General features: G+C 72.3%; 203 protein-coding genes, 1 pseudogene and 2 riboswitches (2 of these 206 cut by a window edge). Of the genes and pseudogenes, 111 read left to right on the top strand and 93 right to left on the bottom strand.

Annotated elements, in window-relative coordinates:
* The 5 genes from F8R89_RS10550 to F8R89_RS10530 all read left to right on the top strand — a co-directional run.
* Positions 1 to 715, top strand: the 3' portion of a protein-coding gene (locus tag F8R89_RS10550; RefSeq protein ID WP_151783732.1) for a multidrug effflux MFS transporter. The gene continues 665 nt to the left of window position 1, outside the view; only the last 715 of its 1380 coding nucleotides appear in the window; its start codon lies beyond the left edge, outside the window; its stop codon occupies positions 713 to 715.
* Positions 716 to 726: 11 nt separating this feature from the next.
* Positions 727 to 1842, top strand: coding sequence for a serine hydrolase domain-containing protein (locus F8R89_RS10545; RefSeq protein ID WP_225994624.1), 1116 nt, complete (start codon positions 727 to 729; stop codon positions 1840 to 1842).
* 32 nt (positions 1843 to 1874) lie between these two features.
* Positions 1875 to 2879 (top strand): small ribosomal subunit Rsm22 family protein, encoded by a 1005-nt coding sequence (locus tag F8R89_RS10540; RefSeq protein WP_151783731.1) that lies wholly within the window; start codon positions 1875 to 1877, stop codon positions 2877 to 2879.
* 58 nt (positions 2880 to 2937) lie between these two features.
* Entirely contained in the window at positions 2938 to 3573 is a 636-nt protein-coding gene (locus tag F8R89_RS10535; protein ID WP_151783730.1) for a TetR/AcrR family transcriptional regulator, read from the top strand.
* A gap of 152 nt (positions 3574 to 3725) precedes the next feature.
* The gene (locus F8R89_RS10530) at positions 3726 to 4457 is read left to right on the top strand and encodes a bifunctional DNA primase/polymerase (RefSeq protein ID WP_151783729.1); all 732 of its coding nucleotides are present in this window, start codon (positions 3726 to 3728) and stop codon (positions 4455 to 4457) included.
* Between the two features lie 13 nt (positions 4458 to 4470).
* On the opposite strand, the gene F8R89_RS10525 is transcribed toward F8R89_RS10530, so the two are convergent.
* The 4 genes from F8R89_RS10525 to efeO are packed head-to-tail and all read right to left on the bottom strand — an operon-like array spanning position 4471 to position 8722.
* Positions 4471 to 5463 carry a hypothetical protein gene (locus tag F8R89_RS10525; protein ID WP_151783728.1) on the bottom strand — a complete coding sequence of 331 codons (993 nt, stop codon included), beginning with the start codon at positions 5461 to 5463 and terminating at the stop codon, positions 4471 to 4473.
* The gene (efeU, locus tag F8R89_RS10520; RefSeq protein WP_151783727.1) at positions 5423 to 6295 is read right to left on the bottom strand and encodes an iron uptake transporter permease EfeU; all 873 of its coding nucleotides are present in this window, start codon (positions 6293 to 6295) and stop codon (positions 5423 to 5425) included. The genes F8R89_RS10525 and efeU overlap by 41 nt, the downstream gene beginning before the upstream one ends.
* 3 nt (positions 6296 to 6298) lie before the next feature.
* Positions 6299 to 7558, bottom strand: a complete 1260-nt coding sequence (gene efeB / locus F8R89_RS10515; RefSeq protein ID WP_151783726.1) for an iron uptake transporter deferrochelatase/peroxidase subunit — start codon at positions 7556 to 7558, stop codon at positions 6299 to 6301.
* 9 nt (positions 7559 to 7567) lie between these two features.
* Entirely contained in the window at positions 7568 to 8722 is a 1155-nt protein-coding gene (gene efeO / locus F8R89_RS10510; protein ID WP_151783725.1) for an iron uptake system protein EfeO, read from the bottom strand.
* A 201-nt stretch (positions 8723 to 8923) separates the two neighbouring features.
* Here efeO and F8R89_RS10505 point away from each other — a divergent pair, with 201 nt between their 5' ends.
* Entirely contained in the window at positions 8924 to 9568 is a 645-nt protein-coding gene (locus F8R89_RS10505; RefSeq protein ID WP_151783724.1) for a PhzF family phenazine biosynthesis protein, read from the top strand.
* A 6-nt stretch (positions 9569 to 9574) separates the two neighbouring features.
* Here F8R89_RS10505 and F8R89_RS10500 read toward each other — a convergent pair whose 3' ends face one another.
* Entirely contained in the window at positions 9575 to 10222 is a 648-nt protein-coding gene (locus F8R89_RS10500; protein WP_151783723.1) for a heme oxygenase (biliverdin-producing), read from the bottom strand.
* Positions 10223 to 10353: 131 nt separating this feature from the next.
* Complete coding sequence (gene map, locus F8R89_RS10495) at positions 10354 to 11211, bottom strand: type I methionyl aminopeptidase (protein ID WP_151783722.1); 858 nt, start codon at positions 11209 to 11211, stop codon at positions 10354 to 10356.
* A gap of 58 nt (positions 11212 to 11269) precedes the next feature.
* On the opposite strand from map, the gene F8R89_RS10490 reads away from it, so the two are divergent.
* Positions 11270 to 11500 (top strand): hypothetical protein, encoded by a 231-nt coding sequence (locus tag F8R89_RS10490; protein WP_151783721.1) that lies wholly within the window; start codon positions 11270 to 11272, stop codon positions 11498 to 11500.
* Between the two features lie 19 nt (positions 11501 to 11519).
* Here the strand turns inward: F8R89_RS10490 and F8R89_RS10485 are convergent, their stop codons facing one another.
* On the bottom strand, positions 11520 to 12170 hold the full coding sequence (locus F8R89_RS10485; protein ID WP_151783720.1) for a hypothetical protein: 651 nt from the start codon (positions 12168 to 12170) through the stop codon (positions 11520 to 11522).
* A 148-nt stretch (positions 12171 to 12318) separates the two neighbouring features.
* On the opposite strand from F8R89_RS10485, the gene npdG reads away from it, so the two are divergent.
* On the top strand, positions 12319 to 13044 hold the full coding sequence (gene npdG / locus F8R89_RS10480) for an NADPH-dependent F420 reductase (RefSeq protein ID WP_151783719.1): 726 nt from the start codon (positions 12319 to 12321) through the stop codon (positions 13042 to 13044).
* 52 nt (positions 13045 to 13096) lie between these two features.
* On the top strand, positions 13097 to 13282 hold the full coding sequence (locus tag F8R89_RS10475) for a hypothetical protein (protein WP_151783718.1): 186 nt from the start codon (positions 13097 to 13099) through the stop codon (positions 13280 to 13282).
* Here the strand turns inward: F8R89_RS10475 and F8R89_RS10470 are convergent.
* Positions 13272 to 14072, bottom strand: coding sequence for a site-2 protease family protein (locus F8R89_RS10470; RefSeq protein WP_151783717.1), 801 nt, complete (start codon positions 14070 to 14072; stop codon positions 13272 to 13274). The genes F8R89_RS10475 and F8R89_RS10470 overlap by 11 nt on opposite strands.
* 185 nt (positions 14073 to 14257) lie before the next feature.
* Between F8R89_RS10470 and F8R89_RS10465 the strand changes: the two are divergent.
* Positions 14258 to 17556 (top strand): annotated as a pseudogene (locus F8R89_RS10465) (BTAD domain-containing putative transcriptional regulator).
* Between the two features lie 18 nt (positions 17557 to 17574).
* On the opposite strand, the gene F8R89_RS10460 reads toward F8R89_RS10465, so the two are convergent.
* The 5 genes from F8R89_RS10460 to F8R89_RS10440 form a co-directional block, all read right to left on the bottom strand.
* Entirely contained in the window at positions 17575 to 18396 is an 822-nt protein-coding gene (locus tag F8R89_RS10460; RefSeq protein WP_151783716.1) for an ABC transporter permease, read from the bottom strand.
* On the bottom strand, positions 18393 to 19418 hold the full coding sequence (locus F8R89_RS10455) for an ATP-binding cassette domain-containing protein (RefSeq protein ID WP_151783715.1): 1026 nt from the start codon (positions 19416 to 19418) through the stop codon (positions 18393 to 18395). The genes F8R89_RS10460 and F8R89_RS10455 overlap by 4 nt, the downstream gene beginning before the upstream one ends.
* Positions 19419 to 19505: 87 nt before the next feature.
* Positions 19506 to 20558 carry an endonuclease/exonuclease/phosphatase family protein gene (locus tag F8R89_RS10450; RefSeq protein ID WP_151783714.1) on the bottom strand — a complete coding sequence of 351 codons (1053 nt, stop codon included), beginning with the start codon at positions 20556 to 20558 and terminating at the stop codon, positions 19506 to 19508.
* A 189-nt stretch (positions 20559 to 20747) separates the two neighbouring features.
* Positions 20748 to 21377, bottom strand: coding sequence for a TetR/AcrR family transcriptional regulator (locus F8R89_RS10445; RefSeq protein ID WP_151783713.1), 630 nt, complete (start codon positions 21375 to 21377; stop codon positions 20748 to 20750).
* Positions 21378 to 21460: 83 nt separating this feature from the next.
* Positions 21461 to 23044, bottom strand: coding sequence for an MFS transporter (locus tag F8R89_RS10440; RefSeq protein ID WP_151783712.1), 1584 nt, complete (start codon positions 23042 to 23044; stop codon positions 21461 to 21463).
* Between the two features lie 201 nt (positions 23045 to 23245).
* Between F8R89_RS10440 and panB the strand changes: the two genes are divergently transcribed.
* Positions 23246 to 24121 (top strand): 3-methyl-2-oxobutanoate hydroxymethyltransferase, encoded by an 876-nt coding sequence (gene panB / locus F8R89_RS10435; protein ID WP_086867132.1) that lies wholly within the window; start codon positions 23246 to 23248, stop codon positions 24119 to 24121.
* A gap of 80 nt (positions 24122 to 24201) precedes the next feature.
* Here panB and F8R89_RS10430 read toward each other — a convergent pair whose 3' ends face one another.
* Both F8R89_RS10430 and F8R89_RS10425 read right to left on the bottom strand, forming a co-directional pair.
* Positions 24202 to 24804 (bottom strand): DUF305 domain-containing protein, encoded by a 603-nt coding sequence (locus F8R89_RS10430; protein WP_151783711.1) that lies wholly within the window; start codon positions 24802 to 24804, stop codon positions 24202 to 24204.
* Positions 24805 to 24821: 17 nt separating this feature from the next.
* The gene (locus F8R89_RS10425) at positions 24822 to 25484 is read right to left on the bottom strand and encodes a DUF3105 domain-containing protein (RefSeq protein WP_151783710.1); all 663 of its coding nucleotides are present in this window, start codon (positions 25482 to 25484) and stop codon (positions 24822 to 24824) included.
* Positions 25485 to 25648: 164 nt separating this feature from the next.
* Here F8R89_RS10425 and F8R89_RS10420 point away from each other — a divergent pair, with 164 nt between their 5' ends.
* Positions 25649 to 26089 carry an RrF2 family transcriptional regulator gene (locus F8R89_RS10420; RefSeq protein ID WP_151783709.1) on the top strand — a complete coding sequence of 147 codons (441 nt, stop codon included), beginning with the start codon at positions 25649 to 25651 and terminating at the stop codon, positions 26087 to 26089.
* 12 nt (positions 26090 to 26101) lie between these two features.
* Here the strand turns inward: F8R89_RS10420 and F8R89_RS10415 are convergent, their stop codons facing one another.
* Positions 26102 to 27295 (bottom strand): globin domain-containing protein, encoded by a 1194-nt coding sequence (locus F8R89_RS10415; protein WP_151783708.1) that lies wholly within the window; start codon positions 27293 to 27295, stop codon positions 26102 to 26104.
* 328 nt (positions 27296 to 27623) lie between these two features.
* Here F8R89_RS10415 and glnA (F8R89_RS10405) point away from each other — a divergent pair, with 328 nt between their 5' ends.
* Positions 27624 to 28985: a type I glutamate--ammonia ligase gene (glnA, locus tag F8R89_RS10405; protein ID WP_055620935.1), complete on the top strand. Its 1362-nt coding sequence runs from the start codon at positions 27624 to 27626 to the stop codon at positions 28983 to 28985.
* Between the two features lie 345 nt (positions 28986 to 29330).
* Here the strand turns inward: glnA (F8R89_RS10405) and F8R89_RS10395 are convergent, their stop codons facing one another.
* Positions 29331 to 29780, bottom strand: coding sequence for a VOC family protein (locus F8R89_RS10395; protein ID WP_151783705.1), 450 nt, complete (start codon positions 29778 to 29780; stop codon positions 29331 to 29333).
* Positions 29781 to 30015: 235 nt separating this feature from the next.
* On the opposite strand from F8R89_RS10395, the gene F8R89_RS10390 reads away from it, so the two are divergent.
* Positions 30016 to 33015 carry a bifunctional [glutamine synthetase] adenylyltransferase/[glutamine synthetase]-adenylyl-L-tyrosine phosphorylase gene (locus F8R89_RS10390; protein WP_151783704.1) on the top strand — a complete coding sequence of 1000 codons (3000 nt, stop codon included), beginning with the start codon at positions 30016 to 30018 and terminating at the stop codon, positions 33013 to 33015.
* Positions 33016 to 33023: 8 nt separating this feature from the next.
* On the opposite strand, the gene F8R89_RS10385 is transcribed toward F8R89_RS10390, so the two are convergent.
* The gene (locus F8R89_RS10385) at positions 33024 to 33944 is read right to left on the bottom strand and encodes a phosphatase PAP2 family protein (protein WP_151783703.1); all 921 of its coding nucleotides are present in this window, start codon (positions 33942 to 33944) and stop codon (positions 33024 to 33026) included.
* Between the two features lie 117 nt (positions 33945 to 34061).
* Positions 34062 to 35096 (bottom strand): LacI family DNA-binding transcriptional regulator, encoded by a 1035-nt coding sequence (locus F8R89_RS10380; protein WP_264158882.1) that lies wholly within the window; start codon positions 35094 to 35096, stop codon positions 34062 to 34064.
* A 381-nt stretch (positions 35097 to 35477) separates the two neighbouring features.
* Between F8R89_RS10380 and F8R89_RS10375 the strand changes: the two genes are divergently transcribed.
* The 7 genes from F8R89_RS10375 to F8R89_RS10345 all read left to right on the top strand — a co-directional run bounded on the left by F8R89_RS10375 (position 35478) and on the right by F8R89_RS10345 (position 48123).
* Positions 35478 to 36749: an extracellular solute-binding protein gene (locus F8R89_RS10375; RefSeq protein ID WP_151783701.1), complete on the top strand. Its 1272-nt coding sequence runs from the start codon at positions 35478 to 35480 to the stop codon at positions 36747 to 36749.
* A gap of 110 nt (positions 36750 to 36859) precedes the next feature.
* Complete coding sequence (locus F8R89_RS10370) at positions 36860 to 37864, top strand: carbohydrate ABC transporter permease (protein WP_151783700.1); 1005 nt, start codon at positions 36860 to 36862, stop codon at positions 37862 to 37864.
* A gap of 14 nt (positions 37865 to 37878) precedes the next feature.
* Entirely contained in the window at positions 37879 to 38790 is a 912-nt protein-coding gene (locus tag F8R89_RS10365) for a sugar ABC transporter permease (RefSeq protein ID WP_151783699.1), read from the top strand.
* Between the two features lie 163 nt (positions 38791 to 38953).
* A complete protein-coding gene (locus tag F8R89_RS10360; protein WP_151783698.1) occupies positions 38954 to 40636 on the top strand; it encodes a glycoside hydrolase family 13 protein in 1683 nt (560 codons plus the stop codon).
* A gap of 136 nt (positions 40637 to 40772) precedes the next feature.
* Positions 40773 to 42158 (top strand): alpha-amylase, encoded by a 1386-nt coding sequence (locus F8R89_RS10355; protein WP_151783697.1) that lies wholly within the window; start codon positions 40773 to 40775, stop codon positions 42156 to 42158.
* A gap of 114 nt (positions 42159 to 42272) precedes the next feature.
* The gene (gene pulA / locus F8R89_RS10350) at positions 42273 to 47672 is read left to right on the top strand and encodes a pullulanase-type alpha-1,6-glucosidase (RefSeq protein WP_151783696.1); all 5400 of its coding nucleotides are present in this window, start codon (positions 42273 to 42275) and stop codon (positions 47670 to 47672) included.
* A 94-nt stretch (positions 47673 to 47766) separates the two neighbouring features.
* Positions 47767 to 48123 (top strand): 5-carboxymethyl-2-hydroxymuconate Delta-isomerase, encoded by a 357-nt coding sequence (locus F8R89_RS10345; RefSeq protein ID WP_151783695.1) that lies wholly within the window; start codon positions 47767 to 47769, stop codon positions 48121 to 48123.
* Positions 48124 to 48145: 22 nt separating this feature from the next.
* Here F8R89_RS10345 and F8R89_RS10340 read toward each other — a convergent pair whose 3' ends face one another.
* From F8R89_RS10340 to F8R89_RS10330, 3 genes are all read right to left on the bottom strand, one after another.
* A complete protein-coding gene (locus F8R89_RS10340) occupies positions 48146 to 48835 on the bottom strand; it encodes a TetR/AcrR family transcriptional regulator (protein ID WP_151783694.1) in 690 nt (229 codons plus the stop codon).
* 90 nt (positions 48836 to 48925) lie between these two features.
* A complete protein-coding gene (locus F8R89_RS10335; protein ID WP_151783693.1) occupies positions 48926 to 50854 on the bottom strand; it encodes a hypothetical protein in 1929 nt (642 codons plus the stop codon).
* A gap of 82 nt (positions 50855 to 50936) precedes the next feature.
* Positions 50937 to 51446, bottom strand: coding sequence for a tetratricopeptide repeat protein (locus F8R89_RS10330; RefSeq protein WP_192806354.1), 510 nt, complete (start codon positions 51444 to 51446; stop codon positions 50937 to 50939).
* Between the two features lie 131 nt (positions 51447 to 51577).
* Between F8R89_RS10330 and F8R89_RS10325 the strand changes: the two genes are divergently transcribed.
* Positions 51578 to 52009: a hypothetical protein gene (locus F8R89_RS10325; protein ID WP_192806086.1), complete on the top strand. Its 432-nt coding sequence runs from the start codon at positions 51578 to 51580 to the stop codon at positions 52007 to 52009.
* Positions 52010 to 52105: 96 nt separating this feature from the next.
* On the opposite strand, the gene F8R89_RS10320 is transcribed toward F8R89_RS10325, so the two are convergent.
* The 6 genes from F8R89_RS10320 to F8R89_RS10295 all read right to left on the bottom strand — a co-directional run bounded on the left by F8R89_RS10320 (position 52106) and on the right by F8R89_RS10295 (position 58407).
* Positions 52106 to 53626 carry a DUF1996 domain-containing protein gene (locus F8R89_RS10320; RefSeq protein WP_151783691.1) on the bottom strand — a complete coding sequence of 507 codons (1521 nt, stop codon included), beginning with the start codon at positions 53624 to 53626 and terminating at the stop codon, positions 52106 to 52108.
* A 196-nt stretch (positions 53627 to 53822) separates the two neighbouring features.
* A complete protein-coding gene (locus tag F8R89_RS10315; RefSeq protein WP_151783690.1) occupies positions 53823 to 54839 on the bottom strand; it encodes an SDR family oxidoreductase in 1017 nt (338 codons plus the stop codon).
* Positions 54840 to 54911: 72 nt separating this feature from the next.
* Positions 54912 to 55463 carry a winged helix-turn-helix domain-containing protein gene (locus tag F8R89_RS10310; protein WP_151783689.1) on the bottom strand — a complete coding sequence of 184 codons (552 nt, stop codon included), beginning with the start codon at positions 55461 to 55463 and terminating at the stop codon, positions 54912 to 54914.
* Positions 55464 to 55822: 359 nt separating this feature from the next.
* Positions 55823 to 56851, bottom strand: a complete 1029-nt coding sequence (glnII, locus tag F8R89_RS10305; protein ID WP_108706571.1) for a glutamine synthetase — start codon at positions 56849 to 56851, stop codon at positions 55823 to 55825.
* 319 nt (positions 56852 to 57170) lie between these two features.
* A complete protein-coding gene (locus tag F8R89_RS10300) occupies positions 57171 to 57911 on the bottom strand; it encodes a hypothetical protein (RefSeq protein ID WP_151783688.1) in 741 nt (246 codons plus the stop codon).
* Between the two features lie 130 nt (positions 57912 to 58041).
* Positions 58042 to 58407 (bottom strand): arsenate reductase family protein, encoded by a 366-nt coding sequence (locus tag F8R89_RS10295; RefSeq protein ID WP_151783687.1) that lies wholly within the window; start codon positions 58405 to 58407, stop codon positions 58042 to 58044.
* Between the two features lie 219 nt (positions 58408 to 58626).
* Here F8R89_RS10295 and F8R89_RS10290 point away from each other — a divergent pair, with 219 nt between their 5' ends.
* Both F8R89_RS10290 and F8R89_RS10285 read left to right on the top strand, forming a co-directional pair.
* Entirely contained in the window at positions 58627 to 58953 is a 327-nt protein-coding gene (locus F8R89_RS10290; RefSeq protein WP_055620620.1) for a hypothetical protein, read from the top strand.
* A 268-nt stretch (positions 58954 to 59221) separates the two neighbouring features.
* Complete coding sequence (locus F8R89_RS10285; protein WP_151783686.1) at positions 59222 to 60568, top strand: DUF2252 domain-containing protein; 1347 nt, start codon at positions 59222 to 59224, stop codon at positions 60566 to 60568.
* A gap of 47 nt (positions 60569 to 60615) precedes the next feature.
* On the opposite strand, the gene F8R89_RS10280 is transcribed toward F8R89_RS10285, so the two are convergent.
* Positions 60616 to 61362, bottom strand: a complete 747-nt coding sequence (locus F8R89_RS10280; protein ID WP_192806085.1) for an alpha/beta hydrolase — start codon at positions 61360 to 61362, stop codon at positions 60616 to 60618.
* A gap of 234 nt (positions 61363 to 61596) precedes the next feature.
* Here F8R89_RS10280 and F8R89_RS10275 point away from each other — a divergent pair, with 234 nt between their 5' ends.
* Complete coding sequence (locus tag F8R89_RS10275; protein ID WP_151783684.1) at positions 61597 to 61884, top strand: hypothetical protein; 288 nt, start codon at positions 61597 to 61599, stop codon at positions 61882 to 61884.
* 43 nt (positions 61885 to 61927) lie between these two features.
* On the opposite strand, the gene pspAB is transcribed toward F8R89_RS10275, so the two are convergent.
* The 4 genes from pspAB to glnA (F8R89_RS10255) all read right to left on the bottom strand — a co-directional run bounded on the left by pspAB (position 61928) and on the right by glnA (F8R89_RS10255) (position 65341).
* Complete coding sequence (gene pspAB, locus F8R89_RS10270) at positions 61928 to 62527, bottom strand: PspA-associated protein PspAB (RefSeq protein ID WP_151783683.1); 600 nt, start codon at positions 62525 to 62527, stop codon at positions 61928 to 61930.
* A gap of 2 nt (positions 62528 to 62529) precedes the next feature.
* Positions 62530 to 63447, bottom strand: a complete 918-nt coding sequence (htpX, locus tag F8R89_RS10265; RefSeq protein WP_151788057.1) for a zinc metalloprotease HtpX — start codon at positions 63445 to 63447, stop codon at positions 62530 to 62532.
* Between the two features lie 105 nt (positions 63448 to 63552).
* Entirely contained in the window at positions 63553 to 63819 is a 267-nt protein-coding gene (locus F8R89_RS10260) for a hypothetical protein (protein ID WP_151783682.1), read from the bottom strand.
* Positions 63820 to 63931: 112 nt separating this feature from the next.
* Positions 63932 to 65341: a type I glutamate--ammonia ligase gene (glnA, locus tag F8R89_RS10255; RefSeq protein WP_151783681.1), complete on the bottom strand. Its 1410-nt coding sequence runs from the start codon at positions 65339 to 65341 to the stop codon at positions 63932 to 63934.
* Positions 65342 to 65539: 198 nt separating this feature from the next.
* Between glnA (F8R89_RS10255) and F8R89_RS10250 the strand changes: the two genes are divergently transcribed.
* Positions 65540 to 66007: an RDD family protein gene (locus F8R89_RS10250; RefSeq protein ID WP_151783680.1), complete on the top strand. Its 468-nt coding sequence runs from the start codon at positions 65540 to 65542 to the stop codon at positions 66005 to 66007.
* 108 nt (positions 66008 to 66115) lie between these two features.
* Here F8R89_RS10250 and F8R89_RS10245 read toward each other — a convergent pair whose 3' ends face one another.
* The 4 genes from F8R89_RS10245 to lipB all read right to left on the bottom strand — a co-directional run bounded on the left by F8R89_RS10245 (position 66116) and on the right by lipB (position 69245).
* The gene (locus tag F8R89_RS10245) at positions 66116 to 66814 is read right to left on the bottom strand and encodes a DUF4191 domain-containing protein (RefSeq protein WP_151783679.1); all 699 of its coding nucleotides are present in this window, start codon (positions 66812 to 66814) and stop codon (positions 66116 to 66118) included.
* 92 nt (positions 66815 to 66906) lie between these two features.
* Positions 66907 to 67107: a hypothetical protein gene (locus tag F8R89_RS10240; RefSeq protein WP_151783678.1), complete on the bottom strand. Its 201-nt coding sequence runs from the start codon at positions 67105 to 67107 to the stop codon at positions 66907 to 66909.
* 269 nt (positions 67108 to 67376) lie between these two features.
* Entirely contained in the window at positions 67377 to 68342 is a 966-nt protein-coding gene (gene lipA, locus F8R89_RS10235; protein WP_062667562.1) for a lipoyl synthase, read from the bottom strand.
* 105 nt (positions 68343 to 68447) lie between these two features.
* Complete coding sequence (gene lipB / locus F8R89_RS10230; protein WP_151783677.1) at positions 68448 to 69245, bottom strand: lipoyl(octanoyl) transferase LipB; 798 nt, start codon at positions 69243 to 69245, stop codon at positions 68448 to 68450.
* 281 nt (positions 69246 to 69526) lie between these two features.
* Between lipB and F8R89_RS10225 the strand changes: the two genes are divergently transcribed.
* Entirely contained in the window at positions 69527 to 70963 is a 1437-nt protein-coding gene (locus F8R89_RS10225; RefSeq protein ID WP_151783676.1) for a regulator, read from the top strand.
* 748 nt (positions 70964 to 71711) lie between these two features.
* Here F8R89_RS10225 and F8R89_RS10220 read toward each other — a convergent pair.
* Complete coding sequence (locus F8R89_RS10220) at positions 71712 to 73067, bottom strand: NAD(P)/FAD-dependent oxidoreductase (protein WP_151783675.1); 1356 nt, start codon at positions 73065 to 73067, stop codon at positions 71712 to 71714.
* Positions 73068 to 73257: 190 nt separating this feature from the next.
* Positions 73258 to 74163: a TIGR01777 family oxidoreductase gene (locus F8R89_RS10215; RefSeq protein ID WP_151783674.1), complete on the bottom strand. Its 906-nt coding sequence runs from the start codon at positions 74161 to 74163 to the stop codon at positions 73258 to 73260.
* A 52-nt stretch (positions 74164 to 74215) separates the two neighbouring features.
* Here F8R89_RS10215 and F8R89_RS10210 point away from each other — a divergent pair, with 52 nt between their 5' ends.
* Positions 74216 to 74716, top strand: coding sequence for a GNAT family N-acetyltransferase (locus tag F8R89_RS10210; protein ID WP_151783673.1), 501 nt, complete (start codon positions 74216 to 74218; stop codon positions 74714 to 74716).
* Between the two features lie 12 nt (positions 74717 to 74728).
* On the opposite strand, the gene F8R89_RS10205 is transcribed toward F8R89_RS10210, so the two are convergent.
* Positions 74729 to 75913 (bottom strand): MarP family serine protease, encoded by a 1185-nt coding sequence (locus tag F8R89_RS10205; protein ID WP_151783672.1) that lies wholly within the window; start codon positions 75911 to 75913, stop codon positions 74729 to 74731.
* A 200-nt stretch (positions 75914 to 76113) separates the two neighbouring features.
* Here F8R89_RS10205 and F8R89_RS10200 point away from each other — a divergent pair, with 200 nt between their 5' ends.
* A complete protein-coding gene (locus F8R89_RS10200) occupies positions 76114 to 76920 on the top strand; it encodes a peptidoglycan recognition protein (RefSeq protein WP_225994356.1) in 807 nt (268 codons plus the stop codon).
* Here the strand turns inward: F8R89_RS10200 and F8R89_RS10195 are convergent.
* The 7 genes from F8R89_RS10195 to F8R89_RS10165 form a co-directional block, all read right to left on the bottom strand.
* Complete coding sequence (locus tag F8R89_RS10195) at positions 76910 to 77428, bottom strand: DUF4240 domain-containing protein (protein ID WP_151788056.1); 519 nt, start codon at positions 77426 to 77428, stop codon at positions 76910 to 76912. The genes F8R89_RS10200 and F8R89_RS10195 overlap by 11 nt on opposite strands.
* 56 nt (positions 77429 to 77484) lie before the next feature.
* Complete coding sequence (locus tag F8R89_RS10190; RefSeq protein ID WP_151783670.1) at positions 77485 to 78474, bottom strand: helix-turn-helix transcriptional regulator; 990 nt, start codon at positions 78472 to 78474, stop codon at positions 77485 to 77487.
* Between the two features lie 79 nt (positions 78475 to 78553).
* On the bottom strand, positions 78554 to 81256 hold the full coding sequence (aceE, locus tag F8R89_RS10185; RefSeq protein ID WP_151783669.1) for a pyruvate dehydrogenase (acetyl-transferring), homodimeric type: 2703 nt from the start codon (positions 81254 to 81256) through the stop codon (positions 78554 to 78556).
* Positions 81257 to 81516: 260 nt separating this feature from the next.
* On the bottom strand, positions 81517 to 82140 hold the full coding sequence (locus F8R89_RS10180; RefSeq protein ID WP_062667580.1) for a GntR family transcriptional regulator: 624 nt from the start codon (positions 82138 to 82140) through the stop codon (positions 81517 to 81519).
* Between the two features lie 267 nt (positions 82141 to 82407).
* Positions 82408 to 84204 (bottom strand): 2-oxoglutarate dehydrogenase, E2 component, dihydrolipoamide succinyltransferase, encoded by a 1797-nt coding sequence (sucB, locus tag F8R89_RS10175; protein ID WP_151783668.1) that lies wholly within the window; start codon positions 84202 to 84204, stop codon positions 82408 to 82410.
* Between the two features lie 76 nt (positions 84205 to 84280).
* Positions 84281 to 85669, bottom strand: coding sequence for a dihydrolipoyl dehydrogenase (lpdA, locus tag F8R89_RS10170; RefSeq protein WP_062667585.1), 1389 nt, complete (start codon positions 85667 to 85669; stop codon positions 84281 to 84283).
* 255 nt (positions 85670 to 85924) lie between these two features.
* Positions 85925 to 87460, bottom strand: coding sequence for a leucyl aminopeptidase (locus tag F8R89_RS10165; protein WP_151783667.1), 1536 nt, complete (start codon positions 87458 to 87460; stop codon positions 85925 to 85927).
* Positions 87461 to 87813: 353 nt separating this feature from the next.
* On the opposite strand from F8R89_RS10165, the gene F8R89_RS10160 reads away from it, so the two are divergent.
* The gene (locus tag F8R89_RS10160) at positions 87814 to 89847 is read left to right on the top strand and encodes a hypothetical protein (protein WP_151783666.1); all 2034 of its coding nucleotides are present in this window, start codon (positions 87814 to 87816) and stop codon (positions 89845 to 89847) included.
* Between the two features lie 62 nt (positions 89848 to 89909).
* On the opposite strand, the gene F8R89_RS10155 is transcribed toward F8R89_RS10160, so the two are convergent.
* Entirely contained in the window at positions 89910 to 90689 is a 780-nt protein-coding gene (locus F8R89_RS10155; RefSeq protein ID WP_192806352.1) for an adenosylcobinamide-GDP ribazoletransferase, read from the bottom strand.
* A 73-nt stretch (positions 90690 to 90762) separates the two neighbouring features.
* Between F8R89_RS10155 and F8R89_RS10150 the strand changes: the two genes are divergently transcribed.
* The gene (locus F8R89_RS10150; protein WP_151783664.1) at positions 90763 to 91527 is read left to right on the top strand and encodes a hypothetical protein; all 765 of its coding nucleotides are present in this window, start codon (positions 90763 to 90765) and stop codon (positions 91525 to 91527) included.
* A gap of 182 nt (positions 91528 to 91709) precedes the next feature.
* Here F8R89_RS10150 and cobT read toward each other — a convergent pair whose 3' ends face one another.
* Positions 91710 to 92795: a nicotinate-nucleotide--dimethylbenzimidazole phosphoribosyltransferase gene (cobT, locus tag F8R89_RS10145; protein WP_151783663.1), complete on the bottom strand. Its 1086-nt coding sequence runs from the start codon at positions 92793 to 92795 to the stop codon at positions 91710 to 91712.
* Positions 92796 to 92998: 203 nt separating this feature from the next.
* Here cobT and F8R89_RS10140 point away from each other — a divergent pair, with 203 nt between their 5' ends.
* A complete protein-coding gene (locus F8R89_RS10140; RefSeq protein ID WP_151783662.1) occupies positions 92999 to 93799 on the top strand; it encodes a class I SAM-dependent methyltransferase in 801 nt (266 codons plus the stop codon).
* A gap of 187 nt (positions 93800 to 93986) precedes the next feature.
* On the opposite strand, the gene F8R89_RS10135 is transcribed toward F8R89_RS10140, so the two are convergent.
* Positions 93987 to 95198, bottom strand: a complete 1212-nt coding sequence (locus F8R89_RS10135) for a bifunctional adenosylcobinamide kinase/adenosylcobinamide-phosphate guanylyltransferase (protein ID WP_192806084.1) — start codon at positions 95196 to 95198, stop codon at positions 93987 to 93989.
* A gap of 112 nt (positions 95199 to 95310) precedes the next feature.
* Here F8R89_RS10135 and F8R89_RS10130 point away from each other — a divergent pair, with 112 nt between their 5' ends.
* Positions 95311 to 95520, top strand: coding sequence for a hypothetical protein (locus tag F8R89_RS10130; RefSeq protein WP_062667600.1), 210 nt, complete (start codon positions 95311 to 95313; stop codon positions 95518 to 95520).
* Between the two features lie 55 nt (positions 95521 to 95575).
* Here F8R89_RS10130 and F8R89_RS10125 read toward each other — a convergent pair whose 3' ends face one another.
* From F8R89_RS10125 to F8R89_RS10115, 3 genes are all read right to left on the bottom strand, one after another.
* A complete protein-coding gene (locus tag F8R89_RS10125) occupies positions 95576 to 96655 on the bottom strand; it encodes a S1C family serine protease (RefSeq protein ID WP_151783661.1) in 1080 nt (359 codons plus the stop codon).
* A gap of 57 nt (positions 96656 to 96712) precedes the next feature.
* Positions 96713 to 97414 carry a class I SAM-dependent methyltransferase gene (locus F8R89_RS10120; RefSeq protein ID WP_151788054.1) on the bottom strand — a complete coding sequence of 234 codons (702 nt, stop codon included), beginning with the start codon at positions 97412 to 97414 and terminating at the stop codon, positions 96713 to 96715.
* A gap of 83 nt (positions 97415 to 97497) precedes the next feature.
* Complete coding sequence (locus tag F8R89_RS10115; protein WP_151783660.1) at positions 97498 to 98136, bottom strand: DUF3043 domain-containing protein; 639 nt, start codon at positions 98134 to 98136, stop codon at positions 97498 to 97500.
* A 258-nt stretch (positions 98137 to 98394) separates the two neighbouring features.
* Here F8R89_RS10115 and F8R89_RS10110 point away from each other — a divergent pair, with 258 nt between their 5' ends.
* From F8R89_RS10110 to F8R89_RS10085, 6 genes are all read left to right on the top strand, one after another.
* Positions 98395 to 99180: a PspA/IM30 family protein gene (locus tag F8R89_RS10110; RefSeq protein WP_264158881.1), complete on the top strand. Its 786-nt coding sequence runs from the start codon at positions 98395 to 98397 to the stop codon at positions 99178 to 99180.
* 43 nt (positions 99181 to 99223) lie between these two features.
* Positions 99224 to 99502: a PspA-associated protein PspAA gene (pspAA, locus tag F8R89_RS10105; protein ID WP_151788053.1), complete on the top strand. Its 279-nt coding sequence runs from the start codon at positions 99224 to 99226 to the stop codon at positions 99500 to 99502.
* A 106-nt stretch (positions 99503 to 99608) separates the two neighbouring features.
* Complete coding sequence (locus F8R89_RS10100) at positions 99609 to 100808, top strand: sensor histidine kinase (RefSeq protein ID WP_225994355.1); 1200 nt, start codon at positions 99609 to 99611, stop codon at positions 100806 to 100808.
* Positions 100809 to 100894: 86 nt separating this feature from the next.
* Complete coding sequence (locus tag F8R89_RS10095) at positions 100895 to 101572, top strand: response regulator (RefSeq protein WP_151783658.1); 678 nt, start codon at positions 100895 to 100897, stop codon at positions 101570 to 101572.
* Between the two features lie 178 nt (positions 101573 to 101750).
* Positions 101751 to 104894 (top strand): efflux RND transporter permease subunit, encoded by a 3144-nt coding sequence (locus F8R89_RS10090; protein WP_151783657.1) that lies wholly within the window; start codon positions 101751 to 101753, stop codon positions 104892 to 104894.
* A 146-nt stretch (positions 104895 to 105040) separates the two neighbouring features.
* Positions 105041 to 107284, top strand: coding sequence for a protein kinase domain-containing protein (locus F8R89_RS10085; RefSeq protein WP_151783656.1), 2244 nt, complete (start codon positions 105041 to 105043; stop codon positions 107282 to 107284).
* Between the two features lie 19 nt (positions 107285 to 107303).
* On the opposite strand, the gene nadA is transcribed toward F8R89_RS10085, so the two are convergent.
* Positions 107304 to 108488: a quinolinate synthase NadA gene (gene nadA / locus F8R89_RS10080; protein ID WP_151783655.1), complete on the bottom strand. Its 1185-nt coding sequence runs from the start codon at positions 108486 to 108488 to the stop codon at positions 107304 to 107306.
* Positions 108489 to 108825: 337 nt separating this feature from the next.
* On the opposite strand from nadA, the gene F8R89_RS10070 reads away from it, so the two are divergent.
* Complete coding sequence (locus tag F8R89_RS10070; RefSeq protein ID WP_030951236.1) at positions 108826 to 109182, top strand: iron-sulfur cluster assembly accessory protein; 357 nt, start codon at positions 108826 to 108828, stop codon at positions 109180 to 109182.
* Positions 109183 to 109266: 84 nt separating this feature from the next.
* Here the strand turns inward: F8R89_RS10070 and F8R89_RS10065 are convergent, their stop codons facing one another.
* Both F8R89_RS10065 and F8R89_RS10060 read right to left on the bottom strand, forming a co-directional pair.
* Complete coding sequence (locus F8R89_RS10065; RefSeq protein WP_318841294.1) at positions 109267 to 111471, bottom strand: hypothetical protein; 2205 nt, start codon at positions 111469 to 111471, stop codon at positions 109267 to 109269.
* Between the two features lie 180 nt (positions 111472 to 111651).
* Positions 111652 to 111861, bottom strand: a complete 210-nt coding sequence (locus tag F8R89_RS10060; RefSeq protein ID WP_151783654.1) for a hypothetical protein — start codon at positions 111859 to 111861, stop codon at positions 111652 to 111654.
* Between the two features lie 131 nt (positions 111862 to 111992).
* Here F8R89_RS10060 and F8R89_RS10055 point away from each other — a divergent pair, with 131 nt between their 5' ends.
* Positions 111993 to 112967, top strand: a complete 975-nt coding sequence (locus tag F8R89_RS10055) for a carbohydrate kinase family protein (RefSeq protein WP_151783653.1) — start codon at positions 111993 to 111995, stop codon at positions 112965 to 112967.
* Positions 112968 to 112980: 13 nt separating this feature from the next.
* On the opposite strand, the gene F8R89_RS10050 is transcribed toward F8R89_RS10055, so the two are convergent.
* Positions 112981 to 114393 carry a cysteine desulfurase/sulfurtransferase TusA family protein gene (locus F8R89_RS10050; protein ID WP_151783652.1) on the bottom strand — a complete coding sequence of 471 codons (1413 nt, stop codon included), beginning with the start codon at positions 114391 to 114393 and terminating at the stop codon, positions 112981 to 112983.
* Between the two features lie 264 nt (positions 114394 to 114657).
* On the opposite strand from F8R89_RS10050, the gene coxB reads away from it, so the two are divergent.
* The 4 genes from coxB (at position 114658) to F8R89_RS10030 (ending at position 119131) form a co-directional block, all read left to right on the top strand.
* On the top strand, positions 114658 to 115623 hold the full coding sequence (gene coxB / locus F8R89_RS10045; RefSeq protein WP_151783651.1) for a cytochrome c oxidase subunit II: 966 nt from the start codon (positions 114658 to 114660) through the stop codon (positions 115621 to 115623).
* Complete coding sequence (gene ctaD, locus F8R89_RS10040; RefSeq protein ID WP_151783650.1) at positions 115620 to 117353, top strand: cytochrome c oxidase subunit I; 1734 nt, start codon at positions 115620 to 115622, stop codon at positions 117351 to 117353. Before coxB ends, ctaD begins: the two co-directional genes overlap by 4 nt.
* Positions 117350 to 117748: a cytochrome c oxidase subunit 4 gene (locus F8R89_RS10035; RefSeq protein ID WP_151783649.1), complete on the top strand. Its 399-nt coding sequence runs from the start codon at positions 117350 to 117352 to the stop codon at positions 117746 to 117748. The genes ctaD and F8R89_RS10035 overlap by 4 nt, the downstream gene beginning before the upstream one ends.
* Positions 117749 to 117880: 132 nt before the next feature.
* Positions 117881 to 119131 (top strand): L,D-transpeptidase, encoded by a 1251-nt coding sequence (locus F8R89_RS10030; RefSeq protein WP_151783648.1) that lies wholly within the window; start codon positions 117881 to 117883, stop codon positions 119129 to 119131.
* 31 nt (positions 119132 to 119162) lie between these two features.
* Here F8R89_RS10030 and F8R89_RS10025 read toward each other — a convergent pair whose 3' ends face one another.
* Positions 119163 to 119564, bottom strand: coding sequence for a hypothetical protein (locus F8R89_RS10025; protein ID WP_151783647.1), 402 nt, complete (start codon positions 119562 to 119564; stop codon positions 119163 to 119165).
* Positions 119565 to 119711: 147 nt separating this feature from the next.
* On the opposite strand from F8R89_RS10025, the gene F8R89_RS10020 reads away from it, so the two are divergent.
* From F8R89_RS10020 to F8R89_RS09995, 6 genes are all read left to right on the top strand, one after another.
* Positions 119712 to 120332 carry a heme-copper oxidase subunit III gene (locus F8R89_RS10020; RefSeq protein WP_055624516.1) on the top strand — a complete coding sequence of 207 codons (621 nt, stop codon included), beginning with the start codon at positions 119712 to 119714 and terminating at the stop codon, positions 120330 to 120332.
* Positions 120333 to 120412: 80 nt separating this feature from the next.
* Positions 120413 to 121225 (top strand): c-type cytochrome, encoded by an 813-nt coding sequence (locus F8R89_RS10015; RefSeq protein WP_151783646.1) that lies wholly within the window; start codon positions 120413 to 120415, stop codon positions 121223 to 121225.
* Positions 121222 to 122271, top strand: coding sequence for a ubiquinol-cytochrome c reductase iron-sulfur subunit (locus F8R89_RS10010; protein WP_151783645.1), 1050 nt, complete (start codon positions 121222 to 121224; stop codon positions 122269 to 122271). Before F8R89_RS10015 ends, F8R89_RS10010 begins: the two co-directional genes overlap by 4 nt.
* Positions 122268 to 123905 (top strand): cytochrome b, encoded by a 1638-nt coding sequence (locus tag F8R89_RS10005; protein ID WP_151783644.1) that lies wholly within the window; start codon positions 122268 to 122270, stop codon positions 123903 to 123905. Before F8R89_RS10010 ends, F8R89_RS10005 begins: the two co-directional genes overlap by 4 nt.
* Positions 123906 to 124041: 136 nt before the next feature.
* Positions 124042 to 125106 (top strand): anthranilate phosphoribosyltransferase, encoded by a 1065-nt coding sequence (trpD, locus tag F8R89_RS10000; RefSeq protein ID WP_151783643.1) that lies wholly within the window; start codon positions 124042 to 124044, stop codon positions 125104 to 125106.
* Positions 125107 to 125191: 85 nt separating this feature from the next.
* Positions 125192 to 125308: riboswitch (SAM riboswitch) on the top strand.
* 126 nt (positions 125309 to 125434) lie between these two features.
* Positions 125435 to 126802, top strand: a complete 1368-nt coding sequence (locus F8R89_RS09995; RefSeq protein ID WP_151783642.1) for an aminotransferase class V-fold PLP-dependent enzyme — start codon at positions 125435 to 125437, stop codon at positions 126800 to 126802.
* A 51-nt stretch (positions 126803 to 126853) separates the two neighbouring features.
* Here the strand turns inward: F8R89_RS09995 and F8R89_RS09990 are convergent, their stop codons facing one another.
* Together F8R89_RS09990 and F8R89_RS09985 are read right to left on the bottom strand one after the other, a co-directional pair.
* On the bottom strand, positions 126854 to 127135 hold the full coding sequence (locus tag F8R89_RS09990; protein WP_062674842.1) for an Lrp/AsnC family transcriptional regulator: 282 nt from the start codon (positions 127133 to 127135) through the stop codon (positions 126854 to 126856).
* The gene (locus F8R89_RS09985) at positions 127132 to 127881 is read right to left on the bottom strand and encodes a rhomboid family intramembrane serine protease (RefSeq protein ID WP_151783641.1); all 750 of its coding nucleotides are present in this window, start codon (positions 127879 to 127881) and stop codon (positions 127132 to 127134) included. Before F8R89_RS09985 ends, F8R89_RS09990 begins: the two co-directional genes overlap by 4 nt.
* Before the next feature lie 165 nt (positions 127882 to 128046).
* Here F8R89_RS09985 and F8R89_RS09980 point away from each other — a divergent pair, with 165 nt between their 5' ends.
* The 5 genes from F8R89_RS09980 to F8R89_RS09960 all read left to right on the top strand — a co-directional run bounded on the left by F8R89_RS09980 (position 128047) and on the right by F8R89_RS09960 (position 133378).
* Complete coding sequence (locus F8R89_RS09980; RefSeq protein WP_151783640.1) at positions 128047 to 128286, top strand: hypothetical protein; 240 nt, start codon at positions 128047 to 128049, stop codon at positions 128284 to 128286.
* A 34-nt stretch (positions 128287 to 128320) separates the two neighbouring features.
* A complete protein-coding gene (locus F8R89_RS09975; protein WP_062674848.1) occupies positions 128321 to 129664 on the top strand; it encodes an NYN domain-containing protein in 1344 nt (447 codons plus the stop codon).
* 210 nt (positions 129665 to 129874) lie between these two features.
* Positions 129875 to 130909: an NlpC/P60 family protein gene (locus F8R89_RS09970; protein ID WP_151788051.1), complete on the top strand. Its 1035-nt coding sequence runs from the start codon at positions 129875 to 129877 to the stop codon at positions 130907 to 130909.
* A gap of 229 nt (positions 130910 to 131138) precedes the next feature.
* Positions 131139 to 132152: an NlpC/P60 family protein gene (locus F8R89_RS09965; protein WP_151783639.1), complete on the top strand. Its 1014-nt coding sequence runs from the start codon at positions 131139 to 131141 to the stop codon at positions 132150 to 132152.
* A gap of 32 nt (positions 132153 to 132184) precedes the next feature.
* Positions 132185 to 133378, top strand: a complete 1194-nt coding sequence (locus F8R89_RS09960) for a hypothetical protein (RefSeq protein ID WP_151783638.1) — start codon at positions 132185 to 132187, stop codon at positions 133376 to 133378.
* 10 nt (positions 133379 to 133388) lie between these two features.
* On the opposite strand, the gene F8R89_RS09955 is transcribed toward F8R89_RS09960, so the two are convergent.
* A complete protein-coding gene (locus F8R89_RS09955; protein WP_151783637.1) occupies positions 133389 to 134624 on the bottom strand; it encodes a glycosyltransferase 87 family protein in 1236 nt (411 codons plus the stop codon).
* 124 nt (positions 134625 to 134748) lie between these two features.
* Here F8R89_RS09955 and F8R89_RS09950 point away from each other — a divergent pair, with 124 nt between their 5' ends.
* Positions 134749 to 135891 (top strand): glycosyltransferase family 4 protein, encoded by a 1143-nt coding sequence (locus F8R89_RS09950; RefSeq protein ID WP_151783636.1) that lies wholly within the window; start codon positions 134749 to 134751, stop codon positions 135889 to 135891.
* A gap of 75 nt (positions 135892 to 135966) precedes the next feature.
* Here the strand turns inward: F8R89_RS09950 and F8R89_RS09945 are convergent, their stop codons facing one another.
* A complete protein-coding gene (locus F8R89_RS09945) occupies positions 135967 to 137763 on the bottom strand; it encodes an AMP-dependent synthetase/ligase (RefSeq protein WP_151783635.1) in 1797 nt (598 codons plus the stop codon).
* Between the two features lie 296 nt (positions 137764 to 138059).
* Between F8R89_RS09945 and F8R89_RS09940 the strand changes: the two genes are divergently transcribed.
* From F8R89_RS09940 to F8R89_RS09915, 6 genes are all read left to right on the top strand, one after another.
* Positions 138060 to 138866 (top strand): metallophosphoesterase family protein, encoded by an 807-nt coding sequence (locus tag F8R89_RS09940; RefSeq protein ID WP_151783634.1) that lies wholly within the window; start codon positions 138060 to 138062, stop codon positions 138864 to 138866.
* A 142-nt stretch (positions 138867 to 139008) separates the two neighbouring features.
* On the top strand, positions 139009 to 139449 hold the full coding sequence (locus F8R89_RS09935; RefSeq protein WP_151783633.1) for an SRPBCC family protein: 441 nt from the start codon (positions 139009 to 139011) through the stop codon (positions 139447 to 139449).
* A gap of 64 nt (positions 139450 to 139513) precedes the next feature.
* Positions 139514 to 140689 carry an ArsA family ATPase gene (locus F8R89_RS09930; protein WP_151783632.1) on the top strand — a complete coding sequence of 392 codons (1176 nt, stop codon included), beginning with the start codon at positions 139514 to 139516 and terminating at the stop codon, positions 140687 to 140689.
* A 57-nt stretch (positions 140690 to 140746) separates the two neighbouring features.
* Entirely contained in the window at positions 140747 to 141241 is a 495-nt protein-coding gene (locus F8R89_RS09925; protein ID WP_151783631.1) for a DUF5304 domain-containing protein, read from the top strand.
* Positions 141242 to 141359: 118 nt separating this feature from the next.
* Positions 141360 to 142313 carry an ROK family glucokinase gene (locus F8R89_RS09920; protein WP_151783630.1) on the top strand — a complete coding sequence of 318 codons (954 nt, stop codon included), beginning with the start codon at positions 141360 to 141362 and terminating at the stop codon, positions 142311 to 142313.
* A 139-nt stretch (positions 142314 to 142452) separates the two neighbouring features.
* Positions 142453 to 143208, top strand: a complete 756-nt coding sequence (locus F8R89_RS09915; protein WP_151783629.1) for an endonuclease/exonuclease/phosphatase family protein — start codon at positions 142453 to 142455, stop codon at positions 143206 to 143208.
* Positions 143209 to 143230: 22 nt separating this feature from the next.
* Here F8R89_RS09915 and F8R89_RS09910 read toward each other — a convergent pair whose 3' ends face one another.
* Positions 143231 to 143872, bottom strand: a complete 642-nt coding sequence (locus F8R89_RS09910) for a hypothetical protein (protein ID WP_151783628.1) — start codon at positions 143870 to 143872, stop codon at positions 143231 to 143233.
* The gene (locus tag F8R89_RS09905; protein WP_151783627.1) at positions 143865 to 144644 is read right to left on the bottom strand and encodes an alpha/beta hydrolase; all 780 of its coding nucleotides are present in this window, start codon (positions 144642 to 144644) and stop codon (positions 143865 to 143867) included. The genes F8R89_RS09910 and F8R89_RS09905 overlap by 8 nt, the downstream gene beginning before the upstream one ends.
* A gap of 194 nt (positions 144645 to 144838) precedes the next feature.
* On the opposite strand from F8R89_RS09905, the gene F8R89_RS09900 reads away from it, so the two are divergent.
* The 5 genes from F8R89_RS09900 (at position 144839) to F8R89_RS09880 (ending at position 149792) form a co-directional block, all read left to right on the top strand.
* On the top strand, positions 144839 to 145588 hold the full coding sequence (locus tag F8R89_RS09900; protein WP_151783626.1) for a lysophospholipid acyltransferase family protein: 750 nt from the start codon (positions 144839 to 144841) through the stop codon (positions 145586 to 145588).
* Positions 145589 to 145621: 33 nt separating this feature from the next.
* Positions 145622 to 146857, top strand: a complete 1236-nt coding sequence (macS, locus tag F8R89_RS09895) for a MacS family sensor histidine kinase (protein ID WP_151783625.1) — start codon at positions 145622 to 145624, stop codon at positions 146855 to 146857.
* Entirely contained in the window at positions 146854 to 147546 is a 693-nt protein-coding gene (locus F8R89_RS09890) for a response regulator (protein WP_151783624.1), read from the top strand. Before macS ends, F8R89_RS09890 begins: the two co-directional genes overlap by 4 nt.
* A gap of 139 nt (positions 147547 to 147685) precedes the next feature.
* A complete protein-coding gene (locus tag F8R89_RS09885; protein WP_151783623.1) occupies positions 147686 to 148714 on the top strand; it encodes a 6-phosphofructokinase in 1029 nt (342 codons plus the stop codon).
* A gap of 82 nt (positions 148715 to 148796) precedes the next feature.
* Positions 148797 to 149792: a 2-hydroxyacid dehydrogenase gene (locus tag F8R89_RS09880; protein ID WP_151783622.1), complete on the top strand. Its 996-nt coding sequence runs from the start codon at positions 148797 to 148799 to the stop codon at positions 149790 to 149792.
* Here F8R89_RS09880 and F8R89_RS09875 read toward each other — a convergent pair.
* On the bottom strand, positions 149744 to 151624 hold the full coding sequence (locus tag F8R89_RS09875) for an anthranilate synthase family protein (protein ID WP_151783621.1): 1881 nt from the start codon (positions 151622 to 151624) through the stop codon (positions 149744 to 149746). The two genes, F8R89_RS09880 and F8R89_RS09875, sit on opposite strands and share 49 nt — an antisense overlap.
* Before the next feature lie 92 nt (positions 151625 to 151716).
* Positions 151717 to 151773, bottom strand: a complete 57-nt coding sequence (locus F8R89_RS37340) for a trp operon leader peptide (RefSeq protein WP_079033853.1) — start codon at positions 151771 to 151773, stop codon at positions 151717 to 151719.
* A 96-nt stretch (positions 151774 to 151869) separates the two neighbouring features.
* On the opposite strand from F8R89_RS37340, the gene F8R89_RS09865 reads away from it, so the two are divergent.
* On the top strand, positions 151870 to 153222 hold the full coding sequence (locus F8R89_RS09865) for a class II 3-deoxy-7-phosphoheptulonate synthase (protein ID WP_151783620.1): 1353 nt from the start codon (positions 151870 to 151872) through the stop codon (positions 153220 to 153222).
* 142 nt (positions 153223 to 153364) lie between these two features.
* Complete coding sequence (locus F8R89_RS09860; RefSeq protein WP_192806083.1) at positions 153365 to 153589, top strand: bacterioferritin-associated ferredoxin; 225 nt, start codon at positions 153365 to 153367, stop codon at positions 153587 to 153589.
* Positions 153590 to 153608: 19 nt separating this feature from the next.
* Here the strand turns inward: F8R89_RS09860 and bfr are convergent, their stop codons facing one another.
* Positions 153609 to 154085 (bottom strand): bacterioferritin, encoded by a 477-nt coding sequence (bfr, locus tag F8R89_RS09855; protein ID WP_151783618.1) that lies wholly within the window; start codon positions 154083 to 154085, stop codon positions 153609 to 153611.
* 174 nt (positions 154086 to 154259) lie between these two features.
* Between bfr and F8R89_RS09850 the strand changes: the two genes are divergently transcribed.
* Positions 154260 to 154892, top strand: coding sequence for a sulfite oxidase-like oxidoreductase (locus F8R89_RS09850; RefSeq protein ID WP_151783617.1), 633 nt, complete (start codon positions 154260 to 154262; stop codon positions 154890 to 154892).
* 35 nt (positions 154893 to 154927) lie between these two features.
* Here the strand turns inward: F8R89_RS09850 and F8R89_RS09845 are convergent, their stop codons facing one another.
* From F8R89_RS09845 to thiO, 6 genes are all read right to left on the bottom strand, one after another.
* Positions 154928 to 155419, bottom strand: a complete 492-nt coding sequence (locus F8R89_RS09845) for a DUF4396 domain-containing protein (RefSeq protein WP_151783616.1) — start codon at positions 155417 to 155419, stop codon at positions 154928 to 154930.
* 75 nt (positions 155420 to 155494) lie between these two features.
* Positions 155495 to 156412, bottom strand: coding sequence for a deoxyribonuclease IV (locus F8R89_RS09840; RefSeq protein ID WP_151783615.1), 918 nt, complete (start codon positions 156410 to 156412; stop codon positions 155495 to 155497).
* Between the two features lie 67 nt (positions 156413 to 156479).
* The gene (gene pknB / locus F8R89_RS09835; RefSeq protein WP_192806082.1) at positions 156480 to 158411 is read right to left on the bottom strand and encodes a Stk1 family PASTA domain-containing Ser/Thr kinase; all 1932 of its coding nucleotides are present in this window, start codon (positions 158409 to 158411) and stop codon (positions 156480 to 156482) included.
* Between the two features lie 118 nt (positions 158412 to 158529).
* On the bottom strand, positions 158530 to 159324 hold the full coding sequence (locus tag F8R89_RS09830) for a thiazole synthase (protein ID WP_151783613.1): 795 nt from the start codon (positions 159322 to 159324) through the stop codon (positions 158530 to 158532).
* A 3-nt stretch (positions 159325 to 159327) separates the two neighbouring features.
* Positions 159328 to 159528 carry a sulfur carrier protein ThiS gene (gene thiS / locus F8R89_RS09825; RefSeq protein ID WP_151783612.1) on the bottom strand — a complete coding sequence of 67 codons (201 nt, stop codon included), beginning with the start codon at positions 159526 to 159528 and terminating at the stop codon, positions 159328 to 159330.
* Entirely contained in the window at positions 159525 to 160685 is a 1161-nt protein-coding gene (thiO, locus tag F8R89_RS09820; RefSeq protein ID WP_151783611.1) for a glycine oxidase ThiO, read from the bottom strand. The genes thiS and thiO overlap by 4 nt, the downstream gene beginning before the upstream one ends.
* A riboswitch (TPP riboswitch) is annotated at positions 160683 to 160794 on the bottom strand. It overlaps the preceding gene by 3 nt.
* A 52-nt stretch (positions 160795 to 160846) precedes the next feature.
* On the opposite strand from thiO, the gene F8R89_RS09815 reads away from it, so the two are divergent.
* The 7 genes from F8R89_RS09815 (at position 160847) to F8R89_RS09785 (ending at position 167229) form a co-directional block, all read left to right on the top strand.
* Positions 160847 to 161191, top strand: coding sequence for a hypothetical protein (locus F8R89_RS09815; RefSeq protein WP_151783610.1), 345 nt, complete (start codon positions 160847 to 160849; stop codon positions 161189 to 161191).
* A gap of 124 nt (positions 161192 to 161315) precedes the next feature.
* Positions 161316 to 162509 (top strand): hypothetical protein, encoded by a 1194-nt coding sequence (locus tag F8R89_RS09810; protein ID WP_151783609.1) that lies wholly within the window; start codon positions 161316 to 161318, stop codon positions 162507 to 162509.
* Positions 162510 to 162565: 56 nt separating this feature from the next.
* On the top strand, positions 162566 to 163750 hold the full coding sequence (locus tag F8R89_RS09805) for an NAD(P)/FAD-dependent oxidoreductase (protein ID WP_151788050.1): 1185 nt from the start codon (positions 162566 to 162568) through the stop codon (positions 163748 to 163750).
* A 76-nt stretch (positions 163751 to 163826) separates the two neighbouring features.
* Entirely contained in the window at positions 163827 to 164192 is a 366-nt protein-coding gene (locus F8R89_RS09800; protein ID WP_073936587.1) for an Rv2175c family DNA-binding protein, read from the top strand.
* Positions 164193 to 164441: 249 nt separating this feature from the next.
* A complete protein-coding gene (gene thiE / locus F8R89_RS09795; protein ID WP_151783608.1) occupies positions 164442 to 165089 on the top strand; it encodes a thiamine phosphate synthase in 648 nt (215 codons plus the stop codon).
* A gap of 202 nt (positions 165090 to 165291) precedes the next feature.
* Positions 165292 to 166215: a methylenetetrahydrofolate reductase [NAD(P)H] gene (gene metF, locus F8R89_RS09790; RefSeq protein WP_151783607.1), complete on the top strand. Its 924-nt coding sequence runs from the start codon at positions 165292 to 165294 to the stop codon at positions 166213 to 166215.
* Between the two features lie 57 nt (positions 166216 to 166272).
* Positions 166273 to 167229 carry a hypothetical protein gene (locus tag F8R89_RS09785; RefSeq protein WP_151783606.1) on the top strand — a complete coding sequence of 319 codons (957 nt, stop codon included), beginning with the start codon at positions 166273 to 166275 and terminating at the stop codon, positions 167227 to 167229.
* Positions 167230 to 167248: 19 nt separating this feature from the next.
* Here the strand turns inward: F8R89_RS09785 and F8R89_RS09780 are convergent, their stop codons facing one another.
* The 5 genes from F8R89_RS09780 to F8R89_RS09760 all read right to left on the bottom strand — a co-directional run bounded on the left by F8R89_RS09780 (position 167249) and on the right by F8R89_RS09760 (position 173341).
* Entirely contained in the window at positions 167249 to 168751 is a 1503-nt protein-coding gene (locus F8R89_RS09780) for a phytoene desaturase family protein (protein ID WP_151783605.1), read from the bottom strand.
* A gap of 55 nt (positions 168752 to 168806) precedes the next feature.
* The gene (locus F8R89_RS09775) at positions 168807 to 169424 is read right to left on the bottom strand and encodes a DUF4126 domain-containing protein (protein WP_151783604.1); all 618 of its coding nucleotides are present in this window, start codon (positions 169422 to 169424) and stop codon (positions 168807 to 168809) included.
* A 413-nt stretch (positions 169425 to 169837) separates the two neighbouring features.
* Positions 169838 to 170467 carry a TetR/AcrR family transcriptional regulator gene (locus F8R89_RS09770; RefSeq protein WP_151783603.1) on the bottom strand — a complete coding sequence of 210 codons (630 nt, stop codon included), beginning with the start codon at positions 170465 to 170467 and terminating at the stop codon, positions 169838 to 169840.
* A gap of 23 nt (positions 170468 to 170490) precedes the next feature.
* Complete coding sequence (locus tag F8R89_RS09765) at positions 170491 to 172575, bottom strand: YhgE/Pip family protein (protein ID WP_151783602.1); 2085 nt, start codon at positions 172573 to 172575, stop codon at positions 170491 to 170493.
* Positions 172547 to 173341, bottom strand: coding sequence for an ATP-binding cassette domain-containing protein (locus F8R89_RS09760; protein WP_151783601.1), 795 nt, complete (start codon positions 173339 to 173341; stop codon positions 172547 to 172549). The genes F8R89_RS09765 and F8R89_RS09760 overlap by 29 nt, the downstream gene beginning before the upstream one ends.
* A 171-nt stretch (positions 173342 to 173512) precedes the next feature.
* Here F8R89_RS09760 and F8R89_RS09755 point away from each other — a divergent pair, with 171 nt between their 5' ends.
* The 3 genes from F8R89_RS09755 (at position 173513) to F8R89_RS09745 (ending at position 175844) form a co-directional block, all read left to right on the top strand.
* Positions 173513 to 174079: an SAV_6107 family HEPN domain-containing protein gene (locus F8R89_RS09755; RefSeq protein ID WP_151783600.1), complete on the top strand. Its 567-nt coding sequence runs from the start codon at positions 173513 to 173515 to the stop codon at positions 174077 to 174079.
* 259 nt (positions 174080 to 174338) lie between these two features.
* On the top strand, positions 174339 to 175163 hold the full coding sequence (locus F8R89_RS09750; protein ID WP_151783599.1) for a class I SAM-dependent methyltransferase: 825 nt from the start codon (positions 174339 to 174341) through the stop codon (positions 175161 to 175163).
* Positions 175164 to 175451: 288 nt separating this feature from the next.
* A complete protein-coding gene (locus F8R89_RS09745) occupies positions 175452 to 175844 on the top strand; it encodes a DUF3040 domain-containing protein (protein ID WP_151783598.1) in 393 nt (130 codons plus the stop codon).
* Positions 175845 to 176041: 197 nt separating this feature from the next.
* Here the strand turns inward: F8R89_RS09745 and F8R89_RS09740 are convergent, their stop codons facing one another.
* The 4 genes from F8R89_RS09740 to F8R89_RS09725 all read right to left on the bottom strand — a co-directional run bounded on the left by F8R89_RS09740 (position 176042) and on the right by F8R89_RS09725 (position 181658).
* On the bottom strand, positions 176042 to 178426 hold the full coding sequence (locus tag F8R89_RS09740) for a DUF3488 and DUF4129 domain-containing transglutaminase family protein (RefSeq protein ID WP_151783597.1): 2385 nt from the start codon (positions 178424 to 178426) through the stop codon (positions 176042 to 176044).
* A complete protein-coding gene (locus F8R89_RS09735) occupies positions 178423 to 179790 on the bottom strand; it encodes a DUF58 domain-containing protein (protein ID WP_151783596.1) in 1368 nt (455 codons plus the stop codon). Before F8R89_RS09735 ends, F8R89_RS09740 begins: the two co-directional genes overlap by 4 nt.
* On the bottom strand, positions 179787 to 180830 hold the full coding sequence (locus F8R89_RS09730; protein WP_151783595.1) for an AAA family ATPase: 1044 nt from the start codon (positions 180828 to 180830) through the stop codon (positions 179787 to 179789). The genes F8R89_RS09735 and F8R89_RS09730 overlap by 4 nt, the downstream gene beginning before the upstream one ends.
* Before the next feature lie 279 nt (positions 180831 to 181109).
* Positions 181110 to 181658: a beta-class carbonic anhydrase gene (locus F8R89_RS09725; RefSeq protein WP_151783594.1), complete on the bottom strand. Its 549-nt coding sequence runs from the start codon at positions 181656 to 181658 to the stop codon at positions 181110 to 181112.
* Positions 181659 to 182078: 420 nt separating this feature from the next.
* Here F8R89_RS09725 and rsmH point away from each other — a divergent pair, with 420 nt between their 5' ends.
* The 16 genes from rsmH to F8R89_RS09645 all read left to right on the top strand — a co-directional run bounded on the left by rsmH (position 182079) and on the right by F8R89_RS09645 (position 199936).
* Entirely contained in the window at positions 182079 to 183074 is a 996-nt protein-coding gene (gene rsmH / locus F8R89_RS09720) for a 16S rRNA (cytosine(1402)-N(4))-methyltransferase RsmH (RefSeq protein ID WP_225994353.1), read from the top strand.
* Between the two features lie 76 nt (positions 183075 to 183150).
* Complete coding sequence (locus F8R89_RS09715; protein WP_151783593.1) at positions 183151 to 183699, top strand: septum formation initiator family protein; 549 nt, start codon at positions 183151 to 183153, stop codon at positions 183697 to 183699.
* A 5-nt stretch (positions 183700 to 183704) separates the two neighbouring features.
* On the top strand, positions 183705 to 185666 hold the full coding sequence (locus F8R89_RS09710) for a peptidoglycan D,D-transpeptidase FtsI family protein (protein ID WP_413251245.1): 1962 nt from the start codon (positions 183705 to 183707) through the stop codon (positions 185664 to 185666).
* Between the two features lie 171 nt (positions 185667 to 185837).
* The gene (locus tag F8R89_RS09705) at positions 185838 to 187367 is read left to right on the top strand and encodes a UDP-N-acetylmuramoyl-L-alanyl-D-glutamate--2,6-diaminopimelate ligase (RefSeq protein WP_151783591.1); all 1530 of its coding nucleotides are present in this window, start codon (positions 185838 to 185840) and stop codon (positions 187365 to 187367) included.
* A 4-nt stretch (positions 187368 to 187371) separates the two neighbouring features.
* On the top strand, positions 187372 to 188787 hold the full coding sequence (locus F8R89_RS09700; RefSeq protein ID WP_151783590.1) for a UDP-N-acetylmuramoyl-tripeptide--D-alanyl-D-alanine ligase: 1416 nt from the start codon (positions 187372 to 187374) through the stop codon (positions 188785 to 188787).
* Entirely contained in the window at positions 188784 to 189857 is a 1074-nt protein-coding gene (gene mraY, locus F8R89_RS09695; protein ID WP_062674947.1) for a phospho-N-acetylmuramoyl-pentapeptide-transferase, read from the top strand. The genes F8R89_RS09700 and mraY overlap by 4 nt, the downstream gene beginning before the upstream one ends.
* Positions 189839 to 191263, top strand: coding sequence for a UDP-N-acetylmuramoyl-L-alanine--D-glutamate ligase (gene murD / locus F8R89_RS09690; RefSeq protein ID WP_151783589.1), 1425 nt, complete (start codon positions 189839 to 189841; stop codon positions 191261 to 191263). Before mraY ends, murD begins: the two co-directional genes overlap by 19 nt.
* Positions 191264 to 191363: 100 nt before the next feature.
* A complete protein-coding gene (gene ftsW, locus F8R89_RS09685; RefSeq protein ID WP_151783588.1) occupies positions 191364 to 192725 on the top strand; it encodes a putative lipid II flippase FtsW in 1362 nt (453 codons plus the stop codon).
* 6 nt (positions 192726 to 192731) lie between these two features.
* A complete protein-coding gene (gene murG, locus F8R89_RS09680; protein WP_151783587.1) occupies positions 192732 to 193826 on the top strand; it encodes an undecaprenyldiphospho-muramoylpentapeptide beta-N-acetylglucosaminyltransferase in 1095 nt (364 codons plus the stop codon).
* A gap of 23 nt (positions 193827 to 193849) precedes the next feature.
* Positions 193850 to 194647 (top strand): cell division protein FtsQ/DivIB, encoded by a 798-nt coding sequence (locus tag F8R89_RS09675; RefSeq protein WP_151783586.1) that lies wholly within the window; start codon positions 193850 to 193852, stop codon positions 194645 to 194647.
* 287 nt (positions 194648 to 194934) lie between these two features.
* Positions 194935 to 196143, top strand: coding sequence for a cell division protein FtsZ (gene ftsZ / locus F8R89_RS09670; protein ID WP_151783585.1), 1209 nt, complete (start codon positions 194935 to 194937; stop codon positions 196141 to 196143).
* A 10-nt stretch (positions 196144 to 196153) separates the two neighbouring features.
* Positions 196154 to 196882, top strand: coding sequence for a peptidoglycan editing factor PgeF (gene pgeF, locus F8R89_RS09665; protein ID WP_151783584.1), 729 nt, complete (start codon positions 196154 to 196156; stop codon positions 196880 to 196882).
* A gap of 6 nt (positions 196883 to 196888) precedes the next feature.
* Entirely contained in the window at positions 196889 to 197608 is a 720-nt protein-coding gene (locus tag F8R89_RS09660) for a YggS family pyridoxal phosphate-dependent enzyme (protein WP_151783583.1), read from the top strand.
* Positions 197609 to 197737: 129 nt separating this feature from the next.
* On the top strand, positions 197738 to 198379 hold the full coding sequence (locus F8R89_RS09655) for a cell division protein SepF (RefSeq protein ID WP_151783582.1): 642 nt from the start codon (positions 197738 to 197740) through the stop codon (positions 198377 to 198379).
* A gap of 59 nt (positions 198380 to 198438) precedes the next feature.
* Positions 198439 to 198726 carry a YggT family protein gene (locus F8R89_RS09650; protein WP_062674960.1) on the top strand — a complete coding sequence of 96 codons (288 nt, stop codon included), beginning with the start codon at positions 198439 to 198441 and terminating at the stop codon, positions 198724 to 198726.
* A 55-nt stretch (positions 198727 to 198781) separates the two neighbouring features.
* Positions 198782 to 199936: a DivIVA domain-containing protein gene (locus tag F8R89_RS09645; RefSeq protein ID WP_151783581.1), complete on the top strand. Its 1155-nt coding sequence runs from the start codon at positions 198782 to 198784 to the stop codon at positions 199934 to 199936.
* 207 nt (positions 199937 to 200143) lie between these two features.
* On the opposite strand, the gene ileS is transcribed toward F8R89_RS09645, so the two are convergent.
* The gene (gene ileS / locus F8R89_RS09640; RefSeq protein WP_151783580.1) at positions 200144 to 203284 is read right to left on the bottom strand and encodes an isoleucine--tRNA ligase; all 3141 of its coding nucleotides are present in this window, start codon (positions 203282 to 203284) and stop codon (positions 200144 to 200146) included.
* A gap of 614 nt (positions 203285 to 203898) precedes the next feature.
* Here ileS and F8R89_RS09630 point away from each other — a divergent pair.
* From F8R89_RS09630 to F8R89_RS09605, 6 genes are all read left to right on the top strand, one after another.
* A complete protein-coding gene (locus tag F8R89_RS09630; RefSeq protein WP_151783579.1) occupies positions 203899 to 204786 on the top strand; it encodes a TraR/DksA family transcriptional regulator in 888 nt (295 codons plus the stop codon).
* Positions 204787 to 204856: 70 nt separating this feature from the next.
* Positions 204857 to 205456, top strand: a complete 600-nt coding sequence (lspA, locus tag F8R89_RS09625; protein WP_151783578.1) for a signal peptidase II — start codon at positions 204857 to 204859, stop codon at positions 205454 to 205456.
* A 93-nt stretch (positions 205457 to 205549) separates the two neighbouring features.
* Positions 205550 to 206494, top strand: coding sequence for an RluA family pseudouridine synthase (locus F8R89_RS09620; protein ID WP_151783577.1), 945 nt, complete (start codon positions 205550 to 205552; stop codon positions 206492 to 206494).
* Positions 206491 to 206967 carry a GNAT family N-acetyltransferase gene (locus F8R89_RS09615; protein ID WP_151783576.1) on the top strand — a complete coding sequence of 159 codons (477 nt, stop codon included), beginning with the start codon at positions 206491 to 206493 and terminating at the stop codon, positions 206965 to 206967. Before F8R89_RS09620 ends, F8R89_RS09615 begins: the two co-directional genes overlap by 4 nt.
* Before the next feature lie 81 nt (positions 206968 to 207048).
* Entirely contained in the window at positions 207049 to 208635 is a 1587-nt protein-coding gene (locus F8R89_RS09610) for a Na+/H+ antiporter (protein ID WP_151783575.1), read from the top strand.
* A 38-nt stretch (positions 208636 to 208673) separates the two neighbouring features.
* Positions 208674 to 209414, top strand: a complete 741-nt coding sequence (locus tag F8R89_RS09605) for an SDR family NAD(P)-dependent oxidoreductase (protein ID WP_151783574.1) — start codon at positions 208674 to 208676, stop codon at positions 209412 to 209414.
* Between the two features lie 5 nt (positions 209415 to 209419).
* Here F8R89_RS09605 and F8R89_RS09600 read toward each other — a convergent pair whose 3' ends face one another.
* Entirely contained in the window at positions 209420 to 210541 is a 1122-nt protein-coding gene (locus F8R89_RS09600; protein ID WP_151783573.1) for a mechanosensitive ion channel family protein, read from the bottom strand.
* 93 nt (positions 210542 to 210634) lie between these two features.
* Between F8R89_RS09600 and F8R89_RS09595 the strand changes: the two genes are divergently transcribed.
* Positions 210635 to 211204: a dienelactone hydrolase family protein gene (locus F8R89_RS09595; RefSeq protein WP_151783572.1), complete on the top strand. Its 570-nt coding sequence runs from the start codon at positions 210635 to 210637 to the stop codon at positions 211202 to 211204.
* A gap of 7 nt (positions 211205 to 211211) precedes the next feature.
* Here F8R89_RS09595 and F8R89_RS09590 read toward each other — a convergent pair whose 3' ends face one another.
* The 4 genes from F8R89_RS09590 to F8R89_RS09575 all read right to left on the bottom strand — a co-directional run bounded on the left by F8R89_RS09590 (position 211212) and on the right by F8R89_RS09575 (position 216015).
* The gene (locus F8R89_RS09590) at positions 211212 to 212873 is read right to left on the bottom strand and encodes an alkaline phosphatase D family protein (RefSeq protein ID WP_151783571.1); all 1662 of its coding nucleotides are present in this window, start codon (positions 212871 to 212873) and stop codon (positions 211212 to 211214) included.
* Positions 212874 to 212987: 114 nt separating this feature from the next.
* Positions 212988 to 213827 carry a thioredoxin domain-containing protein gene (locus tag F8R89_RS09585; protein ID WP_151783570.1) on the bottom strand — a complete coding sequence of 280 codons (840 nt, stop codon included), beginning with the start codon at positions 213825 to 213827 and terminating at the stop codon, positions 212988 to 212990.
* 79 nt (positions 213828 to 213906) lie between these two features.
* Positions 213907 to 214599, bottom strand: coding sequence for a hypothetical protein (locus F8R89_RS09580; RefSeq protein ID WP_151783569.1), 693 nt, complete (start codon positions 214597 to 214599; stop codon positions 213907 to 213909).
* 90 nt (positions 214600 to 214689) lie between these two features.
* On the bottom strand, positions 214690 to 216015 hold the full coding sequence (locus tag F8R89_RS09575; RefSeq protein WP_151783568.1) for a DUF2252 domain-containing protein: 1326 nt from the start codon (positions 216013 to 216015) through the stop codon (positions 214690 to 214692).
* A 203-nt stretch (positions 216016 to 216218) separates the two neighbouring features.
* On the opposite strand from F8R89_RS09575, the gene dnaE reads away from it, so the two are divergent.
* Complete coding sequence (gene dnaE / locus F8R89_RS09570) at positions 216219 to 219758, top strand: DNA polymerase III subunit alpha (RefSeq protein WP_151783567.1); 3540 nt, start codon at positions 216219 to 216221, stop codon at positions 219756 to 219758.
* 90 nt (positions 219759 to 219848) lie between these two features.
* Here dnaE and F8R89_RS36160 read toward each other — a convergent pair whose 3' ends face one another.
* A complete protein-coding gene (locus tag F8R89_RS36160; protein WP_192806081.1) occupies positions 219849 to 220016 on the bottom strand; it encodes a hypothetical protein in 168 nt (55 codons plus the stop codon).
* Between the two features lie 247 nt (positions 220017 to 220263).
* On the opposite strand from F8R89_RS36160, the gene F8R89_RS09565 reads away from it, so the two are divergent.
* From F8R89_RS09565 to F8R89_RS09550, 4 genes are all read left to right on the top strand, one after another.
* Positions 220264 to 221478 (top strand): NYN domain-containing protein, encoded by a 1215-nt coding sequence (locus F8R89_RS09565; RefSeq protein ID WP_151783566.1) that lies wholly within the window; start codon positions 220264 to 220266, stop codon positions 221476 to 221478.
* 156 nt (positions 221479 to 221634) lie between these two features.
* Entirely contained in the window at positions 221635 to 222609 is a 975-nt protein-coding gene (locus F8R89_RS09560) for an ABC transporter ATP-binding protein (RefSeq protein ID WP_151788048.1), read from the top strand.
* Positions 222610 to 222697: 88 nt separating this feature from the next.
* Positions 222698 to 223522: an ABC transporter permease gene (locus F8R89_RS09555; protein ID WP_151783565.1), complete on the top strand. Its 825-nt coding sequence runs from the start codon at positions 222698 to 222700 to the stop codon at positions 223520 to 223522.
* Positions 223523 to 223556: 34 nt separating this feature from the next.
* Positions 223557 to 224303, top strand: a complete 747-nt coding sequence (locus F8R89_RS09550; RefSeq protein ID WP_151783564.1) for a DUF2567 domain-containing protein — start codon at positions 223557 to 223559, stop codon at positions 224301 to 224303.
* A gap of 179 nt (positions 224304 to 224482) precedes the next feature.
* Here the strand turns inward: F8R89_RS09550 and ybaK are convergent, their stop codons facing one another.
* The 4 genes from ybaK to F8R89_RS09530 form a co-directional block, all read right to left on the bottom strand.
* Positions 224483 to 224983 (bottom strand): Cys-tRNA(Pro) deacylase, encoded by a 501-nt coding sequence (ybaK, locus tag F8R89_RS09545; protein WP_151783563.1) that lies wholly within the window; start codon positions 224981 to 224983, stop codon positions 224483 to 224485.
* 26 nt (positions 224984 to 225009) lie between these two features.
* Positions 225010 to 225747: an LON peptidase substrate-binding domain-containing protein gene (locus tag F8R89_RS09540; RefSeq protein ID WP_151783562.1), complete on the bottom strand. Its 738-nt coding sequence runs from the start codon at positions 225745 to 225747 to the stop codon at positions 225010 to 225012.
* 11 nt (positions 225748 to 225758) lie between these two features.
* A complete protein-coding gene (locus F8R89_RS09535) occupies positions 225759 to 226805 on the bottom strand; it encodes a hypothetical protein (RefSeq protein ID WP_151783561.1) in 1047 nt (348 codons plus the stop codon).
* Positions 226806 to 226974: 169 nt separating this feature from the next.
* Positions 226975 to 228552, bottom strand: a complete 1578-nt coding sequence (locus F8R89_RS09530) for an oxidoreductase (RefSeq protein WP_151783560.1) — start codon at positions 228550 to 228552, stop codon at positions 226975 to 226977.
* A 177-nt stretch (positions 228553 to 228729) separates the two neighbouring features.
* Here F8R89_RS09530 and hisD point away from each other — a divergent pair, with 177 nt between their 5' ends.
* Together hisD and F8R89_RS09520 are read left to right on the top strand one after the other, a co-directional pair.
* Positions 228730 to 230055: a histidinol dehydrogenase gene (gene hisD / locus F8R89_RS09525; RefSeq protein ID WP_151783559.1), complete on the top strand. Its 1326-nt coding sequence runs from the start codon at positions 228730 to 228732 to the stop codon at positions 230053 to 230055.
* A protein-coding gene (locus F8R89_RS09520; RefSeq protein WP_151783558.1) for a histidinol-phosphate transaminase crosses the window boundary here: on the top strand, positions 230052 to 230686 show its 5' portion. The gene runs 472 nt beyond the window's last position; 635 of the gene's 1107 nt are visible here — the first part of the coding sequence; the start codon lies at positions 230052 to 230054; its stop codon lies beyond the right edge, outside the window. The genes hisD and F8R89_RS09520 overlap by 4 nt, the downstream gene beginning before the upstream one ends.

Here is a 230686-nt window from a genome sequence, read left to right as displayed (position 1 = left end):
GACGCTGCCCGAGCGGGAGCGGCACGCCGGAGGGGTCGGCGAGACCCTGCACGCGATGCGCGGGCTGCTCGCCGACCGGGCCTTCACCGGGTACGCGCTCACCGGCGGGTTCGCCTTTGCCGCGCTGTTCGCCTACATCTCCGCCTCGCCCTTCGTGATCCAGGAGATCCACGGCGCCTCCCCGCAGACGTTCAGCCTGCTGTTCGGGCTGAACTCGGTCGGGCTGGTGATCGTCGGCCAGATCAACGGCAAGGTGCTGGTGGGCCGCGTCAGCCTCGACCGGGTGCTCGGCATCGGACTCGTGGTCGTCGTCCTCGCCGCCACCGCGCTGCTGCTGATGTCCCTGGGCGTGTTCGGCGAGACGGGGCTCGCCCCCGTGGCCGCCGCCCTGTTCGTGCTGATGTCCGCGATGGGCGTCACGATGCCCAACACCCAGGCGCTCGCGCTGCAGCGCACCAAGCGCGCCGCGGGCTCCGCCTCCGCGCTGCTCGGCACCTCCTCGTTCCTCATCGGCGCGATCGCCTCACCCCTGGTGGGCGTCGCCGGGGAGGACACCGCCGTCCCGATGGCGGTCGTCCAACTGGCCGCGGGCCTGGTGGCGCTCGCCTGCTTCGTGGGAATGTGCCGTCCCTGGAGGACACCACCAGGTCCGGGCGCACGGGACGGGGCTTCGCCCGCGCCGGGCGCGGCCGCGAGCACGGGGGAGGAGAGCTGAGCGCGCCGAGACTGCGCGGGGACGCACCGGAGAGGGCCGGACTCGACCCCGAGGAGATCCGCCGGCTCGTCGGCGAGGTCCGCGACCTCAGCGCCGGCCCGCGCCCGTGGGCCGCCGGGACGGTGCTGGTCGTCGGGCGGGGCCCCTACCTGGCCGTCGAGGAGGCGGCCGGCTGGGCGGTGCGGTACGCGTCCTACGACGAGCGCACGGACTCCGGCGTCGAACTGCCCGCCGGGGCCCGGGTGCCGATGACCACCGCCACCCCGTTCGACCTGGCCTCCCTCACCAAGCTGTTCACCTCGGTGGCCGCCGTGCAGCAGATCGAGCGCGGCACGCTCGGCATAGACGCGCGCGTCGGGGCGTACCTGCCGGACTTCCGGGCCGCCGCGCGGCACGACGTCACCGTGCGGCAACTGCTCACCCACACCTCCGGGCTGCGCCCCGAACTGCCGCTGTACGACTGCGCGGACCACGCCGAGCGCCTGGACCGGCTGCGCGCCGAGGCGCCCATCGGGGTGCCCGGCACGTACTGCTACTCCGACCTGAACATGCTGCTGCTCCAGCACGTCCTGGAACGCGTCACGGGCCGCCCGCTCGACGTCCTGGTCCACGACGGCATCACCCGCCCCCTGGGGATGACCGCGACCCGGTTCGGCCCCTGCCCGGGCGCCGCCGCGACCGAGGACCAGCGGCGGCCCTGGGCGAAGGCCGACCGCGGGATGCTGCGGGGCGTCGTCCACGACGAGAACGCCTGGGCGCTCGGCGGGGTCGCCGGGCACGCCGGGCTGTTCTCCACGGGCCGCGACCTCGCCGTCTTCTGCCGGGCCCTGCTGTCCGGCGGCGCCTACGGTCCCGCCCGCATCCTGGGCCCGGACTTCGTGGAGCTGCTGCTGACGCCGCCCGGCCTGGGCTTCGCGGTCGACCAGCCCTGGTTCATGGGGGAGCTGGCCGGGCGGGGCGCGGCCGGGCACACCGGCTTCACGGGCACGTCGCTGGTGCTCGACCCGGCGCGGGACACCTTCCTGATCCTGCTGGCCAACACCGTCCACCCGCGCCGGCGGCGCCCCGACAGCGGGCCGAGGGCCGCGGCGGGGACCCGGGTGGCCCGGGCCCTGCGGGGCCGGTGAGGAGGCCGTCCGCGGCCTCGTAGAATTCCGGGGTGAACGCCCCTGCCGCCCCCTCCGCCGAGACCCTGCGCGCGGCCCTCGCCGCCCTGCTCGACGGGCTTCCGCCCCGCCGGGCCGCGCAGGCCGTCGACCGGCTGATCGCCGCGTACCGGGGCGCCACCCCGACCGACAGCCCCATCCTGCGGGACCGCGCCGACGTGGCCGCCTACGCCGCGTACCGGATGCCCGCCACCTACGCGGCCGTCCGCTCCGCCCTGGAGGCGTTCGCACGGACCGTGCCCGGCTGGGTGCCGGAGCGGCACATCGACGTCGGCGGCGGCACCGGAGCGGCGACCTGGGCGGTCGGCGCGACCTGGCCGGGCCGGCGCGAGGTCACCGTCCTGGACTGGGCCGAGCCCGCCCTCGCCGTCGGCCGGGAGATCGCCGAGGCCGACCCGGCGCTGCGCGAAGTCCGCTGGCAGCGCGCCCGGATCGGCGCGGGACTCACCCTCGACGCCGCCGACCTCGTCACCGTCTCCTACGTCCTCAACGAGCTCACGGACGCCGACCGGGGCACCCTCGTCGACACCGTCGCGAAGGCCGCGGGGACGGTCGTGATCGTCGAGCCCGGCACCCCGGACGGCTACGCCCGGGTCATCGAGGCCCGTGACCGGCTGGTCGCCGCCGGGTTCCGGATCGCCGCGCCCTGCCCGCACAGCGCCGCCTGCCCCATCGTGCCCGGCACGGACTGGTGCCACTTCTCGGCGCGGGTCAGCCGCTCCTCGCTGCACCGCCAGATCAAGGGCGGCTCCCTCGCCTACGAGGACGAGAAGTTCAGCTACGTCGCCGCCACCCGGCTGCCGGCCCACCCGGCCCCCGCCCGGGTCGTGCGCAGGCCCCAGATCCGCAAGGGGCAGGTCCTGCTCGACCTGTGCGAGACCGAGCCGGCGCTGCGCCGGGCCACGGTCACCAAGCGCCACGGCGACCTCTACCGGGCGGCCCGCGACACGGACTGGGGCGACGCCTGGCCCCCGGCCTCCGCCGAGGAGACCTCCTAGGACGGCCGCCTCAGGATCTGGCGAGACGCGGCGTCTTGTCAACTGGTAAATTCAGGCCATGCCAGCACGCGAACCCGCCCCGACCGCCCCCAACGCCGGCCGCCGCAGCGAGCGGTCCCGCCGGGCCATCTACGACGCCGCCCTCGCCCTGGTCGTCGAGGTCGGCTACCCCCGCACCACCATCGAGGGCATCGCCGCCCGCGCCGGCGTCGGCAAGCAGACGATCTACCGCTGGTGGCCCTCCAAGGCGGAGGTGCTGATGGAGGCCTTCCTCGACCTCGCCGAGCACACCGCGCGGGAGGCCGGGGAGCAGCCGTACGCCATCCCCGACACCGGCGACCTCGCCGCCGACCTGAAGGCGGTCCTGCGCGCCACCGTCGACGAGCTCCGGAACCCCCGCTTCGACGCGCCGTCCCGCGCTCTCGCCGCCGAGGGCCTGGTCGACGAGGAGCTGGGCCGGCAGTACGTGGCCAAGCTGCTGGAACCCTCGCTGCGGCTCTACGTCGACCGGCTGCGCTCCGCCCAGGACGCCGGCCAGGTGCGCCCCGACGTCGACCCGCGCATCGCGCTGGAGCTCTTCGTCTCCCCGCTGGCCCAGCGCTGGCTCCAGTACACCGGCCCGATCTCCTACGACTACACGGACACCCTGGTCGACTACGCGCTGTACGGCATCGCCCCGCGCCCGACGGCGTGACGAAAACCGCGTCCGCGACCCCATTACCCCTGATCAGGGCGTTGTGCGCGGCTCGCCCCACCTGGCCCTCTTGTCCGCTACGGCCCCCCGGGGCGCACGAGGGTGGGACCATGGGGCATGCTGTTCCGCACGACGGCGAGGCGAGGGGATAGATGAGCGCGGAGTTGGGTGGCCGGTCCGGCCTTCGGGGCAAGATCTCCCAGTGGCTGCGAGGCCGCCCCCCGGAGGACACCGCCGGTGACGGCGGCCGGGAGGCCCTGCTGCTCGCCGCCGCCGCCGCGGGACTGCCCCTCGCGCCCGCCGCGCACCCGGCCGGATACCGCTGCTCCTGCGACCGCGTCGGCTGTCCCACCCCGGCCCGGCACCCGGTGTCGTTCGCCTGGCAGACGCAGTCCACCACCGACCGCGGCCAGATCGAGCGCTGGGCCCGCCACCATCCGCAGGCCAACTTCATCACCGCGACCGGCATGGTGCACGACGTCCTCGACGTCCCCCTCGCACCCGGGCGCGAGGCGCTGGAGCGGCTGCTCGCCGCCGGCATCGAGGTCGGGCCGGTCGCCGAGAGCGACGACGGGCGGCTGCTGTTCTTCACCCTCACCCGGGGCACTCCCGAGGACGAGGACGAGTGGTGGCCCTGCGAGCTGGACTGCCACCCCGAGACCATGGACGAGCACCCCGGGCTGCGCTGGCACTGCCGCGGCTCCTACGTCCTGATGCCGCCCTCCCGGCTGCCCGGCGACGGCCAGTCCGTGCACTGGGTACGCGGCCCCGAGCACCCCCTGCCCGACCCGCTCAGCATCCTCGAGGTCCTCACCGACGCCTGCGCCCGCCATGTCGGCGAGGAGCCCGACCACGTCTCCGCGTCCTGGCCCCTGCGCCACTGACCCGCCGTCGGGGCTACTCGCCCTTCGCGGACGTCATGCCCTGGATACGGCCCAGGACGTCCACCTTGCCCGAGCCCTTCGGGACCAGCGCCACCTCGTTGGAGACGAACTCCAGCGTCAGCGACTGCTTGATCTCGCCCTCCGTCAGGGCCTGCACCGACTTGCCCGGGACCGGCACGGACGCGCCCGGCGCCGCCGTCTGCTTCTCGAAGTGCCGTGAGGCGAAGAACGCCAGCGCGCCACCGTCGGCCGTGCGCAGCGCGAGCGGGGCGAAGTCGCCGTTCGTCAGCGGTTCGTCGATGAACTGCCGGACCAGACCCGGGCGTTCGGCCTGCTTCTCGCGGGTCTGCCGCCACTTGCTGGTCTGCCCGCCGGCCGCGAAGGCGTCCCCGCCGTCCTTCAGGTAGGACACGTACCGCTCGCTCAGATCCCGGGGCGCAACGGCGAGTTGCCGCGAGTCCGCGGGGACGTCCTCGGCGTAGCCGTCCGCGTCCGTCGTGAACTCGGGCACGTCCTTGGGGGCCATCAGCGTCAGATACGCGGCCTTCCACGGCTGGTCCAGGTCGTGGCGGACGAACACGAACACCCAGCGCGCCTGGCCGCCCTTGTTGGCGGCGGCGTCGGCGACGAACCAGCGGGGCCAGCCCGCCTTCTTGGGGATGGCGAACTTGGTGTCCGACAGCTCCAGCGGGCTGTGCGCCGGGTTGCCGCCGGGGTTCGTCGCCCGGCCCGCCTTCAGCCGGGCCGCGTCGATCGCGCCGAGGGCGCCCGTGACCCGGCCGGAGTCCAGCGCGCTGTCGTAGGCCTTGTCCGCCGCGTTGTACGCGGTGGTGAACTCCTTCAGCGCCTTCGCGGCCTCCGCCCTGGTCGCCGAGGGAAGGACCTCCTTCTCCCCGTGGACCACCACACATCCGCTCGCCGTCAACGACAAAGCGGTCAAGGAGGCCGCTATCAGCGCGCTCCGGTCAAGCCTGCGGAGCCTTCGAGGGCCGCGATCCCTGCTCATCCGGTTCCTTCACCTTCCCCTTCCCGGAGGCGAACCCTACCGGGGCGAGGAACAGCGCGAGCGTCGGGATCAGGTACAGCAGCCACACCGTGACCTGGAGGACGGTCGGGTCCGGCTGGAAGTTGAACACGCCCTTCAGCAGGGTGCCGTACCAACTGGACGGATCGACGGTGTCGCTGATGTCGAACGCCTTGTTCGCGAGCCCCGGCAGCCAGCGCGCCTCCTGCAGGTCGTGCAGCCCGTACGCGAGCACGCCCGCGGCGACGACGACCAGCATGCCGCCGGTCCAGGTGAAGAACTTGGCGAGGTTGATGCGCAGGGCGCCGCGGTAGAACAGCCAGCCCAGCACGACGGCCGTGGCGATGCCGAGCGCGACACCGAGCAGCGGGCGGGGGGTGCCGTCCCCGGCCGCCCGCACCGACGCCCACACGAACAGGGCCGTCTCCAGGCCCTCCCGGCCGACGGCCAGGAACGCCGTGGCGACCAGGGCGCCCGTGCCCATCCGCAGGGCCGCGTCCAGCTTGCCGTGCAGCTCGCTGCGGAGGTTGCGGGCCGTGCGCCGCATCCAGAAGACCATCCACGTCACCAGGCCGACCGCGAGGATCGACAGGGAACCGCCGAGCGCCTCCTGCGCCTCGAACGTCAGCTCCTGCGAGCCGAACTCGAGCGCGCAGCCGAAGCCCAGCGCCAGGGCGACCGCCACGCCGATGCCGGCCCACACGGGCCGCAGGGCGTCCCGGCGGCCCGTCTTCACCAGGTAGGCGATGAGGATGCAGACGACGAGGCTGGCCTCCAGCCCCTCGCGCAGACCGATCAGGTAGTTGGAGAACACGCCTCACGCCTCCTTGCCGAACAGCGTGCTGCCCCACCAGTCGTCCTTGTCGCGGACGCCCGGCGGGACGGCGAACAGCGCCGAACCCACATGCTGGATGTACTCGTTGAGCGCGTCCTTCGCCAGGTTGCGCTGGATCCGGATGAACCCGGTGCGCGGGTCCCGCTGGTAGGCGAGGAAGAACAGGCCCGCGTCCAGACGGCCGAGGCCGTCCGTGCCGTCCGTGAAGGAGTAGCCGCGGCGCAGGATCGTCGCGCCGCCGTTGGAGTCGGGGTGCGCGAGCCGGACGTGCGCGTCGGGCATCATCGCCTTCAGGAACGGCTTGTCGCGCTCCTTCGCCTTGCCCACCGGGGCGCCCTCGCCCTTGCTGCGGCCGAAGACGTCCTCCTGCTCCTGCAGGGACGTGCGGTCCCAGGTCTCGATGTGCATGCGGATGCGCCGGGCGACGAGGTAGGAGCCGCCGGCCATCCAGTCCGGTCCGTCCTTCTCGCCGACCCACACGAACTCGTCCAGGCGGTCGGTCTCGGTGCCCGCGATGTTGCGGGTGCCGTCCTTGAAGCCGAACAGGTTGCGCGGGGTCTGCGCGTCGGGCGTCGTCGACGAGGTCTTGCCGAAGCCGAGCTGCGACCAGCGCACCACGACCTTGCCGAACCCGATGCGGGCGAGGTTGCGGATGGCGTGCACGGCGACCTGCGGGTCGTCCGCGCACGCCTGGACGCACAGGTCGCCGCCGCTGCGGTCGCGGTCCAGGTTGTCACCGGCGAACTGGGGCAGTTCGGTGAGGGCTTCGGGGCGCGCGTCCGCGATGCCGAACTTCTCCCCGAACTTCTCGAAGAACGACGGCCCGAACCCGATCGTCAGCGTCAGCCGGGACGGCTTCAGGCCCAGCGCCTCACCGGTGTCGTCCGGCGGGGCCTCGGCGAGACCGCCGTACGCGCCGTCGCCGACCGCGTGCCCCGCGGTCATCCGGCGCGCGGCCTCCGTCCACTCCTTCAGCAGGGCGACGAACGCGGCCCGGTCCTCGGTCCGCACGTCGAAGGCGGCGAAGTGGAGCCGGTCCTGGACCGGGGTGGCGATACCGGCCTGCCGCTTCCCGTGGAAGGGGATCGCGGCGCCGGTGTCCGCGCCGGCCGGTGCGGCGTCGTCGCCCGGCCGGGTCGCCGCGACGGCCCCGCCGGCGGCGACGGCGCCGAGCGCCAGCCCGGCGCCGCCCCAGCCGAGCAGCGCACGCCGGGAGGTGGTCTTCTCGGACGGTTCCGTCATGACGCGTCCCTACTTGACGACGACGGCGGCGGCGAGCTTGGACAGCGGCTCCGCCAGGGCGTTGACCCCGTCCGAGAGCTGCTTGCGGTCGGCGTCGCCGACCTTGTCGTACGAGGTGAACGCGTACGAGTCCTTGTCGGCGCGGTACTTGTCCAGCAGGCCGTCCAGCGCGGCGAACTGCCGGTCGAGTTCGGTGACGAGCTCCGGCTCGTTGCCCTGGGCGACGGGCTTCAGCAGCTCGTACGCCTTCTCCGCGCCCTCGACGTTGGCCTTGAAGTCGACCAGGTCGGTGTGCGAGTAGCGCTCCTCCTCGCCGGTGACCTTGCCGGTGGCGACCTCGTCGAGGAGTTCCTTGGCGCCGTTGGCCATGGAGGTGGGGGTGATCTCGGCCTTGCCGACCCGGTCCCGCCAGTCCTTCAGGTCCTTGATCAGCAGGTCGGCGAGCTCCTTCTCCCGGTCGCCGATCTTCTTGTCCTTCCAGAGCGACTTCTCCAGCCGGTGCCAGCCGGTCCAGTCGGTCGCCGGGTCCTGGCCGTCCTCCAGGCCGTCCTCGCGGACGTCGACCTTCGGGTCGATGTCGCCGAAGGACTCCGCGACCGGCTCGGTGCGCTCCCAGCCGAGGCGGGAGGGCGCGTACGCCTTCTTCGCGGCCTCGACGTCCCCGGACTTCACGGCCGCGGCGAACGTCTCGGCGAGCGGCAGCGTCGCGTCGGCCTGCTCCTGGACGTACTCGCGGTAGGCGGCGACGGCCTTGTCCAGGCGGGGGTCGCGCTTGGCGGCCGAGCCGCCGGTGGCCTTGACGGACTGCCGGATGCCGTCGCCCTTCATACCGGGCTTGCAGGCGATGGTGTAGTCGCCGGCCTTCACCTCGGCGGTGACGGTCTGCTTGGTGCCGGGGCCTATGTTCTCGCGCTCGGTGACGATGCGGTCGTCGGGGAAGAGGACGTAGACCTCCGTCACCTTCGAGCCCTTGTTCTCGACGGTGAGCTCGATGTGACCGGCCGGGAACTCCTTCTTGGACACCTCGCACTTGTCGTCCGTCGCGGTCACCCGGACGACCCGGTCGGACCCCGCCGAACTGCCCTTCTCGGTGCACCCGGTGACGGTGGTCAGGGCCGCCACGGTGGTGGCGGCGGCGACGGCGGACAGTCTGGCGGGTCGCATGAGGGCTCCAAATCGGGGTGGCCGGAAAGGACGCATGACGTGCCTCACAGCCGAGCAAGGTGAGGCTCACCTAACGAAGCTAAGGATGGCCTAAGTGGCCAAAAACGTCCCCATGGAAAGGTCAAAGGAAGGTCAAAGGTTCCGGTGGGGCGGTCCCGGGCACCCGGCGTCCCGCGCGCGCGGCGGTGCTTCAATGCCCTCGTGACTGACTACGACGTCCTCCGCGTGTTCTGCGGACCCAGGGGCGGATACGGCAACGAACTCGGCGTCGTCCGGGACGGCTCGGTGATCCCGGACGCCCGGGACCGGCAGGCGCTGGCCGCCAAACTCGGGTTCAGCGAGACCGTGTTCGTGGACGACCCCGAGCGCGGGGTCGTCGACATCCACACCCCGTCCACCCGGCTGCCCTTCGCCGGCCATCCCTGCGTCGGCACCGCCTGGCTGCTGGACGTGCCCGAACTGGTCACGCCCGCCGGAGTCGTGGGCACCCGGATCGACGGAGAGTTCTGCTGGATCGAGGCCCGCCCCGAGTGGGCCCCGCCGCGCACGCTGCGCCAGTACGCCTCGGCCGCCGAGGTCGACGACCTGGAGGTGCCGCCGCCGGGGGAGTGGATCTACGCCTGGGCCTGGGAGGACGAGGCCGCCGGGCGGATCCGCGCCCGCGGCTTCCCCGGCCGGGGCGACGGCATCGAGGAGGACGAGGCGACGGGCGCGGCGGCGATGCAGCTCACCCATCGCCTCGGCCGCGCCCTCAACATCACCCAGGGCGCCGGCTCCCAGCTGCTGACCGCACCCCAGCCGGGGGACTGGGTCGAGCTGGGAGGCCGGGTCGTCCTGGAACGCTGAGCCGGCTCAGGCGCTCAGCGGGAACTCCTCGCCGAGCGCCCGGAACATCGCGGTGTTCAGCGCGAACGCCTTCTTGCACTCGGCGACGATCCGCTGCTTCTCCAGGTCGTCCGCCGGGACGCCGTCCAGCAGCGCGCGGTACTCCCGCTTGAACGCGGCGGGGTTCGCGATCCCCTCGAAGACGTAGAACCGGACCCCGTCGCCCTTGCGCGCGAAGCCCCACGTCCGCTCCGCCCGGTCGCGGATGATCTGGCCGCCGGAGAGGTCGCCGAGGTAGCGGGTGTAGTGGTGGGCGAGATAGCCGCCCGGCCACCCCTCCACACAGGAGCGCACCCGGTCCGCGTACGCCCGCGTCGCCGGCAGGGCCGTCAGCCCGGCCCGCCACTCGGGGCCCCGCAGATGGGCCAGGTCCCGTTCGAGCGCCTGGAGCCGGAACAGCTCCGGCCGGACGAAGGGGCCGGCCACCGGGTCGGCCGCCAGTGCGCCGGCGCCCGTCTCCAGCGCCTCGTAGACGAACCACAGCTGTTCCGTGTACCGCGCGTACGCGTCCACGCCGAGCTTCCCGCCGAGCAGGTCGCTCATGAACGTCGAGGTCTCGGCCTCGGTGTGCTGCTCCTGGGACGCGGTGCGGATGACGGTCGAGAAGGAGTCCATGGTCGCATCCTCCGAGGTTAGGCTCACCTAAGTCAAGAGGTTTGCCGACAGGATGTCGGTAAAAGGGTACCGAGAAGACCCGCCCTCCGCAGAGGACGGGTCGTGGACGGACGCGACAGGGACCGGAGCGGTCAGGGCAGGGTGAGGATCTCCGTGCCCGTCTCCGTCACCACCAGCGTGTGCTCGAACTGCGCGGTGCGCTTGCGGTCCTTCGTGACCACGGTCCAGCCGTCGTCCCACATGTCGTACTCGTGCGTGCCCAGCGTCAGCATCGGCTCGATCGTGAACGTCATACCGGGCTGGATCACCGTCGTCGCGTGCGGGCTGTCGTAGTGCGGGACGATCAGGCCCGAGTGGAACGACGAGTTGATGCCGTGACCGGTGAAGTCCCGCACCACGCCGTACCCGAAGCGCTTGGCGTACGACTCGATCACCCGGCCGATGACGTTGATCTGCCGGCCCGGCCTGACCGCCTTGATGGCGCGGTTCAGCGACTCGCGGGTGCGCTCCACCAGCAGCCGGCTCTCCTCGTCCACGTCACCGACCAGGTAGGTGGCGTTGTTGTCGCCGTGCACACCGCCGATGTACGCCGTCACGTCGAGGTTGACGATGTCGCCGTCGCGCAGCACCGTCGAGTCCGGGATGCCGTGGCAGATGACCTCGTTGACGCTGGTGCACAGCGACTTGGGGAAACCGCGGTAGCCGAGCGTGGAGGGGTAGGCGCCGTGGTCGCACATGTACTCGTGCGCCACCTTGTCCAACTCGTCCGTCGTCACACCGGGCGCGATCAGTTTCGCCGCCTCGGCCATCGCGCGGGCGGCGATACGGCCGGCGACCCGCATCGCCTCGATGGTCTCCGGCGTCTGCACCTCCGGCCCCGTGTACGGGGTCGGCGCGGGCTTGCCGACGTACTCGGGGCGGCGGATGTTGCCGGGTACGGAACGGGTGGGGGACAGCTCCCCGGGAACGAGCAGCGACTGGCCAGACATGCCAGCGAGTCTAACCAGCGGTCCTGGGGGAACATGTCGGTGGCGAGAGGAGCTGGTCATGGCCTTGTTCAAGAAGCGCACGGTCGGCAAGCCGGGCGAGTGGTACTACTGCCTGGTCCACAAGAAGGTCGAGGAGGGGCCGGACTGCCCGGCCAAGGACCGGTTCGGTCCCTACACCTCGCGTGAGGAGGCCCAGCACGCCATGGACCTCGCCCGCGAACGCAACCTGGAGTGGGAGAACGACCCCCGCTGGCACGACTCCCGGTCGGGGCAGGGGGACGGCGGCTGAGCAAGCCCTCTGGGAGGCTTCACCAGCGAGGGGGCGGCGGCGCCGTCAGGGCGTCCGCGAGGCGCGACAGGCGGTCCCGCAGGCGCCGGCGCCCCCGGCGGGACGGCAGCGGGTTCTCCCCGGCCGCCGCGCTCACCAGGTGCTGCACGGTGTCCAGGTCGAGTTCGGCGCCCTCCGGCACGATCAGCCGCTCATGGGACATCGCCGTCAGCTCGCCCTCACCGGTGCCGAGCACCAGCACCGTCGCGCCCGCCCGCCGCGCGTCGTACACCCGCTCCAGCAGCGGCGCCCCCGGCCCGGTACGCGGTCCCGGCACCTGCCCCGGTGCGTCCGGGCACGGCGCCGCCGACGGAGCCACCACCAGCAGGGTCTCCCCGCGCCGCGCCGCCGCCAGCCGGCCGAGCCCGACCGCCAGATGCGCCGGGTCCGAGGCGCGCGCGTCGTGCCGTACCAGGGTCGGCGCCAGCTCGGGCGTCCCCGACCACGCGGCCTCGTCCACGAGATGCGCCGCCAGATGCCACGGCTCGTACTCCCGCGTCCCGACCAGCAGCAGCCCGCCGCCGTGCGCCACCGCCGACGTCCGCAGCGTCCCGGCGAACCGCCGCGTCGCCCCCAACCACTCGGTCCCGGCGAGCACTTCCCGCAGCAACGCGACCCGTACGGCATCCATGGGGCCGCATCCTGCCCCAGCGGCCCCCGCACCGCCCGCCGTTCCCCCCGAATTCGCCCGACCCGGGGTCATCCGCCCGCACACCTGCCCGACCCCGCCCCACCGCCCTCGCCCGCCCCGGACCCCACGGCGGACGTAGAGTCGGCGCATGACCTCTAGCGACAGCGCACAGCAGTCCGCCGGGACCCCCGCCAAGGCACCGGCCAAGGACCCCTGGGACCTCCCCGACGTCTCCGGGCTCGTCGTCGGTGTGCTCGGCGGCACCGGACCGCAGGGCAAGGGCCTCGCGTACCGGCTCGCCCTGGCCGGCCAGAAGGTGATCATCGGCTCCCGCGCCGCCGAACGCGCGCAGGCCGCCGCCGAGGAGCTCGGACACGGCGTCGAGGGCGCCGACAACGCCGAGACCGCCCGGCGCAGCGACATCGTGATCGTCGCCGTGCCGTGGGACGGCCACGGCAAGACGCTGGAGTCCCTGCGAGAGGAACTGACCGGCAAGCTCGTCGTCGACTGCGTCAACCCGCTCGGCTTCGACAAGAAGGGCGCCTACGCCCTCAAGCCCGAGGAGGGCAGCGCCGCCGAGCAGGCCGCCGCCCTGCTCCCGGACTCCCGGGTCACCGCCGCCTTCCACCACCTGTCGGCCGTCCTGCTCCAGGACCCGGAGATCGACAGCATCGACACCGATGTGATGGTCCTCGGCGAGGAGCGGGCCGACGTCGAGATCGTCCAGGCGCTCGCGGGCCGTATCGCCGGGATGCGGGGCGTCTTCGCGGGGCGGCTGCGCAACGCCCACCAGGTGGAGTCCCTGGTCGCCAACCTGATCTCGGTGAACCGCCGCTACAAGGCGCACGCCGGGCTCCGCGTCACGGACGTATGAGGCAATGGGGGACACTGGGCACAGCAGTGTCCCCCGACCAGGAGCCGACCCCATGCCCCGCCTCGCCTACTACACCCTCGTCGTCTGCGTGCTCTCCGTGGCCGCGGCGGTCGTCTCCTTCGTCCAGGGCAGCTGGCTCGGGATCGTGTGGATCCTGCTGGCGGGACTGTCGTCCAACATGACCTGGTACTACGTGAAGCGCGCCCGGGACGCCCGGCGGGACTCCGTCACCGGATGACCTGGCACAGCTCGTTCCCGTCCCGCCAGAAGCGGAACAGGTCGTAGCCGCAGTAGGTGTCGACATCGCCGATGCCCAGGGCGCGCAGCACGGCGTCGACTATGTCGAAGAACACGCCGTTGACCTCGGGCACCCACAGCAGCGCGAAGACGAACAGCAGGCCGAACGGGGCGAACGGCTCCACCTGGCGCCGGACGTCCCGCGACAGCCAGGGCTCGATCACGCCGTAGCCGTCCAGGCCCGGCACCGGCAGGAAGTTCAGGATCGCCGCCGTCACCTGGAGCAGGGCGAGGAACGCCAGCGCGTACCGGAAGTCCCGCGGGACGCCGTCGAGCGCGCCCAGCCAGAACGGGGCCGTGCACACGACGGCGAACAGCACGTTCGTCAGCGGTCCGGCCGCCGAGATCAGGCTGTGCCGCCAGCGGCCCCTGATCCGCCCGCGCTCGATGAACACCGCGCCGCCCGGCAGACCGATACCGCCCATGATCACGAAGACGACCGGCAGGACGATGCTCAGCAGCGCGTGCGTGTACTTCAGCGGGTTCAGCGTGAGGTAGCCCTTCGCGCCGACCGAGATGTCACCGCTGTGCAGCGCGGTGCGCGCGTGCGCGTACTCGTGCAGGCACAGCGACACGATCCAGGCGGCCGTCACGAACAGGAACACCGCGAGGCCCGGCTGCTCCGCGAACCCGGTCCAGGTGGCCCACCCCGTCACCGCGGTGACCGCGACGATCCCGAGGAACACGGGGCTGATCCGCCGTTCGCTGTGGCGGCTGAGGGCGGTGGTCATGAGGCTCCCTGGATCGTCGTGCGCGCGGACCCGCGCGTCGGCCCGCCCGACCGTACCGGTCGTACGCGGAAAACGTCTCGCGGTGGGGCGGTGGTTCCAGGGAGGCTGGACCCCGGCCCCCGCACCCCGGGGCCGCCACGCCTCGTCCGACGGCCCCGTGACCGGCCCCCAGCCCACCAGAGACAATGGACCCCGTGCGCTACCGCATCCTCGGCACCACCCAGGCACTCCGCCCCGACGGCAGCGCCGTCCCGCTCGGCGGGGCCCGGCTGCGGGCCCTGCTCACCGTGCTCGCGCTGCGCCCCGGCCGGACCGTGCCCGTGGGCCTCCTGGTCGACGAGGTGTGGGGCGCCGAACCGCCCGCCGACGCCACCGGGGCGCTCCAGGCCCTCGTGGGCCGGCTGCGGCGGGCCCTGGGCGCCGACGCCGTACGGTCCGAGGACGGCGGATACCGGCTCGCCGCGGCGCCCGACGACGTCGACCTGCACCGGTTCGAACGGCTCACCGGCGAGGGCCTGCGCGCCCTCGCCGACGACGACCCCGCCAAGGCGGCCGGCGTCCTCGACGACGCCCTCGCCCTGTGGCAGGGCCCCGCCCTCGCCGACCTGCCCGACCGCACCGCCGAGACGGCCCGCGTACAGACACGGCACCTCGACGCGCTGCGCGCCCGGCACACGGCGGCCCTCGCCCTCGGCCGCGCCGAGCAGGCGCTGCCCGAGCTGACCGCCCTGTGCGACGCCCACCCCCTGGACGAACCCCTCCAGGCGCTGCGGCTGCGCGCCCTGCGCGACACGGGCCGCCCCGCCGAGGCCCTGGCCGCCTACGACGACGTACGCCGGCTGCTGTCCACCCGTCTCGGCTCCGACCCCGGACCCGAACTGCGCGCCCTGCACGCCGAGTTGCTGCGCCCCGGACCGGACGCACGGCCCGCCGCGCCGCGCCCCGCCGACGCCCCCCGCCCGCAGACCGCCCCGGCCGGCAACCTGAGGGCCCGGCTCACCTCCTTCGTCGGCCGCGAACCCGACATCGCGGCCATCCGCGGGGACCTGGCCGGCGCCCGGCTCGTCACCCTGCTCGGTCCCGGCGGTGCCGGGAAGACCCGGCTGTCCCAGGAGGCCGCGGAGAGCGTGCGCGACGCCGTCCCGGACGGCGTGTGGCTGGCCGAACTCGCGCCGGTCGACGACCCCCGGGCCGTCCCCGAGGCCGTCCTCACCGCGCTCGGCGCCCGCGAGACCGTCCTGTACGGCGCCGGCGCCGAGGCCATGCGCGCCGGCACCGAACGGCACGACGACCCCCTCGACCGGCTCTCCGAGTACTGCGCCCCCCGCCGCATGCTGCTCATCCTCGACAACTGCGAGCACGTCGTCGACGCCGCCGCCCGCCTCGTGGAACGGCTGCTGGAACGCTGCCCCGGACTGACGGTGCTCGCCACCAGCCGTGAACCCCTCGGCGTCCCCGGCGAGTTGCTGCGCCCCGTCGAACCGCTGCCCGAGCCGTTCGCGCTGCGCCTGCTCGCCGACCGGGGCGCCGCCGCGCATCCCGGCTTCCGTGTCGAGGCCGACGAGGAGACCGCCGCGGCCTGCGCCGAGATCTGCCGGCGCCTGGACGGCCTGCCCCTCGCGATCGAACTCGCCGCCGCCCGGCTGCGGATGCTCACCCCCCGCCAGATCGCCGACCGGCTCGACGACCGCTTCCGGCTGCTGACGTCGGGCAGCCGCACGGTGCTGCCCCGCCAGCAGACCCTGCGGGCCGTCGTCGACTGGTCCTGGGAGCTGCTGGACGACGACGAACGCGAGGTGCTGGGCCGTCTGTCGGTCTTCGCGGGCGGCTGCGACCTCGCCGCCGCCGAGGCCGTGTGCGGGCCCATGGCCCTGGAGGCGCTCGGCTCCCTCGTCGACAAGTCCCTCGTGGTGGCGTCCGCCGCGGACGACGGGGAGATGCGCTACCGGCTGCTGGAGACCGTCGCCGAGTACGCCGCCGAACGGCTCGACGAGACCGGCCGGCGGGCCGAGGCCGAACGCGCGCACCTGACGTACTTCCGGGAGCTCGCCCGCACCACCGAGCCGTCGCTGCGCGGCCGCGGCCAGCTCGCCGCCATCGCCCTGCTGGAGCGCGAGAGCGAGAACATCCGCGCCGCCCTCCACCACGCGGTCGCCGCGCGGGACGAACAGGAGGCGCTGTGCCTGGTGCTGGCCATGGCCTGGTACTGGCAGATGCGCGACCTGCGGATCGTCGCCCGCACCTGGTCGCGCGAGGTGCAGGACCTCGGGCCCGACCCGTTCACCGAACCGGTGCGCCGCGCCGAGCCCCTGTGGGAGCGCTGCGTCGACACCCCGCCGCCCTGGAGGGACCAGGTCCGCGACGAGGCCCGGCGCGAGGTGCACCTGATCCACCTCGCCTGCATGGACACCGAACTGGACGCCTGGCAGACCCCCGAGGCGCAGGCCAAGCTGCGGATCATCGCCGAGACCTACGAGCCGGGTTCCCCGCAGGTCTGCCGCTCCCCGGGCTCCCTGTGGTTCTTCGCCGTCATGCTCACCGGCGACATGGACCGTCTGCGGACCGTCGTCGACGCCACGGTCCGCACCTGCCGTGCACGCCCCGACTACCGGTGGGACCTCGCCGTCGGTCTCCAGCTGCGGGCCAACCTGCTCGCCAACCGCACCGACTGGGCGGGCGACGCCATCACCGACGCCGACGAGGCCCTGGAGATCTTCGAGGACATCGGCGACCTGTGGGGGACCGCCGAGGCGTACTCGGCGCGGGCCGAGGCCCATGAGCGCCAGGGCGCCTACCTGCGGGCCGCCGCCGACTACGAGGTGGGCATCGACCACGCCGAGCGGCTCGGCGCCCACGCCCAGGTCGGCGTGCTCAAGGCCCGGCTCGGCAGCGCCCTGATCGAGGCGGGGCAGGGGGAGCGGGGGGAGAGTCTGCTGCGCCGGGTCATCGACGAGGGCAGCGGGCCGAGCGAGCACGCCATGCCGTTCGCCCGGCTCATCCTGGCCGGGTGGCTCGGCCTGACCGGCCGGACCTCCGAGGCCCGGGAGGAACTCCGTCTGCTGCGCGAGGAGTTCAAGATCGCCCACTTCATCGTCTTCGACGCGTTCATCCTCGGTGCCGAAGCCCTGCTGGACGCCCTCGAGGGGCGGACCGAGGAGGCCCTGGAGACGGTCAGGAAGGCGCTGGAACGTGCCGAGGACCCGCTCGCCCTGGCCATCGCGCCCCAGTTGCGGGCCGCCTACCTGACCACCGCCGCGCTCGCCCTGGCCGGCGCCGACGGCGGCCGCCGGGCCGGGGACGCCGCCCGCTGCCTCGGCGCCGCCGACCGGCTCCAGCCGGACCGGCACGTCCCGAGCCGCCAGGAGCGGGAGGTGCGGCGCTGGGCGGAGACGGGCGCCCGGGCCGTGCTCGGCGCCGCCGCCTACGAGGAGGCGTACGCCGAGGGCGGCGGCCCTCCCCGCAGGAGGCCGCCGCCCTCGTGTGACGTGTTCCGCCGCCGGCGTCAGGTCTTGGTGCGGAACTTGTGGATCGCGACCGGCGCCATCACGGCCGTGATGAGCGCCGACCAGCCGAGCGTCACCCACAGGTCGTGGGCGACCGGCCCGCCCACCATCAGCCCCCGCGCCGCGTCGGCCAGCGTGGACAGCGGGTTGTAGTCGGTGAACGCCTGGAGCCAGCCCGGCATCGACGTCGTCGGCGCGAAGATCGACGAGCCGAACTGGAGCGGGAACAGCACCAGGAAGCCCATCGCCTGCACGGACTGCGCGCTCTTCATCACCACGCCCAGGGTGAGGAACACCCACATGATGGACGAGGCGAACACGGTGGACAGGGCGACCGCCGCGAACAGGCCGGGCCAGTGATGGATCTCGAAGCCGACCAGGACCGCGACGACCATCAGCACGGCCGTCGCGAACAGCATCCGCAGCAGCTCCACGGAGATCTTCGCGAACAGCACCGAGCCGCGCCCGATCGGCAGCGACCGGAAGCGGTCCATGACACCGGAGTTGAAGTCCTGGCTGAACCCGGTGCCGACGCCCTGCGACAGCGTCATGCTCATCATCGCGATCATGCCGGGGATGACGTACTGGACGTACTGGTCCTGCCCGCCGCCCAGGGCCTGCCCGATCGAGCCGCCGAAGACGAACACGAACAGCAGGGTGAAGATGACCGGCATCAGCAGCGCGTCGGCCATCGACTCGGGGTCCTGGCGGATCCACAGCAGGTTGCGGCGGACGAGCGCGCCGGTGTGCCGCAGATGCCCGCGCAGCGGGATCCGCGCGTCGTCCTTGGCGGGGGCGTCGGTCAGGGTGGCGGCGCTCATACGGCGACCTCCTCGCGGTCGTCGGCGGGCACGGTGTCCTGGGGCGCACTGGCGCGGTGGCCGGTGAGCGAGAGGAACACCTCGTCCAGGCTGGGCAGTTCGGTGGTGATGGAGGCGAGGGTGACCCCGCGCGCGGTGACGGCGCCGACGATCGCGGTCAGCTGCTCGTCGCTGAGGACGGGGACGAGCAGGGTGCCCGCCTCGGCGTCCACGGTGGTGCTGGCGAGCCCGGTGATGCCGAGCTCGTCCAGATACCCGGCCAGCGGCCCCAGTTCGAGGGCGTCGGTGGGGCGGATCCGCAGCGTGCGGCCGCCGACCTTCGCCTTGAGCTCGTCGATGCCGCCGCCCGCGATGACCTTGCCCCGGTCCACGACCGTCAGCTCCGAGGCGAGCTGCTCGGCCTCCTCCATGTACTGGGTGGTGAGCAGGACGGTCACCCCGTCCCCGACCATCGCCTTGACCTCGTCCCACACCTCGTTGCGGGTGCGCGGGTCCAGGCCGGTCGTCGGCTCGTCGAGGAACAGCACGGCCGGCCGGCCGATCATGGAGGCGGCCAGGTCGAGCCGGCGGCGCATACCGCCCGAGTAGGTGGAGGCGGGCCGCTTGGCGGCCTCCGTCAGGGAGAAGCGCTCCAGGAGCTCGTCGGCGCGCCTGCGGGCCTCCTTGCGGGGCAGGTCCAGCAGCCGTCCGATCATGTACAGGTTCTCCCAGCCGGGGAGCTTCTCGTCCACGGAGGCGTACTGCCCGGTCAGGCCGATGACCCGGCGCAGCTGCCGGGGCTGCCGTACGACGTCGTAGCCGGCGACGACGGCCTCCCCGGCGTCCGGGGTCAGCAGTGTGGACAGGATGCGGACGAGGGTCGTCTTGCCGGCGCCGTTCGGCCCCAGCACGCCCATGACGGTGCCCTCGCGGACCTCCAGGTCCACACCGTCCAGTGCCTTGGTCTCGCCGTAGTGCTTGACCATCCCCCGTACGGAGACGGCGCCGCTCGCGCCGCCCGGCGTGTTGTCGTTTCGCGTCATGGCACCGACAGTGACAGACCCCACCGACAAACCGCCGACAGCCCGCCTACACCCCGCCCGCCGTCCTGTCGGCGGCCCCGGCCCCGCTCAGGAGACCGGCGCGCCGACCTCGACGCGCGCCGCGACCGGCAGGTGGTCGCTCCCCGTCCTGGGCAGCGTCCACGAGCTCGACGGCTCGACGCCCTTGACCATGATCTGGTCGATCCGGGCCATCGGGAACCGGGCCGGCCAGCTGAACCCCATCCCGGTGCCGGACGCGCCCTGCGTGGAGCGCATCTGGGCGGTGACCGCGTTGAGCGCGCGGTCGTTCATCGTGCCGTTCAGATCGCCGAGCAGGACGATCCTGTCGAGCCGCTCGCCGGCGATGGCCTCGCCCAGCGCGTCGGCGCTCTTGTCGCGCTGCCGGGCGGTGAACCCGGCCTCCATCTTCACGCGCACCGACGGCAGATGGGCGACGTACACGGCGACCTCGCCGGACGGCGTGTCCACCACCCCGCGCATGGCCCGGGTCCAGCCCAGCTGGATGTCGACCGGCCGCACCCCGCTCAGCGGGTACCGGCTCCACAGCCCGACCGTGCCCTGCACCGAGTGGTACCGGTACGTCGTGGCGAGCGCCTTCTCGTACGTCGGCACCGCCGAGGCCGTCAGCTCCTCCAGGGCGACCACGTCGGCGCCGGACGCGGCGACGTCCCGGGCGGTGCCGGACGGGTCGGGGTTCTCGGCGTTGACGTTGTGCGTGGCGACCGTCAGATCGCCGCCGGCGCCGGTCTTGTCGGTGAGCTGGCCGCCGAAGAGGTTCAGCCAGACGACCGACGGGACCAGCACGGCGATCAGCGCGGTCGCCGACCGGCGCACGACGCCCAGCACGAGCAGCAGCGGGACGAACACGCCGAGCCAGGGCAGGAACGTCTCGGTGAGACTGCCGAGGTTCCCGATCGCGTTGGGGATCTGCGCGTGCAGCACCATGACCAGGGCCAGCGCGAGCGCGAAGACGGCCGGCACCAGCCCGCGGCGCCAGACGCCCGGGTCGCGCCACCAGCCGGAGGCCACGCGGTGCGTCAGACGCCGGAGCGCGGGCCTGCGGCGTTCGGGCCCCGGGCCGCCGTTGTCCGTCTCCGTCACGTACGCCTGTTGCGCCATACCGTCGCCTCACTACCTGCCGTGCAACACCGTCGTCCCCCCGCGCCCAGAGAAAACCCTAGGGGATGATCGGCTCCGTTCCCGCCGTCCTGAAGACGGCCGTACGGGGGCGAGGACGTGGAAGCGGGCCCGGGCAGTTCCGCTTCGCCGGGAGGAATGCGCGTTCTGTGACGGAACGCGCATACGCGCTTATGCGACGGGCGGGTTGACGGGCCGTAGGCCGTTGAGCGCGGCGTCGGCCATCTGTTCGGCGAGGCCCTCGGGGAGGTCGGCGTCCGGGCGCATCACGGCCCGCACCAGCATCGGGCCGAACACCATGTCGTTCATCACGTCGATCCCGAGGTCGGCGCGCAGCTCGCCGGTCTCCTGGCCGCGCCGCAGGATCGCGTGCTGCCTGCGGCGGCGCGGCTCGATGACGTTCGCCTGGTAGGCGTGCCAGATCTTCGGGCTGCTCTTCATCTGGGCGATGACGTTGTGCAGCAGCACCGACGAGCGGGTCATCAGGCCGCGCTGCCGGGTCTGTTCGAGCAGGGCCACCACGTCGTCGCGCACGGAGGTGCCGGGCAGTTCGGGGTCCGGCGGCTCGGCGGCCCGCACGATGTCGACGAACAGCTCCTCCTTGCCGCTCCAGCGCCGGTAGATGGCGGCCTTGCCGACGCCGGCGGTGCGCGCGATCCGCTCGATGGACAGCTCCGCGAGGGGAACGCCGTCCTCCAGGAGCTTCAGCACGCCCTCGGTGATGGCCCGCTCCACGGCCTCGCTGCGCGGCCGGCCCCGGGTGGGGCCGTCCTGCCGGGGACGACTGTCGGCGAGGCTCACTGGGTCGCTCCTTTCCGTGGGCGCTGTGCCGATTCTCCCCCCGGTGCGGACGCCGCCGGAACGACGGCGTCCGCGTGTGCGCGCTATTCGGACGCCACGAGCTCCTTCTCCTCCTCGCCCTCGCGCGGGCCGGCGGTCCGTCCGGGCAGGAACAGGGCCACGACGACCGCGCCGAGCACGGCGATGCCCGCTCCCCACAGGGCGGTGACGTGCATGGCGTGCAGGAACGCGTCGTGGGCCGGGCCGACGAGGGCCTCCCCGCGCGGGCCGAGCTTCTCGGCGACCCCGAGGGTGGCCTCGATGGACTCGCCGGCGGTGTGCCGTACGCCCTCGGGGAGCGCGGTGAGCTTGTCCTCGACGCCGCCCCGGTAGGCGGTGGAGAGCACCGAGCCGAGCACGGCGATGCCGAGGGCGCCGCCGACCTGCCGGAACGTGTTGCTGAGCGCCGAGGCGGAACCGGCCTTCTCGCGCGGCAGGGCCTGCATGATGACGACGCTGATGGGCGTCATGATGTGCGCCATCGCGGCACCCATCAGGAAGAAGATGACCTCCAGGATCCAGATCGGGGTGTCCGCCTCGAACGTGGCGAAGGAGGCCAGCGTGGCGGCGATGAGGACCATGGCGCCGGTGGTGGTGGCCCGGTTGCCGAACCGGTCGACGAGGAGCCGGGCCCGCGGGGCGAAGATCATCTGCGCGGCGGCGAGCGGCAGCATCAGCAGACCGGTCTCCAGCGGCGAGTAGCCGCGCACGCTCTGGGTGTAGAAGACGGAGAAGAACGTCACGCCCATGAGGGCGAAGAAGACCAGCGCGATGACGCCGATCGCGGCCGAGAAGACCTTGTTGCGGAAGTACCCGATGTCGATCGACGGGTGGTCGCTGCGCTTCTCGAAGATCACGAACGCGGCGAGCACCACGAGGCCGGCGCCGATCGTCGCCAGGACCGCCGGGTCGGTGAAGTCGGCGAGCTGGCCGCCCTTGATGATGCCGTAGACCAGCAGGACCAGGCCGACCACGGAGAGCACCACACCGATGGGGTCGATGCGGCCGGGCCGCGGGTCGCGCGAGTCCGGGACGAGCCACAGCATCAGCGCGAGCGCGAGCAGCACGATCGGCACGTTGATCAGGAAGACCGAGCCCCACCAGAAGTGGTCGAGGAGCAGTCCGCCGGTGATCGGCCCGATGGCGATGGCGAGGCCGACGCCGCCGGCCCAGATGCCGATGGCCTTGGGCTGCTCGTCCCGCTCGAAGACGTTCATCAGGACCGCGAGCGTGGCCGGCATGACGAACGCGGCGCCGAGGCCCATGACGGCGCGGAAGGCGATCAGCTCGCCCGGCGAGCCGGAGAACGCGGCGAGCGCCGAGCCGATGCCGAACACGGCGAGCCCGCCGAGCAGCACCTTCTTGCGGCCGAGCCGGTCCCCGAGGATGCCCGCGCTGAACAGCAGCCCGGCGAAGACGAGCGTGTAGGCGTTGATCGCCCACTCCAGCTCGCTCTGCGTGGCGCCGAGGCCGGTCGGCGCGGGCGTCGAGATGGTCTTGATGGCGACGTTGAGGATGGAGTTGTCCAGCACGACGATCAGGAGGCTGAGCATCAGCACACCGAGGATCGCCCAGCGGCGCCGGTGCACCGCCTCCGGTATGCGGGTGGCTGGGGCGGGAGAAGTCATGGTGCCGACCGTACCGTCTTAACGATACGGGTCCGTCTCGTATCGTAAGTTCTTACCGGAACCTTACGTCACGAAACGGCCACGGGCACAGGGCGGAACTCACATACCGCGGTCTGGCCCCGCCCGGCACGAAGTGCCACCATGGACCTGATCCGGGGACGCCGTCAGGGCGCCTCGAGATGACATGAAGGAGCCGTTGCCATGACGCAGCTCTCGGCTGCCCAGACGCCTCAGGCGAAGCCCTCCGACGCCGGGAAGGCGCTGTACGGAGGCAAGAGCACCCGCCGCATCACCGTCCGCGACATCGCCCTCGCCAAGGAGCGCGGCGAGAAGTGGCCCATGCTCACCGCGTACGACGCGATGACCGCGTCCGTGTTCGACGAGGCCGGCATCCCGGTGATGCTCGTCGGCGACTCCGCGGGCAACTGCCACCTCGGCTACGAGACCACCGTGCCCGTCACCCTCGACGAGATGACCATGCTGTCGGCGGCCGTCGTCCGGGGCACCTCGCGCGCCCTGATCGTCGGCGACCTGCCCTTCGGCTCCTACCAGGAGGGCCCGGTGCAGGCGCTGCGCTCGGCGACCCGGCTGGTCAAGGAGGCCGGCGTCGGCGCGGTCAAGCTGGAGGGCGGCGAGCGCTCGCACCGCCAGATCGAGCTGCTCGTCGAGTCCGGCATCCCCGTGATGGCGCACATCGGCCTGACCCCGCAGTCCGTCAACGCCATGGGCTACCGCGTCCAGGGCCGCGGCGAGGAGGCCGCCGCGCAGCTCCTGCGGGACGCCAAGGCCGTCCAGGACGCCGGCGCCTTCGCGGTCGTCCTGGAGCTGGTGCCGGCCGAGCTGGCCGCCGAGGTCACCCGCGTCCTGCACATCCCGACCGTCGGCATCGGCGCCGGCCCCGAGACCGACGCCCAGGTCCTCGTGTGGACCGACATGATGGGCCTGACCGGCGGCCGCGTACCGAAGTTCGTCCAGCAGTACGCCGACCTGCGCCGGGTCATGGGCGACGCTGCCAAGGCGTTCGCCGAGGACGTCGTCGGCGGGACCTTCCCGAGCGAGGCGCACTCCGTCCACTGACGGCCCGCCCCCGAACCACTGCGGCACCAGCGCCCCGCCGATCTTCCCCCGTCGGCGGGGCGCTCTCCGTGCCCGGACCCTCAGGGCCGGGGCTTCGCGCCCCGTTCGCGCAGCATGTCGGCCATCAGGTCGATCTCCGCCTGCTGCCCGTTGACCATGGTCCGCGCCAGCCTCTTCTCCACGCCGACCGCGCACTTGTCCAGACAGCCCTCGGCCATGTGGATGCCGCCCTTGTGATGGGCGGTCATCAACTGCAGGAAGAACACCTCCGCCTGCTTGCCGTTCAGCGTGCCGAGCTTCTTCATCTCCGCGTTCGTCGCCATGCCCGGCATCAACGAGCCCTCCCCGGCGGAGGGCGCGTCGCCCATGCCCATCCAGGTCATCGGGGGGTCCGCCGACACCTTCGGCAGCTCCCACAGGTCCAGCCAGCCCATCAGCATGCCGCGCTGGTTGGCCTGCGTCTGCGCGATGTCGTACGCGAGCCGGCGCACGTCCTCGTCGTCCGTGCGGTCGCGCACGATGTACGCCATCTCGACGGCCTGCTGGTGGTGCACGGCCATGTCCCGCGCGAACCCGGCGTCCGCCGAGCCCGCGTCCGGGACGGTGTCCCCGGAGCCGTCCCCGGCGGCCGCGTACGTGAGCGCGCCGGCGGCGACGAGGACGGCCGCCGCGGTCCCCGCCATCCAGCCGATGTGCGGCCTCACTCCGGCAGACCGCCCGTGCAGGCCGCGCCCGGCTCGGGCGTCTGCTTGCCCTGGACGTAGGTCTCGAAGAACTTCCCGACGTCCGGGTCGTCCGCGCTCTTCACCGTGCGCTGGTGCCCCCACGCGCTCAGCATGATCGGGTCCTTCTGCTTCTCGTCCGGGCTCATCAGCGTGTACGGCGTCTGCTTCACCTTCGCCGCCAGCGCGTCCACGTCGGACTTCGCCGCCTTCGACGTGTACGTCACCCACACCGCGCCGTGCTCCAGCGAGTGCACGGCGTTCTCCCGCCGCAGCTCCTTGGTGTAGACGTCGCCGTTGCAGTTCATCCAGGCGCGATGGTGGTTGCCGCCGACCGGGGGCTCCATCGGGTACTTCACGCTCGTCTCGACGTGCGTGCTGGCCAGCTTGCCCTTCCAGGTGTTCACGCCGTCGTCGCCGGCGACGAACTTCCCGGAGGTCTTGTCGGGCTTCGCGGCCTCGTCGTCGCCGCCCTGGGAGCGGACGAGGACGACCCCGCCGACGACCAGCGCGGCGACGATCACCGCGGAGACGCTGATCGTGATGACACGGCCGCGGCGCTCGCGGGCCCGCTCGGCCCGCCGCATCTCCTCTATCCGCGCCTTGCGCTCGGCGCTGTTCCTGTTCTTGGCGGAGCCCATGAGGTCATGTCCTTCGGCGAAAGGGGCGGTCGGGTCCGCTGATCGTAATGGGGAAGGGGTGACCTCTCGTAGGGAGGTGACGACAACGGCCGGATCACGGGGACGGGCGTCGCGGTTCCGCCGGATATTTGGAATGGGCGATGCGCATTATTACGCTGGCCGGCATGCGGCTGTTGCGCTCCACCGATCTGGCCCTGCGCCTGCTGATGCGGCTCGCCGTCCTCGGGGACGCCACGCCGACGACCCGCGAGGTCGCGGCCGACATGGAGGTGCCCTACACGCACGCAGCCAAGGTGGTCGCCGAGCTCCAGCACCAGGGCCTGGTCGTCGCCCGCCGGGGGCGCGGCGGCGGGCTCACCCTCAGCGAGCGGGGCCGCACCGCGTCCGTCGGCGCGGTCGTCCGCGCCTTCGAGGGCGACGGCGACGTCGTGGAGTGCGAGGGCGAGAACCCCTGCCCGCTCAGCCCCGGATGCCGGCTGCGCGGGGCGCTGCGGCGGGCCCAGGAGGCGTTCTACGCCTCGCTGGACCCGCTCACCCTCGCCGACGTCACGGCGGACCCCACCGGCCCGCTGCTGCTCCAGATCGGCGTCGGCCGGCCCCTCTGACAGCCGCTTGGCTCAGCCCGCCTGCACCAGCCACAGGTCGGGCCCGAACACCTCGTAGTGGATGTCCGCCGCCGCCACGCCCTTGGCGAGGAGCTGCGCCCGTACGGCCCGCATGAAAGGCAGCGGACCGCACAGGTAGGCGTGCGTTCCCTCGGGGACGTCCACGTCCGTCAGGTCGACCAGGCCCGTGCGGTGGGACGCCTCGGCGGGGTCGGCGCCGGTCTCGTAGAAGAAGCGGACCGTGGCGTCCGCCAGCTTCCCGGCGTACTGCTCGTGGTCGGCGCGCAGGGCGTGCCCGGCGGGGGAGCGGTCGCCGTGCACGACCAGCACCGGGCCCTGGTGACCGGCGTCCACGAGCTCACCGAGTATCGCGACGATCGGGGTCACCCCGATGCCGGCGGAGACCAGCAGCAGCGGAGCGTCCGTGCCGGCCAGCACGAGATCGCCGTACGGCGCCGAGAGGCGCAGCCGGTCGCCGGGCCGCACATGCGCGTGCAGGTGCCCCGAGACCTCGCCGTCCGGTCCGGCCTCGCCGCGCACGCGCTTGACGCTGAACTGGCGCAGCGGTGAGCCGGGAGCCGCCGAGAGGCTGTACTGGCGGATCTGCCGGGCCCCGTCCGCCAGCTCCACCTGGACGGAGACGTACTGGCCGGCCCGGAAGTCCGGCACGGGCCCGCCGTCGGCCGGGCGCACCCGGAACGTGGCCACGTCCTCCGTCTCCTCGACGCGCTCCACGACCTCCCAGGGCCGCAGGCCGGCCTCGCCGCTCTCCTCGTACAGCCGCTTCTCGATCGCGGTCAGGGCGTTCGCCATCAGCCAGTACACCTCGTCCCAGGCGGCCGCGACCTCGGGGGTGGCGGCCTCCCCGAGCACCTCGGCGATCGCGGCGAACAGGTGCTCGTGGACGAGCGCGTACTGCTCGGGAGTCACGCCCAGGGAGGCGTGCTTGTGCGCGATCCGGCTCAGCATCGCGTCCGGCCGCTCGTCGGGGTGGGCGACCAGGTGCGTCGCGAACGCGGCGATCGACCCCGCCAGGGCCTGGCGCTGGGTGCCGGCCGCCTGGTTGCCGCGGTTGAACAGGTCGCGCAGCAGCTCGGGACGGGCGGCGAAGAGGCGGGCGTAGAAGCGCTCGGTGATCTCACCGATGGCCCCGCCGACGACGGGGAGGGTGGCGCGCACGGTGGCGGCGGACTGCTCGGACAGCATCGGGTCTCCTCAGGCTCGACCGGGCGGTGCGGGGGTGACCGCCCGCCCCCATTAAAACTTGCATCCGAGATGCAAATTAAAGCGGGGTCGGTCCGACGGGGGCGGCCGTTACGGATGTCGGGCCGAGCAGGCACTATGGGCGGAAGAGCGGTTCACCCGGCACCGCGGCGGCACCCCCGCCGGCCGTCGGGCGTTCGGCCGGGGTCGATTCGCGATCAAGGTCCGCAACGCGCCGGAAACGGTGGTGTGGTGGGATGCTCAGGTGCCCGACCGCCTCCCGCAGCACCGGGGACAGGCGGCCTGACCAGCAAGGATGGGGAAGCGGAAGATGGACAAGCAGCAGGAGTTCGTGCTCCGGACGTTGGAGGAGCGCGACATCCGGTTCGTACGGCTGTGGTTCACGGACGTGCTGGGCTTCCTCAAGTCCGTGGCCGTGGCCCCCGCCGAGCTGGAGCAGGCCTTCGACGAGGGCATCGGCTTCGACGGCTCCGCGATCGAGGGCTTCGCCCGCGTCTACGAGTCCGACATGATCGCCAAGCCGGACCCGTCGACATTCCAGATCCTCCCCTGGCGCGCCGAGGCGCCCGGCACGGCCCGGATGTTCTGCGACATCCTCATGCCCGACGGCTCCCCGTCCTTCGCGGACCCGCGCTACGTCCTCAAGCGCGCCCTCGCCCGCACCTCCGACCTGGGCTTCACGTTCTACACGCACCCGGAGATCGAGTTCTTCCTGCTGAAGGACAAGCCGGTCGACGGCACCCGCCCCACCCCGGCCGACAACTCCGGCTACTTCGACCACACCCCGCAGAACATCGGCATGGACTTCCGCCGCCAGGCGATCACCATGCTGGAGTCCATGGGCATCTCGGTCGAGTTCTCCCACCACGAGGGCGCCCCCGGCCAGCAGGAGATCGACCTCCGCTACGCCGACGCGCTCTCCACGGCCGACAACATCATGACGTTCCGGCTGGTCATGAAGCAGGTGGCGCTGGAGCAGGGCGTCCAGGCGACGTTCATGCCCAAGCCGTTCTCCGAGCACCCAGGCAGCGGCATGCACACCCACCTGTCGCTCTTCGAGGGCGACCGCAACGCGTTCTACGAGTCCGGCGCCGAGTACCAGCTCTCGAAGGTGGGCCGCTCCTTCATCGCGGGCCTGCTCCGCCACGCCGCCGAGATCTCCGCGGTCACCAACCAGTGGGTGAACTCCTACAAGCGCATCTGGGGCGGCTCCGAGCGCACCGCGGGCGCCGGCGGCGAGGCCCCCTCCTACATCTGCTGGGGTCACAACAACCGCTCGGCCCTGGTCCGCGTCCCGATGTACAAGCCCGGCAAGACCGGCTCGGCCCGCGTCGAGGTCCGCTCCCTGGACGCCGGCACCAACCCGTACCTCGCCTACGCGGTCCTGCTCGCCGCCGGCCTCAAGGGCATCGAGGAGGGCTACGAACTCCCGCCCGGCGCCGAGGACGACGTGTGGGCCCTCTCCAACGCCGAACGCCGCGCGATGGGCATCGAGCCCCTCCCGCAGAACCTCGGCGAGGCCCTGACCCTCATGGAGAACAGCGACCTGGTCGCCGAGACCCTCGGCGAGCACGTCTTCGACTTCTTCCTGCGCAACAAGAAGAGCGAGTGGGAGGAGTACCGCAGCGAGGTCACGGCCTTCGAACTGCGGAAGAACCTGCCGGTGCTGTAGGGGCGGGTCAGGAGCGGGGTCTCAGTGATCCGGCGAGTGGGGCCGGCGGTCCGTAACCGTCGGCCCGGACCGTCTGCGGGCCGTCGCCGTGTACCGCACCCGCTCCGTTGCTTCCTCGCGCAAGCGCAGCGCTCCGCGCAGCCTCGACCTGGAGCACCCGCTCCAGGGAGTCACGGACGGCCGCCTCGTCATCCGCGATCATGATCCGCACGCCGGCCCGCCCTACGGGCGAACAACGGGACTTTGCGGACACGACCTGAGCCCGGCCACCGCCGGGTGGTGAGGGCCGAGGCCGGCCGGGCGGGCCCGGGGGGCCGGCGATCGCGGACCGCCGGCCCCCGCGTGCTACTCCGACTCCGCAGCCTGCTCCGACAGCACCGCGTGCAGCGGCTGGGCCGCGCGGCGGCGGTACTCCTGGATCGACCAGCCGTTGCCGTCGGGGTCCTTGAAGTACATGAAGGTGGCGCCGTCGTCGGGGGAGTACTGCACCGGCTCCGACACCTCCAGGCCCCGGTCGCGCAGCTCCGCGTACGCCGCCTTGATGTCGGCCACGCAGAGCTGGAGGCCCTGGTAGGAGCCGGGCTGGGGGACGGTCTCGCCCTTGGTCAGGTCCCAGATGCTGTCGCCCAGGGCGATCGAGCAGCCCGACCCCGGCGGGGTCAGCTGGACGATGCGCATGCCCGGCATGACCTCCTGGTCGATGTCGACGTGGAAGCCGACCTTGTCGCGGTAGAAGTCACGGGCCCGGTCGATGTCGCTCACGGGCAGCGGGATCACTTCGAGGGTGAAGTCCATCAGCGGTCTCCAGGGTCGACGGTGGCTCGGTCCGCCTGAACGGCTCACCCTTACCGAAGCCGAAATCGGTACGGGGCGCCACCGAAACGCCCGGAACGGGCACACCCGCCCGCCGGCCACCGCGCCGGACGCGTCGGCGCCGACCGCCGGGACTGCGGCTAGGCTCGATCGCGTACGACCTTGATCGGGTACCACCAGGAACGCGTACACCCCTGATCGGAACGGGAGGGCGAGCATGACGGCGCCGGGACGCAGGAGCAGTACGTTCACTCGGCTGCTGCGGCACGGTTTCACCGACCCGTCGGCCGCCGAACGCCTCCTGGACAGCCCCGACCTCACCCCCCTCAGGAACGACCCGGTCCTCCTGGAGGCCCTGGGCGCCACCGCCGACCCCGACCTCGCGCTGAACGGCCTCGTCCGCCTCACCGAGGCCCAGCCCACCCCCGCCGACCGGCGCGAGCTGCTGGACACCCTGATAGCGGCCAAGCCGCTGCGCGACCGGCTGCTCGGTGTGCTCGGCGCCTCCGCCGCCCTCGCCGACCACCTCGCCCGGCACCCCGGCGACTGGCAGGTCCTGGTCACCTACGAGCCGCGCGACCTGCACCCCGAGGTGGAGGAGTTCGAGCGGGCCCTCGCCGAGGCCGGCGACCCCGTCGCCCTGCGCGTCGCCTACCGGCGCTGCCTGCTCTCCATCGCCGCCCGCGACGTGTGCGGCACCACCGACCTCGCCCAGACGGCCGCCGAGCTCGCCGACCTCGCCACCGCCACCCTGCGCGCCGCCCTCGCCCTCGCCACCGCCGACGCCCCGCGGGACGCCGAGCAGTGCCGGCTCGCGGTGATCGCGATGGGGAAGTGCGGCGGCCACGAGCTCAACTACGTCTCCGACGTCGACGTCATCTTCGTCGGCGAGAGCGCCGACGGCGCCGACGAGGGCAAGGCCCTGCAGGCCGCCACCCGGCTCGCCTCGCACATGATGCGGATCTGCTCCGAGACCACCGTCGAGGGCTCCATCTGGCCCGTCGACGCCAACCTGCGTCCCGAGGGCCGCAACGGCCCCCTGGTGCGCACCCTCAGCAGCCACCTCGCCTACTACCAGCGCTGGGCCAAGACCTGGGAGTTCCAGGCCCTGCTCAAGGCCCGCCCGGTCGCGGGCGACCTGGAGCTGGGCGCCGAGTACGTCGCCGCGCTGCGGCCCCTGGTCTGGAAGGCCGCCGAGCGCGACAACTTCGTCGCGGACGTGCAGCAGATGCGCCGCCGCGTCATCGAGAACATCCCGGTGTCCGAGGTGGACCGCCAGCTCAAGCTCGGCCCCGGCGGCCTGCGGGACGTCGAGTTCGCCGTGCAGCTGCTCCAGCTGGTGCACGGCCGCGACGACGCCGCCCTGCGCAGCGGCACCACCCTGGACGCCCTCCAGGCCCTCGCCGCCGGCGGGTACGTCGGCCGGGCCGACGCCGCCCAGCTCGACGCCGCCTACCGCTTCCTGCGCTCCATGGAGCACCGCATCCAGCTGCACCGGCTGCGCCGCACCCACCTGGTCCCCGAGGACGACGCCGACCTGCGCCGCATCGGCCGCTCCCTGGGTCTGCGCGTCGACCCGGTCGCCGAGCTGACCCGCGAGTGGAAACGGCACAGCAGCGTCGTACGGCGGCTGCACGAGAAGCTGTTCTACCGGCCGCTGCTGGACGCCGTCGCCCAGCTCGCCCCCGGCGAGGCACGGCTCAGCGCGGGCGCGGCCCGGGAACGGCTCATCGCCCTCGGCTACGCCGACCCCGCGTCGGCGCTGCGGCACCTGGAGGCGCTGGCCTCCGGGGTGACCCGCGCGGCGGCGATCCAGCGCACCCTGCTGCCCGTCCTCCTCGGCTGGTTCGCGGACTCCGCCGACCCGGACTCCGGGCTGCTGAACTTCCGCAAGGTCTCCGACGCGCTCGGCAAGACCCCCTGGTACCTGCGGCTGCTGCGCGACGAGGGCGCCGCCGCCGAGAACCTCGCCCGGGTCCTGTCGGCGGGCCGGCTCGCCCCCGACCTGCTGATGCGGGCACCGGAGGCCGTCGCGCTGCTCGGCGACGGCGACGGCGGCACCGGTCTGGAGCCACGACCCCGGGCCCATCTGGAGCAGGAGGTCCTGGCCGCGGTGCGCCGCGCCGACAACGCCGCCCAGGCAGTCACGGCGGCCCGTGGCGTCCGGCGCCGCGAGCTGTTCCGTACGGCCGCCGCCGACATCGTGGCGTCCTACGGCACCGAGACCACGCCGGCCGAGGCCGACCAGGGCGCCCTCGTGGACCGGGTCGGCGCCGCCGTCTCCGACCTCACGGCGGCCACACTGGCCGGCACCCTGCGCGCGGTCGTCCGCGAGGGCTGGGGCGACACCCTGCCCACCCGCTTCGCGATCATCGGCATGGGCCGCTTCGGCGGGCACGAGCTGGGCTACGGCAGCGACGCGGACGTCCTGTTCGTGCACGAGCCGCGCGACGGCGTCGACGACCAGGAGGCCGCCGCCGCGGCCAACCGCGTGGTGGCGGAGATGCGGCGGCTGCTCCAGATCCCCAGCGCCGACCCGCCGCTGCTGATCGACGCCGACCTGCGCCCCGAGGGCAAGTCGGGGCCGCTGGTGCGCACCCTGAAGTCGTACGCCGCCTACTACCGGCGCTGGTCGCTGGGGTGGGAGTCGCAGGCGCTGCTGCGGGCCGAGCCGGTCGCGGGGGACGACGATCTGGGCGCCCGGTTCATCGAGCTGATCGACCCCCTGCGCTACCCCGCCCGGGGGCTCGACGAGGAGGCCGTACGGGAGATCCGGCGGCTGAAGGCGCGCATGGAGTCCGAGCGCCTGCCGCGCGGCGCCGACCCGAAGCTGCACACCAAGCTCGGCCCCGGCGGGCTGTCGGACGTCGAGTGGACCGTTCAGCTGCTCCAGCTGCGGCACGGCGCGGAGGAGCCGGGACTGCGCACCACCCGCACTCGCGAGGCGCTGGCCGCCGCCCGCGCGGCCGGGCTCATCGGCGAGGAGGAGGCCGGGATCCTGGACGAGGCGTGGGTGCTGGCGACCCGCGTCCGCAACGCCGTGATGCTGGTGCGCGGACGCGCCGGCGACACCTTCCCGTCGGACCCGCGCGAGCTGGCGGCGGTCGGCCGGTACCTGGGGTACGAGCCCGGTCACGTCGGCGACATGCTGGACGACTACCGCCGTACCGCCCGGCGGGCGCGCGGCGTGGTGGACGAGCTGTTCTACGGGGGATGAGCCCGCGGCTACGGGCCCGAGGGAGCGCGGGCCGGGACCGGCGGGTTCTCCTCCTCGGTGGCCGCCGGGGCGGGCCGTGCGCCCCCGCCCGGGGACAGCGCTTTCCCGGCCCCCACGGCCCGCGGCAGCCGGTAGGGCAGCGCCCCGTACCAGAGGCGGGCCACGGTGTAGCCGAAGGCCAGGCAGATCAGACCGCCGACCGCGTCGAGCCAGAAGTGGTTGGCCGTCGCGACGATCACGACGAGGGTCGCCACCGGATAGAGCAGGCCGAGGAGCCGGACCCAGGGGGTCCTCGCCAGGATGAAGATCGTCAGACCGCTCCACACCGACCAGCCGATGTGCATGGACGGCATCGCGGCGTACTGGTTCGACATGTTCTTCAGGTCGCCGGAGGCCATCGAGCCCCAGGTGTCGTGGGCGAGGACCGTGTCGACGAAGCCGGTGTTCGTCATCAGCCGCGGGGGAGCGAGCGGATACAGGTAGTAACCGACGAGGGCCACACCGGTGGTGACGAAGAGGACCAGGCGGGTCGCCGCGTAGCGGCCGGGGTGCCGGCGGAACAGCCAGACCAGCACCGCGAGCGTCACCACGAAGTGCAGTGTGGCGTAGTAGTAGTTCATTCCGACGATCAGCCAAGTCACGCCGTTCACCGCGTGGTTGACGGACTCCTCGACGGCGATGCCGAGGCTGTGCTCGAGCCGCCACAGCCAGTCGGCGTTGCTGAGGGCCTCCGCGCGCTGCTCCGGGACGGCGTTGCGGATCAGGGAGTACGTCCAGTAACTCACCGCGATCAGCAGGATCTCGAACCACAGACGTGGTCGTCGCGGGCTGCGCAGACGTCGTAGGAGTCCCGGTCCCGTCCTCTCCGCGACGGAGAGCGGGACGGCTTCTTCAGGGCCTTCGCGTGTCGTCACCGTAGCGTCACCCATAGGCACAGAGTCTGCCAGAAAAGACCTCTCCGACCGATCATCCTCCGGTCGGGTCCGTGACGCACGTTCTGCCGCTTTTCTCCTCCCGGGGGAGTAGGCCGTAAGTCCTGGCGACCCCTAGGGGCGCGTCCGGTCGCCGGGCGCGGAGGCCGTCGAGCCGCGGACGACCAACTCCGGCATGAAGACGAACTCGCTGTGCGGCGCCGGGGTTCCGCCGATCTCCTCGAGCAGCGTGCGTACGGCGGCCTGGCCCATGGCCGGGACCGGCTTGCGCACCGTGGTGAGGGGCGGGTCGGTGAAGGCGATCAGTGGGGAGTCGTCGAAGCCGACCACGGAGATGTCGGTGGGGACCTCGAGCCCCTGCTGGCGGGCCGCCCGTATCGCGCCCAGCGCCATCATGTCGCTGGCGCACACGATGGCCGTGCAGTCACGGGCGATGAGGGCGGTGGCGGCGGCCTGCCCGCCCTCCAGCGTGTACAGCGAGTGCTGCACCAGGTCCCGTTCCACGACGTCGGGCGCCAGGTTCAGCTGGTCCTGGACGGTCCGCACGAACCCCTCGATCTTGCGCTGCACCGGCACGAACCGCTTCGGGCCGAGGGCCAGGCCGATCCGGGTGTGCCCGAGGGAGACGAGGTGGGTCACCGCCAGCGACATCGCCGCCCGGTCGTCGGGGGAGATGAAGGGCGCCTGGACCTTGGGGGAGAAGCCGTCGACGAGGACGAAGGGGACGCCCTGGGCGCGCAGCCGCTCGTAGCGCTGCATGTCCGCGGTGGTGTCCGCGTGCAGACCGGAGACATAGATGATGCCCGCGACCCCCCGGTCCACGAGCATCTCGGTGAGCTCGTCCTCCGTGGACCCGCCGGGCGTCTGGGTGGCCAGCACGGGCGTGTAGCCCTGCCGGGTCAGCGCCTGGCCGATGACCTGGGCGAGCGCCGGGAATATCGGGTTCTCCAGCTCGGGCGTGATCAGGCCGACGAGGCCCTCGCTGCGCTGTCGCAGCCGCACCGGACGCTCGTAGCCGAGCACGTCGAGTGCGGCCAGCACGGACTGGCGGGTGGTGGCGGCGACGCCCGGCTTCCCGTTGAGGACGCGGCTGACGGTCGCTTCGCTCACCCCCGCCTGAGCAGCGATGTCGGCAAGCCGTGTGGTCACGGCACTGGACTGTACCTGTCGTATGCCGCCTTGCACACCAATCGGACGCCGAGGGCGACCCGTTGGCCGGCCCGTGCGGGGCTGCTGCGTCATCGCGCTCCCTCGTGGAAGTCATGGCAAGAGCTTGCAGAGTCTTGCACAAGTGGACCGCGGACCGCTCCACCCCAGTAAGGAAGCGTCTCACAGTGGTCGCACGACGGTCACGCGGGGATAACTTCCGTGTTCCCTTGCACTTTTTTGCTGCAAGGTCTTTCGCAAGGATTGCATCGCTGTTACGTTCACGTCGCCCGGCGGCCGCAAAGGCGCAGTCGGCACGACAGCAGGGGCAGGCAGACGGGGCCGCCCCCGCATCACACGGGCTTTCACCCTCAAGGAGAACTCATGCGGCGTGGCATAGCGGCCACCGCGCTGGTGGCGTCCCTCGCCCTCGCGGCGACGGCCTGCGGCGGAGACGACAGCGGCAGCGACTCGAGCGGTCCGGTCACCATCACCTGGTGGGACACCTCCAACGCGACCAACGAGGCGCCGACGTACAAGGCCTTGGTCAAGGAGTTCGAGGCCGCCAACAAGGACATCAAGGTCAAGTACGTCAACGTCCCCTTCGACCAGGCGCAGAACAAGTTCGACACCGCCGCCGGATCCAAGGGTGCCCCCGACGTCCTGCGCTCCGAGGTCGGCTGGACCCCGGCCTTCGCCAAGAAGGGCTTCTTCCTGCCGCTGGACGGCACGGACGCCCTCGCGGAGCAGGACAAGTTCAAGTCCAACCTGCTGGAGCAGGCCAAGTACGAGGGCAAGACGTACGGCGTCCCGCTCGTCACGGACACGCTCGCGCTCGTCTACAACAAGCAGCTCTTCGAGAAGGCCGGCATCACCGAGGCCCCCAAGAGCTGGGACGACCTCAAGAAGGCCGCCGCCACGATCAAGGGCAAGACCGGCGTCGACGGCTACTGGGGCTCCACCCAGGCCTACTACGCCCAGTCCTTCCTCTACGGCGAGGGCACCGACACCGTCGACGCCGGCGCCAAGAAGATCACCGTCAACTCGGCGGAGGCGAAGAAGGCGTACGGCACCTGGCTGGACCTCTTCGACGGCAAGGGCCTGCACAAGGCCGACACGACCGCCGACGCGTACGCCCACATCCAGGACGCGTTCGTCAACGGCAAGGTCGCCGCGATCGTCCAGGGCCCCTGGGAGATCACGAACTTCTACAAGGGCTCCGCGTTCAAGGACAAGGCCAACCTCGGTATCGCCACCGTCCCGGCCGGCTCCAGCGGCAAGGCGGGCGCCCCGACCGGCGGCCACAACCTGTCCGTCTACGCCGGCTCCGACGAGGCCCACCAGAAGGCCGCGCTGAAGTTCGTGAACTTCATGACGTCGGCGAAGTCCCAGGAGGCCATCGCGCTGAAGAACAGCACGCTGCCCACCCGTGACGACGCGTACACCGACAAGGTCAAGGCCGACCCCGGCATCGCCGGCTACCAGGGCGTCCTCGCCGCCGCCCAGCCGCGCCCGGCGCTGCCGGAGTACAGCTCCCTGTGGGGCCCGCTCGACACCGAGCTGCCCAAGATCGCGGGTGGCAAGGAGTCCCTGGACAAGGGCCTGAGCTCCGCCGAGACGGCCATCGCCAAGCTGGTGCCCGACTTCAGCAAGTGAGCCCCGCGTGGCCGCCGGACCGCCCTGTTGGGGCGGGGCGATCCGGCGGCCGCCCGGCCGTCCCACCGGCCGCCCCCTCGGACTTTTGAACTCCCAGAAGGTGTCGAACCATGACAGTCGCCATCGACCGCGCGACCGGCAAGCGCCGCGGTGACCGTGCGCCCCGGCCAGGGCTCGGGCAGCGCCTGAGGAACAGCTACCAGAAGCACTGGTACGCGTACGCGATGATCGCCCCGGTGATCGTCGTGCTCGGCATCCTCGTGCTGTATCCGCTGGCCTACGGTCTGTACCTCACGCTGACCGACGCCAACAGCCTCAACACCGCGCGCACGATCGGCGTCAACGAGATCGAGGCGACGTACAAGTTCATCGGCTTCGACAACTACGCCGACATCCTCTGGGGCGACACCTCCTACGACCGCTTCTGGTCGCACTTCATCTGGACGATCGTGTGGACGGCCGCGTGTGTGGTCCTGCACTACTCGATCGGCCTCGGCCTGGCGCTGCTGCTCAACCAGAAGCTGCGCGGCCGCACCCTCTACCGCCTCGTCCTGGTCCTGCCGTGGGCCGTGCCGACCTTCGTCACCGTGTTCGGCTGGCGGTTCATGCTCGCGGACGGCGGCATCATCAACTCCGTGCTGGAGAGCCTGCATCTGCCGGCCCCGCTGTGGCTGGAGGACACCTTCTGGCAGCGGTTCGCGGCGATCATGGTCAACACCTGGTGCGGTGTCCCCTTCATGATGGTCTCCCTGCTCGGCGGCCTGCAGTCCATCGACGCCTCCCTCTACGAGGCCGCGGAGATGGACGGCGCCAGCGCCTGGCAGCGCTTCCGGTACGTCACCCTGCCCGGCCTGCGGACGGTCAGCTCCACCGTGGTCCTGCTCGGCATCATCTGGACCTTCAACCAGTTCGCCGTGATCTTCCTGCTCTTCGGCAACACCGCGCCCGACGCGCAGATCCTGGTCACCTGGGCCTACTACCTCGGCTTCGGACAGCAACCGCGTGACTTCGCCCAGTCCGCCGCCTACGGCATCCTGCTGCTGGGCATCCTGATCGTCTTCACCTCGTTCTACCGCCGCTGGCTGAACCGCAACGAGCAGCAGCTCGCGATCTGAGGCAGGAGTTCTTCATGAGTACCACCACGGACCGGACCTCCGCCGCGGCGACCGAACCGGAGAGCACGCAGCACAAGCCCCGCCGCACCCGGCGGCGCGGTGAGACGAGCCTCGTCGGCGCCCTCACCTCGCACGGCGTGCTCACCGTCGCGAGCCTGATCGCCCTGTTCCCCGTCCTGTGGCTGGTGTACCTGTCACTCGGCCCGGACAAGGACGACTATCTGCACCCCGGACGCATCTGGTCGAAGATGACGTTCGACAACTACACGTTCGTCCTGACGGAGACGAACTTCTTCGACTGGCTGAAGAGTTCGCTGATCGTGTCGCTGGGCACCACCGTGATCGGCGTGCTGATCGCCGCCACCACCGGCTACGCCGTCTCCCGTATGCGCTTCCCCGGCTACCGGAAGTTCATGTGGGTCCTGCTGGTCACCCAGATGTTCCCGATCGCCGTCCTGATCGTGCCGATGTACCAGATCCTCTCGGAGCTGGGCCTCATCGACACCTACCTCGGCCTGATCCTCGTCTACTGCTCGACCGCGGTGCCGTACTGCGCCTGGCTGCTCAAGGGCTACTTCGACACCATCCCGTTCGAGATCGACGAGGCCGGCCGCGTCGACGGCCTCACCCCGTTCGGCACCTTCGCGCGGCTGATCCTGCCGCTCGCCAAGCCGGGCCTGGCGGTCGCCGCCTTCTACAGCTTCATCACCGCCTTCGGCGAGGTGGCCTTCGCGACCACCTTCCTGCTCGACGACGAGAAGTACACGCTCGCCGTCGGCCTGCAGAGCTTCGTCAGCGAGCACGACGCCCAGCGCAACCTCATGGCGGCCACGGCCGTGCTGATCGCGATACCGGTCTCCCTCTTCTTCTACCTCGTGCAGAAGAACCTGGTCACCGGCCTCACCGCCGGCGGCACGAAGGGCTGAGCCGGCCCCGAGAACCCGAGGCGGCCGCCGTGTCCATCCGACCCCGCTGTCACTGCGGCCGCCTCGTCGTCCGCCGCCCGCACGCGCACGACGCAGACCCGACGACTCCTTCTCCGCCCGCGCCACCGTCCGGGCGGAAGACCCCCACCGCATCAAGGAAGCCATGAGCCAGTACCCCACCGCCCCGGCCGAGACCGCTGCCGTCGCCACCGTCGCCAAGCGCCGTGACTGGTGGCGCGACGCGGTGATCTACCAGGTCTACCCGCGCAGCTTCGCCGACAGCAACGGCGACGGCATGGGCGACCTGGAAGGCATCCGTTCCCGCCTGCCGTACCTGCGCGACCTCGGTGTCGACGCCGTGTGGCTGAGCCCCTTCTACGCCTCCCCGCAGGCCGACGCCGGCTACGACGTCGCCGACTACCGGGCCGTCGACCCGATGTTCGGCAACCTGCTGGACGCCGACGCGCTGATCCGCGACGCCCGCGACCTGGGCCTGCGCGTCATCGTCGACCTGGTCCCCAACCACTCCTCGGACCAGCACGAGTGGTTCAAGCGCGCCCTCGCCGAGGGCCCCGGCTCGCCGCTGCGCGACCGCTACCACTTCCGCCCCGGCAAGGGCGCGAACGGCGAACTCCCGCCCAACGACTGGGAGTCCATCTTCGGCGGCCCCGCCTGGACCCGGGTCACCGAGCCCGACGGCACCCTGGGCGAGTGGTACCTGCACCTCTTCGCGCCGGAGCAGCCCGACTTCAACTGGGAGCACCCGGCGGTCGGCGACGAGTTCCGCTCCATCCTGCGGTTCTGGCTGGACATGGGCGTGGACGGCTTCCGTATCGACGTCGCCCACGGCATGGTCAAGGCCGAGGGCCTGCCCGACCTCGGCTCCCACGACGAGATGCGTCTGCTGGGCAACGATGTCACCCCGTTCTTCGACCAGGACGGCGTCCACGACATCTACCGGCAGTGGCGGAAGATCCTCGACGAGTACAGCGGCGAGCGCATCTTCGTCGCCGAGGCGTGGACCCCGACCGTCGAGCGCACCGCGAACTACGTCCGCCCCGACGAGCTGCACCAGGCGTTCAACTTCCAGTACCTTGCCTCTGCCTGGGACGCCGCCGAGCTGCGCGAGGTCGTCGACCGCACCCTGGAGGCCATGCGCCCCGTCGGCGCCCCCGCCACCTGGGTGCTCTCCAACCACGACGTCACCCGGCACGCCACCCGCTTCGCCAACCCGGCCGGCCTCGGCACCCAGATCCGCACCGCCGGCGACCGCGCCCTCGGTCTGCGCCGCGCCCGCGCCGCCACCCTGCTGATGCTGGCCCTGCCCGGCTCGGCGTACGTCTACCAGGGCGAGGAGCTCGGTCTGCCGGACGTCGTGGACCTGCCGGACGAGGTGCGCCAGGACCCGGCGTACTTCCGCGGCGAGGGCCAGGACGGCTTCCGCGACGGCTGCCGGGTGCCGATCCCGTGGACGCGTACCGGATCGTCGTACGGCTTCGGCGCGGGCGGCAGCTGGCTGCCGCAGCCGGAGGGCTGGGGCGAGCTGAGCGTCGAGGCGCAGTCCGGCGACCCGGACTCCACCCTGGAGCTGTACCGCGCCGCGCTGGCCGCCCGCCGTGCCCACCCCGACCTCGGCGCCGGGGACGCGGTGGAGTGGCTGCGGGCCCCCGAGGGCGTCCTCGCCTTCCGGCGCGGCGAGTTCGTCTGCGTGGCGAACACCGGCACCGACTCGGTGACCATCCCGGCGTACGGGCGGCTGCTGCTCGCCAGCGGTGAGATCACCGAGACGGACGGTGAGGCGAAGCTGCCCGGCGACACCACGGTGTGGTGGACGACGGCCTCCTGACGGCCGTTCTGCAAGAATTTTCATCCAACTTCGACCGGCCCGCTGCCTTTTCAGGCGGCGGGCCTTTAACATCTCCGTCACCGCAAGGTAGTTGAAAGTTTTCAGCAAGAACCTTCAACGGTGAAGGAAACCCCACATGCACCGCAGAACCCTTCCCTGGGCGGCCGCCCTCACGACGGCCCTCACCGCCTCCTCTCTTGTCATGCACCCAACGGAGGCGGCGGCCTCTCCCCCCGGCACCAAGGACGTCACCGCCGTCCTCTTCGAGTGGAAGTTCGCCTCCGTCGCCAAGGAGTGCACCACCACCCTCGGCCCGGCCGGCTACGGCTACGTGCAGGTCTCCCCGCCCGCGGAGCACATACAGGGCTCCCAGTGGTGGACGTCGTACCAGCCCGTCAGCTACAAGATCGCCGGCCGGCTCGGCGACCGGACCGCCTTCCAGAACATGGTGAACACCTGCCACGCGGCTGGTGTGAAGGTCGTCGTCGACACGGTCGTCAACCACATGGCGGCCGGCAGCGGCACCGGCACCGGCGGCTCGTCGTACACGAAGTACGACTACCCGGGCCTGTACTCGTCGTACGACTTCGACGACTGCACCTCCCAGGTGAGCAACTACCAGGACCGCTGGAACGTCCAGCACTGCGAACTCGTCGGCCTCGCCGACCTGGACACCGGCGAGGACTACGTCCGCAAGGCCATCGCCGGGTACATGAACGACCTGCTCACGCTCGGCGTCGACGGCTTCCGCATCGACGCGGCCAAGCACATCGACACCGCCGACCTGGCGAACATCAAGTCCCGCCTGACCAACCCGAACGCCTACTGGAAGCAGGAGGTCATCTACGGCTCCGGCGAGGCCGTCCAGCCCACCGAGTACACCCGCAACGGCGACGTCCAGGAGTTCCGCTACGCCTACGACCTCAAGCGGGTCTTCAACAACGAGAACCTCGCCTACCTCAAGAACTACGGCGAGGGCTGGGGCTATCTGAGCAGCTCCAGCGCCGGTGTCTTCGTCGACAACCACGACACCGAGCGCAACGGCTCCACCCTCAACTACAAGGACAACGCCAACTACACCCTGGCCAACGTCTTCATGCTGGCCTGGCCGTACGGCGCGCCCGACATCAACTCCGGCTACGAGTTCTCCGACATCGACGCCGGCCCGCCCAACGGCGGCTCGGTGACCGCGTGCTGGCAGAACGGCTGGAAGTGCCAGCACAACTGGCCGGAGATCAAGTCCATGGTCGCCTTCCGCAACGCCACGCGCGGTCAGGCCGTCACCAACTGGTGGGACAACGGCAACGACGCCATCGCGTTCGGCCGGGGCAGCAAGGGCTTCGTGGCCATCAACCACGAGTCCGGCTCGCTCAGCCGCACGTACCAGACGTCGCTGCCCGCCGGCACGTACTGCAACGTGCAGAACAACACCACCGTGTCGGTGAACTCCTCCGGTCAGCTCACCGCGACCCTCGGCGCGAACACGGCCCTGGCCGTATACGCGGGCAAGTCGAGCTGCTGAGCGGCAACTGAAAGTTTTTACCGGTGGTTTCAAGCCTCTTGCTGTAAGCATTGCGACGGCGATACGGTCGCGCGGGGTCGGACCCGAAGAGCCGCAATCGCAAGGAGCCCCTCTGTGATACCGAGATGGCCGTCGCCGTCGAGGCGCCGAACCACCCATGCCGGACGGGTCGCTGCGGTCACCGTGACCGCGCTGGCCGCAGCGCTCGTCCAGCCCCTCGCCGCGAAGGCGGCGACTCCGCCGGCGCCGCCGTCCGACGCGAAGCTCGCCGCCGAGCCCGCCCGGCACGACGCGACCCGCGAGCAGTTCTACTTCGTCCTGCCGGACCGTTTCGCCAACGGGGACACCGGCAACGACAAGGGCGGCCTGACCGGCTCCCGCCTGTCCACCGGGTACGACCCCACCGACAAGGGCTTCTACCAGGGCGGCGACCTCAAGGGCCTGACCAAGCGCCTGGACTACATCAAGGGCCTGGGCACCACCGCCATCTGGATGGCGCCCATCTTCAAGAACCGGCCCGTGCAGGGGACCGGCAAGGACGCCTCCGCCGGCTACCACGGCTACTGGATCACCGACTTCACCCAGGTCGACCCGCACTTCGGGACCAACAAGGACCTCGAGACCCTCATCTCCAAGGCGCACGCCAAGGGCATGAAGGTCTTCTTCGACGTCATCACCAACCACACCGCCGACGTCGTGGACTACCAGGAGAAGTCCTACGAGTACCTCTCCAAGGGCGCCTTCCCGTACCTGACCAAGGACGGGCGGCCCTTCGACGACGCCGACTACGCCGACGGCACCCGGCGCTTCCCCGCCGTGGACGCCGACTCCTTCCCGCGCACCCCCGTCACCGGCCCGACGAAGAAGGTCCCGTCGTGGCTCAACGACCCGACGATGTACCACAACCGGGGCGACTCCACCTTCGCCGGGGAGAGCTCCGAGCACGGTGACTTCTCCGGCCTGGACGACCTGTGGACCGAGCGTCCCGAGGTCGTCAGCGGCATGGAGAAGCTCTACCAGCGCTGGGTGCGCGACTTCGACATCGACGGCTTCCGCATCGACACGGTCAAGCACGTCGACATGGACTTCTGGACCCAGTGGGCGACCGCCCTCGACGCCTACGCCGCCAAGCACGGCCGCGACGACTTCTTCATGTTCGGCGAGGTGTACACCTCCGACACGGACATCACCGCGCCCTACGTCACCGAGGGCCGCCTCGACGCCACACTGGACTTCCCCTTCCAGGAGGCGGCACGCCAGTACGCCTCCCAGGGCGGCAGCGCGCGGAAGCTCGCGTCCGTCTTCGGCGACGACTACAAGTACACGACCGACAAGGCCAACGCCTACGAACAGGTCACCTTCCTCGGCAACCACGACATGGGCCGCATCGGCGCCTTCCTCAAGCAGGACAACCCGAAGGCCACCGACGCCGAGCTGCTGAAGAAGGACCGGCTCGCCAACGAGCTGATGTTCCTCAGCCGCGGCAACCCGGTCGTCTACTACGGCGACGAGCAGGGCTTCACCGGCGCCGGCGGCGACAAGGACGCCCGCCAGACCCTGTTCGCCTCGAAGACCGCCGACTACCTGGACGACGACCAGATCGGCACCGACCGCACCCACGCCAGCGACGCCTACGACACCAAGGCCCCGCTGTACCGGCACATCAGCGACCTCGCGCAGCTGCGCAGGACCAACCCGGCCCTCGCCGACGGAGTCCAGACCGAGCGGTACGCCGCCGACGGCGCCGGCGTCTACGCCTTCTCCCGCACCGACGCCCGCAAGGGCACCGAGTACGTCGTCGCCTTCAACAACGCGGACGAGGCCCGCACGGCGACCTTCGCCGCCGGCTCCGCGAACACCACGTACAGCGCCCTGTACGGCACGAAGGCCGCCGCGCGCTCCGGCGCCGACAAGAAGCTCACCGTCACCGTCCCGGCCGGCGCGGCGATCGTCCTGAAGGCCGCCGGACGCCCCGCGCAGCCCGCCGCCAAGCCGTCCCTCACCCTGAAGGCCCCCGCCGCGGGCGCCACCGGCACCGTGGAGATCTCCGCCGACGTCGACGGCGGGCAGCTCAACCGCGTCGTCTTCGCCGCGCAGACCGGCAACGGCACGTGGCGTGTCCTCGGGTCCGCCGACCACGCCCCCTACAAGGTCCGCCAGGTCATCGGCCAGGACGTGGCGCCCGGCACCGCCCTGCGCTACAAGGCCGTCGTCATCGACTCCGCCGGCCGTACCGCCTCCGCCACCGCGTCCTCCACGACCGGCACCCCGCCGGCCCCGGAGACCCCCACCGCCGCCTCCCGCGACCACGCGATCGTCCACTACAAGCGCGCCGACGGCGACTACACGGACTGGGGCCTGTACGCCTGGGGCGACATCGCCGACGGCGAGGCCACCGACTGGCCCGAGAGCCACCCCTTCATCGGCCGGGACGCCTACGGCGCCTTCGCCTACGTCAAGCTGAAGCCCGGCGCCTCCAGCGTCGGCTACCTGGTCATCGACAAGGACGGCACCAAGGACGTCTCCGCCGACCGCGCCATCGACGTCACCAGGACCGGTGAGATCTGGATCGAGCAGGGCAAGGAGGACGCCCTGACCGAGCGGCCGGAGTACCCGGCCCAGGACACGTCCAAGGCCGTCCTGCACTACCACCGCGCCGACGGGAACTACGACGGCTGGGGCCTGCACACCTGGACCGGTGCCGCGAACCCCACCGAGTGGTCGAACCCCCTGAAGCCGGTCAGGACCGACACCTATGGTGCCGTCTTCGAGGTACCGCTCACCGACGGTGCCACCAGCCTCAGCTACATCCTCCACAAGGGCGACGAGAAGGACCTGCCCACCGACCAGTCCCTCGACCTCACGGCGAACGGCCACGAGGTGTGGCTGGTGAGCGGCCAGGAGAAGTACCTGCTGCCGCAGCCCGCCGGCTCGGCCGCCGCGGTCGACCTGACCACCTCCAAGGCCGTCTGGATCGACCGGAACACCGTCGCCTGGAACGGCTCCGAGGGCGCCGCCTCCACCCAGCTGCTCTACAGCCGCGACGGCGGCATCGAGGCGAAGGACGGCGCGCTGACCGGCGACGCCCGGTGGCTGCGCCTGAGGAAGACGTCGCTCACCGACGCCCAGAAGGCGAAGTTCCCGCACCTGAAGGACCTCACCGCCTGGTCCGTCGACCCGCGCGACCGCGACCGCGTCCGCGAGTCCCTGCGCGGCCAGATCGTCGCCTCCCAGCGCGCCGCCAACGGCGCCGTGCTCGCCGCGACCGGCGTCCAGCTCGCCGGTGTCCTCGACGACCTCTACGGCGCCGCGACCAAGGCCCACCTCGGCCCGGTCCTCACCAAGGGCCGTCCGACGCTGTCCGTGTGGGCGCCCACCGCCCAGTCCGTGAAGCTGGAGATCGGCGGCTCCACCGTCGCCATGCACCGCGCCGACAGCACCGGCGTCTGGTCCGTCACCGGACCCGCGTCCTGGAAGAACAAGCCCTACCGGTACGTCGTGAAGGTGTGGGCGCCCAGCGTCCGCAAGGTCGTCACCAACAAGGTCACCGACCCCTACTCGGTCGCGCTCACCACGAACTCCCAGCGCAGCCTCCTCGTCGACCTCGGCGACCGCTCGCTGGCCCCGCGCGGCTGGACCAGCTACACCAAGCCCAGGGCGGTGCCGCTGAAGGACGCCCAGATCCAGGAGCTGCACGTCCGGGACTTCTCGGTCGCCGACACCACCGTCCCCGCGAAGGACCGCGGCACCTACCGCGCGTTCGGCGACAAGCTCAGCGACGGCTCCCGGCACCTGAGGAAGCTGGCCGAGGCGGGTACGTCGTACGTCCACCTGCTGCCCGTCTTCGACATCGCGACCATCCCCGAGCGCGCGAAGGACCGGACGAGCCCCGACTGCGACCTGGCCTCGTTCGCGGCCGACTCCGACAAGCAGCAGGAGTGCGTGGCGAAGGCCGCCGCCAAGGACGCCTACAACTGGGGCTACGACCCGTACCACTACACGGTCCCGGAGGGCTCCTACTCCTCCGACCCCGACGGCACCACCCGCACCGTCGAGTTCCGCCAGATGGTCAAGGCGCTCAACGAGGACGGCCTGCGCGTCGTCATGGACGTCGTCTACAACCACACCGCGGCCGCCGGCCAGGCCGACACCAGCGTCCTGGACCGGATCGTGCCCGGCTACTACCAGCGGCTCCTCGCGGACGGCTCGGTCGCCAACAGCACCTGCTGCGCCAACACGGCCACCGAGAACGCCATGATGGGCAAGCTCGTCGTGGACTCGATCGTCACCTGGGCCAAGGAGTACAAGGTCGACGGCTTCCGCTTCGACCTCATGGGCCACCACCCGAAGGAGAACATCCTCGCGGTCCGCAAGGCCCTCGACGCCCTGACGCTGAAGAAGGACGGCGTCGACGGCAAGAAGATCATCCTGTACGGCGAGGGCTGGAACTTCGGCGAGGTCGCCGACGACGCCCGCTTCGTCCAGGCCACGCAGAAGAACATGGCCGGCACCGGCATCGCCACCTTCTCCGACCGCGCCCGTGACGCCGTGCGCGGCGGCGGCCCCTTCGACGAGGACCCCGGCGTCCAGGGCTTCGCGTCCGGGCTCTACACCGAGCCCAACACGTCGAAGGACAACGGCACCGAGGCCGAGCAGAAGGCCCGTCTGCTGCACTACCAGGACCTGATCAAGGTCGGCCTGTCCGGCAACCTCGCCGGGTACCGCTTCACCGACACCGCCGGCAAGGAGGTGAAGGGCTCCGAGGTCGACTACAACGGCGCCCCCGCCGGCTACGCGGCCGCCCCCGGTGACGCCCTCGCCTACGCGGACGCCCACGACAACGAGTCGCTGTTCGACGCGCTGACGTACAAGCTGCCCGCCGGGACGAGCGCGGCCGACCGCGCCCGGATGCAGGTCCTCGCCATGGCCACCGCCACCCTGTCGCAGGGCCCGGCGCTCTCCCAGGCCGGCACCGACCTGCTGCGCTCCAAGTCGCTGGACCGCAACTCCTACGACAGCGGCGACTGGTTCAACGCCATCCACTGGAACTGCGCCGACGGCAACGGCTTCGGCAAGGGCCTGCCGCCCGCCGCCGACAACGCCTCGAAGTGGCCGTACGCCAAGCCGCTGCTGAGCACGGTCAAGGTCGGCTGCCCGCAGATCGAGGGCGCCTCGGCGGCCTACCGCGACCTGCTGCGGATCCGGTCGACGGAGAGCGCCTTCTCCCTCGGCACCGCCGCCCAGGTCCAGTCGAAGCTGTCCTTCCCGCTCTCCGGCAAGGACGAGACGCCCGGCGTGATCACCATGCGCCTCGGTGACCTCGTCGTCGTCTTCAACGCCACGCCCGAGCGGCAGAAGCAGAAGGTCGCCCCGCTCGCGGGCACCGGCTACCGGCTGCACCCCGTCCAGGCCAAGGGCGGCGATGCGGTCGTCAGGAGCGCGTCCTACACGGCGGGCTCCGGCACGTTCGACGTCCCGGCCCGCACGGTCGCCGTGTTCACCCGCACCAGGTGACACGGAGCTGAACGAAGGGGCGGTCCGGTCACCGGGCCGCCCCTTCGCACGCCGAGGTTAGGGTGGGGGCCGCAGAACCCGAACAGGAGCGCCCATGCCGCAGATCACCGTCGACTACTCGCAGGAACTGGCCGACGACTTCGACCGCCCCGCGTTCGCGCGGGCCCTGCACACCGCCGTCGTCGACATCGCGGCCGCCAGGCCGCCCGCCTGCAAGACGCAGTTCCGCCGCACCGAGGACACCGCGGTCGGCGACGACACCGCCGGGCACGCCGTCGTGCACGTCACCGTCGGCCTGCTCGCCGGCCGCACCGAGGAGACCAAGGCCCGGCTCACCGAGGCCGTGCTCGACCTGCTGCGCACCCATGTGAAGCCCGCCGGCGGCCTCGCCGTGCACGCCTCCGCCGAGGTCCGCGAACTCGACCCGTCGTACCGCAAGTACGAGAGCTGAGCCGACCGCGGCTCGACCGCGGCTACGACGCCAGCGCGACCAGCCGGCCGACCAGGTCGCTGAAGGGCCCCTCGGTCGGCTCGTCCGCCAGCACGGCACGCAGCAGCGCGCCCATCTCCGGGTCGTGGGCGGCGCTCACCGCGGCCAGCGCGGCGAAGTCGTGCACCAGCTGGACCTCCAGCTCACGGCGCGGGATACGCCGGCCGTCCAGCCAGATCAGGGCCGTGGACTCGGCGAGCGAGATCCAGGAGCGGACCACCAGCTCCAGCCGCGCGGGCGGGTCCGTCACGCCCAGGTGCGAAAGGATCTGGACATACGCGGCCTGCCGCACCGAGTCGATGAGCGCGTTCGTCGCCGTCGAGCCGACCGCCGGACCGCCGCGCATCAGCGCCGAGAAACCGGGCCCGTGCTCGTCGACGAAGTCGAAGAAGCGGCGCATCACCCGCAGCAGCCGGGCCCCCAGCGGACCCTCCGGCGGCTCCACGAACCGGCTCGCCAGGTCCTCCGCCGCACGCGTCAACGCGGCCTCGTACAAGCTGAGTTTGCCGGGGAAGTAGTGGTAGACCAGCGGCCGGGAGATACCGGCCGCCGACGCTATCTCGTCGATGGAGACCTCGTCGGGCGAGCGCTGGCTGAACAGTTCGAGGGCGACGCCGATCAACTGCTGCCGCCGCTCGTCGACTCCCATTCTGCGACGTACCCCGGTAGTCATACGAACACCTTACCGATCGATTCCGGCCCTGAACGGACCGGACCGACCACGGGTGTTCACCTCAGAGCGCCGAACCGCCCGCTCCGCCCCTCACGTGAGGCCGCCGATCGTCCGCCCGTCCTCCAGCGTCCCCTTCAGCTCCGCCCGCGCACCCTGCCGCGCCGGAACCGCCAGCAGGCTCCCCGTGGCCGAGCCGCGCACCCCGCCCGACGCCCGTACGGCCTCCGTCTCCCGGTCACCGGCCGCCAGCAGATACCAGCCGCCCGACTGCGCCTTCCACAGCACCCCGGCCAGCACATGCGGATCCCGCGCCCCGCACGCCGCCACGTTCTGCGCCTTCGCCACCACCGCCGCCTGCGCGGTGCCCGGCGTACGGAACTGCGCCAGCACCCGCTCGCCGCCGCCCCGCCAGGTCTCGGCCCGTGTGCACACCCAGTCCCCGGTACCGCTGCCGTCCGGCAACGGCTGGTGCGCGTACGGCCAGGCGTTCACCGACCGCACGCCCGCCGAGCCCAGGGCGCCCAGCCAGCACGCGTTCGGCGCCCACGCCCGCAGCGCCCGCGCCCCGGAGACGTCCCCGGCCTGCCCGGGGCGCCCGGCGGTGAGCCGCGCCGGGACCAGCTCGGCCAGGTCGGTCAGCAGCCGGGTGCCCGTGCCGTCCGTCACCTGCAGCACGTTCCACGAGGTGCAGGAACCGCCGCCCTGCCGGGCCGCCGGGCTCGCCATCGGCGAGGTGACCCCGCCGGTCACCGTGAGGTCCATCGCCCCGGCACCCGGCTTCACCAGATCCCGCTCGGCCGCCTTCCGCACCCACGGGGCCAGCAGATAGCGGACGTTGCCGTCGGCGCGGCTCAGCACCACCGCGCCCGCCTCCGCCCGGGTCGCGCCGTCCACCCGCGAGAAGTCCAGGGCGGCGCCCGCCGTGCCGTCCGTGGGCTCGGCGTAACGGGCCACGCGCAGGCCGTCGTACAGCAGGACCACGCGCACCGAGTCGACGGTGCCCGCGTACAGCAGCTGCGGCGCTCCGGGCGGGCCGCCCGCCGGGGTGCCCGGGGTCGCCGACACCGCGACCGTCTCCCCGGGGCGGGCCCAGGTCGCGAGGGCGCGGCGCAGCAGCGCCGAGTCGCCGGTGAGGTCGCCGCGCGCGGGCCACACCGAGAAGTCGGTGCGCGCCGACGACTGCCAGGCCGCCGCCGGCACCTTCGTCAGCTGGGCGGGGTCGAGGGCCGCCTCCGCCGACGGGTTGCGCGCGTACGGGGGAGCGGCCGGACCGTCGGGGGCCCAGCCCTCGCCCGGCAGGCCGAGCAGCGCCCCGCACACCAGCAGGGCGGCCCCCGCGGCGAGCACCGCCCGCAGATGCTGGCGGCGCCGCATCAGATCGGTCGGCCGGGCCTGCAGCGAGCAGGGGTCGAACTCCGGGGACTCCAGCAGCGTGTAGCGCGCCTCGACGCCGTCGGCCTCGTCGAGCGCGTCGTCCGGGTCCTCGACCCCGGCCGCCTCCAGGACGGCCCGTACCGCGTCGTCCGGCAGCTTCTCCAGGCCGCGCAGCACATAGGCCGCGCGGGCCGGCCCCGACAGCGCCGACAGCTGCTGGTCCAGGGCCAGTTCGTCGGCGCCGCCCGACCGGGGGAACAGCCGCAGGCCCCAGACCTGGGGCAGCAGGGGCGGCAGCTGGGAGCGGCGCGGCCAGGCGGCCCGCTTCAGCGGACGGCCCGCCTCCAGCGCGGCCCGCAGCAGCCGCGCGCGCAGGAACGCGTACCCGGGGTCGCCGTCCCGCCCGCTCGGCTGGGCCGGGATCGCGGGCGTCGGCGCCGAGCGGCCGCGGGGCAGCGCCCGCTGGGTGAGGGAGTGCGCGGTCAGGACACGCCGGTTGCGCCCGAGGCCCGGTGGCAGCACCAGGTAGGCGAGGCGGACCAGACGCGGGTAGTGCTCGACGAGCGCGGCCTCGGCCCGCTCGACGTCCACGACCGGGCCGGCGGAGCTGGCTGCGGGGCGCGAGGCGACATCCTGTGACTGCACGTTCAGCAGAACGAGCGAATCGGCGGTTGGTCACCGTGACCGGGGCGCCCCCGGCCCACCGGAGGCGTCCGCACGGCCCGGGTCAGACCTCCTGCGCCCGGGGTTCCACGAGCGCACGCGCGTAGTTCGCCATCGACCGCTGGTAGCGCGGCAGATGCGGGGCGAGCGCGCCCAGCACCAGTGCCAGCCCCTCCCGGTCCCGGCCGAGGCTCGACAGGCACAGCGCCAGCGTCGCGCGCACCGCGTCGTCCAGCTCGTCGGACGGCCCGTCCAGCTCCGGCGTCAACAGCGCGACGCCCTCCTCCGCCCGCCCCACGTTCCGCAGCGAGCTCGACATCTGGATCTTGGCCCGCCGCCCCTTGTAGCCGCTCAGTCCGCGCGCCAGCGCCTCCCGGTACAGCGGCACGGCACGGTCCGAGTGTCCCGTCGAGTCCCAGGCGCACGCCTGCTCGAAGGGGCCGAGCGGGCTGCCGTCCGGCAGTTCGGCCACCAGCCCGTCGATGAGCGCGCGGAACTCGGCCGCCCGCTCCTCGGGGTAGTCGTCGAAACTCGCCCATGCCGCGCTGACGCGGTTCTCCCAGTCCTGGTCCATCGGATCACCCTCGCACGCCCGTTCCATGAGAGCCTCCTGTTTGCGTGCATCGTTTGAGCGCATCGCGCACCGCAGCCGTATGGGAGACGAGGGCCCGGCCGGGCTCCGTGCGGCATGGACCGGAGGACGAGATGAGACTGACCCGACCGATGCTCGCGCTGAGCGGCGCGGTGGCGGTGCTCGCGCTGGCCGGGTGCGGCGCCGGCGGCGACGACGAGGCGAAGGCGCCGAAGACGGCGACCGGCAGTCTGGAGCAGCTGGCCGCCAAGGCGAAGTGCGACCCGAACATGCAGACCGACGCCGACGAGATCCGGCAGGCGATCTGCACGACGGGCAAGGACAAGTACATCCTCGCCACCTTCGCCACGGACCGCGGTCAGGCCGAGTGGCTGAGCGGCGCGAAGGACTACGGCGGCTACTACCTCGTCGGCCGCAAATGGGTCGCCGTCGGCCAGGAGAAGACGGTCACCGCCCTCCAGGACACACTCGGCGGAACGATGGAAGAGGGCTCCGAGCACATGAATCCCGGCGGCAGCCACAACAAGGGCGGCCATCACGGCTGATCCACTCCGGATACGGAGAACCGGCTACGGAGAACAGGACACGGAAAAGGCCGGCTGCGGGAATTCCGCAGCCGGCCTTTTCTCATGGGCCGGGGACTAGTCGCAGTCCTGGCCGCTGTTGATGCACTGGACCACCTGGTTCATCAGGTTCTCGTCGAAGAAGTTGATGAAGTCGTTGTGGTCGGTGATCGGCTTGTGCAGCTGGTCCGGGAAGGAGTCGATCGCGAAGGCGTTCTGCACCTGCCCGTTCTGGATCTGCGGGGCCTGGATGTCGTACACCAGGCGGACCTGGAGCTGGGGGATGGCCTTGAACCCGTTGGCGCAGGTGCCGTCCGCCTGCACGAAGGCGACGTGCGTGCGGTGGTTGGCGCTGTCGATGTTCTGCCCGTCCCAGCAGCTCTGGAAGGCGGACGTGCGCACCACGCTGCTGCCGTCGGGGCAGATCGGGTACTTGTCCGTCACCTGGCGGTCCTCGAAGCCGGTGCAGCTCCACGCCGTGTTGGCGTTGTTCAGGCCGTTGACGAAGGACTTCGCGTCACCGGTGATGATGCGCAGCGCCTTCGGCATCGCGACGACGTCGCTGGTGCGGTTGCCCACGAACTTCAGCTGGGCCTCGTTCGGCGCGACGATCTTGCCGACGTTGCCGTCCTGACCGCCGCCGGGCTGTCCGGCGTCGATGTCCTGCGACCCGTCCTGGATGCGGATGACCGGCCAGAAGTACGACGACTTGTCGCCCTGGTTCTGGCAGGTGGTGTCCGCGTTGGCCAGGTCCTGGTCGCTGGCGAAGGCGTTGTTGCTCTGGTTGCCGACGTAGTCGTGCTGGTGCTGGGCGCCGTTGCTGACGCCGGGCGCCACGATCACGTTGTCCGAGTTGCGGTTCGCGTTCTCGTTGGTGCCGCACCGGGTGGTGAAGCTGCCGGTCGAGCCGCTGTCACCGTTCGCCGGAAGACCGTTGGGCAGGTTGCGGGAGTTGGGCTGGACGTCCTCGATCTTGATGAAGTCGTCCGCCACGGGGCCGTTGCCGGCCTGCCCGCCGTTGTTCTGCTGCCCGCCGCCGTTGTCCTGTCCGCCGTTGTTCTGCCCGCCGCCCTGCTGCCCGCCGCCCTGCTGACCGCCGCCGTTCTGCTGCCCGCCGCCGGTCGGCTGCTCCGCCGGGACGCCCTGGCACTGCGCCCACCGGTTCATGTCGCGCGGGGCCTTGCCGCCGCCCCGGTTGATGCTCTGGCGGATGCGGTCGAGCGTGGCGACGCGCTTGGACTTCAGCGGGCTGAGAATGGCGTTGCTGACGTAGTTGGCGTCACCCGCCTGAGCCTGCCGCGTCTGAGCGAGCCGGGTGTAGGCCGCCGTGATCTGCCGGTCGAGCAGCGCCAGTTCCTTGGCGACGGTCCTGCGCGCGCTTCTCGGCACCTTCGTCAGCCGCTGGCCCACGTCCGGGCAGTTGATCGTCGCGACGCGCGCGGAGGCGGACTTCGTCCGGTTCCCGGAGTGTCCGTCCTCGTGCGCCGATGCGTAGAAATTGGCCCAGACAAGCCCGCCCCCACCGAGCGCTAGGGCCGCCGATGCGGCAATGGCCTTGGTGGCCAGTGGCGTACGGCGTTTTCTTGTGTTGCGTCCCATGGAACTCCTCTGACTTCCTTTTTCGGGGGCATCGAGGCGCCCGACAGGAGTGAAGCGGCGCCCTCTCATACGGAGGGCGCCGCACGGGTGTTCAGCCGTCCCGGGAATTCCTGAGAGATTCATGTGTACGGTGCGGTCTCAACAGCCGCTCTGACACCGGGAGTTGCTGATCCCGTACACGGGGTGAAGAGGCCGGTCAGGCGGTGGGGGCGTCCTCCGCGGCCGCGAGGGCCTTCGCCTCCACCTCCGGATCCAGGCCCTTGAGGGAGCGGTCCGGACGCCGCGGCGCGGTGCCGCCGAGGCCCTGGAGCCACCGCCAGGTGTCCGCCACCGTCTCGGCGACGGGACGACACCGCAGCCCGCTCTCCACGGCCCGTGAGACGTCCGCCGCGTGCAGCGCGTCGTGCAGGTCGCTGCCCGGCGGCACCCACACCGGGAGCTGTGTCCAGGGCTCGATGCCCGCGCCCAGTACGACGTCCGGCTCGACCCAGCGCAGGTCGGCGTCCGGCCCGGCCACCGCCGCGCAGGCGTCGAGGAACTCGCCCATAGTGGCGTGCCCCTGAGGACTTGTCAGGTTGTACGCCCCGCTCAGCCCCGCCTCCACCGCGTCGAGCATCCACTCCGCGAGGTCCCGGACGTCGACGTACTGCAACGGCAGGTCCCGGGGACCGGGCGCCAGGACCGGGCCGCCGCGCGCCATCCGGTTCAGCCACCACGGCAGCCGGCCGACGTTCTCGTACGGCCCGAGGATCAGCCCGGCCCGCACCAGCAGTGAGCGGCCGGCCCCGAACCCCTCGACGGCGGCCAGTTCGCCGCCCCGCTTGTCGCGCGCGTAGTCGGTCTGCCCGGCGCCCGCCTCGGCGCCCCCGATCACCGGGGCGTCCTCGCCGTACCCGGCGGGCGGCGCCCACGCGTACACCGAGCGGCTCGACACGTACACGTACCGCCCCGCCCGGTCCCGCAGCAGCCGGGCCGCGTCCCGGACCGGGCGGGGCGCCGCCGACCAGGTGTCGACCACGGCGTCCCACGTCTCGTCCCCGGCGAGGGCGGCGAGCCCGTCGGGCGCGGTGCGGTCACCGCGCAGCGACCGCACCCCGGCCGGGGGGTCGTGCCGCCCCCGGTGGAGGACGGTCACCTCCCAGCCACGCCCGAGCGCCGCCTCCACGACCGCCCGTCCCGCGAACTCCGTACCGCCCAGCACCAGAAGTCTCATACCGGCGACTCTGCCCGCCGGGCGCGCGGGACGGAACGGCGCTCTGCCGACGGCAGAGGACGCGGCGGGCGGTCAGCGCCCGGCCGGCGGGGCGTACTTGTAGCCGACGCGGCGGATCGTGCGGATGGTGTCCCGGTGCTCGGCGCCCAGCTTGCGGCGCAGCCGGGCGATGTGCACGTCGACGGTCCGGCCGTCGCCGACATGCCCGTACCCCCACACCGTGGTGACCAGCTGGTCGCGGGTGTGCACCCGGTGCGGGTGCGCCACCAGATGGGCGAGGAGCTCGAACTCCAGGTACGTCAGGTCGAGTTCCCGGCCGTCGACGGCGGCGGTGCGCCGCACCGGGTCGATGGAGACCAGCGGGTCGTCGACGGGCTCGGCGGCCGGGACGAGCGCCGGCTGCCGGTCTGCCGGTACGAGCACCAGGTAGCCGACCATCGGCGGCTGTCCCGGCAGGGCGGGCAGGGAGTGCTGGGGGGCGGGCAGCCAGGTGGCGCCCGGCGGCAGGAGGTCCGCGACGTCGATCACCTCGTCCCGGTCGACGGCACGCAGATGCTGCCGGACACCGGTCGACGAGGGGGAGGCGAGGGTGGGGGCGGAGGACAGGGAACGGGTGGTCGCCATGGGAGGTCAGCTCTTTCGCGCGAGAGGTCCGTGGGAAGACGTACGTCGTGTCGCGCTGGCCGAAGGCCGGGGAACGGCTCTACCGGGCCCGCGCGGTCAGCGCGCGGCAACACACCCGGTCGAAGTCGTGGTGCTGACGGGAAGGCCAGAACGGCTCGAGGTCGGAACGACCTGTCGCGGAGAGGTTCTGGAAGCCTGCCATGCACCCATTGAATCAGACGCCCGCCTCCGAGGGGACCCTTCGTCCCGGTCCGTGGACGGCGGGCGGGCGGCGGGCACGGGAGGGGGACGTCCGGGCACGCGGAAGGGCGCCCACCGGTGACGGTGGGCGCCCCTTCGTACGGCCGGGCGGCGGCAGGTCAGACCTGGCCGGCCTTCTCCAGCGCGGAGCAGCAGGTGTCGACCAGCAGACGGGTCACCGTGTAGGGGTCGACGTTGGCGTTCGGGCGGCGGTCCTCGATGTAGCCCTTGCCGTCCTTCTCGACCTGCCACGGGATACGGACCGAGGCGCCGCGGTTGGAGACGCCGTAGGAGTACTCGTTCCACGGGGCGGTCTCGTGCAGACCGGTGAGGCGGTCGTCGATGCCGGCGCCGTAGTTCTTGACGTGGTCGAGCGGCTTGGAGCCCTCGCCGAGGGACTCGCAGGCGGTGATGATGGCGTCGTAGCCCTCACGCATCGCCTTGGTGGAGAAGTTGGTGTGCGCGCCGGCGCCGTTCCAGTCGCCCTTCACCGGCTTCGGGTCCAGGGTCGCCGCGACACCGAAGTCCTCGGCGGTGCGGTACAGCAGCCAGCGGGCCACCCACAGCTGGTCGGAGACCTCCAGCGGGGACAGCGGGCCGACCTGGAACTCCCACTGGCCGGGCATGACCTCGGCGTTGATGCCGGAGATGCCCAGGCCCGCCTTGAGGCAGTTGTCCAGGTGGGCCTCGACGACGTCACGGCCGAAGATCTCGTCGGCGCCGACACCGCAGTAGTAGCCGCCCTGGGGGGCCGGGAAGCCGCCCTTGGGGAAGCCGAGCGGGTAGCCGTCCTTGAAGAACGTGTACTCCTGCTCGATGCCGAAGATGGGCTCCTGCGCGGCGAACTTCTCCGCGACCTCGGTGAGCGCGGCACGGGTGTTGGACTCGTGCGGCGTCATGTCGATGTTCAGGACCTCGCACAGCACGAGGACGTCGTCGCCGCCGCGGATCGGGTCCGGACAGGTGAAGACCGGCTTCAGCACGCGGTCCGAGGCGTGCCCCTCGGCCTGGTTGGTGGAGGACCCGTCGAAGCCCCAGATCGGCAGCTCGGCACCCTTGGCGTCGTCCGCCAGGATCTTCGTCTTGGAACGGAGCTTTGCCGTCGGCTCGGTGCCGTCGATCCAGATGTACTCAGCCTTGAAGGTCACGGGCCACTTCCTTCGGGGTGGGTCAGGGCGCGTACTGCGGGTGCTGCGGCGCTGCGGCACTGGGGCGCCGCGCTCTCGATGTCCGGGAGCTTGTCAACAGGCGATTTCCCGGCCATTGCCCATGTGTGAACCCCGTGTTACCGGGTGCCGGAGTGGCCCGATTCACGCGGTGAGCGGCCGCGGGAAGCACACCGGGCGCGGTCCGGCACCGGGGGAGGGGCGGCCCGTCCGCGCTCGTATGCGATGCCGTGGGGCCCCGCCGCTCGTGGCCGCGAGCGGCGGGGCCCCTGACAGGTACGGCGTCCTGGTCGCCCGGTCGTCAGCCCACCTTCTCGATCACGGCCCGGCGGATGAGGAACTTGCCGGGCTCGCGGACCTGCTCGAAGGCCGCGTTGTTCAGCAGCACACAGCTGCCGGAGACCGAGGTGACCTCCACCGTCGTGGACTTGTTGTTGTCCAGGTTGGTGACCTTCAGCTTGGTGCCCGCCGGGAACTGGTTGCTGGACGCGGCGGGCGCCCCGCCCTCGCCGGACAGCGTGACGGTCGAGCCGTTGCAGACCTGCTGGCCCGCGGCGGCGCCGCCACCGGCGTTGCCGTTCCCGGCGTTCCCGTTGCCCGCGTTCTGGCCGTTGCCCGCGCCGCCGGCGTTCTGCCCGGCGCCCGCGTTCCCTGCCGCCTGGCCCCCGTTCCCGGCCGCGCCGCCCGCCGGAGCGCTCGGCTGTCCCGCCTGGGAGCCCTGAGCCGACTCCCCGACGGCGCACCCGGACGCCTCCTGCTGGACCTTGATCTGCTTGATGACGGCCTCGCGGTTGGCGATACGGGCCTCCGACTGGGCGTCCGGGTTGGCCCGCTGCCCGTCGATGAACCGCTGGTTGTTGCCGAGCGCCGTGGCGAGGCCCTGGCAGACCGTCGAGTCCGCGGCGGACTTGACGGTCGCCGTGGGCGTCTGGGAGGCGTTCGAGGTGCTCGCCATGACGAAGGCACCGCCTCCCGCCACCGTCGCCGCACTCACCAGCAGGGCGAGCTTCTTCTTCGTGCTGACCGTTCTCCTGCGCGACATCCGCGCCTCCTGGGAGGTTGGGGGAGCGTACGCCGCTATGTACGAGATACCGAACGCCGTTACTCAGCGGTTACCGGAGGAGTCTGCGTAACGTACGTCACACCGGCGGGAGTTGGGCGCCCGGCGACGGTCATCCCTCGCGGGACAACGCGTCCCGTACGGCCTCCTCGGACCGTCCGACCACGGCCGTGCCGTCCTGCGCGGTGATGATGGGCCGCTGGATCAGCCGGGGGTGCTCGGCGAGGGCCGTGACCCACCGGTCCCGGGCGTCCGCGTCCCGCGGCCAGTCCTTGAGCCCGAGCTCCTTGGCGTCGGCCTCCTGGGTGCGGGTGATGTCCCAGGGCTCCAGGCCGAGCCGGTCCAGGACGTCCCGGATCTCGTCCTCGGTGGGGACGTCCTCCAGGTAGCGGCGGACCGTGTAGTCGGCGCCCTCGGCGTCCAGCAGGGTGAGCGCGCTGCGGCACTTGGAACAGGCCGGGTTGATCCAGATCTCCATGCCGCACAGGGTATCCGCGACCCCCGCTGTTCGATTTTCTGTCGGTGTGCGCACATCGCTCACGAAGGGGCTGAGGGAACGACAACTTCCTTACTGACCAGGCGATTTCCTGGACGTCTGGAGCCCCCGATTGTCAGTGGCGGCCAGTACACTGGAGTCAGTGTTCGAGAGTGTCACCGGACCCGTCCGGAGGCGCTCGTCCGCGACAGGAGGATGCCTGTGCCCGCTGCCGCACTGAAGCCGAAGCCCACCCGTAAGCCGACGCGCACCCAGTCCACCGCCCGCCGTCCGGTCCTGCTCGACTCGCCGTACGCACCCGTCGAGAAGCGGGCGCTGCCGCCCGGCCGCCCCCGCGAGTGGTACGTCACGCACAATCGCCGGCTCAAGGCGATGCGCCTCGCGATAGCGCTCCTCGACATGGGTGTCTACCTGCCCGACCAGGCGCGCAACGACCGGATCCGCAGCGCCGCGGAGACGATCGGCGTGCACCCGCCGTCCGAGACGACCTGCCACATGGTCCGGGCACTCATGAGGTACGCCCGCTAGACGGTGTCCGCCGGGTGCTTCCGCCGTGCTTCCGCCGACGGGAGCACCCGGCGCGCGTCACCCGTTCGCCGTATCCGGCATGCGTACGCCCCCCGGCCCGCCTTCACTGCCAGACAGGGGACACGACCGCGTTCGGCACCGAGGGCGGCACGGGAGGCGCGATGGACAGGGACGGCACACGGCGGCTGACCGGCCCGAGAGCGGCTCGTACGAGGGTGCCCGTGCGGGCCCGCCGGTCCGGGTCCGCATCCCTCGGCCGGGGCCCCGCATGACCGCCGCCGGCCCCGCCGAGCGGGCCGAGCGGGGCCGGGCCGCCCGGCAGCGCGTACGCCGTTCCGGCCACGCCGGCTGGGTCCCGCCCCTCGGCCGGCCCGACCCGGTCGCCGTACTGGAACGCCAGGGGCGGGACCGGCTGGCCGAGCTGCTGCCCGTCCGGTACGGGCGGATGGCGTCCTCGCCCTTCGCGTTCCTGCGCGGCGCCGCCGCCGTGATGGCCGCCGACCTCGCCGCGCTCCCGCACACGGGCCTGACCGTGCAGCTGTGCGGCGACGCCCATCTGCTCAACTTCGGGCTGTACGCCTCACCGGAACGCTCCCTGCTGTTCGACCTCAACGACTTCGACGAGACGTTCCCCGGCCCGTTCGAGTGGGACGTCAAACGGCTCGCCGCCTCGGTCGTCGTGGCCGCCCGCGAGAACGGCCACCCGGACGCCAAGGCCGCGCGCGCGGCCCGGGAGGCCGTCGCCGCCTACCGCGCGGCCATGCGCCGGCTCGCCCGGCTCGGCGAACTCGACGTCTGGTACATGCGCATCGACACCGAGCAACTGCTGCCGCTGGCCCGCTCCGCCCGCGACCGGCGCCGCGTCGAGGCCACCCTCGGCCGGGCCCGGCGGCGCACCAGCCTGCGGGCCTACGGCAAGCTGACCGAGGTCGCCGACGGCCGCCGGCGGATCATCCACGACCCGCCGCTCCTCGAACCCGCCGGCGTGTCCGACATGGCGTCCCTGCGCAAGGTCTTCAGCGACTACCGCTCGACCCTCTCCGAGGAACGCCGGCTGCTGCTGGACCGCTACCGGTTCGTCGACGCCGCCCGCAAGGTCGTCGGCGTCGGCAGCGTCGGACTGCGCTGCTTCATCGTGCTGCTCACCGGGCGCGACGCCGACGACCCGCTCTTCCTCCAGATCAAGGAGGCCCGGCAGTCGGTCCTGGAGGAGCACCTGCCGAACGGGCCGTACACCCACCCCGGGCACCGGGTCGTCGCCGGGCAGCGCCTGCTCCAGGCCGCGAGCGACATCTTCCTCGGCTGGATGTCGGGGCCGCAGGGCCGCGCCTTCTACTGGCGCCGGCTGCGGGACATGAAGGGCGGCGCGGACGTCGCCGGGATGAGCCCGGGGGACCTGCTGGCCTACGCCCGGCTGTGCGGCACCGCCCTCGCGCGCGCCCACGCCCGCTCCGGCGACCGCATCGCCATCGCCGCCTACCTCGGCGCCTCCGACACCTTCGACCGCGCCGTGACCGACTTCGCCCTCGGCTACGCGGACCAGACGGTCACCGACCACACCACGCTGGGCGCGGCGATCGCGGCGGGGGTGATCGCGGCGGCACCGGGCGTGTGACCCCCCGCCGAACGGTCGATCGGTACGCCGGGCGGCCGGGCGGCGCCTCAGGCGTGCGGCCCCGCCGGGACCGGCCAGTCGTCCAGGAGGGCGTCCACGAACGTCCGGCGGTCCTCCGCGTGCGTCTCGAACCACAGCCCCAGCATGTGCTCCGCGCCCCGTACGTCCAACCAGGTGAACCGGGCACGGGCACTCAGCGCATCCCGCACCGCCCCCGTCACCTCCGCCGGAATCACCGCGTCCGTCTCCGGGACCGCGAGCACGGCCCGTCCGGCGTACGCCCGCAGCACGTCCAGCGCGGGCGCCCGGCGCCAGCCGCCGGGCCTGCGGATGATCTCGCTGAACCGCCCGCCCCCGGAGCCGAACGGCACGTCCCACGCCTCGGCGGCGTACACCGCGGGCGCGCACAGCCCCACCGCCGCCACCCGCTCCCCGTAGTGCGCGACGACGTCCGCGGCGGTCTGCCCGCTCATGCTGAACCCGACCACGACCAGCGGCGCGTCCGCCGGGACCCGCGCGTCGATCACGGCGACCGCCTGCTCCAGACGCCGGCGCAGGCTCAACTCCTTCTGCTCACCGGTGCTTTCGCCGTGCCCCGAGAACTCGAAGGCCAGGCCGTGACAGCCCCGGGCGGCGACGTCCGCGAGCAGCGGCAGCAGCCGCTCCTTGGTGCCGGGACCCGCGCCGTGCAGCAGGACGACCGCCGGCACCCCGGGGCCGGCGACGGGACCGCCGTACACCCCGCTGAGCCGTTCACCGTCATGGGCGCATGTGAAGGAGGAGAGCTCGGTCATGCGCCCCATTCATTCACGGCGCACGCGCCCCCGGGAAAAGGAGGTGCACGGCGTGTGACCGGATCCCTACCCTGGACACGCGTAACGGAGCAGCCCACGCCGTTTCCCGCAGGACGGGCGCCACCCCGCGGACTCGGGGCTACTCTCTACGGCACCGACGGACGGCCGCCCTCCCCCAGCGCCCCGCCGGGGGACATCACCGCTCAGACCTACCCACGCCCACGGAGGCCCGTGATGGGCACCATCGTCATGTCCGGGACCGTCGTCCTGGTGATCCTCGGATTCGGAAACCACGTCTACTGGCTGGCCGCGGTCGCCGTGCTCTTCCTCTACGTCCAGTACGGGCGTGGCTCCTCCGCACCGAGCGGCGGAGCCGGGGGAGGACCGGCGGCCGGCGGCGGCGCACCGGCCGACTACCGCAGCTACCGCGAGCGCCGGGACACGCAGGCCAAGTGGGAGCGCCGCTACCGTCGCGAGCGCCCCCTGGAGTCCCGCCGTCAGGAGCGCGAGAAGGCCAACTGAGACCACCCGCGGCCGTGACCGCGGGTGGTCGGGGCACCCCTGGTCACAGGCCGGGGGCGCCCCACACCGGGAACCAGCGGGAGAGGTCCTGCTCCATCCGCAGGTCGCCCTCCAGCGCGGCCTTCACCCGCAGCTCCAGCGCGTTGTCCCGCCGCTCCGGCCTGCCGGGCAGCGGGGCGAACGGGTAGAAGGTGCCCCGCTTGTACAGGTAGACGAGGGCGAGACGCCGGCCCGGCGTGCCGTCCTCCTCCGCCGCCTCGAAGCCCGCCAGCGAGCACAGCAGCTGCGGGCCGAACCCGTTGACCTCCATCGCGCTGTTCACCGCGTGCAGATCGTTGACCAGGTCCGGCAGCCGGTCGGGGGAGCGCCGGGAGACCAGCCACGAGTAGCCGTACGCGTCCCGGGTCAGCTCCACCGGGCGGCCCTCCCGCTCGGCGTCCGCGTCCAGCAGCGCCTGCACCTCCCGGTGCGTCTGTGTGAACGCCGCGCCCTCGACCGTCGCGAAGCACACCGCGCCGCTCCCGGTCGGCCGGAAGCCGGTCGCCGCCTCCAGCGTCACGGCCGCCGACGGCAGCCCGAACAGCTGGTCGAGATCCGGTGCGGCCGGCTTGCTGCGGCCCAGCAGGATGTCCAGCAGCCCCATGCTCACGCCCCTCCCGGAGCCGTCGCCTCACCCAGCTCTGCGGAGATCCGCCCCAGCTGTTCGAGCCGCTGCTCCAGGCTCGGGTGAGTGGAGAAGATCCGCGCCAGACCGGGGTCGCGGCCCAGCGCCGGGGTGAAGTAGAAGGCGTTGAACGCCTGGGCGGTCCGCAGGTCCTCCGTCGGGATGCGGGCGAGGTCGCCGGAGACCTTGGTCAGCGCGGAGGCCAGCACCGAGGGCCGTCCGGTGAGCAGCGCCGCGGCCCGGTCGGCGGCCAGCTCGCGGTACCGGGACAGGGCCCGGATCAGCAGGAAGCTGAGCGCGTACACGGCCGCCGACACGCCCATGACGGCGGCGAACACCACCGCGGTGTTCTGGTCGCGGCGGCCACCCCCGAAGAGCTGCGAGTAGAAGGCGAACCGTACGACCAGCCCGGCGATCACCCCGAGGAACGAGGCGATGGTGATCACCGCGACGTCCTTGTGCGCGACGTGCGCCAGCTCGTGCGCGAGGACGCCCTCCAGTTCGTCCCGCTCCAGCCGGCGCAGCAGGCCCGTGGTCACACAGACCACGGCGTGATCGGCGTTGCGGCCGGTGGCGAAGGCGTTGGGCATCCCCAGGTCGGACACCGCGACCACCGGCTTCGGCAGGTCCGCGATGGCGCACAGCCGGTCGACGACGCCGTGCAGCTCGGGATACTCCTCGCGCTCCACGGGCCGCCCGCGCATCGCGAACAGCGCGACCCGGTCGGAGAACCAGTACTGGGCGCCCAGCACGCCGGCGGCGATCACCACGACCAGCACCCAGGACTTCAGCAGCACGATCAGCGCGGCGATGAACCCCACGTACAACAACCCGAGCAGGAACAGCGTGACGCCCATCCGGGCGGTCAACCGCCGGTCACTGCGGAAGCGGCTCTGCATGGTGCACCATCCCGGGCTCAGGCACTCGTCCCACTGCCCAGTGTGCACGTCCCTTCCCATGAACGGGTCGCGAGCGCCCCCAGGAGCGGCAAAGCCGCACGCCCGCTACGGCGCGGTGAACCGGAAGTACCCCAGCAGCAGGATCACGGCGGCGACGCCGCCGAGGACGACGACCGTGGACACCCACCCGGACCGGCGCTGCCGGCGGGCCACATGATCGGGTTCCGGCCGGAACGGCACCGGGCCGGGCGGCTCGTGCTTCCACCGCGCGGCGAGCATCCGCGCCCGCGCCGACGGCTCCTTGTGCTCGGCCGCGTCGGCCCACCGGATGTCGAACTCACGCTCGTTCTCGTCGCGCCCCGACTCAGCCATGGCCTCCACCCCCGTGCGATCCCGTTCCTCCAGAATAGAACAGACGCCCGCGCCCCCACCGTCCATCGGGACAGTGGGGGCGCGGGTGTTCAGACGCGAAGCGCGGGCTCGATCACACGTCGAAGTACAGCTCGAACTCGTGCGGGTGCGGGCGGAGCTGGAGCGGGGCGATCTCGTTCGTGCGCTTGAAGTCGATCCACGTCTCGATCAGGTCCGGGGTGAAGACGTCACCCTGGAGCAGGAACTCGTGGTCGCGCTCGAGGGAGTCGAGGACGGCCGGGAGGGACGTCGGGACCTGGGCCACGTTGGCGTGCTCCTCGGGAGCCAGCTCGTAGAGGTCCTTGTCGATCGGCTCGGCCGGCTCGATCTTGTTCTTGATGCCGTCGAGGCCCGCGAGCAGCAGGGCCGAGAAGGCCAGGTACGGGTTGCCGGAGGAGTCGGGCGCGCGGAACTCGACGCGCTTGGCCTTCGGGTTGGAGCCCGTGATCGGGATGCGCATCGCGGCGGAGCGGTTGCGCTGCGAGTACACCAGGTTGATCGGCGCCTCGAAGCCCGGGACCAGGCGGTGGTACGAGTTCACCGTCGGGTTGGTGAAGGCCAGCAGCGACGGCGCGTGCTTGAGGATGCCGCCGATGTAGTAGCGGGCCAGGTCCGACAGGCCCGCGTAGCCGGCCTCGTCGTAGAAGAGCGGCGAGCCGCCCTGCCACAGCGACTGGTGCACGTGCATGCCCGAGCCGTTGTCACCGAAGATCGGCTTCGGCATGAAGGTCGCGGTCTTGCCGTTGCGCCAGGCCACGTTCTTCACGATGTACTTGAAGAGCTGGAGGTCGTCGGCCGCGGCGAGCAGCGTGTTGAACTTGTAGTTGATCTCGGCCTGGCCGGCGGTGCCCACCTCGTGGTGCTGGCGCTCGACCTGCAGGCCGGCCTTGGCCAGCTCCAGGGAGATCTCGGCGCGCAGGTCGGCGAAGTGGTCGACCGGCGGGACCGGGAAGTAGCCGCCCTTGTAGCGGACCTTGTAGCCGCGGTTGTCCTCCAGTGCACCGGTGTTCCAGGCGCCGGCCTCGGAGTCGATGTGGTAGAAGGACTCGTTCTCCGAGGTGCGGAAACGCACGCTGTCGAAGACGTAGAACTCCGCCTCGGGGCCGAAGAACGCGGTGTCGGCGATGCCCGTCGACGCCAGGTAGGCCTCGGCCTTCTTCGCCACGTTGCGCGGGTCACGGGAGTACTGCTCGCCCGTGATCGGGTCGTGGATGAAGAAGTTGATGTTGAGGGTCTTGTCACGGCGGAAGGGGTCCACCCGCGCGGTCGACAGGTCGGCGCGCAGCGCCATGTCGGACTCGTGGATGGCCTGGAAGCCGCGGATCGACGAACCGTCGAACGCCAGCTCCTCGTCGGGGTCGAACGCCTCGACGGGCAGCGAGAAGTGCTGCATGACGCCCGGCAGGTCGCAGAAGCGGACGTCGATGAACTTGACGTCCTCGTCCGCGATGAACTTCTTGGCCTCGTCGGCGTTCTGGAACATCCAGCTCCTCCTACTCCCGACCGTCCCGCCGGGGTGGTAGATCGTTCGTGCGGCCAGTGCGGGTGGCACACGCTGCACTCGACCCTAGGGATGGGTGATTTCTCGGGCGTGACCCATTTGTTTCGCACACGTTAACCGGACGTCCCCCCTCTCACCCCTCGTGTCCACATGCCAGAACGGGGCCAGTACCGTGGTGGCGTGGACAAGAGGCAAGCAATCGGATCCTGGCTCTCCGGCCCCCGCGCGGCCGCCGAGGAAGCCGGTGTCGACTTCGGATACCGGGGGGAGCAGCTGGGCCTTCCGCAGGACGGCCCGGGCTCCATCGCCCGCCCCGGACGGCGGCTCGGCGCCCTCGTCGTGGACTGGGGGCTCTGCGTCCTGATCGCATACGGCCTTCTCACCGACGGCTACGGCCAGGCGACCAGCAACTGGGCGCTGCTCATCTTCTTCGTGATGGGCGTCCTGACCGTCGGCACCCTGGGCTTCACCCCCGGCAAGCGCCTCTTCGGGCTGCGCGTGGTCGCCGTCGACACCGGCACCGTCAACCCGCTGCGCGCCCTGCTGCGCACGGCCCTGCTCTGCGTCGCCCTCCCGGCCCTGATCTGGGACCGCGACGGCCGCGGCCTGCACGACCGCCTCGCCGGCACCGTCGAGCTCCGCGCCTGACACCCGCGTCGTACCGCGGCGCCCTACGGCGAAGACCGCGAAGCCGTACGACGAAGGGGGCGCCCGGAGTGATCCGGGCGCCCCCTCTCTCGTCGGGGTGTGGCGCGCTCAGCGCCGGAAGTTGCCCTTCGGCAGCTTCATGCCCTTGGGCATGGGGCCCTTCGGCAGCGGCATGTTGCTCATCAGGTCGCCCATGGCCTTGAGCCGGTCGTTGGTGGCCGTCACCTGGGGGCCGGTGAGCACGCGCGGCAGCTTGAGCATGGTGGTCCGCAGCTTCTTCAGCTCGACCTGGCCCTCGCCCGTGCCCACGATCAGGTCGTGCACCGGCACGTCCGCCACGATGCGGTTCATCTTCTTCTTCTCGGCGGCCAGCAGGCTCTTCACCCGGTTCGGGTTGCCCTCGGCGACCAGGACGATGCCGGCCTTGCCGACGGCCCGGTGCACCACGTCCTGGCTGCGGTTCATCGCCACGGCGGGGGTCGTCGTCCAGCCCCGGCCGATGTTGTCCAGTACGGCGGCCGCCGCGCCCGGCTGGCCCTCCATCTGCCCGAAGGCCGCCCGCTCGGCCCGGCGCCCGAACACGATCGCCGTCGCGAGGAAGGCGAGCAGCAGGCCCAGGATGCCGAGATAGATGGGGTGCCCGATCAAGAAGCCGATCGCGAGGAAGACACCGAAGGTGACGATTCCGACAGCCGCGAGCACAAGACCGATCTTCTTGTCGGCCCTGCGGGTCATCTTGTAGGTCAGAGCGATCTGCTTGAGTCGCCCGGGGTTCGCAGCGTCCGCTGCCGTGTCCTTCCTCGCCATGGCACGAAGTCTACGTGGCCCGGGGAGCGCCTTCGACGGCGAGTGGCCTCAGAGAGGCGAGGGGGAGCGGGCCCCGGAGGCGGGGAGCTGGCTCAGAGGCGGGGAGCGGCCGTCCGCTCCAGGACACGCTCCGCCTCGACGCGGTCCTTCGCGCGGCGGCGGTCCTCCAGGACGGAGGTCCAGGCGTTGCGGCGGGCCGTGCGCTGGCCGCTGCCCATCAGCAGCGACTCGACGGCACGCAGTGCATCGGTGAACGACGGGATGGCGGTGGCGCGAACGGGCGCGGCCTGCATGGCAGAGGTCCCCCCTCGGATATGACTGCTCCGGTGAGCGGTGCACAGCGTGTGCAACCAGGGTCACTGATTGGTGTTACCAGGGCGTGACCGACCGGTCAAACACCGATGAAGGGCGGATGTGGTGCCGGAACGGCCCGACGCGGCCCGGACCTGGTCGCCAACTGCGACGACGTACCGGACCGCGTCGTACGGCCGAATCGGGGGGATGCCGGCCTGTGCGCGGATTCACATGCGCACAGTGACACTGCGTGCCGTGAGGCGGTGGGTCAGACGGCCTGGGAGGCGACGAATGCGCCGCGCTTCTCGACCGCCATCTGGTACAGCCGGCCGGCGCGGTACGAGGAGCGCACCAGCGGGCCGGACATCACACCGGAGAAGCCGATCTGCTCGGCCTCCTCCTTCAGCTCCACGAACTCCTGCGGCTTGACCCAGCGCTCCACGGGGTGGTGGCGCACGCTCGGGCGCAGGTACTGCGTGATGGTGATCAGCTCGCAGCCGGCGTCGTGCAGCTGCCGCAGCGCCTCGCTGACCTCCTCGCGCGTCTCGCCCATGCCGAGGATCAGGTTGGACTTGGTCACCAGGCCGAAGTCACGGGCGTCGGTGATGACCTTCAGGGAGCGCTCGTAGCGGAAGCCGGGGCGGATGCGCTTGAAGATCCGGGGGACCGTCTCGACGTTGTGCGCGAAGACCTCGGGGCGGGACTCGAAGACCTCCCGCAGCAGCTCCGGGACCGCGTTGAAGTCGGGGGCGAGCAGCTCGACCTTGGTGCGGCCGGCCTCGCGGGCGGCGGTCTGCTCGTGGATCTGGCGGACCGTCTCGGCGTACAGCCAGGCGCCGCCGTCGGGGAGGTCGTCACGGGCGACACCGGTGATGGTGGCGTAGTTCAGGTCCATGGTGACCACGGACTCGCCGACGCGGCGCGGCTCGTCGCGGTCCAGCGCCTCGGGCTTGCCGGTGTCGATCTGGCAGAAGTCGCAGCGCCGGGTGCACTGGTCGCCGCCGATGAGGAAGGTGGCCTCGCGGTCCTCCCAGCACTCGTAGATGTTGGGGCAGCCGGCTTCCTGGCAGACCGTGTGCAGGCCCTCGCTCTTCACGAGGCTCTGCATCTTGGTGTACTCGGGGCCCATTTTCGCCCGAGTCTTGATCCACTCGGGCTTGCGCTCGATGGGGGTCTGGCTGTTGCGGACCTCCAGGCGCAGCATCTTGCGTCCGTCCGGTGAGACTGCGGACACGTCGGCTCCCTGTGCTTCGATTCTTCGGCGTACACCAGGGTACGCCCGTGCTTACTGAGCCCTGCCGTCAGGCCAACCCCGTGACCGCAGGGCTCATTCCCCGTCTCAGACGGCCGCTCTCTCGATCTCCCGCGGCTTGAGGTCCGCGTTCTCCAGGACGTCCCGCAGATGCCGCTCGACGACCGGCAGCACCTCCTCGATGGTGACGTCCCGGCCGAGCTCCGCCGCCAGGGAGGCGACCCCGGCGTCGCGGATGCCGCACGGGATGATCTTGTCGAACCACTTGTTGTCCGGGTTCACGTTGAGGGCGAAGCCGTGCATGGTCACGCCCTTCGCCACCCGGATCCCGATGGCCGCGATCTTGCGGTCCTCGCGCCGCTGCCCGGCGTTGGAGGGCGCGTACTCGGGGCCGTTCAGCCGCGGGTCGAACTCGTCGTCGGTCAGGCGGGGGTCGAAGTCCAGGGAGAGGCCGCCGAGCGCCGGACGCCGCTCCACGGGGTCGCCGAGGACCCAGACGCCGCTGCGGCCCTCGACCCGGGTCGTCTCCAGGCCGAACTCCGCGCACGTGCGGATCAGGGCCTCCTCCAGCCGCCGTACGTGCGCCACGACGTCCACCGGGCGGGGGAGCTTCTGGATGGGGTAGCCGACCAGCTGGCCGGGACCGTGCCAGGTGATCTTGCCGCCGCGGTCCACGTCGATGACCGGGGTGCCGTCCAGGGGGCGCTCGTTGTCGGCGGTGCGCCGGCCCGCGGTGTACACCGGGGGGTGTTCGAGCAGCAGGACGGTGTCGTCGATCTCGTCCGCGAACCGGGCCGCGTGCACGCGGCGCTGCTCGTCCCACGCCACCTGGTACTCGACGGCATCCGCCCCGAACCCCATGCGGACGAACCGCAACTCACTCACGGCAAGCGCCTCCCTAGAAGCACCGGAAAGTCGTAAGGCACGAAGCGTGCCTACGCCACTGTACGACCGGTCCGTTCGAGTGGGCTCCCGCGGCCCACGTCAGCCCGTAGGCGCAATCCTCACACGATCGGATGAATGGGCGGGGTAATGTGCGATCAGGTGCTTACTCTCCGCTACATTCGCGCCGTTCGAGAGGCCAAAAGGGCTGCTCACCGGCAAATCCGGGCGTTCGGCGGCCGTACGGCAACGCGACGCCCGAAAGGCAGGAGACCGCACCGCAGATGACGGAACGACCCGCGCAGCGCACTCCCAATCGACAGCTCGCCGCGCTCATCGCAGAAGCGGGATTCTCCAACGCGGGTCTCGCCCGCCGGGTGGACCAGCTCGGACTCGAACACGGGCTTGACCTGAGATACGACAAGACATCGGTCACCCGCTGGCTGCGCGGACAGCAGCCGCGCGGCACGACCCCGGCGCTGATCGCCGAGGTCTTCACCCGGCGCCTCGGACGCCGGCTCACCGCCCAGGACCTCGGCCTGGACGCCTGCGCGCCCGTGTACGCCGGGCTGGAGTTCGCCGCGACCCCCGAGGAGGCCGTCGACATCGTCAGCGGCCTGTGGCGCAAGGACTCCGGCAGCCACGCCGAGCTGCGCAAGATCGCGTTCACCCCGGCCGGGCTCGTCGTGCCCAGCCGGGACTGGCTGATCGGCCGCGCCGACGAGAAGGTCGCGCGCGGCGAGCCGGTCACCCGCGTGCAGGTCCCCGGCCGGCCGGTGGTGCCCCGCCAGCGCGGCCAGGCCGAGCGCGGGCCCGGCCAGAAGGTCACCGGCGGGGACATCGCCGCGCTGCGCTCGGTCGGCGACCTGTTCCGCTCCCTGGACGACATGTACGGCGGCGGCCACGCCCGCCAGGCCCTCGTGCGCTACCTGGAGCACGAGTGCGAGCCGATGCTGCGCGGCACCTACGGCGAGCAGACCGGCCGCCGGCTGTTCGCCGCCGCCGCGGACCTCACCCGGCTCGCGGGCTGGACGTCGTTCGACATCGCCGCGCACGGCCTCGCCCAGCGCTACTTCGTGCAGGCGCTGCGGCTGGCCCAGGCCGCCGGGGACCGGCCGTTCGGGTCGTACGTCCTGGCGACCATGAGCCGGCAGGCCGTCTACCTCGGGCACGGCCGGGAGGCCGTCCAGCTCGCGCGCGTCGCCCAGCAGGGTGTGGGCACCGGCGCCCCGCCGGCCGTGCTGGCCCTGCTGCACGCGTGCGAGGCGCGCGGGCACGGCGTGCTCGGCGAGGTGCGCGCCTGCACGGCATCCCTCGTCCGCGCCGAGCGCGCCCTGGAGGCCGCCCGCCCCGGCGACGACGTCCCGCACTGGGCGCGGTTCTTCGACGACGCGCAGCTCGCCGACGAGTTCGGCCACTGCCACCGGGACCTCCAGCAGTTCCGGGCGGCCGCCCAGCACGCCGAGCGCTCCCTGCAACTGCGGGCCCCCGCCTTCGCCCGCAGCCGCCTGTTCTGCCGGCTCGTCCTGGCCAGCGCCCGCCTCGGCCTCGGCGAACTCGACCAGGCCTGCGCCCTGGCCGCCGAGGCGGCCGGCCAGGCCGCGGAGATGCGATCCGTCCGGGCGATCGAATACGTCCGCGACTTCGAACGCAGACTGGAGCCGTACCGAGACGCGGCTCCGGTCCGCGGCTACCGCGACCGGGTCGCTGCGCTGCTGTGACCGGGGGGGGGTGTGCCTGAGCTGCCGCCTACGCGCAGTACCCGGCTCCGGGGACCCGGGTACGGGGGCGGGTCCGCTCCGGCGCCGATCGTGCGGGTCGGCGGGGCTGGGCCGGGTGCGCCCGAGTCTTCGTCGGCCGGGGGCGACCTTCGGGTGAGGTGACGGTCGGCCCTCGACGGGTCGATGATCGGCCCTGGGGGCCCGGCGGTTTGGGTGTGCGGGCCCGGGGCTTCGTCGGGCGGAGTCCTTTCGCCTGGCTCGCAGGGCCGCCGGGGGCCTGGAGGGCTGGGTGGGGGGCGTGCTCAAGGCTTTGCGGGCCCGGCCGGTTCGCGCCCCCCAGCGGGACGGCCCGGTGGCCGTCCTGTCCGGCGGGAACGGACGCCCGTGAGGGTTCTGCGGTCCGGTGGTCGTCCGTGCGGGTCCGCATGGCTGGGCGCGCACGGCCGAGGCTTGTCGGCCGGGGAGTCCCCCCGGTGACCGGCCGCCCCTTCGGGTGGGGCCGGGTGCCGGTCACGTGGGTCCGGCGGGTGGGGGTGTCTGCGGGGTTTCGTCTGGCCCGTAGGGCCGCCCCCGGCCCGGTGGCCGTCCTGTCCGGCGGGAACGGGCGCCCGTGAGGGTTCCGCCGGTCCGGCGGCCCTCCCGGCGGGCTGGGTGAGCGGGCCCGGGGCTTCGTCCGGCGGTGGAGGGCTCCGGGGCGCCTCCGGTCGGACGGGACGTTCGGGGGCGTCCCGTCCGGCCGGCGTCCCGGTCAGGCCGCCGTTCGTAAGGGTTCCGCCCGGTTCAGGGAGCCCGCCGCGCCCAGGTCCGTCAGGATCGCCGTGGTGGCCCGGCGGGCCGAGTGGAGGGCGCCCTGGAGGGTGCTGGTGTCGCGGTGGTCGCCGCACACGTACAGGCCCGCCAGCAACCGGACCGGGCGGCGCAGGTCGTGCGGGGCGGTCATCGCGGGGACGGCCTCGGGTGTGTGGTGCACGGCCAGCGTCTCCCAGCGGGCCGTCGAGGTGCCGTACAGCCGGGCCAGGTGCATCCGTACGGCCGTGTCGACGTCCGGGGGCGGGGTGCCCAGGACCGTCGAGGTGACGAGGGCCCGGCCGGCCGGGGCGCGGCTCGGGTCGACGCGGCTGATCAGCGCCGTGTGCGCCACCGGGCCGCTCCGGTCGGCGTCCAGCAGCAGCGAGGCGCCGGTCTCCGGTGCCTCGGCCATCGTGTGGTGGAGGACCGTCACCGGGTGGAAGCCGGGCACGCGCAGCCCCGGCAGCAGCTCGCCCGCGGTCCGCGCGTCGGTGGCCACCAGCACCGCCCGGCACCGGATCTCGCCGTGCTCGGCGGTCGTCACGGCCGTCGTGGCGATCGACGTGACCCGCACCCCGGTGTGCACGGTGCCCGGCGGCAGCGAGCGTGCCAGCAGGTCGGGCAGCGCCTCGGCGCCGCCCTCGGGCACGCACAGCCGGCCGCTCGCGAAGGCGTGCAGCGCGAGGTCCGCGCACCGGCTGGACGTCGTCAGCTCCGGGTCGTACAGCAGGGCGGCGAGCAGCGGCCGCAGGAAACCGTCGATCGTGCGGGCCGGGATGCCGCGCTCCGCGAGGGCCCGCGCGGCCGGAGCCTCCGGGCGGTTCAGCAGCCGTTCGACGGGCGCCGAGGCCAGCCGGGCGAGCGCGGCACCCAGGCGCGCCTGGTCGACGGCGGTGCCCAGCGGAGCGCCGGCGCGCGCCCGGGGGACCGCGGAACCCCTGGGGGCGCTTGCCAGGGCGCGTACGGCATGGAGTGCGCCCCTGGCGCGCCGGGCGCCCGCCGGGCCGGTGAGCGCCCCGGCGCGGTGCCGGCGCCCGTCGCTGTGCAGCAGCACCCCCGGGGCGAAGGACCGCAGCGCGAGCGCGTCCAGGGCCGGTGTCCGGCGGAGCTCGGGATACGACGTCGACAGCAGTTGCCCGATCCGGTCCAGCCGGAAGCCGTCGATCTTCTCGGTCGACATGCGGCCACCCGGATAAGGGGCCGCCTCCAGGACCGCGGTGGATATTCCTGCGCTGGTCAGCCGGTGCGCCGCGGCGAGCCCGGCGACCCCGGCTCCCACGATGACGACGTCCGCCTGGTACGCGGGCTCAAGCACGTGCCCCTCCTCGAGGTTGCGCGGCCGGTGGAGACGTCATGCCCCCAACTGGCCCGGGAAATACCCGAGTTCGGCACGAGGTTACGGACGCGATCGGTCAGGGACAGTCGCGCATCGACAGAGCACGGTCGCACGGCGGTCGCATACGGACATCCGGTCCGGCTCGGTCCGGCCGTGCGACCGGGGCGCGCTACCGCACGGCCGCCCGGATCGCCCCCTCGATGTCCGGGAACGCGAAGGTGAAGCCCGACTCCAGCAGCCGCGCCGGCCGGACCCGCTGACTGCCGAGGACGTCCCCGGCCATCTCGCCGAGCACGGTCCGCAGGACGGGCGCCGGGACCGGCAGCAGCGCCGGCCGGTGCAGCACCCGCCCCATGGCCGCGGTGATCTCCCGGTTCGTCACCGGCTCGGGAGCGGTCACGTTGAACGGCCCCGACAGGTCCTCGGCGTCCAGCAGATGCCGGATCGCCGCCACCTCGTCGTGCAGCGACACGAACGACCAGAACTGCCGCCCGTCCCCGAGCCGACCCCCCAGCCCCGCCCTGAACAGCGGGAACAGCCGCCCCCACGCCCCGCCCTCCCGGGCCACGACGAGACCGGTGCGCACGAACACCGTCCGCACCCCCGCCTCCCGCGCGGGCGCCGCCGCGGCCTCCCACGCCACGCACAGCTCCGGCAGGAAACCCTCCCCGGGCGGACTCGACTCGTCCACGGCCCGCGCGCCGGTCTCGCCGTAGTAGCCGATCGCGCTGCCGTTCACGAAGACCCGCGGCCGCTCCCCGGGCTCCAGCTCCGCCATCGCCGAGGCCAGCGCCGCCGTGCCCCGCACCCGCCCGCGCCGCAGACTCTCCTTGTACGCGTCGGTCCAGCGCCGCGCCCCCACGTTGGCGCCGGCCAGATTGACCACCGCGTCGCACCCGGCGAGCACCGCCGCCGCCACCTCACCGCCGTCGGGGTCCCAGCGGACCTCGTCCGCCGTCCGGGGCTCCCGGCGCACCAGACGGACCACCTCATGGCCGTCCGCGACGAGCGAGCGCACCAGGGCGGCACCGATCAGGCCGGAGGAGCCGGCGACCACGATTCTCGACTGATCCATGCACACCATCCTGCCCGGAACAGGGCCCCGTGCCTCTCATAGGCTGGCGGTCATGTCCGAGACCCGTCCGCACCCCGTGCTCCGTACCGCCCGGCCCGAGGACGACGAGGAACTGGCCCGGCTCGACCGCTCCACCTGGTCGCCGCTGCACGCCGTCGTGCCCCGGCCGCGCCCGCCGTACCCGCCCTTCTTCGACGAGCGCCACGCCCCCGAGGACGTCCTCGTCGCGGAGCTGGACGGCCGCGTCGTCGGCTACATACGCGTGGTCCCGCCGACCCGGCTCGCCTGCAACGCGCACGTCCGGCAGATCCAGGGGCTGGCGGTCGCGGACGAAGCCCGTGGTCTGGGCGTCGGGCGGGCGCTCGTGCGGGCGGCCGTCGAGGATTCCCGGCGCCGGGGCGCCCGCCGCGTCACCTTGCGCGTCCTCGGCCACAACACCCCCGCCCGCGCGCTCTACGCGTCCGAGGGCTTCGTGGTCGAGGGCGTCCTGCCCGGGGAGTTCCACATCGACGGGAGGTACGCCGACGACGTGCTCATGGGACGCGCTCTGTGAGGCCTCCCGGCGTCACGAGGTGATCAGGTCGCCGGTGTCCACCGGGACCGTCGCGGTCGCCGCGCGGCGGGCGGAGGAGGCCACCTCGTCCGCCGTCAGGACGTAACCGGTCTCGTCGTCGGTGGTGGAGCGGGCGAACACCACCCCATACACCCGGCCGTCGGTGGTCAGCAGCGGCCCGCCCGAGTTCCCCGGGCGCACGGTGGAGCGGATCGAGTAGATCTCGCGGGTCACCGTCTCGTCGTTGTAGATGTTCTGCCCGGTGGCCTGTATGCGGCCCGCGACCGTCGCCGCCTGGAGGTCCAGCGAGCCGTCCTCCGGGTAGCCCGCGACGACCGCCGAGTCGCCGCGCGCGGCGTCGTCGTCGAACCGCAGGACGGGGGCGCGCAGCTGCGGCACGTACAGCACGGCCACATCGCGCCGGGGATCGAACAGCACCACCCGCGCCGCGTACGACGGCCCCACCCCGCCCACGCGGACGTCCGGCCGGTCGATGCCGGCCACCACGTGCGCGTTGGTCATCACACGCTGCGGCGCGTACACGAACCCGCTGCCCTCGCGGCCCTGCGTCCCGGCGGACCCCTCGATCTTGACGGTGCTGCGCTGGGCGGCCTCCGTGGCGGCCGGGGTGACGCTGTCGCCGGTGGGCCGGGCGACCTCGGCCGTCGACTCGTTCTCGAACGGGTTGAAGACCTGCGGGAAACCCGCCTCGGTCAGCGCGGACGTGGCCCGCGAGAACCAGGCCGGAGTGGTGTCCGGCATGACCTCCTGCACACCGCCCAGCAGCCGCGAGTCGCGGATCGCCGACGTCAGCAGCGGCGAGGAGGACGCGGCCAGCACGCTCGCCGCCACCCAGGACACGATCAGCACGGCCACCGCGTTGGCTACGGCCCCGCCGACGCCGTCGGCCACCCGCAGCGGCCCGCGGTCCAGCTCCCGGCGCAGCCGCAGGGCCAGCCGCCCGGCCAGCTCGTGCACCAGCACGGCGGGCAGCAGCACCGTCAGCACCGCGGCCACCGTCGCCCGGGTGCTGCCCGGCGTGACCAGGTCCATCACCCACGGCAGCAGCCACACGCCGATCGCCGCGCCGCCCACGAAGCCGGCCAGCGACACACAGCCGGCCACCAGCCCGCGCCGGTAGCCGGACGCCGCGTAGGCCACCATCACGAGCAGCAGCAGGATGTCGAGCAGGTCCACTGAGCCGCCTTTCTCCAGGACCTCGTAGCAGGACCTCTTAGTACGCGTGCGAGGCGCCCGATGATCAGCGCGCGGCGGCGTGTCACGGGGATTCGGCCACGCTGCGTACACCTGGAGGAACGCCCCGGACCCGGATGATGGTTCCACCCGGTGTCACACCACACATCGCGGGCGGACGTGATCCGTCGGACAGTAGGACCATGCGTGCCATCCGACGGATCACGGCGGAACGGGTGCGGGGCCTCCCCGGGGGACGGGGAGCCCTCGTCGTCCTCGGCTGCGTACCGGGACTGGCCGCCGCGCTCGCGCTCGTCCTGTGCGCCGGCGGGGTGGAGCGGAGCGCGGAGCGGGAGAAGCGGCCCGTCGCGGCGCGCCCCGCCTCGTACCACGCGGCCCGGCCGCCCATCGTGCCCCGGGACGTCTGGCTGGACGAGGAGAGCCTGCACACCCAGCCGCCCCCGCGCTACGACGACAAGGTGGTCGCCGTGTTCGTGCACCACACCGACTCGCCGAACGACTACGACTGCGCCGAGTCCCCGAGCATCATCGAGCACCTCTACGCCGGCCAGACCGGCGGCCGGCACTGGGACGACCTCGGCTACAACTTCGTCGTCGACCGCTGCGGCACGATCTACGAGGGCCGGGCCGGCGGCACCGACCGGCCCGTCACCGGCGCCCACACGCAGGGCTTCAACCACCGCACCGCCGGCGTCGCCGCCCTCGGCACCTTCACGGCCGGGGTGCCCGTCCCCAAGGCGATGACCGACGCGATCGCCGCGGTCGTGGCGTGGAAGCTGGGCCTGTCCGGCACGGACCCGCGCGCGGAGGTACGGCTGACCTCCAGCAACGACCTCAGCCGCTACGCCTCCGGCACCACCGCCACACTGCCCGCCGTGGCCGGTCACAACGACGGCTACTCGACGACCTGCCCCGGCGCCGCCCTCAGCGCCCGTCTCCCGGAGATCCGGGCCACCGCGGCCCGCCTCCAGGGCCGGCTCAGCCCTTGAACCGCTCCCACAGCCGGGGAAAACGCTCCGCCAGCGCCCGCTCGTCCTCGAAGTCCACCGGCGTGCCGGACGGCTCCGCGGGCGCCGGCGGCAGACCCAGGTCGGGGGCGACGGCACCGGTGAGCTGCTCGTACGCCTCGTCGGCGGCGTACCCCAGCTCCTCCCCGTCGCCGTCGAACTCCTCGTCGAAGTCGTCCAGCAGCTCGGCCAGCGAGTCCGGGTCGTGCACCGCGCCCTCGTACACCTCACGGCCCTGGCCGATCAGCCAGCAGCGGAAGAAGTCGAACGCGTCGTCGCTGGCCCCGTCGAGCAGGACCCAGGCGGCACCCCACACGTCCCAGGTGTACGCCCGGTTGTAGCGGGCCTCGAAGTGGCGGGCGAAGTCGAGCACGGCGTCCGGGTCCAGCTGGACCAGCCGCTCCACCAGCAGATCGGCCTGCTCCTCGGGGTCACCCTCGGCGGCCTCACGGGTGGTGTCCACCAGCTCCCAGAACTCCGTCTCGTCCATCACGGGTCAAGCATCGGCCCTGGACGGGTGGGGCGCACGTGGAGTGCGACGGATTGTTATAGGGCGTGCGCTCGGCCGGCGTACAGGGCCGCCAGCCGTATCGCGTCGGCGGCGAACCGCTCCCGCAGCGACCGCGGGGCCAGCACCTCCACGCGTGGGCCGAGCGCCGCGAGCTGGCCGTGGGCGACCTCCTCGGACTCCACCGGGACGGTCACCGTCACCCAGCCGTCCCCGTCCGGGGCACCCGCGGCCTGAAGCGCCTCCCGCGCGGCCCGCGGATCGAGGGCGTGCGGAAGGGCGCGCGCCCCCTCGGGGGACACCCGCAGGACGACCTCGGCACGCAGGAGCGACCGCGCGAACTGCTCGGCCCGCTCCTTCCAGAACCCCGGCAGGTCGAACGCCTCGTCCCGCTCGAACCGCCCGTCACCGGCGTCCACGGCGGTGAACCGGTCGATCCGGTACACCCGGTGCGCACCGGCCCCGGCGACCCGGGCGCACAGGTACCAGACGCCCGCCTTCAGCACGAGCCCGTACGGCTCCAGCTCCCGCTCGACCTCGTCCTCCCCGCGCCGGTAGCGGGCGACGATCCGGCGGTCGTCCCACACGGCGTCCGCGACGGCCGGCAGCAGCCCGGGCGTCCGCGGCTCCGTGAACCAGTTCGGCGCGTCGAGATGGAAGCGCTGGGCCGCCGTACGGGAGGCGTCGCGCAGCGACGGCAGCAACGCGGCCGACACCTTCAGCCGCGCGGCCGACGCGGCGTCCTCCAGGCCCATCTCCCGCAGCGCCCCCGGCACCCCGCTGAGGAACAGCGCCTCGGCCTCGCCGCGCGCGAGCCCCGTCAGCCGGGTCCGGTACCCGCCGACCAGCCGGTACCCGCCGGCCCGGCCCCGCTCGGCGTAGACCGGGACACCGGCCTCCGACAGCGCCTGCGCGTCCCGGGTGACCGTCCGCTCGGACACCTCCAGCTCCCGCGCCAGCTCGGCGGCGGTCATCGAGGGCCGGGACTGGAGCAACAACACCATCTTGATCAGGCGGGCGGCACGCATACGGTCATCATGCCGGGGCCCACCGACAGCGAAGGGGCACGGCGAACGCCGTGCCCCTCCATCCGATCGTCCCGGCCGCTTACAGGCCGTACTTCTCGCGGGCTTCCTTCACCGCGGTGGCCTTGACCTCGCCGCGCCGGGCGAGCTGGGCCAGGGCCGCGACGACGATCGACTCGGCGTCCACCCCGAAGTGGCGGCGGGCCGCGTCACGGGTGTCGGAGAGACCGAATCCGTCGGCGCCGAGCGAGGACCAGTCCTGCTCGACCCACTGCGCGATCTGGTCCGGGACCTGGCGCATGTAGTCGGAGACCGCGAGCACCGGGCCCTCGGCGCCCTGGAGCGCCTGGCGGACGTACGGGGTCCGCTCCTCGCCGCGCAGGAGGGCCGCGTCGGCCTCCAGCGCGTCGCGGCGCAGCTCGGTCCAGGAGGTCGCGGACCACACGTCGGCGGCCACGCCCCACTCCTCGGCGAGCAGCTTCTGCGCCTTCAGCGCCCAGTGGATCGCCGTGCCGGAGCCCAGCAGCTGGATGCGCGGGGCGTTGGCCGCCGGGGACAGCCCGGCCGTCTCCGCCGTGTTGAAGCGGTACAGGCCCTTGACGATGCCCTGGTCGATGCCGTCCACGGCGGGCTTCGCGGGCTGCGGCAGCGGCTCGTTGTAGACGGTCAGGTAGTAGAAGACGTCCTGGTCCTCGCCGGGGGCCGCCTCGCCGTACATCCGGCGCAGACCGTCCTTGACGATGGCCGCGACCTCGTAGGCGAACGCCGGGTCGTACGTCAGCGCCGCCGGGTTGGTCGCCGCGATGACGGGGGAGTGGCCGTCGGCGTGCTGCAGGCCCTCACCGGTCAGCGTGGTGCGGCCGGCCGTCGCGCCGACGAGGAAGCCGCGGCCGAGCTGGTCGCCGAGCTGCCACATCTGGTCGGCCGTGCGCTGCCAGCCGAACATCGAGTAGAAGATGTAGAACGGGATCATCGCCTCGCCGTGCGTCGCGTACGACGTCGAGGCGGCGATGAAGTCGGCCATCGAACCGGCCTCGGTGATCCCCTCGTTGAGGATCTGCCCGTTCTTCGCCTCCTTGTAGTACATCAGCTGGTCGCGGTCGACCGGCTCGTACGTCTGGCCCTTCGGCGAGTAGATGCCGAGGGACGGGAAGAGGCTCTCCATGCCGAAGGTGCGCGCCTCGTCGGGGACGATCGGCACCCAGCGCCGGCCGGTCTCCTTGTCGCGGACCAGGTCCTTGACCAGGCGGACGAACGCCATGGTGGTGGCCACGTTCTGCGAGCCGGAGCCCTTGTCGAAGGCGGCGAACGCCTTGTCGGCGGGGGCCGGCAGCGGGCCCACCGGGTGCAGGCGGCGGGCCGGGGCGGGGCCGCCGAGGGCCGCGCGGCGCTCCTGCAGGTAGCGGACCTCGGGGGCGTCCGCGCCCGGGTGGCCGTAGGGCACCACGCCGTCGACGAAGTCGCTGTCCTTGATGGGCAGTTCGAGGCGGTCACGCATCGCCTTGAACTCGTCCACCGAGAGCTTCTTCATCTGGTGGTTGGCGTTCTTGGAGGCGAAGCCCTCGCCCAGGGTGTGGCCCTTGACCGTCTGGGCCAGGATGACGGTCGGCGCGCCCTTGAACTCGACGGCGGCCTTGTAGGCGGCGTACACCTTGCGCGCCTCGTGGCCACCGCGGGACAGGTGGAAGCACTCGAGGATCTTGTCGTCGCTCAGCAGCTTCGCCATCTCGGCGAGCGCCGGGTCCTTGCCGAAGAAGTCCTCGCGGATGTAGGCGGCGTCGCGCGTCTGGTACGTCTGCACCTGCGCGTCCGGTACCTCGCGCAGCCGGCGGACGAGCGCGCCCGTGGTGTCGAGCTGGAACAGCTCGTCCCAGGCCGTGCCCCACAGCGTCTTGATCACGTTCCAGCCGGCGCCGCGGAACTGGGCCTCCAGCTCCTGCACGATCTTGAAGTTGGCGCGGACCGGGCCGTCGAGGCGCTGCAGGTTGCAGTTGATGACGAAGGTCAGGTTGTCCAGGCCCTCGCGGGAGGCGAGTGCGAGGGCGGCCGTGGACTCCGGCTCGTCCATCTCGCCGTCACCGAGGAACGCCCACACGTGCGAGGAGGAGACGTCCTTGATGCCGCGCGCGGTCAGATAGCGGTTGAAGCGCGCCTGGTAGATCGCCGACAGCGGGCCGAGGCCCATGGAGACGGTCGGGAACTCCCACAGCCAGGGCAGCCGGCGCGGGTGCGGGTACGACGGCAGGCCGTTGCCGCCCGCCTCCTGGCGGAAGTTGTCCAGGTGCTGCTCGGTGAGGCGGCCGTCGAGGAAGGCGCGGGCGTAGATGCCCGGCGAGGCGTGGCCCTGGATGTAGAGCTGATCGCCGCTGCCGTCGCCCTCCTTGCCCTTGAAGAAGTGGTTGAAGCCGGTCTCGTAGAGCCAGGCGGCGGAGGCGAAGGTGGCGATGTGGCCGCCCACGCCGTGCTTGGCGCCCCGGGTCACCATCGCGGCCGCGTTCCAGCGGTTCCACGCGGTGATCCGGCGCTCCATCTCCTCGTCACCGGGCACGGCGGGCTCACCGGCGGTCGGGATGGTGTTGACGTAGTCGGTCTCGAGGAGCTTCGGCAGCGCGATGCCGGTGCCCTCGGCCCGCTCCAGCGTCCGGCGCATCAGGTACGCCGCACGGTGCGGGCCGGCCGCCTCGGCGACCGCGTCCAGCGAGGCCTGCCATTCGGCGGTCTCCTCCGGGTCACGGTCCGGGAGCTGGTCGAGCGCGCTCGGCCGGATGGCGTTGGGGTCGGTCATGTCGCCGCCTTCCTCAGTCGAAGGGGGTTCCCTCATCGGCAAGGGTTCGGGGTTGCCCTTTGTCTTTGGCAGGACAGGGCGGAGACCTCGGTGGAGGTCCAGCGGTGACAATAACTCCCTGATCGATGATCGATCAAAGGGTTCCGGGGTAAAACATCGCGATCCGGGGAAAGTAGGCATGCGGTGCCTCGGTGGATGGCACCCGGTGCCGTGTTCTCGAAGGGTTTCCGCAGGTGAGCGGGGTGACGCTCGCCTGTCGATCAGGCCCGCGGGGCGCAGCCGAGGACGTGCGCCTTCACCAGTTCCGCGATCCTCGGGTCCCGCCGGCGGAACGCCTGGACCAGCTCCTCGTGCTCCTCCGCGTACGACTGCTGAACGGTGCCGAGCCAGCGGATGGACAGCGCCGTGAAGACCTCGATGCCGAGACCCTCCCAGGTGTGCAGCAGCACCGAGTTGCCCGCGGCCCGCACCAGCTCGCGGTGGAAGCCCACCGTGTGCCGCACCTGGCCGGTGCCGTCGGCGTCCCGGTCGGCCTCGTACAGCGCCGCCACGTGCGGTTCCAGCGCGGAGCAGTCCTCGGCGAGGGTGTCCGCGGCCAGCTCGGCGGCGATGGCCTCGAGGCCGGCCCGGACGGGGTAGCTCTCCTCCAGGTCGCCCGCGGTCAGGTTCCGCACCCGGACGCCCTTGTTGGGGGCGGACTCGATCAGCCGCAGCGACTCCAGCTCGCGCAGGGCCTCACGGACCGGGGTCTGGCTGACCTCCAGCTCGGTGGCGATGCGCCGCTCGACGATCCGCTCGCCCGGCTGCCAGCGCCCGCTGATGATCCCCTCGAGGATGTGCTCGCGGATCTGTTCGCGCAGCGAGTGGATGACGGGGGCGGTCATGAGAGCTCCTTAGGGCGCGTTGACGTTTAGACAATACGGCGGTTGCGCTCCGCGGGGAGGACCGACGGCGGTGCTTTGGTGCAGGTGAGACGAGGCGCACACGGAGTGGTGGTGGGGGCGCCATCGAGCTCGGGTCCCGGTGTCGTCGGGCGGACGCCGGTTCGTCGTGGCTGGTCGCGCGGTTCCCCGCGCCCCTCCGGGCCGCCACGCAGCGGCGCCCCGCCCGGAACAGTCCGGGCGGGGCGCCGTCGGGTGAGACCCGGTCGATCAGAGGCCGAGCTCGACCTCGAACTCGCCGGCCTCGAGGATCGCCTTGACCGCCGTCAGGTAACGGGCCGCGTCGGCGCCGTCCACCAGGCGGTGGTCGTAGGACAGGGTCAGGTACGTCATGTCGCGGACGCCGATGACCGTGCCCTCCTCGGTCTCGATGACCGCCGGGCGCTTGACCGTGGCACCGATGCCGAGGATCGCGACCTGGCCCGGCGGCACGATGATCGTGTCGAAGAGCGCACCGCGCGAACCGGTGTTGGAGATGGTGAAGGTCGCCCCGGACAGCTCGTCGGGCGTGATCTTGTTGCCGCGGACCTTGCCCGCCAGCTCCGCCGTGGCCTTGGCGATGCCCGCGATGTTGAGGTCGCCGGCGTGCTTGATGACCGGGGTCATCAGGCCCTTCTCGGAGTCCACCGCGATACCGACGTTCTCGGTGTCGAAGTAGGTGATCGTGCCCTCGGCCTCGTTGATCTTGGCGTTGATGACCGGGTGGGCCTTCAGCGCCTGGGCCGCCGCCTTGACGAAGAACGGCATCGGGGAGAGCTTGACGCCCTCGCGCGCGGCGAAGGAGTCCTTGGCCTGGGCGCGCAGGCGCATCAGGCGGGTGACGTCGACCTCGACGACCGAGGACAGCTGCGCCTGCTCGTGCAGCGCCTTGACCATGTTGTCGCCGATGACCTTGCGGATGCGCGGCATCTTGACGGTCTGGCCGCGGAGGGGGGAGGCCTCCAGGGTCGGCGCCTTCTTGGCGGCCGGGGCGGCAGCGGCGGCGGGCGCCGGAGCGGCCGCGGCGGCCTTCGCGGCCTCGGCGGCGGCGATGACGTCCTGCTTGCGGATACGGCCGCCGACGCCGGTGCCCTTGACGGAGCCCAGGTCGACGCCATGCTCGGCGGCGAGCTTGCGCACCAGCGGGGTGACGTAGGCGCCCTCGTCGGTCGCCTGGGCGGCGGGAGCCGCGGGGGCCTTCGCCGGAGCCGGAGCGGCCGGGGCCGGGGCCGGTGCCGCCGGAGCGGGGGCCGGGGCGGCGGGCTGGGCCGGAGCCGGGGCTGCGGCGGCGGGCGCGGCCGGAGCGGCGGGGGCCGGGGCGGGCGCGGCGGGCTGGGCCGGAGCCGGGGCGGCGGCGGGGGCCGGGGCCTCCTGCGCCGGGGCGGCCGCCGGAGCGGCACCCGCGGCACCGATGACGGCGAGCTTGGCGCCGACCTCGGCCGTCTCGTCCTCGCCGACCACGATCTCCAGCAGGGTGCCGGACGCGGGGGCGGGGATCTCGGTGTCGACCTTGTCCGTGGAGACCTCGAGCAGCGGCTCGTCGGCCTCGACGGAGTCACCGACCGACTTCAGCCAGCGGGTGACGGTGCCCTCGGTGACGGACTCGCCGAGCGCGGGCAGGACGACGTCCGTGCCCTCGGCGGAGCCGCCGCCGGACGCGGCCTCGGCGGTCGGGGCGGGCGCCGGGGCGGCCTGCTCGGTGGACGGCGCGGCGGCGGCCGGCTCCGGAGCCGCGGCGGGCTCGGGCTCGGGCTCGGCGGCCGGGGCCGGGGCGGCGGCCGGGGCACCGCTGCCGTCGTCGATCACGGCCAGCTCGGCGCCGACCTCGACGGTCTCGTCCTCGGCGACCTTGATGGAGGACAGCACGCCGGACGCGGGGGAGGGGATCTCGGTGTCGACCTTGTCGGTGGAGACCTCGAGCAGCGGCTCGTCGGCCTCGACGCGCTCACCCTCGGCCTTCAGCCAGCGGGTGACAGTGCCCTCGGTGACGCTCTCGCCGAGCGCCGGAAGGGTTACGGAAACCGCCATGGTTTCGGTTGCTCCTTACGAATTGCGGAAGTCTGTGGGCGTCGCTGGGACGCGGAGTCGCTTCGTCGGCCGAGGGTCAGTCGTGCGCGTGCAGCGGCTTGCCCGCCAGCGCCAGGTGGGCCTCGCCGAGCGCCTCGTTCTGCGTCGGGTGGGCGTGGATGAGCTGGGCGACCTCGGCCGGCAGCGCCTCCCAGTTGTAGATCAGCTGGGCCTCGCCGACCTGCTCGCCCATACGGTCGCCGACCATGTGGACGCCGACCACGGCGCCGTCCTTGACCTGGACGAGCTTGATCTCGCCCGCGGTGTTCAGGATCTTGCTCTTGCCGTTGCCCGCGAGGTTGTACTTCAGGGCGACGACCTTGTCCGCGCCGTAGATCTCCTTGGCCTTGGCCTCGGTGATGCCGACGGAGGCGACCTCGGGGTGGCAGTAGGTCACGCGGGGGACACCGTCGTAGTCGATCGGGACGGTCTTCAGACCGGCCAGCCGCTCGGCCACCAGGATGCCCTCGGCGAAGCCGACGTGCGCGAGCTGGAGGGTCGGGACGAGGTCACCGACGGCGGAGATGGTCGGCACGTTGGTGCGCATGTACTCGTCGACGAGGACGTAGCCGCGGTCCATCGCGACGCCCTGCTCCTCGTAGCCGAGGCCCTGCGAGACCGGGCCGCGGCCGACGGCGACCAGCAGCACCTCGGCCTCGAACTCCTTGCCGTCGGCGAGGGTGACCTTGACGCCGTCCTGGGTGTACTCGGCCTTCTGGAAGAAGGTGCCCAGGTTGAACTTGATGCCGCGCTTGCGGAAGGCGCGCTCCAGGAGCTTGGAGCTGTTCTCGTCCTCGACCGGGACGAGGTGCTTGAGGCCCTCGATGACGGTGACGTCGGCGCCGAACGACTTCCACGCCGAGGCGAACTCGACGCCGATGACGCCGCCGCCCAGGATGATCGCGGACTTCGGCACGCGGTCCAGGACGAGGGCGTGGTCCGAGGAGATGATCCGGTCGCCGTCGATGTCCAGGCCCGGCAGCGACTTCGGCACGGAACCGGTCGCGAGCAGCACGTGGCGGCCCTGGACCCGCTGCCCGTTCACGTCGACGGAGGTGGGGGAGGACAGCCGGCCCTCACCCTCGATGTACGTCACCTTGCGGGAGGCCACGAGGCCCTGGAGCCCCTTGTACAGACCGGCGATCACGCCGTCCTTGTACTTGTGGACACCGGCGATGTCGATGCCCTCGAAGGTGGCCTTCACACCGAACTGCGCGCTCTCGCGGGCCTGGTCGGCGATCTCGCCCGCATGCAGCAGGGCCTTGGTGGGGATGCATCCCCGGTGCAGGCAGGTGCCGCCGACCTTGTCCTTCTCGATCAGGGCGACGTCCAGGCCCAGCTGCGCTCCGCGCAGGGCCGCGGCGTAACCGCCACTACCACCGCCGAGGATCACTAGGTCGAAAACGGTGCTGGCGTCGTTCGCCACGTCACGTCCTCCATGCATGTGCGCCACGCCGGTCTCCAGTGACCGGTCGGCGGCTGGTGTCCGGCCGCTCGTTCTTTCGGCCCTTGGTGGGGCCCTGTCCTGCCGAGCCCCATCTTCGCACTTGTCCACACCGAACGAGACGCCGGGCCTGTGTGTGAGACGTCCCACTCGGCGCCGTCCGGCGGCTTCCCGACCGGACGGCGACGGGGCCTCGCCCTACCCGCGTGCGAGGCCCCGTCGGCGGCGAACCGGGTGTCAGCCCAGGTCGCCCGCGGCCGTCAGCTCGGCCAGCCGCACCAGCGTCCGCACCGCGGAGCCCGTGCCGCCCTTGGGGGTGTACCCGAACGGGCCGCCCTCGTTGAACGCCGGGCCCGCGATGTCGAGGTGCGCCCAGGTGATGCCCTCGCCCACGAACTCGCGCAGGAAGAGACCGGCGACCAGGCCGCCGCCCATCCGCTCGCCCATGTTGGCGATGTCGGCGGTCGGGGAGTCCATGCCCTTGCGCAGGTGCTCCGGCAGCGGCATCGGCCAGGACGGCTCGCCGACCTCCTCGGCGGCCTCCACGACGGCGGCGCGGAACGCGTCGTCGTTGGCCATCACGCCGAAGGTGCGGTTGCCGAGCGCCAGCACCATCGCGCCGGTCAGCGTCGCCACGTCGACGATGGCGTCCGGCTTCTCCTGGGAGGCCGCCCACAGCGCGTCGGCCAGGACCAGCCGGCCCTCGGCGTCGGTGTTGAGGACCTCGACGGTCTTGCCGCTGAACATGCGCAGCACGTCACCGGGACGGGTGGCGGAGCCGGAGGGCATGTTCTCGGCCAGCGCCAGCCAGCCGGTGACGTTGACCTCCAGGCCGAGCCGCGCGGCGGCGACGACCGCGGCGAACACGGCGGCGGCACCGCTCATGTCGCACTTCATCGTCTCGTTGTGACCGGCCGGCTTCAGCGAGATGCCGCCCGAGTCGTAGGTGATGCCCTTGCCGACGAGCGCGAGGTGCTTGGCGTTGCGCGAGTGCGTGTACGTCAGCTTCACCAGGCGCGGGCCGGAGGCGGAACCGGCGCCGACGCCCAGGATGCCGCCGTAGCCGCCCTTGGCGAGCGCCTTCTCGTCGAGCACCTGCACCTTGATGCCGTGCTCCTTGGCGGCCGCCGTGGCGATCGCGGCGAACGACTCGGGGTTGAGGTCGTTCGGCGGGGTGTTGATGAGGTCGCGGGCGCGGTTCAGCTCCTCGGAGACGGCCGTGGCGCGCTCCAGGGCGGCCTTGTGCGCCTTGTCGCGGGGCTTGGCGCCGAGCAGCGCGGCCTCGGCGAGGGGCGCCTTGCCGTTCTTGCGGTCCCCGGAGCCGTCCTTGTACGTGTCGAAGGAGTAGGCGCCCAGCAGGACGCCCTCGGCGATCGCGCCGAGGTCGGCGGCGTCGGCCAGCGGCAGCGCGAACGCGGCCTTCTTGGAGCCGGTCAGGGCGCGCGCGGCCACACCGGCCGCCTTGCGCAGGGCCTCGCCGTCGAAGCCGGCCTCCTCGTCCTCGGGCAGGGTGCCGAGGCCGACGGCCACGACGACCGGGGTCTTGAAGCCGGACGGGGCGGGGAGCTTCGTCACCTCGCCCTCGGAGCCGGAGGCGCCGAGGGTCTCCAGGATGCCGGCGAGCTTGCCGTCGTACGCCTGGTCCACGGCCTCGGCGCCGGGGGCGACGACCAGGCCCGCGCCCTTGGAGCCGGAGCCCTTGGCGACACCGATCACGAGCGCGTCGGCGCGCAGGCCGGGCGCCGCGGCGGTGCTGAGAGTCAGAGCAGTCACGGTGGTGATTTCTCGCTTCCGATGTGAAGTTGCGGTGGCCGAAAGGTGTGGGTCGGCCGGGCCCGAGGGCCGACCCTAGTTCCGACCTGGCGGTGCGGGTGTCAGCGGGGCCTTCCCCGGTACGGCACGAACACTGCGGCTGAGCCTACGCTCGCGTGAGCGTTCGCTCATTCCTACGGTCGTTCACCCGTCCGTGGCGTCGCATCGCTTCCCGATCCCCGAAGCCGGTGAGCTGAGTCACACTCATGTGGTTTCCGGCGAGTGATCCGCTCGCCGTTTCGCATGATTTCCATGGATCCTCCGCAGCTCCTCCACGTGGAGCGCCCGGGGATCCTCTGGGGGGAAGGACCGCCATGGCGCAGAGAGCGCACCGTTGGAGAGAGACGGCCGCCGTGTCCGCGGCCGCCGGACTGCTGGCGCTGGGCCTGGGCGTGCCCGGTGCCTCGGCCGCGGCCGAGCCGCGCGTCGACCTCAAGGTGCTGGTGGTGGACGACGGCGGCAGCGCCGTCCAGGCCATCACGGCACAGCTGAGGAGCACCGGCATCCCGTACACCACCGTGAACCTGAACGACACGAACCGCCCGTCCGTCACTGCCGCGTTCCTGAGCGACACCGTCGGCGGCACCCCGCGCGCCAAGTACCAGGGCGTCGTACTGCCGCACGAGGCGCCGTTCGGCGCGGGCTCGGCCGAGCAGACCGCGCTGGAGAACTTCGAGCGGACCTTCGGCATCCCGCAGGTGGACGCCTACACCTGGGCCCATCCGGAGGTCGGCCTCGACTACACCACCGAGGGCGGCTGGGCGGGCAGCCTCGACGGGCAGGAGGCCGCGGTCACCGCGCAGGGCCGGGCCGGCGCCTTCGGCTATCTGGCCGGCGCCTTCACCTTCGAGGACAACGACCCGTCCGTGCCGGAGAGTTACGGCTACGCGGCCCGGCCCCGGGCCGGCTTCACCAGCTACGTCGACATCCCGGTGCCGGGGGGCTCCGGGCGGGGCAGCCTGGTCGGCGAGTACGCCGCCGACGGGCGCCGCCAGCTCGTCGTCACCTTCGCCTACAACCAGTACCAGCAGCAGTTCCGGCTGCTGGCCCGCGGCATCGTCGAGTGGCTGACCCAGGGCGTCCACCTCGGCCAGGCCCGCAACTACCTCGCCGTGCACGTCGACGACGTCTTCGCGCCCGACGCCCGCTGGGACACCGAGCGCAACTGCACGCCCGGGGACATCGACTGCGTCGGGGGCGGCGGCGAGGAGGCCCCGCCGATCCGGATGACCGAGCAGGACGCCGTCCGGGCCGCCCAGTGGCAGCGCGAGAGCGGCTTCCGGCTGGACATGGTCTACAACGCGGGCTCGGGCGAGGAGTGGAAGGCCGAGCACGGCGGCACCGACGCGCTCGCCGCGCGGCTCATCGCCGACCGCAACCAGTACCGCTGGATCAACCACACCTACACGCACCCGTTCCTCGGCTGCGTGCAGGACACCTCGACCGTGCCGTGGAGCTGCGCGAAGAACGCCAACGGCTCCGTCCAGTACATGAGCCGGTCGGAGATCTCCGCGCAGATCCGGGACAACCACACCTGGGGCGTCACCAAGGGCCTCCCGCTCGACCGCACGGAACTGGTCACCGGCGAGCACTCGGGCCTGAAGAACCTCCCGCAGCAGCCGAACGACAACCCCAACCTGGCCGGCGCCCTCGCCGACAACGGGGTCAAGTGGATCGCCTCGGACAACTCCCGCGAGTCCGCCCAGCGCCCGGTCGGCTCGGCGCTCACCGTCCCCCGCTACCCGATGAACGTGTACTACAACACGGGCACCGCGGAGGAGATGGCCGACGAGTACAACTGGATCTACACCTCGAAGGCCGACGGCGGCAGCGGCATCTGCGAGTCCAGCTCCACCTCCACCTGCCTCGACGAGCCGCTGGACGTCGCGACCGGGTTCGCGGAGCACATCGTGCCGCAGGAGGCCCGGGCCGCCCTCGGACACGCCATCTCCAACGACCCGCGCCCGCACTACGTCCACCAGTCCAACCTGGCCGAGGACCGCATCCTCTACCCGGTCCTGGACAAGGTGCTCGCCGACCACCGCGCCCTGTTCGCGGACAACACCCCGCTGGAGAACCTCCGCCAGAGCGCCATCGGCACCGAGTTCACACGCCGTGACGCCTGGCAGGCCGCCCTCTCCCAGAACCGGGTGACCGCCTACCGGGTCGGCTCCAAGGTCACCATCAGCGCGCCTTCCGGGGTGCAGATCCCGGTGACCGTCCCGGAGGGCACCCGTAAGCAACTCCTCCTCGGGACCGCCGCGTTCGGCACCCCGTACGCGGGGATGCGCTCGGCGTGGACGACGCCGGAACTGCTCCAGACGGCGGTGACGCTGAGGCTGCCGTAGACGGTGAGAGGGACCGCCGCCCGCCCGGGTCCGCCGGCGGGCGGCGGTCCCCCGTCCTGGGCTCAGCCCAGTGACAGCACGACGAACGCGGTCGTGGCCGCCGTCTCCGCGAGGCCGCCGAAGACGTCCCCGGTGACCCCGCCGAAGCGGCGGACGCAGTGCCGCAGCAGCAGTTCGGCGCAGCCGAGCGCGGCCAGGACCGCGACCCCGGTGCGCACCACGTCGTCCGCGCCGAGGAGCGCCCCCGCGGCGGCGGCCACCACGGTCACGGCCGCCGCGACGCCGGCCGCGGCCCGCGCCGGGACCACCCCGGCGACCGCCGCCCCCAGCCCCTCCGGGCGGGCGGGCGGCACCCCCGCCCGGGCGGCGAGGGTGAGCGCGAGCCGGGCGGTGACGGCCGCGACGACGGTCGCCAGGGCGCCCCGGGCCCACGAGTCGCCGTACAGCCGCGCCAGCGCGGCGACCTGCGCGAGCAGCACGAACAGCAGGGTGATCACACCGAACGGCCCGATGTCCGACTGCTTCATGATCCGCAGCGCGTCCTCGGCCGGCTTGCCGCTGCCGAGGCCGTCCGCGGTGTCGGCGAGCCCGTCCAGATGCAGCCCCCGGGTGAGGACGGCCGGTACGGCGGCCGCCGCGACGGCCGCGAGCAGCGGACCGGCGCCCAGGAACAGCAGCACCAGGGCCACGACCGCCGCACCGCACCCCAGCACCACCCCCACCAGCGGGGCGCACAGCATCCCGCCGCGCGCCGCGTCCCGGTCCCAGCGCTCCACCCGTACCGGGAGCACGCTCAGCGTGCCGAAGGCGAAACGGAGGCCGTGCGCGGGCGGTGGGGTCATGGACACGCCCGCAGGGTAGCCCGGACGTCCGTCCCGCCGGGCAGCCCACCCCCGTCCCGCCCACACTGAGGACATGGGTGACTGGTGGCAGCGCAACATCGTCGAACCGGGGAAGCTCCCCCTGCTCCTGGCCCTGGCCGCCTTCGTGGTGACGTTCCTCGTCACCCGGGTCATCACCCGCCTCATCCGGGCGGGCAAGGGCCCCTTCCGGAACATCAGCAGCGGCTCCGTCCACATCCACCACGTCGTCCCGGGGATCATCCTCACCGTGATCGGCGGCTTCTGCGCGGTCGCGGGCGGGCACCACGGCTTCGGCTCGGCGCTGGCCGCCGTCGTCTTCGGGGTGGGCGCCGGCCTGGTGATGGACGAGTTCGCGCTGATCCTGCACCTGGACGACGTGTACTGGACCGAGGACGGCCGCAAGAGCGTCGAGATGGTCGTGCTCACGACCGCGCTCGTCGGCCTGCTCCTGCTCGGCTACGCCCCGTTCGGGGTCGACGGACTCGACGACGAGGAGTTGCAGAACCGGGGGACGGTCCTCGGCACCATCGGCGGGAACTTCCTGATCGCCCTGCTCGCCCTGTTCAAGGGCAAGGCCAAGGTGGCCCTCTTCGGCGTGGTGATCCCGTTCGTCGCCCTGTTCGGCGCCATCCGGCTGGCCCGCCCGACGTCCCCCTGGGCGAAACGCTTCTACCGCCGCCGCCCGCGCGCCCGCGCCAAGTCCCTGCTGCGCTCCTACCACCACGACCGACGCTGGCTCGTCCCCAGCCGCAAATTCCAGGACTGGCTCGGCGGCGCCCCTGACGTGGAGCGGCCCCGAGCCCTGGAACGCCACTGACGCTGCGCGGCGATCCGCAGGGGGCCTCGGCGCGTACGCCCCAGAGGTCCCGGAGGGCCGGTCGGTTCCAGGATCGCTGCCGGACCACGCGCGCGAGCCCCATGACACCGACGGCGGCGGACGTCAGGGCCAGACCCGCCGACCCGCCGACCCCCACTCGGCAGGGGCCGCGCGGCCGGCCCTTACTCCGCAGCGGTCTCCTGCGGCTCGTCCGCCGTCTTCGCCGGGGTCTCCGGCAGTTCCGCCGCGAGGGACGCGGCGGCCTGGACCAGCGGCAGGGCCAGCAGTCCGCCGGTGCCCTCGCCGACCCGGACACCGTGGTCGAGCAGGGGTTCCAAAGCCATCCGGTCCAGCGCCTTCGCCTGGCCCGGCTCCCCGCTGACGTGCGCGGCCAGCCACCAGTCCGGCGCCCGGAACGCGACCCGCTGGCCCACCAGCGCGCAGGCGGCGACCACGACCCCGTCCAGGACGACCGGCAGCTTGCGCACCGCGCTCTGCAGCAGGAACCCGGTGATCGCGGCGAGGTCCGCCCCGCCCACCGTCGCCAGCAGCTGCAACTGGTCGCCCAGCACCGGCCGCGCCCGGCGCAGCGCGTCCCGGATCGCGGCGCACTTGCGCATCCACGCCAGGTCGTCGATGGCGACCCCGCCCCGCCCGGTGACCACGGAGGCGTCCGTCCCGCACAGCGCGGCGACCAGCACCCCGGCCGCCGTGGTCCCGCCGACGCTCACGTCGCCCAGCACCACCAGGTCCGTACCGGAGTCGGCCTCCTCGTCGGCGACGGCCATCCCCGCCCGGAACGCCGCCTCGGCCTCCTCCGGCGTCAGCGCGTCCTCGACGTCGATACGGCCGCTGCCGCGCCGCACCCGGTGCCGTACGACGTCCTCCGGGAGCGAACCCGGGTCGCAGTCCAGGGCCATGTCGACCACCCGGACCGGGACGCCGAGCCGGCGCGCCAGCACGGACACCGGCCGGGCGCCCTCCAGGATCTCCCGCACCAGCTCCGCGGCGCTGCCCGCCGGGCGCGCCGACACGCCGAGCTCGGCGACCCCGTGGTCCCCGGCGAACAGCACGGCCTTGGGCCGTTCGACCGGCCGCACCGGCACCGCGGACTGGGCGGCGGCCAGCCACTCGCCCAGCTCGTCGAGGCGGCCCAGCGCCCCCGGCGGCACGCTCTGGCGCTCACGGCGTGCCTCGGCGTCACGGCGCACCCCCGCGTCGGGGCGCTCGATCAGATCACTGAAGTCGTCGAGTTGAAGCGAGCTCATTCGCCGAACAGTACCGGCACCACTCGAACAGATCGGCCCCCCGTCGGCTCCGGCGCGGGCGCCGCGCGGTCACCACGCCCGGGTGACGTCGTTGCACCCACCATCGGCATCCCATACGTTCCGTTTTGCAGTGGATTGTCGGGGCATGCTCGCACCGTCTCCGCCGTACGCCCCTGCCGTACGCCCACGCCCGGGAGCCCCTCATGACCGCGACCGCACCCGCCGAACGCCCGGACACCACCTGCGCGTTCACCCTCGCCGCGTGCCGGGAGCACACGTTCGTCCCCCGCCACCTCGGGCTCACCCGACGCGGCCCCCGCCATCTGCGGGCCGCCGCCCGCGCCGCGCTCGGTCTCCCCGAGCCGGAGAGCTGGCTCGACGTGGGCACCGGCTACGGCCGCTTCCCCGAGACGGCCAAGGAGGTCTTCCCCTACACCGCCTTCGACGGGCTCGACGCCGGCCACCGGGTGCTGCGGGCGCGGGTCGCCGAGCGCGTGGAGGAGGCCCACGTCGGGCATCTGACGGACCCCCGCATCACGGACCGGCTGCGCGCCCGCTACGACGTCGTCAGCATGTTCCGGCACCTGGAGCACGCCCCGGACCCGCTCGCGGAGCTGCGCGCTGCCCTCGCCGTCCTGCGGCCCGGCGGCCACCTCGTCCTCGAACTGCCCAACCCGCGCTGCCTGTTCGCGAGGCTCCTCGGCCCGGCCTGGGTCCCGCACAGCCGCCCCGGCCATCTGCACCTGCTGCCGGCCGACGCGCTCCGCGAGACGCTGGAGGCCCACGGCTGCACGGTCGTCGCCACGGACCACCGCGCCGCCCACCTCCCGTACGACCTGGCGGCCACGACGTCCCTGGTCCTGTCCCGCCTGCTCCCGTCCCCCCTGGACCGCCTGGGGCTCCCCCTGGTGGCCCTGGCCTGGACCCTGGACCACCTCCTGGCCCCCCTCCTCAGCCGCACCCCCCTCTCGAACGCCTACAGAATCATCGCGAAGGCCCCATGAGGGGCACGGTCACCTAGGAAAGCGCCGCCCCCACCATCACCCTCAGGAGCACGGGGAACTACGCGCCCAGCCACCCACGACCCGCACCCGCAAACCGACAGTCCCCGGCAGCTCCCTCAGGGGCGCGGGGAACTGCGCGCCCAGCCGCCTACCACCCGCACCCGCCAGCCAACAAGACCCACCCCCCTCAGCCGCGCAACACCACCACCTGCCCGGCCACCACCAACAACACCTGCTCGCACTCACCCGCGACCGCCGCGTTCAGCCGCCCCAACTCGTCCCGGTACCGCCGCCCGGACGCGGTCGCCGGCACGATCCCCGACCCCACCTCGTTGGACACGGCCACCACGGTCCGCCGGGCACCCCGCACCGCCTCCACCAGCAAGCGCACGCGTTCCCGCAACGCCCGCTCCCCACCGTCCGCCCACACCGCGTCGTCCCACGCCCCCACCGCGTCCATCGCGTCCGTCAGCCACAGCGACAGACAGTCCACGAGCAGCGGCGCCCCCTCCTCGGCCAGCAGCGGCACCAGATCGCAGGTCTCGGTCGTCCGCCAGGACCCCGGCCGCCGCTCCCGGTGCGCGGCGACCCGCTGCGCCCACTCGGTGTCCCCGCCCCGCGTGCCGCCCGTCGCCACGTACAGCACGTCGGGGAACGACTCCAGCCGCCGCTCCGCCTCCACCGACTTCCCGGACCGCGCGCCGCCCAGCACCAGCGTCCGCCGGGGCACGCGCGGCACCTCGGCGCCCTGCTCGTACGCGCCCACCACCAGCGTCGTCCCGTCCGGCACCGCCCGCGCCCCCGCCGCCGCCAGCCGCCGCCGCAGCTCGGGCCCCGGCGGCACGTCGTGGTCCAGATGGACGGCGACGACGTCCGTGGCCGGCCCGGCCGCCCCCACCGCCCGCAGCTTCGCCAGCGCGTCCGGCCGCCCCACGACATCGGCGACCACCATGTCGTACGGCCCCACCGCACCCTCCTCGAGCCCGGCCGGCGCGCACCCGGGCGGCAGGTACAGCAGGCGCTGCCCGTCCGGCCCGGTCACCTCGTAGCCGGTGCCCGGCGCGTCCATGGCGACCGCCCGCACCCGATGCCCCGTCAGCAGCGCCAGCTCCCGCCCGTCCGGCATCCGGCCCGGCTGCGGCAACCCCGCCGGCACCTCCACGGCGGGCCCGTTGTGCGGATGCGTCAGCAGCACCTGCCGTACGGATCCCAGCGAACGCCCGGCCCGCGCCGCGGCGAACGCCGCCCCCGGCGTCAGATCGAGCATCAGCGTCCCGTCCACGAGGAGCGAGGTGGCGGCCCGCGCCTCCTCGCCGAGCGCGCTCGCGCACGCCGCGCACGGACAGTCGGGGCGGGGGAGTCCCGCGGGGGCGCCGGTGCCGAGAAGAGTCAGTTCCACGCCCCGATTTTCACCCGTCGCCGCAGGTCTCGCGCAGCCGACTAGGCTCAGCGCAGGAGCCGGACCTCGTTCCGGCTCTCCCTTTGCACGTGCTGACACCTTGGAGGCGTAGATGGCGGCATGGACGTGGCGGTTCGAGAAGGCCGACGGGGCGGAGGTCCAGCCCGCGGTGCAGCCCGAGGAGTTCACCACCCAGGGGGACGCCGAGTCCTGGATCGGCGAGCACTGGAAGGAACTTCAGGAGGGCGGCGCGGACCAGGTCCGCCTCTTCGAGGACGCCACCGAGATCTACGGGCCGATGAGCCTGCACGCCGAGGCGTGACACGACCGGGGCGGGGGCCGTACGCCCCCGCCCCCGTCACCCCTCAGCGCTCACCTCACTGCTCACCGAGCGTCACATCCGCCTTCTTCTCGTCCCCTTCACGGGTGAACGTCACCGACGTCCGTTCCCCCGGCTCGTCGGCGGCCAGCGCCTCCGACAGCGACGCGATGGTGGTGATGTCCGTGTCACCCAGCCGGGTGATGACGTCGCCCGGCTTCAGCCCGGCCTTGTCGGCGGCGCCGCCCGACTGCACCGCGACGACGGCCACACCGGCCGGCTCCAGATCGGAGTCCACGACGGTCCGCCCGGTGATGCCGAGCGCCGCCCGGCCCGAGTCGGTGACCCGGCCGTTCTCGATGATCTGATCGGCGATCTTCCGTACCGTCGACGCCGGGATCGCGAACCCGATGCCCGGTGCCGCGCCACCCGCGCCGGGATCGACGGCGGCGAGCGTCGGGATGCCGACGACCTGGCTGTCCAGATCGACCAGGGCGCCGCCGCTGTTGCCCGGGTTGATGGCCGCCGACGTCTGCACCATGTTGGCGATCGTCGCGCCCGTCCCGCCGTCGTCCCCGCCCTCCGTGACCGTCCGTCCGGTCGCCGAGACGATGCCCTGGGTCACGCTGGACGACAGCCCGAGCGGCGACCCCATGGCCAGCACGATCTGCCCGACCCGCACCTTCGCGGAGTCCCCGAACGTGGCCGGCCGCAGCCCGTCCGGCGGGTCGTCCAGCTGGACGACGGCGAGGTCCTGCGGGGGGTACGACGCCACGAGCCGCGCGGTCAGCTCCCGCTCGCTGCCCGCGGTCGTCACACGGAAGGTCTTCTCGTTCCCGACGACGTGCGCGTTGGTGACGATGTGTCCTTCGTCGTCGTAGACCACGCCGGACCCGAGGTCACGTTTGGCCTGGATCTGCACGACCGACGGCAGGACGTTCCGGATCACCTGCAGATAGCCGTCCTGCAGATCGTCGGCGGCCGTCCTCGCCCGGGGCGCGGCGGCCTGGCTCGTCGCGTCACGCGGATCGCGGGGCGACGAGGACCCGGAGCAGCCGGCGAGGAGCAGCGCGGCACTCAGCAGCACGGCCGCCGCGACGACGGACGGCCGGGGGGCGGGGGGACGGCGAACATCCATGGCCCCGAGTCTCGCCCCGGCCCGTGCGCACGGCCCGTGGAGCGCACCCGAACGGGCTCAGCCGCGCACCCCGCACAGATGCAGCAGCGCCGCCACACCCCGGTACGGGTCGGTCCGCCCGGCCCGCTCCTCGACCGCGAGGAGGGTGTCCAGGTCGCCGGGGATCTCCGCCCCGTCGGCGGCCGTGTCCGTGCACACCCGCACGCCGTACCAGGTGTGCAGCGGCGCGCCGATCCCGGCGAGCGTCGCCGTCAGATCGGACAGCCGGTCCGCCCGGACGTCCAGTCCCAGGCGATTGCGGTACGCGCTGGTGTCGAAGGCGGCCAGCGCCGTCTCCCAGTCGCCGGCCAGACCGGGCCGCAGGGCGAGTGCGTCGCCGTTGCGGACGAGCAGCGACAGCAGCCCGCCGGGCGCCAGCATCCGCGCCAGCCCGGCCAGCAGCGGATCGGGCTCGTCGACGTACATGAGCACGCCGTGGCAGAGCACGACGTCGAAGCTGCCCGGCAGGAAGTGCACACCGGTGTCGCGCCCGTCGCCCTGGACGATCCGCACCCGCTCCCGGATGCCCTCGGGCTCACCGGCCAGCCGGGCGCGGGCCGCCGCGATCATCGTCGCGTCCCGCTCGACGCCGGTCACCTGGTGCCCGGCGCGGGCCAGCCGCAGCGCCTGCGTGCCCTGGCCCATGCCCACGTCGAGCACCCGCAGCCGCTTGCCGACGGGGAACCGCCCCGCTATCTGCTCGTCGAGCTGCCGGGCCACCAGCTCCTGCCGTACGACGTCACGCAGACCGCCCACCTTGCTGAGCCAGGCGTCGGCCGCACCCCCGGAGAATTCGGCAGCGCTCAGGGCCGCTCTCCGCGCTTGACCTGGGGCTTGGGCAGCCGGAGCCGGCGCATCTGGAGGGAGCGCATCAGCGCGTAGGCGACGGCACCGCGGCGGTTGACGTCGGGGAAGCGCTCGGCGAGCCGCTTCTTCAGGCGGAAGGCCGTGACGACCGAGTCGAGCACGATCAGCACGATCACGATGAGCCACAGCAGCAGCGCGATGTTCTGCAGCGCGGGCACCCGCACCATGCTCAGCACGAGGATGACCACGGCCATCGGGAGGAAGAACTCCGCGATGTTGAAGCGCGAGTCGATGAAGTCACGCGCGAACTTGCGGACCGGGCCCTTGTCGCGGGCGGGCAGGTACCGCTCGTCGCCCGTGGCCAGCGCCTGGCGCTGACGCTCCAGGGCGGCACGGCGCTCCTCGCGCTGCCGCTTGGCGGCGTCCTTGCGCGTCATCGACGTGTTGGCCACGCTGCGACGCTGCGACTGGGCCTCACTCCGCTTGGGCGTGGGGCGGCCCTTCGGGGCCTCGGGATGGCGGGTCTGAGTGGAGTCGGTCACCGGCGCCTTGTCGGCGTCCTGGGCCTTCTCGTCCTTGGCACGGCTACGGAACACAAAACCCAAGGGTACGGGGTGCCCGGGGTTGGACCCCAGCCCCGTGGGGAACGATCCGGCAACACCGGACGTCGTACGGGGACAGAGGGGACGTCGTGGACGGCCCCTCGAGGGGACACCCCGGGGGTCACCTACTCCTCACGCCGGAGCGGAGGTGGACGCAGTCGTCCTTGGGGATGAGCGCATCCGTCCCCGAACAGTGCGGTAATGGATGCAGGGCCCGTACTGTGGGTTCTGTCGCAGGTGCTGGAGCTGGAGTCCGTCAGAAGGGGGCGCGCGAAGCCCATGAGCGGTGTCATGAAGCGTATGGGGATGATCTTCCGCGCGAAGGCGAACAAGGCCCTTGACCGGGCCGAGGACCCGCGCGAAACCCTCGATTACTCGTACCAGAAGCAGCTCGAGCTGCTTCAGAAGGTGCGCCGGGGCGTGGCCGACGTGGCCACCTCCCGCAAGCGCCTGGAGCTCCAGCTCAACCAGCTCCAGCAGCAGTCGTCCAAGCTGGAGGACCAGGGCCGCAAGGCGCTCGCGCTCGGCCGCGAGGACCTGGCCCGCGAGGCCCTCTCGCGCCGCGCCGCCCTCCAGCAGCAGGTGACGGACCTGGAGACCCAGCACGCGACCCTGCAGGGCGAGGAGGAGAAGCTCACCCTCGCGGCCCAGCGGCTCCAGGCCAAGGTGGACGCCTTCCGCACCAAGAAGGAGACCATCAAGGCCACCTACACCGCGGCCCAGGCGCAGACCCGGATCGGCGAGGCGTTCTCCGGCATCTCCGAGGAGATGGGCGACGTAGGCCTGGCGATCCAGCGGGCCGAGGACAAGACGGCCCAGCTCCAGGCCCGCGCCGGCGCCATCGACGAGCTCCTCGCCTCCGGCGCCCTCGACGACCAGTCCGGCATGCACAAGGACGACATCCAGGCCGAGCTGGACCGGCTCTCCGGTGGTACGGATGTAGAGCTGGAGCTGCAGCGCATGAAGGCGGAGCTGGCGGGAGGCCCCTCGGCCGGCCAGCAGGCCATCGAGGGCGGTACCGGGCAGCAGCAGTCCCAGCAGCAGCCGCAGGACACCCCGCGCTTCGACAAGCAGTAGCGGACGGCCGGGGTCCCACGCCGAGGAGGCCGAGATGGGCGACATGATCGTCCGGATCATGGGTGAGGGGCAGGTACGGCTGTCCGACAGCCACCTGCCCGAGCTGAACAAGCTGGACGACGAGCTGCTCGAGGAGATGGAGGGCGGCGACGGCCCCGGCTTCCGCCGCACCCTCACCGCCCTGCTCGCCGCCGTCCGCGGACGGGGCACCCCGCTGCCCGACGACTCCCTGGAGCCCTCGGACCTCATCCTGCCGTCCCCGGACGCCACCCTGGAGGAGGTCCGGGAGCTGCTGAGCGACGACGGGCTCATCCCCGGCTGACCCGCCGGCGCGCCCCGTGCGGGCCGGCGGCCGCACCCACGACACCGGGCACGTCTCACCCGAGGAAACCGAGTTGGCCCCCGTTACGAGCTCCGCAGGGCCGCGCGTGCGCCGGCACCTCACCGCGCACCCCCTCGCCCTGGACGCGGCGCTGGCCGTCGCCGTCCTGACCTGCATGGTGGCCGGCTCGTTCGTGGACCCGCACGGCGAGGACGGCGTCACCTGGGGGCTGCGCACCCCGGACGCCCTCAGCCTGCTGCTGATGACCCTCGCCGCCGCGGCCCTGGTGCTGCGCCGCCGCGCCCCCATCACGGTCCTCGCCGTGACCGGCACGCTCTCCCTCGTGGAGTTCGCCACCGGCGACCCCCGCGCCCCCGTCGCCATGGCCGCGGTCGTCGCGCTCTACACCGTCGCCTCCACCACCGACCGCTCCACGACCTGGCGGATCGGCCTGCTCACGGTCACCGTGCTGACCGGCTCCGCGATGCTCGCCGGACCGCTGCCCTGGTACTCCCAGGAGAACCTGGCCATCTTCGCCTGGACCGGCATCGGCGCCACCGCCGGAGACGCCGTGCGCAGCCGCCGCGCGGTGGTCACCGCCATCCGCGAGCGCGCCGAGCGGGCCGAGCGCACCCGCGAGGAGGAGGCCCGCCGCCGCGTCGCCGAGGAGCGCCTGCGCATCGCCCGCGACCTGCACGACGTGGTCGCCCACCACATCGCCCTGGTCAATGTGCAGGCCGGCGTCGCCGCCCACGTCATGGACAAGCGGCCCGACCAGGCCAAGGAGGCCCTCGCCCACGTACGGGAGGCCAGCCGCTCCGCCCTCGACGAACTGCGTGCCACGGTCGGCCTGCTGCGGCAGTCCGGCGACCCCGAGGCCCCCACCGAACCCGCGCCCGGCCTGGACCGCCTCGACGAACTCGCCGGCACCTTCCGCAACGCCGGACTCCAGGTCGACGTCGCCCGCGCCGACCAGGACACCACGCTGCCCGCCGCCGTCGGCCTCGCCGCCTACCGCGTCATCCAGGAGGCCCTGACCAACGTGCAGAAGCACGCGGGGCCGGGCGCCAGGGCCGAGATCAGCGTCGTCCGCGTCGGCCCCAACATCGAGGTCACCGTCCTCGACGACGGCTCCGGCCAGGACGGCGGCAGCGCGGGCGGCGGCCACGGCCTGCTCGGCATGCGCGAACGCGTCTCCGCCCTGCGCGGCACCCTCACCACCGGGCCCCGCTACGGCGGCGGGTTCCGCGTCCACGCGATCCTGCCGGCCGGGGCCGGCGTCCGGGCCACGGAGGACGCGGTGTGACGGCCCGACGGGAACTCGCCGGGGCCCTCCGGCAGTTGTCGTGGCACCAGGTCCCTCCCCCCTCCAGCGCCCGCCGAGGAAGCCGTATGCCGATCCGCGTCCTGCTCGCCGACGACCAGGCCCTGCTGCGCAGCGCCTTCCGGGTGCTCGTCGACTCCGAACCGGACATGCAGGTCGTCGGCGAGGCGTCCGACGGCGAGGAGGCGGTGCGGCTGGCGAAGCAGGAGCGGGCCGACGTCGTCCTCATGGACATCCGGATGCCCGGCACCGACGGCCTCGCCGCCACCCGCATGATCAGCACCGACCCGGACCTCGCCCACGTCCGCGTCGTCATACTGACCACCTTCGAGGTCGACGACTACGTCGTGCAGTCGCTGCGGGCCGGCGCCTCCGGGTTCCTCGGCAAGGGCTCCGAGCCCGAGGAACTCCTCGCCGCGATCCGGGTCGCCGCGGGCGGCGAGGCTCTGCTGTCCCCGGCCGCCACCAAGAGCCTCATCGCCCGCTTCCTCGCCCACGGCGACGGTGCCGACCACGACCCCGCGCGCGGCGAGCGGCTCGGCGCCCTGACCGTCCGCGAGCGCGAGGTGCTGGTCCAGGTCGCCGGCGGGCACTCCAACGACGAGATCGCCGAGCGGCTGGAGGTCAGCCCGCTCACCGTGAAGACCCACGTCAACCGGGCCATGTCCAAGCTGGGCGCCCGCGACCGGGCCCAGCTCGTCGTCATCGCCTACGAGTCCGGGCTGGTACGTCCGAGGGTGGAGTGAACTCCAGCCCGCGTACTGCGCCGGGAGTAGGCGCCCGGTGAGAAATGGACCTGGGGGCTAGGGAACGGGCCTCCCCGATGGCCCAGGGTGTAGGGGCGGGCGACGATCCGTGAGCCGCGCCACCGCGGCGCGCCCGCCCGCCCGCGCCTTCCGCCCACAGGAGAGAGACCTTCCACCCATGTCCTGGCTGTCCCGATTCAGCCTCGCGCAACGAGCCCTGATCGGCCTGATCTCGATCATCGCGCTGGTCTTCGGCGCGATCGCGATACCCCAGCTCAAGCAGCAGCTGCTGCCCTCCATCGAACTGCCCATGGTGTCCGTGATCGCCCCCTACCAGGGCGCGTCGCCGGACGTGGTCGAGAAGCAGGTCGTCGAGCCGATCGAGGACAGCCTCGAAGCCGTCGACGGCATCACCGGCGTCACCTCCACCGCCGCCGAGGGCAACGCCGTGATCATGGCGTCCTTCGACTACGGCCCCGGCACCCAGCAGCTCGTCGCCGACGTCCAGCAGGCCGTCAACCGGGCCCGCGTCCAGCTGCCCGACTCCGTCGACCCCCAGGTCATCGCGGGCTCCACGGACGACATCCCGACCGTCGTCCTCGCCGTCACCTCCGGCAAGGACCAGCAGGCCCTGGCCGACCGGCTCGACCGCACCCTCGTGCCCGCCCTCAAGGAGATCGACGGCGTCGGCCAGGTCACCGTCGACGGTGTGCGCGACCTCCAGATCGCCGTCACGCCCGACGACGGCAAGCTGGCCAAGGCCGGCCTGACCTCCGCCGACCTCGCCAAGGCCCTCCGGGCCGGCGGCGCCACGCTGCCCGCCGGCTCCTTCGACGAGGGCGGCGCCAACCGCACCGTCCAGGTCGGCGGCGGCTTCACCTCCCTCGACCAGATCGAGGACCTGCGCGTCACCGGCGCCGGCAAGGGCAAGCCCGTACGCCTCGGCGACGTGGCCGCCGTCGAACAGGAGCAGGCCCCCGCCGACTCCCTCACCCGCACCGACGGCAAGCCGTCGCTGGCCGTCGCCGTCACGATGGACCGGGACGGCAGCGCCGTCGCCATCTCCGACGCCGTCCAGGACAAGCTGCCGAAGCTGCGCGCCGACCTCGGCAAGGACGCCACGCTCACCGTCGTCAGCGACCAGGGCCCCGCCGTGGCGAAGTCCATCGACGGGCTGACCACCGAGGGGGCGCTCGGCCTGCTCTTCGCGGTCCTGGTCATCCTGGTCTTCCTCGCGTCGATCCGCTCGACGCTGGTGACCGCCGTGTCCATCCCGCTGTCCGTCGTCCTCGCCCTGATCGTGCTGTGGACGCGGGACCTCTCCCTCAACATGCTGACGCTCGGCGCGCTGACCATCGCGATCGGCCGGGTCGTCGACGACTCCATCGTCGTCCTGGAGAACATCAAGCGGCACCTCGGCTACGGCGAGGAGCGCGAGGAGGCCATCCTCAAGGCGGTCCGCGAGGTCGCCGGCGCGGTGACCTCCTCGACGCTCACCACGGTGGCCGTCTTCCTGCCGATCGGCCTGGTCGGCGGCATGGTGGGCGAGCTGTTCGGCTCGTTCAGCCTGACGGTCACGGCGGCCCTGCTGGCGTCGCTGCTGGTGTCCCTCACGGTCGTGCCGGTGCTGTCGTACTGGTTCCTGCGCGCTCCGAAGGGCACCCCCGAGGACGCCGACGAGGCGCGCCGCGCGGCCGAGGAGAAGGAGGCCCGCAGCCGTCTGCAGCGGATCTACGTGCCCGTCCTGCGGTTCGCGACCCGCCGCCGGCTGACCAGCGTCCTCATCGCCGTCGCCGTCCTGTTCGGCACGTTCGGCATGGCGCCGCTGCTGAAGACGAACTTCTTCGACCAGGGCGAGCAGGAGGTCCTCACCGTCAAGCAGGAGCTCGCGCCGGGCACCAGCCTCGCGGCGACCGACGCGCAGGCCAGGAAGGTCGAGAAGCTGCTCGCGGAGACGAAGGGCGTCAAGGACTACCAGGTCACCATCGGCTCGTCCGGATTCATGGCCGCCTTCGGCGGCGGCACCGACACCAACCAGGCGTCGTACCAGGTGATGCTGGAGGACTCCGCGTCCTACGACGACGTGCAGGGCCGGATCGAGTCCGGTCTGAAGAAGCTCGACGGCATCGGCACGACCACCATCTCCGCCGGTGACGGCTTCGGCGCCCAGGACCTGAGTGTCGTCGTCAAGGCGGCCGACGCCGGTGTGCTGCGCACCGCGTCCGAGCAGGTCCGCAAGGCCGTGGCCGGCCTGGACGACGTCACCGACGTCACCAGCGACCTGTCGCAGAGCGTGCCGCGTATCTCGGTGCGGGCCAACTCCGAGGCGGCCGCGGCCGGCTTCGACGAGCAGACCCTCGGCGTGGCCGTCGCCCAGGCGGTCCGCGGCACCACCGCGGCGCAGGCCACCCTCGACGACACCGAACGGGACGTCGTCATCAAGTCGGCCGAGCCCGCGACCACGTTGAAGGAGCTGCGGGAGCTGCGCCTCGGCCCGGTGAAGCTGGGTGACATCGCGGACGTGAAGCTCGTGGACGGCCCGGTGTCGATGACCCGGATCGACGGGCAGCGCGCCGCCACCATCACCGCCAAGCCGACCGGTGACAACACCGGCGCGGTCAGCGCCGACCTCCAGTCGAAGATCGACGGGCTGAAGCTCCCGGCGGGCGCGACGGCCGACATCGGCGGTGTCTCCCAGGACCAGGACGAGGCGTTCGCCAACCTGGGCCTGGCGATGCTGGCGGCGATCGCGATCGTCTTCATGTTGCTGGTGGCGACCTTCCGCTCGCTCGCGCAGCCGCTGATCCTGCTGGTCTCCATCCCGTTCGCGGCGACCGGCGCGATCGGCCTGCTGATCGCGACCGGCACCCCGATGGGCGTCCCCGCGATGATCGGCATGCTGATGCTGATCGGCATCGTGGTCACCAACGCCATCGTGCTGATCGACCTCATCAACCAGTACCGGTCCCAGGGGTACGGCGTCGTCGAGGCCGTGATCGAGGGCGGCCGGCACCGGCTGCGCCCGATCCTCATGACGGCGCTGGCGACGATCTTCGCCCTGCTCCCGATGGCGCTCGGCGTCACCGGCGAGGGCGGCTTCATCGCCCAGCCGCTGGCCGTGGTCGTCATCGGTGGCCTGATCACGTCGACGCTGCTGACCCTGCTCCTCGTCCCGACGCTCTACGCGATGCTCGAACTGCGCAAGGAGCGCCGGGCGAAGAAGCGGGCGGCGAAGCGGGCCGGGAAGGCGGGCCTGCCCGAGCAGCCGGCGCCGGACGCGCCGGACGCCTCCGAGGACGAGACGCAGCCCGCGTCCGTCTGACCGCTCGATCCGCTGGATCGCTCGACCCGCTCGACCCGTGACGGCCGGGTCCCGGACCGGAACACCCGGTCCGGGAACCGGCCGTCGCCGTTGTGCCGTTACATATGCTGGGGCCTCGAACTGGCTCACGGGGGAGGGGCTCGGGCGTGCCGCTGCGCAAGGACGACCCGAAGTCGGTCGGTGGCTATCGGCTGCTGGACCGGCTCGGCGCCGGAGGCATGGGCGCCGTCTACCGGGGCAGAGCCCGGTCCGGCCGCGAGGTCGCCGTGAAGGTGGTGCACGCCCAGTACGCCGAGGACCCCGTCTTCCGGACCCGCTTCCGCCAGGAGATCGCCGCCGTCCGCAAGGTGAGCGGCGTCTTCACCGCCCCCGTCGTGGACGCCGACCCGGACGCCGAACGCCCCTGGATGGCCACGCAGTACGTGCCCGGCCCCTCGCTCGCCGCCCGCATCCGCGACGGCGGCCCGCTGACCCGCACCGAGCTGCGGCGCCTCGCGCTCGGCCTGGTCGAGGCGCTCCGGGAGATCCACCGCGCCGGGGTCGTCCACCGCGACCTCAAGCCCGCCAACGTGCTGATGGCCGACGACGGCCCCCGGGTCATCGACTTCGGCATCTCCCGCGCGGTCGAGAACCACAACACCCTCACCGAGACCGGCCAGATGATCGGCACCCCGCCGTTCATGTCCCCGGAGCAGCTGACCGACGCCCGCTCGGTGGGCCCGGCCTCCGACGTCTTCTCGCTGGGCGCCCTGCTGGTCTTCGCCGCGACCGGGCGCGGCCCCTTCGACGCGGACAGCCCCTATCTCACGGCGTACCGGGTGGTCCACGACGCCCCCGTCCTGGACGGCGTACCGGACCCGCTGCGCCCGATCCTGGAACGCTGCCTGGTCAAGAACCCCGAGGAGCGGCCCCGACCGGGCACCCTGGCCGCCGAGTTCGTCGCCGCCCTGCCGGAGACCGGCGACGACGAGGGCGGAACGGTCCGGCTGCGGGCCGGTGAACTGGCCCTGGTCCGCACCCAGCCCGCCGGAACGCCCGACTCCGACTCCCTGCCCGGTGCCGAGCCGCCCGCGCGCCGCCGGGGCCGGGCCCGCCGGCTGTGGGCCGTGGCCGGGACCGCCGTCGTCCTCGCGCTCGGGCTGACGGCCTATCTGCTCAACGGCCCGGACACCGGGGACGACGACCGCCCGAAGGGCACCGGTGTCGCCACGCCCTCCCGCTGGACGGCCCTGCCGGCCGGGTGGCGGCCGTGGCAGACCACGGTGGACGCGACGGCCGCGAGCGGTGTGCGGACGGCCTCCGACGTGATCGGCCTGAACATGTACTACGCGCCCCGGTGCGCGACGCACGAGAGAGCCGTCTTCTGCGCGGGCGACGGCACCCTCCCCATGCGGGTCGACGCGCTCACCGGGCGGGTCGTCTGGCGCGCCGACGGGGTGCCGTCCGTCACGGGCAAGGGCTCGTTCGGCTTCAGGATCCTCGGGGTCGTGGACGGCGCGGTGGTGGTCGAGCAGCAGTACCGCCCCGGCCGGGACGGAGAGCCCCGGCCCTCGGTCGGCGCCCTCGACGGGCTGACCGGGAAGCGCCTGTGGCACCGCGAGCTGAACTCCGGTCCGGCGAGCCCGCACCTCTCCGGCGACCTCGTGGTCGTGCCCGGGGACAGAGGCGGCCGGACGCTCGTCGCCCGCTCGCCACGCACCGGCGCCGCGCGCTGGACGGCCACCCTGCCGGAAGGGCAGTACTGCGACTGGGCGCACACCGGGTCCGGTCTGCCCCTGGTGTGCGGGCCGGCCCTGACGGGGGCGGAGAACCGGACGCTCCTGAGTCTGGACGGGGCCGACGGCACGGCGCACACCGCGAAGGTGCCCCACCGGTCGGCACTCCTCGGCATGTTCGAGGGGCGCGCCCTCCTGCTCGACCCGGTCGAAGACCTGCAGCGGGACGCGTACACACGGATCCGGCTGGTCGACACCGGTACGGGCCGCTCCACCACGACGCGCCTCGCGCACGAGCTCGAAGGGGACGTGACCCTCGCGGACGGCGTCCTCTGGAGCGCCTCGTCCTCCGGCCGGCTCACCGCGGTGTCGGCCCGGACCGGCGAACGGCTGTGGACCACACGGACCAGCCTGGAGCAGCCCTCCGGCGTCGTCCACGACCCGCGCGCCCGCACGGTCTACCTCTCCACCGCCAGCGGCCGGGTCGCCGCCCTCGACGCCCGCAGGGGCACGCTGCTCTGGGAGACCATGCCGCGTGCCGAGCGGGCGGAGAACCTGGGCCAGGAGTCGTCACAGGTCCTGCTCGACGGGGGTGCCCTGATCGTCAGCACCTCCGAGGGCGGTCTTTTCACGCTGGACCCGGCTCACCCCGACCGGAAGCCCGTGCCGGGGTGAGTGCGGGGGCGGCCGCCGGTTACGGCAGGGCCAGCATCCGCTCCAGCGCGAGCTTCGCGAACGCCTCGGTCTCCTTGTCGACCTCGATCCGGTTGACCAGGGTGCCCTCGGCCAGCGACTCCAGCGTCCACACCAGGTGGGGGAGGTCGATGCGGTTCATGGTCGAGCAGAAGCAGACCGTCTTGTCGAGGAAGACGATCTCCTTGCCCTCGGGCGCGAAACGGTTCGCCAGACGGCGGACCAGGTTCAGCTCCGTGCCGATGGCCCACTTGGAGCCGGCCGGGGCGGCCTCCAGGGCCTTGATGATGTACTCCGTCGACCCGACGTAGTCGGCGGCGGCCACGACCTCGTGCTTGCACTCGGGGTGCACCAGGACGTTCACGCCGGGGATGCGCTCGCGCACGTCGTTGACGGAGTCCAGGCTGAAGCGGCCGTGCACCGAGCAGTGGCCGCGCCACAGGATCATCTTCGCCGCGCGCAGCTCGTCGGCGGTCAGGCCGCCGTTCGGCTTGTGCGGGTTGTAGACGACACAGTCCTCCAGGGACATGCCCATGTCCCGCACCGCGGTGTTGCGGCCGAGGTGCTGGTCGGGCAGGAAGAGGACCTTCTCGCCCTGCTCGAAGGCCCAGTCCAGGGCGCGCTCGGCGTTGGACGACGTGCAGATCGTGCCGCCGTGCTTGCCGGTGAACGCCTTGATGTCAGCCGAGGAGTTCATGTACGAGACGGGCACGACCTGCTCGGCTATGCCGGCCTCGGTCAGAACGTCCCAGCACTCGGCGACCTGCTCGGCCGTCGCCATGTCGGCCATCGAGCAGCCGGCGGCCAGGTCGGGCAGGACGACCTTCTGGTCGTCGGAGGTCAGGATGTCCGCGGACTCCGCCATGAAGTGCACACCGCAGAACACGATGTACTCCGCCTCCGGGCGGGCGGCGGCGTCGCGGGCCAGCTTGAAGGAGTCACCGGTCACGTCCGCGAACTGGATGACCTCGTCGCGCTGGTAGTGGTGGCCGAGCACGAAGACCTTGTCGCCGAGCTTCTCCTTGGCCGCGCGGGCCCGCTCGACCAGGTCGGGGTCGGACGGCGAGGGCAGGTCACCGGGACACTCGACGCCGCGCTCGCTCCTCGGGTCGGCCTCGCGGCCGAGGAGCAGCAGGGCGAGGGGCGTCGGCTGTACGTCGAGCTCCTGGGTCTGGGCGGTGGTCACGACACGCACCCTTTCTGTTCTGCGGCTCGCCGGCGCCGGAAAACCGGTCCGGCGGGTCAAGCGGGACACCTTCTCCGACTTCTCGTCGGATTGACGCTATCTATCATAACCGCTTCACGTCAGTTTGACGATGGCGGTCGTGTCGATGTGACGGGAATCCCGGAACGGCCCGCTCGTCGCCCGCCACCAGGGCGCTGTCCGCGCCGCCGGGCATGTGCGAGCATGAAGAGGGCGAGCATGAGAAGCGGAAAAAGCACGCTCGGCCCGGAATGAATCCGCGGCCTTGCCGGTTGCACTCGTCGGCAAGCAGTCTCCGTACAACCCGGGAGAGATGTAGATGTCCGTATCGGACGAGACCAGCACCGCCACCGACGGCATCATTCTGAGCGACGCCGCCGCGGCCAAGGTCAAGGCCCTGCTGGACCAGGAAGGCCGTGACGACCTGGCTCTGCGTGTCGCCGTTCAGCCGGGTGGCTGCTCGGGCCTGCGCTACCAGCTCTTCTTCGACGAGCGTTCGCTCGACGGCGACGTCGTGAAGGACTTCGGCGGAGTCAAGGTCGTCACCGACCGCATGAGCGCCCCGTACCTGGGCGGCGCGTCGATCGACTTCGTCGACACCATCGAGAAGCAGGGCTTCACGATCGACAACCCCAATGCGACGGGCTCCTGCGCCTGCGGCGACTCGTTCAGCTAGCCGGACCGGCCGATCCCGGCCCGTCCATGGAAAGGCGGCGACCCCCTCCGACGGGGCCGCCGCCTTCCTGTGTCCGGGGACGCCTCAACGGGCCCCGGACGTCTGCGGTGTCGCGGGCAGCCGCGCGCCGGGCTTCTCCAGCGGTACGCCCTGCCCGTCCGTGCCCACGACCCTCCGGTCGCCGAGCGGCGCGTCCAGCCGCACGGTCCGGTGGAAGACCTTGGCGATGAGGATGCAGACCTTCTCCGGACGGGTCGTCTCCGTCACCCGGACCGTCACCGTGCCGCCGCTCTCGCTCGCCGTGACGTCGTAGTCCGCGCACACCCCGCCCGTGAAGGTCACCGTGAGGTCCCTGCCCTCGGCCGTGTAGCCCTCCACCGTCACGTTCCGGGTGACCGGCGAGGCGGACGGGTCGTCCTTCGGGCCGGACGGACGCGGGCTCGGCCCGGTCGTCGGCTCCTCGGACGGCGGGGCCAGGAACGCCGGGTCGACCGCCGGATACGTCACGGTGAAGCGGTCCCGCGCGTCCTGCGCCCGCACCTGGAACAGCCAGGACGGCACCAGCGCCTGCCGGCCGTCCACCGCGTGCGCGGCCAGCCCGAACACCGCCTTCTCGACGGTGACCGTGTCCTGCTTCGCCGTCACCGACGGATCGCAGGCCGCATCCGATCGTTCCTTCAGCGGTACGGGGTCGGCGCACCCCCCGATGCCGCTTCGGCCGCCGCCGCCCGGGGTCTTGTTCATCAGACCGAGCGTCTTCTCCGCGCTCAGCACCGGGTAGCTGTCGCCCTTCACCGGGGCGGCGAGCAGTCCGCTGCCGCCGACCACCTCGCCCTGGGCGTTCACGGTGACCCCGGTGGTCCAGCCGTACGTGGGCAGCCCGTCCACCACCGGCTCGGCGTGCACCACCCGCTGGGCGCCCATGACCTGGCCGGCGTCCAGCTTCGCCTCGTCCTGCCCGGCCGCCTTCAGCACCGGCGCCGCCGCCTTCTTCGCGGCGTCCTCCGCCGGCGGGTCACCGGCGCGTTCCGGCGGGGTCTTCGTGCAGCCGGCGATGCCCCGGCAGTCGTCGGTACCGGCGGCGAACCGCTGGAACGTCCAGGCGCCCGGCGCCTGCTTGTCCACCTGGAGGGTGGGACCGGTGCCGTCCTTCCCGCCGATGTGCCAGGTCTGCCCGCGCGTCACCGGGGTGCCGTCCACGCCGAGCGCCTCGGCCAGCCGCTGCACGTCGTCCGCGCCGACCTGCCCCGAGGCCCGGTACACCGGCGCCGCCCCCGGCCCGTCGGGCAGATCGCCGCCCGCCCGGTACCGCACGCCGTACGGGTTGGGCTCCCCGGGCGCGATGCCGTTCGAGGCGTTGCCCTCGGTGGCACCGTCCAGACGCAGCGGCGGGGGAGTGGACCCCCCGGACGCCCCGGCCGCGGCGGAGCCGTCCGACCCACCCGAGGCACTGGCGGCGAGATAGGCACCGCCTCCCCCGACGAGCAACACGGCGGCGGCAACGGACGCGACGACAGCGGGCGACCGCCGCCGCCCGCCCTGCCCGTCGCGACCCCCACGGCCCAGACCCGGACCCTGACCCCGACTCCCGGCGCCGACCGACGCGTCCCCGGCGTCCGCTCCGCGATCGCCGTCCGACGCCCCGGCACCCGCGTCCCCAGCAGCGGGGACCGACGCCCGCCCTTCGCCGGCGGCCTCCGCGTCTCCCTGGCCCTCGGCCTCGGCCGCCCCGTCGGCGGCGGGTGCCTGGGCCGGCGGCTCGCCCTCGGCGTGCGTTTCCCGGCGGGCCCCCGAGGCCCCGGCGTCCAGCGCCCGCCCTTCGCCGATGGCGTCCGCGTTCCCGTGGCCCTCGGCCTCGGCCGCCCCGTCGGCGGCGGGTGCCTGGGCCGGCGGCTCGCCCTCGGCGTGCGTTTCCCGGCCGGCTCCCGAGGCCCCGGCGTCCAGCGCCCGACCCTCGTCGGCGGCGTCCGCGTTCCCGTGGCCCTCGGCCTCGGCCGCCCCGTCGGTGCCGGGCACAGCGGCCCGCCGCTCACCCCCGGCGTCCGTCCCCCGTGCGTCGTCCGATGCTCCGCCCCCGGCGTCCCGCGCCTGCTCCTCGCCGGCGATCGCGCCGTTCGGAGCCTCAGCCTCGGGCGAGCTCCCGGCGCCGGGCGCCCCCGAGCTCTCAGGGTGACCGCCGGAGGCGCTCGCCGCGCCGGGCGCCCCCAAGTTCCCCGGCTGACCGCCGGAGGCCCCCGCGTTCTCCGGCCGGCCGCCGGAAGCACCGTTCTCGGGTCGCTCGGTGTTCACCGCATCGCTCCTTCGGCTGCGCACTGTCCCAAGGACCCTGACCCGGCCCTGTCAAAGGCGGATCTGTCGGGTCGTATCCCGCATCCCCTTTACGGGGGACGCCGATGGGACGCAGCGGGGGAGCGCACGGTTCCCCTGTGGGCGCCGGTCCGGGTGCGGGAGGCCCGGACCGGCGGCCGGTCAGTCGCCGTAGTCGGACATCGCGTCCAGCAGACGCGCCGACCCCGGCGGCACCGAGACCCCGTGGATGCGTGCGGGGGAGACCGGACGGGAAAGGACCCGGTCGGGGACGGCCCAGTGAGGTGCCATCCGCGCGCAGTCGCCGAGCAGCGAGGCCAGACCGGCCTCCTGGTCGGCCGGAACGGGGGCGCGGACCTCGAATTTCGTCATGGCGGCACCGTAAGCACCCCGGGGCCCGAGAAGAAAGATCTACTATCGGGTAGTTTCGGCCACTTCAGAGAGCCGGTCACGGAAGGTAGCGTGGACTGTCAACCCAACCTCCCCCCAGGAGACTCCCCGCCGTGCGCATCGCAGTCACCGGCTCCATCGCCACCGACCACCTCATGACCTTCCCGGGTCGCTTCGCCGACCAGTTCGTCGCGGACCAGCTGCACACGGTCTCGCTGTCGTTCCTGGTCGACAACCTGGACGTGCGCCGCGGCGGTGTGGGCGCGAACATCGCCTTCGGCATGGGCCAGCTGGGCACCCAGCCGATCCTGGTCGGCGCCGCCGGCTCCGACTTCGACGAGTACCGGGCCTGGCTGGACCGGCACGGCGTCGACACCGGCTCGGTCCGTATCTCCGAGACCCTGCACACCGCCCGCTTCGTGTGCACCACGGACGCCGACCACAACCAGATCGGCTCCTTCTACACGGGCGCGATGAGCGAGGCCCGCCTGATCGAGCTGAAGACCGTCGCCGACCGCGTGGGCGGCCTCGACCTGGTCCTGATCGGCGCCGACGACCCCGAGGGCATGCTCCGGCACACCGAGGAGTGCCGCTCCCGGCAGATCCCCTTCGCCGCCGACTTCTCCCAGCAGATCGCCCGCATGGACGGCGAGGAGATCCGGATACTGCTGGACGGCGCGACCTACCTCTTCTCCAACGAGTACGAGAAGGGCCTCATCGAGTCGAAGACCGGCTGGAGCGACGAGGAGATCCTGTCCAAGGTCGGCCACCGCGTCACCACGCTCGGCTCCCGCGGTGTCCGCATCGAGCGGCGGGGCGAGGACCCGATCGAGGTCGGCTGCCCCGAGGAGGAGCGCAAGGCCGACCCCACCGGTGTCGGCGACGCCTTCCGCGCCGGCTTCCTGTCCGGTCTGGCCTGGGGCGTCTCCCTGGAGCGGGCCGCCCAGGTCGGCTGCATGCTGGCGACCCTCGTCATCGAGACCGTCGGCACGCAGGAGTACCAGCTGCGCCGCGCCCACTTCATGGAGCGCTTCGCCAAGGCGTACGGCCACGACGCGAGCGAAGAGGTGCGGGCCCACCTGAGCTGAGCCCCCACCCGCCCTACGCGACCCGGCGGACCAGGTAGGCCGTCCCCTGTTCCGCCGGTTCCTCGCCCACGTACTCCTGCCCCCGCATCTCGCACCACGCCGGGATGTCCAGCCGGGCCGCCTCGTCGTCGGACAGGACCCGGACCAGCCCGCCCACCGGGACCTGGCCGATGACCTTGGCGAGCTCGATGACCGGGATCGGGCACCGCTTGCCCAGCGAGTCCACGACCAGCACGTCGTCCCCGTCGTCCCCGTCCTCCCCGTCCTCCCTGTCCGCCCGGGCCACCGGCCCCGCGGCCGGCGCGTCCAGCTTCTCCCGGACCCCCGCCACCGCCCCCGGCAGCACCTCCAGGAACCGCTCCACGTCCTCGGCGCTCGCCCCGGACGGCAGCGACACCCGGATGTTCCCCTCGCTCAGCACCCCCATCGCCTTCAGCACATGGCTGGGCGTCAGCGTGCTGCTCGTACAGGACGAACCGGACGACACGGAGAACCCGGCCCGGTCCAGCTCGTGCAGCAATGTCTCCCCGTCGACATAGAGACAGGAGAAGGTGACGATCCCCGGCAGCCGCCGCACCGGATCGCCGGCCACCTCCACGTCCGGCACCAGCCGCGGCACCCGCGCCCGGATCCGCTCCGTCAGCTCCCGCAGCCGTACCGCCTCTTGGGCCGCCTCCGCCCGCACCGCCCGCAGGGAGGCCGCCGCCGCCACGATCGCCGGGATGTTCTCGAAGCCCGGCGCCCGCCCCGACTCCCGCTCGTCCACCGGCCCTTGCGCGGCGAACCGCACCCCCTTGCGGACGGCGAGGAGACCGACGCCCGGCGGGCCGCCCCACTTGTGGGCGCTGCCGGTCAGCACCGACCAGGCGCCCTCGACCGGCCCCCAGCCGAGCGACTGTGCCGCGTCCACCAGCAGCGGCACCCCGGCCTCCCGGCAGACCTCGGCCACCTCGGCCACCGGCTGCTCGGTGCCCACCTCGTGGTTGGCCGACTGCAGACACGCCAGTGCGGTGTCCGGCCGCAGCGCCTCCCGGTAGCCGGCCGCGGTCACCGACCCGCCGCGGTCCACCGCCACCTGACTGACCGAACCCCCCGCGGCTTCGTGCGCGTCAGCCGCATGGAGCACACAGGAGTGTTCGACGGCCGACACGATCAGGTGACGTCCGACCCGCCGCCGCCCGCCCAGGACCCCGGCGACACCGGTGTGGACGGCCCGCGTCCCGGACGGTGTGAACGACAGCTCGTCCGGCCGGCAGCCCACCGCCTCGGCGGCCGCCTCGCGGGCGGCGTCGAGCAGCAACCGCGCCCGCCTGCCCTCCCGGTGGAGCCGTGCGGGGTCGGCCCACCCCTCGTCCAGCGAGGCCTGCAGGGCCTGCCGGGCGACGGGGTGGAGAGGAGCACTGGAAGCAGCGTCGAAGTAGCCCACACGGCAACGCTAGAGCGTCCGTTCGGCGGCCCGCCTTCCAGGGGCGCCCAGGCCGTGCGACCGGCCCCGGACGGCCCGCCGCCGCCAATCCAGCGAACCCCCCGCTCCACTAGGCACCCCTCCCCGCGAACCCCCGGAGGGCGTCGGCTAGGGTTTGGTCCGCATAAACATCCAAACCCCTGCCCGACGCAGGGCGGCGACCTACCAGCGAGAAGGCCAGGCCGCAGCCGAACCGCGCGGGCGAGACTCTCGGGAAGGCGCTACGTGAGTCCCAACGGCTCCGACCGCTCGCCGCGGCGCCCGATGCGGCGGAAGCTGCTGCAGGCAATGACCGCGGGCCTGGTCCTGGCGACAGCCACCGGTTGCTCGTACAACTGGGAAGACTTCCCCCGCCTTGGTATGCCCACCCCGACCACGGAAGAGGCTCCGCGGATCCTCTCCCTGTGGCAGGGTTCCTGGGCGGCTGCGCTCGCCGTCGGCGTGCTGGTGTGGGGTCTGATCATCTGGAGCGCGATCTTCCACCGGCGCAGCCGGACGAAGGTCGAGGTTCCCCCGCAGACCCGGTACAACATGCCCATCGAGGCGCTGTACACCGTGGTCCCGCTCATCATCGTCTCCGTGCTGTTCTACTTCACGGCACGCGACGAGTCGAAGCTCCTCGAGCTCAAGGACAAGCCCGACGTCACGGTGAACGTCGTCGGCTTCCAGTGGAGCTGGTGCTTCAACATGGTCGCCGACGTCGAGGGCTCCACCGGCGACGCGAAGAAGTCCAAGGAACTGGCCGCCATCCCGGACCGGTACAAGGACGACTTCCCGGCGAACGCCGGCGGCGTCTACGACTGCGGCACCCCCGGCACCCGGAACCCGCAGACGGGCAACCCGGGTCCGACCCTGTGGCTGCCGAAGGGCAAGACCGTCCGCTTCGTGCTCACCTCGCGTGACGTCATCCACTCCTTCTGGGTGGTGCCGTTCCTCATGAAGCAGGACGTCATTCCGGGCCACACCAACGCCTTCGAGGTGACCCCCAACCGTGAGGGCACCTTCCTGGGCAAGTGCGCCGAACTGTGCGGCGTCGACCACTCCCGGATGCTGTTCAACGTGAAGGTCGTCTCCCCCGAGCGGTACGAGCAGCACCTCAAGGACCTCGCGAAGAAGGGGCAGACCGGTTACGTTCCCGCCGGCATCGCGCAGACGAGCCACGAGAAGAACCGGGAGACGACAAACCTGTGAGCATCGTCAACGAACCCTTGGGTGCCGCCGAGGCGGGCACCTATGAGAACGAACTGCCGGTCCGTCGCCGACAGCCCGGCAACGTCGTGGTCAAGTGGCTCACCACCACCGACCACAAGACGATCGGCACGCTGTACCTCGTCACGTCGTTCGTGTTCTTCGTGATCGGTGGCGTGATGGCGCTGCTCATGCGCGCCGAGCTGGCTCGACCTGGTCTGCAGATCATGTCGAACGAGCAGTTCAACCAGGCGTTCACGATGCACGGCACGATCATGCTGCTGATGTTCGCGACGCCGCTGTTCGCGGGCTTCGCGAACTGGATCATGCCGCTGCAGATCGGCGCGCCGGACGTGGCGTTCCCGCGGCTGAACATGTTCGCCTACTGGCTGTACCTGTTCGGCTCGCTCATCGCGGTGGGCGGCTTCCTGACCCCGCAGGGCGCGGCCGACTTCGGCTGGTTCGCCTACAGCCCGCTGTCGGACGCGGTGCGCTCGCCGGGTGTCGGCGCCGACATGTGGATCATGGGTCTGGCCTTCTCCGGCTTCGGCACGATCCTCGGTTCGGTCAACTTCATCACCACGATCATCTGCATGCGCGCGCCGGGCATGACCATGTTCCGCATGCCGATCTTCGTGTGGAACGTGCTGCTGACCGCGGTGCTGGTCCTGCTGGCCTTCCCGGTGCTGGCGGCGGCGCTGTTCGCACTGGAGGCGGACCGCAAGTTCGGCGCCCACGTGTTCGACTCGGCCAACGGCGGGGCGTTGCTGTGGCAACACCTGTTCTGGTTCTTCGGGCATCCGGAGGTGTACATCATCGCGCTGCCGTTCTTCGGCATCATCAGTGAGGTCATCCCGGTCTTCTCCCGCAAGCCGATGTTCGGCTACATGGGCCTGATCGCGGCGACCATCGCCATCGCGGGCCTGTCCGTGACCGTGTGGGCGCACCACATGTACGTCACCGGCGGTGTGCTCCTGCCGTTCTTCTCCTTCATGACGTTCCTCATCGCCGTACCCACCGGCGTGAAGTTCTTCAACTGGATCGGAACGATGTGGAAGGGCTCGTTGTCCTTCGAGACACCGATGCTCTGGGCGGTCGGCTTCCTGATCACCTTCACCTTCGGTGGTCTGACCGGTGTCATCCTGGCCTCGCCGCCGATGGACTTCCACGTCTCCGACTCGTACTTCGTGGTGGCGCACTTCCACTACGTCGTGTTCGGCACCGTCGTCTTCGCGATGTTCTCCGGCTTCCACTTCTGGTGGCCGAAGATGACCGGCAAGATGCTCGACGAGCGCCTCGGCAAGATCACCTTCTGGACGCTGTTCATCGGCTTCCACGGCACCTTCCTGGTCCAGCACTGGCTGGGTGCCGAGGGCATGCCGCGTCGTTACGCGGACTACCTCGCGGCCGACGGCTTCACCTTCCTGAACACCTTCTCGACGATCAGCTCGTTCGTGCTCGGCCTGTCGCTCCTGCCGTTCTTCTACAACGTCTGGAAGACGGCCAAGTACGGCAAGCCGGTCGGCGTCGACGACCCGTGGGGCTACGGCCGTTCGCTCGAATGGGCGACGTCCTGCCCGCCGCCGCGGCACAACTTCATCACCCTGCCGCGGATCCGATCCGAATCCCCGGCGTTCGACCTGCATCACCCTGAGATCGCCGCACTCGACCAGCTCGAGAACGCGCCTCACGGTGACAAGGCTCTGGCTGGTGGCAAGGAGGCCGGCAAGTGAAGATCCAGGGCAGGATGTTCATGTGGCTGGGCGTCTTCATCCTCGCCATGGCGATCGTCTATGGCGTGTGGTCGAAGGAGCCGGCCGGTACCACGGCCCTCTTCCTGGCCTTCGGTCTTGCGATCATGATCGGCTTCTACCTGGGCTTCACGGCCCGTCGGGTGGACGCCGGCGCGCAGGACAACAAGGAGGCGGACGTCGCGGACGACGCCGGCGAGGTGGGCTTCTTCAGCCCGCACAGCTGGCAGCCCCTCTCCCTCGCGGTCGGTGGCGCTCTCGCGTTCCTGTCGATCGCGGTCGGCTGGTGGCTGATGTACTTCTCGCTGCCGATGATCCTCATCGGCATCTGGGGCTGGGTCTTCGAGTACTACCGCGGTGAGAACCGCACCCAGTGACCTGAGCTCGTCGTGCCGGGAGCCCGGATCCTCCGTCAGGAGGGTCCGGGCTCCCGCCGTTCGCGCCGTTCCCCGTCACCCGAACGCATGACTCGGCGCGCCGCTCCCGACGCCGCTTCCTAGCGTGAGTCCATGAGCCAAACACCGCGCAAGAGCACCGTCATAGGCTGCGCGCTGCTGCTGATCGCGCTCGGCGCGAGTGCCGCAGGCTGCAGCAGCGACGGCAACCCGCTCTCCGCCGAGCCGTACGACGCGGCGGAGCAGATCTCCTTCAACGGACCCATAGGCGACGGCCGGAAGGTCGATCCGGACAAGCCCCTGGAGATCACCTCCGAGGACTCCGACGGCCGTATCACCGACGTCGTCGCCCAGGACGCCACAGGACGCCGTGTGGCGGGCGAACTCTCCGCCGACGGCACCCGGTGGCACAGCACGTCCCCGCTGGCCGCCGACGCCCGCTACACGGTCCGGGTGAGCACGGAGGACGAGGACGGCGCTCCCGGCCGCCGGGTCGTCACCTTCGACACCAGCAGGCCGGCCAGCAAGAAGCAGCTGACGGTCACCTTCGGCCCCCGGGCCGGCACGTACGGCGTGGGCCAGCCCGTCACCGCGAAGCTGAGCGCGCCCGTCACGACCAAGGAGCAGCGGGCCACGGTCGAGCGGGCCCTGCGGGTGGAGTCCATACCCGCCGTCGACGGCGCCTGGCACTGGGTCGACGACACCGAACTCCACTACCGGCCCAAGGACTACTGGCCGGCCGGCGCCACCGTCCGGGCGCGCAGCAACCTGGAGGGCATCCGGGTCAGCGACCGACTGCGGGGCGGCAGATCGAAGCCCCTCACGCTCGACATCGGCGACCGGGTCATCGCGGTCACGGACGCCGCGTCGCACGTGATGACCGTCCACCGCAACGGCGAGGTCATCCGCGAGATACCGGTCACCACGGGCAAGCCCGGCTACGACACGCGCAACGGCGTCAAGGTCGTCCTGGCCAAGGAGGGCACCGTTCGGATGACCAGCGCGAGCATCGGCTCGTCCGACTTCTACGACCTGATCGTGCATCACTCGGTACGCCTCACCAACAGCGGTGAGTACGTCCACGCCGCCCCCTGGTCGACCGGCTCCCAGGGCTACGCCAACGTCAGCCACGGCTGCACGGGCATGAGCAACGACAACGCCGCCTGGTTCTACGACACCATCAAGGAAGGCGACGTCGTCGAGGTGGTGAACTCCGGCGGCGAGATGATGGCGCCCTTCGGCAACGGCTACGGCGACTGGAACCTCAGCTGGAGCAAGTGGCGCGTCGGCAGCGCCCTCGTGGGCGGTACGCCGGACGGCCCCAGCCCGGCCGAACGGGCCAGGCTGAGACCGCAGAACGTCTGACGGCGGGCGGCAGGGGCCCCGCGAGCCCTCTCTAGGCGCTCTGGAGGCGCCTGGTGCGCAGCAGGGAGGCCAGGGCCCCGGCGAACTCCACGGGCTCCACAGGGAGCGTCACGGCCGCCTCGGCGCGGCTCCAGGTGGCCAGCCACGCGTCCTGCGGGCGTCCCATGAGGAGCAGCACGGGCGGGGCCTGGAACACCTCGTCCTTGATCTGCTTGCAGAGCCCCATGCCGCCCATCGGCACGGCCTCGCCGTCCAGGACGCAGACGTCGATCCCGCCCTTGTCCAGCTCCTTGATGACGGCGGCCGGCGTCGCGCACTCCACGAACTCCACCACCGGCACGTCCGGTGCGGGCCGGCGCCCGGTGGCGAGCCGCACCTGCTCGCGGGTGTTGGAGTCGTCGCTGTAGACCAGCACCGTGGCGGTCGGCTGCATGGGTTCCTCCGTGACGTCGGCGTCGTAAGGACAGGGCCCGTTGGGCCGGATGCTACTCCCTTGAACACCACGTCAACACCGGTATGAACGGGGAAGACACTCCGAACGGCACCCCCCGGAGTGAGGGCGGGATAAGCGACCGACATAATGTCGGTCGTGGCGACAGCAACGACAGTAGAAACCGGGCACGCGCACCCGTCGGTCAACAGGCCGAACCTCACCAGCGTCGGAACCATCATCTGGCTGAGTTCCGAGCTGATGTTCTTCGCGGCCCTCTTCGCGATGTACTTCACCCTGCGATCGGTGACGGGACCCGAGTTCTGGGCAGAGAAGGCCGAGGCCTTGAACTTCCCGTTCTCGGCGACGAACACCACGATCCTGGTGCTCTCCTCACTCACCTGCCAGCTCGGCGTCTTCGCCGCCGAGCGCGGTGACGTGAAGAAGCTCCGGGGCTGGTTCATCGTCACCTTCATCATGGGTGCGATCTTCATCGGCGGTCAGGTGTACGAGTACACCGAGCTGGTCAAGCACGAGGGCCTCTCGCTCTCGTCGGACCCGTACGGCTCGGTGTTCTACCTGACCACCGGCTTCCACGGACTGCACGTGACAGGCGGCCTCATCGCCTTCCTGCTGGTCCTCGGCCGCACCTACGCGGCCCGGAGGTTCACGCACGAACAGGCGACCGCTGCGATCGTCGTGTCCTACTACTGGCACTTCGTCGATGTCGTCTGGATCGGCCTCTTCGCCACGATCTACATGATCAAGTAGCCGGGCCCGATCCCGCGCGCGTTCCCGCAACGCACCTACCAGAAGCATCGACGCAGAAGATCCTGACACCGGGGTAATCCGTGAAAAAGCTCTCCGCACGACGACGCCATCCGCTGGCGGCAGTCGTCGTCCTACTCCTCGCGCTGGCGTGCACGGGGGGGCTGTACGCCGTGTTCGCGCCCGCGGACAAGGCGCAGGCCGAGGAATCCGCCCAGTCCCTCACCATCGAGGAGGGCAAGAAGCTCTACACCGTCGGCTGCGCCAGCTGCCACGGAACCGATGGTCAGGGCACCTCCGACGGTCCGAGCCTGGTGGGCGTCGGCGCGGCCGCCGTGGACTTCCAGGTCTCGACGGGCCGCATGCCGGCCGCCACCTCCCAGGGCGCCCAGGTCCCGCGGAAGAAGAACATCTACTCGCAGGCCGAGATCGACCAGCTCGCGGCGTACGTCGCCTCCCTGGGTGCCGGTCCCTCCGTCCCGACGAAGGACCAGTACGACCCGGAGGGCGCGGACATCGCCAAGGGCGGTGAGCTCTTCCGCAACAACTGCTCCCAGTGCCACAACTTCACCGGCAAGGGCGGCGCCCTGACGAAGGGCAAGTACGCCCCGAGCCTGGAGGGCGTGGAGCCCAAGCACATCTACGAGGCCATGCAGACGGGCCCGCAGAACATGCCGTCCTTCCCCGACACCACCATGTCGGAGCAGAACAAGAAGGACATCATCGCGTACCTGCACGCGGTCAACAGCGACGAGACGGAGAACCCTGGCGGTCTGGAGCTGGGCGGCCTCGGGCCGGTCAGTGAGGGCCTCTTCGCCTGGATCTTCGGCCTCGGTGCCCTGATCGCGGTCGCCATCTGGGTCGCAGCTCGGACCGCAAAGGCCAGGAAGTCATGAGTAGCCAAGACATCCCAGAAGAGAAGTCGCCCGCTGAGCAGGGCGCCCACGTCGCGGTGGCGGACGAGAAGCACCCGTTCGCCGACCCCGGGCTGCCTCCCCACGAGCACCGGATCCAGGACGTCGACGAGCGGGCCGCCAAGCGGTCCGAGCGCACCGTCGCCCTGCTGTTCACGGTGTCCATGCTGGCCACCGTCGGCTTCATCGCCTCGTACGTGGCGATCCCGCACGACAAGTCGATCTTCGTCTTCCCGATCGGTCACCTCAACGCGCTGAACTTCGCGCTGGGTCTGACCCTCGGTCTGGCGCTGTTCAGCATCGGCGCGGGCGCGGTCCACTGGGCCCGCACCCTGATGTCCGACGTCGAGGTGGCGGACGAGCGGCACCCGATCGCCGCGGAGCCCGACGTCAAGGCCAAGGTCATGGCCGACTTCAAGCAGGGCGCCAAGGAGTCGGCCCTCGGCCGGCGCAAGCTGATCCGCAACACGATGTTCGGCGCGCTGGCCCTGTTCCCGCTCTCCGGCGTCGTGCTGCTGCGCGACCTCGGCCCGCTGCCCGGCACCAAGCTGCGTCACACGCTGTGGTCCAAGGGCAAGCTGCTCGTCAACATGAACACGAACGAGCCGCTGCGTCCCGAGGACGTCGCGGTCGGTTCGCTGACCTTCGCCAAGCCCGAGGGCCTGGAGGAGGACGACCACGAGTTCCAGAACGAGATCGCCAAGGCGGCCCTGATGATCATCCGGCTCGAGCCGGACGACATCAAGGACAAGCGGGAACTCGACTGGTCCCACCAGGGCATCGTGGCGTACTCGAAGATCTGCACCCACGTCGGTTGCCCGATCTCCCTGTACGAGCAGCAGACGCACCACGCGCTCTGCCCCTGCCACCAGTCCACCTTCGACCTCTCCGACGGCGCCAAGGTCATCTTCGGCCCGGCCGGTCACCCCCTGCCGCAGCTGCGCATCGGTGTGAACGACGAGGGCTACCTCGAGGCGCTCGGCGACTTCACGGAGCCCGTCGGTCCTGCATTCTGGGAGCGCGGATGAGCACTTCAGAGACCACCGAGTCCCGCTCTCGCGGGAAGGCGCCGGCCGGCGAGCGCGTCGCCGACTGGGCCGACGGCCGCCTGGGGATCTACTCCCTGGCCAAGGCCAACATGCGCAAGATCTTCCCCGACCACTGGTCGTTCATGCTGGGTGAGGTCTGCCTCTACAGCTTCATCATCATCATCCTCACGGGTGTGTACCTGACGCTGTTCTTCCACCCGTCGATGAACGAGGTGGAGTACCACGGCAGCTACGTCCCGCTGCAGGGCCAGCTGATGTCGGAGGCGTTCAGCTCCACGCTGCACATCTCCTTCGACGTCCGTGGCGGTCTGCTCATCCGGCAGATCCACCACTGGGCGGCGCTGATCTTCCTCGCCGGCATGTTCGTGCACATGATGCGCGTGTTCTTCACGGGCGCGTTCCGCAAGCCGCGTGAGATCAACTGGCTGTTCGGCTTCCTGCTGTTCGTCCTGGGCATGTTCACCGGTTTCACCGGCTACTCGCTCCCGGACGACCTGCTCTCCGGCACCGGTGTCCGCTTCACCGAGGGCGCGATCCTGTCCATGCCGATCGTCGGCACGTACATCTCGTTCTTCCTCTTCGGCGGCGAGTTCCCGGGTGTCGACTTCGTGGCCCGGTTCTACTCGATCCACATCCTGCTGCTGCCGGGCATCATGCTCGGTCTGGTCGTCGGCCACCTGATCCTGGTCTTCTACCACAAGCACACGCAGTTCGCGGGTCCCGGGAAGACCAACAAGAACGTCGTCGGCATGCCGCTGCTGCCGGTCTACATGGCCAAGGCCGGAGGCTTCTTCTTCCTGGTCTTCGGTGTCATCGCGATCATCGCGGCCATCGCGCAGATCAACCCGGTCTGGGCCATCGGCCCCTACCGTCCGGACATGGTCTCCACCGGCGCCCAGCCCGACTGGTACATGGGCTTCGCCGAGGGTCTGGTCCGGTACATGCCGGGCTGGGAGATCAACCTGTGGGGTCACACGCTGGTCCTCGGCGTGTTCATCCCGCTGGTCCTGTTCGGCGTGGTCCTCGCGGCCATCGCGGTCTACCCGTTCATCGAGTCCTGGGTCACCGGCGACAAGCGCGAGCACCACATCCTGGACCGCCCGCGCAACGCCCCGACGCGCACCGCGTTCGGCGTCGCCTGGATCACGGTGTACATGATCGGTCTGGTCGGCGGTGGCAACGACCTGTGGGCCACCCACTTCCACCTGTCGATCAACGCGGTCACCTGGTTCGTCCGGATCAGCTTCTTCGTCGGACCGGTCGTCGCGTTCATCATCACCAAGCGCATCTGCCTCGGCCTCCAGCGCCGGGACAAGGACAAGGTGCTGCACGGCCGCGAGTCGGGCATCATCAAGCGCCTGCCGCACGGTGAGTTCATCGAGATCCACGAGCCGCTCAGCCAGGACGCGATGTACACGCTCACCGCGCACGAGCAGTACAAGCCGGCCGAGATCGGCCCGACGGTCGACGAGAACGGCGTCGAGCGCAAGGTGAAGGCGTCCGAGAAGCTGCGCGCCAAGCTCAGCAAGTCGTACTACGGCCCGGACAGCCAGATCCCCAAGCCGACCGTCGAGGAGTACAAGGAGATCACGAGCGGCCACGGCCACCACTGATCGCTGCACCGCCACACACAGAGGGGCCCCGTCCGGTTGCCGGACGGGGCCCCTCTCCGTGCCCGGCGCCTGGATAGGGTGGACCTCGTTGAGACCGATGTCCCGCAGTGCGGGACACCTGACCCTGGAGCGGCTGATGAGCGCTGTGACCCCCGCTGGAGGCGACACCGCGGCGGGCCGTTCCTGGCCCGAGGTACTGAGCGCCCTGCTGGCCGGCCGGGACCTGAGCGCCGCCGACACCGCCTGGGCGATGGACCGCTTCATGAGCGGCGAGGCGTCCGACGCGCAGATCGCCGGGTTCATGGTCGCCCTGCGCGCCAAGGGCGAGACGGTCGAGGAGATCAACGGCCTGGTCGAGGCCATGTACGCGCACGCGCAGCCCCTGGACATCCCGGGGCCGGCCGTCGACATCGTGGGCACGGGCGGCGACCGGGCCAAGACGGTCAACATCTCCACCATGTCCGCCGTCGTGATCGCCGGGGCCGGGGCCAAGGTCGTCAAGCACGGCAACCGCGCCTCGTCCTCCGCGAGCGGCTCCTCCGACGTGCTGGAGAAGCTGGGGATCAATCTGGACCTGTCCCCCGAAGGGGTGGCCCGGGTGGTCGACGAGGCGGGGATCACCTTCTGCTTCGCCGCCAAGTTCCACCCCTCCATGCGCTTCGTCGGCGGGGTCCGCCGGGACCTCGGCATCCCGACCTCGTTCAACCTGCTCGGCCCGCTCACCAACCCGGCACGGGTCGGCGCCTCGGCCGTCGGCTGCTTCGACACCCGGATGGCCGGGCTCATCGCCGGTGTCCTCGCCGAGCGGGGCTCCTCCGCGCTGGTGTTCCGCGGCGACGACGGCCTCGACGAGCTGACGACGACGGCCACCTCCCGGGTGTGGGTGGTGCGCGACGGCGCCGTCCGCGAGGAGAGCTTCGACCCGCGGGACGTCGGCATCGAGCTGGTGCCGGTGGAGGCCCTGCGCGGCGCCGACGCCTCCTACAACGCGGAGGTGGCCCGGCGGCTGCTGGAGGGGGAGGGCGGGCCCGTGCGGGACGCCGTCCTGCTCAACTCGGCCGCCGCGCTGGTCGCCCTGGAGCCCACAGACGCGCCGCTGACCGAGCAGATCCGGCTGGGCATGGCGAAGGCCGCCGAGTCCATCGACTCCGGCGCGGCCAAGCGAACGCTGGAGCGCTGGGTGGCCGCCAGCAACGCCTGACGCACCAGAGGGCGCCCGAGACGCCGTCCCGCGATCCGGACATGGGTTGCGGGACGGCGATCATCTCGCGTACGTTCCCGTACCAGGTCATGAGTGACAGTCATGAGGCCCCGGCCGACTGTCCGGCAACCCTCCGTCCGTGGCGGGGTGCCCCGGGTGAAGACCAGGCCGCAGGCAGCGAGGTCTGCGGCAAGCGCGGATCCCTCACGATTCCAGGGATCCTGGTCGTCGAGGAGTCTCCCGTGAGCAAGCGAATGCGATAGGGCCGCCGAGCCCCGCCTCCGCACACCCTCTTTCACCTTCCCCTTCCTCTCACGGGAGTTCCGTCATGTCCGTGTCCAGCGCTGCCTCCGTCCAGGACATTTGTTCCCCGCTGCCCGTTCTGGGCGGCGACGTCACCGTCCCGCTCGTCACCGGTGGCGAGGTCACCTACGCCGCCCTCGACTACGCGGCCAGCGCCCCCGCCCTCCAGCGCGTCTGGGACGACGTGGCCGCCTACGCGCCGTACTACGGCAGCGTCCACCGGGGCGCCGGGTACCTCTCGCAGCTCTCCACCGACCTGTTCGAGAACGCCCGCCGGACCGTCGCCGGCTTCCTCGGCTGCCGCGACGACGACCAGGTCGTCTTCACGCGCTCCACCACCGACTCGCTCAACCTGCTCGCCGCCGCGCTCCCGGCCGGCTGCCAGGTCTTCGTCTTCGAGACCGAGCACCACGCCTCCCTGCTGCCGTGGCGCGACGCCCATGTCACCTACCTCGACGCGCCCCGCACCCCCGGCGAGGCCGTACGGACCCTGGAGCGCGCCCTGGCCGACCGCGACCCCCACGGCCCGGCCCTGGTCTGCGTCACCGGCGCCTCCAACGTCACCGGCGAGCTGTGGCCCGTACGGGAGCTTGCGGCGGCCGCGCACGCGCACGGCGCCCGGATCGTCCTCGACGCCGCGCAGCTCGCCCCGCACCACCCGGTGAGCGTCCGCGACCTGGACGTCGACTGGGTCGCCTTCTCCGGGCACAAGCTGTACGCCCCGTTCGGCTCCGGTGTGCTCGCGGGCCGCTCCGACTGGCTCCGGGATGCCGAGCCGTACCTCGCGGGCGGCGGCGCCAGCCGCTCGGTGACCCGGCGCGAGGACGGGGGCGTGGACGTCGAGTGGCACGACAGTGCCGCCCGGCACGAGGCCGGCTCGCCGAACGTCATCGGCGCCTACGCCGTCGCCTCCGCCTGCAGGGCGCTCACCGAGGCCGGCTTCGACGGCCTGGTCGCCCGGGAGCGGTACCTGATCGAGAAGGTGCGGGCCGGTCTCGCCGAGGTGCCCGAGGTGCGCGTGCTGTCGCTGTTCGGTGACGACGCCCCGCGTGTCGGCGTGATCTCCTTCGTCGTGGAGGGCTGGAACAGCTCCCACTTCGCCGCCGCCCTGTCCGCCGAGTACGGCATCGGCGTGCGCGACGGCCTGTTCTGCGCGCACCCGCTGGTGCGGACCCTGCTGGGCGGCGACCCCGGGACCCAGGGGGAGTGCGGCGCCCCGGAGGCGGCGCCGGGCGAGAAGTCCCTCAACGCGATCCGGGTCAGCTTCGGCGCCGGGACGCCGGACGAGCACGTCGAGCGGTTCGTCACGGCCGTGCGGGAGCTGGTGACGGACGGCGCCCGGTGGAAGTACCGGACCGAGAACGGCCGTTGCGTGCCGGACACCTCGGCCTGAGCGATCCGTGCCCGGCGGCGCGCGGCGCCGCCGGGGACCCGGCCTTCGGGTTCAGCTGTCGAGGCCGATGGCGAACGCGGCCTCCAGGTCGTGCTGGGAGTAGGTGCGGAAGGCGACGTGCGTGTCGGTGCCCTCGACGCCGGGGATCTTGCTGATCCGGCCCGGGATGACCTCCGCCAGGTCCTCGTGCCGCTTCACCCGCACCATGGCGATCAGGTCGTAGGTGCCGGTGACCGAGAAGACCTCGCTGACGCTGTCCAGCGACGCGATCCGCTCGGCGATCTCGGGGATCCGGTCCACGCTGGTCTTGATGAGGACGATCGCGGTGATCACGGCTTGTTCTCTCCCTCGGGGGCCGGAGCTCGGGTGCTCCTCACTCTAGTGCGCCGCCCGAAGCGCGCCCACGCGTAGCCGAAGCCCAGGCCGAAGCCCACCAGGTGCGCCAGATACGCCACCCCCGGCCCCGCTCCCGCCCGGCTCGCCGCGACCCACTGGACGGCCACCCAGAAGGGCAGCACCACCCAGGCGGGGAAGCGCAGCGGCAGGAAGAGCAGGAACGGCAGCAGGCTTGTCACCCGTGCCGTGGGGAACAGGAAGAGGAACGCGCCGAGGACCGCCGAGATCGCCCCGGACGCGCCGACCAGAGGCTGGGTGGAGTCGTCGTTCGCGGCGGCGTAGCCCAGCAGGGCCAGATAGCCGCAGCCCAGGCAGAACAGCGTGAACTGCGCCCGGCCCATCCGCTCCTCGGTCATCGCGCCGAAGACGTAGAGGAAGAGCATGTTGCCGAGCAGGTGCACCCAGCTGCCGTGCACGAACAGGGCCGTGAGCGGGGTCAGCGCCGCCCGGGGCGCGCCCGTGAAGAGCTCTGCGGGCACCACCCCCCAGCGGTGGAAGTAGGACCGCTGGGCGGCGAGCAGCTCCTCGCCGGAGCCGAACGCCGGGTTGAGCCCGGCCGCCGGGCCGGCCAGGAACAGCGCGGCGCACAGGACGATCAGGGTGTGGGTGACCGGCGCCGACGGTCTGCGGCCCGCGGTGCCGGACCGGGCCGGGGAGCGCGCCGGGCGCCAGGTGCGGATCATGGCTACAGAGCATGACGTAACGGGACGCACTCCCGCAGACCGCCTCGCCGCCGTGGACAGACGGGCGGCGAGTACCCGCCAGGCCGTAGGGTTACGAGCCACACGCCCCGGCGGCCCGGGGCGTCGCGGACAATAGAAGGCCTAGAAGGAAAGAGCGCGGTCACGATGACGGTTCCCCTGCCCACCGAGACGACGCGGTGGCGCTGCACTCTCTGCGGCAACCTCACCCGCTTCGACGTGACGCGTTCGTCCAAGGTCGTGGAGTACGTCCACCTCGATCTGGCCGGCGAGCCCAAGGTCGAGGAGCGCGAGGTGCTCAGTGAGACGATCGAGTCGGTGCGCTGCCGCTGGTGCAACGCCGTGGACAAGGTGGAGCTCGTGGACAGGCCGGGCGCCGATTCCTGACAGGGACGGCACCGCACACGTATGGGGGTGACGGATGGTGGAGACACAAGGCGGGGGGCCGGACGACGGCGCCGCTGAGGTGCTCGACCGTCCGCTGCCCGACGGCGTGCGCCGCAGGGTCGTGCAGATCGTGTCCGACGGGTTCGGCGGACTGACCGTGGGCGAACTGCCCGCGCAGCTGCGGCAGTACGCCAGATTCGCGCCGAACCGGCGGGCCAAGTTCGCCGGGAACGCGATGGCGGCCGCGCTGGAGACCGATCCGCTGTTCCGGCAGCGGATCGGGGAGAAGCTCAGAGAGGCCCAGCCGGAGCTCACCGGCGCCCTCGACTCCGGTTCGGCACCCGCGGCCGCGGACCCGCTCGACGTGGCGGCCGCGGCCTATGTGCTGCGGCCCGCGGGCTGGGTCAAACTGGTCACCGCGGCCGGCGAGGAGGCCCAGCGGGCCGACGCCGAGCGGGCCGGCGAGGAGAGCCGCGCCGAGCTGGAGCGGCTGCGCGAGGAGCTGGCGCAGGCCCGCGAGCACACGCGGCACGAGACCGAGCGGCTGCGCGCCGAGCTGGACGCGGCGAAGAAGGAGGCCGAGTCGCTGCACCGCAAGCTGCGCTCGGCCCTCAGCGACGTCAAGCGCGGCGAGGCGGCCCTGCGCAAGGCCCAGGCCGAGACGGAGGCCGTACGGGCCGAGGGGAGCACCCAGGTGTCGGCGGCCGAGAGCGAGACCCGGCGCCTCAAGGCGCGGCTCGCGGAGGCCGAGGCGGCCCTGGAGGCCACGCGCCGCGCCGCGCGCGAGGGGCGCAGCGTGGAGGACATGCGCGTACGGCTCCTCCTGGACACCCTGCTGGACGCCACGCAGGGGCTGCGCCGCGAACTGGCCCTGCCGCCGGTGTCGGTGCGCCCCGCCGAGACCGTGGACGCCGTCGAGCCGGGGCGGATGACCCCGAAGGACATCGCCGCGCGGGCGCTGTCCGAGCACGATCCGGCCATCCTCGACCAGCTTCTCGCCCTGCCCCAGGCGCACTTGGTGGTCGACGGCTACAACGTGACGAAGACCGGCTATCCGCAGATGCCGCTGGAGAAGCAGCGGCTGCGGCTCCTCGGCCAGCTCTCGCAGCTCGCCGCGCAGACGGGCGCCGAGGTGACGTGTGTCTTCGACGGGGCCGAGCTGGCCGCGCCGGTGCTGCTGGCGCCGCCGCGCGGTGTGCGGGTGCTCTTCTCCAAGCCGGGGGTGACGGCCGACGAGCTGATCCGGCAGCTCGTGCGCGCCGAGCCGCCCGGCCGCCCGGTCATCGTCGCCTCGACGGACCGCGAGGTCGCGGACGGGGTCGCGCGCGCCGGCGCACGCCCGGTGGCATCTGCGGTACTTCTCAAGCGCCTGTCCTGAAGCGGCAACGTACAGGCCTAATGCCCGAATTGACGGGCCGGTCGCGCCACCCAGCGTCAATCCCACGTGACGACCTGTGAGTTGTGTGTAAAGAATGACGGCTGGGGCGAGATTTTTCGGGTGAGGATTTGATCTGATCACAAGAGGGTCACTAGGGTCTGGCCTCGAACCTCCGAGCGGGTGATCACTCAGAAGAAGGAGTTCACCTCCGTGGCGTCCCACCGTCGACCCAAGCAGCCGAGCCGTGCACGCGTGACCGTGCTCACCACCGCGGCAGCCGCCGCCGTGGCCATCAGTTCCCAGGCGGCCAACGCGGCACCCAGCGAGAAGCCGAGCAAGGACGAGGTCAAGGCGAAGGTCGACGCCCTCTACGAGCAGGCCGAGCAGGCCACCGAGAAGTACAACGGGGCCAAGGAGAAGCAGGAGAAGCTCCAGAAGGAGATCTCCACGATCCAGGACAACGTCGCCCGGGGCCAGGAGGACCTGAACGAGCTCCGCGACGCCATGGGTCTCGCCGCCGCCGCGCAGTACCGCACCGGCAGCATCGACTCCTCCGTCCAGCTGTTCCTGTCGGCCGACCCGGACGACTACCTGGACAAGGCGTCCACGATGGACCAGCTGAGCGCTCAGCAGGTCGAGTCGCTGAAGAAGATCCAGGAGAAGCAGCGCGAGCTCGCGCAGCAGCGCGCCGAGGCCGCGGACAAGCTCAAGGACCTCTCCTCCACCCGCACCGAGCTGGGCAAGAAGAAGAAGGAAGTCCAGGCCAAGCTGGGCGAGGCGCAGAAGCTGCTCAACAGCCTCACCGCCGCCGAGAAGGCCGCCCTCGCCGCCGAGGACGCCCGCGCCAGCCGCTCCGCCTCGGACCGCGTGGACCTCGGCAACACCGCCCCCGGTTCGGGCCGCGCCATGGCCGCCTTCCAGGCCGCCCAGAGCAAGATCGGCTCGCCCTACGTCTACGGCGCCTCCGGCCCGTCCTCCTTCGACTGCTCGGGCCTGACCTCCTGGGCCTTCGCCCAGGCCGGCGTCGGCATCCCGCGCACCTCGCAGGCGCAGGCCAACTACGGCACCAGGATCTACAGCCAGTCCCAGCTCAAGGTCGGCGACCTGGTCATCTTCTACGGCGACCTGCACCACGTCGGCTTCTACGCCGGCAACGGCCAGATCCTGCACGCCCCGCGCTCCGGCACGGTCGTGCGCTACGAGTCGATCAACAACATGCCGTTCCAGTTCGGCGTCCGGATCTGACCCGGAGCACCCCGCAAGATCAACACCGGGTGCCGCCCGATCGGGTTAATTACGGCACCGCCGCCTGACCCCGCGCCCCGCCCATGACCTGCGTCAGAGGCGGGGCGTCACGGTATGCGCCCCCGACGGCCGTTGGCCGCCGCCCCGCGCACGGAGCTACTGTCTGCCGCGTTTCCCCCGACGCCGGGGGAGCAGTCGTTGTCCGCCAGCGGAAGGAGCGCGGCTTCCCGTGGGGTCCCATCGTCGCCTTGCATCACCCGGGTTCGACCGGGGCACCGGCACAGCGCTGTGCGTCCTGTCCGCGGCGGCCGCCGCCCTCGGCGCCGTACCGGCGGTCGCCGCGCCGCACGACGACACCCGGGCCGAGGTGGACCGCCTCTACACGGAGGCCGAGAAGGCCACCGAGGCGTTCAACCGGGCCGAGGAGCGCGCCGAGAAGCTGCGCACCGAGGTCAGGACCGCCCAGGACCGCATCGCCCGCCAGCAGCAGGACATCAACTCCAAGCGGGACGCGCTCGGTTCGCTGGCCGGCGCCCAGTACCGCTCGGGCGGCGTCGACCCGTCCCTCGCCCTGCTGCTCTCCGACGACCCGGCCGACTACCTCGACCGCGCCGCCACGCTCGCCCGGATCAGCGCCCACCACGCGGGCGAGCTCAAGGACCTCCAGGACGCCATGCGCGAACTCGCCCAAGAGCGCTCCGAGGCGGCCGGGAAACTCGCCGAACTCGACAAGAGCCGCCAGTCGGTCGTCGCGCACAAGCGCACCGTCGAGCGGAAGCTCACCCAGGCCCGCCGGCTCCTCAACTCCCTGACGGCCGCCGACCGCGCCGCCTACGACCGGGTCTCCCGCTCAGGGCGGGCCGAACTGCCCGGCTTCGGCGACGCCCTGCCCGCCTCGGGCCGCGCCGCAGCCGCCGTCGCCGCCGCCCAGTCCGCGCTCGGCCGCCCGTACGTGTGGGGCGCCAACGGGCCTTCCGGCTTCGACTGTTCGGGCCTGATCCAGTGGTCGTACGCCCAGGCCGGCGTCGCCCTGCCGCGCACCTCGCAGGGCCAGCGGTACGCCGGCCGGCAGGTCCCGCTCTCCGAGGCCCGGCCCGGCGACATCGTCACCTACCGCTCCGACGCCAGCCACGTCGGGATGTACATGGGCAACGGCCAGGTGATCCACGCGCCCTACCCGGGAGCGCCCGTGCGCTACGACCCGGTGGGCATGATCCCCGGGGCGACCGTCACCAGGGTCTGACCTCCGCGCCCGGCCCGCCGTACGATCGGGAAATGGCTGGTCGCAGGCGGGTGCCGGGAACAGGGGTCGTCGTCGCCCTCTGCCTGCTGCTCGCCGGGCTCGTCGGCTGCGGCGGGCGGCCCGGCGCCGACGGCACCCGCGCCGACGTGCAGCACCTGCTGGACCGGCGGGCCGCCGCGCTCCTCCACCACGACCGGACGGCGTATCTGCGCACCGGCGCCGGCGACTGGTCCGCGCATCTGCGCGAGGTGCCCCTCGCCGACTGGTCCTACCGCGTCACCGGGCTGCGCCGGGACGGCGACGAGGCGGTCGCCGAGGCCGAGCTGCGCTACCGCGTCGAGGGCTACGACCGGGCGCCCGTCACCGCCGGCCGCACCCTCGCCCTCGGCCGGGACACCGACGGCGACTGGTACGTGAAGACGGACCGGCCCGCCGAGGGCTCCGCCGCGCAGCTGTGGGACCAGGGCCGCATCGAGGCCGTCCGCGGCGACCACAGCCTCGTCCTGGGCGTCGGCAGGTCCGACGAGGACCTGCGCGGATTCGCGCGCCTCGCCGACCACGCGGTGCCCGCCGTGTCCCGCGCCTGGGACGGAGACTGGTCCGGGCACGTCGTCGTCCTCGTCCCGAAGTCCCTGACCGGCATGGCGGCGCTGCTGGGCTCGCCCGAGTCCTCGTACCGGGGGATCGCCGCGGTCACCACCGGTGAGACCGGCGGCCCGGCGAAGGCCCCCGCGGACCGGATCATCGTCAACCCGGACGCGTACGGCGTCCTCGGCGACCTCGGCCGGCAGGTCGTCCTCACCCACGAGACCACCCATGTGGCGACCCGGGCCCACACCACCCCCGCGACCCCGCTGTGGCTCTCCGAGGGCTACGCCGACTGGATCGGCTACCTGGGCGGCGCCCGCACCCCGGCCCAGGCGGCGCCCGAGCTGGCCCGCGCGGTCCGTGAGGGACGGGTGCCCGCCGCGCTCCCCGCCGACGCGGACTTCGGCTTCACCGGCGAGGCAGGGCGCCTCGCCCAGGCGTACGAGAGCGGCTGGATGGCCTGCCGGATGATCGCCGGGCGCTGGGGCGAGGACCGGCTCGCCGCGTTCTACCGGGCCGTCGGCGCGCACGACGGCCGCGCGGGCGCGGTGGCGGACGCCCTGGAGGACGTGCTCGGCACCTCGACGGAGCGGTTCACCGAGGACTGGCGGGCCTATCTGCGCGCCGAGTTCGGCTGAGCCTAGCGCCTCAGGAGGGCAGGGACGTCTCACGGGCCCGTTCCGTCCGCCGCGGCACCGGCAGCGGGGCGGGCCGCCCGGTCGTCGAGCGCCACAGCGCGCGGGCCGCCAGCACGGTGGCGGCGACCAGCAGGCCGTTGCGGAGGAACAGCAGGGTGACGCCGAGGGCGTCGCTCGCCACGATGTGCGCGAACCACAGCGGGAACTCCAGGACCGTCGCCAGGCACGCGGCGAGCACCAGGGAGACCGGCAGGCGCATCGGGCTGGCGCGGAAACACAGGCACACGGCGGCCAGACCGACCAGCCACACCAGGTACTGCGGGCTGATCACCCGGCTGGTCGTGACGAACATCAGCACCGCCACGAACGCGGCGTCGGCGAGCGTGTGCGGCGCGAACCGGCGCGCCCGCAGCCGCCACAGCAGCAGCCAGCCGAACGCGAGCGCGCTCAGGGCGAGGGCGGCCGTGCTGACGACGTCGACGTACGGGCCGAGGAACTCCACCGAGCCGTAGTTCAGCAGCACCTGGCCGTCCCAGCCGTGCTGCCGGGCGACGTGCAGGACCAGCCCGCCCAGCGACTCGACCTCCGTGCCCCGGTCGCGCTGGAACGTCAGGAACGCGAACGCGCCGGGCATGGCGACGGCGAACCCGAGCGCGAGGGCGCCCGCCGTCAGCGCCGCCCACAGCCACACCCCGCGCCGGCGGACCGCCACGAGCAGCAGCACCGGCCACACCTTGAGCATCGCGCCGAACGCGGTCAGCGCGCCCATCAGCGCGGGCCGCCGCGCGCCGGCCAGCAGCGCGGCCACGGCGACCGCCGTCACCATCACGTCGTAGCGCGCGTACACGGTCGGCCCGAGCAGCGGCACGCCGACCACCCACACCCAGGCCCCGCGGACGAGACGGCCCGGGCGCAGTCCGGCGTACAGCAGGAGCAGCAGGACCACCAGGTCCGCGCAGAAGGCGAGGACGAAGAACGCCGAGGTGTAGTCGAGCCAGAAGACCAGCGCGGGTGCCAGGACCGCGAGGGCGGCGGCGGGCGGGTACTGCCAGGTGACGTCGTCCAGCGGGAAGGCGCCGGTGCGCAGGACCTCGTACCAGCCGTGGTAGATCACCGACACGTCGCTGGTGACGTCCGGGCCGGGGAAGACGTACACCTTGAACACGAACAGCAGCAGGGCCGTCCTGGTCAGACCCCAGACGCCCACCAGCCACGCCAGGGACCGCCGCGTGCCCGTCGTCTCCACCAGAACCCCGTCCGTTCCGTTCGATGTCCGGCTCGAAGGGACATGATGTCCTGTCCGGCGGGGCACGGGCCACATACGCGGCCGGGCCGGGCCGCGTATGGCGGCTTCGATAGGGTCGGCGGCGATGCACAAGACCCTGATCGTCACCAACGACTTCCCGCCCCGCCCCGGCGGCATCCAGGCGTTCCTGCACAACATGGCGCTGAGGCTCGACCCCGAGCGCCTCGTCGTCCACGCCTCCACCTGGAAGCGCGGACGGGAGGGCGCCGAGGCCACCGCCGCGTTCGACGCCGAGCAGCCCTTCACGGTCGTCCGGGACCGGACGACGATGCTGCTGCCGACGCCGGGGGCGACCCGGCGGGCGGCCGGTCTGCTGCGGGAGCACGGCTGCACGTCGGTGTGGTTCGGGGCGGCGGCGCCGCTCGGCCTGATGGCGCCGGCGCTGCGCAGGGCGGGCGCCGAGCGGCTGGTGGCGACGACCCACGGCCACGAGGCGGGCTGGGCGCAGCTGCCCGCCGCCCGGCAGCTGCTGGGCCGCATCGGGGAGAGCACCGACACGATCACCTACCTCGGCGAGTACACCCGCTCACGGATCGCCCGGGCCCTGACACCCGAGGCGGCCGCGCGGATGGTGCAGCTGCCGCCCGGCGTCGACGAGAAGACCTTCCACCCCGGCTCCGGCGGCGACGAGGTCCGGGCCCGGCTCGGGCTCACGGACCGGCCCGTCGTGGTGTGCGTGTCCCGGCTGGTGCGCCGCAAGGGCCAGGACACCCTGATCCGGGCGCTGCCCCGCATCGTGGCCGCCGAGCCGGACACCGTGCTGCTCATCGTCGGCGGCGGCCCCTACGAGCAGGACCTGCGCCGGCTGGCCCGGGAGACCGGTGTCGCCGGCTCGGTCCGCTTCACCGGGGCCGTGCCCTGGTCCGAGCTGCCCGCGCACTACGGCGCCGGTGACGTCTTCGCCATGCCGTGCCGCACCCGCCGGGGCGGTCTCGACGTGGAGGGGCTCGGCATCGTCTACCTGGAGGCGTCGGCGACCGGGCTGCCGGTCGTGGCCGGCGACTCCGGCGGGGCGCCGGACGCCGTGCTGGACGGGGAGACCGGCTGGGTGGTGCCCGGCGGCTCCCCGCGGGACGCGGCCGACCGCATCGTCACGCTGCTCGGGGACGCCGGACTGCGGGCCCGGATGGGGGAGCGGGGCCGGGCGTGGGTCGAGGAGAAGTGGCGCTGGGACCTGCTGGCGGAGCGGCTCGAAGCCCTGCTCTGAGCCGTCCCGCCGGACGCACGAGGGCGCGGGCCCCCGAGGGGGACACCGCGCCCTTGTCTGTCTCCGGGGGAGCGCCTACTTCTGGTAGATCGCCTCGATCTCGTCGGCGAAGTCCTTCGCCACCACGTTCCGCTTGAGCTTCAGCGACGGCGTCAGATGGCCCGACTCCTCGGTGAACTGGGCGGGCAGGATACGGAACTTGCGCACCGACTCCGCCTTCGACACCGCGGCGTTGCCGTCGTCGATCGCCGACTGGATCGCGGCGAGCAGATCCGCGTCCTCGCGCAGCGACACCGCCGTGGAACCGGCCGGCTTGCCGTGGTCGGCGCACCAGCGCTCCAGGAACTCCTCGTCGATGGTGACGAGCGCGCCCACGAACGGCCGCCCGTCGCCGACGACCATGCACTCCGCGACCAGCGCGTGCGCGCGGATGCGGTCCTCGATCACGGCCGGGGCGACGTTCTTGCCGCCCGCGGTGACGATGATCTCCTTCTTGCGGCCGGTGATCCGGAGGTAGCCGTCCTCGTCGAGGGTGCCGATGTCACCCGTGTGGAACCAGCCGTCGGCCAGCGCCTCCTCGGTGGCGCCCGGGTTGTTCCAGTACTCCTTGAACAGGTGCTCGCCGTGCAGCAGCACCTCGCCGTCGTCCGCGATGCGCACCACGGAGCCGGGCAGCGGCTGGCCGACCGTGCCGATCTTCTGGCGGTCCCACGGGTTGAACGCGGTCGCCGCGCAGGACTCGGTCAGGCCGTAGCCCTCCAGGACGGTGAAGCCGATGCCGCGGAAGAAGTGACCGAGTCGCTCGCCCAGCGGGGCGCCGCCGGAGATCGCGTACTCGCCGCGGCCGCCGAGGACCGCGCGCAGCTTGCTGAAGACCAGCTTGTCGAAGACCTTGTGCTTGACCTTCAGGCCGACGGACGGCCCGGACGGCGTGTCCAGCGCCCGGCTGTACGCGATCGCCGTGTCCGCCGCCTTGTCGAAGATCCTGCCCTTGCCGTCGGCCTGCGCCTTGGCCCGGGCCGAGTTGTAGACCTTCTCGAAGACCCGCGGGACGCCCAGGATCAGCGTCGGCCGGAACGCGGCCAGCTCGTCCGTCAGGTTCTTGATGTCCGGGACGGTGCCCAGCTTGATCGGCGCCATCATCGGGGCGATCTGCACCAGGCGGCCGAAGACGTGGGCCAGCGGCAGGAAGAGCAGGACCGAGCACTCGCCGGTGCGGAACAGGGGCCGCAGCCGCTCCACGATGTTGCCGCACTCGGCGAAGAAGCTGCGGTGGGTCAGCACACAGCCCTTGGGGCGGCCCGTGGTGCCCGAGGTGTACACGATGGTCGCCGGGTCGTCGGCCTTCGCGAGCGAGCCGCGCTCCTCGACGGTGGCGTCGGCGACGTCCTGCCCGAGCCGGCCCAGCTCCTCGACGCCGCCGGCGTCGATCTGCCAGACGTGCTTGAGGGCGGGGAGCCGGTCGCGCACCGACTCGACGGCCGCGGTGTGGGCGTCCAGCTCCGTGACGACGGCGGTGGCGCCCGAGTCGCCGAGGATCCACTGCACCTGCTCCGGCGAGCTGGTCTCGTACACCGGCACGGTGACCGCGCCCGCGGACCAGATGGCGAAGTCCATCAGGGTCCACTCGTAGCGGGTGCGGGACATCAGGCCGACCCGGTCGCCGGGCTCGACGCCTGCGGCGATCAGGCCCTTGGCGGCCGCGTGCACCTCGGCGAGGAACGTGGTGGCCGAGACGTCCTGCCAGGCACCGCCGACCTTGCGGGCGATGACGGCCACGTCCGGGTGCTGCGCGGCGTTTCTGCGGACGATGTCGGTGAGATTGCCGTCCGCAGGGACCTCGTACAAAGCCGGAAGGCTGAACTCGCGCAAGACTGCTGCTCCTCATAGGGCGCCGGCGCCACGACGTTGTGTGATGCGACCGATCGGTCCAAGGCTCGGGCAAGTGCTCGGGCGTTCACATGTTGAAATCCTGAGCACGACTGGACCGAGCGGACGTTACCCGTCGGTATGGCCTCTCCGACAGGGGGGTCCGGCGAGATGTTCGCTGCGTCACACGGATTGGTGTTTCTGTGCGCACAGTAGTCGAGCGTTCGGACGACTGGCCAGTAACCATCGGTTCGCCCGCCACTGTTCACGTCTGCCCCACACGCCTACCCTTGATCGCCATGGCACCGACACCGACCGGAAACAACCGCACGCCGGGCACCCGCGTGCACGTGGTGAGCGACGTGCACGGCAACGCCCGCGACCTGGCCCGTGCCGGCGACGGCGCGGACGCCCTGATCTGCCTCGGCGACCTGGTGCTCTTCCTGGACTACGCCGACCACTCGCGCGGCATCTTCCCCGACCTGTTCGGCGTCGAGAACGCCGACCGCATCGTGGAGCTGCGCACCGCGCGGCGCTTCGACGAGGCCCGCGAGCTCGGGACCCGGCTGTGGGCCGGCGTCGGCTCCGACCGGGCCGCCGTGATCGAGCAGGCGGTCCGCAAGCAGTACCGCGAGATGTTCTCCGTCCTGCCGACACCGACGTACGCCACCTACGGCAACGTCGACATCCCGCCCCTGTGGCCGGAGTACGCCGGACCCGGCGTCACCGTCCTGGACGGGCAGCGGGCCGAGATCGGCGGCTGGACCTTCGGCTTCGTCGGCGGCGGCCTGCGCACCCCGATGCGCACGCCCTACGAGATCAGCGACGAGGAGTACGCAGCGAAGATCGAGGCCGTCGGCGAGGTGGACGTGCTGTGCACCCACATCCCGCCGGAGGTGCCGGAACTCGTCTACGACACCGTCGCCCGGCGCTTCGAGCGCGGCAGCCGGGCGCTGCTCGACGCGATCCGCCGCACCCGGCCCCGCTACTCGCTGTTCGGGCACGTCCACCAGCCCCTCGTACGGCGCATGCGCGTCGGCCGCACCGAGTGCGTGAACGTCGGCCACTTCGCCCGCACCGGGAAGCCCTGGGCCCTGGAGTGGTGAGCGGATTCCGGCCCCCCGGGCGCTTTCCGTACGACCCCCCAGGTGGGGGTGGCTCCGCCCGGCCCGGCGCACGGTAGCCTTCACGCTGCGCCCGCGGGCGCACCACGACTTCTTGACGGCCGCTTCTGGAGGAGCCACGGCGATGGCGGAACACACCAGCTCGAGCATCACGATCGAGGCGGCACCGGCCGATGTCATGGGGGTCATCTCCGACTTCGCCCGCTACCCGGACTGGACCGGCGAGGTGAAGGAGGCGGAGGTCCTCGCGACCGACGGCCAGGGCCGCGCCGAGCAGGTCCGCCTCGTCATGGACGCCGGGGCGATCAAGGACGACCAGGTGCTCGCGTACACCTGGACCGGCGACCACGAGGTGTCCTGGACGCTGGTCAAGTCCCAGATGCTCCGCTCCCTGGACGGCTCCTACCTCCTCAAGCCGGCCGGCGCCGGCGCCACCGAGGTCACCTACGTCCTCACCGTGGACGTCAAGATCCCGATGCTCGGGATGATCAAGCGCAAGGCCGAGAAGGTCATCATCGACCGGGCCCTCGCCGGTCTGAAGAAGCGCGTGGAGTCCGCCAAGTAGCTCCGCCCCGGCCGGGGAGCAGCGCGCCCGGACGAGGTCACGCCGTCCGTTACGGTTCACCCCTATGCGCACCCTCCTGATCACCGGCCCGGGCGGCAGCGGCCGTACGACCGTCGCGGCGGCCACCGCGCTCGCCGCGGCCGCCGACGGCGCCCGCACGCTCGTGCTGAGTGCCGACCGCACCGACACCCTCGGCGCGGCACTCGGCGTGCGCACCGGCGCGTCCCCCGTCGAGGCCGGGCCCCGGCTCACCGCCTGGCGCCCCGACGCCGCCACCGGCTTCCGCGACGACCTCGCCGCCTTCCAGGAGCGGGCCACCGGCGCCCTCGACCTGCTCGGCGCCTCCCGGCTCGACCCCGAGGAGGTCACCCCGCTGCCCGGCGCGGAGGAGCTCGCGCTGCTGCGGGCCCTGCGCGACGCCGCCCTCGCCGAGGCCCACGACCTCCTCGTCGTCGACCTGCCCGCCACCCCGCACGCCCTCGCCCTGCTCTCCCTGCCCGAGGAACTGCGCCGCTACCTGCGCCGGCTGCTCCCGCCCGAACGCCAGGCCGCCCGCGCCCTGCGCCCCGTCCTCGGCCGGCTGGCCGGCGTCCCGATGCCCGCGGAGTGGCTGTACGAGACCGCCGCCCGCTGGGACGTCGAGCTGGCCGCCGTGGAGGCCGTCGTCGCCGACCGCGACACCGTCGTACGGCTCGTCGCCGAACCCGGCCAGGGCGGCGCCGACGCCGTGCGCGCCGCGGAGCTCGGCCTCGCCCTGCGCGGGCTGCGGCCCGACGCGGTGGTCGCCAACCGGGTGCTGCCCGAGGCGGAGGCCGGCCCCGGCAGCTGGCTCGCCGGGCCCGTCGCCCAGCAGCGCAAGGTGACCGACGAGTGGCGCGGCACCCACGACGTCCACGACGTCCCCCACCTCGGCCACGACCCGCGCGGCACCGACGACCTCGCCGCGCTCGCGGTGCCCGTCGTCAACGGGACGTCCTCCACGGTCGAGTGGCCCGTCACCGACCGGCTCGCCGACGACGGCGTCCTCGTCTGGCACATCCCGCTGCCCGGCGCCCAGCGCGACGAACTCGACCTGATCCGGCGCGGCGACGAACTCGTCCTCACGGCCGGTCAGTTCCGGCGTATCGTGCCGCTGCCCTCCGTGCTGCGCCGGTGCTCCGTGGACGGGGCCGGGCTGCGCGACGGCGAGCTGCGCATCCGGTTCGCGCCGGACCCGGACCTGTGGCCCCGCGCCAAGTGAAGCGGGTACCGCCGTTCGGGTAACGTCGGAGGGACGAGCCGTAGTCAGGAGTCCGTCATGAGCGAAGAGCTCCCCCCGTCCGACGCCGACGGGCACGAGCCCGTGGACGAGGTGCGGACGGCCGACGCCGACGCCTGGGCGACGGCCTGCGCCGAGGACCTCGCCGAGGAGAAGGCCCGCCGCCGGGCAGCGAACGGACAGCCGCCCGGCTCGGCCGCCGAGGAGCTGCGCAAGTTCGTCGACGCCGTCGCCGACCGGCTCTCCACCCTGCAGTCGCCGCTGCTCGGCGCGGTCGCCGGACCCGCCGCCCAGCAGGTGGTCAAGCAGGTCGTGGAGCAGGCCAAGGCCGCCGTCGAACCGGTCATCGAACGCAACCCGGACGTCTTCGACCACCTCGCCGCCGCCGGCGGCGAACTGCTCGCCGCCTACCGCTCGGCCGTCCAGAACCAGGAACGCCGCTGGACCGCCGGGGACGACGGCGGCCGGGCCCCGCGCGACGACCGCGACCGGGGCGACGACACCGGCCCGGGCGAGCGGATCGACCTCGACTGACCCCGGCCGGGTCCCCGCCCGCCCGGGTCACCGTCCGCCGAACGGACGACGCGGACTGGAGGGCAAGGGCCTCGGGTACGGTTGGCCGTAGCGGGGCTCGACCGAAACTGAGGGATTCATGGGACTCACCATCGGCGTCGACATCGGCGGCACGAAGATCGCGGCCGGCGTGGTCGACGAGGAAGGCAACATCCTCTCGACCCACAAGGTGCCGACCCCGGGTACGCCCGAGGGCATCGTGGACGCCATCGCCTCCGCGGTGGAGGGCGCGCGCGCCGGGCACGAGATCGTCGGCGTGGGCATCGGTGCGGCCGGATACGTCAACCGCCAGCGTTCGGAGGTGTACTTCGCGCCGAACATCGACTGGCGCAACGAGCCGCTGAAGGAGAAGGTCGAGGCCCGCGTCGGCCTCCCCGTCGTCGTGGAGAACGACGCCAACGCGGCCGCCTGGGGCGAGTACAAGTTCGGCGCGGGCAAGGGCCACCGCAACGTCATCTGCATCACGCTGGGCACCGGCCTCGGCGGCGGCATCATCATCGGCAACAAGCTGCGCCGCGGGCACTTCGGCGTGGCCGCCGAGTTCGGCCACATCCGCATGGTGCCGGACGGCCTGCTGTGCGGCTGCGGCAGCCAGGGCTGCTGGGAGCAGTACGCCTCCGGCCGTGCCCTCGTGCGCTACGCCAAGCAGCGCGCCAACGCCACCCCGGAGAACGCGGAGATCCTGCTCGGCCTGGGCGACGGCAGCCCCGACGGCATCGAGGGCAAGCACATCTCCATGGCCGCCCGGCAGGGCGACCCGGTCGCCGTCGACTCCTACCGGGAGCTCGCCCGCTGGGCCGGCGCCGGCCTCGCCGACCTGGCCTCGCTGTTCGACCCGTCCGCGTTCATCGTCGGCGGCGGCCTCTCCGACGAGGGCGAACTGGTCCTCGACCCCATCCGCAAGTCGTACAAGCGCTGGCTGGTGGGCGGCAACTGGCGCCCGGTCGCCGACGTCATCGCCGCGCAGCTCGGCAACAAGGCCGGACTGGTGGGCGCCGCCGACCTGGCCCGCGAGCCCGACCCGATCATGTGACGCGGTACGCCCTCCGGGACACCCCTGAGGGCGGACCGCACGCGCCACCGCTCCGGGGCGCGGGGACCTGCGCGACCGGCCTGGGACAGGCCGCCGCCATGACCCCGCGCCCCGAGCCGTCGGGCGTACATTGATCGGCATGGCGCTGCTCCCCGAGTCCCGCACCGACCCCGACGGTTCCGCCACCCTCCGCGTCCTCAGCTACAACGTCCGCTCCCTGCGCGACGACACCGCGGCCCTCGCCCGCGTGATCCGCGCCTGCGCCCCCGACCTGGTCCTCGTCCAGGAGGCGCCGCGGTTCTTCCGCTGGCGCAAGAAGCTCGCCCGGCTGGCCCGCGCCGCCGACCTCGTCATCCTCACCGGTGGGGCCACCGCCGCCGGACCGGCGATCCTGTGCGGACTGCGGGCCACCGTGGAACGCACCGAGGATGTGCTGCTGCCGCTGGTCCCCGGACATCACCGGCGCGGCTTCGCCACCGCCGTGGTCCGCTTCGGCGGCGCCCGCCTCGGCGTCCTCAGCTGCCACCTCTCCCTGCACTCCGACGAGCGTCTGGAACAGGCCGGCATGCTGCTGGACCGGCTGGCCGCGCTCGGTGTGGAGCACGCCGTCGCCGGGGGCGATCTGAACGACCGGCCCACCGGGCGCGCCTTCCGCCGGCTCGCCGGGAACCTCCAGGACTGCTGGGCGACCGCGCCCTGGGGCGGCGAGCACACCTCGACACCGTTCGACCCGCATCAGCGCATCGACGCGATCTTCGCCACCGAGGGCGTGGAGGTGCTCGGCTGCGGGGTGCCGCTGGACCAGCCCGGGGTGACGGTGGACGACCTGCGGGCGGCCACGGACCATCTGCCGGTCCTCGCCGCCCTCAAGGTGCCCGCCGAGCCGAAGGGCTGAGGGCGGGGCGGCGGGCGCCCGGTCAGACGACGGCGCCCCGGCCGGGGTCGTCGCCGTCCTCGTCGTCCGTCTTCATCCGCATCACCAGCGTGGCGAAGCCGCCGAGGAAGCCGCCGATGCTGAGCGTGGCCAGCCACCACGTCATGTCCCAGCCGAACAGGACGATGAGCAGCAGCAGGACCGGCCCGCCGACCACGGCCAGCCAGGCGAACTTCGCGGTCACGTCCGCCTCGGGCAGCGGCGGCGGCTCCGGCGGGACGAAGTGGCCCTCGTCGTCGGCGTCGAAGTCGTCCTCCGACGGCTCGGGCACGCTGTAGTCGCGGGGGCCGACGCCGGGCGCGAAGGAGACGGAGGCGCCCAGCGGGCGCACCGGGGTGTCGCCCGTGCCCTTGTCGTCCTTCACGGCGGTGTCGCCGGGCTCGGCGCGCTCGCCCTGCGGCTCGGCGTCCGCGGCGCCGGCCGGGGCGTCGTTGGTGCCCGGTTCGAGCAGCGCCAGGTCCTCGACCGACTTGAACGGCTTGGTCCCGGGCGGGTCCGTCGGCTCCTCGCCGTACCCGGCGACGATCGCGGCCCAGGCGGCGTCCTCGTCGAACGGGACATGCTGCTCGTCGGGCTCGCGCTCCTCGTGTCTGTCGCGGTCGGAGCCGGAGTCGTGCTCAGCCACGTGCGGTCGTCCCTTCCTTGCCGGCACCGGTCGCGAGCCGGCCGATGAATGCGAGGCTCTCCTCGTGGATCCGGTCCGCGTCATGGTCCAACGTCGCGACATGACGGCTCTGTTCCAGCGCGATCTCCGTCACGTCGGTGGACGACACCCGGCTGAGGATCCGGGCCGAGTCCGCCGCGGGCACCACCCGGTCCTGTCCGCTGCGCAGGAGCAGCAGGGGCTGCGTGACCTGCGGCAGCTCGCCGTCGACCAGGCGGAGGAAGGACCGCAGGGAGTGCGCCGCGTGCAGCGGCACCCGGTCGTAGCCGACCTCCACGGCACCCTCCTTCGCGAGGTCACCGGCGATCCCGGGGACCGTGCGCACCAGGTGGCGGGTGACCGGCAGGGTGCGCGCGGCCAGGCCGTGCACCCGGTTCGCCGGGTTCACCGCCACCACTCCGGCCACGTCCCGGCCGTGCCGGGCGGCCAGCCGCAGCGCCAGGGCGCCGCCCAGGGACAGACCGCCGGTGAAGACCCGGGAGCAGCGGTCGCGCAGGGCGCGCAGCTCGCGGTCGACCTCGGCGTACCAGTCCTGCCAGCCGGTGATCCGCAGGTCCTCCCAGCGCGTGCCGTGCCCCGGCAGCAGCGGCACCGAGACGGTGTACCCGCGCGCGGCGAGATGCTCCGCCCAGGGGCGCAGCGACTGCGGGGAGCCGGTGAACCCGTGGCACAGGAGGACCCCGATCTCGGTGCCCTCGTGGCGGTACGGCTCGGCTCCAGGAAGGACCGGCACCTTACGGTCTCCCGTTCGTGAGGAGGGACGGCATGGACGTGCACGACGACATCGGCTCACGCGGCGGCCACGTGTCGGTACAGCCCGGTGAGGTTCACCGTACGCGACCGCACTGACACCGACCAGGGCCGTCGGGTCCTTCGGCCGCCCTCCGGGTTAAGGTCTCCTCCACACACACAGGAGGCACAGGGTTGTTGTACGGCGCGATGAAGGTGGCCATCGGGGGACCGTTGAAGGTCGCCTTCCGGCCCTGGGTGGAGGGCCTGGAGAACGTTCCCGCCGAGGGGCCCGCGATCCTGGCCAGCAACCACCTGTCGTTCTCCGACTCGTTCTTCCTGCCCGTGGTCCTCGACCGCAAGGTGACGTTCATCGCGAAGGCCGAGTACTTCACCACCCCGGGGGTCAAGGGCCGGCTGACGGCGGCGTTCTTCAAGGGCGTCGGCCAGCTGCCGGTGGACCGCTCGGGCGGGCGCGGCGCGGGTGAGGCGGCCATCAGGAGCGGCATAGAGGTGCTCGAGCGGGGCGAGCTGTTCGGGATCTACCCGGAGGGCACCCGCTCGCCCGACGGACGGCTCTACCGGGGCAAGCCGGGCGGCCTCGCGCGCGTGGCGCTCGCCACCGGGGCGCCGGTCATCCCCGTCGCCATGATCGACACCGAGAAGATCCAGCCGCCCGGACAGGTCATGCCCAAGCTGATGCGGCCGGGCATCCGGATCGGCAGGCCGATGGACTTCAGCCGGTACCAGGGCATGGAGCACGACCGGTTCGTCCTGCGGGCGCTGACCGACGAGGTCATGTACGAGATCATGAAGCTCTCCGGCCAGGAGTACGTCGACATGTACGCGACCGCCGCCAAGCGGCAGATCGCGGAGGCCGCCAAGGCCGAGAAGGAACAGGCGAAGAAGACGAAGCAGCCGGACGGGGAGCGTCCCGGGGCCCGGTAGGGGCGGCCGGTCCGGCACACAGGGGGTGGGGGCGTGGCCAGCCGTGAGCGGGTCATGAGGATGTCGGTCGAGCAGCCGCTGTGGCGCGCGCTCGCCGGGTACCGCGTACTGACCATGGTCTACGCGATCGGCCTGTTCGTCAGCGCGCACGACCAGGTGGCCCGCCCCTGGGTGGCCCTCGGCTACTACGCCGTCCTGGTCGTGTGGACGCTGGCCACCCTGCCGAGGGTCGCCAACGCGGCGAGCTGCACCCGGCCCTTCCTGGCCGTGGACCTGTCCGTCGCCGTCGTCGGCATCCTGCTGACCCGGATCGCGGAGTCGCCCGAGCGGATCGACGCCGGGGCGCCCACCCTGCCGTCGATCTGGACGGCGGGCGCCGTGCTGGCCTTCGCCATCAAGGGCGGCTGGCGCTGGGCCGCCTTCGCCTCCACGCTGGTCGCCGTCGCCAACCTCGCCGAGCGCGCCGGGGTGCCCACCCGCGACACCATCCACATGGTGCTGCTCGTCTGGATCGCGTCCATCGCCATCGGCTACGTCGTCGAGGTCGCCCGCGCCTCCGAGCGCACCCTGGCCCGCGCCCTGGAGATCGAGGCGGCCACCCGTGAACGGGAGCGGCTGGCCCGGGACATCCACGACAGCGTGCTGCAGGTGCTGGCGATGGTGCAACGGCGCGGCGCCGTCATCGGCGGCGAGGCGGCCGAGCTCGGCCGGATGGCGGGCGAACAGGAGGTGGCCCTGCGCACCCTGGTCTCCGGCGGCCTGGTGCCGGTGTCCCGGGTGTCGGAGGACGCGACCGAGGGCGCTGTCGTCCGGGTCGTGGAGGTGCCGGACGACGAGGGCGACGGCGGGCCGGTGGACCTGCGGTCGCTGCTCGCCCCGTACGCCGGCGCGCGGGTCGTCCTCGCGGAGCCCGGGGCGCCCGTGCCGCTGCCCCGGGCCGCCGCGCGGGAGCTGACGGCCGCCGTCGGGGCCGCCCTGGACAACGTGCGCGCGCACGCCGGGGCCGAGGCGCGCGCGTGGATCCTCGTCGAGGACGAGCCCGGCGAGGTGCTCGTCACCGTCCGGGACGACGGCCCCGGCATCCCCGAGGGCCGGCTCGCCGAGGCCGAGGGCGAGGGCCGGCTCGGCGTCGCCCAGTCGATCCGGGGACGGCTGCGCGACCTCGGCGGCACCGCCGAGGTCATCTCGGTGCCGGGGCAGGGCACCGAAGTGGAACTGAAGGTACCGAAGGCCGGCAGTGCCTCACGGGGGAAGGCGGAACAGCGATGACGGACGGCATGGACGGCCGGCGGGAGCCCATCAGGGTGATGGTGGTCGACGACCACCCGATGTGGCGCGACGCGGTCGCCCGCGACCTGGGCGCGTCCGGCTTCGAGGTCGTCGCCACCGCGGGCGACGGCGAGCAGGCGGTGCGCCGCGCCAAGGCCGCCGGCCCCGACGTCCTGGTGCTCGACCTCAACCTGCCCGCCAAGCCCGGTGTGCAGGTCTGCAAGGAACTCGTCGCGCACAACCCCGCGCTGCGCGTCCTCGTGCTGTCCGCGAGCGGCGAGCACGCCGACGTGCTGGAGGCCGTGAAGTCGGGTGCGACCGGCTATCTGCTGAAGTCGGCGTCGACCGAGGAGCTGCTGGACGCGGTCCGCCGGACGGCCGTCGGCGACCCGGTGTTCACGCCGGGCCTGGCCGGGCTGGTCCTCGGCGAGTACCGCAGGCTGGCCGCCGAGCCGGCGCCGCCCGCGCAGGAGACCGGCCGGGCGGGCGCCCCGCAGCTGACCGAGCGGGAGACCGAGGTGCTGCGCCTGGTCGCGAAGGGCCTGAGCTACAAGCAGATCGCCGAACGCCTCGTCATCTCCCACCGCACGGTGCAGAACCACGTGCAGAACACCCTCGGCAAGCTCCAGCTGCACAACCGGGTGGAGCTCGTGCGGTACGCGATAGAGCGGGGCCTCGACGACGAGTGAACCGCGCGTCGCCGGTTTGACGAGCCGTCAAGCCGAATCCCCGGCCGTTCACCGGAATTGCCGGTCCGACCCATCGCTGTGTGACGTGGCTCACCATTAGCGTGGCCTCACCAGGCAACCGCGGCGAAGGGACATTTCCATGCGGGTCGGAGTACTGACCGGAGGCGGCGACTGCCCCGGTCTCAACGCCGTCATCCGGGCCGTCGTCCGCAAGGGCGTACAGGAGTACGGCTACGACTTCGTGGGCTTCCGGGACGGCTGGCGAGGTCCGCTCGAGAACGACACCGTCCGTCTCGACATCCCCGCCGTGCGCGGCATCCTGCCCCGCGGCGGCACCATCCTCGGCTCCTCGCGCACCAACCCCCTCAAGGAACAGGACGGCATCCGGCGCATCAAGGACAACCTCGCCAAGCAGGAGGTCCAGGCGCTCATCGCCATCGGCGGCGAGGACACCCTCGGGGTCGCCGCCCGGCTGTCCGACGAGTACGGCGTGCCCTGCGTCGGCGTGCCGAAGACCATCGACAACGACCTGTCCGCCACCGACTACACCTTCGGCTTCGACACCGCCGTCGGCATCGCGACGGAGGCCATCGACCGGCTGCACACCACCGCCGAGTCCCACATGCGCGTGCTGGTCTGCGAGGTGATGGGCCGTCACGCCGGCTGGATCGCCCTGCACTCCGGGCTGGCGGGCGGCGCCAACGTCATCCTCATCCCCGAGCAGCGCTTCGACGTCGACAAGGTCTGCGCCTGGATCACCTCCCGCTTCAAGGCGTCGTACGCCCCGATCGTGGTGGTCGCCGAGGGCGCCATGCCCAAGGACGGCGACATGGTGCTCAAGGACGAGTCGCTCGACTCCTTCGGGCACGTGCGGCTCTCCGGGGTCGGCGAGTGGCTGGCCAAGGAGATCGAGAAGCGGACCGGCAAGGAGGCCCGCACCACCGTCCTCGGCCACATCCAGCGCGGCGGCACCCCGAGCGCCTTCGACCGCTGGCTCGCCACCCGCTTCGGACTGCACGCGATCGAGGCGGTCCGCGACGGCGACTTCGGAAAGATGGTCGCGCTGCGCGGCACGGACATCGTGCGCGTCCCCATCGCCGAGGCGACGGCGAAGCTGAAGACGGTCGACGCCGAGCTGTACGCCGAGGCCGGCGTCTTCTTCGGCTGACCGCCACCGCGCCCGCCCGCCCGGCGGCGAGGGGTTGTGGGCCGTATATTGCGGCCCACAGCCCTACGGAGCGGGAGCAGCCTTGGAGATCGTCGCCTTCGGCGTGCAGGCCGACGAGAAGCCCCTCATCGAGCAGGCGTTCAGGGACCACCACACGGTCCGCTGCCTGGACGTCTTCCTCAACGAGGACACCGCCCCCATCGCGGCGGGCCACGAGATCGTCTGCACCAGCGTCAACTGCGACCTGGGCGCCTCCGTGCTGCGGGCCCTCGCGGACGGCGGCACCCGGATGGTCGCCCAGCGCTCCACCGGCTTCAACAACATCGACCTCGGCGTCGCCGGCGACCTCGGCATGACCGTCGCCCGGGTCTCGTACTACTCGCCCTACTCGGTGGCCGAGTTCGCGTGGACCCTCGCCATGGCCGTCAACCGCCGGATCGTGCGCGCCTCCACGCGCACGCGTGACTTCGACTTCCGCCTCGACGGACTGATGGGCCGCGATCTGCACGGCCGCACCGCGGGCGTCCTCGGCACCGGGAAGATCGGCGAGGCCTTCGCCCGCATCGCCCACGGCTTCGGCATGAAACTGCTCGGCTGGGACGTCGCCGAGAACCCCGCCTGTATGCAGCTCGGCATGAAGTACGTCCCCAAGGAGCGGCTGCTCGCCGAGTCCGACCTGATCAGCCTGCACGTCCCCCTGATGCCCGAGACCAGCCGGCTGATCGACGCGGACGCGCTGAAGATCATGAAGGACGACGCGATCCTCGTGAACTCCAGCCGGGGCGGCCTCATCGACACCGCGGCCCTCGTCGCCGAACTGCGCGAGGGCCGCTTCACCGGGGTCGGCCTCGACGTCTACGAGGCCGAGGCCGGTCTGTTCTTCCTCGACAAGTCGCTCCAGGCCATCGAGGACGACACCCTGGCCCGCCTGGTCACCTTCCCGAACGTCCTGGTCACCTCGCACCAGGCGTACTACACCCGGGACGCCGTCGGTCAGATCGTCGACACCACCGTGCGCAACGTCCTCGACTACACCGCGGGCCGCCGCTCCGAGAACGTGCTGGTCCCGCGCAGCTGACCCACCAGCTCCCGGACGACCGCGGCGCCGTTCAGCGTCAGCACCGACTCGGGGTGGAACTGCACCCCCGCGAAGCCGGGACCGCGCAGGGCGTGCACCTCCCCGTTCTCCGCCCGGCTCACCTCGACGCCGTGCGCGGCCAGCTCCTGGAGCGCCTCGTCGTCGCAGCGCGCCACGAAGCTGTTGTAGAAGCCGACCGTCTCCGGCCGCCCGAACAGGTCGACCGTGGTCTGCGCGCCCTGGTACGGCACGTCCTTGCGCACGATGTCCAGGCCCAGCTCGGCGGCGATCAGCTCATGGCCGAGGCAGACGCCGAGCACGCCGTGCCGGTGGTGCCGTACGACCTCGGCCGTCAGGTCCCGCAGGAAGCGCATCTTCGGGTCGGACAGGTCGCAGGGGTCACCGGGGCCGGGACCGAGCACCACCGGCCCCTCGTGCGCGAGCACCGCCTCCCGCAGCCCCGGCTCGTCGTAGCGCCGGACGCTCACCTCCAGGCCGCCGGAGCGCAGCACGTGCGCGAGCATCGCGGTGAAGGTGTCCTCGCCGTCGACCACCAGGGCGTCCCCGGTGAGCGCGTCGCCCCGCTCCTGCATCCGCAGCCAGAACGGCGCCAGCGACGCCCGGCGCCCGTCCAGCGCGGCCCGCACCCGCGGGTCGTCGGCGAGCCGCACGCGCGCGTGCCCGGTACGCGGCCGGGACGGCCCCACCCCCAGGGCCGCCAGCACCCCGGCCGCCTTCGCGTGGGTCTCGGCGACCTCGCCCGCCGGGTCCGAGCCGCGCACCAGCGTGGCGCCGACCGGCACCCGCAGCCGCCCGCCGGCGTCGATGTCGGCGGTGCGGATCAGGATGGGGGAGTCCAGGGTCTGCGCCCCGCCGGAGTCCCTGCCGAGCAGGGCCAGCGCGCCCGCGTAGTAGCCGCGCCCGCCGGACTCGTGCCGCTCGATGACCCGGCAGGCGTTCTGCACGGGGGAGCCGGTCACGGTCGCCGCGAACATGGTCTCCCGCAGCACCTCCCGCGCGTCCAGCGAGGACCTCCCGCGCAGCTCGTACTCGGTGTGCGCGAGGTGCGCCATCTCCTTCAGCCGGGGCCCGACGACGACCCCGCCCATGTCGCCGACGGTGCACATCATCTTCAGCTCCTCGTCGACCACCATCGACAGCTCCTCGATCTCCTTGCCGTCGGCGAGGAAGTCCAGCAGGTGCTCGGGGGCCGGGCCCCCCGCCGGATAGCGGTACGTCCCGCTGATCGGGTTCATCACGACCGTGCCGCCCGACATCCGCACATGCACCTCGGGGCTGGCCCCGACCAGCGTGCGGTCACCGGTGTGGACGACGAACGTCCAGTACGCGCCCCGTTCGCCCTCGAGCAGCCGCCGGAACAGCGCGAGCGCGTCGGCGCGCGAGAACCCGTCGATGTGACCCTCGTACGTCCGCCGGATCACGAAGTTGGCGCCCTCGCCCCGCCCGATCTCCTCGTCGAGGACCCGTCCGACGATCTCCGCGTACTCCTCGTCGCCGACGTCGAAGCCGCCGCCGTCGACCCGCACCTCGTGCGCGGGGAGCTGCGCCAGGGCGTCGGCCAGCGGCACGGTGTGCGACTCCTCGGGCGTCAGCACCAGCAGCGGGGTGCCGTCGTCGCGGACGTCGAAGCCGCGCTCGCGGATCTGCCGGAACGGCACGAGCGCCAGGCCCTCGTCGGGGAGGTCGGCCAGCCGGTCGCGGGCGGCGACGGGGCCGAGGAGGACCTCCACGGTGTTCTCGTCGTGGCCCGGCGCGCGACGGCGCAGCAGGGCGAACGGGCGGGGATCGTCGAGCAGGTCGAGCAGGTGCATGGGTCCGGTTCCTTCTCGCTGGGAGGAACGGACCCCGGGAAACACCGAAGGCCGCCCCTCGGGCGGCCTTCGCGAAGTCTGGATACGCGCAGTCAGCGGGCCGCCGGATGAGCGGTCCACCACCAGTTCTGGATCGAGTGCGCGAACATGCCTGGCACGCTACCGCATGTCCGACTGGTGTACCCCGTGTCTCAATTGCTGGGCATGGGCCGGGACGCCCGACACGACCCCGTAATGTTGGGAGCGTGACCGTGAACGCTAAGACCAGCGCGAGCGCTGGCAACACCTGGCGAAACCTGCCCGCGGCGCAGCAGCCCGAGTACCCCGACCCCGAGGCTCTGCGCGCAGTGATCGCGGACCTCGAGTCGTATCCGCCGCTCGTCTTCGCGGGCGAGTGCGACCAGCTGCGCGCCCGTCTGGCGGCCGTCGCCAAGGGAGAGGCGTTCCTCCTCCAGGGCGGCGACTGCGCCGAGGCGTTCGACGCGGTGTCCGCCGATCACATCCGCAACAAGCTCAAGACCCTCCTCCAGATGGGCGCCGTGCTGACGTACGCCGCCTCGGTGCCGGTCGTGAAGGTCGGCCGGATCGCCGGCCAGTACTCCAAGCCGCGCTCCAAGCCGACCGAGACCCGCGACGGCGTCACCCTGCCGACCTACCGCGGCGACTCCGTCAACGGCTTCGACTTCACCGAGGAGGCCCGCGTCCCGGACCCCGAGCGGCTGAAGCGGATGTACAACGCGTCCGCCTCCACGCTCAACCTGGTGCGCGCCTTCACCACCGGCGGCTACGCCGACCTTCGCCAGGTGCACGCCTGGAACCAGGACTTCGTGAAGTCGTCCCCGTCCGGTCAGCGCTACGAGCAGCTGGCCCGCGAGATCGACCAGGCGCTCAACTTCATGCACGCCTGCGGGGCCGACCCGGAGGAGTTCAAGACCGTCGAGTTCTACGCCTCGCACGAGGCGCTGCTGCTCGACTACGAGTCCGCGCTGACCCGGGTCGACTCCCGCACCGGCCGGCTGTACGACGTCTCCGGGCACATGGTGTGGATCGGTGAGCGCACCCGGCAGCTGGACGGCGCGCACATCGAGTTCGCCTCGAAGATCCGCAACCCCATCGGCATCAAGCTCGGCCCGTCGACGACGGCCGAGGAGGCGCTGCAGTACATCGACCGTCTCGACCCGGAGCGCGAGCCGGGCCGGCTGACCTTCATCGTCCGCATGGGCGCCGACAAGATCCGGGACAAGCTCCCCGAGCTGGTCGAGAAGGTCACCGCCTCGGGTGCCACCGTCGCCTGGATCACCGACCCGATGCACGGCAACACCTACGAGGCGGCCTCCGGGCACAAGACCCGCCGCTTCGACGACGTGCTGGACGAGGTCAAGGGCTTCTTCGAGGTCCACAAGTCGCTGGGCACCCACCCGGGCGGCATCCACGTGGAGCTCACCGGCGACGACGTCACCGAGTGCGTGGGCGGCGGCGACGAGATCTTCGTCGACGATCTGCACCAGCGCTACGAGACGGCCTGCGACCCGCGGCTCAACCGCAGCCAGTCGCTCGACCTGGCGTTCCTCGTCGCGGAGATGTACCGCGACCAGTGATCTTCCCGATCATGGGGCGGTGGGGCGCGGATCACACGATCCGCGCCCCACACCACTTTTCCGCTCCTGCCGCGACGGGTAAGGTTAGGTTTGCCTCACCGAACAGGGGAGTGCACTTCGACCCCGCCGGGAGGTGAACCGCGTGTACGTCTGCAGTTGCTTCGGCATCACCGAGCAGCAGGTCAAGAAGCACGCGGAGAACGGCGCCTGCACCCCCCGCCAGGTCGCCTCCGCCTGCAAGGCCGGTACCGACTGCGGGTCGTGCGTGCGCCGTATCCAGGCGCTGCTCGGCCGGGGCGCCTGCCCCCGCCGTGAACTCGCCGACCGCGGTGAGTCGGTCGTCTCCGATCTCGAGGACGCCGCCTAGCCCGGCGGACCGGCGGGTCCTAGCTCGGCTGCTCGATCTGCTGGGCGATGTAGAGCGCCTCGCCGAGCTTGTCGATGAGCTCCAGCTGGGTGTCCAGATAGTCGATGTGGTGCTCCTCGTCCGCCAGGATCTCCTCGAAGATGTTCGCGGACGTCACGTCGCCCTTGGAGCGCATCACGTCGATGCCGCGCTTGAGGCGGTCGATCGCCTCCACCTCCACCTGACGGTCGGCCTGGAACATCTCGGTGACCGTCTGGCCCACCCGCACATGGAAGAGCCGCTGGTAGTTCGGCAGGCCGTCCAGCATGAGGATGCGCTCGGTGAGCTTGTCCGCGTGCTTCATCTCGTCGATGGACTCTTCCCGCGTGTACTTCGCGAGCTTCGTCCAGCCGTTGTTGTCCTGGATGCGGTAGTGCAGCCAGTACTGGTTGATCGCGGTGAGCTCACCGGTGAGCTGCTCGTTGAGGAATTCGAGGACCTCGGGGTCGCCCTGCATCGCACGGGCTCCTTCCACGCGGGGGACTGGCAGGATGCGGCGCATGATTCCACCGGACGCGAAGATCGTCCAGTAAGTCTTCACTTAGTAAGTAAGTTCAGGCTTAGTCGGTTTTGTACGGTTCGGTGGGGGGTGTGGTCGGGTGCACCGTCCCGGGTCTGTCAGGATGGAGGCATGGGTCAGCCGGTGGAGCGCGAAGGTGGGGCAGCAGCACACTCCGAGCTCCCGCCGGGGCAGCGCATCCAGCGCGGGTGGCCCGTCACGCACTACGGCCCGGTGCCCAAGTTCCGTCCCGAACGCTGGGACTTCCGGGTCTTCGGCGCCACCGCCGACGGCGAGAAGCACAGCTGGACCCACGAGGAGTTCACGGCCCTGCCGTACACCAGCCTCGTCGCCGACCTGCACTGCGTGACGAAGTTCAGCATGCTGGGCGCCGAGTGGGGCGGCATCCCGGCGCGCACGATCCTCGAGATCGCGCCGCCCGCGGCGGCCGTTACCCATGTCATGGTGTGGGCCGAGTACGGCTTCAGCTCCAACCTGCGGCTGGCCGACTTCGCCTCCGAGCGCGCGATCTTCGCCACCCACCGGGACGGCGAGCTGCTGACCGCCGAGCACGGCTTCCCGCTGCGGCTGGTCGTCCCCCATCTGTACGCCTGGAAGGGGCCCAAGTGGGTCCGCGGCGTGGAGTACATGACCGCCGATCGGCGCGGCTTCTGGGAGGAGCGCGGCTACCACAACATCGGCGACCCGTGGCGCGAGCAGCGCTACTCCTACCAGGAGGAGCCCGGGGACGGCCCAGGGCTCTGACTCCTGGCGTGGACGGGCCCAGTGGCACCGGGCCGTCAGTGGTACTGGTGCACCACCGCGTGCCCCCGGCCGCGGCCGATCATCCACTTGTTCACCGGAGTGGTGAGGACGAAGGCGACGGCCAGCGCGATCGCCAGCACCCACCAGAACAGCGGGTCGCCGAGCCCGGCGTCCATCGCGCCCGGCCACAGTACGACCACGCCGTTGTCGACCAGCTCCATCACCGCGATGGACAGGGTGTCCGCCGCCAGCGCCACCTTCACGGCGGCGCCCAGCCCGAGGCCGGCCTTCACGACGCCGCGCAGGGTGAGCGTGTAGCCGAACAGGAAGGCGAGCGCGACCGCCAGGACCAGGGTCACCACGGTGCCCCAGCCGAGCGCGGTGCCGATCACCATGCCCAGCACCTCGCCGATGGCGCACCCGGTGAGGCAGTGCAGGGTGGCCCGGACGGCGGTCTCCCACCCACCGCCGGCGGTCATGCCCTCGTGATGGTGATGACCGTGTGACGCGTGCGCTTCGTGTTCCATGACGCCCCCTGACGCGTGGTTCCGTCTCTCGCTCCACCGGAACCACATACCCCCTGGGGGTATTCCCCATCCGGGTCAGCCGTCGCGGAGTTTCTTCAGCCGCTCCACGTCCGCCGCGTGCCCTTCCTTGCCGCCGGGCGTCTCGATGATCAGCGGGACGCCCGCCGTCGCCGGGTGGGTCATCAGCGCGCGGAACGGGTCCTCGCCGATGTGCCCCGCGCCGATGTTCTCGTGCCGGTCCTTGTGCGCGCCGACGACGTCCTTGGAGTCGTTGGCGTGGATCAGCTTCAGCCGGCCCTCACCGACCGTGTCCACCAGCAGGTCCAGGGTCTGGTGCATCCCGGAGGGGCCGGTGAGGTCGTGGCCGGCCGCGTAGATGTGACAGGTGTCCAGGCAGACGCCGAGCATCGGATGGGCGTCCAGGGCCTCGAAGTACGGCCCGAAGTCCCAGGTCCGCGAGCACAGCGAGGAGCCCTGCCCGGCGGTGGACTCCAGCAGCAGGAACGGGTCGTCGTCGTGGGTCAGCTCGTCCAGCAGCGGCAGCAGGTGCTCGCGGACCTGCCGCAGGGCCACCGAGCGGTCCCTGCCGCCGGTCGCGCTGCCCGTGTGCACGACCACGCCGAGCGCCCCGATCTCCCGGCCGCGCCGCAGCGAGTGCCGCAGCGACTCCACGGACCGCTCGACGGTCGCCTCGGTGTGCGAGCCGAAGTTGATCAGGTAGGGGGCGTGCACGTACGCCGGTATCTCCTCGGCGGCGCAGGCCGCGCGGAACTCCTCGTCCTGGCGCGGGTTGCCGGGCGGGGTCGCCCAGCCGCGGGGGTTGGCGACGAAGACCTGGACCGTCTCGGCCTTCAGGTCGCGGGCGTAGGAGAGACCGACGGAGCTGAGGCCGCCGGCCACCGGGACATGACCGCCGACGGGGTTGCGGGAGGGGCCGGGGAGGGGGGTGCCGGAGGGGCGGGGGAGGGGGGTGCCGGACTGCTTGCTTCTCACCCGTCCAGGGTGTCATGCGGCGGGAACGGCCCGGTCACCCGGCCGTCCCGCCGCCCGATCAGCGGCCTCACCTGATCGTGATGGTGATCGTCGACCCCTTCGGCGCCTTGTCGCCGCCCTTCACGGACTGCTTCTTGACCGTGTCCCCGAACAGGCCGAGCAGCCCGCGGTTTTCGTCGACCTCGAAGCCGGCGGCCTGCAGCTGGTCCTTGGCGTCGTCGACGCTGTCACCGACCACGTCCGGGACCTCGATCATCTCGGGGCCCTTGGAGAGGGTCAGCGTCACGGTGTCGCCCTCGGCCGCCTGCGCGCCCTCGCCGGGCGACTGCCGGGCGACGCGGCCCGCGTCGAACTCGGAGTTGACCCGGGCGGGTGCGATCTTGACCTTCAGACCGGCCTCCTGGAGCTCGGCCCGCGCGTCCTCCACACTCTCGCCGGTGACGTCCGGGATGTCGACCGGGCTGCCCTTGCTGACGGTGAGCGCGACCGCGGCACCCGAGCGGACGGTGGAGCCGTCGCCGGGGGACGAGGAGATCACGGAGCCGCGCGCGACCTCGTCGTCGAACTCGCGCGTCACCATGCCCGGCTCCAGGCCGCGCTCCTTCAGCGCGGCCCGCGCCTCGGCGAGCGGGCGGTCCCGCAGGTCGGGCACCTTCACCGTCTTCGGGCCGAGGGAGACGACCAGGTCCACGGCGTCGTTCTGCCGGATGCGGGCGCCCGGCTTCGGGTCCGTGCTGACGACCGTGCCGCGGTCGAAGGTGTCGCTGTACGCGCGCCGCACCTTGCCGACGTCGAGCCCGTCCTGCTCCAGCCGGTCCCGGGCCTGCGCCTCGGTCTTCGACAGCAGCGGCGGCACCTCGGTGAACTGGCCGGAGTTGATGTACCAGATGCCCCCGCCCAGGCCCAGGGCCAGCAGCACGGCGGCCACCACGACCAGCGGGCTGCGCGGCCGGCGCGGGCCCCGCGCGCGGGGCGGCCCGGTGGGCGGGGGCGGCGGCATCTCCAGCCGGCTGGTGCGGTGCACGGGCTCGTCCCCGTCGACCGGCAGCGGCCGGGCCACGGTCAGCCCGCGCGGGATCACGCTCGTGCGGTCGTCGGCGTTGTCATGCCCGTCGGACAGGGCCTGCGGGGGCATCGCGTCCAGTTGCTCGTCGGTGAGCGCCGCGCGCGCCACACGGGCCTGCGCGAGCAGGGCCACGGCGTCGTACGGACGGACCTCCGGGGTGCGGGCGGTGGCGGAGGCGACCAGCTCGTCGAGCTCGTAGGCCAGGCCCGGCACCACCGCGGAGGGCGGCGGGACGTCGTCGTGCAGATGCTTGTAGAGCACCACGGCGGGGGAGTCCCCGTCATGCGGCTTCTCGCCGGTCAGCATCTCGTACAGGACGACACCGCACGCGTACACGTCGACACGGGCGTCGGCCGCGCCCGGCTGCTCCATCTGCTCGGGCGCGAGGTACGAGACGGTGCCGAGGACGGCCCCGGTGGTGCTGGTCACGGTGTCCACCGAGCGCACCAGGCCGAAGTCGGCGACCTTGACCCGGCCGTCGTCCCCTATCAGGACGTTCTCCGGCTTCATGTCCCGGTGCACGAAGCCCGCGCGGTGGGCGGCGCCGAGCGCGGCGAGCACCGGCTCCAGGATGTCGAGCGCGGCCCGCGGCTGGAGCGCCCCGCGCTCGCGCAGGACGTCCCGCAGGGTGCAGCCCGCGATGTACTCCATCGCGAGATAGACGTACGACCCGTCGGTGCCCTGGTCGAAGACCTGGACCACGTTCGGATGGGCCAGCCGGGCGACGGACTTCGCCTCCCGGATGAACCGCTCGACGAACGCCCCGTCCGCCGCCAGCGCCGGATGCATCACCTTGAGCGCGAGCACGCGGTCGAGGCGGGTGTCCAGGGCCCGGTAGACCGTGGCCATCCCGCCGACCGCGATCCGCGCGTCCACGCGATAGCGGCCGTCGAGCACCTGCCCGACCAGAGGGTCCTGAAGGGTCGTATCCACGCAGGTGAGTGTACGAGCCGTCACCGACACCCCGTCCGGTCCGGCCGGGATCGGGGCGGGACTGCGACCGTCCTGTGACGGACGACTCAGCCTCCGGATGCCTTCATCGAACGTACGTTCAGAAAGCCGGCCGTTCCGGATCCAGCCGGGCCAGGCCGTCCACCGGGGAGGACGCCTCGGCGAAGTGCCTCCGGGGGATCCGGCCCGCCCGGCGCGCCAGCCGGCCCGCCTCGACCGCGTGCCGCATCGCGTCGGCCATCAGCACCGGCTCCTGGGCCCGCGTCACCGCCGAGGCGAGCATCACGCCCGCACAGCCCAGCTCCATCGCGAAGGCCGCGTCCGAGGCCGTCCCGGCCCCCGCGTCCAGGATCACCGGCACGCGCGCGTGCTCCACGATCAGCTGGAAGTTGTGCGGGTTGCGGATGCCGAGCCCGGAGCCGATGGGGGAGCCCAGCGGCATGATCGCCGCGCACCCGGCGTCCTCCAGCTTCCGCGCCAGTACCGGATCGTCGTTGGTGTACGGCAGCACCGTGAACCCGTCGTCCACCAGCGTCTCCGCCGCGTCCAGCAGTTCGACCGGGTCCGGCAGCAGGGTCCGCTCGTCGGCGATGACCTCCAGCTTGACCAGGTCCGTGCCGAGCGCCTCGCGCGCGAGGCGGGCCGTCAGCACCGCCTCGCCCGCCGTGAAGCACCCCGCGGTGTTCGGCAGCACCCGGATGCCGAGCCGGTCGAGGACGGAGAGGACCGAGCCGTGCACCGACGGGTCCACCCGCCGCATCGCGACGGTCGTCAGCTCCGTCCCGGACGCCACCAGCGCCCGCTCCAGGACGTCCAGGCTGGGCGCCCCGCCCGTGCCCATGATCAGCCGGGAGCCGAGGGACAGGTCCCCGAGGAGGAGAGGGTCGTCGGCCATGGGTCAGCCTCCTTGGACGGCGGTCAGGACCTCGACGCGGTCGCCCTCGCGCAGCGGCGTCGACGGCCACTGCGCGCGCGGGACGACGGTCTCGTTGAGGGCGGCGGCCACCCCGGAGGGGGCCGCCGTGAGCAGCCGGACGGCGGCGTCGAGCGCGGTGCCGGGGTCGACACGGCGCCGCTCCCCGTTGAGCGAGATGTTCATGCCGGCTGCTCCTGGGGGACGGCGGCGAACCGCAGCGGAGTGAAGTCGCGGGCCGCGTCCGGCAGTTCACCGGTGGCCAGGACATGCGCGAGGACGTCGCCGGTGACCGGCGCCAGCAGCACGCCGTTGCGGTGGTGACCGGTGGCCAGCAGCAGCCCGTCGAGGGCGGTCGGGCCGAGCAGCGGCGCGTTGTCGGGGGAGGCCGGGCGCAGGCCCGCCCGGGTCTCGGTCAGCGGCAGCTCGGTGATGCCGGGCACCAGCTCGTGGGCGTCGCGCAGCAGCTCGTACACGCCGCCCGCGGTCACCGTCGTGTCCCAGCCCAGCTCCTCGCTCGTCGCCCCGACGACCAGCTCCCCGCTCTCGCGCGGCACCAGGTACACCTGGCTGCCCCGGACCATCGCGCGCACGGTACGGCTCAGGAACGGCGCGAGGCCCCTCGGCACGGTCAGCCGCAGCACCTGCCCCTTCACGGGCCGCACGGGCGGCCGTACGTCGTCCGGGACGCCCGCGAGCCGGCCGCTCAGGCTGCCCGCCGCGAGGACCACCCGGTCCGCGCGCAGCGCCGTGCCGTCCGTGGTGGTGACCCCCGCCGCCCGGTCCGCCGTGAGGTCCAGGCGCTCGGCCCAGGCCCGGTGGAAGGTCACACCGGCGCGCTCGCACGCCTCCAGCAGCGCCCCGGCCAGCCGCCGGGGGTCGATCTGGTGGTCGCCGTCCACCCGCAGCCCGCCGCGCACACCGGGCGCGAGCATCGGCTCCAGACGCCGGCATTCCCGGCCGGTCAGCCACGCGGAGTCCAGCCCCGAACGGGTCTGCAGGGCGTGCAGCTCCCGCAGGTGGGCGCGGTCGTCCGCGTCCAGGGCGACGGCGAGCGTGCCGCAGCGGCGATAGCCGAGGGCGTGCCCGGTGAGGTCGGTCAGCTCGGCCGCGAAGTCCGGGTAGCGGCGGGCCGATTCGAGGGTGAGCCCCAGCAGCGTCTGCTCGCCGTAGTGGAGTTCGGTGACGGCGGCCAGCATCCCGGCCGCCACCTGGGCGGCCCCGCCGCCCGGCTCCGGGTCCACCACGGACGTGGCGAACCCGCGTTGCGCGGCCCGCCACGCCGTGACCAGGCCGATGATCCCGCCCCCGACGACGAGGACGTCTGACGTACGTGAGGACATGGGCGTCCAGCCCCTCCCTTCGCCGGCATGACCCGGATCAGGTTCGTACGGTCGGAGGCCGCCAGCCTCCCTCTCAGCCCGGTGCGTCCGGGCTCCCGCGAGTGCTCTACGGTGGCCACCCTAGCCCGCAGCCCCAGGTATCGGTAAGGGAGCCTCCCCGCATGGCCCGCTCGCTCGACGGTCTCGTCCTCGCCCCCGTCGCCGACCAGGCGCCGGGGCAGGTGGGGACGCGCACCCGGTTCACCTACCACGAGCGGGACGGCGTGGTCTGGGCCGAGTACACCGGCGGCGACGTCGTGCGCGGGCACCTTGTCGGCACCCGGGACGGCGACCGGCTGGACTTCCGGTACGTGCAGCTCAAGCGGGACGGCACGACCTCCTCGGGCCACTGCGTGTCCACGGTGGGCGAACTCCCCGACGGGCGCGTGCGCCTGACGGAGACCTGGGAGTGGGAGTCGCAGGCGGGCAGCGGCACCAGTGTCGTCGAGCAGGTGCCCGCGTCCTGACGGCGGTACGGCGGAGAAGGCGCCGGGCGTACAACCGTCGGAGATCCGCGAGGGTCCAACCGGAGAAGGGCCGTTCCCCCGGAAGGCGCCGTCCGCCTCCCGCGTCCCAGCAGAGGATGTCTCCATGCCGACACTCCCGTACCACCGCCGCGCCTCCCGTGCCGTCGCCGGCGCCCTCGGCGCCGCCGGCCTGATCGTGCTGGCCGCGGCTCCCGCCGCCTTCGGCGAGGAAGCCGAACCCGACCTGGTCCTCGGAGGCGTCGAGCCGGTCCATGGGCTGCGGCCGGGGGACACGTTCGACCTGCCGGTCACCGTGGCGAACAAGGGCACCGTGACCGCCGAGAAGGCGTGGGTCTCCTACTCCGTCACCCGGGGGCTCGATTTCGTGGACGTCCCCTCCAACTGCCGTGTGCAGCACGTCAGGTCCTACGACGAGATGCCCGAGTACTGGACCGCGACGTGCGCGTACGACCAGCCGGTGGAGCCGGGCGCCGTCCTCACGCCCGAGAAGCCTCTCCGGGTCAAGGCACTGGACCGCGCCTACAACGACAGGCTGCGGCTGCGGATCGGGTACGGGTCCGCCCCGTCGGACGACGAGAACGGGGAGCCGTCGGAGCAGGGGACCGCGCCGGCCGTGGGACTGGTCGAGGGGCCGGCCGGGGGCGCGGGTTCCGCGCAGTACGTCCGCGTGCCGGTCACCACCGTCAACACGGCCGACCAGCAGGTGACGGGTACCGCGTTGAGCGGGAAGGTCGGCGACACGGTGACGATGAAGGTGGCGTTCGCCAACGCCGGGCCCGCCTGGCTCCTGGAGGAGGACGGGGTGTCGGGCGTCCAGATCCTGATCAGGCTTCCCGCCGGAACCTCGGTCGTCAAGCGCGACTACTACTGCCACGACAAGGGCGGGACGTATCACTGCCCCTCGCACTTCGGTCTGAACATGGAGGAGGACGCCCACCTGGCCTACACGTTCAAGCTGAGGATCGACAAGCGGATCGCCGGCGCCAAGGGCTCGATCGCGCTGAGCCCCGAACACCGCTCGTTCGACCCCGACAGGTCCAACGACAAGGCCGACATCACGCTGGACGTGACGGGCGGAGGGACGACCGGCTCGACGGGTGGCTCGACAGGCGGCTCGGCGGGTGGCACGGCCGGCGGGTCGACGTCGACCGGTGGCGCCGGAACCACGGGGGGCGGCGAACTGGCGGACACCGGCTCCTCGACGCTGCCCCTCACGGGCGTGGCCGCCGCGGTGGTGGTCGCGGGTGCGGGCACGCTCGCCGTCGCGCGCCGCGGGCGGGGCCGGAACCCGAGCTGACGACGAGTGTCTATGGTGATCGGGTGAGCGAGCCAACCACCCAGTCACCGCGGTCCGTGGTCGTCGCCGGCGCCGGCATGGCCGGTGTGCAGACGGCGGTCGCCCTGCGGGAGAAGGGCTTCGCCGGGACGATCACCCTGATCGGCGCCGAGGCCCACCAGCCCTACGACCGCCCGCCCCTGTCCAAGGCCGTGCTGCTCGGCACGGCCGAGGGCTCCGCGTTCGACGTCGACTTCGAGGCGCTCGGCGTCGAACTCCGCCTCGGCTGCGAGGTGCTGGGCGTCCGCACCGCCGACCGCGTCCTGGACACCGAGACCGGGCCCGTCCCGTACGACGTGCTGGTCCTCGCCACCGGTGCCGAACCCCTGCGGCTGCCCGGCACCGAGGGCGTCCCCGGCGTGCACCTGCTGCGCACCCTGGACGACGCCGAACGGCTGCGCCCGGTGCTCGCCCGGCAGCACGACGTCGTGGTCGTCGGCGCCGGCTGGATCGGCGCCGAGTTCACCACCGCCGCCCGCGAGGCCGGCTGCGCGGTCACCGTCGTGGAGGCCGCCGAACGGCCGCTCGCGGGCGCCCTGCCCGCCGAGGTCGCCGCGCCGATGGCCGCCTGGTACGCGGACAGCGGTGCCGTCCTGCGCACCGGCACGCGCGTGGAGCGCGTCGAGGCCGGAGCGGTCGTCCTGGACGACGGCACGCGCGTGCCCGCCGGCGCCGTCGTCGTCGGCATCGGGGCCCGGCCCGCCACCGCCTGGCTCACCGGCTCGGACATCGCGCTCGGCGCGCACGGCGAGGTGCTGGCCGACGACCGGCTGCGCACCTCGGCGCCGGACGTGTACGCGGTCGGCGACTGCGCCTCCTTCCCCTCCGGGCGCTACGGCGAGCGGCTGCTGGTCCACCACTGGGACAACGCCCTCCAGGGGCCGCGCACGGTCGCCGCCGGCATCCTCGGCGAGACCACCGCGCGCTACGACCCCGTGCCCTACTTCTGGTCCGAGCAGTTCGGCCGGTTCGTGCAGTACGCCGGACACCACCCGGGCGCCGACACCCTGCTGTGGCGCGGCGACCCGGCGGGCCCCGCCTGGTCGGTGTGCTGGCTGCGGGAAGGGCGGCTGGCCGCCCTCCTGGCGGTGGGCCGGCCCCGGGACCTCGCCCAGGGACGGCGGCTGATCGAGGCGGGCACACCGATGGACGCCTCGCTGCTGGCCGACCCCGCGCGGCCCCTGAAGGCGGCGACGGCGTGACGCTCCGGGGCGCGGCGGCGCCCGGCCGGACCGGCCTGACTTCCGACTGTCGGTGCCAGATGGCAGGCTTGTTCCCGTGACCGAGATTGACGCAAAGATCGATGCTCTCGTCCCCGCCTGGCTCACCCTTCCCGACATCGCCGAGATGCTCGGCGTCGAGGTGACCCGTGTCCGGCAGCTGGTCAAGGAGGGCCAGCTCATCGCCGTACGCCGGGGTGAGAACCGCGCGCTGCACGTCCCCGCCGCCTTCATCGACGGGGACAAGGTCGTCAAGGGCCTGACCGGGACCCTGACGCTCCTGCGGGACGACGGCTTCACCGACGAAGAGATGCTGGAGTGGCTCTTCACTCCCGACCCCTCCCTGCCCGGCACGCCCGCGCAGGCCCTCAGCGAGAACCGCGGCACGGAGGTGAAGCGCCGCGCCCAGGCGCTCGCCGTCTGACCCGACCGCACCCGGCCCGTCCGGCCGGACCCGCGCCGCGGACGACACGCGGCCCGGAACACCGGCCGGCGGGCGTACGCCCGGGGCGCGGCATCCGCATCGCGCGCCCCGCGGCGCACCCGTGCCCTCCACAGGACCCCCGCGGTGCACCCGTGCCCTGCGCAGGACCCCGGCGGAGGGCCCCGGGTACCGTGCCAGGCGTCCGGCACCCGTCCGGACCCCGGCACCACCGACCCCAGGGGGCCCCGCATGTCCGACACCGCCCGCGCGCGACTCGCCGACGCCCGGCTCTATCTGTGCACCGACGCCCGCAGGCGCCAGGGCGACCTCGCGGAGTTCCTGGACGCCGTGCTCGCCGGTGGCGTCGACATCGTGCAGCTGCGCGACAAGGGCATGGAGGCCGCCGAGGAGCTGGAGCATCTGCGGGTCCTCGCCGAGGCGTGCGCCCGGCACGGCAAACTCCTCGCCGTCAACGACCGGGCCGACGTGGCCCATGCCGCCGGCGCCGGCGTCCTGCACCTCGGGCAGGGCGACCTGCCCGTCCCCGCGGCCCGGGCGATCCTCGGCCCCGACGTCCTGATCGGCCGCTCCACGCACAGCGAGGAGGAGGCCGACGCGGCCGCCGTCCAGGAGGGCGTCGACTACTTCTGCACCGGCCCCTGCTGGCCCACCCCGACCAAGCCCGGCCGGCCCGCCCCCGGTCTCGGCCTGGTCCGCCACACCGCCGCCCTCGGCACCGAGCGCCCCTGGTTCGCCATCGGCGGCATCGACCTCGGCAATCTCGACCAGGTGCTGGAGGCCGGGGCCCGCCGGGTCGTCGTCGTCCGGGCCCTCACGGAGGCGGACGACCCCGGTGCCGCCGCCGCCGAGTTCGCGAAGCGGCTGCGGCAGGACTGAACCGGCGTCTGCACCGGCGCCTGAACCGGCGTCTCATTTTCGGCGCCGGGTTGTCTCGGATGGTGGGCGGGTGGGGATCTTGGAGGGGGTTCGGGGTGCTTTTCGGCCGCGATCTGTCCAAGGGGTGGACACGGGCCCGACAAATCGGGCAAATGTCCGGCGTCCGGTTGGGGGACCGGGTACCCCTGGTTAACCTGCGGGTATGGCCCTCGGCACCGCATCCATCAGGTCGGACCACGCTCGTACCGTGCGCGAGATGCTCGCGACCGGCAAGACGACGTATTCCTTCGAGTTCTACGCCCCCAAGACCCCCAAGGGCGAGCGGAACCTGTGGAACGCGCTGCGCAGGGTCGAGGCCGTCCGGCCCGACTTCGTCTCCGTGACGTACGGCGCCGGGGGCTCCACGCGCGCCGGCACCGTCAAGGCGACCGAGGCCATCGCCTCCGACACCACGCTCACGCCGATCGCCCACCTCACCGCCGTCGACCACTCGGTGGCCGACCTGCGGAACATCATCGGGCAGTACGCCGACGCCGGGATCCGCAACATGCTGGCCCTGCGCGGCGACCCGCCCGGCGACCCGCTGGGCGACTGGGTGGCGCACCCCCGCGGCCTCACCTACGCCGCCGAACTCGTCGAACTGATCAAGGCGTCCGGGGACTTCTGCGTCGGCGTCGCCGCCTTCCCGGCGATGCACCCGCGCTCCGCCGACCCGGAGACCGACGTCCGGCACTTCGTGGACAAGTGCCGGGCCGGCGCGGACTACGCGATCACGCAGATGTTCTTCGACCCGGAGGACTACCTGCGGCTGCGCGACCGGGTCGCCGCCGCCGGCTGCGACACCCCGATCATCCCGGAGATCATGCCCATCGGATCCGTCCGGACGCTCGAACGGATCCCCTCGCTCACCAACGCGTCGTTCCCGGACGCCCTGAGAGAGCGGATCCTCACAGCGAAGGACGATCCCGCGGCGGTACGCTCCATCGGTATCGAGTTCGCCACCGAGTTCTGCGCACGGCTTCTGGCCGAGGGAGTGCCCGGACTGCACTTCATCACGCTCAACAACTCCACGGCGACACTGGAAATCCACGAGAACCTGGGCCTGCACCACCCACCGCAGGCCTAGACCGGTCGTCCTGATATACGTCACACTGCGTAGGCGGCCACTGGGAGAGGGGCGTACATGGGCTTGACGGTCCTCTACATCGCGTTCGGCGTCGTCGCGCTGTGGCTGCTCGGCGAGGTGCTGCTGCAGTACAAGGCGCGGCTGCGCTGGCGGCTGGTCGCCTTCGTCGGCTTCCTCGCCGTCGTCCTCGGCGTGCTCACGCGATCCGTGGTCATCATCGGCGTGGGCGCCGCCACCTTCGCCATCGGGCAGACCTACGTCACGCTGTCGTTCCGCCGCGGCTTCTCCGCCGGCTGGGCGGTCTCCGCGCCGGCCCTCGGCCCCCTGGGCTCCAAGCGCCGCCACGACGAGCACGACGACCGGCAGGAACCGACCCTGGAGGTCTCCGACCTGGAGGCCGGCGACGGCTACGCGGACGACGGCCCCGACTACGGCCGCGACCACGCCGGTTACGGCACCGACGACTACGACCGCGACGACGTGTTCACGCCCGCGCGCGGCGGCCGGGAAGCGGCCGCCGAGTCGACCGCCGTCTACGAGCCGCAGCCCCTTCCCGAGGACACCGGCTCCTACGGCGTGTACAGCGACGCCGCCTACGCCGCAGCCCAGCAGCAGGGCTACGCCGACGCCGGCCAGTCCCAGGAGCAGTACGCCACCGCCGACCAGAGCTACGGGTACGACGGCTACACCGGGTACGACCAGCAGCAGTACGGCTACGACGCGAACGGCCAGCAGCAGTACGCCGCCTACTCCGACCCGTACATCGGCACGCAGACCTACGGCGGCGCCTCCTACGACGCCTACGGGCAGCAGCAGTACGGCCAGCAGAACTACGGGCAGGACCCGTACGCCACCGGCACCTACCCCGAGGGCACCCCGCCCGGCGGAGTCTGGGTCCCGCAGCAGCGCACCGACGAGTACGGCGCCGAGCTCCCGCCCGAGCAGCAGCAGTACCCCTACCAGGGCAACGGGCAGCAGCAGGGCCCCGGTTACGACGAGCAGTACCGTTTCTGACGGGTCCGCCCGCCGGGGCTCATCGCGAGCCCTGGAACCCCGGACCCTCCACGATCAGCCCGGCCACCAGCGCGCCGGACATGCCCGCGTGCGGCAGCCCGCCGCCGGGGTGCGACCAGCCGCCGACCGTGAACAGCCCTGTCAGATCTGTGCTGTTGGCCGCGTGCAGCATCCGTCCGTCCGCCGTGGCCAGCGCCGGGGCCGGGACGGCGCCGCCCTCCGCGCCCGTCGCCTCCTCGACGTCGGCCGGGGTCAGGACCTCGCGCCACAGCAGACGCTCCCGCAGATCGGGGACCGCCCGCCCGGCGACCGTCACCAGATCGTCCGCGCGCCGGGCCGTCTCCTCGGCGGAGGCGCCGCCGGCCGGTACCGTCGCCACGAGCGTGACCGCCTCATGACCGGCGTCCGGCACCAGGGCCGGGTCGCCGGGCCGCAGCACCGTGACCGTGGGGCGCGGCGCCATGCCCGCGGCGGGCCCGAACAGGGCCTCCAGCTCCGCCTCCCGGTCCTCGGCGTGCACCACCGTGCGATGCGCCGTGCCGTCCGGGCGGCCGCCCCGCAGGGCCAGCAGCACCGTCAGCCGGCTCGGGGCCCCGCGCCTCGGCGGGACCTCGCCCTCGCCGCGCACCGCCGTGCCCCGCGCGAGCCGGTCCAGCACACCGGGCGCGACGCCGCTCACCACGACGTCGGCCTCCACCGCCGTCCCGTCGGCCAGCTCCAGCCCCGACACCCGGCCGTCCCGCTCCAGGATCGCCGCGACCTCCGCGCCGAAGTGGAACGCGACCCGGCGGGCCACGCACCGCTCGTGGACGGCTCGCGCCAACTCCCGCATGCCACCGCGCACATACCAGGTCCCGAAGGCGTGCTCCATGTACGGCAGCACCGCCGCGTTCGCCGGGACCTCGCGGGGATCGAGGCCGTACGCGAGCGCGTGGCTCTCCAGGAGGGCGGTCAGCCGGGGGTCGCGCAGCTCCCAGGCGCCGACCTCGGCGAGGGTGCCCGCGCGGCGGGTGCGCAGCAGCCGCTTGTGGGGCACCGACGGGTAGGGCTCACGCCCGGCCAGGACCTGCCAGTTGGGCCACAGGGGCTCCTCCAGCAGCGGTCTGCGCGTGCGGTCCCAGGTCTCGCGGGCCCGGACCAGGAAGTCGCCCCAGCGGCGCCCGGCCCCGGCGCCCAGAGCCTCGTCCAGGGCCGAGACGACGCCCGCGCGTGAGGCGTTCGGCAGCGCGGCGGCGGAGCCGTCCGCGAAGAGGTGCCGCGCGGAGGGGTCGACCTGGACGAGGTCGACGCACTCCTCCAGGGGCTCCTTGCCGGTCTTGACGAACAGGTCGCGGTACACGGCGGGCAGCGGGAGCAGGCCGGGGCCCGTGTCGAAGGCGAAGCCGTCGCGCTCGAAGCGGCGCACCGCTCCGCCGTACGTCTCCGTCCGCTCGTACACCGTCACCCGGTGGCCCGCGACGGCCAGCCGGGCCGCCGCCGCCAGGGCGCCCATCCCGGCGCCGATCACCGCAATCCGTGCCATGGAGGGGACCTTATCGGCCGCCGCCGACAACCGGACCGCCGGGCTCCGTCGCAGCTCAGCCGGGGCGCTGGGTCACGGCGGGGCGGGCGAGCCGCTTCTCGGCGCGCCGCTCGGCCCGGCGCCGCAGGAAGCGGCGGATGCGCGAGACCAGGAAGTACAGCAGCAGCACCCCGGCCAGCAGCAGCGCGCCCGCGATCACGGCGGCGGCGACGGGGTGGAAGATCGCGAAGGTGATGAGCGCGGCCACCCCGAGGTCCTCGGCGAGGCTCACCACGATGTTGCTGAACGGTTCCGGGGAACTGTTGACCGCCATCCGCGTCCCGGCCTTGACCAGATGGCTGACCAGGGCCGTGGAACCGCCGAGCGCGCCCGCCGCCAGCTCCGGCACCGATCCGCTCTGGCCGGCGAGCAGCGCGGCGACGACCGCGCCGGACACCGGGCGGATCACGGTGTGCGCCGTGTCCCAGGCCGAGTCCACGTACGGGATCTTGTCGGCGATCGCCTCGCACAGGAAGAGCACACCGGCCGCGATCAGCACGTCCGGCCGCTGAAGGGCCTCGGGGACGTCGTCGCTCAGTCCGGTCGCGCCGAATATGCCGAGGAGCAGCACCACCGCGTACGCGTTGACGCCGCTGGCCCAGCCGCTTGTGAACACCAGGGGGAGTACGGACACGCAGGGGATCGTAGCCAGTAGGCGACGGCAGGTCATGGGGCCGGACGCACAGCTCTGAGTACCCGTACCTAGGCGGCGAGATGAGTACGCGCGCGGATGGGCCGCGACCTGCCCGGACGGGAGAGTGGAGGCACGGAGAAGGGGACCGGCTCCGGCACCGGCGACACGGGGCGCCGGAACGGAGCTGCCCCGGATCCGCTCCTTCCGCCGGCCCGGCGTCGGCGGGAGCGAGACCGGGGGACCCGGGGGACGGACCGAACGGGGGTCCAGGGGGGAACGGGGGGGGGTACGGGGGCGCACGAGGAGGCGCCGGTCCGGTGACGGCCCGCGGGGGACGCGGCCGTCACGGGACCGGCGCTTTCGTGTGTGCGCTGTCGTGTGCGCTCTCTCCACGCGTGCCGGGGGCGGGCCCCTCAGCCGCGCCCGCTCACCCGGCCCTGCAGCAGCCGGGACAGCGCCGCGTGGACATCCTCCAGGGAGCGCTCCGGCTGGAAGGACTTCCAGTCCAGCGCGGCCACCAGCACCATGCCGACCAGGGCGGCGGCGGTCAGCGGGACGTCGATCTCGTCGCTGAACTCACCGCCCTCCACGCCCTCGCGCAGCACGCCCTCGACGACCGCCACGGCCTGCTGCCGGACCACCATCAGCGTGGACTGCCACGCGCGGTTGGTCCGCCACAGCTCGGCGACGTAGAGCTGGGTGAACGACGGGTAGCGGTCGATGAAGACCAGGCCCGCGCGGATCATCGCGTCCAGCGCGTCCACCTTGGTCCCGCCCTCGCGGGCGGTCGTCTCGGCCGCGTCCCGCAGGGAGGCTGTGAGAAGCCCGACCCCGTGCCGCAGCAACTCCTCGAAGAGGACCGACTTGCTGGCGAAGTTGTAGTAGACGGTGCCCTTCGCCACCCCGGCGCGCTCGGCGATCTCGTCCACCGTGGTGGCGGAGAAGCCCTGCTCGGCGATGAGCGTGACGGCCGCCTCGTAGAGCTTCTGCCGGGTGGCCTCACGGCGCGTGCTGCCGCCCGACGCGGCGCTGCTGCTTTCCATGGCCCCGATTGTCCCGCGCCCGCTCACAGGCTCAGCTCCGGGTGCAGCCGGTCGAGCGTCCACACCTGCCGGCGGCGGGCCGCCAGCGCGGTCAGCGCCAGGGCGCCGGCCGTGAACGCGGCCAGGACCAGGCATCCGGTCCACACCGGCTGCAGCCCGCCGCCCGTGATGAGCCGGCGCAGCGCCTCGACGACGTACGTCATCGGCAGGAACGGGTGCAGGGCGTTGAAGAAGCCCGGGCTGGTCTGCACCGGGTAGGTGCCGCCCGCGGACGTCAGCTGGAGCATCAGCAGCGCCAGGACGAGGATCCGGCCCGCCGCGCCGAAGCGGGCGTTCAGCCACTGCACGATCGCCGCGAAGCACGCCGTCACCAGGAACAGGAAGCCCACCGTCCCGGCCGCCCGCGCCATCTGGAGCCCGATCGCCCAGTGCAGCACCGACATCAGCGCCACCGTCTGCAGCACTCCGAGGGCGACCACCGGCAGCCAGCCCGCCAGCGCGATCCGCCACGCCGAGGCGCCGGCGGCGAGCGCGCGCCGGTTCATCGGCGCGATTAGCATGTACGCCACCATCGCGCCCACCCACAGGGACAGCGGGATGAAGTACGGGGCGAAGCCGGTGCCGTAGTTGGGGGCCTTGTGCAGGTCCCGGGAGACGAGCTGGACCGGGTCGGCCATCACCTCGGTGCGCTGGTCGCGGTCCTTCTTGTCGTAGTCGGGGATCTTCCCGGCGCCCTCGTGCAGCCCGTTCGACAGCTTGCCGGAGCCGTCGACCAGCTTGTACATGCCGCCGCTCAGGTCGTACGCGCCCGACTTCAGCCGGCCCACGCCGGTGTCCAGGTCCACGGCGCCGGACTTCGCCGTGCCGAGCCCGGTGTGCAGCTTCTTGGCGCCGGCGGCGACCTTCGCGGCCCCGTCGTTCAGCTTGTTGATGCGGCTGACGGCGTCGTCGAGGTCCTCCGAGAGGTGGGGCGCGCGCTCGGCGAGGGCGTCGGCCTGCTTCTGGAGCGTGGCGAGGTTCTTGTCGAGCTTCTTCAGGTCGCCGTGCTGGTCGGCGATCAGGGTGTTCAGATCGTCCGCGATGGTCGCCACGTCCGTCGCGGACTGCCTGGCCTTCTTCAGATCGGCGCAGACCGGGTCCGGCAGGACGGGGTCCTCGCAGCGCGCCCGGTAGACGGTGTCGAGCACACCGGAGGCGGCGTGGGCGCCCTTGGCGGCGGCGGGGGCGCGCTCGACCAGGTCGTCGAGGTTGTTGCGGAGGGCGCCCGAGGTGTCGGAGACCAGCCGGGCGGTGTCGCCGATGGTCTTCTCGTTGTCCGCGAGGAACGGGCCGACTTTCTTGTCGACGGCGTTGACCTTGTCCGCCAGCGTCTGCGTGCCGGCGGCGACCCGCCGCGAGCCGTTCTCCAGGTCCCGCGCGCCCTTGTCGAGCTTCTTCAGGCCCGACGACAGCTTGCCGCTGCCGTCCTTGGCGTCCTTGAGGCCCTTGGCGAGGTCCTTGGAGCCCTTCTCGGCCTCGCCGATGCCGCCTTCCAGCTTGTCGGCGCCGTTCGCGGCCTTCACGGTCTCGCCGTGGATGTCGGAGAACGACACGAAGATCCGGTCCAGGAACGACCGGGACGCCTTGGTGGACGCGGCGTCGCGCACCTCGCTGAACACCGTCCGCGAGATCTGCCCGACGATGTAGTTGTTGGCGTCGTTCGTCCGCACCTGGAGGGCGCCCGTCTCCGGGCTCTTCCCGGCGCTGGAGGCGATCCGCTCGCTGAAGTCGGACGGCATGGTCAGCGACAGGTAGTACGTGCCGTCCTCGACGCCCTTCTCGGCCTCGGCGGCACTCACCTCGCGCCAGTCGAAGACGTCGCTCTCGTGCAGCCCTTCGGTGATGTCGTCGCCGGCCGTGAGCTTCTTCCCGCTCACGGACGCCCCCTTGTCCTCGTTCACCAGGGCGACGGGGATGCGGTCGAGACGGCCGTACGGGTCCCAGAAGGACCACAGGTACAGCGCGCCGTACAGCAGGGGCAGCACCAGCAGGGCGACCAGCGCGGCACGGGGGAGCTTTCCCCGGCCGAACCGCCGCAGCTCAAGCGCGGCCAGCCTCGGCGAGCGCATCGGCGGCCTCCTTCCCGTCGTCCTCGTCGTCCTCGTCGGTCCCGGTCTCGGTGCCGGCGGCCTCGTCCGCGGGCACGGTGGACACCCGCACGGTGCCGTCGGGGGCCTCGCTGCACACCGCGAGGACCGTGGTCCCGGCCTCGGCGATCGACTTCAGCAGCGCCCACACCTCGGCCCGTTCGGCGTCCGAGAGCTTCATGTCGGTGTCGTCGACGCCCAGCACGCGCGGGCGTGCGATGAGCGCGAGGGCCAGGGACAGCCGCAGCGCCTCGGAGCGCTCCAGGTCGCGTACGGCGGTGCGCGGGCCCTTGGGCAGGGACTCCAGGTCCAGGCCCGCCGCCGTCAGGGCGTCCTCGATCCGCTTCCGTCGCGCCGCGCGCCCCTCCTGGCGCGGGCGCAGCAGCGCGCGCAGCGAGTCGCCGAACCGTGACTGGAGCAGCGCGCGCTCGCGCAGGTGCTCGCCGACGGTCAGGGCCGGGTCGAGGTCGGTCACCCCGGGCACATGGGCGAGGGCGCTGACGCGCCGCACCGCCGCCATCCGGCGGGGCAGTTCCGTCCCGTCCACCGACGCGGTGCCCTCGGTGGGTTTCATACGGCCCGTCAGGGCCAGCAGAAGACAGGTACGGCCGCTGCCGGACGGCCCCTCGATCGTGATCAGCGAACCGGGCCCGGCCTCGAAGGAGACCGCGCGGAACGCCCATCCGCGCGGTCCCCGAAGCCCGAGATTCCGGGCCGTGACGCCGTCGGCTGTCACGGTTCCCCCCATCCCCGCCCCCTCATCCCTTTTGAACTGACTGGTCAGTGCAAAAGGTAGCCCGAACTTGCGAGCGAGGCAAAACCCCAGGTCGGAACGGATTGTCAGTGCCGTACCCCACGATGGGCACATACGGCAACCCGTATCGGGGCATGCCGTCACACAGACGACAGGAGGTTCGTCATGGCCAGCTCGCACGCAGCCGCCGCCCGCCGGCGCCGCGCCATCGGCCCTGCCCCCTCGCTGACCGGCCCCGCCGGCGACGTCCACCCCGTGCTCCGCAAGGCCACGGCCCCGCCCGCCGCCCTCGACCTGCTCGCCCAGGCCCGCGCCGGGCTGGACGAGGCCACCGTCCTCGAGACCCCCAACGAGCGCTACGCCACGGCCCACCTGGCCGCCCTGCGCGTCGCCGCCGCCGTGCTCGCCGCGCGCGGCCGCCCGGAGCCCACGCCCAGGCGCCGGGCCAGGATCCGGAGCGCCTGGGAAGTGCTCCCCGAGATAGCGCCCGAACTCACCGAGTGGAGCGCGCTGTTCGCCTCGGGCGCCGAGCGCCGCGCCCGCGCCGAGGCCGGCATCAGGGGCGCCGCCGGCCACCGGGACGCCGACGACCTCATCCGCGACGTGGCGGTGTTCCTGCGCCTCGTCGAGCGGATGCTGGTGCTCCAGCCGGTCCTGCCCCAGCCCCGCCAGGACACCGACGCCGACCCGGCCGGCCCCCCACGCTCCACGGAGATGCCGGACGCGGGGTGAGACCCCCGGACCCGCGCCGGCGCGGACCGCCCGGGACATGCGGCGGCCCTGGTCGGCGGGGGAGTGCGGTGGGGGACGCGGCGGGGAGTCCGGTGGGCGGGACGCCCGGGGTGCCCGGCACCGCGATGGCCGTCCGGCACCCCGGAGGCAATAGGGTGGGAGAAGCCTGCAGCCTTCCCGCGCCCGTCATCCGGCCCGGTGAGGCAGACCGTTCGCTCCGCCGTGCAGACGGCGGTCCCGCGCCGAGGAGTCAATCGCCGTGTCGGACCCGATGCGCCCGCCCGTCTCCGCCCAGCACCCCCAGGGGACACCGCGCTCCGGCCCCTCCCGGCCCCGCGCCGGCCTGCGCACCGCCGTGGTCTGGGAGGTCCTCCAGGAGGCCCTGGACCGCCGGGTCAAGGCCACCGGCCGCCCCGCGCTGGACGTCCTGGACACCGGGGGCGGCAGCGGCAACTTCGCCGTGCCCCTGGCCCGCCTGGGCCACCGCGTCACCGTCGTCGACCCCAGCCCCAACGCGCTCTTCGCCCTGGAGCGGCGGGCCGCCGAGGCCGACGTCGCCGACCGGGTGCAGGGCGTCCAGGGCGACGCCCATGGCCTGTTCGACGTCGCCGAGCGCGGCGCGTACGACGTCGTGCTGTGCCACGGAGTGCTGGAGTACGTCGACGACCCCGCCGAGGGCCTGCGCAACGCGGTGGCCGCGCTGCGCGCCGAGGGCGTGCTCAGCCTGCTCGCCGCGGGGCTCGGCGGAGCGGTGCTCTCCCGGGCCCTCGCCGGCCACTTCACGGAGGCCAAGCGGGCCCTGGAGGACCCCGACGGCCGCTGGGGCCAGGGCGACCCGGTGCCCCGGCGCTTCACCGCCGGGCAGCTCACCGGACTCGTCGAGGGCGCGGGCCTGCGGGTCGGCGCCGTGCACGGGGTGCGGGTCTTCGCCGACCTCGTGCCGGGCGTCCTGGTGGACACCGAGCCCGGTGCGCTGGAGGCGCTGCTGAAGCTGGAGGAGGCGGCGGCCGAGCTGCCCGCGTTCCACTCGGTGGCCACCCAGCTCCATGTGCTCGGCGAGACGCCGGAGACGGCCGGGGCCTGAGCGGCCACCGCGTTCACCCCGCCGGGCATGCCTTGATCAGGGACTTGGCCGCACATGGAGTACGCCACAGGCCCCCCGTCCGGGCGCCCGGCGCCGTATGATCGAGGGAGACCGTTCCGGCATGACGGGTCGGCCGCTGGGGAAAGTAGATCTCAGCGAGCCGGGGCGCCATGCCGGGGCCCGGTTGGCCAATTGGCGTAGAGGGGCGGGTTTCACGGGGGCGATTCCCTGCCTATCCTGAAGGGACCCCCCGGGTCGCCCCGGCGACTGCACGATGAGGAGGACTCCGTGCCGCTCTCGGAGCACGAGCAGCGCATGCTCGAGCAGATGGAGCGAGCGCTGTACGCCGAAGATCCGAAGTTCGCGACAGCGCTTGAGGGAAGCGGGCTGCGCACGTACACCCGGCGACGGGTCTACCAGGCGGTCGCGGGCTTCCTCGTAGGTATCGCGCTCCTCATGGCTGGAATGGTCGCCAAGCAGGTGTGGCTCAGTGTCGTGGGCTTCCTGGTGATGCTTGGCTGTGCGGTCCTCGCCGTGACCGGCTGGCGCAAGGCCCCCAAGCCGGGCGAGCAGCCCGCGGGCGGCCCGCACCCAGGCCGGTCGGCCCGGCAGAGGCGCTCCGTGATGGACAGGATCGAGCAGCGCTGGCAGCGCCGCCGAGACGAGCAGGGCGGCCACTAGCCGCGGCTCTCATGACGATGTCAGGGGGTGACCACCGGACGGTGGTCACCCCCTGACGCATGCCTCGAACCCTGACGTGTGCCCTCGAAGCCCCCGGCTCCTTCGGCGCGCGGGCCGCCCCGCACGCCTGATGCCGGGGGCGCCGGGCCGCCCGCTCCCGCGGTCACCCGGCGCCGTGCCCCCGGCTCAGCCCGCCGTCACCCCCGCTGACCAGGCGTGGACGGCCGGCGCCAGGTCGGCCGGGCCGCCGCGGCACGCTGCCGCACCGCCGCCCAGCGATCCGACAGGGCCCACACCACCCGCACGGTCGAACGCGGTGCGAGCAGCGCCCGTACCCGGGTCGTCCAGCTCACCTTCGACATGAGATCGGCACGCACCCCGCGGACGTCCTGCGCCAGTCCGGCCACCGGGCGCGGACTCGGTGCGTAGAGGACCTGCTCCACCGCGTCCGCGATGCGGTGGACGGCCTCCGCCGCCGGAGGATCGAGCCGGCCGAGCCGGACGATCCGGGCCGCCGTCGTGCGCGGTGTCCGGCTGTCGTCCGGCGCGATCCCGAAGTCCCACGCTGTGTCGGTGAGTTCCTGCCAGACCGCCAGGGTGTGCAGGGCCGTCTCCTCGTCCGAGCGGCCGTGCCCGCCGAGCCGGACCGCCCGGGTCCGCAGCCGCCACAGCGCCGGCGACAGCGGGATCAGCAGGGCCAGCAGCCCGCCGAGCGCCCAGGCCAGCGCCAGGTACCAGCGCGGTCCGTCGTCGTCCGACCCCAGGGCCAGCGCCGGGGACTCGCTCGCGCACAGCTCCGGGCGCCGGCCCGCGCACGAGTCGCTCTCCGACGCGGACGCCGCAGGCGCCTCGCTCGCCGACTGCGAGGGCCGCGCCTCGTCCGGCTGCGCGCTGCTGGACGTGTCGGGCAGGGTGTACGACGGCACCGAACCACGGGTCGGGGTCGGCTCGAAGCGGGTCCAGCCCACGCCCTCGAAGTACAGCTCGGGCCAGGCGTGCGCGTCCCTGAGCCCGACCGACACCGTGCCGTCGCCCTGCGGGGTGCCGGGCGCGAAGCCCACCGCGACCCGGGCCGGGATGTCCAGCGAGCGGGCCATCGCCGCCATCGCGAAGGAGAAGTGGACGCAGAAGCCCTCCTTGTCCTTCAGGAAGCGGGCGATCGCCCCCGGGCCGTTGCCCACCTTGACGTCGGTGTCGTACTGGAACCCGCCGGTCAGCGAGAAGTAGTCCTGCAGCTTGACCGCCTGGTCGTACCGGCTGGTCGCGCCCTCGGTGACCTCGCGCGCGGTGCGGGCGACCACGTCCGGCAGCGAGTCGGGCAGCTGCGTGAACTCGCGCCGCAGCGCGGTCGGCGCCTCGGGCGCGTCCTCCAGCTGCTTGGCCGTCGGGCGCACGTCCAGGGAGCGCACGGTGTAGGTGACGCCGCGCGTGGTCTGCCGGCGGTCACCGACGACCGTCATGCCGAGCGGCTCGTACCGCCAGTCGCCGGGGATCTGCACCCCGCTCGGCGGGTACGGCATCGGCAGCCAGTTCTGCGCGTACCAGTCGGCGGCCCGGACGGTCGTCGCGACCTCGGTGCGCTTGATGTCGGGACCCAGCCCGAAGGGCGTCGGGAACGGGTCGGGCACCGCCTCGATGGTCCGCTTGGACGGCTGCCACGTGGTGCCGTCGAAGTCGTCGAGGGACACGATCCGCAGGTACATGTTGGAGATGTCGGTGGTGTCGGTCCGCAGGGACAGGACCTGGCGGTCCTCCTCCACGTTCAGGCTGTCGCGCAGCGACACCAGCGGGTTCACGGCGGAGATCGTCCCGCCGGTCCCGCTGCCGGGGCCGATCCCCGTGCCCGCCGGGCCGAGCAGGCCGCCGTTCATGGCGGGCAGGGCCAGCGGCACGACCAGGGCGATGCCCAGCGCGACCACCCCGATCCGCCGTCCGGTGCGCACCGGCGCCACCGCCGCGCCCGGCGCCGCGCCGGGGTGGCGCGGGGCCCCGCTGAAGACGCGGCCCCACTGCGAGAGCCGGTCGCGTCCCTCGGCCAGCAGCAGCATCAGATAGCCGACGGCGGCGACCACGAACCACAGCCCGTCCGCCGCCCCGTCGGACAGCCCGGCCGCCACCGAGTACAGCGCGAGCAGCGGCAGCCCGGCCGGCGCGGCGCTGCGGAACGTCACCGCGACGGCGTCCACCGCGAGCCCGATGACCAGGACACCGCCGACCAGCATCAGCCGGATGCCCGGCGTGAGCGGGGCGGGGGCCGAGTAGTGGCCGACGTCCTCGCCGCCCGACTGCAGCAGATCCCCGAAGTGCCGGAACGCCTCCGGCCCGGGGACGATCCCGAGCACGGCCTGGCTGCTCGCGAACGCCAGCGTCAGCAGCGCCAGCGCGACGACGGCCTGGGTCGCCACGGTCAGCGGCCGGGCCAGCGGCACCCGCCGGGTCAGCATGCCGACGCCGGTCTGGATCGCCAGCAGCAGCGCCGCCTGCACCAGCCAGCTCACCGACGTGACCAGCGGCAGCAGGGCGCAGGACGCCATCAGGGTGGCCGCCGCGGCGCACAACGCCATCCGTGTCCGCCCGCTCATCGCCATGCCTCCCCGCCACCGGCCGCGGTGAGCCCGCCGCGCTCCCGGTCCGCCTGCCGCCACATCTGTTCCAGCGAGACGCCGCGCGGCACGGCCAGGACCGTCCAGCCGGCGTCGCGCAGCAGATGCAGCCGCTCCTCCTGCCGGGAGGTCAGGGGCCCGGGGACGTCCGTCGCCTCCCGCATCCACGTCCCGCTGTCCAGCACGAAGGCGATCGCGCCGCCGCTGCGCTGCCGCATCCGGGCGGCCACCGCCGCCTGCTCCTCGTCGAGGTCGCCGAGAAAGGCGACCAGCAGTCCCTCGTTGCCGCCGCGCAGCACGTCGTACGCGCGCGACAGGCCGCTGCCGTCGGAGTGGTCGATCACCGCGAGGGTGTCCATCATCAGCCCGGCGGCGTCCGCCGACTCCTGGCTGGCACCGGCGAACCCGTCCGCGCCCTCGCCGGGCACCGACGAGCCGGTGTCGGTCAGCAGCCGCACGGAGAAGCCCCGCTCCAGCATGTGCACCAGCACGGACGCCGCGCCCGAGACGGCCCACTCGAACGCCGAGTCGGGGCCCGCGCCCTGGTAGGCGTCGCCCCGGGTGTCCAGCAGCACGGTGCAGCGGGAACGCTGCGGCTGCTCCTCGCGGCGCACCATGAGTTCGCCGTAGCGGGCGGTGGAGCGCCAGTGCACCCGGCGCAGGTCGTCGCCGTAGCGGTAGCCGCGCGGGATCACGTCGTCCTCGCCGGCCAGCGCCAGGGAGCGCTGCCGTCCGTCGCCGTAGCCCTTCGCCTCGCCGCCGAAGCGGACCGGCGGCAGCGCCTCCACGCGCGGGACGACGGTGAGGTCGTCGTGCGCCGAGAAGGAGCGGGTCAGCTCGCACATGCCGAACGGGTCGCTCAGCCGCAGCTGCAGCGGGCCCAGCGGATAGCGGCCGCGCAGGTCCGAGCGCACCCGGTAGGACACCTCGCGCCGCCCGCCCGCCTCCACCCGGTCCAGCACGAAGCGGGGCCGGGGCCCGAGGACGTACGGCACCCGGTCCTGGAGCATCAGCAGTCCGGTGGGCAGCCGGGAGACGTTCTCGATGCCCAGGTGCACCCGGGCCTCGCTGCCCGCCGGCACGCGCGCGGGGGACAGGCGCCGGCTGGCCGCGACCCGGTAGCGGGTGCGGTACAGCACGGCCGCGCAGACGAGCGGCAGCACGGCGAGCAGCAGCCCGACGCGCAGCAGATCGCTCTGGCCGAGCACATAGGCGCAGACGGCGGCCGCGACGCCCGCGGCGAGGAACGACCGCCCGCGCGTCGTCAGACCGGCCAGTGCCGTGCGGACCCCGCTGCGGTCACCGCGGTCCGCGTCGGCCGGGCCGGCCTCGTCGGAGGTCATCCCAGCCTCCGCGGCGGCTGCTGGCCGTACGCGGCGGCGCCGCGGCCGAGACCGCCGAAGCCGCTCTGCTGGTGGGGCGCGGCGGGCACCGGCGTGCGCTGCAGGATCTCCTGCACGACCTGCTCGGAGGTGCGCCGGTTGAGCTGGGCCTGCGCGGTGGGCAGCAGACGGTGGGCCAGGACGGCCGTGGCGAGGGCCTGGACATCGTCCGGCAGCGCGTAGTCCCGGCCCTGGAGCGCCGCGGACGCCTTCGCCGCGCGCAGCAGGTGCAGCGTCGCGCGCGGGGAGGCGCCGAGCCTGAGGTCCGGGTGGATGCGCGTGGCCGCGACCAGCTCCACCGCGTACCGGCGCACCGGCTCGGCCACGTGGACACCGCGCACGGCGTCGATGAGCTTGACGATGTCGTGCGCGTGGGCCACCGGCTGCAGGTCCTCCAGCGGGGACACCCCGCCGTGGACGTCCAGCATCTGCAGCTCGGCCTCCACGCTGGGGTAGCCGACGGACACCCGGGCCATGAAGCGGTCGCGCTGGGCCTCGGGCAGCGGGTAGGTGCCCTCCATCTCGACCGGGTTCTGCGTGGCCACCACCATGAAGGGGCTGGGCAGCTCGTAGGTCTGCCCGTCGATGGTGACCTGGCGCTCCTCCATGGACTCCAGGAGCGCGGACTGGGTCTTCGGCGAGGCGCGGTTGATCTCGTCGCCGATCACGATCTGCGCGAAGATCGCGCCCGGCTTGAACTCGAAGTCCTTGCGCTGCTGGTCCCAGATGGACACGCCCGTGATGTCGGACGGCAGCAGGTCGGGCGTGAACTGGATCCGCCGCACCGAGCAGTCGATGGATCGCGCCAGCGCCTTGGCCAGCATGGTCTTGCCCACACCGGGGACATCCTCGATCAGAAGATGCCCCTCGGCGAGCAGTACGGTCAGCGAAAGCCGTACGACCTCGGGCTTGCCCTCGATCACACCCTCCACCGAACTGCGGACACGCTCCGCTGTGGCGGTCAGATCTGTGAGGCTCGCTCGATCGTCATAGGTCGTCACCCGGCCCTCCTCGGCCCGTTCTTCCCGGGCCGACACACGGCGGACCGGCCCTCCCCTGGAACACGGACACCACGCGTGAAACGTTCCGCGTGCTGCCACACTCGCATTCTTGCTGCCGTTACCGATTCGTGTCACTCGACTGTGGACAACTGCCTGCGATATGTCGGTCTTAGGGGTCTTTGTACGCGCTGGAGCGCGAAATCGACAGTGGAACGACAGGTGAAACCGATGGTCACCAGGGGTGCCCGCGGTATCACGCGAGGTGGGCCCGGCGCCGGCTCAGGCCGCCTCGACCTCGCGCAGCAGGCCCGTCTTCACATCGAAGACGAAGCCGCGCACATCGTCCTTGTGCAGCAGGAACGGCGAGGTGCGCACCCGCCGCATCGACTGACGGACGTCCTGGTCGACGTCCCGGAAGGACTCCACCGCCCACGCCGGGCGCTGGCCGACCTCCATCTCCAGCTCGTGCCGGAACTCCTCCGTGAGGGACTCCAGACCGCAGTTGGTGTGGTGGATCAGGACGATGCTGCGGGTGCCGAGGGCCCGCTGGCTGATGGTGAGCGAGCGGATCACGTCGTCGGTGACGACACCGCCCGCGTTGCGGATGGTGTGACAGTCGCCGAGCTCCAGACCCAGCGCGGCGTGCAGGTCGAGACGGGCGTCCATGCAGGCCACGACGGCCACCTGCAGGACCGGACGCGCGTCCATGCCCGGGTCCGAGAACTCGGACGCGTACTGCGCGTTGGCGTCGACGAGGCGGTCGGTGACCGTCCCCGTGCGGTCTATCGCGTCGTCGGAGCCGGCGGGTACCGATGCGGAAGTCGTCATACCCATGACGTTACTGGTCACGTCCGCACCGGTCCTGTCGTGAGAGGGGACAAAGGACGCCATCGAGGCTTGTTGTGAGCTAACCCACAGGGGTGGTGTGAGTGCCCCCATACGGGCGGTTTCGCCGTCCGCGCGGCGTCATCGTGACCTCGGTCGGCGACGCGCAGGCCGGTTGATTGACCGCGCGACACCGTGGACTAAAGTGACGCGAAGCGGGAGGCGAGACTCCCCCTGCTGGACAGCAAACCCCGGAGGCTCCGGCGACTTTCCGGAGACCTCCCCGCGTGCGCGGCGCGTACGTACGGCTCGGCCTCCTCCCGCTCCCGGTCGGCTGACGCTCCAGGCGCCGGCAGACCTCCCCTTCACGAGCGGCGGGAGACCCGGCGGTGCGTGCGCCGCCGGATCTGAGAGGGCCCAAGAGTGACAGGGCGCGAAGCGCTTCCGAACACGGACGGCGGGCGACGGGAGGACCGGCACATCCCGGTCATGCTCCAGCGGTGCCTCGACCTGCTGGCCCCCGCCCTGGAGGAGCCGGGAGCCGTCGTCGTCGACTGCACCCTCGGGCTCGGCGGGCACAGCGAGGCCCTGCTCCGGCGCTTCCCCGAGGCCCGGCTCGTCGCGCTCGACCGGGACACCGAGGCGCTGCGCCTGTCCGGCGAACGGCTCGCCCCCTACGGCGAGCGCGCCCGCCTCGTGCACGCCGTCTACGACGAACTCCCCGACGTCCTCGCCCGCCTCGGCATCCCGCGCGTCCAGGGCGTCCTGTTCGACCTCGGCGTCTCCTCCATGCAGCTCGACGAGGCCGACCGGGGCTTCGCCTACGCCCAGGACGCCCCGCTCGACATGCGTATGGACCAGACCACCGGGATCAGCGCCGCCGAGGTCCTGAACACCTACCCGCCCGGCGAGCTCGTCCGCATCCTGCGCGCCTACGGCGAGGAGAAGCAGGCCAAGCGGATCGTGGCGGCCGTGGTGCGCGAACGCGACAAGGAGCCGTTCACCAACAGCGCCCGGCTCGTGGAGCTCATCCGGGACGCGCTGCCGCAGGCCGCCAAGCGCACCGGCGGCAACCCGGCCAAGCGCACCTTCCAGGCGCTGCGCATCGAGGTCAACGGCGAGCTGTCCGTCCTGGAGCGGGCCATCCCGGCCGCCGTGGACGCCCTCGCCGTGGGCGGGCGGATCGCCGTGCTGTCGTACCACTCGCTGGAGGACCGGCTCGTCAAGCAGGTCCTCGCGGCCGGCGCCGCCAATACCGCCCCGCCCGGGCTGCCCGTCGTGCCCGAGCGCTACCAGCCCCGGCTCAAGCTGCTGACACGCGGTGCCGAACTTCCCACGGAGGAAGAGGTCGCCGAGAACCGCCGTGCCGCACCGGCACGGCTGCGCGGCGCCGAGCGCATCAGGGAGTCCATCGAATGACGGACGGCAGGCAGGGGCGGACGCCCGGTCCCGGACGGCACGCCACCGGGCCGGAGCACCGCAGCGGGGAGGGCGCGTGAGCAGGAAACCCGAACTGAGAGGCCGGGCGGCCCGGCTCGCCCGGCTCCTGCCCGCCGGGGCCGGACGAGCCGCCCGCGCCCCCTTCGTCCTGCTCGTCGTCCTCCTCCTCGGCGGCGGACTCATCGGGCTGCTCGTGCTGAACTCCGCCCTCAGCGAGGGCGCGTTCCGGCTGGACGACCTCGAACGGGACACGAAGTCCCTCACCGACGAGGAGCAGTCCCTGCAACGCGACATCGACGCCTACTCCGCGCCCGACGCCCTGCAGCGCCGGGCCCGGGAACTCGGCATGGTGCCCGGCGGCGACCCCGCGTTCCTCGGCCCCGACGGCACCGTCAAGGGCGTCCCCAGCGCCGCCGCCGTCGATCCCGCCGCCGCCCGGGACCCGCTCGTGCTCGCCCCCGAGGCCCTCGCCGGCGACCCGGCGGCACCCGGCGCGGAACCCGCCGAGCCCGCCCCGGCGGACGGCTCGCCGCAGGGCACGCCCACCCCGGCCCCGTACCCCTCCGACGCACAGCCCTCCCCGTACCCGACCCCCGGCAGGTGACGGAAGTGTCCGACAGGGAACCGCCGCGCCGCCGTGTGCCCGGACCCGCGAAGCCCGCCCGCTCCGGCGGCGCCCAGCGGCGCCCGGGACCCGGCGCGCGCCCGGCCCGCCGCCCGGCCCGGCCCCGCCCCGGCGCCCAGGGCGCCATCCGGCTCGGCAGCCCCCGGCCCCGGCTGCGCATGGTCGGCCTGGCCCTGACCCTCGTGCTGAGCGCCTTCGTGGTGCGCCTGCTCCAGGTGCAGGGCGTCGACGCGAGCACGTACGCCGCCAAGGCCCAGAAGAACCGCTACGTCGGCTACACCCTGGCCGCCGAGCGCGGCGGCATCACCGACCGCAACGGCGTGGCCCTCGCGACCAGCGTCGACGCGTACGACATCACGGCCGACCCCACCCTGTTCACCCGCGAGCAGCTCGGCGTCGACGACGGCCCCGAGCAGGCGGCCGCCCTGCTCGCGCCGATCCTCGGCCAGGAGCAGGACGCGATCGTCAGGAAGCTCCGGCCCGCGAACAAGAACCTGCGCTACACCCTGCTGGCCAGCCGTCAGACCCCGCAGGTCTGGAAGCAGATCAAGGACCTGAAGACGGCGCTGGCCACCAAGTCCGAGGCCGACAAGGCCACGGTGAACGTCCTCGGCGGCGTCCTGTCGGTCGCCAGCAGCAAGCGCGTGTACCCCAACGGCGACCTCGCCGCCGGGATACTGGGCTGGGTCAACGCCGACGGCAAGGGCGGCGGCGGGGTCGAGCAGCAGCTGAACAAGGAGCTGTCCGGCAAGGACGGCGAGATCCGCTACGCCCAGTCCGGCGGGCGGCAGGTCCCCACCGTCAACGCCACCGAGACGCCGGCCGTGCCCGGCAGCGACGTCGAGCTCACCATCGACCGCGACATCCAGTGGGCCGCGCAGAACGCGATCACCGAACAGGTCGAGAAGTCCAAGGCCGACCGCGGGTACGTCATCGTCCAGGACACCCGCACCGGCGAGGTCCTCGCCATGGCCAACGCGCCCGGGTTCGACCCCAACGACCTGTCCGAGGCCAGCGGCGCCAACATGGGCAACGCGGCCCTGCAGGACGCCTACGAGCCCGGCTCCACCGCCAAGATCATGTCGATGGCCGCCGTGCTGGAGGAGGGCGTGGCCACCCCCGGCACCCATGTCGTCGTACCGAACCGGCTGCACCGCGGCGACCGTCTCTTCAAGGACGACATCGACCACGAGACCTGGCACCTCACGCTCAACGGCGTCCTCGCCAAGTCGAGCAACATCGGCACGATCCTCGCCACCGGCCAGCTCGGCAAGACCCAGCCGAAGGCCAACAAGGTCCTCTACGACTACCTGCGCAAGTTCGGCCTCGGCAGCTACACCGGGCTCGGCTTCCCCGGCGAGACACCGGGCATCCTGGCCGCCCCCGCCAAGTGGTCGACGTCGCAGCAGTACACGATTCCTTTCGGCCAGGGCCTCTCCCTCAACGCCATGCAGGCGGCGTCCATCTACTCGACGATCGCCAACGGCGGCGTCCGCGTGGAGCCGACGCTCGTCCGCGGCACCAAGAGCCCCGACGGGCAGTTCACCGAGGCGCCCGAGCCCCGGAAGACCCGGGTGATCAGCGCGAAGACGGCGAAGACGCTCGCCCGGATGCTGGAGTCCGTCGTGGACGACCGCGAGGGCACCGGCACCAAGGCGCGCATCCCCGGCTACCGCGTCGCGGGCAAGACGGGTACGGCGAACCGAGTGGATCCGGCCACCGGCAAGTACCGCGGCTACACGTCGTCGTTCGCCGGGTTCGCACCCGCGGACAAGCCCCGGATCACCGTCTACTGCGCCATCCAGAACGCCACCCAGGGCAACTACTTCGGCGGCCAGATCTGCGGCCCCATCTACAAGCAGGTCATGGAGTTCGCGCTGAAGACCCTCCAGGTCCCGCCGACCGGGGCCAAGCCCGCCAGCCTTCCGGTCTCCTACAAACCCTGACCATCTGATCAGCACCGAGCAGCCAGGAACCGCCCCGTGACAACGATCACCCCCGACCCCGGGAACCACGGCACCCCCCGCCCCTCACTTCGCCCGCAAGGGGGTACGCCCGGTACGCTCACCGCCGTGCCACACGCTGATCAGTCCCAAACCACCCAGAAGGGGCACCCCGTGACGTATCCGGGACCGCCCAGGCCGGTACAGGTCGCCGCCACACCCCTGGCGGAACTCGCCGATCAGCTGGGTGCCGCCACGCCGGCACAGCGGGACGGCTCCGTCGAGATCACGGGCATCACCCATGACTCGCGTGCCGTCCGCCCCGGCGACCTGTACGCCGCCCTGCCGGGCGCCCGCCTGCACGGCGCCGACTTCGTGACCCAGGCCGCCGGCCTCGGCGCGGCCGCCGTGCTGACCGACCCGACCGGCGCCGAACGCGCCGCCGCGACCGGCCTGCCGGTCCTCGTCGTCGACGACCCGCGCGGCCGGATGGGCGAACTCGCGGCCACCATCTACGGCCGGCCGGGCCGCGATCTGCTCCAGATCGGCATCACCGGCACCTCGGGCAAGACCACCACCGCCTACCTCGTCGAGGGCGGCCTCAGGACGGCCCGTTCGACCGGCCTCATCGGCACGGTCGAGATGCGCATCGGCGACGAGCGGATCAAGTCCGAGCGCACCACCCCGGAAGCCACCGACCTCCAGGCCCTGTTCGCCGTCATGCGCGAACGCGGCGTCGAGGCGGTCGCCATGGAGGTCTCCAGCCACGCCCTGGTGCTCGGGCGGGTCGACGGCTGTGTCTTCGACATCGCCGTCTTCACCAACCTCAGCCCGGAGCACATGGAGTTCCACTCCGGCATGGAGGACTACTTCCAGGCCAAGGCGCAGCTGTTCACCCCGGCGCGCAGCCGGCTCGGCGTGGTCAACCTCGACGACGAGTACGGCCGCCGGCTCGTGAAGGAGGCCGGCGTCCCGGTCGTCACCTTCTCCGCCGAGGGGCACCCGGACGCCGACTGGCGTGCCGAGGACGTCCGGATCGGCCCCATGGACGCCACGTTCACGGTGATCGGCCCGAAGGACGAGCGGATCGCGGCCACCTCGCCGCTGGCCGGCCCCTTCAACGTGGCGAACACCCTCGCCGCGATCGTCGCCCTCGCCGCGGCCGGCCTCGACCCGCAGACCGCCGCCGACGGCATCGCCGCCGTACCGGGCGTGCCGGGCCGGCTGGAGCGCGTGGACGAGGGACAGCCGTACCTCGCGGTCGTGGACTACGCCCACAAGACCGACGCCGTCGAGTCCGTCCTCAAGGCCCTGCGCAAAGTCACCGAGGGCAAGGTGCACGTGGTGCTCGGCTGCGGCGGCGACCGGGACAGGACGAAACGGGAGCCGATGGGCGCGGCCGCCGCGCGGCTCGCCGACACCGCCGTCCTGACCTCCGACAACCCCCGCTCCGAGGACCCGCTCGCGATCCTCGCGGCCATGCTCCGGGGCGCCGCCTCGGTGCCGGCGCACGAGCGCGGCGAGGTGCAGGTCTTCGAGGACCGGGCCGCCGCGATCGCCGCCGCCGTCGCCCGCGCGCAGCCCGGGGACACCGTGCTGATCGCGGGCAAGGGCCACGAGCAGGGCCAGGACATCGCCGGGGTGGTGCGTCCCTTCGACGACCGCCAGGTGCTGCGCGAAGCCATCAAGAAGACCCAGGGATGAACTTGTGATCGCCCTCTCTCTCGCCGAGATCGCAGAAGTCGTCGGCGGGCAGACGTACGACATACCGGATCCGTCGGTCCAGGTCACCGGATCCGTCGTCCGGGACTCCCGTGAGGTGGAGCCCGGCAGTCTCTTCGTCGCCTTCGTCGGCGAGCGCGCCGACGGCCACGACTACGCCGAGGCGGTCGTGGCGGCCGGCGCCGCCGCCGTCCTCGGCTCACGCCCGGTGGGCGTGCCCGCGATCGTCGTACCGGACGTACAGAAGGCACTCGGCGCCCTCGCCCGCCACGTCGTCCGCCGGCTCGGCGCGACCCTCGTCGCCCTGACCGGCTCCGCCGGCAAGACCAGCACCAAGGACCTCATCGCCCAGGTGCTCCGCCACAAGGCGCCGACCGTGTTCACGCCGGGCTCGCTCAACAACGAGATCGGGCTGCCCCTCACCGCCCTCAGCGCCACCGAGGAGACCCGCTTCCTGGTGCTGGAGATGGGCGCGCGGGGCATCGGCCACATCCGCTACCTGACCGAACTGACCCCGCCCAAGGTCGGCCTGGTGCTCAACGTCGGCACCGCGCACATCGGCGAGTTCGGCGGCCGTGAGCAGATCGCCCAGGCGAAGGGCGAACTCGTCGAGAGCCTCCCCCCGGCCGAGGAGGGCGGCATCGCGGTCCTCAACGCCGACGACCCTCTCGTGCGGGCCATGACCTCCCGTACGAAGGCGAAGGTGGTCCTTTTCGGAGAGTCCGACGAAGCGGACGTTCGCGCCGAGAACGTGCGACTCACGGACAGCGGACAGCCCTCGTTCGTCCTTCACACACCCTCCGGGTGCAGCGATGTGACCATGCGCCTGTACGGTGAGCACCACGTGTCGAACGCGCTCGCCGCGGCCGCCGTCGCCCATGAGCTGGGCATGTCCGCGGAAGAGATCGCCACCGCGCTCTCCGAGGCGGGCTCCCTCTCCCGCTGGCGGATGGAGGTCACCGAGCGCCCGGACGGCGTGACGGTCGTCAACGACGCCTACAACGCGAACCCCGAGTCCATGCGAGCCGCTCTGCGCGCCCTCGCGGCGATGGGCAAGGGGCGTCGTACGTGGGCGGTGCTCGGCAAGATGGCCGAGCTCGGGGACGAGGCGCTCGCCGAGCACGACGCGGTCGGACGGCTCGCCGTCCGGCTCAATGTCGGCAAGCTCGTCGCGGTCGGGGGCAGGGAAGCGTCCTGGCTGCAACTGGGCGCATATAACGAGGGTTCGTGGGGTGAGGAGTCGGTGCACGTGTCCGACGCACAGGCGGCGGTCGACCTGTTGCGCAGCGAGTTGCGCCCAGGGGACGTCGTGCTCGTGAAGGCGTCCCGTTCGGTCGGTCTGGAGAGCGTCGCCGAGGCGCTGCTCGCGGGCGGTACCGAGGGTGAGGTCGCCGCCCGATGATGAATCAGATCCTGTTCTCGGGTGTCATCGGTCTGTTCCTGACCCTGGTCGGCACTCCGCTGCTGATCAAGCTGCTGGCCCGCAAGGGCTACGGCCAGTACATCCGGGACGACGGCCCGCGCGAGCACCACAGCAAGCGCGGTACGCCGACCATGGGTGGTATCGCGTTCATCCTGGCGACGATCGCCGCGTACTTCCTGTCGAAGCTGATCACCGGCAAGCCGCCGACGTTCTCCGGCATCCTCGTGATCGGCCTGATGGCCGGCATGGGCCTGGTCGGCTTCCTCGACGACTACATCAAGATCGTCAAGCGCCGTTCGCTGGGTCTGCGGGCCAAGGCGAAGATGGCCGGCCAGCTGCTCGGCGGTATCGCCTTCGCCGTCCTGTCGCTGCAGTTCGCGGACAACCGCGGCAACACCCCGGCGTCCACCAAGCTCTCCTTCGTGCAGGACTTCGGCTGGTCCATCGGCCCGGTGCTGTTCGTCGTCTGGGCGCTGTTCATGATCCTGGCGATGTCCAACGGCGTGAACCTGACCGACGGTCTGGACGGCCTCGCCACCGGCGCCTCCGTGCTCGTCTTCGGCGCCTACACGTTCATCGGCGTCTGGCAGTTCCAGGAGTCCTGCGCCAATGCGGGGACCCTGACCAACCCGGGCGCCTGCTACGAGGTGCGCGATCCACTCGATCTCGCCGTCGTCTCCTCGGCGTTGATGGGCGCCTGCCTCGGCTTCCTGTGGTGGAACACGTCACCCGCCAAGATCTTTATGGGCGACACCGGTTCGCTGGCCCTCGGTGGCGCGCTCGCCGGTCTCGCCATCTGCTCGCGCACCGAACTGCTGCTCGCCATCCTCGGCGGCCTGTTCGTGCTCATCACCATGTCGGTGGTCATCCAGGTCGGTTCGTTCCGCCTCACCGGCAAGCGCGTCTTCCGTATGGCGCCACTGCAGCACCACTTCGAACTCAAAGGCTGGTCCGAAGTCCTTGTCGTGGTCCGTTTCTGGATCATCCAGGGCATCTGTGTGATCGTCGGACTGGGTCTCTTCTACGCGGGATGGGCAGCGGACAAGTGACCGACTGGCAGGGGAAGAACGTCACCGTCGCCGGGCTCGGCGTCTCCGGCATCCCGGCGGCCAAGGTGCTGCACGGCCTCGGCGCGCACGTCACCGTCGTCAACGACGGCGACGACGACCGGGCCCGCGCCCAGGCCGCCGAACTGGAGGCGCTGGGCGTCACCGTGCGGCTCGGCGACGGGGCGACCCTGCCCGACGGCACCGAACTCGTCGTCACCGCGCCCGGCTGGAAGCCGGACAAGCCGCTGTTCGAGGCGGCCCGCGCGGCCGGCGTGGAGATCTGGGGCGACGTCGAACTCGCCTGGCGGCTGCGGGGCCCGGACGCGGCCCCCTGGCTCGCCGTCACCGGCACCAACGGCAAGACCACCACCGTCCAGATGCTCGCCGCCATCCTGCGCGCGGCCGGCCTGCGCACGGCGGCGGTGGGCAACATCGGCGTCTCGCTGCTCGACGCCGTTCTCGGCGACGAGAAGTACGACGTCCTCGCGGTCGAACTCTCCAGCTACCAGCTGCACTGGGCGCCGTCGCTGCGCGCCCACTCCGCCGCCGTGCTGAACCTGGCGCCCGACCACCTCGACTGGCACGGCTCCATGGAGGCGTACGCCGCCGACAAGGGCCGTGTCTACGAGGGCAATCGGGTCGCCTGCGTCTACAACGCGTCCGACAAGGCCACCGAGGACCTGGTGCGCGAGGCGGACGTCGAGGAGGGCTGCCGGGCCATCGGCTTCACCCTCGGCACCCCGGCCCCCTCCCAACTCGGCGTCGTCGAGGGCATCCTCGTCGACCGCGCCTTCGTGGAGGACCGGCACAAGAACGCCCAGGAGCTCGCCGAGGTCTCGGACGTCACCCCGCCCGCCCCGCACAACATCGCCAACGCCCTCGCGGCGGCGGCCCTCGCGCGCGCCTTCGGGGTGCCCCCGCAGGCCGTACGGGACGGGCTGCGGGCCTTCACCCCGGACGCCCACCGCATCGCGCACGTGGCGGACGTGGACGGCGTCGCCTACGTCGACGACTCCAAGGCCACCAACACCCACGCCGCCGAGGCGTCGTTGGCGGCGTACGAGTCCATCGTCTGGATCGCGGGCGGGCTCGCCAAGGGCGCCGAGTTCGAGGAACTGGTCGCCAAGTCCGCGCCGCGGCTGCGCGGCGCCGTGCTCATGGGCGCCGATCGAGCCCTGATCCGCGAAGCCCTGGCGCGACACGCGCCGGAAGTACCCGTCGTCGACCTCGAACGGACCGACACTGGGGCGATGCTCGCGGCAGTCCAGGAGGCGCGGCGGCTCGCACAGCCCGGCGACACGGTGCTCCTCGCTCCGGCGTGTGCCTCGATGGACATGTTCGCCAACTACAACCAGCGCGGTGACGCGTTCGCGGCGGCGGTCCGCGAACTCGGCGCGGGCGCCTGACGGCGGGTCTCCACAGCGGGTGCTTCGGGACCCTTGGAGGGACGCGTGACTCGGATGTGGCCGGACAGGACGTACGCCCTTGGCGAGGCGGTGAGCGCCGATGCCCGGTAGCCGTACCGGACGGCCCCCCGTCCAGCGGACCGTACGGCGCCCGGCGGCCGCGCGCCCGGTGCGCGACAACGCCGTACGGCGGCTCGTCAAGCGGCTGCGCCGGGCCTGGGACCGGCCGCTGACCGCCTACTACCTGATCTTCGGCGGCAGCCTCCTGATCACCGTGCTGGGCCTGGTGATGGTCTACTCGGCCTCCCAGATCACCGCGCTGCAGATGTCGCTGCCCGGCTCGTACTTCTTCCGCAAGCAGCTGCTGGCCGCGGCGATCGGCGCCGGGCTGCTGTTCGCCGCCTCCCGGATGCCGGTGAAGCTGCACCGCGCGCTGGCCTACCCGATCCTCGCGGGCGCCGTCTTCCTGATGGCGCTGGTACAGGTCCCCGGGATAGGAGTCGCGGTCAACGGCAACCAGAACTGGATCGCCCTCGGCGGCTCCTTCCAGATCCAGCCCAGCGAGTTCGGCAAGCTGGCGCTGGTGCTGTGGGGCGCCGACCTGATCGCCCGCAAGCAGGACAAGAAGCTGCTGGCCCAGTGGAAGCACATGCTGGTGCCGCTGGTGCCGGTCGCCTTCATGCTGCTCGGGCTGATCATGCTCGGCGGCGACATGGGCACCGCGATCATCCTGTCCGCGATCCTGTTCGGCCTGCTGTGGCTGGCGGGCGCGCCGACCCGGCTGTTCGTCGGGGTGCTGTCCGTCGCCGGCGCGATCGGCCTGCTGCTGATCAAGACCAGCGCGAACCGGATGGCCCGCCTGCAGTGCCTCGGCGCGACCGAGCCCCAGGCCGGGCCCGTCGACTGCTGGCAGGCCGTGCACGGCATCTACGCGCTCGCGTCCGGCGGGATCTTCGGTTCCGGGCTCGGTGCGAGTGTGGAGAAATGGGGCCAACTCCCCGAAGCCCACACGGACTTCATCTTCGCCGTCACCGGTGAGGAACTGGGCCTGGCGGGGACGCTGTCGGTGCTGGGTCTGTTCGCGGCTCTAGGCTATGCGGGTATCCGCGTGGCCGGACGCACGGAGGACCCCTTCGTCAGGTATGCCGCGGGAGGTGTGACCACCTGGATCACCGCGCAAGCCGTGATCAACATCGGTGCGGTGCTCGGCCTGCTGCCGATCGCCGGTGTCCCCCTCCCGCTGTTCTCCTACGGAGGATCCGCCCTGCTGCCGACCATGTTCGCCATCGGGCTGCTGATCGCGTTCGCGCGCGACGAGCCCGCTGCGCGGGCAGCGCTTTCCGTACGGCAACCACGCTTTGGTAAAAAGCGTGCGGGAGGCGCCGGGCTTGTTCAGGGGCCTCGGAGATGGAACACGATGCGACGGCGTGCCTCGGCGGCGCGCTCGTCCGGAGAGCGGTGAATTTCGGTGCATGTCGTACTCGCCGGTGGGGGGACCGCCGGCCACATCGAGCCCGCGCTCGCCCTCGCGGACGCCCTGCGCAGGCAGGACCCGACCGTGGGGATCACGGCCCTGGGCACGGAACGCGGTCTGGAGACCACGCTCGTACCGCAGCGGGGCTATGAGCTCGCGCTGATCCCCGCCGTGCCGCTGCCGCGCAAGCCGACGCCCGAGCTGATCACCGTCCCGGGCCGGCTGCGCGGCACGATCAAGGCGACCGAGCAGATCCTGGAGCGCACCAAGGCGGACGCCGTCGTCGGCTTCGGCGGCTATGTCGCCCTGCCCGGCTACCTCGCCGCCAAGCGCCTCGGCGTGCCGATCGTCATCCACGAGGCCAACGCCCGCCCCGGCCTGGCCAACAAGATCGGCTCGCGCTACGCCGCCCAGGTCGCCGTCGCCACCCCGGACAGCAAGCTGCGCAACTCCCGTTACATCGGCATCCCGCTGCGGCACACCATCGCCACCCTCGACCGGGCCGCCGTCCGCCCCGAGGCCCGCGCGATGTTCGGGCTCGACCCCAACCTGCCGACGCTGCTGGTCTCCGGCGGCTCGCAGGGCGCCCGCCGCCTCAACGAGGTCGTCCAGCAGGTCGCGCCCTACCTCCAGCAGGCCGGCATCCAGATCCTGCACGCGGTCGGCCCGAAGAACGAACTGCCGCACGTACAGCAGATGCCGGGGATGCCCCCCTACATCCCGGTAAGTTACCTGGACCGGATGGACCTCGCGTACGCCGCGGCCGACATGATGCTCTGCCGCGCGGGCGCGATGACCGTCGCCGAACTCTCCGCCGTCGGACTCCCGGCCGCCTACGTCCCGCTGCCCATCGGCAACGGCGAACAGCGGCTGAACGCCCAGCCGGTGGTCAAGGCCGGCGGCGGCCTGCTGGTCGACGACGCGGAACTCACTCCCGAGTGGGTGCAGCAGAACGTCCTGCCCGTGCTCGCCGACCCGCACCGGCTGTACGAGATGTCCCGCGCGGCAAGCGAGTTCGGCCGCCGGGACGCCGACGACCTGCTCGTCGGCATGGTGTACGAGGCGATCGCCTCGCACCGCCGCCAGTGACCGTATGACGGAGGGTAGGGAGCGTGGCCGGATCGACGACCGCCGAGCGCGGTGAACGCCAGCAGGAGTCGTCCGACCCGCCCCTCACCCGGCGGCGGTTGAGGCTGCCCCGCCTTCGTACGATCATCATTCTTTCCATCGTCCTGGTGCTCCTGGGCGCCGGTTCCGTCTGGCTGCTCTACGGTTCCTCGTGGCTGCGGGTCGAGCGGGTGCCGGTGTCCGGGACCCGGGTTCTGACGCCGGAGCAGGTGCGAGAGACGGCCGACGTGCCCGTGGGCGCGCCACTCGTCTCGGTCGACACCGGGGCGATCGAGGCGCGTCTGCGCCGCGAACTCCCGCGGATCGACGAGGTCGAGGTGGTGCGCGACTGGCCGCACGGAATCGCCCTGAACGTGGTGGAACGTACGCCTGTCCTCATCGTGCGAAGCGGCGGAAAGTTCGTCGAAGTGGACAGGAAGGGCGTCCGGTTCGCCACGGTCCCCGAGGCCCCGAAAGGCGTCCCCGCGCTGGAATTGACGGTCTCCCGGTCGAGTTCCGCCGCGGCGAGCCTGCGGCGCTTCGGCGAGGCCCGGCTGGTGCGCGAGGCGGTGCGGGTCGCGGGCGCCCTCCCGGCGTCCGTCGCACGGGGCACCCAGCTCGTCAAGGTCCGTTCCTACGACGACATCTCGCTCGTCCTGACCGGCGGCACGACCGTGGCCTGGGGCAGCGGCGAGAACGGCGCGGCGAAGGCTCGCACACTCCACGCTCTCATGAAAGCCTCCCCGCGTGCGCGGCACTTCGACGTCAGCGTCCCCACGGCCCCAGCGTCATCAGGGAGTTGACGCACATCCGCGCAGGCCAGCACCCTGGTTGGGCAGCGACACGGCTGATCACATAGGGTGAAAAGAAAAACGGGAGGTTCGGCGTGTTCGTTGAACGTGCGCCACTTGTCGACTTAGTGTCCTGTTCAGAAGACTTCAGGGAACAGACACACTGGTAACCCTAAACTTCAGGGTTAGGGTTCGGGTCGGCGCTATGGACCGTCCCATTCGGCATCAGTCGCCGGGTTCGCGAAGCGCAGCGCTTCCGTCCTCCGGTGACCCGTAACTCGAGGCGAGAGGCCTTCGACGTGGCAGCACCGCAGAACTACCTCGCAGTCATCAAAGTCATCGGTGTCGGCGGCGGTGGTGTCAATGCCATCAACCGGATGATCGAGGTCGGTCTCAAGGGCGTCGAGTTCATCGCCATCAACACCGACGCGCAAGCTCTGTTGATGAGCGACGCCGACGTCAAGCTCGACGTCGGCCGCGAACTCACCCGCGGACTCGGCGCCGGAGCGAACCCGGCCGTGGGCCGCAAGGCCGCCGAGGACCACCGCGAGGAGATCGAGGAGGTCCTCAAGGGGGCCGACATGGTCTTCGTGACGGCCGGTGAAGGCGGCGGCACCGGCACCGGCGGCGCGCCCGTCGTGGCCAACATCGCCCGCTCCCTGGGCGCGCTCACCATCGGCGTGGTCACACGCCCGTTCACCTTCGAGGGCCGGCGCCGCGCCAACCAGGCCGAGGACGGCATCGCGGAACTGCGCGAAGAGGTCGACACCCTCATCGTCATCCCGAACGACCGGCTGCTGTCCATCTCGGACCGCCAGGTCTCCGTCCTGGACGCCTTCAAGTCGGCCGACCAGGTCCTGCTCTCCGGTGTCCAGGGCATCACCGACCTGATCACCACGCCGGGCCTGATCAACCTCGACTTCGCCGACGTCAAGTCGGTCATGTCCGAGGCCGGTTCGGCTCTCATGGGGATCGGCTCGGCGCGCGGCGACGACCGCGCGGTGGCCGCGGCCGAGATGGCGATCTCCTCGCCGCTGCTCGAGGCGTCCATCGACGGCGCCCGCGGCGTCCTGCTCTCCATCTCCGGCGGCTCCGACCTCGGCCTGTTCGAGATCAACGAGGCCGCCCAACTGGTCAGCGAGGCCGCCCACCCCGAGGCCAACATCATCTTCGGCGCGGTCATCGACGACGCCCTCGGCGACGAAGTGCGGGTCACCGTGATCGCGGCCGGCTTCGACGGTGGCCAGCCGCCGGCCCGCCGGGACAACGTCCTCGGCTCGGCCTCGTCGTCCCCGGCGCGCCGCGAGGAGCCCGCCCCGGTGCCGGCCCGGCCGCAGCCCGAGAGCCGTCCGTCCTTCGGCTCCCTCGGCAGCGTGACGCCGAAGGAGGAGCCCGAGCCGGCGCCGGAGCCGGTGGCCGACGTCCCGGTCGCCCCGCCGGTCCCGCCCTCGCGGACGTACGCCGACAGCGCGGCGGAAGAGCTGGACGTCCCGGACTTCCTCAAGTGATCCTTCTGACGTGATAGGACAGCGCGACACAGTGAGCGGCGCCCACTTCGCCTTCACCGACCGGTGGGGCGGGGTGAGCGCCGCTCCGTATGAGGAGCTCAACCTCGGCGGGGCGGTCGGCGACGACCCGGAGGCCGTGCGGGCCAACCGCGAGATCGCGGCGAAGTCGCTCGGGCTCGGCCCGGCCGACGTCGTCTGGATGAACCAGGTGCACGGGACGGACGTCGCCGTGGTCGACGGACCCTGGGGCGACGCCCCCGTGCCCGAGGTCGACGCGGTCGTCACGGCGCGGCGGGGACTCGCCCTCGCCGTCCTCACCGCCGACTGCGTGCCGGTGCTGCTGGCCGATCCGGTCGCCGGGATCGCCGCGGCGGCCCACGCCGGACGGCCGGGCATGGTCGCCGGGGTCGTCCCGGCGGCGGTGCGCGCGATGACCTCGCTGGGCGCCGACCCCGCCCGGATCGTCGCCCGCACGGGACCCACCGTGTGCGGCCGGTGCTACGAGGTGCCCGGGGAGATGCGCGCCGAGGTGGCCGCCGTCGAGCCGGCGGCGCACGCCGAGACCAGCTGGGGCACCCCCGCGGTGGACGTCGCCGCCGGAGTGCACGCCCAGCTCACCCGGCTCGGGGTGCGCGACCGGGAGCAGTCGCCGGTGTGCACACGGGAGTCGGCCGATCACTTCTCGTACCGCCGCGACCGCACCACGGGGCGACTCGCGGGATATGTCTGGCTGGACTGAGTGGACATGACGGACCGAAAGCATGAACTCGCCGAAAACCTGGCGAAAGTGGAGCGTCGGATCGAGGCGGCCTGCGCGGCCGCCGGGCGCTCCCGCGACGAGGTGACCCTGATCGTGGTCACCAAGACCTACCCCGCCGACGACGTGCGGATCCTGGCGGAACTCGGTGTGCGGCACGTCGCCGAGAACCGCGACCAGGACGCCGCCCCCAAGGCCGCCGCCTGTGCGGACCTGCCCCTCACCTGGCACTTCGTGGGCCAGTTGCAGACCAACAAGGTCCGTTCCGTGGCCGGTTATGCCGATTTCGTGCAGTCCGTCGACCGGGCCCGTCTGGTGACGGCGCTGTCGAAGGAGGCCGTACGGCAGGAGCGCGAGCTGGGCTGCCTGATCCAGGTGGCGCTGGACGCCGGCGAGAGCGAGCGGGGGGAGCGCGGCGGAGTGGCGCCGGGCGGCATCGGGGAGTTGGCCGCCTCGGTGGCCGCGGCTCCGGGGCTGCGGCTGGCGGGGCTCATGACCGTCGCCCCGCTGACCGGCGAGTACGCCGGGCGCCAACGGGCGGCGTTCGAGCGGTTGATGGATTTGTCGACTGACCTGCGCCGAGCCCATCCTGCTGCGAACATGGTGTCGGCAGGGATGAGCGCGGACCTCGAGGAGGCCGTGGCGGCCGGTGCGACACATGTGCGCGTCGGCACTGCGGTACTCGGAGTCCGCCCCAGGCTCGGGTAACGTCGCCAAGAAGTCGGACCACAGCAGAAAATATGGTCAATGTCGCCGAAAGGCGGACGTGACGACCGCGTGGATCGAAGGCACTTGGCAGTCGTCAGCCGATCCACCACAGAGCGGAGGACTCAGAGAATGGCCGGCGCGATGCGCAAGATGGCGGTCTACCTCGGCCTCGTGGAGGACGATGGGTACGACGGCCGGGGGTTCGACCCCGACGACGACTTCGAGCCCGAACTGGACCCGGAGCCGGAGCGGGACCACCGACGGCATGAGCCGTCCCACTCATCTCACAGTGCACATCAGTCCCAAAGGGACGAAGAGGTGCGAATCGTGCAGCCGCCCGCGCCCCGCGAACCGGTGTCCCGGTCGGCTTCGCTGTCCGCGGAATCCGGGCGTCCGGCGCGCATCGCGCCCGTGGCGTCCATCACACAAGAACGCGCAAGCCTGGAGAAGAACGCACCGGTGATCATGCCCAAGGTCGTGTCTGAACGAGAGCCGTACCGGATCACCACACTTCACCCGCGGACCTACAACGAGGCCCGTACCATCGGGGAACACTTCCGTGAAGGCACCCCGGTGATCATGAATCTGACTGAGATGGATGACACAGACGCGAAGCGACTTGTCGACTTTGCGGCCGGTTTGGTGTTTGGTCTTCACGGCAGTATCGAGCGGGTGACGCAGAAGGTGTTCCTGTTGTCTCCTGCTAACGTCGATGTCACGGCGGAGGACAAGGCCCGCATCGCAGAGGGCGGGTTCTTCAACCAGAGCTGAGACGCACCACCGGAACGAGCAGTACCCGACAGGGAACAGGGGAGAGGGAAACACCAGTCATGAGCGTGGTCATGCAGGTTCTCTACATCGCGCTGATGGTGTTCCTCATCGTGCTCATCTTCCGGTTGGTCATGGACTACGTCTTCCAGTTCGCCCGCTCATGGCAACCCGGCAAGGCGATGGTGGTCGTTCTGGAGGCCACCTACACTGTCACCGATCCACCGCTGAAGCTTCTGCGGCGGTTCATCCCGCCGCTGCGTCTCGGGGGCGTGGCGCTCGACCTGTCCTTCTTCGTCCTGCTGATCATCGTCTACATCCTGATCACGCTGGTGCGGAGCGCGATGTGAACGATGTGACAGATACGGTCTTGCCGACTGCCGACGACTACGTTGAGGTGAAGAGATGCCGTTGACCCCCGAGGACGTGCGGAACAAGCAGTTCACGACCGTCCGCCTCCGAGAAGGCTATGACGAGGACGAGGTCGATGCCTTCCTCGACGAGGTCGAAGCCGAACTGACCCGCCTGCTCCGCGAGAACGAGGACCTGCGCGCCAAGCTGGCCGCGGCGACGCGTGCTGCTGCCCAGAACCAGCAGAACATGCGCAAGCCTCCGGAGGGCCCGGGTGGCCCGGGCGGCCCGCAGGACCAGCAGCAGGGCGGCATGCCCCAGCAGGGCGGTATGCCGCAGCAGGGCATGCGCGGTCCCGGGGGACCCGTCCCCGCCGGGATATCGGGCCCGCCGCAGCAGCAGATGGGTGGCCCCATGGGTGGTCCGCCCCAGCTGCCGAGCGGTGCCCCGCAGCTGCCCGCCGGCCCCGGCGGTCAGGGTGGCCCTCAGGGTCCCGGTCCGATGGGCCAGGGTCCGGGGCCGATGGGCCAGCCCCCCATGCAGCAGATGGGCGGCCCCATGGGTGGTCCGATGGGTGGCCCGATGGGCGGTCCCGGTCAGGGCGGCCCCGGTGGCGACAGCGCGGCGCGCGTCCTGTCGCTCGCCCAGCAGACCGCCGACCAGGCGATCGCGGAGGCCCGTTCCGAGGCCAACAAGATCGTGGGCGAGGCGCGTTCGCGTGCCGAGGGTCTCGAGCGTGACGCCCGTGCCAAGGCCGACGCCCTGGAGCGGGACGCGCAGGAGAAGCACCGCGTCGCGATGGGCTCCCTGGAGTCCGCCCGCGCCACGCTGGAGCGCAAGGTCGAGGACCTGCGCGGCTTCGAGCGCGAGTACCGCACGCGGCTGAAGTCCTACCTCGAGTCCCAGCTGCGTCAGCTGGAGACCCAGGCGGACGACTCGCTGGCCCCGCCGCGCACTCCGGCCACGGCGTCCCTGCCGCCGTCCCCGGCGCCCTCGATGGCTCCGGCCGGCGCGAGCGCCCCGTCGTACGGCGGCAACCAGACGATGGGCGGCGCCCCGTCCCCGGCTGCCCCGTCCTACGGCGGTCAGCAGCAGATGTCCCCGGCGATGACCCAGCCGATGGCTCCGGTCCGGCCGCAGGGCCCGTCCCCGATGGGACAGGCTCCGTCGCCGATGCGCGGGTTCCTCATCGACGAGGACGACAACTGACGGACGGCGGTACGCCTCAGGCGTCGGCAGCGTTCAGGGCGAGGCCCCGGATTGAGTTCCGGGGCCTCGCCCTTTTGCTACGCGTGTTCACGGTCTATACGGCGTTTGTTCGGAGCCGGGTGTGATGTCCGACGCACACCACGCCGAAGGCCCGGCACCACCAGGATTCTTGGCGGGCCGGGCCTTCGTGTTGCTCAGCGGGCCGCGTCACGCCTTCCGCAGGCGGAACGTCAGGGTCAGGCCCTCGTCGGTGAACGGCTCCCCGTAGCCGGAGTCGTCCGCCTCGCCCTGGGCGAAGTCCGTCGCCAGGACCTCGTCGGCGATCAGGCCGGCGTGCCCCTCGAGGGCCGCGACCGTCGCCGGGTCCGTCGCCGTCCAGCGCAGGGCGATCCGGTCGGCCACGTCCAGGCCGCTGTTCTTGCGGGCCTCCTGGATCAGGCGGATCGCGTCACGGGCCAGACCGGCCCGGCGCAGCCCCTCCGTGATCTCCAGGTCCAGCGCGACCGTGGCACCGGCGTCGGACGCCACCGACCAGCCCTCGCGCGGCGTCTCCGTGATGATCACCTCGTCCGGGGCCAGGGCGACCGTCTCGCCGTCGACCTCCACCGAGGCCGTGCCCTCGCGCAGCGCCAGGGACAGCGCGGCGGCGTCCGCGGCCGCGATGGCCTTCGCCACGTCCTGGACGCGCTTGCCGAACCGCTTGCCCAGGGCGCGGAAGTTGGCCTTGGCGGTGGTGTCCACCAGGCTGCCGCCCACCTCGGACAGCGACGCCAGCGACTCGACGTTCAGCTCCTCGGTGATCTGCGTGTGCAGCTCGGGGTGCAGGGCGTCGAAGCCCGTCGCGGCGATCAGCGCGCGGGACAGCGGCTGGCGGGTCTTGACGCCCGACTCCGCGCGCGTGGCGCGGCCGAGCTCCACCAGGCGGCGGACCAGGACCATCTGCTGGGACAGCTCCGGGTCGATCGCCGACAGGTCGGCCTCCGGCCAGGACGCCAGGTGCACCGACTCCGGCGCGTCCGGGCTCACCGGCACGATCAGGTCCTGCCACACCCGCTCGGTGATGAACGGGGTGAGCGGCGCCATGAGCTTCGTCACCGTCTCCACGACCTCGTGCAGGGTGCGCAGCGCGGCCTTGTCGCCCTGCCAGAAGCGGCGGCGCGACCGGCGGACGTACCAGTTGGACAGGTCGTCGACGAACGCCGAGAGCAGCTTGCCGGCGCGCTGGGTGTCGTAACCCTCCAGCGCCTGCGTGACCTGGTCGGTGAGCGCGTGCAGCTCGGACAGCAGCCAGCGGTCGAGGACCGGACGGTCGGCGGGGGCCGGATCGGCCGCGGACGGCGCCCAGTTCGACGTACGGGCGTACAGGGCCTGGAAGGCGACCGTGTTCCAGTACGTCAGGAGCGTCTTGCGGACGACCTCCTGGATGGTGGTGTGGCCGACGCGGCGGGCCGCCCAGGGGGAGCCGCCGGCCGCCATGAACCACCGCACCGCGTCCGCGCCGTGCTGGTCCATCAGCGGGATCGGCTGCAGGATGTTGCCCAGGTGCTTGGACATCTTGCGGCCGTCCTCGGCGAGGATGTGCCCGAGGCAGACGACGTTCTCGTACGACGACTTGTCGAAGACGAGCGTGCCGACGGCCATCAGCGTGTAGAACCAGCCGCGGGTCTGGTCGATGGCCTCGCAGATGAACTGCGCCGGGTAGCGGGCCTCGAACAGTTCCTTGTTCTTGTACGGGTAGCCCCACTGCGCGAACGGCATCGAACCCGAGTCGTACCAGGCGTCGATGACCTCCGGCACGCGCGTGGCCGTCTTCTGGCAGGTCGGGCAGGCGAAGGTGACCTCGTCGATGTACGGGCGGTGCGGGTCGAGGTCCGACTGGTCGGTGCCGGTCAGCTCGCTGAGCTCCGCGCGGGAGCCGACGCAGGTGAGGTGGTCGTCCTCGCAGCGCCAGATCGGCAGCGGGGTGCCCCAGTAGCGGTTGCGGGACAGCGCCCAGTCGATGTTGTTGTTGAGCCAGTCGCCGTAGCGGCCGTGCTTGACCGTGTCCGGGAACCAGTTGGTGCCCTCGTTCTCCTCGAGGAGACGGTCCTTGATGGCCGTGGTGCGGATGTACCAGGACGGCTGCGCGTAGTAGAGCAGCGCGGTGTGGCAGCGCCAGCAGTGCGGGTAGCTGTGCTCGTACGGGAGGTGCTTGAAGAGCAGACCGCGCTCGTCGAGGTCCGCGGTGAGCTTCTCGTCGGCCTTCTTGAAGAAGACGCCGCCGACCAGCGGGACGTCCTCCTCGAAGGTGCCGTCGGGACGGACCGGGTTCACGACGGGGAGGCCGTAGGAGCGGCAGACCTTGAGGTCGTCCTCACCGAAGGCGGGGGACTGGTGGACCAGGCCCGTACCGTCCTCGGTGGTCACGTACTCGGCGTTGACCACGTAGTGGGCCTCGGCCGGGAACTCGACCAGCTCGAAGGGGCGCTGGTACGTCCAGCGCTCCATCTCGGCGCCGGTGAAGGACCGCCCGGTGGTCTCCCAGCCCTCGCCGAGGGCCTTCTCGACCAGCGGCTCGGCGACGACCAGCTTCTCCTCGCCGTTGGTGGCGACCACGTACGTGACGTCGGGGTGCGCGGCGACCGCCGTGTTGGAGACCAGCGTCCAGGGGGTCGTCGTCCAGACCAGCAGGGCGGCCTCGCCGGCCAGCGGGCCGGAGGTGAGCGGGAAGCGGACGTAGACGGACGGGTCGACGACCGTCTCGTAGCCCTGGGCCAGCTCGTGGTCGGACAGGCCGGTGCCGCAGCGCGGGCACCAGGGGGCGACGCGGTGGTCCTGGACCAGCAGGCCCTTGCCGAAGATCTCCTTCAGCGACCACCAGACGGACTCGACGTACTCGGGGTCCATGGTGCGGTAGGCGTCGTCGAGGTCGACCCAGTAGCCCATGCGGGTCGTCAGCTCGGTGAAGGCGTCGGTGTGGCGGGTCACCGACTCACGGCACCTGGCGTTGAACTCGGCGATGCCGTACGCCTCGATGTCCTGCTTGCCGGAGAAGCCGAGCTCCTTCTCGACGGCCAGCTCCACGGGCAGGCCGTGGCAGTCCCAGCCGGCCTTGCGGGCCACGTGGTAGCCGCGCATGGTGCGGAAGCGGGGGAAGACGTCCTTGAAGACGCGGGCCTCGATGTGGTGGGCACCCGGCATGCCGTTGGCGGTGGGCGGGCCCTCGTAGAACACCCACTCGGGGCGCCCCTCGGACTGCTCCAGGCTCTTGGCGAAGATCTTCTGCTCGCGCCAGAAGTCGAGCACCGCGTGCTCGAGCGCGGGCAGGTCGACCTGGGCGGGCACCTGGCGGTACGTCGGCTGTGTCATCAGCGAGCTTCCTCCGGCGGACTTGCTGCCTTCCGTCCGGAGGGACGAGAGCTGGGTCTTTCCGTGCGCCGTGCGGCGCGCTCCCGCGGTACCACCCTCCTTGGCCCTCCGGCGCGGGGTGTGCGCCGGTGAGCCCCCTCATTGGGGTCGCGATACCGGGTCTACTCGCCGTCGCGGTGGTCTGCTGCGGCTTTCTTCCGGCGGCTCCGGGGTGATCTTCACGTCGCGCTCGCCCCCGGGCTCACACCGTCCCCGGGTCGCTCTGGGCTGCGTACGCCGCTACTCGTCCCCATCCACGCTTTTCGCTCCGCCCAGTGTACGGCGCCGCGGGGGCGGCGGCCGACCGGATTTCCGGTGCGGGAGGCGGGGGGCGCGGGGGCGGGCGGCGGCCGCGCGCGGTGACTCGAATGGCGCGGCACCCCTGTTCGGATCCCGGGACGTTCTTTCCGGCGGCATACCCGGCGGGGAGCTGGGCACAACGGATGCAGGTCCGGCGCGCTCCCTGCGCGGGGCGGGCGAATCGGGCGGTGTGCCCCGTTGCCGTGGGACTCGAGTCGATTTATCGTCCCAGCACGATTCGCGAGCAAGATCATAAAATGTGAAGGGGCCGCGGCATGGTGGCGAAGAAGACCGCCGTACAGCAGTCGGCGTCGAGCGGTTCGACCCGTGCCGGTGGCTCCGGCCGTGCGGCCTCCGGGGGCACGGCAGGGGGGAAGGCCGGAGCGGCTCCGCGCGCGGGAGGCGGTGCCACGAAGGAGGCGGCGTCCCGCGCGGGCCGGACCGAGGCCGTGGCCGACGGGGCCGCCGTCCCGCAGACGGCCGGGACGCGCGGGGCGGCCGGGAGGCAGGGCACGGGGAAGGGCGCCACGGGGAAGGGCACCACCGGGAAGAGGACCGGCACGGCCGGCGGGACCGGGAAGAAGACGGTGGACGCGGGACGGGCGGCCGGTGAGCGGCCGGCCACCCGGAGCAGGGCCAAGAAGGCGGGCGCGGCGCAGGCCGCGGAGCAGACGGGAGCCACGACAGTGGTTGCGAAGAAGACTCCTGGCACGGCCACGGCGGCCAAGACCGCCGTTCCCAAGGCGCGCATCGCCGCGGCGGACCCCGGCGACCTGGCCGTACGCCCCGGCGAGGACCCCTGGACCCCGGAAGAGGTCGAGGAGGCCCGCGCCGAGCTCCAGGGGGAGGAGACGCGGCTGCGCGACGAGATCACCTCCTCGGAGCGGGCCCTCGCCGGCCTGATGCGCGACTCCGGGGACGGGGCCGGCGACGACCAGGCGGACACCGGCGCGAAGAACATCACGCGCGAGCACGAGCTCGCCCTCGCGGCCAACGCGCGCGAGATGCTCACCCAGACCGAGCACGCCCTGGAACGGCTGGACGCCGGGACCTACGGTCTGTGCGAGAACTGCGGCAATCCGATCGGCAAGGCCCGGATGCAGGCGTTCCCGCGCGCGACCCTGTGCGTGGAGTGCAAGCAGAAGCAGGAACGCCGGTACTGACCGGCAGGCGGGTGACGCGGGACGTGCCGTACTCTCGTCCTCAGTCAGGTACCTAGGTCGAGGGACTCACGTGGCAGAGGCGGAGCGCATCATCGGTACGCCGGACACCCCGGAGGCGGGGGACGCCGGGCCGGAGCAGTCCGACCGGCGGGCTAACGACGCGGCGGCGGCCGAGCGGCCCCGGGGCAGGCGCCGGATCGCCGTGCTCTTCGGCGTGGCCGCGTTCGCGTACGTCCTCGACCTGCTCAGCAAGATGTGGGTGGTCGCGGAGCTGGAGCACCAGCCGCCCATCGAGATCATCGGGGACTGGCTGAAGTTCGAGGCGATCCGCAACGCGGGCGCCGCCTTCGGTTTCGGCGAGGCCTTCACCGTGATCTTCACGGTGATCGCGGCCGCCGTGATCGTGGTGATCGCCCGCCTCGCCCGCAAGCTGTACAGCCTGCCCTGGGCGATCGCGCTCGGTTTGCTGCTCGGCGGGGCCCTCGGCAACCTCACCGACCGGATCTTCCGGGCGCCCGGAATCTTCGAGGGCGCCGTCGTGGACTTCATCGCGCCCAAGCACTTCGCCGTGTTCAACCTCGCGGACTCCGCGATCGTGTGCGGCGGTGTCCTGATCGTGCTGCTGTCGTTCCGGGGCCTGGACCCGGACGGGACCGTCCACAAGGACTGACCGCACGCGGCGGGCGGCCACGGGTTGTCCACAGGCCCGTGCTCGTCCACAGGCCCGTGCGGGTCAGCCCGCCCCGTCCGGCATACTCGACGGGTGAGCACGATTCCCGAGATCCGTACCCTGCCCGTGCCGGACGGCCTGGAGGGCGAGCGCGTCGACGCCGCCATCTCCCGCATGTTCGGCTTCTCCCGTACGAAGGCGGCCGAGCTGGCCGCGGCGGGGAAGGTCACGGTCGACGGGTCGGTGGTCGGGAAGTCCGAGCGGGTGCACGGCGGGGCCTGGCTCGAGGTCGAGATGCCGCAGGCCCCCGCCCCCGTCCAGGTCGTCGCCGAGCCCGTCGAGGGCATGGAGATCGTCCATGACGACGACGACGTGGTCGTGATCGTCAAGCCCGTCGGTGTCGCCGCGCACCCCTCGCCGGGCTGGAGCGGGCCGACGGTGATCGGTGGCCTCGCCGCCGCCGGTTACCGCATCTCCACCTCCGGCGCCGCCGAGCGCCAGGGCATCGTGCACCGGCTCGACGTGGGCACCTCCGGCCTGATGGTCGTCGCCAAGTCCGAGTACGCGTACACCTCGCTCAAGCGTCAGTTCAAGGAGCGCACGGTCGACAAGCGGTACCACACGCTCGTGCAGGGCCACCCCGATCCGACCAGCGGCACCATCGACGCGCCGATCGGCCGCCACCCGAACCACGACTACAAGTGGGCGGTCACCGCCGAGGGCAAGCCGTCCGTCACGCACTACGACCTCATCGAGGCGTTCCGGGCCGCCTCGCTGCTCGACGTGAAGCTGGAGACCGGCCGCACCCACCAGATCCGCGTCCACATGGCCGCCCACCGGCACCCCTGCGTCGGCGACCTCACCTACGGCGCCGACCCGACGCTCGCCAAGCGGCTGCGGCTGACCCGCCAGTGGCTGCACGCGGTGCGCCTCGGCTTCGAGCACCCCGGGGACGGGCAGTGGGTGGAGTTCGCCAGCGACTACCCCGCCGACCTCCAGCAGGCCCTCGAGCAGGTGCGCGAGGAGACCTGGGCATGAGCACCCCCGCGTACACCGTGCGGGTCGCCGAGGACCCCGCCGACCGCGAGGCCTGCTTCGCGGTGCGCAAGGAGGTCTTCGTCGCCGAGCAGGGCGTCCCGCCGGAGATCGAGTACGACGCCTACGACGCCGGCGCGGTCCATGTGCTCGCGGTCCGCGAGGACGGGCTGCCGCTGGGGACCGGCCGGCTGCTGTACGGCGAGGCGGCCGCCGCCAAGACCGGCGGGGACCCCCTCGTGGGATCGCTGGGCCGGCTCGCCGTGACCAAGGAGGCCCGGGGCCTCGGCGTCGGCGCGGCCCTCGTGCGGGCCGTCGAGGACGCGGCCCGTGTGAGGGGACTCACGGCCGTCGACCTGCACGCGCAGACCCATGCCCTGGGTTTCTACGAGCGTCTGGGGTACGTGGCGTACGGACCCGAGTTCCCCGACGCCGGAATACCCCACCGCGCGATGCGGCGCGCCCTGACGCAGTAGGGCGCGAACGCGCTGGTGGGGCGCGAGGCGTGGCAGGCTTGAGGTCTGTCCCGTGGACGCCTATCCGTCGGAGCGCTGACCGTGGATCAGTTGGCCCTGCTGTTCGTGCTGTTGCTCGGGGCCCTGGTGAGCGTCCCCGTCGGAGAGCGGGTCGGCCTGCCGGCCCCGGTGCTCATGACCCTGCTCGGGATCGTCCTCGCGCTGCTGGAGTTCGTCCCCAACGTGGACGTCCCGCCCGACCTGATCCTGCCGCTGCTGCTGCCACCGCTGCTCTACGCCGCCGTACGGCGCACGTCCTGGCGGCAGTTCGCGGCGAACGTACGGCCCATCTTCCTGCTCGCCGTCGCCCTGGTGTTCGTCACCACGGTGTGCGTGGCCGCGGTCGCGCAGGCGATCGTGCCGGGCCTGCCCCTCGCGGCGGCCGTCGCGCTCGGCGCCCTCGTCGCGCCGCCCGACCCGGTCGCGGCCACCGCCGTCGCGGGACAGCTCGGGCTGCCGCGCCGCCTGGTGTCCATCCTGGAGGGCGAGGGCCTGTTCAACGACGTCACGGCGATCGTGCTGTACCACGTGGCCATCGCCGCCGCCGTGAGCGGCACCTTCTCCCCGTGGCAGGCCGGGCTCGACCTGGTGCTGTCGGCCGTGGTCGCGCTGGCCGTCGGGCTCGCCCTCGGCTGGGGCGCCTACAAGCTGATGGACCTGCTGGGCGACCCCACCCTGCAGATCGGGCTCTCCCTCCTGGTGCCGTACGCCTCCTACGTGATGGCGGAGGAGCTGCACGGCTCCGGGGTGCTCGCGGTGCTCGTCACCGCCCTGTTCCTCGCCGAGTACGCCACCGACGCCGACGACGTGATGACCCGGCTCGCCGGGCACACCTTCTGGGACATCGTCGACACGCTGGTCACCGGTGTCGCCTTCGGACTGGTCGGCCTGGAACTGCACAACGCGCTCGGCACCGCAGCCGGGCGCTGGGGCGAGATGCTCACCTGGGCGGGCGCCGTGGTCGGCGTCGTCGTGGTCGTGCGGCTGCTCTACCTGCTGCCGGCCAGCTGGCTCGCCAAACGGATGCACGCCAGACGGGACGTCGAGGAGGAGATCCCGATGACCTGGCGCGAGACCGTCGTCATGTGGTGGTCGGGGATGCGCGGGGTGGCGTCCGTCGCGCTGGCGCTGGCCATCCCGCTGGAGACCGACGCCGGATCCCCCTTCCCGGACCGGGACGAGATCGTCTTCATCGCGTTCGGCGTGATCATGGCGACCCTCGTCCTCCAGGGGCTGACCCTGCCGTGGCTGGTCAGACGGCTCGGGGTGGAGGCCGACAGCGAATGGGAGAAGGAGTACGAACGGTCGCTGGCGACCCGCGCGGCCAAGGCGGCCAAACGCAGACTGCGGGAGATCGAGGCCGTCGAGGAGCTGCCCGACGAGCTGTCCGAGCAGATGCTGCGGCGGGCCCTGGACATCGGCGTGCGGATCAGCCCCGACCTGGGCGAGGAGGAACGCCGGGAGGCCCAGCACCAGCGGGCGAAACGGCTCAAGCGGGTCCGGCGCATCCAGAGCGAGCTGCTGAGCGCGGCCCGCCACGAGATCCTCGCGGCCCGCACCGAGCCGGGGGCCGACCCCGAGGTCGTGGACCGGGTGCTGCGGCATCTGGACGTGCGCAGTCTGCGCTGATCCACCCGCCGGGGCCCCGGGCTTCGTACCATCTGATCATGGCTCGCAACGTTGTCATCAGTGGAGGCGGTACGGGGATCGGGCTCGCGACGGCCCGGTTGTTCGCCGCGGACGGGGACCAGGTGCTGCTGCTCGGGCGGCGCGCCGAGGTCCTGGAGCAGGCGGGGGTGCCCGGCGCCCTGACCTTCGCGGCGGATCTGAGCAGGCCGCGCGGGGCGCGTGCGGTGGAGCGCTTCGTCGCCGCCGAGTTCGGCACGGTGGACGTGCTGGTCCACAGCGCGGGTGGCTCGGGTGGCCTGGAGCCCCGGGTGGACAGCGACGAACCGCTCGACGTCGTCCTGCACGACTGGACCCTGAACTTCGGTCTGAACACGCTGACCGCCGCCCTGCTCACCGAGGCCCTCAAGGACCGGCTCGCCGACCCCGGCGGGCGGGTGCTGTTCCTCAGCTCCATCGCGGCCTACCGCGGCTCGGGCAGCGGGGCGTACGCGGCGTCCAAGGCGGCGCTGCACCCGTACGCCCACGACCTCGCCCGGCAGTTGGGGCCGCGCGGGATCACCGTGAACGTCGTCGCCCCCGGATACGTCGAGGACACCGAGTTCTTCGGCGACGCCATGAGCGAGGAGCGGCGCGCCCGGCTCGTCGCCGAGACGGCCGACGGGCGGGCCGGGACGCCCGGCGACGTGGCCGCGACGCTGCACTGGCTGGCGTCGCACGGCGCCGCCCACATCACCTCACAGATCATCCAGGTCAACGGCGGCGCCGAGCGCGGTCACTGAGGCCGTCAGGGGCGGTCGGAACGTGCCGAGGACTGCTGGCCGCGGGGGAGGGTGCGGCGGGCCGGCGGGACCCGGCCGGGCACCGGGAAGCCGGGCGGCAGGACCGCGTCCGCCGCGTTGACGCGGGGCAGCGCGTACGGGTGCCGCTCGGTCAGCCAGCGGATCAGCTGCTCGCGCACGGTGACCCGGATCGTCCACAGGTCGTCGGCGTCCTTCGCGGTGACCAGGGCGCGGACCTCCATGGTGGAGGGCGTCGAGTCGGTGACGACCAGGCCGTGGCTGCGGCCGTCCCAGGCCGGGCACTCGCGCACGATGTCGCGGAGCTTCTCGCGCATCGCGTCCAGCGGGGCCGAGTGGTCGACGTGCAGATAGACGGTGCCGGTCATCTGGGCGCCGCCGCGCGACCAGTTCTCGAACGACTTCGCCGTGAAGTACGACACCGGCATGGTGATCCGGCGTTCGTCCCAGGTCCGTACGGTCAGGAAGGTCAGGGTGATCTCCTCGACCGTGCCCCACTCGTCGTCCACGACGACCGTGTCCCCGATGCGCACCATGTCGCCGAAGGCGATCTGCAGGCCGGCGAACATGTTGCTCAGCGTCGACTGGGCGGCCACACCGGCGACGATGCCGAGGATGCCGGCCGAGGCCAGCAGCGAGGCGCCGGCCGCGCGGAACGCCGGGAACGTCAGCAGCATCGCGGCCCCCGCCACCACGCCGACGACCGCGGACACCACCCGCATGATCAGCGTCACCTGCGTGCGGACCCGGCGGACCCGGGCCGGATCGTGATGTGCGCGGGCGTAACGGCTGTACGAGGTCTCCACGACCGCGGCGGCGATCCGTATCGCCAGCCAGGCCGCCGCGCCGATCAGCACCAGGGTGAGCACCCGGCCCACGGCGACGTGGTGCTGCTGGAGCAGCCGGGACTCGTCGTAGGACCCTCTGAGCAGGGCCGCGCACAGCACGACCTGCCAGGGGACGCGGGCGCGGCGCAGCAGCCCCCACAGCGGGGTCTCGCCGTGGCGTTCGTCGGCCTTGCGCATCAGGCGGTCGGTGGCCCACCCGATGAGCAGGGTGAGCAGGACCGAGCCGCCGATCACGAGCAGGGGTCGGAGTATGGTCTCCATCCCTCGAACGTAACCAGCCTCCGGGGGGCCTGAACATCGGGGGCGATGAGGCGCTGGTCACGGCCTCGCCGGACCGGCTGGCACCATGGGCTCATGAACATCATGCTCTTTCACTCGACCTATGGGCTCAGGCCCGCGGTGCGGCAGGCCGCGGACCGGCTGCGTGCCGCCGGACACGAGGTGTGGACGCCGGACCTGTTCGAAGGGCGCACCTTCGAGACGGTCGAGGACGGCATGGAGTTCAACACGTCGATCGGCAAGGACGAGCTGCTGAAGCGGGCCGTGCTGGCCGCGGCCCCCTACTCGGAGCGGGGGCTGGTCTACGCCGGGTTCTCGCTCGGCGCCTCCATCGCGCAGACGCTGGCGCTCGGCGACGACAAGGCCCGCGGGCTGCTGCTCCTGCACGGCACCTCGGACATCGCGGTGAACGCCTCCGTGGACGACCTGCCGGTGCAGCTGCACGTGGCCGAGCCGGACCCGTTCGAGACGGACGACTGGCTGAGCGCCTGGTACCTCCAGATGGGCCGGGCGGGCGCCGACGTCGAGGTCTACCGGTACGCGGGCGCCGGGCACCTCTACACCGACCCGGACCTCCCGGACTACGACGAGGAGGCGGCCGAGGCCACCTGGCGGGTGGCACTCGGCTTCCTGGAATCCCTCTAGGTCCCGGTCACACCGGGTCGTACGTGCGCTCGACCTTCTGGGTGCCGTTGCGGGTGCGGTAGGAGCGGGTCCACTTGGAGGTGGCGTCCTGCTTCGTGCGGTCGGACGTGACGTAGTAGTCCATCTGCGCGCGGTCGGCCGTGATGTCCAGGATCCCGTAGCCGTGGCGGTCGGTGTCGACCCAGTGGACGTGCCGGTTCGCGGCGCGGATGACCGGGGCGGCGATCGCCGAGAGCGTGCCCTCGGGAACCTTGACGATGTCGTCCAGGTTGTCCGACGTCACCGAGGTGACGACGAACTCCGTGGCGGCGGAGGCCGACAGCGGGTAGGTGCCGGCGTCCACGGGGACGTCGTTCGCCCACGCCATGTGGATGTCGCCGGTGAGGAAGACCGTGTTGCGGATCGCGTTCGACCGCAGGTGCGCGAGGAGTTCACGCCGGTCGTCCGTGTAGCCGTCCCACTGGTCGGGGTTGAGGGCGAGCCCCTCCTGCGGCAGGCCCAGCAGCTTGGCGAGCGGCTTGAGCAGGTCGGCGGAGAGGGAGCCGACCGCGAACGGCGAGATCATCACGGAGTTGCCGACCAGCCGCCAGGTGGTGTCCGAGGACTTCAGGTTCGCCTTCAGCCAGTCCAGTTGGGCGCGCCCGGTCAGCGTGCGGTCGGGGTCGTCGACCTCGCCGTTGCCGATGGAGACCTGCTGGGAGCGGAACGAGCGCAGGTCGAGCAGGGACAGGTCGACGAGCTTGCCGAAGCGCAGCCGGCGGTAGGTGGTGCCGGCGATCGCCGGGCGCACCGGCATCCACTCGAAGTACGCCTGCTTGGCGGCGGCCTGCCGGTCCGCCCAGGCGCCCTCGGCCCCCTCGGTGTGGTTCTCGGCGCCGCCCGACCAGGTGTCATTGGCGAACTCGTGGTCGTCCCAGATCGCGATGACCGGGGCCTTGGTGTGCAGGGCCTGGAGGTCGGGGTCCGTCTTGTACTTGGCGTGCCGGATCCGGTAGTCGGCGAGCGTGACGATCTCGTGGGTGGGGGCGTGCGGGCGCACGACCTTGCCGCGGTTGGTGTAGTCGCCGGAGCCGTACTCGTAGATGTAGTCGCCGAGGTGGAGCCAGGCGTCGAGGTCGCCGCGGGCCGCGAGGTGGCGGTACGCGGAGAAGTAGCCGGCCTCCCAGTTGGCGCAGGAGACCACGCCGAAGCGGAGGTTGGCCACCGGGGCGTCCGCCGCCGGCGCGGTGCGGGTGCGCGCCGCCGGGGAGTCGGTGCCGCCGGCCGAGAAGCGGAACCAGTAGTCGGTGGCCGGTGACAGGCCGCGGATGTCGGCCTTGACGGTGTGGTCGGCGGCGGCGGTCGCGGTCGTCGAGCCCCGGGAGACGACCTGGGTGAACCCCTTGTCCAGGGCGACGGTCCAGCTCACCGTGATGTCCGGTCCGACCCCGGAACCGGGCAGGGCGTCGGGCGTCGGCGTCACCCGGGTCCACAGCAGGACGCCGTCGGGCAGCGGGTCGCCGGAGGCGACACCGTGCAGGAAGGCGGGGGCCGCGTCGACGGCGCGGGCGGGAAGGGCGCCGGCGAGCGGGCCGGCCAGGACAGCCGTCGCCGCCGCGGCCTTGACGACCGAACGGCGGCGTGGGCTGAGCGCGTTGTACTGATCGGATGATCTGTATCGACTGGTCACAGCCGATCAGGTTACTGAGGGGTACTCGCACGGGCGGGCGAATTCCAGGAAATTCGCCCGCCCTTCACACGGAGGTCCGGCTTCCTTGCGGTCAGCGGCGCCCGAAGGCGGACGTCAGCCCTTGAGGGCCGCGTCCACGGCCTTGGTGTACTCGGCCACCGTCCAGGGCTGGTTGGCGTCGGACTTCTCCAGGATCTTGCCGTTCATCACGAGGCTCGGCGTGCCCGTCACACCGTCCTTGTTGGTGTCGAAGGTCTTCGACATGGCCAGGGCCCAGGCGTCGTACGTGCCCTTCTTGACCGCGTCCTGGAACTTGGTGTTGCCCTTCAGAGCGGGGACGGAGTCCGCCACCTTGATCAGGTACGCGTCGTCCTTGAACTTGTCCTCGGACTCCAGCGGGTGGAACTTCTCCGAGTACAGGGCGCTCTTGTAGGAGAGGAACGCCTCGGGGCTCACGTTCAGCGCGGCGCCCAGGGCGCTCATCGCGTTCTTCGACCCCTCGCCGTTGGCCCCGATCTTGCTGTCCTTCATCTGGTCGCCGTCGAGGAAGGTGCCGCCGACGAACTGCAGCTTGAACTTGCCGGCCTCGATGTCCTTCTCGACGGTCGGGCCGACGGCCTGCTCGAAGGAGGCGCAGACCGGGCAGCGCGGGTCCTCGTACAGCTTGAGGGTCTTCTTGGCGCTGTCCTTGCCGATGACGACCGTCGTGCCATTGGTACCGGTCGTGTGGGACGGGGCCGTGACCTTGGCGTCGGTCAGCGACTCCCAGTAGCTGGGCTTGTTCGCCTGGACGACCGCGTAGCCGATTCCGCCCGCTGCCGCCAGGACGCCGACGACCGAGGCGGCCACGATGATCTGGCGCCTGACCTTCGCGCGCTTGGCCTCGCGTTCGCGTTCGGCGCGCAGGCGCTCTCGGGCCGCCGACTTCGCCGCTTGGCTGTTCCGCTTGCTCATTGGGTGATCTCCATGCATGGGGACGCGCACACGTCGTGTGCGGGATACGTACGGGTGGGCCGTAGTGCTCAGAAGGCGTTCACGCGAACGCGGGCGAGCACGGCGGTCCACGCCGTCCCAGGGAGTGCACGAGGAGCAGGAGGAGGGCGGAGGCCGCCCGGTGGGCCGGGCGCGGCAGGCGCCGGGCCGGTGCGGTCAGGCGGACCGTCACCGCGGCGACCGCCAGCATCAGCGGCCGGAACGTGGTCGCCGCGACCGCGCGCAGCAGCTGGGCCAGGGCCCGCTCGCCCCGCCGCAGCCAGGCCGCGGCGGCGAGGCCCACACCGACGTGGGCGGCGAGCAGGAACCAGGCGGTGGCCGGGTCGGCGTGCGCGAGGAGCCCGCCGAGCCGGTCCGGGTCGGTGCCGGTGACCTGGGCCAGCGGGGCGCCGACCCGGGTGCCGTCGCCGCACAGCACGTCCCAGCCGACGGAGGCCAGCGGGCCCGCGACCGGGCCGCCCGCCCTGCCGTAGCAGACGTGCTGCCCGGTGGTGAGGATCGTGTCGGCGGCCAGCTCCAGCGGGATCAGCAGGGCGGCGATCCGCCCGAAGCCACGCTCCCGGCCGGCCAGCGCGTACGCCAGCGCGAACACGGCGGCCGCCAGCAGCGCCACCGTGTTCAGCGGCAGGGGTGCCCGGGACAGCAGGACGTGCGACGCCGTGCTCAACGTCACCACGAGTGACGTGAACAGCGCCGCGCGTACCGCTCGGAGCTGGGTCCCGGAGATGTCCATAACGAGAGAAGAGTGTGGCACGAAGGGCTGTAAGAGACCCCTAAAGGGTGGCTGTGAGGAGGCCGGGAAGGACGGGGGGTGACCCCTTCGTCACAGACCCGGGATCCGGCCGTTGCGGAAGAGGTCCACGAAGATCTGGTGGTCGGCACGCGCGCGTGCGCCGTAGTCGTGCGCGAAGGAGACCAGCAGCTCGGCGAAGCTCTCCTCGTCGGCGGCGATCGCCGCGTCGATGGCGCGCTCGGTGGAGAACGGCACCAGCGACTCCCCGGAGGTGTCGTCCGCCGCCGCGTGCATCGCCGCGGTGGCCCGGCCGAGGTCGGCGACGACCGCCGCGATCTCCTCCGGGTCGTCGATGTCGCCCCAGTCCAGGTCCACGGCGTACGGCGAGACCTCCGCGACCAGCTGGCCCGCGCCGTCCAGTTCGGTCCAGCCGAGCCAGGGGTCGGCGTGCGCCTGGAGGGCGCGCTGGGAGATCACCGTGCGGTGGCCCTCGTGCTGGAAGTACCCGGCGATCGCCGGGTCCGTGATGTGCCGGGAGACGGCCGGGGTCTGGGCCTGCTTGATGTAGATCACCACATCGTTCTCCAGGGCGTCGCTGTGGCCCTCCAGCAGGATGTTGTACGACGGCAGCCCCGCCGAGCCGATCCCGATGCCGCGCCGCCCCACGACGTCCTTCACGCGGTAGGAGTCGGGGCGGGCCAGCGAGGCGTCCGGCAGCGTCTCCAGATAGCCGTCGAAGGCCGCGAGCACCTTGTACCGCGTGGCCGCGTCCAGCTCGATGGCACCGCCGCCGGGGGCGAAGCGGCGCTCGAAGTCGCGGATCTCCGTCATCGAGTCCAGCAGCTCGAAGCGGGTCAGCGAGCGGGCGGCGCGCAGGGCGCCCAGCAGCGGGCCCTCGGCGGTGTCCAGCGTGAACGGCGGCACCTCGTCGCTCTTGGCGCCGGTCGCGAGGGCGTGGATCCGCGCGCGGTAGGCGTCCGCGTAGATCCGCACCAGCTCGCTGATCTGGTCGTCGCTCAGCGCCTTGGCGTAGCCGATGAGGGCGACGGAGGCGGCGAAGCGCTTGAGGTCCCAGGTGAACGGGCCGACGTAGGCCTCGTCGAAGTCGTTGACGTTGAAGACCAGGCGGCCGTTGGAGTCCATGTACGTGCCGAAGTTCTCCGCGTGGAGGTCGCCGTGGATCCACACGCGCGAGGTGCGCTCGTCCAGGTACGGGCCGCCCCGCTTCTCCGCGGCCAGGTCGTGGTAGAAGAGGCACGCGGTGCCCCGGTAGAAGGCGAAGGCCGAGGCCGCCATCTTCCGGAACTTCACGCGGAACGCGGCCGGGTCGGCGGCCAGGAGCTCGCCGAAGGCGGTGCCGAAGACGGCGAGGATCTCGTCGCCGCGCTGCTCGTCGTTGAGCTGGGGGACCGACATCGCTGGGTGCCTCCTGGTGCATGTGTACGACAGCGTTTCTGTCGTATCGAACGGGCGGGCCCGCCGGAAAGTGCCCGCGGGCCCTCGCTGTGAAGGTACGCGGGGGAGGCCCGTGGGTGTCAGTCCCGAGGCATAGACTTCGACGCTGTCCCCGGAAGTGTCCGCCCGCCTGTCACCGAGCGTTTTCCCATGGAGGCCACGTCGTGTCGAAGCCGCCGTTCACGCACCTGCACGTCCACACCCAGTACTCGCTGCTGGACGGTGCCGCGCGGCTGAAGGACATGTTCAACGCGTGCAACGAGATGGGCATGACCCATATCGCCATGTCCGACCACGGCAACCTCCACGGGGCGTACGACTTCTTCCACTCCGCGCAGAAGGCCGGGATCACCCCGATCATCGGGATCGAGGCGTACGTCGCCCCCGAGTCCCGGCGCAACAAGCGCAAGATCCAGTGGGGCCAGCCCCACCAGAAGCGCGACGACGTCTCCGGTTCCGGTGGCTACACCCACAAGACGATGTGGGCGGTGAACAGCAAGGGGCTGCACAACCTCTTCCGGCTCTCCTCCGACGCCTACGCCGAGGGCTGGCTCCAGAAGTGGCCCCGGATGGACAAGGAGACCATCTCCCAGTGGTCCGAGGGCATCGTCGCCTCCACCGGCTGCCCCTCCGGCGAGGTCCAGACCCGGCTGCGGCTCGGCCAGTTCGACGAGGCGCTCAAGGCCGCCGCCGACTACCAGGACATCTTCGGCAAGGACCGGTACTTCCTGGAGCTGATGGACCACGGCATCGACATCGAGCACCGGGTCCGCGACGGCCTGCTGGAGATCGGCAGGAAGCTCGGCATCCCGCCGCTGGTCACCAACGACTCGCACTACACGTACGCGCACGAGGCGACCGCCCACGACGCCCTGCTCTGCATCCAGACCGGCAAGAACCTCTCCGACCCGGACCGCTTCAAGTTCGACGGCACCGGCTACTACCTGAAGTCCACGGACGAGATGTACGCCATCGACTCCTCGGACGCCTGGCAGGAGGGCTGCGCCAACACCCTCCTGATCGCCGAGATGGTCGACACCACGGGCATGTTCGAGAAGCGCGACCTCATGCCCAAGTTCGACATCCCCGAGGGCTACACCGAGGTCACCTGGTTCAAGGAGGAGGTCCGCCGCGGCATGGAGCGCCGCTTCCCGGGCGGCATCCCCGAGGACCGGCAGAAGCAGGCCGACTACGAGATGGACGTCATCATCTCGATGGGCTTCCCCGGCTACTTCCTCGTCGTGGCCGACTTCATCATGTGGGCGAAGAACAACGGCATCGCGGTCGGCCCCGGCCGAGGCTCCGCGGCCGGCTCGATCGTGGCGTACGCCATGGGCATCACCGACCTCGACCCCATCCCGCACGGCCTGATCTTCGAGCGGTTCCTCAACCCCGAGCGCATCTCCATGCCCGATGTCGACATCGACTTCGACGAGCGCCGGCGCGTCGAGGTGATCCGGTACGTGACGGAGAAGTACGGCGCCGACAAGGTCGCCATGATCGGCACCTACGGCACCATCAAGGCCAAGAACGCGATCAAGGACTCCGCGCGCGTGCTGGGTTACCCGTACGCGATGGGTGACCGCATCACCAAGGCCATGCCCGCCGACGTCCTCGGCAAGGGCATCCCGCTCTCCGGCATCACGGACCCGAGCCACCCCCGGTACTCGGAGGCGGGCGAGGTCCGCGCGATGTACGAGAACGAACCGGACGTGAAGAAGGTCATCGACACCGCGCGCGGTGTGGAGGGCCTGGTCCGGCAGATGGGTGTGCACGCCGCCGGCGTGATCATGTCCAGCGAGACCATCACCGAGCACGTGCCCGTCTGGGTCCGGCACACCGACGGCGTGACCATCACGCAGTGGGACTACCCGAGCTGCGAGTCGCTCGGCCTGCTGAAGATGGACTTCCTCGGCCTGCGGAACCTGACGATCATGGACGACGCCGTGAAGATGGTGAAGTCCAACAAGGGGATCGACATCGATCTCCTGAGCCTCCCGCTGGACGACCCCACGACCTTCGAACTGCTCCAGCGCGGCGACACCCTCGGCGTCTTCCAGTTCGACGGCGGCCCCATGCGCTCCCTGCTGCGCCTGATGAAGCCGGACAACTTCGAAGACATCTCCGCCGTGTCGGCCCTGTACCGCCCGGGCCCCATGGGCATGAACTCCCACACGAACTACGCGCTGCGCAAGAACGGGCAGCAGGAGATCACGCCCATCCACAAGGAGCTCGAGGAGCCCCTCAAGGAGGTCCTGGACGTCACCTACGGCCTGATCGTCTACCAGGAGCAGGTGCAGAAGGCCGCCCAGATCGTCGCCGGCTACTCGCTCGGCGAGGCCGACATCCTCCGCCGTGTGATGGGCAAGAAGAAGCCCGAGGAACTGGCGAAGAACTTCACGATCTTCCAGGCCGGCGCCCGTAAGAACGGCTACAGCGACGAGGCCATCCAGGCCCTGTGGGACGTGCTGGTCCCGTTCGCCGGCTACGCGTTCAACAAGGCGCACTCGGCCGCGTACGGCCTGGTGTCGTACTGGACCGCCTACCTCAAGGCGAACCACCCGGCCGAGTACATGGCCGCGCTGCTCACGTCCGTCAAGGACGACAAGGACAAGTCGGCGATCTACCTCAACGAGTGCCGCCGCATGGGCATCCGCGTGCTCCCGCCGAACGTGAACGAGTCGGTGCACAACTTCGCCGCCCAGGGCGACGACGTGATCCTCTTCGGCCTGGAAGCCGTCCGCAACGTCGGCACCAACGTCGTCGAGTCGATCATCAAGAGCCGCAAGGCGAAGGGGAAGTACTCCTCCTTCCCCGACTACCTCGACAAGATCGACGCCGCCGCCTGCAACAAGCGGACCACCGAATCGCTGATCAAGGCGGGCGCGTTCGACAGCCTCGGGCACACCCGCAAGGGCCTCACCGCCCACTTCGAGCCGATGATCGACAACGTGGTGGCGGTCAAGCGCAAGGAGGCCGAGGGCCAGTTCGACCTCTTCGGCGGGATGGGCGAGGAGCAGAACGACGAGCCCGGCTTCGGACTCGACGTGCAGTTCACCGACGAGGAGTGGGACAAGACCTATCTGCTCGCCCAGGAGCGGGAGATGCTCGGTCTGTACGTCTCCGACCATCCGCTCTTCGGCCTGGAGCACGTGCTGTCCGACAAGGCGGACGCGGGCATCTCCCAGCTCACCGGCGGTGAGCACGCGGACGGCGCGGTCGTCACCATCGGCGGCATCATCTCGGGCCTGCAGCGCAAGATGACCAAGCAGGGCAACGCCTGGGCGATCGCCACGGTCGAGGACCTCGCGGGCTCCATCGAGTGCATGTTCTTCCCGGCGACCTACCAGCTCGTGTCGACCCAACTCGTCGAGGACGCGGTCGTGTTCGTCAAGGGCCGGCTCGACAAGCGCGAGGACGTGCCGCGGCTGGTCGCGATGGAGCTCCAGGTCCCCGACCTGTCCAACGCGGGCGCCAACGCGCCGGTGGTCCTCACCATCCCGGCCACCCGGGTCACCCCGCCGATGGTCAGCCGGCTCGGCGAGATCCTCAGCCACCACAAGGGCGAGAGCGAGGTCCGCATCAAGCTCCAGGGCCCGACGAAGACGACCGTGCTGCGGCTCGACCGGCACCGGGTGAAGCCCGATCCGGCGCTGTTCGGCGATCTCAAGGTGCTGCTCGGCCCGTCCTGCCTGGCCGGCTGAGACGGCACCCGCGGCCGTACGAAAGGGGCGCCTCCCGCACGGGACGCGCCCCTTCGTCGTATCCGGGTCTCAACAACCCTTACGCAGATCTCAGTTGTGACCGAAGCGCTTCTGCCGGCCCTTGCGGGCGATGTCGCCGGGGCCGGCCTGCGCGAGAGCGGGCTCGGCCGGGGGCTCCATCACCGTGGTGGTCTCGTTCTGCCGGGCACCACGCGCGGACTGGGGCTGCTTACGGTCCTGCTTCTTGTTCTTGGCCATGGTGATCTGCCTCCTGTGGGGGATCTAGGGGCCAGGGCCGGGACCAGATTCACATAGGCTGACAAAGAGTGCATGTCGGATAATTACCCTGTGTAGTGGCGGTTGTCGGGACGCCCGCCCCGCCAAGGCGCCGACCCGATACGCCGAAACGCCACGCCGAAGATCGAGTTCGGCCCGTTAACCCCCGCACGGTCGGGCAGACTCGAAGGAAGCCTGAAGCAAACCTCCCGGGAAGAGGGTGAGTCGTGTGGACCGCTGCATCGTCCTGGTGGACGCCGGGTATCTGCTGGGGGCCGCCGCCAGCCTGCTCGCCGGGGAACCCTCCCGGTCGCGGATCAGCGTCGACCACGCCGCCCTCATCCAGGCGTTGCGCACCTGCGCCGAGTCGGACACCCAGCAGCCCCTGCTGCGCATCTACTGGTTCGACGGGGCCCCCGATCGCGTGCCCCAGCCCGAACACCGCCGGCTGCGCGTGATGCCGCGGGTCACCGTCCGGCTCGGCGCCCTGACCCGCAGCGACGGGCGCTGGGCGCAGAAGGGCGTGGATGCCGCGATGCACGCCGAACTCACCGAACTCGCCCGCAACCGCGCCTGCTCCGACGTGGTGCTGGTCACCGGCGACGGCGACCTGCTCCCCGGCATGATGGCCGCCAAGGAGCACGGGGTCGCCGTCCATCTGTGGGCCGTGCAGGCCGCCGACGGCGACTACAACCAGTCCGAGGACCTGGTCGCCGAGGCGGACGAACGCCGGGTGCTGGACCGCGCCTGGATCACCCAGGCCGTCCGCGCCAAGGAGCTGACCGGCGTCTGCGCGCCGCCGCCGGTGCCCCGCCCGGAGATCGCCGCCATCCTGTCCGCGCCGCTGCCGGACTCCGCGCTCGGCGCGCGGACGGAACGCCCCACCGAGGAGCCCGAGCACGCCCCGGCCGCCGGCGCGGACACCGGCGCCCCCGAACGGGTCCCGGCGCCCAAGGGCGTCCCCACGCCGAAGGACCTCGCCGCCCTGCGCGCACCCGGCGTCCAGCACCCCCAGCCCCCGGCGAACGCGACCCTGCGCTGGTCCTCGGACAAGGGCTGGGTGGACCGCCCCGGCACCGCGTCCGAGCCGCCCGAGATCGCCTCCATGCCGACCCTCGCGCAGCTCACCAGCGCCGAACAGCGCTGGGCCGACCGCGAGGAGGACATCACGACGGTCGGCGGCGACCCGTACGAGGTCGGGCAGGTCTTCGCCCGCCGCTGGATGGGACGGCTCGGGGAGCAGGGACACCTGCAGAAGCTGTCGTCCATGTACCCGCGCATCCCGCACCGCATCGACGGCGAGCTGCTGCGGTACGCGGCCCGCTTCGGGCTGCTCGCCCACAAGGACGACCAGATCGACGAGCACGACCGGTACGCGATCCGGGCCGGCTTCTGGCGCGAGATCGACGTCCGTACCGCCGAGCACGCGTCCGCGGCGGACTGAGCCCCGCCGGGCCGCGCCCGGCGTGCCGACGCGGGCGGCGAGCAGGCGATTCGCCGTGACGGGCCGCCCCGGGGACGGATCGGGCATCCGGACCCCGTACCCTCGTGCCTTGTGAGTACGCGCGCGGGACAGGCACTTCGGCACGGTGGTGACGTCGTGTGTGCCGTGCGCGGGCTGACCAAGACCTACCCGGCGGTCCGGGGGCGCCGCGGAGCGCCCGGCACCCCCGCGGTGCGGGCCACCGACGACGTCCGGCTCGACATCGCCCAGGGCGAGATCTTCGGACTGCTCGGGCCCAACGGCGCCGGCAAGACCACCCTCGTACGGCAGCTGACCGGGCTGATGCGGCCCGACTCCGGCAGCGTCGAGATCCTCGGGCACGACATCGTGCGCCACCCCGAGCGGGCCGCGCGCATCCTCGCCTACCTCGGCCAGGAGTCGTCGGCCCTGGACGAGCTGACCGTGTCCCTCGCCGCCGAGACCACCGGACGGCTGCGCGGCCTGGACGTCCGGCGGGCCCGGGCCGAGCGGGACGCCGTCCTCGACGAGCTGGGGCTCGCCCCGATCGCCGGACGCCCCCTGAAGAAACTCTCCGGAGGGCAGCGCCGCCTCGCCTGCTTCGCCACCGCGCTGGTCGGGGAGCGGCCGCTGCTCGTCCTGGACGAGCCGACCACCGGCATGGACCCGGTCGCCCGGCGGGCCGTGTGGTCGGCCGTGGACCGCCGGCGGGCCGAGCGGGGCACCACCGTGCTGCTCGTCACCCACAACGTCATCGAGGCCGAGACCGTCCTCGACCGGGTCGCCGTCCTCGACCGGGGCCGGGTCATCGCCTGCGACACGCCGTCCGGCCTCAAGGAGCACGTCGCCGGCGAGGTCCGCGTCGAGCTGCTGTGGCGGGAGCGGGCGCCCCTGGAGGTGCCCGAGGTCGCCGCGCTCCAGGACCGCGCCCTCGAGTCCGGCCGCCGCTGGACCCTGCGGCTCGCCCCCGAGGAGGCCCGCACGGTCGTCGCCACCGTCACCGGCGGAGCCGCCTTCGCCGCGCTGGACGACTTCACGCTCGCCACGCCCAGCCTGGAGGACGTCTACCTGGCGCTGGGCGGTGCCGCGCAGAAGGGGCTGGTGAAGGCGTGAGCACGCCGAGCGCCGGATCCGTACGGGATGGCGTACGGAGCAGGGCCACCGTTGTCTCGATCCCCCGTGCGAAAGGGAGCAGCGCCACGTGAGTGTCGTACCCGCCGAGGTTCTGCCGGGCGGCGCCCTGGCCGCGGACGAGACGTCCGGCCGGGCCCCGGCCGAGCTCGGGCCGCGCGCACGGCTGTGGCCGTCGCTGGGCGCCGTGTACCGGGCCCAGCTGTCCCGGGCGCGGGTCGCCCGCATCCCGCTGCTGTTCGTGGCGACCTTCCAGTCGGTCGGCATCATGATCCTGATGCGCGGTGTCGTCGACGGCGGGGCCGAGGCGCAGGCCGTGGTGGCCGGCTCGTCGGTGCTGGTCGTCGCCTTCGTCGCGCTGAACCTGCTCGCCCAGTACTTCGGGCAGCTGCGCGCCAGCGGCGGCCTCGACCACTACGCCACGCTCCCGGTGCCGCCCGCGGCCGTGGTGCTCGGCGCGGCCGGGGCGTACGCCTCCTTCACGGTGCCGGGGACCGTGGTGACCGCGGTGACCGGCTGTCTGCTGTTCGGCCTGCCGATGACCCATCTGTGGATCCTCGTCGCGGTGATCCCGCTCGCCGGAGCCGCGCTCGCCGGGCTCGGCGCCGCCCTCGGTCTGCTCGCGCCGCGCCCCGAGCTGGCCACCCTGCTCGGGCAGCTCGGGATGTCGGCGGCGCTGCTCCTGGGCGTCCTGCCCGCCGACCGGATGCCCGGCGTGGTCCGGTTCGCCCGCGACCTGCTGCCCTCGACGTACGGCGTGGAGGCGTTCGCGCGGACCTTCGGGGAGCGGCCCGCCTGGGGCTTCGTCCTCGGTGACCTGGCCGTGTGCGCGGTGGTCGGTGTCGTCTCGCTGGCCGTCGCCACGTGGGCCTACCGCCGGGCGGCCGTCCGGTGACGCGCCGCACGGGGCGGCCTGGCACGATGGCAGGGTGACCGCTCCGCTGACTCCTCCTCCGCCGCCGCGTGACCAGTCCTCCTCCGGGGGGTGGCAGCCGCCCGCTGCCGGGTACACGGCCGCCGTGCCGCACGACGCCATATCCGACGCCGCCGGGAGTCCGCAGGGCTCGCCCGGCCCGTACGGCGCGCCGGGCTCGTACGGACAGGACGGTCCCGGTATGAAGACCGAACTGCGCGAGGGCGCCGTGATCACCGTGGTGGTCGCGCTCCTCGGCGCGCTGCTCGGGGTGCTGTGGTGGCGGCTGGCGCCCAGCGTGCCGCTCGTCGGGGACGTCGTCGACGACGGCTGGGTCGTGTACTTCAAGGACTCCGAGGGCGAGCAGGCCATCGGGGTGGACGGCACCTTCACGCTGCTCGCGCTCGCGTTCGGCCTGGTGAGCGCCGTGGCCGTGTTCCTGTGGCGGCGGCGCGGCGGAGTGCCGCTCGTGGTGGGGCTGGCCCTGGGCGGCTTCCTCGGGTCGCTCCTCGCCTGGCGGATCGGGGTCTGGCTGGGCCCCACGGACAATGTCATCGCCCACGCCAAGGCGGTGGGCAAGGGCGTCACCTTCCCGGCGCCGCTGAAGCTCGGCGCGAAGGGCGCCTGGCTGGCCTGGCCGCTCGCGGCCCTGGTGGTGCACCTCGGGCTGACCGCGCTGTTCGGTCCGCGGGAGCCGGACCCGTACCAGCAGCAGCCCCCGCAGGGGCAGACGAAGGACCCGTACGGCCCGTCGAAGGGCTGAGCCCAGGGGGCGGTGGGCCCCCTGAGCGGTGGGCCGTCACCTCACGCCGGACGGCGTCCGTGGTTCGCACGGCCCTTCTTGATACGCCACTTCCGTTTGCGCGTCCTCTTCGACATGTCCTTGGTGCTTAGCCGAGGACGGCCCCGCCGTCGAGGGCGCGTACAGGCCAGGCCGGGGGCTCACCCGCGTCCGACGGGAGCGAGGACCGCGCCCGTGAGCGCCGCCAGGTCGCCGGGGGAGAGCTCGACCTCCAGGCCCCGGCGGCCCGCCGAGACGCAGATCGTGGCGTGGTCCGCGGCGGAGGCGTCCAGGACCGTGGGCAGCTTCTTGCGCTGGCCCAGCGGGGAGATGCCGCCGCGCACATAGCCGGTCGTGCGCTCGGCGAGCGCCGGGTCCGCCATGGCGGCGCGCTTGCCGCCGACCGCCGCCGCCAGCGCCTTGAGGTCCAGCTGGCCCGCCACCGGGACGACGGCCACGGTCAGGGCGCCGTCCACGTCCGCGACCAGCGTCTTGAAGACCCGGTCCGGGGAGACGCCCATCGCCTGCGCGGCCTCCTCGCCGTACGAGGGGTGCGCGGGGTCGTGCTCGTAGGAGTGGACGGTGTACGCGACACCGGCCGCGGTCAGCGCGACGGTGGCCGGCGTGCCGCCCGGCTGCTGCTTCTTCGACTTCTTCGCCATTGGTGGCCGTTCCCCAGGGTGGTGCGTCAGTTGAGGCTGGTCGGTCCGCGGGTCAGGTCCGACGCCGGGAGCGAGGGCAGGGTACGGATGATCGAGGTCTCGGCGCGAAGGAGTTTCAGCTCGTCGCGCAGCCGGGACGCGGTGTCCGGGGCCTGGAGCAGGCGCTGCTTGGTCGGGGTGTCCAGCATCATCGCGGCGGCCACCAGATAGGACACGACCGACGGCTGGTCCGGCAGGTCGGCCGTGGTGGACACGGACCGCTCGCGGGCGCCGGCGAGACGCTTCTGGTACTGCCGGAAGGCCCGCAGCACCCCTTCGGCGAGCGCCCCCGCCTCGTCGCCCGGCTCCTCGGTCAGCTCCTCCAGCTCGGCCGTCAGGAACGGGCCCGAGGCGTCGACGGAGACCAGCCGCACCCGGGTCGTGCCCGTCGCCAGCACCTCGAAGGTGCCGTCGGCCCGCTCCCGGATCGTCGCAGCGTCCGCGACGCACCCCACGGAGTGGAAGGCCTTGAGCGGGTCGGGGCCGAAGCCGGCGGCGGGGCCGCGCTCGGGCACGGCGGTGGGATCGGGCATCCCCGGGGCGCTCACGGCCACCTCGTGGCCGTCGCGGATGGCGACCACGGCGAAACGGCGCGGATCCTCCTCGGGGGTCTTCAGCAGTTCGCGCATCATGGCGCGGTACCGCTCCTCGAAGACGTTCAGCGGCAGGACGAGCCCGGGGAAGAGCACCGAGTTCAGGGGGAAGAGCGGAAGGCGGACGGTCACGGCGCCAAAGCCTAGTGGTCGCGCCGTCCGGCGCGTCCGGCGCGCCCACCTGGTGGATGTCCGGAGCGCCCCCGGGCCGGGGCGGAGCCCACGTGCCGCCGGACCTGCTGCCGCACCTCCAGGAAGCGGCTCAGCGGATCCTCCGCGAAGCGGCTCCACGGGTAGGACGTGGCGTACGGCCCGATCAGCCGCAGCTGCTCCAGGGCGTCCTCCCAGCGGCCGAGCTCGACCAGGACGTACGTGAGCTTGTTGCGTACCGCGGCGGGCCACGGGTCGGCCGCCGGGAAGCGGGCCGACAGCGCGACCGCCCGGTCGGCCGCCGCGTGCAGCCGCTCCGGGGGCACCCCGGGGCCGCACCCGTCGTCGAGATAGGCCAGCGCGGCCCGGGCCGGCAGCGCCTGGACGAGGGAGTCGGCGGGGGAGTCCTGGGCGGCCCGGTCGGCGAAGTCCAGGCACTCCCGGTGGGAGCCGTGCCAGGAGGAGGCCAGGTACGTCAGGGCGGCGACATGGCAGCCGTAGTGCAGCGGTGCGCGGCGCAGGGCCGCCTCCCACAGCTCCCCGAAGTAGGTGTGGCCGGCCCGGGAGCCGCGCGCGTGGTCCAGGGCGAGGCGCCAGGGCACCGGGTCGCGGTCGTCGGCGCGGGCGGCGGCGGTGATCAGCGGGCTCACCCCGCGCAGCAGCTCGGCGCGGGCCGGGGACCGCCAGGCGTGGTCCACGGCGAGCTGGGCGCGCAGCAGCAGGACGTCCGGGTCGTCGGGCGCGTCCGCGTACCACGCCTGCACCCACTCGGGGCGGGAGCGGGCGAAGGCGGCCAGCCGCAGGACGTACCGGTCGCGGTCCTCCCACCGCCCGTGCGCGCGGGTGGCGGCGAGCAGGTCCGCCGCGGCGTGGTGGGACCCCTGCCCGGCCGCGACCAGGGCGGGGCCCAGGCGGTCGTCGGGCGCGTCGAGGAGCACCTCGTCGTCGGCGGGGAGCCCGGCGGCGGGGTGCTGCGCTGAGGGCCGGGGCGTGCGGGACGCCCGGCCGAACGGGAGCAGCAGAGCCATGGTGTCGACCATTGAAGGTCCGCAGGTCACACCCGCGCCAGAGGGAACGGCCAAGACGGCGAAAGTTGTATCCCCGCCGGTCAAGAACCGGTAAAAGTCAACTGTTCAACAACAGTCGGACATCCATGCAATCAGCTCATGGGTCACACAGATCCCCACATCATCGAAAGCCCCGCGCGCCTCAGTTCCGCCGCAGTGTCCGCGTCGCCCCCGCCGCCACCGTCGTCGCCAGGATCCAGCCCAGCAGGATCATCACCGTCGCCAGCCACTGCCAGACACCGCTGAACTGCCAGAACCCCACCTGCCCCAGATCGATCACCGGCAGCAGCAGGTCCAGCGCGAACAGCGTCGGGTTCCACGTCGGATGCTCGCCGCCCTTGATCGGCGGATGGTCGGCGTACCCGAAGGCCACCGAGCCCGCCGCCCACAGGATCGCCATCCACACCGCGGCCCGCCCGGGCCGATAGCCGTAGGCGACCATCCAGTCCTGGACGTACCCCCACAGCTTCCCGGCCGGGGGCAGCGTCTCGCGGCGCCGGCGCTGCTTGGCGAGCAGCACCTCGCGCGCGTCCTCGTCCTCCCCGCCCGCGCGCAGCACGGAGGCCAGCAGCTCGTACGGCTCCGGGTTGTACTCGGCGGTCGCGGCGGCCACCCACTCCAGCCGCCGTTCCAGCGGGAACGGGCCGCGCGGCACCAGGTTCTCGTAGCCGAAGCCGCCCATGTGCAGCAGCCCCGGCCCCGGCCAGGCGTCCGCCCGGTCCACCAGGTTGACCACCCGCGCCCCCGACAGCAGCACCCGGCCGCGCTCCATCCGCTCCCCGAGGAAGCGCAGCTCCGGCGTCTGGACGCGGCGCATCGACAGTTCCTGCTCGTCCGTGAAGACGAACCGGGCCCGCTCCAGGTCGACCGCGTCCCCGAACCGCCCGTCGTCCAGCCGCACCCCGCCCCGGCACTCGAACCGCTGCACCCGCGTCCCGCGCGCGGGAGTGCGCCCGCTCAGCAGCGGACTGCCGACCCCCGCCGGGGTCAGATACAGGGTCCGTCCGACGGTCAGCTGCGGCGCGTTCAGCGCGAGCCGGGTGTACGGGTTCACCAGCCGGGCCCCGCGCAGGCTCAGCGACACGCCGATGCTCGCGCCCCGCAGACTCAGCTCGCCGTGTGACTCCAGCATCTCGGCCTGGAGGTCCTGCCCGACGTTCAAGCCGTCCCCGGCGATCGAACGGCCGCTGCGGTCCCGGTACACCACCGCCTGGCTGAGCAGCAGATCCGTGCCGATGTGGGCGTCCGTGATCCGCACCCCGTTGTGGAAGCGGCAGCGCGGCAGATGCAGATCGCCCTCGGTGTGCACCCGCGCCGCCTCCAGACGCGGCACCGAGCAGTCCACCAGCCGCAGCGTCGTGAACCGGGCCTCCGGCAGCAGCACCTCCCGCTCGAAGCGGCAGCCCCGCATCTCGACGTACGGCTCCACGGTGCCGCCCGCCAGGTCCAGCGCGCCGCTGACCTGCACGCCCACCAGCTTCAGCGAGGAGACCCGGCCCGCCAGCGGCGGCGGCCCGTCCAGCAGCAGCCAGCACACGATGCGGGCCCGCACGGTCCGCTCGTCGCCCCAGGGATGCCCGCCGTGCGGATCGTCGACGACCGTGTCGCCGCTGCTCAGGTCGTACACGCTGCCGTTGCGGAACGCCTGCCACATCCCGGCCTCTGCGGCGGTCAGATCGTCCGGCAGGTCCCCGTCCCGGATGCCGGCCCCCTCGGTCACGTCCTGCTCATCCTCCTCGGCTACTCGCCGGTCACTCGCCCCGTACCACCGTCATGCCCGCTGAGTGACGCCCCGAACGCAAGACGTGAAGAGGATCTTCCGGGTTCCCGGGACGGTCTGTATCAGCCATTGATACGCGTCCCCGGCGCCGGACGCGGGTCTGAGAGAATTGGGTACGTGATCTCCCGAATCGATCTGCGCGGCGACGCCCTCCCCGAGGGCCCCGCCCTGCGCGACCTGCTGCCCCGAGCCGACTTCGATGTTCAGGCCGCCCTGGAGAAGGTGCGTCCGATCTGCGAGGCCGTGCATCATCGGGGCGACGCGGCGCTGATCGACTTCGCCGAGAAGTTCGACGGGGTCAGGCTCGACCAGGTGCGGGTCCCCGCCGAGGCCCTGGAGAAGGCCCTCGCGGAGCTCGACCCGGCCGTGCGCGCGGCCCTGGAGGAGTCCATCCGCCGCGCCCGGCTCGTCCACCGCGAGCAGCGCCGCACCGCGCACACCACCCAGGTCGTCCCCGGCGGCTCGGTCACCGAGAAGTGGGTGCCCGTCGACCGCGTCGGCCTGTACGCGCCCGGCGGCCGCTCGGTCTACCCGTCGTCCGTGATCATGAACGTCGTCCCGGCCCAGGAGGCCGGCGTCGAGTCGATCGCGCTCGCCTCCCCGGCCCAGGCCGAGTTCGGCGGACTCCCGCACCCCACGATCCTCGCCGCCTGCGCGCTGCTCGGCGTCGACGAGGTGTACGCCGCCGGCGGCGCCACCGCCGTCGCGATGTTCGCGTACGGCACCGAGTCCTGCCCGCCCGCCAACATGGTCACCGGCCCCGGCAACATCTGGGTCGCCGCCGCCAAGCGCTACTTCACCGGCAAGATCGGCATCGACGCCGAGGCCGGCCCCACCGAGATCGCGGTCCTCGCGGACTCCACGGCCGACCCGGTGCACGTCGCCTCCGACCTGATCAGCCAGGCCGAGCACGACCCGCTGGCCGCCGCCGTCCTCGTCACCGACTCCGTGGAGCTCGCGGACGCGGTGGAGAAGGAGCTGGAGCCGCAGGTCGCGGCCACCCGGCACATCGACGACCGGATCGTGCCCGCCCTGAAGGGCAAGCAGTCCGCGATCGTCCTCGTCGACGGCGTCGACGAGGGCCTGCGCGTCGTCGACGCGTACGGCGCCGAGCACCTGGAGATCCAGACGGCCGACGCCGCCGCCGTCGCGGACCGGGTACGCAACGCGGGCGCGATCTTCATCGGCCCCTGGGCGCCGGTCTCCCTCGGCGACTACGCCGCCGGTTCCAACCACGTCCTGCCCACCGGCGGCTGCGCCTGCCACTCCTCCGGGCTGTCCGTCCAGTCCTTCCTGCGCGGCATCCACATCGTGGACTACACCCGCGACGCGCTCGCCGAGGTCGCGCATCACGTGGTGACGCTCGCGGAGGCGGAGGATCTGCCGGCCCACGGCGCGGCGATCAAGGCACGGTTCGGCTGGAAGGTACCCGAGAGCAAGTGACCCGCATCGACGACCTGCCCGTCCGGGACGAGCTGCGCGGCAAGTCCCCCTACGGAGCGCCCCAGCTGGACGTCCCCGTCCGGCTCAACACCAACGAGAACCCCTACCCGCTGCCCGAGGCCCTGGTCGAGCGGATCGCCGAGCGCGTCCGCGAGGCCGCCCGCGACCTCAACCGCTACCCCGACCGGGACGCGGTCGAGCTGCGCACCCGCCTCGCCGCCTACCTGACCGAGACCTCCGGCCACCCGGTGGGCCTCGCCAACGTGTGGGCGGCCAACGGCTCCAACGAGGTCATCCAGCAGCTGCTGCAGACCTTCGGCGGCCCCGGCCGTACCGCGATCGGCTTCGAGCCGTCGTACTCGATGCACGGGCTCATCGCGCGCGGCACCGGCACCGGCTGGATCTCCGGCCCGCGCGACGACGACTTCACCATCGACCTCGCCGCCGCCGAGAAGGCCATCGCCGAGCACCGGCCCGACGTCGTCTTCATCACCACCCCCAACAACCCCACCGGCAACGCGGTCCCGCCCGAGACCGTCCTCGCCCTGTACGAGGCCGCGCAGGCGGCGAAGCCGTCGATCGTCGTCGTCGACGAGGCGTACGTCGAGTTCAGCCACGGCGACTCGCTGCT

The organism is Streptomyces sp. SS1-1 (assembly GCF_008973465.1).
GTDB lineage: Bacteria > Actinomycetota > Actinomycetes > Streptomycetales > Streptomycetaceae > Streptomyces.
Note: the sequence above shows the minus strand (reverse complement) of the source record. Positions and strands in the feature narration are given on the sequence as shown.

Excerpts from the sequence above, each read along its gene's own strand:
- F8R89_RS09815 (WP_151783610.1), top strand. The coding sequence starts at position 160,847 with ATGGCCCGCTCGCTCGACGGTCTCGTCCTCGCCCCCGTCGCCGACCAG.
- F8R89_RS09985 (WP_151783641.1), bottom strand. The coding sequence starts at position 127,881 with ATGATCCGCACCTGGCGCCCGGCGCGCTCCCCGGCCCGGTCCGGCACC.
- F8R89_RS10535 (WP_151783730.1), top strand. The coding sequence starts at position 2,938 with ATGCCAGCACGCGAACCCGCCCCGACCGCCCCCAACGCCGGCCGCCGC.
- F8R89_RS10455 (WP_151783715.1), bottom strand. The coding sequence starts at position 19,418 with ATGACGCGAAACGACAACACGCCGGGCGGCGCGAGCGGCGCCGTCTCC.
- F8R89_RS10280 (WP_192806085.1), bottom strand. The coding sequence starts at position 61,362 with ATGACCGAGCTCTCCTCCTTCACATGCGCCCATGACGGTGAACGGCTC.
- F8R89_RS09760 (WP_151783601.1), bottom strand. The coding sequence starts at position 173,341 with ATGGGGGGAACCGTGACAGCCGACGGCGTCACGGCCCGGAATCTCGGG.
- F8R89_RS09975 (WP_062674848.1), top strand. The coding sequence starts at position 128,321 with ATGGTGGAGACACAAGGCGGGGGGCCGGACGACGGCGCCGCTGAGGTG.
- F8R89_RS09920 (WP_151783630.1), top strand. The coding sequence starts at position 141,360 with ATGGGACTCACCATCGGCGTCGACATCGGCGGCACGAAGATCGCGGCC.
- F8R89_RS10525 (WP_151783728.1), bottom strand. The coding sequence starts at position 5,463 with ATGAGCAGGGATCGCGGCCCTCGAAGGCTCCGCAGGCTTGACCGGAGC.
- glnA (WP_151783681.1), bottom strand. The coding sequence starts at position 65,341 with ATGTTCCAGAACGCCGACGAGGCCAAGAAGTTCATCGCGGACGAGGAC.
- F8R89_RS09660 (WP_151783583.1), top strand. The coding sequence starts at position 196,889 with ATGACGGACCGAAAGCATGAACTCGCCGAAAACCTGGCGAAAGTGGAG.
- F8R89_RS10260 (WP_151783682.1), bottom strand. The coding sequence starts at position 63,819 with ATGGCTGAGTCGGGGCGCGACGAGAACGAGCGTGAGTTCGACATCCGG.
- glnA (WP_055620935.1), top strand. The coding sequence starts at position 27,624 with ATGGACAAGCAGCAGGAGTTCGTGCTCCGGACGTTGGAGGAGCGCGAC.
- F8R89_RS10320 (WP_151783691.1), bottom strand. The coding sequence starts at position 53,626 with ATGGGACGCAACACAAGAAAACGCCGTACGCCACTGGCCACCAAGGCC.
- F8R89_RS10200 (WP_225994356.1), top strand. The coding sequence starts at position 76,114 with ATGCGTGCCATCCGACGGATCACGGCGGAACGGGTGCGGGGCCTCCCC.
- F8R89_RS10295 (WP_151783687.1), bottom strand. The coding sequence starts at position 58,407 with ATGGAGATCTGGATCAACCCGGCCTGTTCCAAGTGCCGCAGCGCGCTC.
- thiO (WP_151783611.1), bottom strand. The coding sequence starts at position 160,685 with ATGTCCTCACGTACGTCAGACGTCCTCGTCGTCGGGGGCGGGATCATC.
- F8R89_RS10125 (WP_151783661.1), bottom strand. The coding sequence starts at position 96,655 with ATGGATGTTCGCCGTCCCCCCGCCCCCCGGCCGTCCGTCGTCGCGGCG.
- F8R89_RS09575 (WP_151783568.1), bottom strand. The coding sequence starts at position 216,015 with ATGTCGGTCCCCCAGCTCAACGACGAGCAGCGCGGCGACGAGATCCTC.
- F8R89_RS10450 (WP_151783714.1), bottom strand. The coding sequence starts at position 20,558 with ATGGCGCAACAGGCGTACGTGACGGAGACGGACAACGGCGGCCCGGGG.
- F8R89_RS09615 (WP_151783576.1), top strand. The coding sequence starts at position 206,491 with ATGAGCACCCCCGCGTACACCGTGCGGGTCGCCGAGGACCCCGCCGAC.
- F8R89_RS09735 (WP_151783596.1), bottom strand. The coding sequence starts at position 179,790 with ATGACCTCCGACGAGGCCGGCCCGGCCGACGCGGACCGCGGTGACCGC.
- thiE (WP_151783608.1), top strand. The coding sequence starts at position 164,442 with ATGTCCGACACCGCCCGCGCGCGACTCGCCGACGCCCGGCTCTATCTG.
- F8R89_RS10315 (WP_151783690.1), bottom strand. The coding sequence starts at position 54,839 with ATGAGACTTCTGGTGCTGGGCGGTACGGAGTTCGCGGGACGGGCGGTC.
- F8R89_RS09585 (WP_151783570.1), bottom strand. The coding sequence starts at position 213,827 with ATGAGCAAGCGGAACAGCCAAGCGGCGAAGTCGGCGGCCCGAGAGCGC.
- F8R89_RS10195 (WP_151788056.1), bottom strand. The coding sequence starts at position 77,428 with ATGGACGAGACGGAGTTCTGGGAGCTGGTGGACACCACCCGTGAGGCC.
- thiS (WP_151783612.1), bottom strand. The coding sequence starts at position 159,528 with ATGAACATCTCGCTCAACGGGGAGCGGCGCCGTGTCGACCCCGGCACC.
- F8R89_RS09980 (WP_151783640.1), top strand. The coding sequence starts at position 128,047 with ATGACGGTTCCCCTGCCCACCGAGACGACGCGGTGGCGCTGCACTCTC.
- F8R89_RS10155 (WP_192806352.1), bottom strand. The coding sequence starts at position 90,689 with ATGACCCCACCGCCCGCGCACGGCCTCCGTTTCGCCTTCGGCACGCTG.
- F8R89_RS10090 (WP_151783657.1), top strand. The coding sequence starts at position 101,751 with ATGTCCTGGCTGTCCCGATTCAGCCTCGCGCAACGAGCCCTGATCGGC.
- F8R89_RS10325 (WP_192806086.1), top strand. The coding sequence starts at position 51,578 with ATGAGACTGACCCGACCGATGCTCGCGCTGAGCGGCGCGGTGGCGGTG.
- efeO (WP_151783725.1), bottom strand. The coding sequence starts at position 8,722 with ATGCGACCCGCCAGACTGTCCGCCGTCGCCGCCGCCACCACCGTGGCG.
- F8R89_RS10385 (WP_151783703.1), bottom strand. The coding sequence starts at position 33,944 with ATGGGTGACGCTACGGTGACGACACGCGAAGGCCCTGAAGAAGCCGTC.
- F8R89_RS10010 (WP_151783645.1), top strand. The coding sequence starts at position 121,222 with ATGAGTAGCCAAGACATCCCAGAAGAGAAGTCGCCCGCTGAGCAGGGC.
- F8R89_RS10430 (WP_151783711.1), bottom strand. The coding sequence starts at position 24,804 with ATGGCGGGGACCGCGGCGGCCGTCCTCGTCGCCGCCGGCGCGCTCACG.
- F8R89_RS10390 (WP_151783704.1), top strand. The coding sequence starts at position 30,016 with ATGACGGCGCCGGGACGCAGGAGCAGTACGTTCACTCGGCTGCTGCGG.
- F8R89_RS10460 (WP_151783716.1), bottom strand. The coding sequence starts at position 18,396 with ATGAGCGCCGCCACCCTGACCGACGCCCCCGCCAAGGACGACGCGCGG.
- F8R89_RS09725 (WP_151783594.1), bottom strand. The coding sequence starts at position 181,658 with ATGACGACTTCCGCATCGGTACCCGCCGGCTCCGACGACGCGATAGAC.
- F8R89_RS10025 (WP_151783647.1), bottom strand. The coding sequence starts at position 119,564 with ATGCAGCCGACCGCCACGGTGCTGGTCTACAGCGACGACTCCAACACC.
- F8R89_RS10275 (WP_151783684.1), top strand. The coding sequence starts at position 61,597 with ATGGGCACCATCGTCATGTCCGGGACCGTCGTCCTGGTGATCCTCGGA.
- efeB (WP_151783726.1), bottom strand. The coding sequence starts at position 7,558 with ATGACGGAACCGTCCGAGAAGACCACCTCCCGGCGTGCGCTGCTCGGC.
- F8R89_RS10005 (WP_151783644.1), top strand. The coding sequence starts at position 122,268 with ATGAGCACTTCAGAGACCACCGAGTCCCGCTCTCGCGGGAAGGCGCCG.
- cobT (WP_151783663.1), bottom strand. The coding sequence starts at position 92,795 with ATGAGCTCGCTTCAACTCGACGACTTCAGTGATCTGATCGAGCGCCCC.
- F8R89_RS10150 (WP_151783664.1), top strand. The coding sequence starts at position 90,763 with ATGGGTGACTGGTGGCAGCGCAACATCGTCGAACCGGGGAAGCTCCCC.
- F8R89_RS09655 (WP_151783582.1), top strand. The coding sequence starts at position 197,738 with ATGGCCGGCGCGATGCGCAAGATGGCGGTCTACCTCGGCCTCGTGGAG.
- ybaK (WP_151783563.1), bottom strand. The coding sequence starts at position 224,983 with ATGGCGAAGAAGTCGAAGAAGCAGCAGCCGGGCGGCACGCCGGCCACC.
- F8R89_RS10365 (WP_151783699.1), top strand. The coding sequence starts at position 37,879 with ATGAGTACCACCACGGACCGGACCTCCGCCGCGGCGACCGAACCGGAG.
- mraY (WP_062674947.1), top strand. The coding sequence starts at position 188,784 with ATGATGAATCAGATCCTGTTCTCGGGTGTCATCGGTCTGTTCCTGACC.
- F8R89_RS09935 (WP_151783633.1), top strand. The coding sequence starts at position 139,009 with ATGGCGGAACACACCAGCTCGAGCATCACGATCGAGGCGGCACCGGCC.
- F8R89_RS10210 (WP_151783673.1), top strand. The coding sequence starts at position 74,216 with ATGTCCGAGACCCGTCCGCACCCCGTGCTCCGTACCGCCCGGCCCGAG.
- ileS (WP_151783580.1), bottom strand. The coding sequence starts at position 203,284 with ATGACACAGCCGACGTACCGCCAGGTGCCCGCCCAGGTCGACCTGCCC.
- F8R89_RS09535 (WP_151783561.1), bottom strand. The coding sequence starts at position 226,805 with ATGGTCGACACCATGGCTCTGCTGCTCCCGTTCGGCCGGGCGTCCCGC.
- F8R89_RS09740 (WP_151783597.1), bottom strand. The coding sequence starts at position 178,426 with ATGAGCGGGCGGACACGGATGGCGTTGTGCGCCGCGGCGGCCACCCTG.
- F8R89_RS10370 (WP_151783700.1), top strand. The coding sequence starts at position 36,860 with ATGACAGTCGCCATCGACCGCGCGACCGGCAAGCGCCGCGGTGACCGT.
- F8R89_RS10485 (WP_151783720.1), bottom strand. The coding sequence starts at position 12,170 with ATGGATGCCGTACGGGTCGCGTTGCTGCGGGAAGTGCTCGCCGGGACC.
- F8R89_RS10130 (WP_062667600.1), top strand. The coding sequence starts at position 95,311 with ATGGCGGCATGGACGTGGCGGTTCGAGAAGGCCGACGGGGCGGAGGTC.
- F8R89_RS09785 (WP_151783606.1), top strand. The coding sequence starts at position 166,273 with ATGGGCTTGACGGTCCTCTACATCGCGTTCGGCGTCGTCGCGCTGTGG.
- F8R89_RS09830 (WP_151783613.1), bottom strand. The coding sequence starts at position 159,324 with ATGGCCGACGACCCTCTCCTCCTCGGGGACCTGTCCCTCGGCTCCCGG.
- F8R89_RS10030 (WP_151783648.1), top strand. The coding sequence starts at position 117,881 with ATGAGCCAAACACCGCGCAAGAGCACCGTCATAGGCTGCGCGCTGCTG.
- F8R89_RS10345 (WP_151783695.1), top strand. The coding sequence starts at position 47,767 with ATGCCGCAGATCACCGTCGACTACTCGCAGGAACTGGCCGACGACTTC.
- F8R89_RS09780 (WP_151783605.1), bottom strand. The coding sequence starts at position 168,751 with ATGGCACGGATTGCGGTGATCGGCGCCGGGATGGGCGCCCTGGCGGCG.
- F8R89_RS09580 (WP_151783569.1), bottom strand. The coding sequence starts at position 214,599 with ATGGACATCTCCGGGACCCAGCTCCGAGCGGTACGCGCGGCGCTGTTC.
- F8R89_RS09915 (WP_151783629.1), top strand. The coding sequence starts at position 142,453 with ATGGCGCTGCTCCCCGAGTCCCGCACCGACCCCGACGGTTCCGCCACC.
- F8R89_RS10110 (WP_264158881.1), top strand. The coding sequence starts at position 98,395 with ATGAAGCGTATGGGGATGATCTTCCGCGCGAAGGCGAACAAGGCCCTT.
- F8R89_RS09600 (WP_151783573.1), bottom strand. The coding sequence starts at position 210,541 with ATGGAGACCATACTCCGACCCCTGCTCGTGATCGGCGGCTCGGTCCTG.
- sucB (WP_151783668.1), bottom strand. The coding sequence starts at position 84,204 with ATGGCGGTTTCCGTAACCCTTCCGGCGCTCGGCGAGAGCGTCACCGAG.
- F8R89_RS09630 (WP_151783579.1), top strand. The coding sequence starts at position 203,899 with ATGGTGGCGAAGAAGACCGCCGTACAGCAGTCGGCGTCGAGCGGTTCG.
- F8R89_RS10395 (WP_151783705.1), bottom strand. The coding sequence starts at position 29,780 with ATGGACTTCACCCTCGAAGTGATCCCGCTGCCCGTGAGCGACATCGAC.
- htpX (WP_151788057.1), bottom strand. The coding sequence starts at position 63,447 with ATGCAGAGCCGCTTCCGCAGTGACCGGCGGTTGACCGCCCGGATGGGC.
- F8R89_RS10245 (WP_151783679.1), bottom strand. The coding sequence starts at position 66,814 with ATGGCGAGGAAGGACACGGCAGCGGACGCTGCGAACCCCGGGCGACTC.
- pspAB (WP_151783683.1), bottom strand. The coding sequence starts at position 62,527 with ATGGGGCTGCTGGACATCCTGCTGGGCCGCAGCAAGCCGGCCGCACCG.
- F8R89_RS10240 (WP_151783678.1), bottom strand. The coding sequence starts at position 67,107 with ATGCAGGCCGCGCCCGTTCGCGCCACCGCCATCCCGTCGTTCACCGAT.
- F8R89_RS10070 (WP_030951236.1), top strand. The coding sequence starts at position 108,826 with ATGTCCGTATCGGACGAGACCAGCACCGCCACCGACGGCATCATTCTG.
- npdG (WP_151783719.1), top strand. The coding sequence starts at position 12,319 with ATGACCTCTAGCGACAGCGCACAGCAGTCCGCCGGGACCCCCGCCAAG.
- F8R89_RS09925 (WP_151783631.1), top strand. The coding sequence starts at position 140,747 with ATGAGCGAAGAGCTCCCCCCGTCCGACGCCGACGGGCACGAGCCCGTG.
- map (WP_151783722.1), bottom strand. The coding sequence starts at position 11,211 with ATGTCTGGCCAGTCGCTGCTCGTTCCCGGGGAGCTGTCCCCCACCCGT.
- F8R89_RS10360 (WP_151783698.1), top strand. The coding sequence starts at position 38,954 with ATGAGCCAGTACCCCACCGCCCCGGCCGAGACCGCTGCCGTCGCCACC.
- F8R89_RS09650 (WP_062674960.1), top strand. The coding sequence starts at position 198,439 with ATGAGCGTGGTCATGCAGGTTCTCTACATCGCGCTGATGGTGTTCCTC.
- F8R89_RS10490 (WP_151783721.1), top strand. The coding sequence starts at position 11,270 with ATGGCCTTGTTCAAGAAGCGCACGGTCGGCAAGCCGGGCGAGTGGTAC.
- F8R89_RS10095 (WP_151783658.1), top strand. The coding sequence starts at position 100,895 with ATGCCGATCCGCGTCCTGCTCGCCGACGACCAGGCCCTGCTGCGCAGC.
- F8R89_RS09605 (WP_151783574.1), top strand. The coding sequence starts at position 208,674 with ATGGCTCGCAACGTTGTCATCAGTGGAGGCGGTACGGGGATCGGGCTC.
- F8R89_RS09810 (WP_151783609.1), top strand. The coding sequence starts at position 161,316 with ATGCCGACACTCCCGTACCACCGCCGCGCCTCCCGTGCCGTCGCCGGC.
- F8R89_RS09995 (WP_151783642.1), top strand. The coding sequence starts at position 125,435 with ATGTCCGTGTCCAGCGCTGCCTCCGTCCAGGACATTTGTTCCCCGCTG.
- F8R89_RS10330 (WP_192806354.1), bottom strand. The coding sequence starts at position 51,446 with ATGGACCAGGACTGGGAGAACCGCGTCAGCGCGGCATGGGCGAGTTTC.
- F8R89_RS09940 (WP_151783634.1), top strand. The coding sequence starts at position 138,060 with ATGGCACCGACACCGACCGGAAACAACCGCACGCCGGGCACCCGCGTG.
- F8R89_RS10415 (WP_151783708.1), bottom strand. The coding sequence starts at position 27,295 with ATGCTGTCCGAGCAGTCCGCCGCCACCGTGCGCGCCACCCTCCCCGTC.
- panB (WP_086867132.1), top strand. The coding sequence starts at position 23,246 with ATGACGCAGCTCTCGGCTGCCCAGACGCCTCAGGCGAAGCCCTCCGAC.
- murD (WP_151783589.1), top strand. The coding sequence starts at position 189,839 with ATGGGCAGCGGACAAGTGACCGACTGGCAGGGGAAGAACGTCACCGTC.
- F8R89_RS09960 (WP_151783638.1), top strand. The coding sequence starts at position 132,185 with ATGGCTGGTCGCAGGCGGGTGCCGGGAACAGGGGTCGTCGTCGCCCTC.
- F8R89_RS10225 (WP_151783676.1), top strand. The coding sequence starts at position 69,527 with ATGACGGAACGACCCGCGCAGCGCACTCCCAATCGACAGCTCGCCGCG.
- F8R89_RS10020 (WP_055624516.1), top strand. The coding sequence starts at position 119,712 with ATGTCGGTCGTGGCGACAGCAACGACAGTAGAAACCGGGCACGCGCAC.
- F8R89_RS10425 (WP_151783710.1), bottom strand. The coding sequence starts at position 25,484 with ATGGGCTCCGCCAAGAACAGGAACAGCGCCGAGCGCAAGGCGCGGATA.
- F8R89_RS09950 (WP_151783636.1), top strand. The coding sequence starts at position 134,749 with ATGCACAAGACCCTGATCGTCACCAACGACTTCCCGCCCCGCCCCGGC.
- F8R89_RS09845 (WP_151783616.1), bottom strand. The coding sequence starts at position 155,419 with ATGGAACACGAAGCGCACGCGTCACACGGTCATCACCATCACGAGGGC.
- ftsW (WP_151783588.1), top strand. The coding sequence starts at position 191,364 with ATGCCCGGTAGCCGTACCGGACGGCCCCCCGTCCAGCGGACCGTACGG.
- bfr (WP_151783618.1), bottom strand. The coding sequence starts at position 154,085 with ATGCAGGGCGACCCCGAGGTCCTCGAATTCCTCAACGAGCAGCTCACC.
- metF (WP_151783607.1), top strand. The coding sequence starts at position 165,292 with ATGGCCCTCGGCACCGCATCCATCAGGTCGGACCACGCTCGTACCGTG.
- F8R89_RS10140 (WP_151783662.1), top strand. The coding sequence starts at position 92,999 with ATGACCGCGACCGCACCCGCCGAACGCCCGGACACCACCTGCGCGTTC.
- F8R89_RS10355 (WP_151783697.1), top strand. The coding sequence starts at position 40,773 with ATGCACCGCAGAACCCTTCCCTGGGCGGCCGCCCTCACGACGGCCCTC.
- F8R89_RS10475 (WP_151783718.1), top strand. The coding sequence starts at position 13,097 with ATGCCCCGCCTCGCCTACTACACCCTCGTCGTCTGCGTGCTCTCCGTG.
- F8R89_RS09890 (WP_151783624.1), top strand. The coding sequence starts at position 146,854 with ATGACGGACGGCATGGACGGCCGGCGGGAGCCCATCAGGGTGATGGTG.
- F8R89_RS10285 (WP_151783686.1), top strand. The coding sequence starts at position 59,222 with ATGACCGCCGCCGGCCCCGCCGAGCGGGCCGAGCGGGGCCGGGCCGCC.
- trpD (WP_151783643.1), top strand. The coding sequence starts at position 124,042 with ATGAGCGCTGTGACCCCCGCTGGAGGCGACACCGCGGCGGGCCGTTCC.
- F8R89_RS09765 (WP_151783602.1), bottom strand. The coding sequence starts at position 172,575 with ATGCGCTCGCCGAGGCTGGCCGCGCTTGAGCTGCGGCGGTTCGGCCGG.
- F8R89_RS10310 (WP_151783689.1), bottom strand. The coding sequence starts at position 55,463 with ATGGCGACCACCCGTTCCCTGTCCTCCGCCCCCACCCTCGCCTCCCCC.
- F8R89_RS10420 (WP_151783709.1), top strand. The coding sequence starts at position 25,649 with ATGCGGCTGTTGCGCTCCACCGATCTGGCCCTGCGCCTGCTGATGCGG.
- F8R89_RS10300 (WP_151783688.1), bottom strand. The coding sequence starts at position 57,911 with ATGTCGCGCAGGAGAACGGTCAGCACGAAGAAGAAGCTCGCCCTGCTG.
- pspAA (WP_151788053.1), top strand. The coding sequence starts at position 99,224 with ATGATCGTCCGGATCATGGGTGAGGGGCAGGTACGGCTGTCCGACAGC.
- F8R89_RS10060 (WP_151783654.1), bottom strand. The coding sequence starts at position 111,861 with ATGACGAAATTCGAGGTCCGCGCCCCCGTTCCGGCCGACCAGGAGGCC.
- F8R89_RS10375 (WP_151783701.1), top strand. The coding sequence starts at position 35,478 with ATGCGGCGTGGCATAGCGGCCACCGCGCTGGTGGCGTCCCTCGCCCTC.
- F8R89_RS10340 (WP_151783694.1), bottom strand. The coding sequence starts at position 48,835 with ATGACTACCGGGGTACGTCGCAGAATGGGAGTCGACGAGCGGCGGCAG.
- F8R89_RS09875 (WP_151783621.1), bottom strand. The coding sequence starts at position 151,624 with ATGCACCTGCTCGACCTGCTCGACGATCCCCGCCCGTTCGCCCTGCTG.
- F8R89_RS09770 (WP_151783603.1), bottom strand. The coding sequence starts at position 170,467 with ATGGAAAGCAGCAGCGCCGCGTCGGGCGGCAGCACGCGCCGTGAGGCC.
- F8R89_RS10470 (WP_151783717.1), bottom strand. The coding sequence starts at position 14,072 with ATGACCACCGCCCTCAGCCGCCACAGCGAACGGCGGATCAGCCCCGTG.
- F8R89_RS36160 (WP_192806081.1), bottom strand. The coding sequence starts at position 220,016 with ATGGCCAAGAACAAGAAGCAGGACCGTAAGCAGCCCCAGTCCGCGCGT.
- F8R89_RS10440 (WP_151783712.1), bottom strand. The coding sequence starts at position 23,044 with ATGACTTCTCCCGCCCCAGCCACCCGCATACCGGAGGCGGTGCACCGG.
- F8R89_RS10160 (WP_151783666.1), top strand. The coding sequence starts at position 87,814 with ATGGCGCAGAGAGCGCACCGTTGGAGAGAGACGGCCGCCGTGTCCGCG.
- F8R89_RS09930 (WP_151783632.1), top strand. The coding sequence starts at position 139,514 with ATGCGCACCCTCCTGATCACCGGCCCGGGCGGCAGCGGCCGTACGACC.
- F8R89_RS09595 (WP_151783572.1), top strand. The coding sequence starts at position 210,635 with ATGAACATCATGCTCTTTCACTCGACCTATGGGCTCAGGCCCGCGGTG.
- F8R89_RS09885 (WP_151783623.1), top strand. The coding sequence starts at position 147,686 with ATGCGGGTCGGAGTACTGACCGGAGGCGGCGACTGCCCCGGTCTCAAC.
- F8R89_RS10530 (WP_151783729.1), top strand. The coding sequence starts at position 3,726 with ATGAGCGCGGAGTTGGGTGGCCGGTCCGGCCTTCGGGGCAAGATCTCC.
- F8R89_RS09850 (WP_151783617.1), top strand. The coding sequence starts at position 154,260 with ATGGGTCAGCCGGTGGAGCGCGAAGGTGGGGCAGCAGCACACTCCGAG.
- F8R89_RS10500 (WP_151783723.1), bottom strand. The coding sequence starts at position 10,222 with ATGGACTCCTTCTCGACCGTCATCCGCACCGCGTCCCAGGAGCAGCAC.
- F8R89_RS10180 (WP_062667580.1), bottom strand. The coding sequence starts at position 82,140 with ATGACCGCCCCCGTCATCCACTCGCTGCGCGAACAGATCCGCGAGCAC.
- F8R89_RS09755 (WP_151783600.1), top strand. The coding sequence starts at position 173,513 with ATGGCCAGCTCGCACGCAGCCGCCGCCCGCCGGCGCCGCGCCATCGGC.
- F8R89_RS09645 (WP_151783581.1), top strand. The coding sequence starts at position 198,782 with ATGCCGTTGACCCCCGAGGACGTGCGGAACAAGCAGTTCACGACCGTC.
- aceE (WP_151783669.1), bottom strand. The coding sequence starts at position 81,256 with ATGACCGACCCCAACGCCATCCGGCCGAGCGCGCTCGACCAGCTCCCG.
- F8R89_RS10215 (WP_151783674.1), bottom strand. The coding sequence starts at position 74,163 with ATGGATCAGTCGAGAATCGTGGTCGCCGGCTCCTCCGGCCTGATCGGT.
- F8R89_RS10190 (WP_151783670.1), bottom strand. The coding sequence starts at position 78,474 with ATGCGTGCCGCCCGCCTGATCAAGATGGTGTTGTTGCTCCAGTCCCGG.